Source organism: Clostridioides sp. LIBA-7678, from assembly GCF_056716065.1.
In genome coordinates this window covers 1,903,160-2,133,845 of the sequence record NZ_CP196987.1, presented here as the reverse complement: position 1 = coordinate 2,133,845, position 230,686 = coordinate 1,903,160, and the positions used below count along the sequence as shown (strand labels likewise).

General features: G+C 27.7%; 221 protein-coding genes, 1 pseudogene, 3 riboswitches and 3 other annotated features (2 of these 228 cut by a window edge). Of the genes and pseudogenes, 62 read left to right on the top strand and 160 right to left on the bottom strand.

Translation table 11 applies throughout. The annotated features are described in order from the left end of the window. The 9 genes from ACTG46_RS10330 to ACTG46_RS10290 all read left to right on the top strand — a co-directional run. Positions 1–129: the final stretch of a sensor histidine kinase gene (locus tag ACTG46_RS10330; RefSeq protein ID WP_479922732.1), read on the top strand. It extends 1,278 nt beyond the left edge of the window; 129 of the gene's 1,407 nt are visible here — the last part of the coding sequence; the start codon falls outside the window, past its left edge; its stop codon occupies positions 127–129. 190 nt (positions 130–319) lie between these two features. Beyond that, positions 320–2,797, top strand: a complete 2,478-nt coding sequence (locus ACTG46_RS10325) for an ABC transporter permease (RefSeq protein ID WP_479922731.1) — start codon at positions 320–322, stop codon at positions 2,795–2,797. 14 nt (positions 2,798–2,811) lie between these two features. Then, entirely contained in the window at positions 2,812–3,498 is a 687-nt protein-coding gene (locus ACTG46_RS10320) for an ABC transporter ATP-binding protein (RefSeq protein ID WP_074178176.1), read from the top strand. Positions 3,499–3,661: 163 nt separating this feature from the next. Continuing rightward, complete coding sequence (locus tag ACTG46_RS10315; protein WP_479922730.1) at positions 3,662–4,495, top strand: helix-turn-helix domain-containing protein; 834 nt, start codon at positions 3,662–3,664, stop codon at positions 4,493–4,495. 35 nt (positions 4,496–4,530) lie between these two features. Then, a complete protein-coding gene (locus ACTG46_RS10310) occupies positions 4,531–4,986 on the top strand; it encodes a VOC family protein (protein WP_479922729.1) in 456 nt (151 codons plus the stop codon). Between the two features lie 138 nt (positions 4,987–5,124). Then, the gene (locus tag ACTG46_RS10305; protein ID WP_479922728.1) at positions 5,125–5,253 is read left to right on the top strand and encodes a hypothetical protein; all 129 of its coding nucleotides are present in this window, start codon (positions 5,125–5,127) and stop codon (positions 5,251–5,253) included. Between the two features lie 233 nt (positions 5,254–5,486). Beyond that, positions 5,487–5,807 (top strand): hypothetical protein, encoded by a 321-nt coding sequence (locus ACTG46_RS10300; RefSeq protein WP_003424083.1) that lies wholly within the window; start codon positions 5,487–5,489, stop codon positions 5,805–5,807. 137 nt (positions 5,808–5,944) lie between these two features. Next, the gene (trmB, locus tag ACTG46_RS10295) at positions 5,945–6,589 is read left to right on the top strand and encodes a tRNA (guanosine(46)-N7)-methyltransferase TrmB (RefSeq protein WP_479922727.1); all 645 of its coding nucleotides are present in this window, start codon (positions 5,945–5,947) and stop codon (positions 6,587–6,589) included. A gap of 144 nt (positions 6,590–6,733) precedes the next feature. Beyond that, positions 6,734–7,465, top strand: coding sequence for a hypothetical protein (locus tag ACTG46_RS10290; RefSeq protein WP_054270373.1), 732 nt, complete (start codon positions 6,734–6,736; stop codon positions 7,463–7,465). 133 nt (positions 7,466–7,598) lie between these two features. Here the strand turns inward: ACTG46_RS10290 and ACTG46_RS10285 are convergent, their stop codons facing one another. Next, positions 7,599–7,877, bottom strand: coding sequence for a hypothetical protein (locus tag ACTG46_RS10285; RefSeq protein ID WP_003424072.1), 279 nt, complete (start codon positions 7,875–7,877; stop codon positions 7,599–7,601). 271 nt (positions 7,878–8,148) lie between these two features. Between ACTG46_RS10285 and ACTG46_RS10280 the strand changes: the two genes are divergently transcribed. The 10 genes from ACTG46_RS10280 (at position 8,149) to lexA (ending at position 16,550) form a co-directional block, all read left to right on the top strand. Beyond that, on the top strand, positions 8,149–8,595 hold the full coding sequence (locus ACTG46_RS10280; RefSeq protein WP_479922726.1) for a hypothetical protein: 447 nt from the start codon (positions 8,149–8,151) through the stop codon (positions 8,593–8,595). Positions 8,596–8,864: 269 nt separating this feature from the next. Further along, on the top strand, positions 8,865–9,317 hold the full coding sequence (gene accB, locus ACTG46_RS10275; RefSeq protein WP_054270371.1) for an acetyl-CoA carboxylase biotin carboxyl carrier protein: 453 nt from the start codon (positions 8,865–8,867) through the stop codon (positions 9,315–9,317). A gap of 15 nt (positions 9,318–9,332) precedes the next feature. Then, positions 9,333–10,694, top strand: coding sequence for an acetyl-CoA carboxylase biotin carboxylase subunit (gene accC, locus ACTG46_RS10270; protein WP_479922725.1), 1,362 nt, complete (start codon positions 9,333–9,335; stop codon positions 10,692–10,694). A 14-nt stretch (positions 10,695–10,708) separates the two neighbouring features. Further along, positions 10,709–11,563, top strand: a complete 855-nt coding sequence (gene accD, locus ACTG46_RS10265) for an acetyl-CoA carboxylase, carboxyltransferase subunit beta (protein ID WP_054270369.1) — start codon at positions 10,709–10,711, stop codon at positions 11,561–11,563. 20 nt (positions 11,564–11,583) lie between these two features. Continuing rightward, the gene (locus tag ACTG46_RS10260; protein ID WP_054276744.1) at positions 11,584–12,528 is read left to right on the top strand and encodes an acetyl-CoA carboxylase carboxyltransferase subunit alpha; all 945 of its coding nucleotides are present in this window, start codon (positions 11,584–11,586) and stop codon (positions 12,526–12,528) included. Positions 12,529–12,716: 188 nt separating this feature from the next. Beyond that, complete coding sequence (locus ACTG46_RS10255) at positions 12,717–12,977, top strand: stage V sporulation protein S (protein WP_479922724.1); 261 nt, start codon at positions 12,717–12,719, stop codon at positions 12,975–12,977. Between the two features lie 152 nt (positions 12,978–13,129). After that, on the top strand, positions 13,130–13,501 hold the full coding sequence (locus ACTG46_RS10250) for an ACT domain-containing protein (RefSeq protein WP_074178173.1): 372 nt from the start codon (positions 13,130–13,132) through the stop codon (positions 13,499–13,501). Positions 13,502–13,530: 29 nt separating this feature from the next. Further along, complete coding sequence (locus ACTG46_RS10245) at positions 13,531–14,376, top strand: hypothetical protein (protein ID WP_479922723.1); 846 nt, start codon at positions 13,531–13,533, stop codon at positions 14,374–14,376. 307 nt (positions 14,377–14,683) lie between these two features. Next, positions 14,684–15,811, top strand: coding sequence for a tyrosine-type recombinase/integrase (locus ACTG46_RS10240; RefSeq protein WP_479922722.1), 1,128 nt, complete (start codon positions 14,684–14,686; stop codon positions 15,809–15,811). A 103-nt stretch (positions 15,812–15,914) separates the two neighbouring features. After that, a complete protein-coding gene (lexA, locus tag ACTG46_RS10235; RefSeq protein ID WP_054270364.1) occupies positions 15,915–16,550 on the top strand; it encodes a transcriptional repressor LexA in 636 nt (211 codons plus the stop codon). Positions 16,551–16,663: 113 nt separating this feature from the next. On the opposite strand, the gene ACTG46_RS10230 is transcribed toward lexA, so the two are convergent. Next, positions 16,664–17,821, bottom strand: a complete 1,158-nt coding sequence (locus tag ACTG46_RS10230) for a ComEC/Rec2 family competence protein (RefSeq protein WP_479924065.1) — start codon at positions 17,819–17,821, stop codon at positions 16,664–16,666. A 466-nt stretch (positions 17,822–18,287) separates the two neighbouring features. On the opposite strand from ACTG46_RS10230, the gene ACTG46_RS10225 reads away from it, so the two are divergent. After that, positions 18,288–19,691 carry a sensor domain-containing diguanylate cyclase gene (locus ACTG46_RS10225; RefSeq protein ID WP_479922721.1) on the top strand — a complete coding sequence of 468 codons (1,404 nt, stop codon included), beginning with the start codon at positions 18,288–18,290 and terminating at the stop codon, positions 19,689–19,691. 424 nt (positions 19,692–20,115) lie between these two features. Here the strand turns inward: ACTG46_RS10225 and ACTG46_RS10220 are convergent, their stop codons facing one another. After that, positions 20,116–20,748, bottom strand: coding sequence for an OmpA family protein (locus ACTG46_RS10220; protein ID WP_054270362.1), 633 nt, complete (start codon positions 20,746–20,748; stop codon positions 20,116–20,118). After that, positions 20,741–22,099: a hypothetical protein gene (locus tag ACTG46_RS10215; RefSeq protein WP_054276739.1), complete on the bottom strand. Its 1,359-nt coding sequence runs from the start codon at positions 22,097–22,099 to the stop codon at positions 20,741–20,743. The genes ACTG46_RS10220 and ACTG46_RS10215 overlap by 8 nt, the downstream gene beginning before the upstream one ends. Before the next feature lie 169 nt (positions 22,100–22,268). Between ACTG46_RS10215 and ACTG46_RS10210 the strand changes: the two genes are divergently transcribed. Beyond that, positions 22,269–22,868 carry an ABC transporter ATP-binding protein gene (locus tag ACTG46_RS10210; RefSeq protein ID WP_054270360.1) on the top strand — a complete coding sequence of 200 codons (600 nt, stop codon included), beginning with the start codon at positions 22,269–22,271 and terminating at the stop codon, positions 22,866–22,868. 225 nt (positions 22,869–23,093) lie between these two features. Here ACTG46_RS10210 and ACTG46_RS10205 read toward each other — a convergent pair whose 3' ends face one another. The 20 genes from ACTG46_RS10205 to ACTG46_RS10110 all read right to left on the bottom strand — a co-directional run bounded on the left by ACTG46_RS10205 (position 23,094) and on the right by ACTG46_RS10110 (position 39,480). Further along, on the bottom strand, positions 23,094–23,567 hold the full coding sequence (locus tag ACTG46_RS10205; protein ID WP_407963747.1) for a cupin domain-containing protein: 474 nt from the start codon (positions 23,565–23,567) through the stop codon (positions 23,094–23,096). A gap of 1 nt (position 23,568) precedes the next feature. Continuing rightward, positions 23,569–24,660 carry an ethanolamine utilization protein EutH gene (gene eutH, locus ACTG46_RS10200; protein ID WP_054270358.1) on the bottom strand — a complete coding sequence of 364 codons (1,092 nt, stop codon included), beginning with the start codon at positions 24,658–24,660 and terminating at the stop codon, positions 23,569–23,571. Between the two features lie 11 nt (positions 24,661–24,671). Continuing rightward, positions 24,672–25,223, bottom strand: coding sequence for a BMC domain-containing protein (locus ACTG46_RS10195; protein ID WP_479922720.1), 552 nt, complete (start codon positions 25,221–25,223; stop codon positions 24,672–24,674). Further along, complete coding sequence (locus tag ACTG46_RS10190) at positions 25,216–25,488, bottom strand: EutN/CcmL family microcompartment protein (RefSeq protein WP_021384701.1); 273 nt, start codon at positions 25,486–25,488, stop codon at positions 25,216–25,218. The genes ACTG46_RS10195 and ACTG46_RS10190 overlap by 8 nt, the downstream gene beginning before the upstream one ends. A gap of 12 nt (positions 25,489–25,500) precedes the next feature. Then, positions 25,501–26,196, bottom strand: coding sequence for a TIGR02536 family ethanolamine utilization protein (locus ACTG46_RS10185; RefSeq protein WP_479922719.1), 696 nt, complete (start codon positions 26,194–26,196; stop codon positions 25,501–25,503). A gap of 41 nt (positions 26,197–26,237) precedes the next feature. Continuing rightward, positions 26,238–26,867 (bottom strand): ethanolamine utilization phosphate acetyltransferase EutD, encoded by a 630-nt coding sequence (gene eutD / locus ACTG46_RS10180; protein ID WP_054270355.1) that lies wholly within the window; start codon positions 26,865–26,867, stop codon positions 26,238–26,240. Positions 26,868–26,879: 12 nt separating this feature from the next. Next, on the bottom strand, positions 26,880–27,641 hold the full coding sequence (locus ACTG46_RS10175; protein ID WP_479922718.1) for a cobalamin adenosyltransferase: 762 nt from the start codon (positions 27,639–27,641) through the stop codon (positions 26,880–26,882). A 126-nt stretch (positions 27,642–27,767) separates the two neighbouring features. Further along, the gene (gene eutM, locus ACTG46_RS10170; RefSeq protein WP_003423991.1) at positions 27,768–28,055 is read right to left on the bottom strand and encodes an ethanolamine utilization microcompartment protein EutM; all 288 of its coding nucleotides are present in this window, start codon (positions 28,053–28,055) and stop codon (positions 27,768–27,770) included. 93 nt (positions 28,056–28,148) lie between these two features. Beyond that, entirely contained in the window at positions 28,149–29,618 is a 1,470-nt protein-coding gene (locus ACTG46_RS10165; RefSeq protein WP_479922717.1) for an acetaldehyde dehydrogenase (acetylating), read from the bottom strand. 2 nt (positions 29,619–29,620) lie between these two features. Continuing rightward, a complete protein-coding gene (locus ACTG46_RS10160; protein WP_479922716.1) occupies positions 29,621–30,283 on the bottom strand; it encodes a BMC domain-containing protein in 663 nt (220 codons plus the stop codon). 9 nt (positions 30,284–30,292) lie between these two features. Further along, complete coding sequence (gene eutL / locus ACTG46_RS10155; RefSeq protein WP_054270351.1) at positions 30,293–30,946, bottom strand: ethanolamine utilization microcompartment protein EutL; 654 nt, start codon at positions 30,944–30,946, stop codon at positions 30,293–30,295. Between the two features lie 19 nt (positions 30,947–30,965). After that, a complete protein-coding gene (gene eutC, locus ACTG46_RS10150; protein WP_479922715.1) occupies positions 30,966–31,847 on the bottom strand; it encodes an ethanolamine ammonia-lyase subunit EutC in 882 nt (293 codons plus the stop codon). A gap of 12 nt (positions 31,848–31,859) precedes the next feature. After that, on the bottom strand, positions 31,860–33,224 hold the full coding sequence (locus tag ACTG46_RS10145) for an ethanolamine ammonia-lyase subunit EutB (RefSeq protein ID WP_021384698.1): 1,365 nt from the start codon (positions 33,222–33,224) through the stop codon (positions 31,860–31,862). 17 nt (positions 33,225–33,241) lie between these two features. Beyond that, on the bottom strand, positions 33,242–34,675 hold the full coding sequence (gene eutA, locus ACTG46_RS10140; RefSeq protein ID WP_167640367.1) for an ethanolamine ammonia-lyase reactivating factor EutA: 1,434 nt from the start codon (positions 34,673–34,675) through the stop codon (positions 33,242–33,244). Between the two features lie 183 nt (positions 34,676–34,858). Further along, positions 34,859–36,268, bottom strand: a complete 1,410-nt coding sequence (locus ACTG46_RS10135) for a histidine kinase N-terminal domain-containing protein (protein WP_054270347.1) — start codon at positions 36,266–36,268, stop codon at positions 34,859–34,861. After that, positions 36,261–36,836, bottom strand: a complete 576-nt coding sequence (locus ACTG46_RS10130) for an ANTAR domain-containing response regulator (RefSeq protein WP_054270346.1) — start codon at positions 36,834–36,836, stop codon at positions 36,261–36,263. The genes ACTG46_RS10135 and ACTG46_RS10130 overlap by 8 nt, the downstream gene beginning before the upstream one ends. 130 nt (positions 36,837–36,966) lie before the next feature. Next, a complete protein-coding gene (locus ACTG46_RS10125) occupies positions 36,967–37,416 on the bottom strand; it encodes a EutP/PduV family microcompartment system protein (protein ID WP_074178165.1) in 450 nt (149 codons plus the stop codon). Positions 37,417–37,423: 7 nt separating this feature from the next. After that, entirely contained in the window at positions 37,424–37,774 is a 351-nt protein-coding gene (locus ACTG46_RS10120; RefSeq protein ID WP_021384706.1) for a BMC domain-containing protein, read from the bottom strand. 240 nt (positions 37,775–38,014) lie between these two features. Beyond that, complete coding sequence (locus tag ACTG46_RS10115; protein WP_219674005.1) at positions 38,015–39,145, bottom strand: 1-propanol dehydrogenase PduQ; 1,131 nt, start codon at positions 39,143–39,145, stop codon at positions 38,015–38,017. Between the two features lie 158 nt (positions 39,146–39,303). Beyond that, a complete protein-coding gene (locus ACTG46_RS10110) occupies positions 39,304–39,480 on the bottom strand; it encodes a hypothetical protein (protein ID WP_479924053.1) in 177 nt (58 codons plus the stop codon). Between the two features lie 294 nt (positions 39,481–39,774). Here ACTG46_RS10110 and ACTG46_RS10105 point away from each other — a divergent pair, with 294 nt between their 5' ends. The 5 genes from ACTG46_RS10105 (at position 39,775) to ACTG46_RS10085 (ending at position 44,391) form a co-directional block, all read left to right on the top strand. Then, the gene (locus tag ACTG46_RS10105; protein ID WP_479924052.1) at positions 39,775–41,373 is read left to right on the top strand and encodes a recombinase family protein; all 1,599 of its coding nucleotides are present in this window, start codon (positions 39,775–39,777) and stop codon (positions 41,371–41,373) included. 194 nt (positions 41,374–41,567) lie between these two features. Continuing rightward, entirely contained in the window at positions 41,568–42,368 is an 801-nt protein-coding gene (locus ACTG46_RS10100; protein WP_054270340.1) for an ABC transporter permease, read from the top strand. 377 nt (positions 42,369–42,745) lie between these two features. After that, complete coding sequence (locus ACTG46_RS10095; protein ID WP_054270339.1) at positions 42,746–42,880, top strand: hypothetical protein; 135 nt, start codon at positions 42,746–42,748, stop codon at positions 42,878–42,880. A gap of 150 nt (positions 42,881–43,030) precedes the next feature. After that, positions 43,031–43,468 (top strand): deoxycytidylate deaminase, encoded by a 438-nt coding sequence (locus ACTG46_RS10090; RefSeq protein ID WP_074178160.1) that lies wholly within the window; start codon positions 43,031–43,033, stop codon positions 43,466–43,468. Positions 43,469–43,608: 140 nt separating this feature from the next. Then, positions 43,609–44,391 carry an N-acetylmuramoyl-L-alanine amidase gene (locus ACTG46_RS10085; protein WP_479924051.1) on the top strand — a complete coding sequence of 261 codons (783 nt, stop codon included), beginning with the start codon at positions 43,609–43,611 and terminating at the stop codon, positions 44,389–44,391. A 143-nt stretch (positions 44,392–44,534) separates the two neighbouring features. Here ACTG46_RS10085 and ACTG46_RS10080 read toward each other — a convergent pair whose 3' ends face one another. The 3 genes from ACTG46_RS10080 to ACTG46_RS10070 form a co-directional block, all read right to left on the bottom strand. Beyond that, on the bottom strand, positions 44,535–44,885 hold the full coding sequence (locus ACTG46_RS10080) for a hypothetical protein (protein ID WP_054270337.1): 351 nt from the start codon (positions 44,883–44,885) through the stop codon (positions 44,535–44,537). Positions 44,886–44,887: 2 nt separating this feature from the next. Continuing rightward, complete coding sequence (locus ACTG46_RS10075; protein WP_054270336.1) at positions 44,888–45,271, bottom strand: YtxH domain-containing protein; 384 nt, start codon at positions 45,269–45,271, stop codon at positions 44,888–44,890. Positions 45,272–45,712: 441 nt separating this feature from the next. Next, complete coding sequence (locus ACTG46_RS10070) at positions 45,713–46,096, bottom strand: PBECR3 domain-containing polyvalent protein (RefSeq protein WP_054270335.1); 384 nt, start codon at positions 46,094–46,096, stop codon at positions 45,713–45,715. A gap of 348 nt (positions 46,097–46,444) precedes the next feature. Here ACTG46_RS10070 and ACTG46_RS10065 point away from each other — a divergent pair, with 348 nt between their 5' ends. Then, the gene (locus tag ACTG46_RS10065) at positions 46,445–46,936 is read left to right on the top strand and encodes a prolyl-tRNA synthetase associated domain-containing protein (RefSeq protein WP_074178158.1); all 492 of its coding nucleotides are present in this window, start codon (positions 46,445–46,447) and stop codon (positions 46,934–46,936) included. A 118-nt stretch (positions 46,937–47,054) separates the two neighbouring features. On the opposite strand, the gene ACTG46_RS10060 is transcribed toward ACTG46_RS10065, so the two are convergent. Next, a complete protein-coding gene (locus ACTG46_RS10060) occupies positions 47,055–47,789 on the bottom strand; it encodes a class I SAM-dependent methyltransferase (RefSeq protein WP_479924050.1) in 735 nt (244 codons plus the stop codon). Positions 47,790–48,134: 345 nt separating this feature from the next. Between ACTG46_RS10060 and ACTG46_RS10055 the strand changes: the two genes are divergently transcribed. After that, on the top strand, positions 48,135–48,710 hold the full coding sequence (locus ACTG46_RS10055; RefSeq protein WP_407811752.1) for an ABC transporter substrate-binding protein: 576 nt from the start codon (positions 48,135–48,137) through the stop codon (positions 48,708–48,710). Positions 48,711–48,839: 129 nt separating this feature from the next. Here ACTG46_RS10055 and ACTG46_RS10050 read toward each other — a convergent pair whose 3' ends face one another. The 7 genes from ACTG46_RS10050 to ACTG46_RS10020 all read right to left on the bottom strand — a co-directional run bounded on the left by ACTG46_RS10050 (position 48,840) and on the right by ACTG46_RS10020 (position 54,487). Next, on the bottom strand, positions 48,840–50,081 hold the full coding sequence (locus ACTG46_RS10050; RefSeq protein WP_479924049.1) for an ABC transporter permease: 1,242 nt from the start codon (positions 50,079–50,081) through the stop codon (positions 48,840–48,842). Between the two features lie 20 nt (positions 50,082–50,101). Beyond that, positions 50,102–50,968 carry an ABC transporter ATP-binding protein gene (locus ACTG46_RS10045; protein WP_054270330.1) on the bottom strand — a complete coding sequence of 289 codons (867 nt, stop codon included), beginning with the start codon at positions 50,966–50,968 and terminating at the stop codon, positions 50,102–50,104. Positions 50,969–51,006: 38 nt separating this feature from the next. Then, positions 51,007–51,768 carry a hypothetical protein gene (locus tag ACTG46_RS10040; protein WP_479924048.1) on the bottom strand — a complete coding sequence of 254 codons (762 nt, stop codon included), beginning with the start codon at positions 51,766–51,768 and terminating at the stop codon, positions 51,007–51,009. Next, positions 51,765–52,280 (bottom strand): RNA polymerase sigma factor, encoded by a 516-nt coding sequence (locus tag ACTG46_RS10035; RefSeq protein WP_074178152.1) that lies wholly within the window; start codon positions 52,278–52,280, stop codon positions 51,765–51,767. Before ACTG46_RS10035 ends, ACTG46_RS10040 begins: the two co-directional genes overlap by 4 nt. Positions 52,281–52,634: 354 nt before the next feature. Continuing rightward, entirely contained in the window at positions 52,635–53,156 is a 522-nt protein-coding gene (locus ACTG46_RS10030) for a PadR family transcriptional regulator (protein ID WP_479924047.1), read from the bottom strand. Positions 53,157–53,210: 54 nt separating this feature from the next. Then, positions 53,211–54,059, bottom strand: coding sequence for a sialate O-acetylesterase (locus ACTG46_RS10025; RefSeq protein WP_479924046.1), 849 nt, complete (start codon positions 54,057–54,059; stop codon positions 53,211–53,213). Positions 54,060–54,205: 146 nt separating this feature from the next. Next, positions 54,206–54,487: a hypothetical protein gene (locus tag ACTG46_RS10020; protein WP_054270325.1), complete on the bottom strand. Its 282-nt coding sequence runs from the start codon at positions 54,485–54,487 to the stop codon at positions 54,206–54,208. Between the two features lie 385 nt (positions 54,488–54,872). Between ACTG46_RS10020 and ACTG46_RS10015 the strand changes: the two genes are divergently transcribed. From ACTG46_RS10015 to ACTG46_RS10005, 3 genes are all read left to right on the top strand, one after another. Further along, the gene (locus ACTG46_RS10015) at positions 54,873–55,727 is read left to right on the top strand and encodes an AraC family transcriptional regulator (protein WP_054276716.1); all 855 of its coding nucleotides are present in this window, start codon (positions 54,873–54,875) and stop codon (positions 55,725–55,727) included. A gap of 196 nt (positions 55,728–55,923) precedes the next feature. After that, positions 55,924–57,429, top strand: coding sequence for a recombinase family protein (locus ACTG46_RS10010; protein WP_479924045.1), 1,506 nt, complete (start codon positions 55,924–55,926; stop codon positions 57,427–57,429). Between the two features lie 58 nt (positions 57,430–57,487). Next, on the top strand, positions 57,488–57,967 hold the full coding sequence (locus ACTG46_RS10005; protein WP_074178151.1) for an ABC transporter substrate-binding protein: 480 nt from the start codon (positions 57,488–57,490) through the stop codon (positions 57,965–57,967). A 130-nt stretch (positions 57,968–58,097) separates the two neighbouring features. Here ACTG46_RS10005 and ACTG46_RS10000 read toward each other — a convergent pair whose 3' ends face one another. From ACTG46_RS10000 to ACTG46_RS09910, 19 genes are all read right to left on the bottom strand, one after another. Then, on the bottom strand, positions 58,098–58,445 hold the full coding sequence (locus tag ACTG46_RS10000) for a cupin domain-containing protein (protein WP_479924044.1): 348 nt from the start codon (positions 58,443–58,445) through the stop codon (positions 58,098–58,100). 406 nt (positions 58,446–58,851) lie between these two features. Continuing rightward, positions 58,852–62,730 (bottom strand): hypothetical protein, encoded by a 3,879-nt coding sequence (locus tag ACTG46_RS09995; protein WP_479924043.1) that lies wholly within the window; start codon positions 62,728–62,730, stop codon positions 58,852–58,854. A gap of 1,048 nt (positions 62,731–63,778) precedes the next feature. After that, positions 63,779–64,525, bottom strand: a complete 747-nt coding sequence (locus tag ACTG46_RS09990) for a YdcF family protein (RefSeq protein ID WP_479924042.1) — start codon at positions 64,523–64,525, stop codon at positions 63,779–63,781. A 16-nt stretch (positions 64,526–64,541) separates the two neighbouring features. After that, complete coding sequence (locus tag ACTG46_RS09985) at positions 64,542–67,973, bottom strand: diguanylate cyclase domain-containing protein (RefSeq protein ID WP_479924041.1); 3,432 nt, start codon at positions 67,971–67,973, stop codon at positions 64,542–64,544. A 33-nt stretch (positions 67,974–68,006) separates the two neighbouring features. Then, positions 68,007–70,184 (bottom strand): bifunctional diguanylate cyclase/phosphodiesterase, encoded by a 2,178-nt coding sequence (locus ACTG46_RS09980; RefSeq protein WP_479924040.1) that lies wholly within the window; start codon positions 70,182–70,184, stop codon positions 68,007–68,009. Between the two features lie 261 nt (positions 70,185–70,445). Continuing rightward, positions 70,446–71,285: a prephenate dehydrogenase gene (locus ACTG46_RS09975; protein ID WP_479924039.1), complete on the bottom strand. Its 840-nt coding sequence runs from the start codon at positions 71,283–71,285 to the stop codon at positions 70,446–70,448. Positions 71,286–71,305: 20 nt separating this feature from the next. Then, a complete protein-coding gene (locus tag ACTG46_RS09970; protein WP_074178148.1) occupies positions 71,306–71,839 on the bottom strand; it encodes a shikimate kinase in 534 nt (177 codons plus the stop codon). Between the two features lie 11 nt (positions 71,840–71,850). Then, the gene (gene aroE / locus ACTG46_RS09965; RefSeq protein WP_054270317.1) at positions 71,851–72,660 is read right to left on the bottom strand and encodes a shikimate dehydrogenase; all 810 of its coding nucleotides are present in this window, start codon (positions 72,658–72,660) and stop codon (positions 71,851–71,853) included. Positions 72,661–72,706: 46 nt separating this feature from the next. Beyond that, positions 72,707–73,903 (bottom strand): prephenate dehydratase, encoded by a 1,197-nt coding sequence (gene pheA, locus ACTG46_RS09960; RefSeq protein WP_479924038.1) that lies wholly within the window; start codon positions 73,901–73,903, stop codon positions 72,707–72,709. 2 nt (positions 73,904–73,905) lie between these two features. Further along, positions 73,906–74,985 carry a chorismate synthase gene (gene aroC / locus ACTG46_RS09955; protein ID WP_479924037.1) on the bottom strand — a complete coding sequence of 360 codons (1,080 nt, stop codon included), beginning with the start codon at positions 74,983–74,985 and terminating at the stop codon, positions 73,906–73,908. Further along, positions 74,963–76,276, bottom strand: a complete 1,314-nt coding sequence (gene aroA, locus ACTG46_RS09950; RefSeq protein ID WP_074178145.1) for a 3-phosphoshikimate 1-carboxyvinyltransferase — start codon at positions 76,274–76,276, stop codon at positions 74,963–74,965. Before aroA ends, aroC begins: the two co-directional genes overlap by 23 nt. Further along, the gene (gene aroB / locus ACTG46_RS09945; protein WP_479924036.1) at positions 76,276–77,340 is read right to left on the bottom strand and encodes a 3-dehydroquinate synthase; all 1,065 of its coding nucleotides are present in this window, start codon (positions 77,338–77,340) and stop codon (positions 76,276–76,278) included. The genes aroA and aroB overlap by 1 nt, the downstream gene beginning before the upstream one ends. A 21-nt stretch (positions 77,341–77,361) precedes the next feature. Further along, positions 77,362–78,375, bottom strand: a complete 1,014-nt coding sequence (gene aroF / locus ACTG46_RS09940) for a 3-deoxy-7-phosphoheptulonate synthase (protein WP_054270312.1) — start codon at positions 78,373–78,375, stop codon at positions 77,362–77,364. Positions 78,376–78,836: 461 nt separating this feature from the next. Next, positions 78,837–79,793: a magnesium transporter CorA family protein gene (locus ACTG46_RS09935; RefSeq protein WP_054276703.1), complete on the bottom strand. Its 957-nt coding sequence runs from the start codon at positions 79,791–79,793 to the stop codon at positions 78,837–78,839. Positions 79,794–80,140: 347 nt separating this feature from the next. Further along, positions 80,141–80,839 carry a response regulator gene (locus ACTG46_RS09930; protein ID WP_054270309.1) on the bottom strand — a complete coding sequence of 233 codons (699 nt, stop codon included), beginning with the start codon at positions 80,837–80,839 and terminating at the stop codon, positions 80,141–80,143. A gap of 34 nt (positions 80,840–80,873) precedes the next feature. After that, positions 80,874–83,576, bottom strand: coding sequence for an ATP-binding protein (locus ACTG46_RS09925; protein WP_479924035.1), 2,703 nt, complete (start codon positions 83,574–83,576; stop codon positions 80,874–80,876). Between the two features lie 274 nt (positions 83,577–83,850). Beyond that, a complete protein-coding gene (locus ACTG46_RS09920; protein WP_223195490.1) occupies positions 83,851–84,522 on the bottom strand; it encodes a DUF4097 family beta strand repeat-containing protein in 672 nt (223 codons plus the stop codon). A 14-nt stretch (positions 84,523–84,536) separates the two neighbouring features. Then, the gene (locus ACTG46_RS09915; RefSeq protein WP_479924034.1) at positions 84,537–85,190 is read right to left on the bottom strand and encodes a hypothetical protein; all 654 of its coding nucleotides are present in this window, start codon (positions 85,188–85,190) and stop codon (positions 84,537–84,539) included. Between the two features lies 1 nt (position 85,191). Continuing rightward, positions 85,192–86,034: an ATP-binding cassette domain-containing protein gene (locus tag ACTG46_RS09910; RefSeq protein ID WP_479924033.1), complete on the bottom strand. Its 843-nt coding sequence runs from the start codon at positions 86,032–86,034 to the stop codon at positions 85,192–85,194. A 110-nt stretch (positions 86,035–86,144) separates the two neighbouring features. Here ACTG46_RS09910 and ACTG46_RS09905 point away from each other — a divergent pair, with 110 nt between their 5' ends. Then, positions 86,145–86,927, top strand: coding sequence for a MerR family transcriptional regulator (locus tag ACTG46_RS09905; RefSeq protein WP_054270304.1), 783 nt, complete (start codon positions 86,145–86,147; stop codon positions 86,925–86,927). 153 nt (positions 86,928–87,080) lie between these two features. Here ACTG46_RS09905 and ftsH read toward each other — a convergent pair whose 3' ends face one another. The 24 genes and pseudogenes from ftsH to ACTG46_RS09785 all read right to left on the bottom strand — a co-directional run bounded on the left by ftsH (position 87,081) and on the right by ACTG46_RS09785 (position 113,356). Next, positions 87,081–88,898 (bottom strand): ATP-dependent zinc metalloprotease FtsH, encoded by a 1,818-nt coding sequence (gene ftsH / locus ACTG46_RS09900; protein ID WP_054276701.1) that lies wholly within the window; start codon positions 88,896–88,898, stop codon positions 87,081–87,083. Positions 88,899–88,928: 30 nt separating this feature from the next. Next, a complete protein-coding gene (locus tag ACTG46_RS09895) occupies positions 88,929–89,372 on the bottom strand; it encodes a MarR family winged helix-turn-helix transcriptional regulator (RefSeq protein ID WP_054270302.1) in 444 nt (147 codons plus the stop codon). Between the two features lie 330 nt (positions 89,373–89,702). Further along, positions 89,703–90,335: a TetR/AcrR family transcriptional regulator gene (locus tag ACTG46_RS09890; protein ID WP_407813955.1), complete on the bottom strand. Its 633-nt coding sequence runs from the start codon at positions 90,333–90,335 to the stop codon at positions 89,703–89,705. 170 nt (positions 90,336–90,505) lie between these two features. Beyond that, positions 90,506–90,658, bottom strand: a pseudogene (locus tag ACTG46_RS09885) (homoserine O-acetyltransferase/O-succinyltransferase family protein); the annotation flags it as partial. A gap of 108 nt (positions 90,659–90,766) precedes the next feature. Beyond that, positions 90,767–92,593, bottom strand: a complete 1,827-nt coding sequence (ltrA, locus tag ACTG46_RS09880) for a group II intron reverse transcriptase/maturase (RefSeq protein WP_479924032.1) — start codon at positions 92,591–92,593, stop codon at positions 90,767–90,769. Between the two features lie 454 nt (positions 92,594–93,047). Continuing rightward, the gene (locus tag ACTG46_RS09875; RefSeq protein WP_479924031.1) at positions 93,048–93,194 is read right to left on the bottom strand and encodes a hypothetical protein; all 147 of its coding nucleotides are present in this window, start codon (positions 93,192–93,194) and stop codon (positions 93,048–93,050) included. 682 nt (positions 93,195–93,876) lie between these two features. Continuing rightward, entirely contained in the window at positions 93,877–94,638 is a 762-nt protein-coding gene (locus ACTG46_RS09870; protein WP_479924030.1) for a homoserine O-acetyltransferase/O-succinyltransferase family protein, read from the bottom strand. Between the two features lie 29 nt (positions 94,639–94,667). Further along, the gene (locus ACTG46_RS09865; RefSeq protein ID WP_054276698.1) at positions 94,668–95,933 is read right to left on the bottom strand and encodes an O-acetylhomoserine aminocarboxypropyltransferase/cysteine synthase family protein; all 1,266 of its coding nucleotides are present in this window, start codon (positions 95,931–95,933) and stop codon (positions 94,668–94,670) included. A 109-nt stretch (positions 95,934–96,042) separates the two neighbouring features. Next, a riboswitch (SAM riboswitch) is annotated at positions 96,043–96,145 on the bottom strand. Between the two features lie 53 nt (positions 96,146–96,198). Further along, complete coding sequence (locus ACTG46_RS09860) at positions 96,199–98,856, bottom strand: cation-translocating P-type ATPase (RefSeq protein ID WP_479924029.1); 2,658 nt, start codon at positions 98,854–98,856, stop codon at positions 96,199–96,201. Between the two features lie 125 nt (positions 98,857–98,981). Beyond that, positions 98,982–99,725 (bottom strand): peroxide stress protein YaaA, encoded by a 744-nt coding sequence (yaaA, locus tag ACTG46_RS09855; RefSeq protein ID WP_479924028.1) that lies wholly within the window; start codon positions 99,723–99,725, stop codon positions 98,982–98,984. 9 nt (positions 99,726–99,734) lie between these two features. Beyond that, positions 99,735–100,199 (bottom strand): thioredoxin-dependent thiol peroxidase, encoded by a 465-nt coding sequence (gene bcp, locus ACTG46_RS09850; protein WP_021384605.1) that lies wholly within the window; start codon positions 100,197–100,199, stop codon positions 99,735–99,737. Positions 100,200–100,471: 272 nt separating this feature from the next. Then, positions 100,472–102,169, bottom strand: a complete 1,698-nt coding sequence (gene ade / locus ACTG46_RS09845; RefSeq protein ID WP_479924027.1) for an adenine deaminase — start codon at positions 102,167–102,169, stop codon at positions 100,472–100,474. Positions 102,170–102,461: 292 nt separating this feature from the next. Beyond that, positions 102,462–103,607 carry a putative manganese transporter gene (locus ACTG46_RS09840; protein WP_054270295.1) on the bottom strand — a complete coding sequence of 382 codons (1,146 nt, stop codon included), beginning with the start codon at positions 103,605–103,607 and terminating at the stop codon, positions 102,462–102,464. Between the two features lie 252 nt (positions 103,608–103,859). Continuing rightward, on the bottom strand, positions 103,860–104,699 hold the full coding sequence (locus tag ACTG46_RS09835) for a 4-hydroxy-3-methylbut-2-enyl diphosphate reductase (RefSeq protein ID WP_479924026.1): 840 nt from the start codon (positions 104,697–104,699) through the stop codon (positions 103,860–103,862). A gap of 13 nt (positions 104,700–104,712) precedes the next feature. After that, the gene (locus ACTG46_RS09830; RefSeq protein WP_054270294.1) at positions 104,713–105,309 is read right to left on the bottom strand and encodes a lysophospholipid acyltransferase family protein; all 597 of its coding nucleotides are present in this window, start codon (positions 105,307–105,309) and stop codon (positions 104,713–104,715) included. 48 nt (positions 105,310–105,357) lie between these two features. Beyond that, positions 105,358–106,008, bottom strand: coding sequence for a (d)CMP kinase (cmk, locus tag ACTG46_RS09825; RefSeq protein ID WP_167640647.1), 651 nt, complete (start codon positions 106,006–106,008; stop codon positions 105,358–105,360). Positions 106,009–106,056: 48 nt separating this feature from the next. Further along, complete coding sequence (locus ACTG46_RS09820) at positions 106,057–107,310, bottom strand: BaiN/RdsA family NAD(P)/FAD-dependent oxidoreductase (RefSeq protein WP_479924025.1); 1,254 nt, start codon at positions 107,308–107,310, stop codon at positions 106,057–106,059. Positions 107,311–107,333: 23 nt separating this feature from the next. Then, entirely contained in the window at positions 107,334–107,975 is a 642-nt protein-coding gene (locus ACTG46_RS09815) for a histidine phosphatase family protein (RefSeq protein WP_054270291.1), read from the bottom strand. A 200-nt stretch (positions 107,976–108,175) separates the two neighbouring features. Then, the gene (locus ACTG46_RS09810) at positions 108,176–108,613 is read right to left on the bottom strand and encodes a DUF1653 domain-containing protein (protein ID WP_223195487.1); all 438 of its coding nucleotides are present in this window, start codon (positions 108,611–108,613) and stop codon (positions 108,176–108,178) included. 127 nt (positions 108,614–108,740) lie between these two features. Next, positions 108,741–109,082, bottom strand: a complete 342-nt coding sequence (locus tag ACTG46_RS09805) for a LytTR family DNA-binding domain-containing protein (RefSeq protein WP_054270290.1) — start codon at positions 109,080–109,082, stop codon at positions 108,741–108,743. Between the two features lie 1,611 nt (positions 109,083–110,693). Beyond that, positions 110,694–111,071: a BlaI/MecI/CopY family transcriptional regulator gene (locus ACTG46_RS09800; RefSeq protein WP_054270288.1), complete on the bottom strand. Its 378-nt coding sequence runs from the start codon at positions 111,069–111,071 to the stop codon at positions 110,694–110,696. 270 nt (positions 111,072–111,341) lie between these two features. Then, positions 111,342–111,902: a TetR/AcrR family transcriptional regulator gene (locus tag ACTG46_RS09795; RefSeq protein WP_479924024.1), complete on the bottom strand. Its 561-nt coding sequence runs from the start codon at positions 111,900–111,902 to the stop codon at positions 111,342–111,344. A 251-nt stretch (positions 111,903–112,153) separates the two neighbouring features. Further along, on the bottom strand, positions 112,154–113,125 hold the full coding sequence (locus tag ACTG46_RS09790; protein WP_479924023.1) for an MFS transporter: 972 nt from the start codon (positions 113,123–113,125) through the stop codon (positions 112,154–112,156). A gap of 33 nt (positions 113,126–113,158) precedes the next feature. Beyond that, positions 113,159–113,356 (bottom strand): hypothetical protein, encoded by a 198-nt coding sequence (locus ACTG46_RS09785; protein WP_021384623.1) that lies wholly within the window; start codon positions 113,354–113,356, stop codon positions 113,159–113,161. A gap of 243 nt (positions 113,357–113,599) precedes the next feature. On the opposite strand from ACTG46_RS09785, the gene ACTG46_RS09780 reads away from it, so the two are divergent. Beyond that, entirely contained in the window at positions 113,600–114,079 is a 480-nt protein-coding gene (locus tag ACTG46_RS09780; protein ID WP_074179376.1) for a DUF2798 domain-containing protein, read from the top strand. Between the two features lie 129 nt (positions 114,080–114,208). Here the strand turns inward: ACTG46_RS09780 and ACTG46_RS09775 are convergent, their stop codons facing one another. Beyond that, positions 114,209–115,420: a diaminopimelate decarboxylase family protein gene (locus ACTG46_RS09775; protein ID WP_054270284.1), complete on the bottom strand. Its 1,212-nt coding sequence runs from the start codon at positions 115,418–115,420 to the stop codon at positions 114,209–114,211. A 624-nt stretch (positions 115,421–116,044) separates the two neighbouring features. Here ACTG46_RS09775 and ACTG46_RS09770 point away from each other — a divergent pair. Then, the gene (locus ACTG46_RS09770) at positions 116,045–116,647 is read left to right on the top strand and encodes a flavodoxin family protein (RefSeq protein ID WP_054270283.1); all 603 of its coding nucleotides are present in this window, start codon (positions 116,045–116,047) and stop codon (positions 116,645–116,647) included. 84 nt (positions 116,648–116,731) lie between these two features. Here ACTG46_RS09770 and ACTG46_RS09765 read toward each other — a convergent pair whose 3' ends face one another. Together ACTG46_RS09765 and ACTG46_RS09760 are read right to left on the bottom strand one after the other, a co-directional pair. Next, positions 116,732–118,489 carry a cell wall-binding repeat-containing protein gene (locus tag ACTG46_RS09765; RefSeq protein WP_479924022.1) on the bottom strand — a complete coding sequence of 586 codons (1,758 nt, stop codon included), beginning with the start codon at positions 118,487–118,489 and terminating at the stop codon, positions 116,732–116,734. Positions 118,490–118,757: 268 nt separating this feature from the next. Then, the gene (locus ACTG46_RS09760; RefSeq protein ID WP_479924021.1) at positions 118,758–119,648 is read right to left on the bottom strand and encodes an MBL fold metallo-hydrolase; all 891 of its coding nucleotides are present in this window, start codon (positions 119,646–119,648) and stop codon (positions 118,758–118,760) included. Positions 119,649–119,796: 148 nt separating this feature from the next. Here ACTG46_RS09760 and ACTG46_RS09755 point away from each other — a divergent pair, with 148 nt between their 5' ends. From ACTG46_RS09755 to ACTG46_RS09745, 3 genes are all read left to right on the top strand, one after another. After that, the gene (locus tag ACTG46_RS09755; protein WP_054270281.1) at positions 119,797–120,657 is read left to right on the top strand and encodes a YitT family protein; all 861 of its coding nucleotides are present in this window, start codon (positions 119,797–119,799) and stop codon (positions 120,655–120,657) included. A gap of 307 nt (positions 120,658–120,964) precedes the next feature. Beyond that, positions 120,965–121,531 carry a TerD family protein gene (locus ACTG46_RS09750; RefSeq protein ID WP_074179380.1) on the top strand — a complete coding sequence of 189 codons (567 nt, stop codon included), beginning with the start codon at positions 120,965–120,967 and terminating at the stop codon, positions 121,529–121,531. Positions 121,532–121,573: 42 nt separating this feature from the next. Beyond that, complete coding sequence (locus ACTG46_RS09745; RefSeq protein ID WP_054270279.1) at positions 121,574–122,155, top strand: TerD family protein; 582 nt, start codon at positions 121,574–121,576, stop codon at positions 122,153–122,155. A gap of 117 nt (positions 122,156–122,272) precedes the next feature. On the opposite strand, the gene ACTG46_RS09740 is transcribed toward ACTG46_RS09745, so the two are convergent. Further along, positions 122,273–123,190, bottom strand: coding sequence for a LysR family transcriptional regulator (locus tag ACTG46_RS09740; RefSeq protein ID WP_054270278.1), 918 nt, complete (start codon positions 123,188–123,190; stop codon positions 122,273–122,275). A 129-nt stretch (positions 123,191–123,319) separates the two neighbouring features. Between ACTG46_RS09740 and ACTG46_RS09735 the strand changes: the two genes are divergently transcribed. Then, the gene (locus tag ACTG46_RS09735; protein ID WP_479924020.1) at positions 123,320–124,951 is read left to right on the top strand and encodes an FAD-dependent oxidoreductase; all 1,632 of its coding nucleotides are present in this window, start codon (positions 123,320–123,322) and stop codon (positions 124,949–124,951) included. A gap of 2 nt (positions 124,952–124,953) precedes the next feature. Continuing rightward, complete coding sequence (locus tag ACTG46_RS09730) at positions 124,954–125,901, top strand: 4Fe-4S dicluster domain-containing protein (protein WP_479924019.1); 948 nt, start codon at positions 124,954–124,956, stop codon at positions 125,899–125,901. A gap of 310 nt (positions 125,902–126,211) precedes the next feature. On the opposite strand, the gene mrpB is transcribed toward ACTG46_RS09730, so the two are convergent. The 3 genes from mrpB to ACTG46_RS09715 all read right to left on the bottom strand — a co-directional run bounded on the left by mrpB (position 126,212) and on the right by ACTG46_RS09715 (position 127,602). Beyond that, entirely contained in the window at positions 126,212–126,475 is a 264-nt protein-coding gene (gene mrpB / locus ACTG46_RS09725; protein ID WP_054270275.1) for a DUF1883 domain-containing protein MrpB, read from the bottom strand. A gap of 98 nt (positions 126,476–126,573) precedes the next feature. After that, a complete protein-coding gene (locus ACTG46_RS09720; protein WP_054270274.1) occupies positions 126,574–126,819 on the bottom strand; it encodes an MrpA family protein in 246 nt (81 codons plus the stop codon). Positions 126,820–127,233: 414 nt separating this feature from the next. Next, the gene (locus ACTG46_RS09715; RefSeq protein ID WP_054270273.1) at positions 127,234–127,602 is read right to left on the bottom strand and encodes a C-GCAxxG-C-C family (seleno)protein; all 369 of its coding nucleotides are present in this window, start codon (positions 127,600–127,602) and stop codon (positions 127,234–127,236) included. A gap of 446 nt (positions 127,603–128,048) precedes the next feature. Between ACTG46_RS09715 and ACTG46_RS09710 the strand changes: the two genes are divergently transcribed. The 5 genes from ACTG46_RS09710 to ACTG46_RS09690 all read left to right on the top strand — a co-directional run bounded on the left by ACTG46_RS09710 (position 128,049) and on the right by ACTG46_RS09690 (position 131,811). Further along, the gene (locus tag ACTG46_RS09710) at positions 128,049–129,005 is read left to right on the top strand and encodes an L-threonine 3-dehydrogenase (RefSeq protein WP_054270272.1); all 957 of its coding nucleotides are present in this window, start codon (positions 128,049–128,051) and stop codon (positions 129,003–129,005) included. A 297-nt stretch (positions 129,006–129,302) separates the two neighbouring features. Continuing rightward, positions 129,303–129,650 (top strand): hypothetical protein, encoded by a 348-nt coding sequence (locus ACTG46_RS09705; RefSeq protein ID WP_054270271.1) that lies wholly within the window; start codon positions 129,303–129,305, stop codon positions 129,648–129,650. Positions 129,651–129,689: 39 nt separating this feature from the next. After that, entirely contained in the window at positions 129,690–130,661 is a 972-nt protein-coding gene (locus ACTG46_RS09700) for a 3'-5' exonuclease (protein WP_054270270.1), read from the top strand. Positions 130,662–130,768: 107 nt separating this feature from the next. Further along, complete coding sequence (locus ACTG46_RS09695) at positions 130,769–131,428, top strand: DUF421 domain-containing protein (protein WP_054276677.1); 660 nt, start codon at positions 130,769–130,771, stop codon at positions 131,426–131,428. 2 nt (positions 131,429–131,430) lie between these two features. Next, the gene (locus tag ACTG46_RS09690) at positions 131,431–131,811 is read left to right on the top strand and encodes a DUF4363 family protein (protein WP_054270268.1); all 381 of its coding nucleotides are present in this window, start codon (positions 131,431–131,433) and stop codon (positions 131,809–131,811) included. Between the two features lie 124 nt (positions 131,812–131,935). On the opposite strand, the gene ACTG46_RS09685 is transcribed toward ACTG46_RS09690, so the two are convergent. From ACTG46_RS09685 to ACTG46_RS09575, 23 genes are all read right to left on the bottom strand, one after another. Beyond that, positions 131,936–133,099, bottom strand: coding sequence for a MerR family transcriptional regulator (locus ACTG46_RS09685; protein ID WP_479924018.1), 1,164 nt, complete (start codon positions 133,097–133,099; stop codon positions 131,936–131,938). A 206-nt stretch (positions 133,100–133,305) separates the two neighbouring features. Then, the gene (locus ACTG46_RS09680) at positions 133,306–134,358 is read right to left on the bottom strand and encodes a BtrH N-terminal domain-containing protein (RefSeq protein ID WP_479924017.1); all 1,053 of its coding nucleotides are present in this window, start codon (positions 134,356–134,358) and stop codon (positions 133,306–133,308) included. A 239-nt stretch (positions 134,359–134,597) separates the two neighbouring features. Next, complete coding sequence (locus ACTG46_RS09675; protein WP_054270265.1) at positions 134,598–135,797, bottom strand: argininosuccinate synthase; 1,200 nt, start codon at positions 135,795–135,797, stop codon at positions 134,598–134,600. 259 nt (positions 135,798–136,056) lie between these two features. Beyond that, positions 136,057–136,264: a binding site (T-box leader), on the bottom strand. A 113-nt stretch (positions 136,265–136,377) separates the two neighbouring features. After that, the gene (gene truA / locus ACTG46_RS09670; RefSeq protein ID WP_054270264.1) at positions 136,378–137,115 is read right to left on the bottom strand and encodes a tRNA pseudouridine(38-40) synthase TruA; all 738 of its coding nucleotides are present in this window, start codon (positions 137,113–137,115) and stop codon (positions 136,378–136,380) included. A 21-nt stretch (positions 137,116–137,136) separates the two neighbouring features. After that, positions 137,137–138,570 (bottom strand): cell wall metabolism sensor histidine kinase WalK, encoded by a 1,434-nt coding sequence (gene walK, locus ACTG46_RS09665; protein WP_479924016.1) that lies wholly within the window; start codon positions 138,568–138,570, stop codon positions 137,137–137,139. A gap of 2 nt (positions 138,571–138,572) precedes the next feature. Beyond that, a complete protein-coding gene (gene walR, locus ACTG46_RS09660; protein WP_054270262.1) occupies positions 138,573–139,271 on the bottom strand; it encodes a cell wall metabolism DNA-binding response regulator WalR in 699 nt (232 codons plus the stop codon). A 28-nt stretch (positions 139,272–139,299) separates the two neighbouring features. Continuing rightward, complete coding sequence (locus ACTG46_RS09655) at positions 139,300–140,679, bottom strand: hypothetical protein (protein WP_054276673.1); 1,380 nt, start codon at positions 140,677–140,679, stop codon at positions 139,300–139,302. 159 nt (positions 140,680–140,838) lie between these two features. After that, positions 140,839–141,987, bottom strand: a complete 1,149-nt coding sequence (locus tag ACTG46_RS09650) for a THUMP domain-containing class I SAM-dependent RNA methyltransferase (RefSeq protein ID WP_054270260.1) — start codon at positions 141,985–141,987, stop codon at positions 140,839–140,841. Positions 141,988–142,040: 53 nt separating this feature from the next. Next, positions 142,041–142,844 carry an ATP-dependent sacrificial sulfur transferase LarE gene (larE, locus tag ACTG46_RS09645; protein ID WP_479924015.1) on the bottom strand — a complete coding sequence of 268 codons (804 nt, stop codon included), beginning with the start codon at positions 142,842–142,844 and terminating at the stop codon, positions 142,041–142,043. Positions 142,845–143,228: 384 nt separating this feature from the next. Beyond that, the gene (locus ACTG46_RS09640; RefSeq protein ID WP_054276671.1) at positions 143,229–143,930 is read right to left on the bottom strand and encodes a DUF4253 domain-containing protein; all 702 of its coding nucleotides are present in this window, start codon (positions 143,928–143,930) and stop codon (positions 143,229–143,231) included. A 633-nt stretch (positions 143,931–144,563) separates the two neighbouring features. Then, positions 144,564–144,926 (bottom strand): arsenate reductase family protein, encoded by a 363-nt coding sequence (locus ACTG46_RS09635; protein WP_207713539.1) that lies wholly within the window; start codon positions 144,924–144,926, stop codon positions 144,564–144,566. A gap of 284 nt (positions 144,927–145,210) precedes the next feature. Further along, complete coding sequence (locus tag ACTG46_RS09630) at positions 145,211–145,882, bottom strand: amino acid ABC transporter ATP-binding protein (RefSeq protein ID WP_054270256.1); 672 nt, start codon at positions 145,880–145,882, stop codon at positions 145,211–145,213. A gap of 31 nt (positions 145,883–145,913) precedes the next feature. Further along, complete coding sequence (locus ACTG46_RS09625; protein WP_021384590.1) at positions 145,914–146,525, bottom strand: amino acid ABC transporter permease; 612 nt, start codon at positions 146,523–146,525, stop codon at positions 145,914–145,916. 37 nt (positions 146,526–146,562) lie between these two features. Next, entirely contained in the window at positions 146,563–147,366 is an 804-nt protein-coding gene (locus ACTG46_RS09620; protein ID WP_054270255.1) for an amino acid ABC transporter substrate-binding protein, read from the bottom strand. A gap of 126 nt (positions 147,367–147,492) precedes the next feature. Then, positions 147,493–147,755, bottom strand: a binding site (T-box leader). 85 nt (positions 147,756–147,840) lie between these two features. Next, positions 147,841–149,148, bottom strand: a complete 1,308-nt coding sequence (locus ACTG46_RS09615) for a YopA family protein (RefSeq protein WP_054270254.1) — start codon at positions 149,146–149,148, stop codon at positions 147,841–147,843. 560 nt (positions 149,149–149,708) lie between these two features. Further along, a complete protein-coding gene (locus tag ACTG46_RS09610; RefSeq protein ID WP_479924014.1) occupies positions 149,709–150,152 on the bottom strand; it encodes a SufBD protein in 444 nt (147 codons plus the stop codon). A gap of 216 nt (positions 150,153–150,368) precedes the next feature. Then, positions 150,369–150,746, bottom strand: a complete 378-nt coding sequence (locus ACTG46_RS09605; RefSeq protein WP_054270252.1) for a C-GCAxxG-C-C family (seleno)protein — start codon at positions 150,744–150,746, stop codon at positions 150,369–150,371. Positions 150,747–150,860: 114 nt separating this feature from the next. Continuing rightward, positions 150,861–151,355, bottom strand: coding sequence for a methylated-DNA--[protein]-cysteine S-methyltransferase (locus ACTG46_RS09600; RefSeq protein WP_054270251.1), 495 nt, complete (start codon positions 151,353–151,355; stop codon positions 150,861–150,863). Between the two features lie 147 nt (positions 151,356–151,502). Then, the gene (locus tag ACTG46_RS09595; RefSeq protein ID WP_479924013.1) at positions 151,503–155,756 is read right to left on the bottom strand and encodes an acyl-CoA dehydratase activase-related protein; all 4,254 of its coding nucleotides are present in this window, start codon (positions 155,754–155,756) and stop codon (positions 151,503–151,505) included. 367 nt (positions 155,757–156,123) lie between these two features. Beyond that, entirely contained in the window at positions 156,124–157,293 is a 1,170-nt protein-coding gene (locus ACTG46_RS09590) for a CD0519/CD1768 family membrane protein (RefSeq protein WP_054270249.1), read from the bottom strand. A 385-nt stretch (positions 157,294–157,678) separates the two neighbouring features. After that, positions 157,679–158,695 (bottom strand): type I glyceraldehyde-3-phosphate dehydrogenase, encoded by a 1,017-nt coding sequence (gap, locus tag ACTG46_RS09585; protein ID WP_021384519.1) that lies wholly within the window; start codon positions 158,693–158,695, stop codon positions 157,679–157,681. Between the two features lie 437 nt (positions 158,696–159,132). Beyond that, positions 159,133–159,741, bottom strand: coding sequence for an NUDIX hydrolase (locus ACTG46_RS09580; RefSeq protein ID WP_479924012.1), 609 nt, complete (start codon positions 159,739–159,741; stop codon positions 159,133–159,135). Between the two features lie 73 nt (positions 159,742–159,814). Further along, positions 159,815–160,516: a B3/B4 domain-containing protein gene (locus ACTG46_RS09575; RefSeq protein ID WP_054270247.1), complete on the bottom strand. Its 702-nt coding sequence runs from the start codon at positions 160,514–160,516 to the stop codon at positions 159,815–159,817. Between the two features lie 225 nt (positions 160,517–160,741). Here ACTG46_RS09575 and ACTG46_RS09570 point away from each other — a divergent pair, with 225 nt between their 5' ends. Continuing rightward, complete coding sequence (locus tag ACTG46_RS09570) at positions 160,742–161,008, top strand: DUF1294 domain-containing protein (RefSeq protein ID WP_054276665.1); 267 nt, start codon at positions 160,742–160,744, stop codon at positions 161,006–161,008. A 101-nt stretch (positions 161,009–161,109) separates the two neighbouring features. Here the strand turns inward: ACTG46_RS09570 and ACTG46_RS09565 are convergent, their stop codons facing one another. From ACTG46_RS09565 to ACTG46_RS09505, 13 genes are all read right to left on the bottom strand, one after another. Next, positions 161,110–161,529: a YjdF family protein gene (locus tag ACTG46_RS09565; RefSeq protein ID WP_054270245.1), complete on the bottom strand. Its 420-nt coding sequence runs from the start codon at positions 161,527–161,529 to the stop codon at positions 161,110–161,112. Between the two features lie 167 nt (positions 161,530–161,696). Continuing rightward, positions 161,697–162,479 carry a PhzF family phenazine biosynthesis protein gene (locus ACTG46_RS09560; RefSeq protein ID WP_479924011.1) on the bottom strand — a complete coding sequence of 261 codons (783 nt, stop codon included), beginning with the start codon at positions 162,477–162,479 and terminating at the stop codon, positions 161,697–161,699. 31 nt (positions 162,480–162,510) lie between these two features. After that, positions 162,511–163,272, bottom strand: coding sequence for an EFR1 family ferrodoxin (locus tag ACTG46_RS09555; protein WP_479924010.1), 762 nt, complete (start codon positions 163,270–163,272; stop codon positions 162,511–162,513). 19 nt (positions 163,273–163,291) lie between these two features. Further along, positions 163,292–164,518: an RtcB family protein gene (locus ACTG46_RS09550; protein ID WP_167640195.1), complete on the bottom strand. Its 1,227-nt coding sequence runs from the start codon at positions 164,516–164,518 to the stop codon at positions 163,292–163,294. A 249-nt stretch (positions 164,519–164,767) separates the two neighbouring features. After that, positions 164,768–165,598, bottom strand: coding sequence for a class I SAM-dependent methyltransferase (locus ACTG46_RS09545; protein ID WP_479924009.1), 831 nt, complete (start codon positions 165,596–165,598; stop codon positions 164,768–164,770). A gap of 353 nt (positions 165,599–165,951) precedes the next feature. Then, the gene (locus ACTG46_RS09540) at positions 165,952–166,854 is read right to left on the bottom strand and encodes an SPL family radical SAM protein (protein WP_479924008.1); all 903 of its coding nucleotides are present in this window, start codon (positions 166,852–166,854) and stop codon (positions 165,952–165,954) included. A gap of 53 nt (positions 166,855–166,907) precedes the next feature. Beyond that, the gene (locus tag ACTG46_RS09535; protein WP_219674042.1) at positions 166,908–167,369 is read right to left on the bottom strand and encodes a pyrimidine dimer DNA glycosylase/endonuclease V; all 462 of its coding nucleotides are present in this window, start codon (positions 167,367–167,369) and stop codon (positions 166,908–166,910) included. 51 nt (positions 167,370–167,420) lie between these two features. Continuing rightward, on the bottom strand, positions 167,421–167,876 hold the full coding sequence (gene def, locus ACTG46_RS09530) for a peptide deformylase (RefSeq protein WP_054276658.1): 456 nt from the start codon (positions 167,874–167,876) through the stop codon (positions 167,421–167,423). Continuing rightward, entirely contained in the window at positions 167,857–168,111 is a 255-nt protein-coding gene (locus ACTG46_RS09525) for a helix-turn-helix transcriptional regulator (RefSeq protein WP_054276657.1), read from the bottom strand. The genes def and ACTG46_RS09525 overlap by 20 nt, the downstream gene beginning before the upstream one ends. A gap of 96 nt (positions 168,112–168,207) precedes the next feature. Then, positions 168,208–168,924 (bottom strand): ABC transporter permease, encoded by a 717-nt coding sequence (locus ACTG46_RS09520; RefSeq protein ID WP_243193740.1) that lies wholly within the window; start codon positions 168,922–168,924, stop codon positions 168,208–168,210. Further along, a complete protein-coding gene (locus ACTG46_RS09515) occupies positions 168,921–169,604 on the bottom strand; it encodes a fluoroquinolone export ABC transporter permease subunit (protein ID WP_231300894.1) in 684 nt (227 codons plus the stop codon). Before ACTG46_RS09515 ends, ACTG46_RS09520 begins: the two co-directional genes overlap by 4 nt. Then, positions 169,601–170,446 (bottom strand): ABC transporter ATP-binding protein, encoded by an 846-nt coding sequence (locus ACTG46_RS09510; RefSeq protein WP_479924007.1) that lies wholly within the window; start codon positions 170,444–170,446, stop codon positions 169,601–169,603. The genes ACTG46_RS09515 and ACTG46_RS09510 overlap by 4 nt, the downstream gene beginning before the upstream one ends. A gap of 113 nt (positions 170,447–170,559) precedes the next feature. Next, positions 170,560–171,150 carry a TetR/AcrR family transcriptional regulator gene (locus ACTG46_RS09505; RefSeq protein WP_223195669.1) on the bottom strand — a complete coding sequence of 197 codons (591 nt, stop codon included), beginning with the start codon at positions 171,148–171,150 and terminating at the stop codon, positions 170,560–170,562. Positions 171,151–171,427: 277 nt separating this feature from the next. Here ACTG46_RS09505 and ACTG46_RS09500 point away from each other — a divergent pair, with 277 nt between their 5' ends. Beyond that, a complete protein-coding gene (locus tag ACTG46_RS09500; RefSeq protein ID WP_054270232.1) occupies positions 171,428–171,661 on the top strand; it encodes a hypothetical protein in 234 nt (77 codons plus the stop codon). Between the two features lie 179 nt (positions 171,662–171,840). Here ACTG46_RS09500 and ACTG46_RS09495 read toward each other — a convergent pair whose 3' ends face one another. The 5 genes from ACTG46_RS09495 to add all read right to left on the bottom strand — a co-directional run bounded on the left by ACTG46_RS09495 (position 171,841) and on the right by add (position 178,350). Continuing rightward, positions 171,841–174,228: a cell wall-binding cysteine protease Cwp13 gene (locus tag ACTG46_RS09495; protein WP_479924006.1), complete on the bottom strand. Its 2,388-nt coding sequence runs from the start codon at positions 174,226–174,228 to the stop codon at positions 171,841–171,843. 192 nt (positions 174,229–174,420) lie between these two features. Next, a complete protein-coding gene (locus ACTG46_RS09490) occupies positions 174,421–175,176 on the bottom strand; it encodes an acyl-CoA dehydratase activase (RefSeq protein WP_054270230.1) in 756 nt (251 codons plus the stop codon). A gap of 24 nt (positions 175,177–175,200) precedes the next feature. Next, positions 175,201–176,352 (bottom strand): double-cubane-cluster-containing anaerobic reductase, encoded by a 1,152-nt coding sequence (locus ACTG46_RS09485; protein WP_054270229.1) that lies wholly within the window; start codon positions 176,350–176,352, stop codon positions 175,201–175,203. Positions 176,353–176,548: 196 nt separating this feature from the next. Continuing rightward, positions 176,549–177,289: an EcsC family protein gene (locus ACTG46_RS09480; RefSeq protein WP_407814024.1), complete on the bottom strand. Its 741-nt coding sequence runs from the start codon at positions 177,287–177,289 to the stop codon at positions 176,549–176,551. A 71-nt stretch (positions 177,290–177,360) separates the two neighbouring features. Continuing rightward, a complete protein-coding gene (add, locus tag ACTG46_RS09475; RefSeq protein WP_479924005.1) occupies positions 177,361–178,350 on the bottom strand; it encodes an adenosine deaminase in 990 nt (329 codons plus the stop codon). A 250-nt stretch (positions 178,351–178,600) separates the two neighbouring features. Here add and ACTG46_RS09470 point away from each other — a divergent pair, with 250 nt between their 5' ends. After that, positions 178,601–179,821 (top strand): sodium/glutamate symporter, encoded by a 1,221-nt coding sequence (locus tag ACTG46_RS09470; protein WP_407814026.1) that lies wholly within the window; start codon positions 178,601–178,603, stop codon positions 179,819–179,821. Between the two features lie 97 nt (positions 179,822–179,918). Beyond that, complete coding sequence (locus ACTG46_RS09465) at positions 179,919–180,143, top strand: FeoA family protein (RefSeq protein ID WP_021384566.1); 225 nt, start codon at positions 179,919–179,921, stop codon at positions 180,141–180,143. Positions 180,144–180,362: 219 nt separating this feature from the next. Here the strand turns inward: ACTG46_RS09465 and ACTG46_RS09460 are convergent, their stop codons facing one another. The 8 genes from ACTG46_RS09460 to ACTG46_RS09425 all read right to left on the bottom strand — a co-directional run bounded on the left by ACTG46_RS09460 (position 180,363) and on the right by ACTG46_RS09425 (position 190,872). Beyond that, positions 180,363–180,797: a FlxA-like family protein gene (locus ACTG46_RS09460; RefSeq protein ID WP_407814027.1), complete on the bottom strand. Its 435-nt coding sequence runs from the start codon at positions 180,795–180,797 to the stop codon at positions 180,363–180,365. Between the two features lie 90 nt (positions 180,798–180,887). Further along, positions 180,888–182,246 (bottom strand): sensor histidine kinase, encoded by a 1,359-nt coding sequence (locus tag ACTG46_RS09455; RefSeq protein WP_407811777.1) that lies wholly within the window; start codon positions 182,244–182,246, stop codon positions 180,888–180,890. Between the two features lies 1 nt (position 182,247). Continuing rightward, a complete protein-coding gene (locus tag ACTG46_RS09450) occupies positions 182,248–182,964 on the bottom strand; it encodes a LytR/AlgR family response regulator transcription factor (RefSeq protein WP_223195665.1) in 717 nt (238 codons plus the stop codon). A 301-nt stretch (positions 182,965–183,265) separates the two neighbouring features. Beyond that, on the bottom strand, positions 183,266–184,573 hold the full coding sequence (gene grdF / locus ACTG46_RS09445) for a sarcosine reductase complex component B subunit beta (RefSeq protein WP_231300898.1): 1,308 nt from the start codon (positions 184,571–184,573) through the stop codon (positions 183,266–183,268). Between the two features lie 84 nt (positions 184,574–184,657). Then, positions 184,658–185,944, bottom strand: coding sequence for a sarcosine reductase complex component B subunit alpha (gene grdG / locus ACTG46_RS09440; RefSeq protein WP_054270220.1), 1,287 nt, complete (start codon positions 185,942–185,944; stop codon positions 184,658–184,660). Positions 185,945–186,225: 281 nt separating this feature from the next. Beyond that, a complete protein-coding gene (locus ACTG46_RS09435) occupies positions 186,226–187,548 on the bottom strand; it encodes a sigma-54-dependent transcriptional regulator (RefSeq protein ID WP_479924004.1) in 1,323 nt (440 codons plus the stop codon). Further along, positions 187,548–189,542, bottom strand: coding sequence for an ATP-binding protein (locus ACTG46_RS09430; protein ID WP_479924003.1), 1,995 nt, complete (start codon positions 189,540–189,542; stop codon positions 187,548–187,550). The genes ACTG46_RS09435 and ACTG46_RS09430 overlap by 1 nt, the downstream gene beginning before the upstream one ends. Positions 189,543–189,624: 82 nt before the next feature. Continuing rightward, positions 189,625–190,872, bottom strand: a complete 1,248-nt coding sequence (locus ACTG46_RS09425; RefSeq protein ID WP_054270217.1) for a GntP family permease — start codon at positions 190,870–190,872, stop codon at positions 189,625–189,627. Between the two features lie 232 nt (positions 190,873–191,104). Between ACTG46_RS09425 and ACTG46_RS09420 the strand changes: the two genes are divergently transcribed. Together ACTG46_RS09420 and ACTG46_RS09415 are read left to right on the top strand one after the other, a co-directional pair. Continuing rightward, positions 191,105–191,650, top strand: coding sequence for a helix-turn-helix domain-containing protein (locus ACTG46_RS09420; RefSeq protein WP_054270216.1), 546 nt, complete (start codon positions 191,105–191,107; stop codon positions 191,648–191,650). A 13-nt stretch (positions 191,651–191,663) separates the two neighbouring features. Further along, entirely contained in the window at positions 191,664–192,350 is a 687-nt protein-coding gene (locus tag ACTG46_RS09415) for a YjjG family noncanonical pyrimidine nucleotidase (protein ID WP_054270215.1), read from the top strand. Between the two features lie 126 nt (positions 192,351–192,476). Here the strand turns inward: ACTG46_RS09415 and ACTG46_RS09410 are convergent, their stop codons facing one another. From ACTG46_RS09410 to ACTG46_RS09395, 4 genes are all read right to left on the bottom strand, one after another. After that, positions 192,477–193,097, bottom strand: coding sequence for a hypothetical protein (locus ACTG46_RS09410; protein WP_479924002.1), 621 nt, complete (start codon positions 193,095–193,097; stop codon positions 192,477–192,479). Beyond that, positions 193,087–194,109: a uroporphyrinogen decarboxylase family protein gene (locus tag ACTG46_RS09405; protein ID WP_479924001.1), complete on the bottom strand. Its 1,023-nt coding sequence runs from the start codon at positions 194,107–194,109 to the stop codon at positions 193,087–193,089. The genes ACTG46_RS09410 and ACTG46_RS09405 overlap by 11 nt, the downstream gene beginning before the upstream one ends. 1 nt (position 194,110) lies before the next feature. Continuing rightward, positions 194,111–194,749 (bottom strand): cobalamin B12-binding domain-containing protein, encoded by a 639-nt coding sequence (locus ACTG46_RS09400; RefSeq protein WP_479924000.1) that lies wholly within the window; start codon positions 194,747–194,749, stop codon positions 194,111–194,113. 126 nt (positions 194,750–194,875) lie between these two features. Then, complete coding sequence (locus ACTG46_RS09395; protein WP_479923999.1) at positions 194,876–196,027, bottom strand: GNAT family N-acetyltransferase; 1,152 nt, start codon at positions 196,025–196,027, stop codon at positions 194,876–194,878. 419 nt (positions 196,028–196,446) lie between these two features. Here ACTG46_RS09395 and ACTG46_RS09390 point away from each other — a divergent pair, with 419 nt between their 5' ends. Then, a complete protein-coding gene (locus ACTG46_RS09390) occupies positions 196,447–197,259 on the top strand; it encodes an Mrp/NBP35 family ATP-binding protein (RefSeq protein ID WP_054270210.1) in 813 nt (270 codons plus the stop codon). A gap of 86 nt (positions 197,260–197,345) precedes the next feature. On the opposite strand, the gene ACTG46_RS09385 is transcribed toward ACTG46_RS09390, so the two are convergent. Further along, positions 197,346–197,537, bottom strand: a complete 192-nt coding sequence (locus ACTG46_RS09385) for a hypothetical protein (protein WP_479923998.1) — start codon at positions 197,535–197,537, stop codon at positions 197,346–197,348. A gap of 773 nt (positions 197,538–198,310) precedes the next feature. On the opposite strand from ACTG46_RS09385, the gene ACTG46_RS09380 reads away from it, so the two are divergent. Further along, positions 198,311–199,930, top strand: a complete 1,620-nt coding sequence (locus ACTG46_RS09380) for a Na/Pi cotransporter family protein (RefSeq protein ID WP_479923997.1) — start codon at positions 198,311–198,313, stop codon at positions 199,928–199,930. A gap of 268 nt (positions 199,931–200,198) precedes the next feature. Then, positions 200,199–200,393, top strand: a complete 195-nt coding sequence (locus ACTG46_RS09375) for a peptide ABC transporter substrate-binding protein (RefSeq protein WP_074179404.1) — start codon at positions 200,199–200,201, stop codon at positions 200,391–200,393. Positions 200,394–200,633: 240 nt separating this feature from the next. Here the strand turns inward: ACTG46_RS09375 and ACTG46_RS09370 are convergent, their stop codons facing one another. Both ACTG46_RS09370 and ACTG46_RS09365 read right to left on the bottom strand, forming a co-directional pair. Continuing rightward, positions 200,634–200,939, bottom strand: a complete 306-nt coding sequence (locus tag ACTG46_RS09370; protein WP_479923996.1) for a hypothetical protein — start codon at positions 200,937–200,939, stop codon at positions 200,634–200,636. Positions 200,940–201,277: 338 nt separating this feature from the next. Next, positions 201,278–201,559: a hypothetical protein gene (locus tag ACTG46_RS09365; protein WP_479923995.1), complete on the bottom strand. Its 282-nt coding sequence runs from the start codon at positions 201,557–201,559 to the stop codon at positions 201,278–201,280. Positions 201,560–201,870: 311 nt separating this feature from the next. On the opposite strand from ACTG46_RS09365, the gene ACTG46_RS09360 reads away from it, so the two are divergent. The 5 genes from ACTG46_RS09360 to ACTG46_RS09340 all read left to right on the top strand — a co-directional run bounded on the left by ACTG46_RS09360 (position 201,871) and on the right by ACTG46_RS09340 (position 206,231). Beyond that, entirely contained in the window at positions 201,871–202,680 is an 810-nt protein-coding gene (locus ACTG46_RS09360) for a response regulator transcription factor (RefSeq protein WP_167640211.1), read from the top strand. 41 nt (positions 202,681–202,721) lie between these two features. Continuing rightward, positions 202,722–202,994 (top strand): DUF3795 domain-containing protein, encoded by a 273-nt coding sequence (locus ACTG46_RS09355; RefSeq protein ID WP_054270204.1) that lies wholly within the window; start codon positions 202,722–202,724, stop codon positions 202,992–202,994. Positions 202,995–203,733: 739 nt separating this feature from the next. Further along, positions 203,734–204,843, top strand: a complete 1,110-nt coding sequence (tnpB, locus tag ACTG46_RS09350; RefSeq protein WP_167649779.1) for an IS200/IS605 family element RNA-guided endonuclease TnpB — start codon at positions 203,734–203,736, stop codon at positions 204,841–204,843. Positions 204,844–205,119: 276 nt separating this feature from the next. After that, entirely contained in the window at positions 205,120–205,884 is a 765-nt protein-coding gene (locus ACTG46_RS09345; RefSeq protein ID WP_054270200.1) for a lysophospholipid acyltransferase family protein, read from the top strand. Between the two features lie 62 nt (positions 205,885–205,946). Continuing rightward, on the top strand, positions 205,947–206,231 hold the full coding sequence (locus ACTG46_RS09340; protein WP_021384547.1) for a hypothetical protein: 285 nt from the start codon (positions 205,947–205,949) through the stop codon (positions 206,229–206,231). A 75-nt stretch (positions 206,232–206,306) separates the two neighbouring features. Here ACTG46_RS09340 and ACTG46_RS09335 read toward each other — a convergent pair whose 3' ends face one another. The 19 genes from ACTG46_RS09335 to recQ form a co-directional block, all read right to left on the bottom strand. Next, a complete protein-coding gene (locus tag ACTG46_RS09335) occupies positions 206,307–207,851 on the bottom strand; it encodes a hydantoinase/oxoprolinase family protein (RefSeq protein ID WP_207713531.1) in 1,545 nt (514 codons plus the stop codon). 19 nt (positions 207,852–207,870) lie between these two features. Further along, positions 207,871–208,950 (bottom strand): DUF917 domain-containing protein, encoded by a 1,080-nt coding sequence (locus ACTG46_RS09330; RefSeq protein ID WP_054270198.1) that lies wholly within the window; start codon positions 208,948–208,950, stop codon positions 207,871–207,873. Between the two features lie 53 nt (positions 208,951–209,003). Beyond that, complete coding sequence (locus tag ACTG46_RS09325) at positions 209,004–210,293, bottom strand: cytosine permease (RefSeq protein ID WP_054270197.1); 1,290 nt, start codon at positions 210,291–210,293, stop codon at positions 209,004–209,006. Positions 210,294–210,455: 162 nt separating this feature from the next. Next, positions 210,456–210,667: a binding site (T-box leader), on the bottom strand. Between the two features lie 454 nt (positions 210,668–211,121). Further along, positions 211,122–211,553 (bottom strand): MOSC domain-containing protein, encoded by a 432-nt coding sequence (locus ACTG46_RS09320; protein WP_054270196.1) that lies wholly within the window; start codon positions 211,551–211,553, stop codon positions 211,122–211,124. A 33-nt stretch (positions 211,554–211,586) separates the two neighbouring features. After that, positions 211,587–212,057, bottom strand: a complete 471-nt coding sequence (moaC, locus tag ACTG46_RS09315; protein ID WP_054276629.1) for a cyclic pyranopterin monophosphate synthase MoaC — start codon at positions 212,055–212,057, stop codon at positions 211,587–211,589. 3 nt (positions 212,058–212,060) lie between these two features. Then, entirely contained in the window at positions 212,061–213,020 is a 960-nt protein-coding gene (moaA, locus tag ACTG46_RS09310; RefSeq protein ID WP_054270194.1) for a GTP 3',8-cyclase MoaA, read from the bottom strand. Between the two features lie 46 nt (positions 213,021–213,066). Beyond that, entirely contained in the window at positions 213,067–213,570 is a 504-nt protein-coding gene (locus tag ACTG46_RS09305; RefSeq protein ID WP_054270193.1) for a MogA/MoaB family molybdenum cofactor biosynthesis protein, read from the bottom strand. 479 nt (positions 213,571–214,049) lie between these two features. Further along, positions 214,050–214,376 (bottom strand): heavy metal-binding domain-containing protein, encoded by a 327-nt coding sequence (locus ACTG46_RS09300; RefSeq protein ID WP_054270192.1) that lies wholly within the window; start codon positions 214,374–214,376, stop codon positions 214,050–214,052. A gap of 141 nt (positions 214,377–214,517) precedes the next feature. Further along, complete coding sequence (locus ACTG46_RS09295; protein WP_054270191.1) at positions 214,518–214,889, bottom strand: CoA-binding protein; 372 nt, start codon at positions 214,887–214,889, stop codon at positions 214,518–214,520. 47 nt (positions 214,890–214,936) lie between these two features. Next, positions 214,937–215,440, bottom strand: coding sequence for a molybdenum cofactor guanylyltransferase (locus tag ACTG46_RS09290; protein ID WP_065388474.1), 504 nt, complete (start codon positions 215,438–215,440; stop codon positions 214,937–214,939). A gap of 128 nt (positions 215,441–215,568) precedes the next feature. Continuing rightward, a complete protein-coding gene (locus tag ACTG46_RS09285) occupies positions 215,569–216,936 on the bottom strand; it encodes a GTP pyrophosphokinase (RefSeq protein ID WP_054270190.1) in 1,368 nt (455 codons plus the stop codon). Positions 216,937–217,306: 370 nt separating this feature from the next. Beyond that, the gene (locus ACTG46_RS09280; protein WP_054270189.1) at positions 217,307–218,701 is read right to left on the bottom strand and encodes a YfcC family protein; all 1,395 of its coding nucleotides are present in this window, start codon (positions 218,699–218,701) and stop codon (positions 217,307–217,309) included. 177 nt (positions 218,702–218,878) lie between these two features. Then, positions 218,879–219,580, bottom strand: coding sequence for a thiamine phosphate synthase (locus tag ACTG46_RS09275; RefSeq protein ID WP_231301352.1), 702 nt, complete (start codon positions 219,578–219,580; stop codon positions 218,879–218,881). After that, complete coding sequence (gene thiH, locus ACTG46_RS09270; RefSeq protein ID WP_479923994.1) at positions 219,581–220,684, bottom strand: 2-iminoacetate synthase ThiH; 1,104 nt, start codon at positions 220,682–220,684, stop codon at positions 219,581–219,583. It abuts the gene before it with no gap. Positions 220,685–220,700: 16 nt separating this feature from the next. After that, the gene (locus ACTG46_RS09265) at positions 220,701–221,471 is read right to left on the bottom strand and encodes a thiazole synthase (RefSeq protein WP_054270186.1); all 771 of its coding nucleotides are present in this window, start codon (positions 221,469–221,471) and stop codon (positions 220,701–220,703) included. Positions 221,472–221,533: 62 nt separating this feature from the next. After that, on the bottom strand, positions 221,534–222,337 hold the full coding sequence (gene thiF, locus ACTG46_RS09260) for a sulfur carrier protein ThiS adenylyltransferase ThiF (RefSeq protein ID WP_479924064.1): 804 nt from the start codon (positions 222,335–222,337) through the stop codon (positions 221,534–221,536). Continuing rightward, positions 222,330–222,524, bottom strand: coding sequence for a sulfur carrier protein ThiS (thiS, locus tag ACTG46_RS09255; RefSeq protein WP_479923993.1), 195 nt, complete (start codon positions 222,522–222,524; stop codon positions 222,330–222,332). The genes thiF and thiS overlap by 8 nt, the downstream gene beginning before the upstream one ends. A 44-nt stretch (positions 222,525–222,568) precedes the next feature. After that, the gene (gene thiC, locus ACTG46_RS09250; protein ID WP_054276625.1) at positions 222,569–223,870 is read right to left on the bottom strand and encodes a phosphomethylpyrimidine synthase ThiC; all 1,302 of its coding nucleotides are present in this window, start codon (positions 223,868–223,870) and stop codon (positions 222,569–222,571) included. 140 nt (positions 223,871–224,010) lie between these two features. Continuing rightward, a riboswitch (TPP riboswitch) is annotated at positions 224,011–224,122 on the bottom strand. 88 nt (positions 224,123–224,210) lie between these two features. Beyond that, positions 224,211–226,694 carry a DNA helicase RecQ gene (gene recQ / locus ACTG46_RS09245; protein WP_479923992.1) on the bottom strand — a complete coding sequence of 828 codons (2,484 nt, stop codon included), beginning with the start codon at positions 226,692–226,694 and terminating at the stop codon, positions 224,211–224,213. A gap of 187 nt (positions 226,695–226,881) precedes the next feature. Further along, positions 226,882–227,003: riboswitch (FMN riboswitch) on the top strand. 132 nt (positions 227,004–227,135) lie between these two features. On the opposite strand from recQ, the gene ribD reads away from it, so the two are divergent. The 4 genes from ribD to ribH all read left to right on the top strand — a co-directional run. Continuing rightward, positions 227,136–228,248: a bifunctional diaminohydroxyphosphoribosylaminopyrimidine deaminase/5-amino-6-(5-phosphoribosylamino)uracil reductase RibD gene (gene ribD, locus ACTG46_RS09240; protein WP_479923991.1), complete on the top strand. Its 1,113-nt coding sequence runs from the start codon at positions 227,136–227,138 to the stop codon at positions 228,246–228,248. Positions 228,249–228,278: 30 nt separating this feature from the next. Next, positions 228,279–228,944, top strand: coding sequence for a riboflavin synthase (locus tag ACTG46_RS09235; RefSeq protein WP_479923990.1), 666 nt, complete (start codon positions 228,279–228,281; stop codon positions 228,942–228,944). A gap of 22 nt (positions 228,945–228,966) precedes the next feature. Further along, positions 228,967–230,160 carry a bifunctional 3,4-dihydroxy-2-butanone-4-phosphate synthase/GTP cyclohydrolase II gene (locus tag ACTG46_RS09230; RefSeq protein ID WP_074178308.1) on the top strand — a complete coding sequence of 398 codons (1,194 nt, stop codon included), beginning with the start codon at positions 228,967–228,969 and terminating at the stop codon, positions 230,158–230,160. A gap of 104 nt (positions 230,161–230,264) precedes the next feature. Then, positions 230,265–230,686, top strand: partial view of a 6,7-dimethyl-8-ribityllumazine synthase gene (gene ribH, locus ACTG46_RS09225; RefSeq protein WP_021384489.1) — the 5' portion only. Its footprint extends 40 nt past the window's final position; 422 of the gene's 462 nt are visible here — the first part of the coding sequence; its start codon is at positions 230,265–230,267; its stop codon lies beyond the right edge, outside the window.

Here is a 230,686-nt window from a genome sequence, read left to right as displayed (position 1 = left end):
AGAAAAAATGGAACTGGCTTAGGATTAGCAATAACAAAGCAAATCATTGAAATTCATAAAGGAGATATATCTATTGAAAGTGAATTGGGTCTAGGCAGTTCATTTCATATCTGCTTTCCACTTAATTAAGGTTAATTAAGGTTAATTAAAAAATATATTAAGATTGGTAGATTATTATGTTTATATAATAGTTTATCAATCTTTTTTATTTAGGATTTTGTTTAGTTGAAAATAGAATAAAAAGTTGTATTAGAGATTCTACATAGATTGGATTAAATCTAAGTCTAGGTTAAATTTAATTAAGGAAGTAGGTGTAAATTTGAAGATTATATTAAAGTATATTTTAACAAATGTTAGAGAAAGAAAAATTAGGACAACAGTTATGTTATTGTCCATAGTTTTATCGACAGTTTTACTTTTTGTTTCGTTCTCGATTGGATTATCTTACGAAAGTGCACAGAGAAAGATGGCAAGAGGTATGTTTGGTAGTGCAACTATATCTATCCAAAATAAAAATCCAGATATGTTAACTAGTCTAGAAGATATTCCTAATCTAAATTCTATAAAATCAAAAGTTGGGATATTAGAAAGTTCTGCTATTTATCATACAGATGGATATTATGAATCATTCAGTCTTATATCAGCAGACTTAAATCAACTGAATAAAATCAACAAACCACGATTGGAAAATTGGAATAGTATTACTGATTTTTCTGGTGATAAGATTATTCTTCCCAACCGTTTTACATCAAAATATAAAATAAAAAAAGGTGATTCCATTACTTTACAAATCTATGGGAAGCCCTATACTTTTGAAGTTAGTGATATTGCTTCATATGATACAGTATTTTTGAGACATACAAGAGGTGTAAATGCACTATTACCTAAAGAAACTCTATCTAAAATATTAAATAAAGGAAATGGATATACAAGAGTTCTTATCGAATCAAAAGGAGAAAAGACAGAAAGTCTAGTAAGTAAATTGTCTGAAGAACTTCCAACTGAAAAATACAAGGTATCAAGTACCATAAATGAAAGTAAGATAGTTGCAGATGCTAGACAAAAAACAATGCCTTTCTTCTTAATAAGCTTTTTCGCATTAACTCTTAGTATATTTATCATATACAGTAGTTATAAAGTGATTACACTAGAACGTATTCCATTTATTGGTACTTTTAGAAGTGTTGGAGCTAATGAAAAAACTGTAACTTATATTTTAATGTTTGAAAGTTTGCTATATGGAAGTATTGGAGGAGTGATTGCTATTCCTATTGGTATAGTTGTTTTAAATATTATGCTACATGGACTTGGAAATTCTCTTGAACAAGGAATATCAATTCCAACAGTAATATCTCCTCTTGGGGTGATTGTCTCTGTTATAGTAGCAATAATTGTTTCTTTATTTAGTGCATATATACCTGTTAGAAAAGCCAGTCGTTTGCCTATTAAAAATGTTGTATTAGGAGCTGTAGAAGAAAAGAATGTTTCAAATCGTCATATACTTTTTATAGGCACTATTATACTTATTTTGTCTATTCTACTGCCAAGAATATCACCTGAAAATACACTGTATTTAGCTGGTGGATTTTCATTACTGGGATTAATCGTATCTACTATTGTGTTAATACCTTCTTTTACTGATACCATGTCTACAATTTTTGAGTTTGTTTATGAAAAGATTCTAGGTAATGAGGGGAAATTAGCTGCTAGAAATATGAAAAATAACAAAAATATTACACAGAATATTACGTTATTATTTATAAGCATTTCTGCAGTGATTGTAATAAGTGTTGTTGGCAGTTTTGTTAAAACTTATGTAGGTGATGTATTTCGTGATGCAGAACTACAAGGTTTTGCAGATGGAAAGATGGATGAAGAGTTTATTGAAGATGTTAGACATATAAGTGGAATTAAAAATATTTTACCTATTTATGTTATGAATAATAAGATTTGTGGTAACAATACAACATTTTCAAGACTAGAAGCCACAGATAATTTAAAATTGTATAGTTCTATGCTTGCAATCAATTATACAAATTCTGATATGAAAAAACAAGTAATTGAATCTTTTGAAGATAAGCGTTCTGTTATTTTGAACGAAAATACTTTAAAAAAACTAGGTTTATCTATAGGAGAGACAGTAACTTTATCTAATGATAAATATGAGTTTTCTTATAAAATACTAGGTAGTTTTAAATCTCGGGCAAGTGATGTAGAAGCTGTTATACCATCACATTATGCTGTTAGTGATTTTGATGAAACTAATTATGGTCTTTTAACATATACAGCAGTTAATCCAGATGCTGTTATGATTCAGATAAGAGACTTATTTAAAGATACATCTAACTGGAGCCGTACAGTTAAAGAATTTAATAATGATGCTTTAAAAACTATAAGTAGTTTTTTATCTCCTATGAATAAAATGACCTATTTCATTTTTATTCTTGCTACAGTTGGGATTATCAATAACCTAATAATTAATTATATTCAAAAAAGACGTTCTATAGCTATGTATAAATCGGTAGGGCAAAGCAATAAACAAAATGTAAAAATGACATTGATTGAAGGTTTTACCTCAGGGTTGCTAGGTTCTATTATTGGAATTGTAATATCTATAATGGAAATTCAAACTATATTCATAGTTGCAGGACCAAAGATTTCAATGTCCCCAGAATTGGATTTTAAAACATTCATTATTGTGGGATTATTGGGAATTGTAGTAACTTTAATAGGTTCAATAGTCCCAATTGTAAAAAGTAAGAAAATGAATCTAGTAGAAGAAATTAAATTTGAATAATAATGGAGGTTAATATGAAAACTACATTTAAGAGTTTAGCTGTAGAAGCTAAAAATATTATTAAAGAATTCAAAATTGGAAATGCAACAACTAGGGTGCTAAAAGATATATCCTTGCAAGTAATGAAAGGTGAATTTGTTTCTATTATGGGTCAATCTGGTTCTGGGAAAAGCACTCTTTTATATATCTTAGGAGGCTTAGATACTCCAACTAATGGAAAAGTGTATATAAATGGAACTGATATATCACATTTTGATGATGATAATATGAGTATGATACGTCGTAGAAATATAGGATTTGTATTTCAATTTTATAATCTAATACCAAATCTAAATGTTGAAGAAAATATAATGCTTCCCTTATTATTAGATGGTAAGAATTTAAAAGATTATAAAAATCAATTAGATGAAATATTAGATATAGTAGGTTTATGTGATAGACGTAAACATACACCACGAGAGTTATCTGGTGGTCAACAACAACGTGTTGCTATAGCCAGGGCTTTAATAGGAAAGCCAGAAATTCTATTTGCTGATGAACCTACTGGAAATTTAGATAGCAATACAGGAACAGAAATAATAAATTTACTAAGTAAAATAAACAAAGAAAGTGGTCAAACTATAATTATGGTAACCCACTCATTAGAAGCAGCTAAAAGTAGTAGCCGTACTATTACAGTTTTAGATGGTTTAATTGTATAATGAGCATAAATTCTATATATGTAAAGTAAGGATAAATTAGAAATTATTAAATATGTTATAATATTAAAATGCCAGATAAAAGTATAAGGAGTATTCATCATATATGGAAATAGTGTGGATACTTCTTATTTAACAAATATTAAGATGGGATAGGATATAATTTATGTTAAAAAAAGAAAGTATTCGTTTTATAAATAAAGATAGGTCACTTCTAATTTATGAAGATGATTTTGTTTATCTCTTGCCTTGTATGCAATTAAGAAATTGGATATCAAATTTTACTATCTCATTTCCAAACCAAACAACAATTTCTGATAATTATACTATTATTCCTCATGGAAGTGTAACTTTAGTATTTTTTTATGATGATATAGGATTACATAGTTTATTATTTGGTCCAACTACTAAACCAAAAACGGTAGGAAATATTGCCAATAAATGTGATGTTATACTAATTATTGAGTTTCAACCTGCTGGTTTTTTCCAAGTTATAGGTGTACAGCAAAGTGAACTTAAGGATAAAGTTGTTTCATTTTCTTCAATTAATGCTTTATTAGATATAGAAATCAAAAAAATATTTAAGGAATCATTATCTACAGATGAATTGATTTTAAAATTAGAGGAGTTATTGATTTCCAATATTAAAGATAAATACTCAAGTGAGTTTAATTTAGCAATTCAGTTGATTATTGATAACTTTGGAAATGTATCTTCAGAAGTAATCTCTAAGAAAGTATTTTATAGTTCTAGACATTTAAACCGACTTTTTAATCAATATCTAGGTGTGAATATGAAGACTTTTTCCCGTCTAGTACGCATTAATAAATCTATAAAACTTCTTAACAATAACAAAATTTCATTGCTCTATATATGTAATGAATTAGGTTTTTATGATATCCCACATTTTATTAAAGATTTTAAAATTGTTTGTGGAATAACTCCTCAAAAATACCGAGCTAATATGTCCGATTTTTACAGTGAAATCGCAAAATTTTAAGCTATAATACTTGTAAAAGAAAGGATAGTGATAAAATGAAGTTTGGAGGAATACTGCTAATTGTCAAAGATACAAATAAATCAAAGAAATTTTATGAAGATGTTCTGGAACAAAAAGTTACATTGGATTTGGGAGAGCATGTATCATTTGAAAATGGGTTTGGATTACAAACTAATTACAAAGCTATAGTTGGATATGAGTTACCAATAAATCAACAATCAAATAGCTTTCAATTATATTTTGAAGTTGATAATATCAAACAGTGGGAAAATAAGATAAAGAGCGTAGAAAATATTGAGTTTTTACATTCTATTCAGGAATACTCATGGGGTCAAAGAAGTTTCAGATTCTATGATTTTGACAAAAATATTATAGAAGTTTCAGAGTGCATGGAAAGTGTCATAAAAAGGTTGTTAAAACTAGGTTTAAGTGCTGAAGAAGTTTCAAAACATACGATGTACCCTGCTGAATTTATTAAAAAGTTTCAATAATTATAAAACTTTATATTGTAAGAAATAAATACTTAATACATAATATAAGGACACGTAAAATAGCTTACAAACTCAATGTTTGAATTTAGATTATTGGAGGTAATTATGTTATGTCACAACATCTTTGAGTAGTTACAAATGGAAATTATAAAAAGAAAGAAGAGTCACGATGATACGTACCATTGTGCTTTTCTTGTTGTATACAGAGAAGCTTTCAAATATATAAATTTTGCATATATGAATTGGTCATTATCAAATGTGTTATAATATTAAAACAACAAATAAAATCATTATATTTTTTAGCAAAACTTTTATTTGTTTACTATGCATACAATAGGGTATTTACTTAAGGAAATAAAATATCATATAAAATATTTTAAAGCTTTAAGTAATATTTGGCAGAAGTTTTAGTAAAATATGCAAAAACTAATTGATTATGTACCTTATATGGGTATATAATAGATATTGTTTTAATAAAATATTTGAAAGGGAATGATTTAATGAAAATTACTTTACCAGAAACAGCTATTGATACTTTGAAAAGTATCTTAAAAGACAATCAAGATAAACCTAATAATATAAGAGTATACTTTGCAGGTGTTGGTTGTGGAGGTCCTTCTTTTGGATTAGCTTTAGATGAGAAAAAAGAAGATGACTTAACTTATGAAGTTGGAGAATTACAATTTGTAATGAGCTCTGATGAATATAGTCAGTATGGAGATATAATAATAGAAGATACAGGATTTGGATTTAGAGTTATTCCTGAAAATATGAAAGATCAAGGTGGAGGAGGATGCTCTGGGTGTTCAGGGTGCCACTAAGATTAATTTTTTAGCAGATTAAGAGCTCTCTTTATAGAAATAGATTTCTATTTTAAGAGAGTTCTTTTTATTTTTTGCTTAGATAATGTATAATAAAAAATGTATTTTACTAATTTTTATATATAAGGAGAATTATTGTGAGAAGAAGACGAAAAAAAGGTGCAGATGAAAAACTTTTAAGTTATACAAAATACGTTTTAAGAGACGATATAGAAGAATTAAAAGGTAAGTGGAGTTTTAAGTTTGGTAATGATAATCCAATACATGTGGAATTTGGTACTGGTAAAGGTAAGTTTATAACAACTTTAGCCCAGCAAAACCCTGACATAAATTATATTGCTATGGAACTTAAAGAAGAAGTTCTTTTAAAGGCTGTTGAAAAGGCTGATGTTTCTAATTTAAATAATATATTATTTTTATGGGGAGATGTAAGTAATATTTTAGATTACTTTGAAGCTAAAGAATTGTCAAGAATTTATATAAACTTCTGTGACCCATGGCCTAAAAATAGATGGAGTAAAAGAAGACTCACTCATTCTGGATTTTTAGATATGTATAACAAGATTTTAGAAGATAATGGCGAAATTCAATTTAAAACAGATAATGAAAAATTATTCGAGTTTAGTTTAAATGAAATTGCTGCAAATAATTGGCTATTGAAGAATATTTCTCTTGATTTAGGAAATAGTGAGTATGAAAATAATGTTACAACAGAGTATGAGGACAAATTTATGTCACAAGGTATGCGAATATTTAGATGTGAGGCTAAAAAACGTAACTAGCAATATGTTTATAAGTTTAATAGTAGAAATTTATTTTAATTTATATTAATAAAGTGTACGAAAGTAGGTATATACAACAAGGAAACAGAACCCTCTCATAGAAATTAAATTACTATATATAAAAAATTTATGTGGGAGGGTACTATGAATTTAGCTAATGTAATACCATTTCTTATTTCTGCGGCAGCTTTAAGTCCAATAAATTCAAATGATAATGTTTTAAGCGACAATCAACTTAAAAATATTTTTCCTGATGCCAATCTAAGAGCAGTTGTAAAACGATATATAAACCCAGACGAGATGACTATAAGCAACATAAAGGCTTTAGATGGAGAATTTTATGCAACTGGTGAAAACATTTCAAATTTAAAAGGAATATCCTATCTTGAAAATGTAGACAATTTTATTTTTTGGAACAATAATATAAAAGAAGTTCCTAGGGAAGCTTTAAGTCTAAAAGATATGGATTCAATCAATTTAGCAAATAATTATCTGGTTGATGATGGTGTAGTAAATTCTCTTTCTGATAATGGTGTGGATGTGAATTGTGATTTGAATTTTATTGATACAAAAGACAATCAATATAAACTGGATTCTAAATATCATAATGTTGATATAGCAAAAGGTGAAAGTATTGATTTGAGAAAAATAATTACAAAGAAAATTGATAGCTATTATAAGTATTGGGAAGTTACTGATAGCCTTCCAAAGGATTTAGATTTTACTGTATCTGTAAGTGATAAAAACATAATTTCATATGAAGGTATGACTGTTAAAGGTAATAAAACAGGTCAAGCTGTAGTAAAAGTTGTACTAAGTGACAAAAATGATTTAAATACATCTCAAGAAGTTCTAATCACTTTCAATGTAAAATAAGTATATGTCAACTTACTTAATAATTTAATTTTTAATTTAAATGTATAACTAAAATAAAGGTTGCTGGTAACAGAGCACTATTATTAGCACTTTGTTACTAGCAACCTTTAGATATCTATTAAAAATAGATTATCTAGAAAATACCATTTCTTCTGTTAGTAGCCCATATTCCTATTAAAATTATTAATGAATATATGATATATAAAACTATTCTTATATACTGGACATCTAGTCCAAAAAATTCAATGTTACTTTGTGAGGTATGCAACATCACAAGGACTGCAGATATACCAATAAGCAAAGGATTGATTACTATTTGCTTATCAGTTCTTAAAATCATTATTTTACCCATCCAAATAATTGATAATATAAAAAATAAAATTTTAAGACCAAATTCTAATGTATCTACCAAAGCGAAAACATCCCTTCATTTATAATAAATTTTTCAACTCAACAAAAATATAAAACCCTGTAATAATTTTTAAACCTGTGTTAAATCCATAATGAGATAAATTAATTGAGTAGCATAAAACTTTATCTACATTAATATATACTACACTATACTTCAAATTTCTTAAACATAAATTAATGAAATTAACAAAAATTTATTCATAAGCATATAAAGATATATTTCATTATTTAAACGCATATCATTATATATACAGTTTTAGGAGGTGAGGTATATGGAATCTAAATTTTTTAATTGGTACACTCAATCCCTAGGAGGAACTTTTGGCATTATATCGTGTATATGCGCTTACTTAAATGGATACATGTTTGTTTATACAAATAATGCTAGTAAATACTTTGAAAGTATCGGCTTTTTAGGAATAATTTCAAGTTATACATTACTCCCACTTTGTATGTTAACTGTAATTTTTGGAATTATATGTTCTTATACTCCAAAGACATCTGATAAAAGTATCTTTAATATACCTTTTTTTACTTTAAATAAAAGATTAATATTTCTTACAGTAGTTTTTGGCTTTATAGGTGCTAGAGTTTATTTTATAATTCCTACAATTTTAATAACTTTTAACATGTATAGTGATATTTTAATAACTAAGTTAAAGTATATTCTATGTAAAGATAAAGAAAATGATACTAATTTGAAAGAAAGCGAAGTCTAAATTGCATAATATTGGTATTTGTCTTAAAAATCCCCGAGGTATTAATTTGTATTCTCTTGTATTTTGCAAAAAATATTGAATTTTATTCATTTTATACTTATAATCTATATTAATAATGGAAAATTAAAACAAATATAAGTTACTTGTTGTTAATCTAAAATTAAAATATATATTAATGTGTTGATTCTCTAGTCAGCACTTTTTCTTTTATAAATTTGTTTTTTGTGATATAATATTAGCACCAGGTAATAATACAAGGGGGTAACAACATGAACATCAATGAAATTAAGGAATTATTAAAGGTTATAGACTCAACTAACTTAGAATATGTAAAACTTGAAAGCAGCGATTTAAAATTAGAAGTATCTAAAAAAGCTCAAGTTACAAGTTCACCTGTTTTAAGCGTACAACAAGAATCAGTAGTGGATCTTTCTTTAGAAAAGCCAGTTGTAAACGATATACCTGTCGCATCTAATGAGAATCTATCAGTGGTAGTAGCTCCTTTGATGGGAACATTCTATGATTCTCCAAGTCCAGATGCAGATAGTTTTGTCAAAGTTGGCGATGTAGTTGAAGAAGGCGATACTTTATGTATATTAGAAGCGATGAAGCTTATGAATGAGATAACAAGTGAAATTAAAGGTGAAATAATTGAAGTATTAGTTGATAATGAAGAACTAGTAGAATATAATCAACCTTTATTTAAGATAAAACCATTGTAGTAGGAGGTATTTAAGTTGATAAAAAAAATACTAGTTGCAAATAGAGGCGATATAGCAGTTAGAATCATCAGAACATGTAAAGAATTAGGTATAAAGACTGTTGCTATCTATTCTGAAATAGATAAAGATTGTTTTCATAGATATATAGCTGATGAATCTATTTGTATAGGGCCAAACAATATAAGCAAGAGTTATAACAATATAGAAAATATAATATACCTTGCGCTTAAATTAAAGTGTGATGCTATTCATCCAGGTTTTGGCTTTTTATCAGAGAATCCTGAATTTGCAAGACAATGCGAAGAGAATAATATTGTTTTTATAGGTCCAACAAGAGAACAAATGATTTTGATGGGAGATAAATCTAGAGCAAGAGAAACTATGATGGAATTAAATATCCCTGTTGTTCCTGGTTCAGAATCTGTTTTGAAAACTAAGGAAGAAGCTTTAGAAGTTGCAAGAGAAATTGGCTATCCTGTTATGATAAAAGCCTCAAGTGGAGGCGGTGGAAAAGGTATGAGAATCGTTAGAAAAGAAGAAGAACTTTTTTCAAATTTTGACATGGCAAGTTCAGAAGCTCTAGCGGCATTTTCTAATAGCGATTTATATATGGAAAAATTCATAGAAAATCCTAGACATATAGAAGTACAAGTATTTGGGGACAAACACTCAAATGCAATACATTTGGGTGATAGAGATTGTTCTATGCAGAGAAGAAATCAAAAAGTAATAGAAGAATCTTTAAGTCCATACCTTTCAGGTGAAGAGAGACAAAAACTTCATAAAATCGCAGTAGATATAGTAAAAGGTGTAGGTTATATTGGTGCTGGTACTATTGAGTTTATAGTTGACAAAGATAAAAACTTTTATTTTATAGAGATGAATACAAGAATACAAGTTGAACATCCAGTTACAGAGATGGTAACAAGTCTTGACCTTATAAAGCTTCAAATATCTATAGCTAATGGGGAAGAAATTCCTTTTAAACAAGAAGATATTACTTTTAGAGGTCATGCCATTGAGTGTAGAATAAATGCTGAAGATTCATCAAATAACTTTGCTCCATCACCAGGTAAGATAGAATCGTTAAATTTACCTGGAGGTTTTGGTGTTAGATTTGATACTTTTGTATATGCAGGATATACTATACCACCTTTATATGATTCTATGATAGGTAAATTAATATGTTGGGCTGAGACTAGAGAAGAATGTATAAATAGAATGTATAGAGCTCTAGACGAAATTATTGTAGAAGGTATTAATACAAATGTAGAATTCCAAAAGGCACTTGTAACAAGTGAAGAGTTTAGAGAAGATACTCATCATACCAAATTTATAGAAGATGTCTTTATGAAGAAAGAATTTGCTACATTATAAGGAGTAAATAGATTATGATAAAAAAATTTTTATCATCAAAAGAATCTAAGTATGTTACGATTTCTTTAGATGACAACTTTAAAAAGAATAGTGTAGATGATAAATTTTGGACTTATTGCAAAGGTTGCGATAGTCATGTATTTAGAAAGGACATAGAAGAAAATTCATTTGTATGTCCAAAATGTTCAAGACATTATGGCTTAAGAGCAAGAAAAAGAATAAATTTATTGATTGATAAGGGAACTTTTATGGAGTTTAATTCTGAGGTAGAATTTCAAAACCCACTAAACTTTCCTAAATACAAAGAAAAAGTAGACTCTTATAAGGAAAAAACGAATGAGTCAGAAGCTGTTGTCACAGGTTATGGAAGATTAAATGGAATTAAAACAGTTATTTGTGTAATGAATCCTGATTTTATGATGGGAAGTATGGGTTCTATTGTTGGAGAGAAAATAACTTATTCAATAGAATATGCTGCTGAAAATAATTTACCTATAATTATTTGTTCTGCTTCAGGAGGAGCTAGAATGCAAGAAGGTATGGTATCTCTTATGCAGATGGCAAAGACTTCTCAAGCACTTTCTAAACTTGAAGAAAAATCATTGCCATATATATCAGTTCTAACTGACCCTACTACAGGAGGAGTAACTGCTAGTTTTGCTATGCTTGGAGATATTATAATTTCTGAACCAAATACATTGATAGGCTTTGCAGGTCCAAGAGTAATAGAACAAACAATAAATCAGAAACTTCCTGAAGGATTCCAAACTTCTGAGTTTTTACTTGAAAAAGGTTTTATTGACATGATAGTAGATAGAAGAAAAATGAAGGAAGTATTATATCAAATTCTTGCTATGCACAAGAAATAGGGCATGAAGGAGGAACTGTTTTGATTGAAAATAATAGTGAAAAAATAAAGGTTTTAGAAAATGATATTAAACAATTAATAACTATTTCTGAGGCAAATAATATAGATTTAAGTGATAAAATAAATTCACTTAATGAGAAATTGGAAAAACTTAAAGAAGAAGCCTTTTCCCATCTATCTCCATATGAAAAGGTGATGTTAAGTAGAGATATAAAAAGACCTACGACTTTAGAATACATAGAACACATTTGTTCTAATTTTTTAGAGCTTCATGGAGATAGGCTTTTTAAAGATGACCCTTCTATTGTTGGAGGAATAGGTCAGATAGGAAGATTCAATGTTACTATAGTTGGTCATCAAAAAGGAAGAGATACGAAGGAAAATATAAAAAGAAATTTTGGAATGCCTCATCCAGAAGGATATAGAAAAGCACTAAGACTTATGAAACAAGCTGAGAAATTCAATAGACCAATAATAACGTTTATTGATACATCAGGAGCTTTTTGTGGTTTAGAAGCAGAAGAAAGAGGACAAGGAGAAGCTATTGCAAGAAACTTACTTGAAATGAGTAAACTTTCTGTTCCAGTAATAACTTTTGTAATTGGTGAAGGTGGTAGTGGAGGAGCTTTGGGTATTGGAGTAGGTAATGATGTTTGCATGTTAGAACACTCAGTTTATTCTGTAATATCACCTGAAGGTCTTTCTAGTATCCTATTTAAAGATTCTTCTAAAGCTAAAGAAGCTTGTAATGTTATGAAACTTACAAGTGATGATTTGTATGATTTAAAAATAATAGATAAAATTATAAAAGAGCCTCTTGGAGGAGCACAAAAAGATGTAGAAGCTGTTTCAAAGGAAATAAAAGCTTATATTTTAGAAAGATTAAATCATTATAAAGATATGGATAAAGAAGAAATTATGACTCAAAGATATAATAAATTTAGAAATATTGGAAAATGCTTATAGAATATAAAGAAATTTGTAGTTTTTTCATTATAAAATGGTTTTAAAAAATAAAGGTTTTCTTAAAACAATTATAGAAGTATATTTTTATAAAAGTATACTTTAAATGATGATTGTAATTAGTAAATGGCAATTGTGATTTAGTACTTTAGGTAATGGATACTTTAACAAATTAACAAGGAGATGTTGAAATGGAAGTACTAAAAGTTTCATCAAAATCTAATCCTAATTCTGTAGCTGGAGCCTTGGCTGGAGTACTGAGAGAACGAGGTATTGCAGAAATACAATCTATAGGAGCTGGAGCTCTAAATCAAGCGATAAAATCAATTGCAATAGCAAGAGGTTTTGTTGCACCTAGTGGAATGGATTTAGTTTGCATTCCCGCATTTACTGATATAGAAATCGAGGGTGATAAGAAAACAGCCATTAAACTTATAATTGAACCTAGATAATATATCTTTTTATTAGAATTTAATTAAGTTTTAAAGGTTGGCTATAGAAATAGGATACTATAGTGAACCTTTTTTACGTTATATGTTTTATTTTATATAATTTTTAATGTATAATCTTAAGTAGACAAATAAGTTTGGAGGAGATGTACATTATGAAATTAAAATTATTTGCAGAAGAGTATGCAGTATGTAGATTAAATAATGATAGTAAAATACCAACATGGATAGATACAAAAAACTTTTACTCTATAACTAAGACTGAGGATGAATTAAGTGTTGTATGTTCAAATAATAATATTCCTTCTGATGTTAAGTCGGAAAAAGAGTGGAGAATACTTAAGATACTAGGACCTTTAGATTTTTCACTTATAGGAATTTTATCTAAACTAAGTGGCTTATTAGCAGAAAATAAAATAAGCATATTTGCAATTTCTACATATGATACAGATTATATTTTAATAAAAGAAAAAGATATAGAAAATGCTTGTAAAATTCTAACTTGTAATGGATATGAAGTAGAGTAGTCAAATACTTCTACATGAGGTTTTAATTTATGATTCATATAATCGAAATTTTAAAAATAAGCATGATAAATATCTTTTGCTTTTTAGGAATATTTATTGTTTTTGGACTGATTTTTAGTATTACAGAAAATCTAAACAATAAATTTATATTTTCATCTTTTGGAAAAACTGGGATTATTGTAACTGGAGCTATAGGAACATTTATTCATGAACTTAGTCATTTGATAATGTGCTTGATTTTTATGCATAAAGTAAATTCAGTTAAATTTTTCAGACCAATAGAAAGTAAAAATGATGGCATATTAGGATATGTAAGTCATAGTTATAAGAAAGATAGTCTTTATCAAAGTATAGGAAATTTCTTTATAGGAATTGCACCTATTATAGGTGGAACAATAATGATTATTTTACTTTTTAATATATTGTTGCCAGAGAGTTATATGAAAGTGACACAAAATATAGACTTAAAATTATATGTAAGTATGATTAATAGTTTGAATATAAACGGTTTTATACACATTATTATAGATGATATTTTTAATTTTATAAAAGTAATGTTGTTAACACCTAGTATATATTCATTTAAGTATTTTATATTTATGTTCCTAATGTATTCTATATCTACACATATGTCACTTAGTAGTGCTGATTTAAAAAACAGCTTAAATGGTTTGAGTTTTATAATCATAGTTATTTTTGCGATAAGTCTAATTACATACTTACTTGGACCTGATAACTTGAATATATCCAGTCTGATAGTTCAATATAATATATTTGTGAGTTTTTTCATGGCGATAGGGCTTATTTTTTCAGTGGTAACTCTAATAATATCTTATATTTTAAGTTTGGTCAGTCCATTTAAAAACTTTAATTAAAGAGCTGTATATTTTACAATATATTTAGTTTTACTAGAAACATATAAAAATATTAAATAAAAAAGATTTGAGTAGAGTATAAAATTTCTCAATATATTTATAGAATAATTCTTAAAATATATTGAGAAATAAAAAAAGAGTACTTAAATACAACTAGTCTTTAAATGTGGATTTAGGGAACAGTTAGTGCTAATCTCGATTAAAGCACTACTAATCTCTTAAAAATACAAAAAATAATTAAATTAAAGATTTATAATTAATTTATATAATTTAAAAGATTTATATTTTTACTTTAGGAGGTTTAATTTTGAATAATGATAAGAAAATTATAAAAATACATAATAAATCAGATAAACCTGATAATATCGTCATCAAGGAAAATGAGCTTATAGAAAAATGTCTACTTTTGGAAAATAAACTTCCTGTATTTATGAAGGATTATTTTATATATTTAAAAGGCTCTGTTGCAGTTTCCACACGACTTGCTTATTTAGAAGATATAAATTTTTTCTGTTCATATTTGGTTGAAACTAAAGAATTAACAAGTGCAGATTGTATAAAAGATATTACAGAAGATGATTTTAATACAATAAAATCAAGAGATATAAATTTATTCTTAGGTGATTATTGTAGTAGATATTATAAAAATACAGAAAAAAACACATTAATTTTTGAAAATAATAATAGAGCTTTGGCAAGAAAAAAATCATCCATCTCTACTCTATTTAAGTTCTTATATAGGAACTCTCAAATAGATAATAATATAACTGATGGATTTAATCCAATAAAACTTCCTAAACCTCAACCAGATGCTATTAAACGTCTTGAAATAGATGAAGTTGCTAAGATGTTAGAATCAGTAGAAACAGGTGAAGGTCTTACAGAAAAAGAAAAAGTATATTGGAGAAAGACTAAATTGCGTGATAAAGCTATTTTAGCTCTATTTGTTACATATGGGCTTAGATTAAACGAACTTAGAGAATTAAACATATCCTCTTTTAATTTTTCAAGAGGAGAATTTAAAATATATAGAAAACGTGGAAAGGAAGTTTTAATGCCTATAAACCATACTTGCGAACATGTAATAAAAGACTATTTGCAAAATGAAAGAATAAGAGATGATTTATTAAACGATGATGAAAAAGATGCTTTATTCTTATCTCTTCAAAACAAGAGAATTACATCAAAAGCTATAAGAACATTGGTAAAAAAATATACCTCTATTCCACTGGATACGACTAGAGATAATGGATATAGTCCTCATAAATTAAGAGCAACTGCTGCGACTTCCCTAATCCAAACAGGATTTTCTATATACGATGTTCAAAACTTACTTGACCATGATAATGTCACAACTACTCAGCTTTATGCAGCTCATAAAAAGAATGTAAAACGTGATATAGTTAAGAATTTTGAATGGATTGAGGATGATTAAAAATCAGGAACAAATGTTTGCAGATATAAATGGATTATGTTATAATTAAAAATATAAAACGTATGGAAATAAAAACAAAATATGTTTAGAAATGAGTGATGTTATGTATTTAGATCTAACTGAAAAGCAAGTCTTGATATTGGAATTTATAAAGTCTCAAATCATATTAAAAGGTTATCCACCTGCTGTAAGAGAAATATGTACTGCTGTAGGGTTAAGATCTACTTCAACTGTACACTCTCATCTAAATAAACTTGAAAAACTGGGATACATAAGAAAAGACCCTACTAAACCAAGAGCTATTGAAGTTTTAGAACGTAGTAAAGTAAATGATGTTTCTGGAGCTAATCAAGAAATAATAGAACTTCCATTAGTAGGTCAAATAACAGCTGGAGAACCCATTTTAGCTCAACAAAACATAGAGGAATACATTCCATTCCCTGCCAGTTTAGTAAAGGGCAGTAATAATTTTGTATTAAGAGTAAAAGGCGAAAGTATGATTAATGCAGGAATTTTAGATGAAGATTACGTTGTAGTAGACAAAAAAAATACAGCCTTGAATTCTCAGATAGTAGTTGCACTTATAAATGGTGAATCTGCTACAGTTAAGAGATTTTTTAAAGAAGGACACTTAATAAGACTTCAGCCAGAAAATGATTTTATGGAACCAATTATGCTTAATGATTCAGAAGTTGAAATTGTAGGTATTGTAACTGGTGTATTTAGAGTTATAAAATAACTATTTAAAGAATACTAAAAAATAAGCTATTCGTATAGATAAAATGTGTTATCTACTAATTATAGCTTATTTTTTTTATGCATTTATTTTATTTTTTATTATTTGCTCTTTTATTATTTTCCATAACATATATCACATGGGTCATTTTTTTTACTTTCGGAAATAGTACCTGATAATATTTTTTTACTTCTTGAAAGACCACTACAATTTTTTGTTGAGTGATAACTCTTCCCTTTTGGAGTAAAATACACTATTTCTGATGTATTAGATACATTTTGTTCTTTATTTAGAGGTTCATTTTTTATTGTATTGTTATTTGATTTTTCAGAGTTTCCATCTTCTCTAACCCCTTTTTTATAGCTTCCATCTTTACAGCTTGTAAATACTCCATCACCTGTCGATTCAAATATTATGTCTGAACACTCATCACTTCTATGTACCTTTACTCCCATTTTTTCCAATTTGTTCATTGTTTCTTGATGTGGATGACCATATGAATTGCCTTTACCTACTAAAAGGACTGCATACTCAGGGTCTACTTTATCTAAAAACGCTTGAGATGAACTACTACGAGAACCATGATGAGCCACTTTTAAAAGGTCTACTTTGCTAAGTTTTGATAGTATCTCTTTTTCTGTACCTTCTTCAGCATCACCTGTAAATAAAGCTTTATCTTTACCATTAGTATATGCAAGAACTAGAGATTGTTCATTAGTCGTATCTCCACCATTTGTATTTAGAACTTCAAAGTAAGAATCTTCTAAATAAAACTTCTTATTTTCAAGTGGTACACTTGGAGATAAATCTTTATTTGCCAAAGCATTTATAAAGTCTCTATAACTCTTTGTTTCTGCTGAACCATTCGATACAAAAACATTCTCTATGTTAAAGTTTTTGACAACAGAATCAAGTCCACCTAAATGATCTGCATGAGAATGGGTAGCTATAAGATACTTAATATCTTTTACACCTTGCTTATTAAGATAATCTACCATTAAATTTTCATCATCATTATCCCCACCATCTATCAATGAAAAAGTTTTACCCTCTTGAATCAATATTGCATCACTATTTCCAGTGTTAATAAAATGAATTTTTACATTTTTATCACTCGATATACTACTAGATAAGGAATCTTTGTTATTTGATTGATTGTTGCCATTATCTGATGTATCGCAACCAGTCAAATAAATCGATATAGATATTATCAGTAAAAATACTAAAGCTTTAAATTTAGAATTTCTTTTGCTTTTTATATTACTATTTTTTATACTACTTCCTATCACAAACTACTCCTCCATTTTCATAATACTTTACAACATCTATCGACTTATTTTATCATAATTAACTATTTAGTATCAATATTTCTCTTATATAGTCAGATTATATTGACTTAACATTGAAAAAATAATACCTTTATTATTTCTTTATTTTTACAATATAAACTGTTACTTTTTTATGTATTTTTAAGTAATAATGTTTAATATAATAGTGATAATAATAAATTATATCATAAGGAATTTTTAAGCTTTAATCCATTAAAAAAATATACTATAATATATGTATTAACTAAAAGAAAATAGCTAAATAAGTCATTATTAGTAATATAAAAATATAATTTTAAACTTTGATAACTGTCAGTTTAACTATCTTAACCTATATTTGAGGAAGGAAATTCTCATTTCAAACTTAGCCAAATGATGAGTTATTGACAGGATTTTTACTTAGGAGGTAAAAATGAAAGATAACTCACATTATACACTTATTCAAGCACTTGCTAATATGCTCATTGGAAAACAGATAGATACAAAAACAATTACTAAATCTCTTGAACTTATCTGTAATACCTTCTCATTTGAATGTGGTTTAGTATATGAAGCAGACCAATATAATCAATTTAATTTAATTGAAAATTATAGTTTGAATGATATAAAATTATGCAATAGTTTCAATGCATGTGAAATTAAGTCAGATTTTCAAAATCAATTAGCTCATCAAGAAATAATCTACTTAGATAAAAATAAAGATTATAGCTCGTGTGAGATTGATTTTATGAATATTTTTTCTGCAAAATCTTTGCTTGGAATTTCTGTAGTAGATGAATATTTTAATAACTATGGTTTTATCTTATTTCTAAATACTACATGCAGTAAAGTAGATTTTTCTGATTCTGAACTTAAGACATTAGCCATTGTACTTTCAATGCTTGAAAAGTATTTAGGAATAAGAATACATAGAAATAAAGTTTTATTCACACAGACTGCACTTGAAGGAATAATAAATCATACAGGCATAGATATTTATATAATTGATTTTTATACATATGATATTTTATATGTCAATGAGTCAATGGCTGCTCCTTATGGTGGCGTATCTCAATTTTCAAACCATAAATGCTGGCAAATTCTTTTCCCAGGACAGACATCTCCTTGTGAGTTTTGTCCACAAGAAAATCTTATTGATGAAAATGGGAATAGTACAGGAGTATATACATGGAATTATCAAAGACCTTTTGATGGAGCGTGGTTTAGAGTATTTAGTACAGCTTTTAGGTGGGTTGATGGTCGTCTTGCTCATCTTGTTAGTAGTGCAGATATAACTGATAATAAAAAGAATGAAGAATTAATTGAATATATGGCAAATTACGACGTGTTAACAGGTCTGCCAAACCGAAGGATGCTTATTGAAGAATGTAAAAATAGAATCGACAATGCTAAAGAAGATGAACAAGGATATGTAATCTTTTTCGATATTGATGGCTTTAAGGTAATTAATGATAATTATGGGCATGATGCTGGTGATGAATTCCTTGTAAAACTTGGGGATTTTTTCTCTTCAATTCCACTTCTTAAGAATTCTGTTTATAGAAATGGTGGAGATGAATTTGTTGCTGTAATTGGTGGGGATATTACAAAAGATAATATTCGCAATTTAATAAATTTTATACATAATAGATTTAAAAAACCATGGAATTTAAAAAATGGCTCAGTATACTGCAATACTAGTGTTGGCATAGCTTGCTATCCAGAAGATGGAAATAATGCAGAAGAATTAATCAATAAAGCAGACCAAGCAATGTATCAAATTAAGAAATCTGGAGGAGCAGGAATCTGTTTTGGTTATCAATTGATAAAAAAATGATTAAAGTTAAATTTTCTCATTAGAAATAAAAAGGTAACAACTAAGGTTAGTTGTTACCTTTTTATTTTTCTACTATAATCTAATTAATAAATAATTAAATTATTCTAAGCTCTATATAATATACTAATAGCTCTAGCATTATATGGGTTTTTATGATATTTTTCTACATATTATTTTAAATGACTTGTTATCGTATAATAATATCAACAATTGACTGCTTATAAATTTTATATTATATAAAATGAAATATTTTACATCAGTAGTACCCAGTTATGCATTTTAAACGACCATTTACGTTTAAGATATTGCAAATTTTTTCTAAAAACTATAATATGTTAAATATCAACAAAAATAAATAAACTTTTTCCTTAAAGAAGGCTTAAAGCTCACACCAACTGCCTTCTTTTTTTTTATAAAAATTCAATTATTTATTTTGATTAATATTTATTTCATATTTTAGCTCTACCCTTCTAGATGCATCTCTGTTTACTCCATTATCTCCATCTTTTATAAGTTCAGCTTTTGATCTTCCTATTGCAATAATATGTCTAGTAACCTTATCTTTATATTTATAGTCACCAATCTCATCCCCTACTATATACTTTGCAACACTATATGCTCTTCTTTGGGACAGGTCTAAATTGTATATATAGCTCCCTACATCATCTGTATGGCCTTCTATAACTATTTTGGATATATAGTCACCATAATCTTTATAAATAGTTTCTATGTACTTTGGAACGAACATTTTTAACATTTCTTTAGCCTCTGGTTTTAAAACATCACTATCTACATCAAACATAGTTCTTTCACCAAAGGTTACTTGACCATTAACCTTATCTACTTTCACAGGAATACCACTTTTTTTAAAGGTCTCCTCAACAGAAGCGTTGACGTTCTTGGCCAAATCTTGCTCGACAGAACCTGAAATACTTTCTGAACTAAATAAGATAAGAATCACAACCATCAATACAGTTGATAATAAATCTGTAAATGTTGGCCAAAAGCTACTCTTTTCAAATTCTCTGTTAACAGTTCTTCTATATTTATTATTCATTTAACTCATCCTCACCTATGACCTTTATTTCATTATTTTCTATCTCATAAATTTCTTCGCTGAAAGGGTTAAATACACTATCGATATCATCTTTAAATAATTCTTCACTCTCAAGAGGAACTTCATCATGCATAAAAGAGTTATTAAACATAACGTCTAATTTATCTTGAATATCTAAAGAATTCTCAAACATTATATCTAGTTTAACTTGTAGGTCATTGGAAAAGTTTTCAATAATACTTGAAAGATTTTTTATTGAATCATCTAGAGTAAACTTTTCATCTAAAAGAATTTTTTGATTTTGAGATATTTTATTTTCATGAGTCATTAATTTAGTTAATAAATCTTGGGCACTTCTTTCATATAAAGCAAATCCTGCATTTATATTTTTTATGTAGTCTCTAATTTTAAACTGGCTTTCAGTAGCATTGTATATATTTTTTGAAGATTCTTTTATGTCAAATAAAATCTCTTTATTTATGTTGTCTTGATTATCATACTTATCAAACAGTTTTACAAACTTTACATTTAAAATATTAAACTGTTTATCTAATTTTCTTACGCTTTGGTCAAAGGTCTTAATAGAGCTTTGAGAACCCTCTAAAAGGCTTTTTAAAGCTTCTATTCCACTTATGAATTCATCATTGAAGTCATTTAAATCTTTAGATATTTTATCAAATTTTTCAATAGCTTCTATAGACTTACTTATTTGTTTTATTGTATTTTTTACCTCTTCTACTTTTAAATCCATTCTTTCTGATTTAAAATGAGTTATCTCAGATGTTAATAAATTTTCGCATTTTAACATTATCTGTATTAAAACATGTTCACAATCTTTTATCTTTGTACAGTAGCCTATAATTAGAGAAAATACGACTCCAAAGATGCTTGTTGTAAATGCAGTCTGCATACTACTAATAGTCGAAGGAAGTGAATTTATAATGTCTTTGGTATCAACACATAAAAGCATTGTAGAAAGTCCAACAAATGTACCTAAAACTCCAAGCAAAATACTTATTGAAGATGAATTTTTTATACTTCTAATCTTCTCTAAAAGTGGTAAGTTGTTGTGTTTTAAATCTGATACAACTTCTTCTATAAAAGAAGTTATATTTACATCAGAATAAGGATTTTCTTTGCTATATGTATAGTAATCATTCCTTACCTTTCCATAAAATTCACTCGTTTTATGGTTTCTATTGATTTCTTCTAGTTTTGAACTTACAAACGAGTATACTCTGTTATTTTCTATTATCTTAAAAACAGAATATAAAGTTATTGCAAGTAAAAACAATATAGTTATCGGATTAGTAAATATTGACTCTATTAAATTAGTTATTATGTTACTCAATTCTATCCCCTACCTTATAATTTATTTATCTATAATTTATACGTACAAGTTACTAAGAAAATACGTAAATAAACAAAATATTTATATTATATTTATGAAAAATGGTACAAATAGGTCATATTGTTAATAACATAATATATACGAGCTAAAAGTTATAGGGGGTGGCATAATGAATGACAACATAGTAGAAGTTAAAAATATAAATATGAACTTCTACACTAAGGAAGGCGAGCTTGAAGTGTTAAAAGATGTTAATTTTAACTTGAAAGAAGGAGAAATATTAACTTTGCTTGGTCCTTCTGGAAGCGGTAAATCTACAATTTTAAATATTCTTACTAATCTTTTAAAACCAACTAGTGGCGACGTAAAGATTACTGGAAATATTGGATATATGTTTCAAAAAGATAATTTGCTTGAATGGAGAAATATAATGGATAATATAACTATTGGCTTAGAAATTCAAGGCAAAAAAGATAAAAAATCTTTAGATAGAGTTGAAAGTCTTTTAAAGACTTATGGATTATGGGATTTTAGAAACATGTACCCAAAAGAATTATCTGGTGGTATGAGACAAAGGGTTGCACTTATTAGAACCCTGTCTGTAAATCCAGATATTTTACTTTTAGATGAGCCTTTTTCAGCTCTTGATTATCAGACGAGATTGTTAGTTTGTGATGATGTTTATAGTATTATTAAAAATGAGAATAAGTCTACTATTTTGGTTACGCATGATATTGGTGAAGCACTATGTATAAAAGTGCAACACTAGGAGATAAAAAGTATATATTCCGTTTTTTCAGAATAAATTTAAATATTTAAGAAGACAACTTTGAATCAAAAGTAATTATAAGCTATTAAATATGAAAATAAGGCTATGATTTTGTAGCCATAGCCTTACTAACAAATCTTTAATTATCACTTTAAAAGTAAAATTTTATTTAAAGAATACACAGAAACATTTCAAGAATTTAAATATATTTAAAGTATTCTCTTGTTAATTTTGAGATGCCCAGTCTGCTGGATATGTTACATATATAAACCTAGCATAATCAGGTACAGAAAATTGTATCTTACTTCCTTTTGGTATAAATATTAACTCACCTGAAGAAGCAGATATCTTTCTTCCATCTATTATTATATCTAAAGTTCCATCTATTACATAATCTATTTCATCATAGTTTAGAGTCCAGTCAAAAGTAGTTTCCTTCATCTCCATCATACCACAGCCTAATCTAGGACTTTCCTCTAATGTAAATAAATCTTTTGTATAAACTACATCATTAGGATTTCCTGTATCTAATCTATCAGATTCATTAACCTTTACTGTTGGTAACTTTATAGAAGTTATTCCACTAACATCTTTATTTCTAACGAAATCTACACTATCTTTAGTTCCATTTATTTTTTCTTCTATTATTTGTCTTACTAATGTTTCAATTAAGTTTTTATCTATATTTGTTATATCCATCTTATGCATTCTCCTTTTTTAGTGTTTTATTTGCTATAACCATAGCTAATAGGACTGCTGTTATACCACCAACCAATTTAGCAACTATCATTGGTGTTATCATATTAGCATTAAACCCTGCTGTAAACCCTAAGTGGTCTCCAAATACGAATGCTGCTGAAACAGAGAATGCCACGTTTATTATCTTTCCTCTATTATCCATATCTTTCATCATACCAAACATTGGTATACAGTTAGCTAAACTTGCAACAAGACCTGCTGCTGATACATCATTCATTCCAAGAACTTTTCCTAAAGCCATCAGTGGTTTATTAAACACTTTTGTTATAACAAACACTAGTGGGAATGCCCCTGCTAAAACTATTGCTATATCCCCTACTATTTCTATACCTTCACCTATTGGTTTCATTCCAGGTATTACAACTATTCCTGTTAAGGCTTCAACTATCGCAGCAGCAAGCCCTAAAGTTATAACTATTACTACACCTTTTCCAAAGTATGTGAATCCTTTTATCATAGCATTTTCAAACTTCAATAATCCAAGTGCTATAACTACTGCAAATATTATTATTGGCACTAAGTTTCTAAGAACCATCATTACCTCAAATCCTGCAACTAATCCACCAACAAACGCCCCAACAGGTATCGTTATTATTCCTGCAAGTATTCCTGTTGCTAAGAATTTTTGGTCTTCTTTTTCTATTATCCCAAGTGCAACTGGTATTATAAATACTATTGTAGGTCCCATCATAGCTCCTACTATTAATCCGCCAAATAATCCAGCATTTGGGTCTTTTGCAAGCTCAAGAGCAAGTGGCGCACCACCCATATCATTAGCTAATAAACTTCCAGCAAACATAGCTGGGTCAGCTCCAAGCATATCAAATACTGGTACTACAATTGGTCTTAATACATCAGCAAGTACTGGTGCTAGACATATAACACCAACCATCGCAACTGCAAGTGAACCCATTGCCATTATACCTTCTTCAAACTGTTCTCCAAGACCAAATTTATTGCCTATACACTTATCTATAGCTCCAAGTGCCATGAAGACTACCATTACATAGATTATAATTTCGTTTATACTCATAATGCCCCCCATTATTTTATTAGACTTTTTATTATTTGACTGTCTACTGATGATATTACAGTCTTATAGATTACTTCTTTTTCCTTTACAACTTTTTCACTTTCTTTTAATGCATATTCTAAACTACTTAAATCTCCTGCTACTATATATACTAACTTTCCACCTATAGCAAAAGATAATTGAAGCTTTACTAATACTAAGTCGCTTGATTTTAAAGTCTTATCAAGCATTTTTATTCCAGCACATACTTTACTACTTTCAACAACACCTATAGAGGCTATATTATCTAATGTTTGGTACCTATTTTTAAATCCATTTAATATTTCTTGTGAAATTGAATTTATTACAAAATTATCTACAATGTACTTTTCTCCAAGCTCCATTCCATAACTTATGCATTCATTTACATAGGAAGTTTCTCCACCTACTATTATTAAAAATTTACCTGGACAAATACTTTTTAAGTATAATACATCGACTGATGATTTTTTTACCATTTCATTAGATACTTCTATACCTTTAGCTATACTTTTAAACTCTATAGCGCCTATACTTTTATTCATCAAATACCTCAAAGGAGTCAACCACTCCAACTATAGTTGCATCTACTGGAACATGTTTTTTTTCAATAGATTCTCTTGCTGAGGAACCTTTGGATATAAGAACTAAGTCTCCATTTCCTGCTCCTGCATTATCGGCCGCAACCATGAAGCCTTCTTTGTATGTGTCTTTAGTTTTTAAAATTTTTACGACTAAAAGTTTTTGACCACACAATTTTTCATCTTTTCTTGTGGCCCAAACATTACCTACAACTTTTCCTATATCCATAAAATTACCTCCTTACATTTTCTTTAGTTCGAGATGGTGTATTCTCATAAAATCTACAGCTAATGGAGTTATTATACTTTTTTTATTAACTAATATATTTTTAACTCCATTTATAGTAGGTTTTCTTAAATCAGCTTCTGATATAAGCTTTTTATTTCTTAAATCTAAACTAAACTCATTAACTATCTTTGTATTCTCTGTATTGATTAAACTTATAGTATCTTTATTTAAAATTTCTGTAGTTTCACTTTGTATACTTAACTTACTTTTAGCTATAGTATTTAAGTCTTTTATAATTTCAACACCAAATTTACATATTTCATCTTCAAATGATATAAATTTTTTATACAATGCTTTTGGTGCAGTATCTTTATATCGTTTGTATTCAATTCCTTCATCTAAGACATATACTTTTTTACCTTTCATAAGCATCTTTAGTATAAATCTCTCTTCGTCACTTGTTGAATTTCCAAGTGCTAAGTTTGATAATCCTCTCATACAAAGTTTTGAAACTATCACTAACTCGCATTCTTTTATGCTTTTATTAAATTCTAATATTTCAAATTCATCTCTTAATAAATTAAATTTACTGTTATCCTGTTCAAACACAGTTACAACTTTAGGTTTATTAGATATTTTTAATTCATCATTATTTATTTTTTTATAGATTTCTTCTATTACTAAATCTACAAGCTTATCATAATTCATATTAAATCCTCCCTAGAGGTAATCTATATAGCAGGTTAAATCTATGCTTTCTTTATTATTTTAGCAACAGTCCCTTTTGAATAACCACATGCATTAGCTTCATCATAATCTATGTGCATGTAAGTTTTAAAACTATCACTAACTCTTATTACTACATCATCAAATGTTAGAGGTCTCTGACCCATCACTTTAGCTTCAACTATTTCTCTGTCACATACATTGAATTTTTCTGCATCAGCAGGCGTCATATGTATGTGTCTTTTAGCAACCATTAATCCTTTATCGAGTTCAACTTCACCATGTTGTGTTGATATTTTAACCATTAAAGTTCCTTCTAAGTCTCCACTTTGTCTTATAGGAGCTTTTAATCCAAGAGTTGAACCATCTGTTAAAGAGATTTCCACTTGAGTTTCTTCTCTACATGGTCCAAGTACAACTACATTTTTTATACTTCCCTTAGGCCCTGTAATAGTAACTCTTTCCTTACAAGCATATTGACCTGGTTGAGATAAGTCTTTTAATTTTGTAAGAGTGTGCCCCTTACCAAATAATTTATCTACGTCTTCTCTACTTAAGTGAACATGTCTTCCTGATGCTTCAACCTCTATAAACGCTTCTTTTTTAACTCTATTTATTACTTCTTCTACTATTTCGTTTAATAGACTTTCCATTACGTCCTCCAACTACTTATACTTATTAGTCCTAACTTTATATATAATTATCCAAAATACAGATGACAATCTATTAAGTGCCTTTATTAAATCTTCTCTATGAACATTTCCATACTCACCCTTAAATGCTTCATAAGCTGCAAGTTCAACCTCTCTAGCATTGCTTCTTATACTGTTTATAGCAACTACAGCTTCACCCATTTCATAACTTGGGAATTCATGTCCTATGCCAAAATATTTTTTAGGATAGTGAGATTGTTCTCTAAGTTCTTGAGGAGTTAACCCTAAAAGTTTAAAGTCTTCTAGTTTTTCTTCCAAAACTTCACATCTCATTATATTTCTTACAAAATCTAATACTTCTTGTAATTCCTTAACAAGCTTTGGCATATCTAGCTTTTGACAAAGAACTTGAGTTTTCAGTATTTCTGATTCAAGTGAATCTATTTTACCTCTTAGTATTATTCTTTTATGGTCTTTAAAAACTAAAAGATTTCCATTTAATTGAGTCATATGTTCTGGTTTCTCATCCAATTTAGCACCAAATACAGTAGTATATCTATATGTTTTTTCTTTAACTACTTCTTTTATAACTTCCTTAGGTTCATTATTTATGACTGGAAGTTTATCAACATACTTAAGCTCAATACTTCTCTCAGCTAAATAAGATTTTGCAGAAGGAGTTATTATTTGCCCTTTTTCTATATAAAATTCAGTTATATTATCTTTATTTTTTCCAATTTTTCTTTTTACTTCATTTTCTGTTAAAACACCCATTTTATCACATCTCCTATTAGATGTATAAAAAAGGCTACCTCAAAATACATTGAGTTTATTAGTAAGACTCATTTTTGAGATAGCCTCTTTTTTAATCAAAATTTAAATTTTCAAATTACATTTATATTACTCAGCTGATACTTTTGGTAATATAGCATCTACTTCAAAATGTGGTCTTGGTATAACATGAACTGATATTAGTTCTCCAACTCTTTCAGCAGCAGCAGCTCCAGCATCTGTAGCAGCTTTAACAGCTCCAACATCTCCTCTTACCATTACAGTAACTAATCCTCCACCTACTTGCTCTTTTCCTACTAATTGTACGTTTGCAGCTTTAACCATTGCATCTGCTGCTTCTATTGCTCCTACTAATCCTTTAGTTTCTATCATTCCTAATGCATTTGCACTTGCCATAATCTTATCCTCCAAAAATTTAATATTATTTTATAGTTTTTTATTTTTAGAAATCTTATAGTTATAAACTATAAGTTTCATTGTTCATTTTAATTATGCTAGTTCTTTGACTAATCTTTGAACTAGAAGATTTATTAATTCTTCTTTATCCATTGAGTCAAACATTGATTTTTCAACTTGAGATTTATCTCTACCAAGTTCTTCTATTTCTTTGATTCCATAAGCTACTCTTTTAATATTCATTAAATCAAGTGGACCTACATTGTTTGAAGTTGAGCTTCCACCTATCGCACCACAACCAAGTGTTAGTGCTGGTACAAGATTTGTTGATGCACCTATTCCTCCAAGTGCTGAAGGAGTATTCACAAGTATTCTTGATACTGGCATGTTAAGAGCAAATCTTTTTACCAATTCTTCATCATTTGCATGCATTGAGAAAGTATGTCCAGCGCCTTCATTTAATAGTATTTCTCTACATCTATTCATAATAGCATCTACATTATCTTCAACATAGAATGCAAGTATTGGTGTAAGTTTTTCTCTTGAATAGGCTACATTGTGACCAACTTTAGTTTCTCTTGCAACTAAGACTTTTGTATTTTTAGGTACATTTGCAAGGTCTGCTAAATTTGCTATCACCTCAACACTCTTACCAACTATTTGCGGATTCATAGTACCATTAGCTCTTAATATGAACTTTGCTAATCTTTCACTCTCTTCTTCATTTAAAAGATATGCTCCTTGGTTTTTAAGTTCTTTTAAAACAGTTTCTTCCATGGACTTTTCTACCACTATCGATTGTTCTGATGCGCATATAACACCATTATCAAAAGTTTTAGAGTCTATTATTCTCTTGACTGCCAACTTAACATTTGCTGACTTATCTATAAATGCTGGTCCATTTCCAGGGCCAACTCCTATAGCTGGTGTTCCTGAAGAGTAAGCAGCTCTAACCATTGCTTCTCCTCCAGTTGCTAATATTAAGTTTGTATCCTTATGCTTCATTAATTCATTTGTTCCAACTATACTTGGATTAGTTATACATAATATTGAATCCTCTGGTGCTCCAGCATCTATAGCTGCTTCGTTTATTATTTTAACTGTTTCAAGTATGCATTTTTTTGCATTTGGATGTGGAGAGAAAACTATAGTATTTCCTGCCTTTATAGATATTATGGTTTTATATATTACTGTTGATGTTGGGTTTGTTGAAGGTATAAGCCCTGCTACAACTCCAACTGGTGTAGCTATATCTATAGTGTTTTCTTTTTTATCTTCGCCAATTATTCCAATAGTTTTTGTATCTTTTAAAGTTTCATAAACTCCCATAGATGCAAAAGTATTTTTTATTACTTTATCTTCCCATTTTCCAAATCCAGTTTCTTCATTTGCCATTTTAGCTAACTTAGTAGCATTATTAAATGCTGCATCTGCAATAGACTTTACTATTTTATCTATTTGCTCTTGGCTCATTTTAGAAAGTTTCTCTTGAGCCACTTTAGCTTTTTTTACAAGAGTTCTGACTTCTTGTATAGATACTAAATCTTTATCTAAAAGTGTCATAACTATTTATCCCCTCTGCTAAGCTTTTTAACTAAGTTTATTAATTCTTCTTTCTTAAGAACATTTAAATCTTTATAAGTTATTGAAGAGTCTAATTTCTTAGCTATAGCTTTAAGTTTTTTTACACTGTTTTTTGATAAATCATCTTTATCGAAATCAGTGTTTTCTATTTTAACTTGTTCTAATACTTCTTTATGAGCATTAGAATTTTCTATTTTTTCTTCATTAGCTTCAGTTAAACTATCATCGACTGTTTCTATTTCATTTTTAACTTTCTTTATATTACTATCTTGTTTATCATTATTTTCAATATCATCTAAAATTACGTTATCTATTTCTAATATATTTTCAAAGTTCTTATCTGTCTTTTCCAAAACTTCACAGACTTTAGATTCTTCCTTTTTAAATAAAGTATCTGTTACTTCATTATGGATTCTTGGTATAATATGTGATGCCCTTAATGTACCAACTCTTGAAGCTGCCATTTCACCTGCTTCTAGAGCAGATTTGACAGCACCAACATCTCCATTTATTGTTAAAGTAACAATACCTGCTCCAACCTTATCAATTCTTACAAGATTAACATTTGCAGATTTTAAACAAGCATCAGAAGCTTCTATTGCAGCAACATACCCTATTACTTCTATTAAGCCTATAGCATCCATTTAATTATCCTAAAAGCCTGTTGGATTGTCTGCAACTGATTTTACTGCTTCGGCAAATGCATCACATGCTGCTTTACAAGCTGATTGAGAACCTGTAAGTAATGCTCCACCAAAGTTTGTTTCAGTTGGAGGTGCAAATAATTCGCACATTTTAACATCTGCTGCCTTCATCGCTGCATCTAAAGCATACATTGCTTCAAGTGGTGGTGCTACTAAATAAGCTAATGCCTCACCTTCTCTTATTCCTGCTACTTCTGAAAGGTATGTGCCTGTTCTTGATACACAATGAGCGTAATATGCTATTGAATCATCATCATTTGCACTTATAAAAGTTGCTCCATATTCCATAAAATCAATTATTGCATTTAATCCACTTCTTACTTCGGCTGGGCTTGGTCCTGCTATTATTCCTAAAACTTCACCAGCAAGTTTTGTTGAAGCATTTGCTGCACCTGCATACATTGATTTTGCATATACAACATCAACTTCTGAAGCTTTAGTTGCTTCATCAAGAGCTGTGTATGTAACATCATCACAGTCTGCAGTTATTAACCCCAAGCTTTTATGGTGTGATTTTAATTCTAGTTTTTGTGCCATTTCTGGACTTATATTCGAAATTATTTTAACTCCTAGTATATTAGGACGAATCATATCGTTTTTCATATTCTACACTCCCTCGACTTTATTTAAGGTCTATTCCTGAAGCTTTTTTATCCAGCATAGTTTTTATAAGTTCAGCTATATGAGCACCTGCCTCAACTGCAGTTGTTCCACCTTTGTGAATATTTGATATAACTGTTCTCTTTGCTTCTGCCATTCCTATATATGGCTTATATGCTATATATGCTGACATTGATTCAGCAGTAACCAATCCTGGTCTTTCTCCAACTAACATACATATAACTTCACAACCTAATTCTTCACCTAAGTGGTCCATAGCACCAACTCTACAGTGTTTAACAAATAAAATTTCACTTGAGTCTATTCCATACATTTTTAGACCTTGTTTTATAGCTGGCACACAATCTTTTAAGTTTGCTTCTATAGCGGCTGAACTAAGTCCATCTCCCACTAATATTAAAACCTTTTGATTTGTTCCAAATTTAGATTTTATATTATTTATAGTTTCTGGAGAGAATTTTCTTCCTAGGTCTGGTCTAGTTAAGTATTCATCTTTATCTTTACATAAAGTTTCTACTGCAAACATATTATTTTCTTTTATAAATTCTTCATCTACATAAGAGAATACAGCATCTTGTGCAGCAGCATGGTCTGCTCTAAATCTTAAAACTGTTTCTGTTTTATATCTTGTACCAGCTCTTCCTATACCTAATCTCGCAGGTGTTTTGGCTTTCATATCTAAGTAAGCTTCTGCATTCTTAGGATTTTTTACTAGTAATTGCTTTCTTATATCAATTTCTGTTATATCATCTATGCAAGCACTGTTATCAATTACAGTTTCAGTTGCTTTCTTAACAGTTTCAGATACAACATTAGTATCTAATTCTCCAACCATTTGTCCAACTAACTGTTCTACTAATGCTTTTAAATCCTTCTCATTCATACTAAATACCTCCTATCCTAATAATATAGATGCGTCTCCTGCTAACTCTGTTAACTTACCATCTTTAGAGAATCCCATCTTTTCCATCCAAGCATCAAATTCTTTTATTGCAGTCAATCCAAACATTTCTCTAAGTGATGCTGTTTCATGGTATCCTGTTGTTTGGTAGTTAAGCATTACATCATCTCCATGAGGTATTCCCATAAAATACGTACATCCTGCTGTTGTCAGTAGTATAGCTAAGTTTTCCATATCATTTTGGTCAGCCTTCATGTGGTTAGTGTAACAAACATCAACACCCATTGGTAATCCATGTAATTTACCCATAAAATGGTCTTCAAGTCCTGCCCTTACTACTTCTCTAGCATCATATAAATACTCAGGCCCTATAAATCCAACAACTGTATTTACTAAGAATGGTTCATACTTTTTAGCAAATCCATAACATCTAGCTTCCATAGTAACCTGGTCTATTCCATGATGTGCTTCTGAAGATAATTCTGAACCTTGTCCAGTTTCAAAATACATAACATTAGGTCCAGTAGCTGTACCATGTTTTAAAGCTAATTGTCTGGCTTCCTCGATAGTATCACCATTGAATCCAAATGCTTCATTTCCCTTTTCAGAACCTGCTATAGATTGGAATATCAAATCTGCAGGAGCACCGTTTCTTATTGCTTCCATTTGTGTAGTAACATGTGCTAATACGCATGTTTGAGTTGGTATTTGATATTTTTGTTTTACTTCTTCAAATCTTTTTAACACTTTAGTAACACTTTCAACTGAGTCATCAACTGGGTTTAAACCAAGTACTGCATCTCCTATACCAAAAGTTAAACCTTCAAGAAGTGATGCAAGTATTCCATCTGGGTCGTCTGTAGGGTGATTAGGCTGAAGTCTTGCTGATAATGTACCTTGTTCTCCTATAGTTGTATTACAATGAGCAGTAACTTTTATTTTTTTAGCAGCATAGACTAAGTCCATATTTGACATTAACTTTGCAACTGCTGCTATTATTTCAGAAGTTAATCCTCTTGATATTCTTCTTATATCAAGACTTGTAGTATTTGAATCTAATATCCATTCTCTAAGTTCTGATACTGTCCATTCTTTTATTTCTTCATAAACTTTTTCATTTACAGCATCTTGTATTATTCTTGTTACTTCATCTTCCTCATATGCTACTGCAGGATTATTTCTTATATCCTCTAACTTTATGTGTGATAAAACAACCTTTGCTGCTATTCTTTCTTCAGCTGATTCTGCTGCAAGACCTGCTAATTTATCTCCTGATTTTTCTTCATTAGCTTTAGCCATTACATCATATAAGCTTTTAAACTGATAAGTACGTCCAAATAATTTTGTCTTTAAAATCATTTACTTACCTCCTTCTATTAATTAAAAACTAATGTTTTTATTACTACAGGTAAAACTTTACCTTCAACTATAGGTTTCCCAATGTCAATATAGTCTCCATTTTCGACCTTGACACTGTCTATACAGACAATTTCTTTTTCATAATTTAATAATGCATATATTGCTTGACCTAATACTTTTGCCATATCGTTTTCAACAATTACTACAAAAGGCAAATCATTTTCTATGATTTGTTGCATTCCATCCACAAATCCTTTGGCATATTCTTGTATATCTGAAAAGGCTGGGTTTTTCTTGCCTATCATAGCTATAGCAACTTTCTGTAAATCATTTTCTAACTTAAACCAGTTAAGTTTGTTTTTTATAGCTTCACTGATTTGTTTTGAAGTACCTACTTCTTCATCCATTGATAATTTTAAAACTGGCAAGTTCTTAAGTGGAAAATTTTCACTAGTATAAGTTATTGTACTTCCACTTACCTCAGTAGTATGAGAACCTGCACCAACTACTGTAGCTCTTATTGTCTCCATAGATTTGACTATATTCACTTTTTTAAGGTACTCACAATTTTTTATTGCTTGACCAAGTAAAATTCCCAAATCACCATATTCAAAATAATCTTTTATTTCTCCATCATAGTAAATATAATCAGCTACCCCACCTGAAAATGAGACATTCTTAATATCTTCATCTATATTGATTGATTTATTGGTTATTATAAAATCAAATAAAGGTGTCTGAGTTTTTAATCCTATACTTTCCATTAATAAGTCAACCATTATATTAACTATTGGTTTTGTATTTTCTATTGTAGCTACAGTTCCAACTTGAAGATTTAAATTATTATCTTTTATGATTTCATTTATTTTAGGTGATATATAAGTTATTTCTTTACTTATTTTGTCTACTTTTATAAGCCTTCCACCTATATCTAAGCACCCAGTATCAGTTACTTCTCCTCTTTTAAATGAGGCTATATTACTAGTTCCCCCACCTATATCTATATTTACAATTGTAGTTGAATGTTCTTTTGAATAAATATGAGCTCCAGCTCCTTTACCTGATATTATACTTTCTAGGTCAGGACCTGCTGTTGCAACAACAAAATCTCCTGCAAATCCACTTAAAGTATGAAGCACATCGTTTGCATTTTCTTTTCTGGCTGTTTCGCCAGTTATTATTACTGCTCCTGTATGTATATCTACTTTAGATATATTTGCTTTTTTATATTCACTTTCAACTATTTCTTTTATTTGCTGTCCATTTATTTCATTATTTGAGATAAGGGGAGTGAAATAAACCTTACTTTTATAAATAATTTCTTTGTCTACTATACTTATCCTAGGTACCGAAAAATTTGATTCAGTATTTTCTACTATTAACTTAGAAAAAATCAACTGAGTAGTACTTGTTCCAATGTCAATACCAACACTTAATAACTCTTCTCTCATTTTCTCACCTCCTAAAGTTTAAGTATGTCTTAAACAAGCAAAGAGGCTTAAAGCTATAATAAATATCTGTTAAATTGAATTCATATTTACAAGTTTTATAAATATATTCAACTAACTTAATTTATTAATAACCTTAAGCCTCTTTGCTCAATTAAAACTACTACTTTGTAGATGAGTTATTATTTAAATATTAATTTGTGTAGGTATAGTAATTAATACTTCTGTCCCATTTTTACTACTCTTTCTTTTTATACTTCCTTTTAACATTTGAGTTATATAACTATCTATTATATATGTTCCTAAACTATTTTTATTTATATTATCACTATCAAATCCAACGCCATCATCTATAATAGCTATATTTCTAGAATCATTATCTTTATTTATTAGTATTTGTATATTGCCACGTTCTCTATCAATGAAAGCATGGTCATAACAATTTTGTAATATTTCATTTATAACTAAAAGTATGGCGGTTGCTTTTTCTCCACTAATTTTAAAATCTTCACCTGTTATACATATGTCTATATCTTTACTAAACAAATAACCACCTTGAATATTTGATACTAATAAGTTGATACCTTCTCGTATAGATATATTATTATCTACTTCCTTAGATAACAGATAATGAGTTGAAAGTATTGCAAACACTCTGTTTATTATATTATCTAAACATTGTTTAACTTCCTCATTTTGAGATAATCTACTTTGCTTTTTTATTATAGATATTACTGTATGAAGATTATTTTTCACTCTATGATGAGCTTCTCTAATAGCTACTGTTTTTAAAACTAGTTCTTCTTCTTTTCGTTTTAAATCACTTATATCTTGTACTATTTTACAAACTTTAAATTCATCATCTTTGATGTATATAGTTTTTATTTTGAAAAACATATTACCTATCGAAACTTCATTTGTTTCATCATAATTTTCATCTATTAATATATCTTCAAATACTTTAGTTTCTATATATAAGTCGTTGTAATGCATATCCTGTATATCACAATCAAATCCAAGGTTTTTATACATCTCAGTTGCAATACGATTTTTAATTTTTAGTTTTCCATTTTTATCAAATATAAGGATGGCAGAATTTAAATTGTCAACTAAAAAATCATTATTTCCTATCAATTTTATAAACTGATGTAAATTCTTATTTTCTTCATCCTCGTTAGTTTCAAATTCACTTTTAACTTCACTACTTATATCTTTTTCAACTATTAATACTGCTAAAACTTTGTCATCTAATGTTATTGGCTGAATATTTTGTTTAACCAGCTTGTATTCTTGTGTTAAAGCTTTTATATCTCTTGCTCTTTCTCCAGTTCTTAGACACTTTATAACTCCTGGTTCATTTTCAATTAGAGCCTTTTTACCTACAACACTTTCACTGTAGACTGACTTTTCTTTAGGCCTACTATGCGCTACAACAATCGCTTCATCATCAAGTTTACTTAGTACATCTATAAAAACATCAGCCTCATAAAAGGAAGCCATTAAATCTAAGGATTTTGATACTTCTATAATTTTTTCAATTTCATTATTATTTAAGTATGTTTGTGTAGTTGCTATTTTTTTTATCGTATTAGTCATCGTATCCTATAATAATCATTTTGGCAATTTCCATCATTGTAGTTCTTTTATCCATACTTAATTTTCTTATTCTAGTGTATGCTTCATCCTCAGAAATCTTAAACTCTCTTATAAGTATACCTTTTGCTCTTTCTACTAATTTTCTTTCATTCAATTTAGAATTTACCTTTTCTAAATCTTTTTTCATTTTTTCAAATTCATTTACCTTATTTAAACACATTTCTATAGTTGGGATAAATGACTTTTCACTTGCTGTTTTTACCAAGTATCCATAAGCACCTATACTTTTGGCTTTTTCTATATATTCTTTATCTTCAAATGAAGTTAATAAAAGCACTCCACCTGCTAGATTTTCTTTACATATTATTTTGCCTGCTTTTATACCATCAAGTATTGGCATTTCTATATCCATTATAACTAAATCAGGTTTGTGTTTTTTACACATTTCAACAGCTTCAAATCCATCACTTGCTTCTCCTATTACTTCATAACCATGACTTTCTAGTATATCCTTTGTGTCCATCCTTAACAGTGGTTCATCATCAACCAATAGTATTTTTTTCCCCATGTTCCTACCTCACTTAAAGATTAAATCTTTTTAGAATAGTTTATATATTTCTTTATAAAATACTAATTTATATTTTCTTTAACTATCCATATAATTTTATCATATTTTTTAGTTAAAAAAACATTTCCCCTTAAATTTCATCTATATTTTTAGATTTTTCTAGATATTTAAATAATGTTTCAAGCCCAATATTATCCACTGTATCTATTTTAAATATTTGACTTGCTCCTGCTAGTAATAGTCTCTCATAAGCTATGTTGATTTCATCTTCAGTAGCTTTATTTATTTTAGTTATAATCCCTATTACATCTTTACAAAACATACTTGCAAACCCTGGTGCTATATAATTTTCTTCTTGTGTAGCATCATACACTATTGCTATAATCTTTGCATCTGCTGATGTTGTTATTAATGCATTATATAGATTTCTGTTTTCCATATATTCACCTGGAGTATCTATTGCATTATTATAAAGTTCTACTGACTGAGTTTTTTTATATTTCAATTCCAATTGGTCTAGTTTTTGACATAGAGTAGTTTTTCCACTACCCGTCTTTCCCATAAATATTATATTCTTCATTATATTATTATGTCCTTGTTATTTTTGTAGATGAGAAGTTTAGCATATTTCCTAAAACTTCTAAAACATCATCTAATGCAGATTCTACAGAACTTACATCTCCTGATATTACTACAGAGCCACTAAATCTATCTATAAAACCTAAAGATACATTTGAAGATTTTGTAGCAACATCTGCTGCTATTATTGATGCTTCGCTGGGTGTTATTGTAAGTATTCCTATTGCATCTTTTTTATCAAGTACCAATCCTAACTTCTTATATATATCTTCATTAGGGTTAGCTATTATATGTGCTAATGTAACCTGTTTTCCAGGAACATATTCTTGAATGACTCTTTGCTTAGATTCTTCAGCCAAATTTATTCCCTACTTTCTTTAAATATAGTTTACTAAAAAGTTATTTGCTTAAAATAAAAGAAGCTCCATAAGAATAATATTAATATTCCTAAGAAGCTCCGTTGCTTTTTACTAAAGTATCACGCCTTTGTGATACTTTCATTATAGTTTTATGTTTTATATTTGTCAATATATTATTTATATTTTTAAAAACATTTTCCCTATTTGTATAATATTATGTTTGCATGTAATAAAATGTAATTATTTAATATTATTTAATATGCTTATTATATCCTCTTCAGTTGGAACTTTAGGATTGGTTAATGTACAAGTATCTTTTATAGCAAGTTTTGCTATTTCTCTTTCTTCATTAGTTATATCTTTTAAATTTAATTTACACTGTGTTAATTTGGTTGGCATATTCATTTCTTTTTGCAATTTCTTTATTTCATTTACTAAGTTTTTAACTGCTATCCTTATATTACCATTTCCAAACCCTACTAATTCTGCTATTTGCGCATATTTCATGGCTGTATCTGAGTAAGTTGTATTAGTATATCCTACTATTGATGCATTATATTCTATCACATGTGGAAGTAATATTGAATTTGCTCTTCCATGTGGTATATGAAATTTTCCACCTAATACATGTGCTATAGAATGATTTATACCAAGTGATGTTTGATTAAATGCCATACCTGCCAGACAAGATGCATTGTGCATTTTTTCTCTAGCTTCTATATCATTTCCATCTTTATATGCCTTTATTAAGTACTTAAATACTAGTTTTATAGCTTTTTCGGCTAATGCATCTGAAAAATCATTAGACTTTGTAGATACATAAGCTTCTATAGCATGTGTCAATACATCCATACCTGTATCTGCTGTTATAAAGTTTGGTACAGTTTTTATAAGTTCTGGGTCTAGTATTGCCATATTTGGAAGTAAATCATCACTTACTAATGGATACTTACATCCCTTTTGATTATCTGATATTACTGCAAATGATGTTACTTCTGAACCTGTTCCACTTGTTGTTGGTATTGCTATAAATTCTACTTCATTAGTTTTTAATATTTTTTTAGAAAAATCCATTATAGATTTTGCAGCATCTATTGCAGAACCTCCACCCAATGCTATTATTACATCTGGATTTATAGATTTAAATGCTTCTATTCCCGCTACTACTATTTCTATTGGTGGGTCTGGCACTATTTCTTCAAAAACTTGATATGTTGAATTTATTAAATTACATGTTATTTTATCTATTGTTTTTGATTTAACCATAAATGGGTCTGTTACTATTAATACATTTTTGTTTTTTAATTCTTGTAGTGCTTTTAGTGAACCTTCTCCAAATTTTATTTTGGTTTTAATCTCAAAATTATTCAAATTACCATCCTCCTTAAGTTAAATACGCAAAAAAGCTCCATAGACTTTATCTATGGAGCTCCATTGCTCTTTTAACACTTCATTGTGTTATATTTTAAAATATACTATTTGATTAATATAATGTCAAGTCATAGTACATTAAAATCAATAATCGAAGCTTATGTATCAGCTTTACTTACGTTTAATTCTTTTTCTAAAAGGGTAAAAGCCTCCCCTAAAATTTCTTTAGGATATCTTTTACTTATTATATTTACAAACCAATTAGCTTTAGCCATTTCTATTTCATTAAGTTTAGCTCCATCTTTAGGAAAAATTTCTATAACCTTGATTTCCATATGCAAGCCCCCTACACATTTTTGTTATAACTACTAGTTTTAAAAATCATATTTTAAAGTATCTGATTTTAAGTATCTTATATTAATCTATGAAGTTATAGATTTGTCCTGATACAACTAAGTATCAATTTGCCCAACTCATTTGGAATTTTAATGGCAAAGAAATAAAAAAAATAAATAGTCATATATTATAAAAGGGATAATTATATAAATTCAATTAATTAATATATTCATTTGAAATACTATAATAAATAATTTAAAATAGATAGCTCGAATTTATAGGAGGTCTTAATTTTGAAAGCTGCAATTTATTCAAGAAAATCAAGATTCACTGGGAAAGGTGATTCTATAGAAAATCAAATACAACTATGTATGGATTATGCCAAATCTATTGGTATAGAAGATTTTTATATATATGAAGATGAGGGCTTTAGTGGTAGTAATATAGATAGACCACAATTTAAAAAAATGATGCAAGATGCCAAGGACAAAAAATTTAATTATCTAATTTGTTATAGATTGGATAGAATTTCGAGAAATGTATCTGATTTTTCTACTTTAATAGAAAAATTAAACAAACTAGATATATCGTTTATATCTATTAAAGAACAATTTGATACCTCTACTCCAATGGGAAGAGCTATGATGTTTATATCAAGTGTATTTGCTCAATTAGAAAGAGAAACCATTGCAGAACGTGTAAAAGATAATATGTATGAATTGGCTCGTAGTGGTAGATGGCTTGGCGGCAAAACACCTCATGGATTTAACAGTGAAAAAATCACTTTTTTGGATGAAAATCTAAAAGAAAGAAGTATGTATAAACTCCAAGTAAACGATGAGCAAATAGAGATTGTAAAGCTAATATATAATAAGTACTTAGAATTTAGGTCCTTATCAAAATTATATAAATATGTCTATCACAATAGTATAAGAGGTCCTCATGGTGGTAAATTTGACCCTAGCTCTTTATCTAGAATACTTAGAAATCCAGCATATGTAAAAGCTAATGATGAAATTTTAAAATATCTCAGAGACAATGGTATGGAGGTTATAGGAACTCCAGATGGAAAATGTGGAATATTGACATATGCTAAAAATACATCTGATTCCATAGCTGCAATTGCAAAGCATCTTGGAGTTATAGAACCTGAGATATGGCTTAAAACACAAAATCAACTGGATAAAAATCGAGATAAAGCGCCTAGAATAGCAACTGGTAAAACTGCTCTTTTATCTGGTCTTATAAAATGTGGTAAGTGTGGTGCTAATATGAGAATCACTTATAAAGGTAAAAAAACTGATAAAGATTTAAAATATTATTATGTATGTGGAACTAAAAAAACACTTGGTGTTGATGGTTGTAACTGTAAAAATCTTAATGGTCCATTAGTTGAAAGTTTAGTTGTAGATAAAATTAAAAATTGTGATTTAGAATCTATCATAAGTGCATTTGATAGTAATAAAATCAAGATTGATTATGCCTTTAATGATTTACACTCCGAGACTGATTTACTTAAAAACAAGGTTTTAGAGAAGGAAAAACTTATTAACAATTTAATTAAAGAGCTTGCAAAAAATACTGGCAGTATCGCTTCTGATTACATAATTTCTCAAGTTGAAAGTTTAAATAATGAGATTAGTATCTTAAAGAGTAAGATTGATGACTTAGAGTCTAGTGATATAAATACTAGTAGTGATTGTTTTAATTTGGACATTATTGTTAGTAATTTGAAGAAATTTAATAATGAAGTTGATAATGCTAGCCTAGAGGATAAGAGATTATTATTGTCTACTATTATTGATTCTATTATTTGGGATAGTAGTTTAGGAGACCTTAACATTATTTATATGGGTGCTGAAATAGATGATTCTGTTTCTTTAAATAATTAGTTGCACTTTCTTAGTGATAGTAGAAGCAATAAGCATATCAGATAAGGTTGCAATATTATCTAAAAGACCTGCTACCATAAAAAACATTTACGATATTGAACTTAATATGGATGGAACAAAAACGCCTCTCAAAACACGTAAAGTTCCGGATTTTCAAAAGTATTTCGACATATTATGGAAGGAGCTAGATACACATGAGGCTTAATAAAAGATCTGAAGGATATATAAACTATGTTAAAGGTGTAAAAAGAGAAAAAAGAAATGTATTGTTCTACCAGTTATTAATTCTAATTGGTTTTATCATAGTCTGGGAACTTCTAGCTGACTTAAATGTTATAAATACATTTCTATTTAGCAAACCAAGTGATATTTACAATTTATTTATTCAGTATGCATCTAGTGGACAGTTATTTAAGCATATTGGAATATCTGTATATGAAACTGTCCTTGGTCTTGTTATAGGGACTGTTTTAGGTATCTTGGTAGCAATTGCTCTTTGGTGGTCAGAGAAATTATCAAAAATATTAGACCCATTTTTGGTAGTTTTAAATGCTCTTCCTAAGACTGCTTTGGCTCCTATAATTATAGTTTGGGTAGGTGCTGGAATAGAAGGAATCGTCGTAACAGCTGTAACTATTTCGGTTGTTGTTACTATACTTTCAGCTTACAATTATTTTATGAATATAGATGAAGAGAAAATTAAAATGCTAAAAAGTTTTGGAGCAAGTAAATCTCAAATACTTTTTAAACTTATACTACCTGCAAATACAGGAAATTTGATAAATTTAACTAAGATTAATATTGGTATGGCATGGGTAGGTGTAATTGTTGGAGAGTTTTTGGTTTCAAGATATGGAATAGGATACTTAATAGTATATGGCTCTCAAGTATTCAAATTAGATTTAGTAATGATGGGCGTATTTGTATTGGCTATCTGTGCATGGGCAATGTACGCTGTAGTTAATATTATAGAAAAAATATACAATTCTAGATAAGTAAAATTTTATTCAAGATATTTGATTATTTTAGTGATTATAATAAGGAATGATTTCTTATAAGTAATCATTTTTCGAAATTAAAGAGATACATTTTTAATAATTAAAGCTGTAGGAATATTTGTGAAGATATAAGACAAATTTACCTACAGTTTTTAGTGTGTAAATAAGAAAGTAAATAATAAAAAAGATTAAATAATAATTATTTAAGTGATAATTTTAAAACTTACTGAATATAATTATATGTCGGTTAAAGACGTATGAAAATAAAAGGAATTTAGAAGTTACATGTTGTATAAATATTGTATATGCAGCATGTAATAAATCTTAGCACTATTTATATTCTATACAAAAAGATATTTGAAGGGAGATTAAAAATGGGAATATTAGAGGGAGCTGCAATGATAAGAAAAATTGCAATTAAAATAGCTAAAGAAAAAGGGATTACAGAGCAAAAGGCATGGCCTGAAGCTGTAAAAGAATTTAAAGAAAAATATGAACTTCTATTATAAACCTTGATTATAAAACTGTCTCGATTTTATTGAGACAGTTTTCTTATTTTAAATTGCTTTGTTTCTAACATATTTATATATAAATTTGTTTTTAATACTATTTTTAAGGTATAAACCTTATATATTAGATATAAGTTTGGAGGGATTAATTTGGAAAATAAAATTGAAAATAGATGTTCATGGCAAGAATATTTTATGAGATTATGTGAGACAGTAGCTGAAAGAGGTACTTGTGATAGAGCCTATGTAGGTGCTATAATTGTAAATTCAGAAAATAGAATTGTATCTACTGGTTATAATGGTAGTATTTCTGGAGATAAGCATTGCAGTGAAGTTGGTCATGAGATGAGAGATGGACATTGTATTAGGACAATTCATGCTGAACAAAATGCTCTTTACTATTGTGCCAAAGAAGGTATCGCAGTTAAAGATTGTTCCATTTATGTAACTCATTTTCCATGTTTAAATTGTACTAAAGCCATAATTCAATCTGGAATTAAACATATATATTATAGAAATGGATATAGAATGGATGAATATGCTATAAAATTATTGAAATCAAGCAATGTATTATATACAAAACTATAACTTTAATACATTTTACCTAAATACTCTATGAATTTACAAGATATCTTATATTAAATCTATAAGACATAAAAAGAAACAAATTTCTAAGTTATGCATATATTAAATAGAGGTTAAATTTAATTGAAAAGGAGATGCATAGCTTGAAAGTAGTAGTAATACCAGGGCATACTTTAACTGGAAAAGGTACAGGAGCTGTTGGATATATAAATGAAGGTAAAGAAACAAGAATAATGAATGACTTGATTGTCAAATGGCTTAAAATGGGGGGAGCTACTGTTTACACAGGAAGAGTTGATGAATCAAATAATCATTTAGCAGACCAGTGTAAAATAGCAAACAAACAAGAAACTGATTTAGCTGTTCAAATTCATTTTAATGCAAATGTCACAACTTCAGCTCCAGAAGGTACAGAAACAATATATAAAACTAATAATGGGAAAATACATGCAGAAAGAGTAAATGCTAAATTAGCTACAGTATTTAAAAACAGAGGAGCAAAATCTGATGTTAGAGGTCTTTATTGGCTTAATCATACTGATGCACCAGCAATATTAATAGAAGTATGTTTTGTAGATAGTAAGGCAGATACAGATTACTACATTAACAATAAAGATAAAGTTGCTAAATTGATAGCAGAAGGAATATTAAATAAATCTATATCAGATTCTCAGGGGGTAAATAAAGTGTATGAAAATGTAATAGTTTATACAGGAGATGCTGACAAAGTAGCAGCTCAGATTTTATACTGGCAATTAAAAGATGCTTTAATGGTTGAAGCATCTAGTTATAAGCAAGGTTTAGGGAAAAAAGTTTATGTTATAGGTGGAGAAGCTAATAAACTTGTAAAAGGTGATGTAGTAATAAATGGTGCTGATAGATATGAAACTGTTAAATTAGCATTAAAACAAATAGATAAATTATAAGAGAATGATTATTTTATAAAAATCTAATAAAAAGATGTATCTACTTGTTAGTTTATTAATTAATAGATACATCTTTATTTATTCATATTAATTTTATCGATAAATTATTTTCTGTTTTAATAATTTTTTCATTAAAACTAGAATTATTTTTTATCTAAAAAAATGTTTTTGATTATAGTCAATATATCAACTATAACATCCATATTTGATTTGACACTGTCTTTAGTAACAAGAAAATCTGCTGTAACTTCAGTAACTGCTTCGGTTACATCTTTCATATTTTCTCCTACTTCTCCAAAATTCTCTACAACACTAGGAAGATTATTTAAAGTTGTATTTATATTTTGTGTATTATCATTTAAAACAGTTCCAACATTACTTAAAATCTTATGTAATTTAGCAAGTACAATAATTAAATAAACTAAAGCAACACATCCAAGTATAGCTAATAATATATATATTATACTTATATTGATTGTTATTGTATTGTTCATTCCTATTCCTCAGTGACACTAACTGGTTCAACAATATCTATTATTTTATCTTCCTCATTAGAATGCTCAATGTTCTTTTTAGTATCTATATACTTTCTTATTTTTTTCTTTGACTCCATAAAATTTCCTCTTCTATCTTCTAGCTTGTTAGACATTTTATCTTTTACATCTACTGTTTTAATATTTATTTTTTCAACAATCTGTTGTGAAGCATCTTTTATGTCTTCTCTTGTTTCTTTTCCTGATTTAGGAGCCAACAATACTCCACTCACTGCACCAGTAACTGCTCCTAACACTACACCAGCTGTAGCAACTTTAGCTTGCTTAACTTTTTCAGCTCTTTGTTTAGCTTTTCTCTTATCTTCTATTTTCTTTGATAAACTCATATCTAATCGCCCCTTATTATAATATTTCTAAATATTATAATACATTTTTTTCCATAATGATATAGTTTCTAACTAAATTTTTAGAAACTAATACAAAAAATACTTTTTTATAGATATATGATTATTCATATTATTCCATAAATCACATTATATGAATATCTAAGAAATTATTTAGGATAAAGTAAGTATTCTTATACTTCAAATCTTTTATATAAATTTACTTAATAGTTCAAAAAACAATAAGAGAGGAATTAATCCTCTCTTTTAAATGTAATTAGATTTGGCAGGGCGGCGTATCCTGCATCTCTATTAACTACTCCATAGTAGCGTATTGGGTGCCCTTTCCAACCTCAAATCTAACTAATAAATATCTACATATATATTAATATTATAACTTATTTAACAATATTTTTCAATAGTTTCAAAAATAATAATATTATGTTAACTTTCGTATTGTTTTACTCTTCCACTACTAATTCTACTTTCTAATTTCGCTTCTTTTATAGCATATAGTGAAGATACATATAAATATCCCTTTTTTGTATCTAGTTCTGTAGCCACTAAAATATAATCACCAATTTTTTTTATAAACTCCACACTTTTTCCAGGCTTTTTAGGATGACTGCCTATATATTCAGGAGATTTGAGTACCATTTTTATAGTATCTATTATATCATTAACAATATCCTTACTTAATTGACACCTATGTTTTTTCTTTATATGTTTTATAACACCAGAAGAAGCATAAATTTTACCAGTATATTCAATTCCAGCAAGTTCTGCAGTTTCTTCATCTATGATTCCAACAACTTTGTCTGTAGACATATAAAGCACGTTCCTTTCTAAGGTAATTTACTGTTAATACTGTAAAATTTATTAAAATTAAATATCTCTATTTAAAGTATAGTTTATTCCAAAAAGAAAAGATAGTATAATATAGTTTTTTCATATGTGACTTTATATAATCTCTTTTTATATAATTTATAAATAGTAAATAATGTTCTTTTTACAAGTATTTTTAAAATTTTTTAACTTTATAGAATTATATTTGTACATTAGAGCTTTATCTAAAAGCAAATAATATAGCATTTACACACCATAAAACGTTTTCTTTTGAAGTTTTATGTGATAATATTGTTTATATATAAAATAAATTTCTAATAGGAGGATATTATGGATACTCAACAACAAGAAGTATATAGAAAATTGGATGAATTAAATATACCTTATGAAGCTGTAAATCATCCACCAGTTTATACAATTGAAGAAATGGAACAATTAGAAACATTACATATGGAATTTGTTGTAAAAAATTTATTTCTTCGTGATGCTAAAGGGAAAGAACATTTTTTAGTTGTACTAGGTAAGGATAAAAAAGCAGATTTAAAAGACATTCGTCAACAAATTGATAGTAAGCCTCTTAGTTTTGCATCAGAAGAAAGACTTCAGAAATACTTAAAACTTACTAAGGGAGCTGTAACTCCTTTTGGTATATTAAATGATACAGATGCTGTTGTAAAAGTTGTATTTGATAAAGATTTATTAAAAATGGATAAAATAGGTATACATCCAAATGACAACACAGCTACTGTGTTTTTGAAATTTGAAGACATGAAAAAACTTATAGAACAAAATGGAAATGAAATATATTATGTAGAAGTATAATTATTACTTACTAGAAAAGGCAAAAGAAATCACTACTTTTGCCTTCTTTAAAAAATACGATTAATCTTTCAGCTTAGCATTTAAAATTTTCTCTATAAGCTAAATTAACTATTCTTTACTATCTTTTTCTTGCAGTCACAAGTAACATCATAGGTCTGCGTAATTCATCTTTCATTTCAGGAATTGTATCTAATAGTTTTTCTTCTGGTTGAGGTTCGATTATTTCTAATATTTCAAATCCAGTTTTATTTAAAGTATTTAGATAAGTTGTCAGTGTTTTATGATATTTTATAACTTCTTCTCCTAAAAAATTAGATTTACGTACTCCTTCTGTAAAATATCTATCAACTGGCCAATGAAGATGATTACCATCCTTGTCACAATACCATTCTTGAGTTCCATATGCAGTGAATATAGGATGTTCAACAGAAAATACGAACTCACCTCCACTTGAAAGGCAGTCACTTATTTTATTACATATATCTTCAAATGATTGAATATAATGTAGTGCCAAAGAACTAATAACTATATCAAAACTATCTTTTGGAAAATTAATATCTTCAATAGGCATACATATGTATTTTATATTATCAAATTTTGTTTTGTTTCTAGCTTCTTTTAGCATTTTTTCTGAAATATCAATTCCAACAGCAGAATCTGCTCCATTTTCAACTGCATATTGACAGTGCCATCCAAATCCACAGCCCAAATCTAAAACGCGTTTTCCTTTAAATTCTGGTAACATTTTTTTTAAAACATGCCATTCTCCAGCACCTGCTAGACCGTTTATAGAACGTTCCATTTTACTGTATTTATCAAAGAATTCATTATTATCATATTTATTTTGTTTCATATAATTTCCTCCATTTTAATTATGTTTTCCAGTAATACTCAAGTAATTGCAAAATATAAAGTTAGGTTATTTCATATAAAAATAATCTAACTTTATATATAAATTCTTTTCGTATAAATTAGTATTTATATATAGTACTCTAGAATAATATTATTTTAATTTTACCCTTTAAATTATAAATAATCAATATAATTTACCCAAGATTAAGCATTGTTTAAAACATAAAACTTAAATTTATTTTTAGGTTTTTGTAGAAATTGAATAAATATAGATACATTTTTGTAACAACTACAATAAATATTTAATATTATATATTATTCGGATGTCTTATGGGAGGTATTTATTATGTTTAAAAAAATAGTTGCAATTGCAAGTTCTGTTGTTATAGGCACGCTATGTCTAACTGGATGTGATTTTAGTTCCAATGATAAAAAAGATGACTCTTCATCTAAAAATCTAGATAAGGTAACTATAGCAGAAGTTACTCATTCCGTTTTTTACGCTCCACAATATGCTGCTATTACAAAAGGTTTTTTTGAAGATGAAGGTATAAAAATCGACCTTATAAATACTCAAGGTGCTGATAAAACTATGGCAGCTTTGATTTCAGGTGAAGCAAATGTAGGTCTAATGGGTCCTGAAGCATCTATATATGTATATAATCAAAATAAAAATGATTATGCAGTGAACTTTGCTCAATTGACTAAAAGAGATGGAAGTTTTTTAGTAGCTAGAAAAAAAATGTCTAATTTCTCTTATGATGATTTAAAAGGAAAAGAAATATTAGGTGGCAGAAAAGGTGGAGTTCCACTTATGACTTTTGAATATGTTCTAAAAGACAAAGGACTTACTATAGGAGAAAATCTAAAAGCAGGTAATGTTAATGTAAGAACTGATGTACAAAAATCAGTATGTTTATAACATAAACTTATAATCTCTAAACTACATATTTTATAATTGCTCAACTTAAATACAAAACTTCAAAGCTTGAATATACAGAAATTAACTATAATTTATTTCTGTATACTCAAGCTTTTTATGTTATATAGTTTAATTAACTTGGTGTTTTTTAAAATTATTTTTAGTAAAAGGTAAGAAAATAATTGCAAGTACTAAACATGTAAAAATAATCATAGTTGGTAAATCTATTATCAAATTACCAATCTTGTAATCTATATAATTGGCAAACGAAAATGAAATAGCATTTGATGGCAAAATTCGTAAAATCAGATTATAAAGTTTGTTGGTTTCACTATATTGTAAAAATATCGGTACGAAAAGTATTATTATATTTGTAATTAAAACTGGAAAAGGTGATTTCATGCAAGAAGATAATAAAAGTGTAAAACTAATTAATGCTATTAATATAATATAAATAACTAATATGCTTAGTAATGTTGCCTGTAAAAGTGTATATGGATATGGAACTGAACTAGTTGTAAGTTGTAATGGTAAATTCCATCCATCCATTCCAAAAGACAGAGTGAGTATTCCAACACATACAATTGTGTTTATAATAAAAATAATTGTCCCAAATAAAAAGGAACTTATTATTTTGGCTGTTATAACTTTACTTTTTCCATATTTAGAAGATAATATCACTGAATCAGTACCTGATTGATATTCTCCTGAAAATACAGAAGCTATACTTATACAAATAGCTAATATAGTAAAAATCAGTAAATCTCTCGATAATATGAAATAATCCCAACCTTGATAATATCCATTTAAATAGGGCTCACTTATTTCCTTATTCTTAGATAACCAAAATTCCTTTTCTTTTTGTGTATAATTTCCATCTGCATATTCCATATTTAAGATTGTATTTACTTTTTCATTTCTAGACTTATAAAAATCAATGCCATTCTTTAGTGACATTGTTCTAATTATAGAGGAATCAAAATCATTAGGCTTACTATATGACTCTATTATAAAACTGTAAAAACTCTTACTAGGATAAAAAAATTTCCAATAAATATCTGGTTTAAAATCTGAAAAACCACTTTCATCTTTTATAATATTATCTGGATTATTAAACATTTTTTGATATTCTTTAACTGAGTTTTCTACTTTTTTATTTGTTATGTACCCATCATTTAATTTAGATTGTTGTTTTTTTATTTCAATGGCCTGTAGACCTCTATACTCTTTTCCATTCTCATCATTAGCTTTTTCTTGAAGTGGCATTAAAGAAAAAAGGATTATGCTTAAGGCTAGACTTCCTAAAATAACTGCTATTGTAGACTTTCTCTTTATTATTTTTTTTAATTCAAATTTAATTAATGTAGGCATACTTATCTCCTTATATATATTTATAGTTCCTCATTAATACAATATAAATACAAATCTTCTAATGTTGGTTTCAAATTACATGCATTATCATGTGGTTTTATATCACTTATAATTCTAAGATTTACGACTCCTCCAGAATGATGAATATTTGCTAAACAATATCTATCAGACATATACTCTACTTCATTTTCATTAATTACACATTTCCATACTTTATCTTCTATTTTTGAAGTTACCTCTTCAACTGAACCAGTTAAAATGAATCTTCCTTTTTTCATTATTAAAATCTTATCTGCAATATGTTCTACATCAGATACAATATGAGTAGATAAAATAACAATTTTCTTTTTAGAGAATTTTGAAATCAAATTACGAAATCTAACTCGTTCTTTAGGGTCTAATCCTGCTGTTGGTTCATCTAATATTAAAATTTTAGGGTCGTTAAGTAGTGTCTGAGCAAATCCTAGCCTTTGTTTCATCCCTCCAGAGAATGTTTTTATTTTTTTATTGATTACATCTGATAAACCAACCATTTCTAATAATTCTTGTGTTTTTTTCTTTGCATGGCTAGGTATCAATCCCTTTAATGAAGCTATATATAGCATAAATTCTTTTGCAGTAAAATCTGGATAATATCCAAAGTCTTGAGGAAGATATCCAATCATATCCCTAAAATCTTCTCCCATATCCAAGTTATTTTTACCATCTATCTTTACTTCTCCAGATGATGGACTTAATATCCCACAAATCATTCTCATAAGAGTGGTCTTTCCTGCCCCATTTTCTCCTAAAAATCCATATATACCTTCATTCAATCTAAATTCTATTTTATCTACTATAACTTTGTTATTATACTGTTTTGTTAATCCTTCTACACTTAGCTCCATACTTATTCCTCCTGATACTGTATATTCTTATTTTTTTCTTACACAATAATATTTTCAAACGAACGAATATGTCTCCATGTTTTTCTTATTTCATAAATTAATATTACTGATGTGATTATAAAAACGATTAGCCATTGGTTTATTGATTCAAATTGATATATACTTTTTCTAAAAGTACCTAGTGTAAATATCAATAATACAAGAGATACACCATATATCATACAATAATAATTCGTATTTTTACCTTTGTTTCTATTTATAATTTCCATACATCCTATACACATTAAGTTAAAGGGCACTAGTATATAAATTATTATATACAGTACATTTAAATTAATAATTTGTTTTGCAGATATCAAGACAATAAGCATAAGCAACAAATCACTTATTCCAAATACAAGCATTCTTATAGCAATAATTTTGTGTAGTGTATTTTTGGTTGAAAATTCTATCTCTAAAATACTACTATTATATACTTTTGCTAACTCTTCTATATTAGTTAATATGAGAAGTGGAAATGTTGCGGAAATCAAGGATAAAGTATTGTAAAGTGAATTGCTATCTCTTGATGTACTAAATAAAAATAAGCATATTATACACAGTACTAAAAATTGCATAATCCAAGTTATTTTTCGTATAAAGCCAATTTGAGAGATAAAAAATTCTATACTATTCATTCTTTTATCTGCATTATTAAATGTTAATTCATGTATAGCTTTAACCGTTTTTTCAATTGCTGAAACATCATATTTTGGAACTTTATATTCAAATAGACTTTCTTTAAGTTTTTTATTATTCATAATTTACCTCCTTCCAAATATAATTTTAGTTTTTTTAATGCTCTATTCATTCTATACTTTGTGACAGAGACGCTTGAACCCATAATCTTAGCAATATCCTTAAATTTTAAATCATGATAATATCTTAAAATTATCACTTCAAACTCTACTTCTGGTAATTTAATCAAAGCTTCTTTTACAAATATTTTGTTTTCAACATCTGCTAATTCTTGCTTTGACATCTCTTTATCTAATGACTCTAAATATATAGGTTGCTTTTTCTTCCATAAGTCCTTACACTTATTTTTTGCAATAACATATAAATAGTTTTCAAACTTACCATAATGTTTATAATCACTTATATTTTTTATAACTGTTATAAATACATCTTGGGTTAAGTCTTGTGCAGTCATTTGATTGTCTACATGGCGATAACAATAACAATAGATGCTATCATAGTATTTTTTGATTAGAGTATCAAATAATTCTTTTTCCCCTGCTTTTATTCTTGATATAATCCGAGCATCATTCACTATTATCACCTCCGTCATTATATATAACGATTTATACTATAAAAAAGTCAGTATAAAAAAATTAATTTATTATTTTATAATTATTTATAAATACAATTATATTAAAACTATTTATACCATTAATTAATACTCAAACAATTTTATTATATCAGATGTCATACTTTTCATCTTAAGTGTCTGTAATTCAACGATTAATAACTTTATATTTATAAATTTTATTTACATAGTATAAATATCTTTTAACATCTTATATAATAAAAAGACAGATATGCAATTGGAAATTATCTGCCTTATTTTAATCTATATATCCTACATTTATATAAAGTATATATGTAGATTTTTTTATTATTAACATCAATCTTTAATATCATTTAGTAACTTCTCAAACCATTCAATATTAACTAAATGGTGAGAACGAGAATTTTCTAGCATCCTATTAAAATAATGTGAATTTGTTTTGTTATTTTCTATGGATTCATTTAATAGAGAAATTCTTACTTGAGTTTGCTTAATTTGCGTTTCCAACAATTCTATTAACTTTTCATTTTTATAATCATTGGCAAATAACAGTGTTGCGTAAAATGATAGATTTATATACTCTGTTTTAGAACCATACTTATACATTAGTTTTTCAAATTCTTGACATCCAGGTTCAGTAATTATATAGTTATGAGTTTCTCTACTTTTATTAGATTGTTTATTTTCAACTTTTTCAATAAACTTTTTTTCTTCAAGTTGCTGTAAATTATAATAAAAAGAACCTTTAGTGAAATTTACTATGTACTTGTAATGCTTCTTCTCCATTAATGCTAACAACTCATATCCATAAGAATTTGGATTTTGTTTTAATAATCCTAAAATTAATAATGGTATCAAAAAATCACCTCTTTTTTCAAGCTATATTTACTAATATATTAATGAATATTTTATCTAATTATCATTAAGTTTAATAAGTTTAGATTCAAACTCATCATATGATATCTTTCCTAGTGCCAAGTCCATACTATTTATATATATTTTTTCTGTTTTTGTATATGTCTTGGAATTACTTGGTATTATCAACTCACTTTCATTAGCTAATGCTTCCATAATATGCTTTTTATTATAAAAAGCTTCAAAATAACGTAATCCAAATTTTCTTTGAGATATTGCATCAATATGAATACCATCAGGATTAGATGTAAGGCCTGTTGCTGTAACAAAGTAACAATTATCTTGTTCAAAAGCAAATTTCTGTAACTCTTGATTGATAAATACGTACTCAGTACAACTTTTCCCAAAACCTACTTTTCCTAAGAAGTCTCCCAATCCACCAATAATAATTGGCATATCTGGAATATTTAATTCTTTTCTAAGAGCTTCAATAATAGAAAGTAATTTTTTATAATAAAATTTATAGTTGCCATTATTACTGTCACTTTCTCCTTGATGCCATAAAATTCCTGTCAATTCACTGCTTTGCATGGCAAATTTAGCTTCACTTATAGCATGTTTAAAAAGTATACCATCTATATTCCATTCATCTAAGGAACTGCCTCCTTCAGCACAAGGAATTAGCCCAATTCTATTCTCTTGATTTTCACAACACCATGCATTTGCAAATGATGCAGCAAGACTTACCCCAGAAACTGGTCTGTCATAATTAATAGGTTCTGTCATCATTTGCCATCTTCCATTACGTAACATCTGTATTCTTTCATTATAAATTGGAGTCACTTCACTTATGAATCCTCTTCCAGCCATATTGGACTGTCCTAACATTAAAAATGATTTAATCATTGTTATTGTCCTTTCTTAAACTCTTATTGTATTTATTTTCCATAGTAGTCTAATTAGACTATCTATGTTTATATTATAGTCTAATTAGACTATAAGTCAATAATATTATAAAAAATACTTGTCCTACTTGACTTATTAAAGAAGTGCTAATGACTAGCAACTTCTTTGTTTGAATCTTTTATTTGTAATTGTCTATCTACCATTATTTTTTCTATTGCTTCATATATTATTGTATCTTTTTCTTGTTTTTCTTCTAATGTGAACTTTCTTCCTAAGGTTGTTTCAGGAGATACTACATGACAGATTGTCTTTCCATGTAGTACTGTCATGGATATTTTATAACCATTCTCGTCTGTTGGAACATCTACATCGTCGTCGAGATATATTATAGTAGTTGTACCATCCAAGTCTTTTTCTATCTTTGGCATTTAAATCCCCTCCTCTTTATATTTTATGTATCTTAAAAATTGTCCTATTCTCAATGATTATTTATAATTGAGTAACTAAGCTTTGCTTGACTAAAAGCAAACCCTCAAAAATAGTTAACTATGAATAAAATATTATATATAATTAAATGTTTAACCTAAAATATTATAAAAATTTCATAATCAATTAAAACTGTTATCTTCTATAAAAATTAGATACTAATTTGTGATATACTTTAATGTGAAAAACAATACTATTTGTTCATTTTTGTAGTTAATTACAGACTTTCTCATGTTCATTCTTTATTAAGCTAGTTAATTAGTGCATAGAAAGAGAGGATTAACTATTTTAAAATAGATATTATATAAATTACAAGGAGCTGATTTTATGGAATGGATTGAAAGATTAAACAAAGCAATTAACTATATTGAAGAAAACATAACAAAAGAAATTGAATATGAACAGGTTGCAAAAATAGCTTGTTGTTCTACATATCATTTTCAAAGAATGTTTGCTTATATGGCAGATGTACCACTTTCTGAATATATTCGTCGTAGACGAATGTCTTTGGCAGCTGTAGAATTACAGAATGATGATAAAAAAATAATTGATGTAGCTTTAAAATATGGATATTCTTCTCCAACTGCCTTTAATCGTGCATTTAAAAGTATTCATGGTGTTGCTCCATCAGTTATAAAAAAAGGAGAAATAACAACTTTGAAGGCCTTTCCACCAATCAGCTTCAAAATTAGTATAAAAGGAGCCGAAGAAATGAATTATAGAGTCGAAAAAAAAGAAGCATTTCGTATAGTTGGTGTATCTCAACCACTTCACACTGAATTAGAAAAGAATTTTGAAATTGTTCCTCAAATGTGGCAAAAAGTTGCTTTAGATGGAACTCTTCAAAAATTAATACCTATGATGGATAGTCAACCTCAAGGTGTATTAGGTATAAGCATTTGCAATGATTTAGAAGAATGGAAATATTTTATATCAGTTTCAAGTACAAAATCTATAGATAATACATTAGACGAATACACTATTCCAGCTTTTACTTGGGCTATATTCTCTGGAGAAGGCCAATGCCCACAAGCAATTCAAGAACTAGAAAAGCGTATTGTAACAGAATGGTTGCCTACTTCTGGATATGAATATGACAATGGTCCTGATATTGAGCTTTACTTAAATCCAGACCCACAAAATGCTAAGTTTGAAGTATGGATACCTGTTGTAAAAAAATAGCGTAAAATTTATAGCTAAGGTATAAAGATAACAATATGAACATTACTTAAAGTATGAGATTTTAAATGGACTATAGAAATTACTATATAAAAATAAACCTTTAAAAATATATCGTGTATTTTTAAGGGTTTATTTTTTATATTTTAAATATAATCAATTTGTTGTTGAATATAATATATTCAAGGAGTGTGATTTAATGAATGTCGCAATTTATTTACGCAAAAGCAGAGCTGATGAAGAAGCAGAACATAGAGGTGAATTTGAAACACTAAGTAGACATAAGACAACTCTTTTAAAATTAGCAAAAGAGAAAAATTTAAATGTTATTAATATTAAAGAAGAACTTATTTCTGGTGAAAGTATAAAATACAGACCTAAGATGATAGAACTATTAGATGAGGTTAAAAATAATGACTATGATGCAGTCTTAGTAATGGATATTGACCGTTTAGGACGTGGAAATATGCAAGACCAAGGATTAATATTGGATACATTTAAAAAATCTAAAACAAAAATTATTACTCCTAGAAAAATTTATGATTTAAATGATGAATTTGATGAAGAATATTCCGAATTTGAAGCTTTTATGGCTCGTAAAGAATTAAAATTAATATCTAGACGTATGCAAAGAGGTAAAATTAAAAGTATTGAAGAAGGTAAATTTATAGCTCAAGCACCACCTTATGGATATGACATTAAATATTTAAATAATAAAGAAAGAATACTTATAATAAATGAAGAGAAAGCAACTGTTGTTAAAATAATCTTTGATATGTATTTAAAGGGAGATGGCGCATGTAAAATATCTAGTTATCTAAATGAACTTGGTTATAAAACTACAACAGGTAGGACTTGGTATGAAAAAGGAGTTAGAGATATTATAAAAAATAAAGTGTATTGTGGTTATATAGTATGGAATAAAGTTGAGAGAAAAAGAAATTCTAGTAGAACAAGAGGAATCGAAGAACAGATTGAAGTAAAAGGAAAACATGAACCAATAATAAGCGAAGATATATGGAATGAAGCACAGAACATAAGAAAAAAACGTAGTAACTCTCCCACACCAAACAATAAAATAACTAATCCACTAGCTGGGATTGTAAAATGTGGATACTGTAATCATACTTTAGTAGCTAAATCCAATACTACATCAAGTGGTCATGAGAAATATATGGTTTGTACTAATTGTAAAAATAAATCTACAAAATTATACATATTAGAAAATAAAATTTTATCAGTTTTAAACAAATGGGTAATAGATTATAAACTATCTTTAAAAGAAGAAAAAGATAGTTTTAAAATTAAGGATAATTTAGAAAATACTTTAGTAAGTTTAAATAAAGAATTTAATAATCTAGAAAAACAAAAAGAGCGACTACATGATTTTTTAGAACAAGGGATTTATGACAGTGATACATTTCTAGAACGTTCAAATATACTTACATCTCGTATAGAGAATATAAGAAAAGCTATAAATAAAACAAATATAAATATTGAAATTGAAAAAGAAAGAAAAATAGTTGAAACGCAAGTTATTCCTCAACTTGAAAGAATTCTAAGTGAATATACAGAAGAGAAAGAACCCTATTTAAAAAACATACTACTTAAAACTGTAATTAATTATGCTGTATATAAAAAAGAAGCTAGTCAGAAATCTGATGATTTTTCTTTAACACTCTACCCAAATATCTCAAGAAATTAATCAAAAAATTAAATACATATTTTAGTGTTATAATTAGACTGATTACCAATTTGGTGTGATGGCAGGAGCTTTTGCAGGTGGAGAAGGAGACTTTACAACAGCTTTTGAACCTACAGCAACAGCTATGGAAAAAGAAGGTAGTGGATATATAGTTACATCTATAGGAAAAGATTCTGGAGAAATACCATTTACAGCTTATTCCACTACTAAATCATATATGAAAAATAATAAAGATTTAATTCAAAGATTTACAAATGCTGTCTATAAAGGTCAACTATGGGTTCAACAAGCACCTAGCAAGGATATAGCTAAAGCTATGCAACCTTTCTTTGAAGATATATCTTTAGAAGACTTAACAACAGTTGTAGATAGATACAAATCAATAGATGCATGGTCTCAAAATCCTGTATTAAAAGAAGAAGGATTGAACAAATTAATGTCTGTTATGAAAGAGGCCAAAGAATTAGACAAAGAAGCACCTTATAAAGATATTGTAAATACTGAGTTTGCTGAGAATGCTATAAAAAATATAAAATAAAGAATATATGTTCATCATTTCAACAATGAAAAAGAGGCTTATCTCTCTTTTGAGATAGCCTCTTTTTACAGTTTGAGATTAAAGTTTATATAATAAAATAGAAATTAAAGTACTAATTGTACTTATATATCTATCCTCTATATTCTGCTCCAGCATTGATTTTTGTGATTTGAACAGCTACCATTTCTTCTTTGCTTCCATTAGTAATCTCATGCCATTCTCCTGTTGGTACAAAGACAGTATCACCATCTTTTACATCACATTCATGTTCACCAAGCTTCATTTTACCTTCGCCCTTTAGAAACACAAATATTTGCTCACCATTAGGATGTCTATGAGCATTAAGAACTTGATTAGGTTTAAAATAATAAACTTCTGAAGTTATATCACTACCAGCGAATACTGGTATTTTTGGAACAGCTATATCATTATATTGAGCTAAGCTTCCATCTAATAAATTCTTTTTATTTTCATGCATACTAGAAATACCTCTTTTCTGTATTATAGATTTACTCTTATTATTCCAATATAAAAAAATAGTATTCTCATCCTTAACAATAGGAATAAAATTCTTTTCTTCTTAAAATGCAGTAAAGTTTACCTATATACTTAAAGAAATGTACCTTTATGAATATAAAAATAGCCTGAGGTGATAAATCTTAAATTATTTTTGGCTATATAAATTTAGATAAGTAAAAGATATGAATAATTTTTATTAAAAAAACAAAACTATATAAGGACCACTTCGCTTTAGGCAATAGCACTGCGAAGTTAGTCCTTATCAAATATAAAAAGGTTAATGTTTTTTAATTAATATAAAATGTTTTCTTCATACACTGTAAATCTACTTTTTATCTTATTTAGGATAAAATTATTGTGGCAAATTAATATTTAGACTTATTTTTAGAACAATCATTGTGGCAATTGCAACTGTGCTCATTGCAACAACAATCATTACAGCAATTGCAACTATGTTTATCACAACAACAGTCTTTACAACAATTACAACAAGGATCGCCACAACAACAATCTTTACAACAATTACAACAAGGGTCGTCACAACAACAATCTTTACAACATGAGTCATCACAACAACACTGTTCAATTTTCACTTTCACTCTTGATATATTATTGTTAGGATTTGAATCTGGCGTTGTTGAAGTTACTTTTGCAGTATTTATTAGTTTGTCATTACATGTTGGTTTTACAAATCCTCTCAATAGAATAACTCTTAAAGACCCTGCTGGTAATGTACCTATATCAAGACTTCCAGTCCATGGTTTAAAACTTATACCTCTATCCAATGAAAATTCTGCCCTACCAAGTTTATTTGATACATGGTCTATTAAAATAACATTTTGAGCATCTGCTGGTCCTGCATTTGATACTTTTATTAAAAATTCTAATCGTTCTCCTACACAAACTTCTTTTTTATTTACTAATTTTATTACGGAAACATCTGCTGATAAGCTTACTTCTGCTTCTGATGTTGAAGTATTGTTATTTAGATTTGGGTCATACGTAGTTGAACTTACAGTTGCAGTATTTACAATAATACCTACTGCTGTTTGGCTTACTGTTCCCATTATTATAATATTTCTTACTTCTCCAGCATTTAGAGTACCTATATTAAGTCTTCCAGTCCATGGATGGAAAGTCACTCCGTTGTCTATTGAGTATTCTGGATTTAAAATAGAAGTTGGTATATTGTCTGTTAAAATAACATTTTGTGCAGCTGATGGTCCTGCATTTGAAACCTCAACAACATAAATGAATGTTTCTCCTGGTACAGCAATTGGTTCATTCTCTTTTATTACAGAAATATCTGCTGATAAACTTACTTCTATTTCTGTTGTCGAAGTATTATTGTCTAGATTTGGATCAGGTGTAGGTGAACTTACAGTTGCAGTATTTATAATCATACCTACTGCTGTTTGACTTACTATCCCTTCTATTATAATACTTCTTATCTCTCCAGAATTTAAAGTTCCTATATTAAGACTTCCAGTCCATGGTTGGAAAGTTACGCCTCCATTTACTGAATACTCTGGATTTAGAATAGAGCTTGGTACATTATCTGTTAAAATAACATTCTGTGCAGCTGATGGTCCTGCATTTGTAATTACTATAGTATAGCTAAAAGTTTCTCCTGGAACTGCTGCATCCATATTGTTAGTCTTTATTACACCTATATCTGCTGATGCAATAATAGGAGTTGTCACTGTTGATGAATCTACAACTGGTTCTGGTACATTTGCACTTACTTCTGCTGTATTTGTAATATATCCTGTGGCTGTTGAACTTACTAATCCCTTTATAATAATTCTTATTAATTGCCCTGGTGCCACTGTACCTATATTAAGGCTTCCAGTCCATGGTTGGAAAGTTACTCCATTATCTATTGAGTATTCTGGATTTAAAATAGCAGCAGGTATATTATCTGTTAAAACTACATTCGTAGCATTGGATGGTCCTTCATTAAAAATTCCAATCGTATATACAAGTTCTTCTCCAGGAACAGCCACATCCTCATCAGTTACTTTTATAATAGAAATACCTGCTTGTGGATTAACTGGTGTAATAGTAGTTGATATATTATTACTTAAATCTGGGTCAGGTGTAGATGAAACGACTGTTGCTGTATTTACTATATCTCCTGTAGCGTTTAAACTGACTATTCCTTGTATTAAAATTGTTACTGAAGCTCCAGCACCTAAAGTTCCTATACCAAGACTTCCAGTCCATGGTTGGAAAGTTACCCCACCATTTGTTGAATACTCTGGATTCAAAACAGAATCTGGTATATCATCATTTAGTACTATATTTTCAGCATTTGATGGCCCTAAATTTACTACTTCAATAGTATATTTTAATAAAGTACCTGGAACTGCTGAGTTAGGTTCTGATGTCTTAACTATTAAAAGGTCTGCTAACAGACTTACTTCTGTATCTATTGTAGACGTATTATTTCTAGGGTTTGGGTCTGCTGTAGATGAAGATACCACAGCTGTATTTCTTATAGTACCTATTGCTGATGGATTTACAACCCCTCTAATTATAATAACTCTTACTTCTCCTACTCCTAAAGTGCCTATATTAAGACTTCCAGTCCATGGTTGGAAAGTTATTCCTCCATTTGATGAATACTCTGGATTCAAGATGGAAGCAGGTATATTATCTGTTAAGATTACATTTTCAGATGGATATGGTCCATTATTTATAACTTTTATAGTATACATCAGTTCTTCCCCTGGATTCACAGCATCAGGCTCAGACATCTTTGTAACTTCAATATCTGCTGTTATTACCAAAAGTGGAACTGGATTAGAATCTACTGAAAAATCATTTGGTATTCCTCCCTCTACAGGTGTATAAGAGTAATCTATAGTTGCTATATTATTAATTGGATTTGGATTAGGAATACCTTCTACTCTTACATCAAAGGTTACTTCAACACTTGTCCCTCCTCCAACATTTGGCAATGTAAAACCTATATTAGGGTCTACTCCTGATATAGATGCACCATTAACTGTTACACTTCCAGGTATAAATAACAAACCATTTGGAACGATATCTCTAAAAAATACATTAGTTAAAGGACTACTACAAGTATTATCTAGTCTAACTGTGTATGTGACTATATCTCCTACATTTGCAGCCGTTGTATTGCTTGTTTTTATTGGAGTAAATGTTGGTATTTCAATTTCTCTTAAAGAAACATCATCTATAGCATAATCATTTCCGACAGCACCTTCTCCTTCACTAAAAAATTCTACTGTAAGTTGATTATTATTTTGAGAATTAATGATAGTACCTACTTCTTTCCATTCTGGTGCGTTTGTATTAACTGGAATTTGAGTTCCTAATGTTGCCTGATACAATATATTATTATTTTGGTCAAGTATTCTTACGCCTAATTGTGGTGGTGGATATCCTGTTACCTTAAAAAGATTTAAAATCCATGTACTAAATAGGAAATTAGTATTAGGTGTAACAGATACTGTTGATCTAAAAAATACAGCGCCTGGATCAAAACCATTTACTACCATCATTCTACCTGTTTCATTTCCTGTAGTATGGTCAGCAATACGCCACCAAGCTCCTATAACGTTGCTCATCGCATTTGTCATAATGTTTTGTACTGTGTATTCTCCATCTATCGGTGTAAACTTAGTCGGGTCTGGTACCACATACGTAAAATCTGGAGTTACACCTGGGTAAGGTTCTATTGCAGGACCTGTATTACTTGGTGTGCCTGGTTGGAAAAAACCAAATGTACCATTATCCGCATCTGTAATAAGATTTATATCAGATACAGATACACAAGGGTCCAATATATTTTGTATAGGTGTATAAATTACAGGTCCATTTAATATATTTTGATTTGTTATATCAGAACCTGTCACTGTTATTAGTAATGTATTAGGTGTTGTAGAATCTAAGTTTGTTGAACCTGCAGGTGGATTTGTTACAAAAGTAATAGGTGGTGCTTGGGCAATTGGAACTGGACCTATTACTGCTGTTGCAAAATTTCCTGGTGCTGGTATTCCTCCTGGAGTTCCAAAAGCCTCTACAATCCTATAGTTACCATTTGGAACATTAGTAAACACATAATTTCCTGTAGCATTTGTAAGAACTACAAGTCTAGCTCCAGTTGTTATATTTTGTAACACAACTGGTACATTGGCTATTCCTGTGTCTCCAGTGTTGATAGTAGCACTTCTATCTCTATCAAAAATTATTTGGCCTGACACTGTTGCCATATTATCACTCCTTTAAAATTATAAAATTTTGTGTTCATAATATATTATTCTTTTAAATACTTTTATGTGACATTTTCATTTAATAAGCATGCTTTTTTTCTATAATATTCTTTTTTTCTTTCCATAATCCCCAATCTATTTGATAACGTATTTTTTGTGGTAGATAAACTATTTAGATTATAATTTTTAAAAACTATCATACAAATAAAAAATGGCATAAAATATACTATTTTATGCCATTTTTTATTAATCCAGTATTTTCAATATATATAACAAGATAAATTTGTATTTTGTCAGTAAAATGTCAGTAATTTTTTTTATTATTTTTTCTCTTTTTTTAGTTTTAAATAAATTAAAAACCATGCTTTTATATTCTAAACTATCATACAAACTATTTTTAAAAAAAATCAAATTTAATAACTTAAGATATTTTTCGGATTAAACTATATACATCTCATTTTTTATTTATGTTCTATTTTAATCACAAAATTCTCAGTATTTTATTCACTTAATAATAATAGCAAATTAAAAGTAACTTCAAAATACACGTTGAAATCTAGTTGAATTTTATAACATTTACTGACTTTGATTATTTCGTATTTTTTATTATAATTATTTTCGTAATCTTGCCTAAAATAACTACTTATTATTTTAGTTTTTAAGTAGCTTATATATTTTTTATTGATGTTTTATACCTTTGAGGATAAAATAAGCTTAGAATTTATTTAAACGTCTAATTGTACGCCTCAAGCTAAAATTAAGAATTTTAGTTAACTTTATTTTTATTATGTAAACTAAAAAGTCTTTTTAAAATTCTATCTATATTTATAACAATTAGTACAATCTTGAAACTATTTTTATATTGATTTGTATTAATATTATGAATATTTTATTTACGTTTATGATATTAATATAAAATGCCAAGGAGATTTGTAAAGATGAGAAATGGATTAAAATTAAAAGAAAAGATAATTTTATAACTTTTGGTTTATCATATAAAAAAAGACTGGATATAGGTTTATAATTTATATCCAGTCTTCTTAATTTATTATCTATCAAAAACAATTGTTTTCCATAGTGCAAAAAATTCTCTTGTATAATAAGTAGGTATAAATGAAAGTTTTGATTTACTAGCATAAAAAGAGGTATTTTTATATCCATTTCTATATGCCAATATTTTACTTCTAAGAACATGAAAATCCGTTGTTACTATTTTTATTTTTAAGTCTTTTAATTTTCCTTTGCTATGTTCTTCTATCTTTGACTTTGAATACTTAAAATTTTCGTAAGTATTAGTAGATTTATCTTCCTCTATTATTCTATTCTTATTTATACCATTTTTTGTAAGATAATCTTTCATAGCTTTTGCCTCAGTTATATTTTCTCCATTTCCTTTACCACCTGATACAACCACATAACAATCATCATTAACTTTTAAATATTTTAAGGCTATGTTTAATCTTCCCTTTAAGGTTGTACTTGGTGTATTCTTCTTTACAGAAGCTCCTAAAATCAATAGATAATCACTCTTTACTTCAAAGTTATTTTTGGGGTAAAAAATAATCAAACTTTCAGTAACTATGAACACTATTAGAAAAACACTAATTATTATCTTTAGCAATTTATAAAAAACCTTCTTTTCTTTAATTTTATTCTTAAATATTTGATAAACAATTAATAGGATTCCTACAACTAAGAAAATTTCACTAAATGAAATCCCTCCAAAAACTATTTTAAGATAAAAATAGTAAATTGCAAATACTATGCCCAATATTAAACTAACACTATTTAACATATTCTCATAATCCTTTTTATTTATTTTTGTACAAAGAAATATCTATACACTCTATGAGACAGTTATATTCTCCATCTATCCAATTAATCCAACTTGCTATACTTATATTTGTACCAAATGTATTTGTCTCCATATTGAATTTCGAGTGTTTATTTTCTTCCAATCCATTAAGAGGACAATTATCACAAGGTTTATTAGATTTTAATAATGATTTATAACAAGCCTCACCTAGTTTTATTTCTAAATCTAGGCTTGATACCTTATTATTGATAAAAAGAATTTCATAAGTATTTGGATTTACTATATATATATAATTATCAATAGAATCAAGGACTTCCTTAAGTACAGGTTTAGATTTTTCATTTTTATTTACTTTTTCTATGTTATCGTAATCTATATTGCTAACTTCATTTTGATAAGCGTAATCATTGTAAAGTGCATATTTATCTTTACCTTTACTTTTTGCATAATAAAGTGCTATATCTGCTTTTTGATAAAGGTCTTCAAATATAGTTCCATGTTCTGGAACAAATGAAATTCCAACTGTACCTGATATTTTATATGTCTTTTTGTTTTCAGTATAAGAGTTTCTAAATATATCACATATTTTTTCAGCTTTCTTTTTAGCATTATCAAAAGATTGAATATTCTTTAAGAATACTATAAATTCATCTCCACCAATACGACCCACTATATCATCTTTTCTAAAGATAGGTTTTAGATGTTTAGAAACCTCAAATAATACTTTATCTCCAAATACATGTCCTAAATTATCATTTACAGATTTAAAGTTATCTATATCAACAATTAAAAATGCATGTATTCCTAAGCTTGACTCTTCAGAGCCTAAGAAATCATTGATTAGTTTTTCAGTAGTCCCTTTATTATATAATCCTGTAAGGGTATCCCTTTCTGCTTTTATTTTTAATCTAATTTCTTCATTCTTCTGTTTATCAATATCTTTAACATAAGCAAGAGCTTTTATATCATTCGTAATAGAGTCTTTTATCAGGTGCATCGTGCAAATAACCCAAATCATTTTATTTTCTTGATTCATTCTTCGATATTCTAATTTTATTTCACTTATATTATTCTTGTGTGCAGTCAACAAATTCTTACACAAAAAAGTATTTAAAAATACATCTTTATCATCTTTATAGATAATATTCTTTGCTATATTTTTTACCATCTCTGAGTAGTTGTTGTCAGGCTTAATTCCAAATTCTTTATACCAGTTTTCATTTCCTCTTATAAAAGTATCTTTTGATACATTTATCTCATAAGTTATCATTGCTTCTGATAATATAGCTGAATGATATTTACCTTCTTGATTATATCTTATTTCTGCCTCTTTTTGTTCACTTATATCTTCTTGTATACCAATTGCTCTTACAGGTTTCCCATCTTCATCAAAAACTGTAGTCAAAGTAACCTTATTCCATACATAACTTTTATCTGGAAGTTTTATCTTAATTATACAATTTGCTATTTTTGCTCCATTCATTATTTTCTCGTACATATTTATAAAATCATCACTAAAATCTTTATGAATTATTCCTGATTCTACTAAAGAATATGGAACATTTTCAGTAATATTAGGAATATTGTACTTATCGAGTTCTTTATTAGTATTTAAAAGTGATTTTGTTTCTATATCATATTCAAATATAGTGTTTGATGTTTGTCTTAATGCAATTCTAACTCTTTCTTCATTGATTTTAAGTTTTTGCTCTACATTTTTCAAATCAGTTATATCAGTTAGAATCCAAATACCTTTTTTACTTCCATCGCTATCAACAATTAGTCTTCCTTTTACAGAAACCCAGATAATATTACCATCTCGTCTTATTATTCTATGTTCATATTCAGCTATACCTTTTTTATCTAACTGATGTTTTATACTTTTAAGAGTCTTTTTTCTATCATCGTAAAAAACGAGAGTACATGCCTTGTATTGAAGTTCTTCTTCTAGTTGTTTGCGAGTATATCCAATCATTGAAAGATAACCAGCATTAGTGTATTGTATAGTAAAATCTTCATTAAAGTCTGTTATAAGTATGCCACCTAAAATATTTTCTGATACCATTTCAAGTTCTAGATTTTTTTGTTCCATTTCTTTTTCTAATTGTTTCGTTTTTGTAATGTCTACTGTTACACAACAAAGATACTCTTTACCATCAGGTTCTGTTATAATTTCTCCTTTATTTAAAACCCACACTACATCACAACTTTTTGTTATAACTCTGTATTCTAGCTCAATAGTTTTGTTTTTGTGAAGCTGTTCATAAATCTCCTCTTTTATTCTTTTTACATCGTCTTTATGTATTAGATTATAAAAGTCATTATTAAATATGGTTTCTATTTCTTCTCTTGTATAACCAAACAAATCTATAAATCCATCACTTAAAAAATTAAATTCATACCTTTCTCCAATCGTACATTTTTGTACTCCTCCAGGGATGCTATTTGTAATAGATGATATTTCTTTGTTTGTTTTTAATATATGTCTTCGAGATTTATTATTTTTATAAAAGATGTATATTATAAGTATAATAAATAATAAGAATACTTTAAAAATTAGAGAAAATGCTAATTGATTTATTTTATCAATATTTTTTCTTACAGTATATTGTGGTATAACAGAAAGCACATACCAATCATTTACGCCAATTGGTGTATAAGTGGCATACCTATTCTCTCCTTTATATTCATATGATGTAAAACCACTTTTGTTATTCTTTGTGTCCTCGTATATTTTTTTATAGCTATAACCTTCATCAAAAGAAGCATTTTTAAATATATCATATATATTACTACTAGATTTAATGATATTATTTGTATGCGAAGATTTTAGAACAAATTGTCCACTAGATTCAAATATATCTATATATCCCTCACTATTAAAACTTGTTATATCTATAAATTCAGCTAGTTTATCATTGTAATAAGAACCATACAAAATACCAACTACATCATTATTTTTAAATATAGGTGTAGCTATAACAAAAGTATCTTTTCCATCAATTGGAGATTTCACAATCTCAGATATATTACTTTCTCCTCTAATTGCTTTTTTAAAATATTCATAATTTGATACATCGATAGTTTTTCCATCACTAGTATGACTTATCCCCTTAGGAGATACAATAGATATTCTTTGAAAGTCAGATTCCTTTGATATTCTAGATAACAATGGAATTATTTCTTGATTATCTATAGTATCAAAGTATGAAACCATATTTGATACACTTTTAATGAATGATAAAGAACTATCCAATTTTATTTTTATTGCATTAGAACTTTGAAGAGATATCTCTTTTAAATTAACTTTATTATTTTCTTCTTCTTGAACATTAGTTTTAAATGCAAAGTCAGAAAAAGAAATTATTGTAAATAAAAATATTAAAACAATACTCAATATGCTCTTTAAAGATTTTGCTCTTATCATTTATTTACCACCTCCCATTTAAGATTTTATTGACTATATTTTATAGACTAATTTTTCAAATTCTTTAACTGGTAATGGTTTTGAAAAATAATATCCTTGAACAATATCACAATTTGCTTCTTTTAACATTTTTATTTGACTTTTAGTTTCTATTCCTTCTGCGACGACACTTATTCCTAATTGTTTGATGAGAGAAACTATACTTTTTATAACAATTTGACTTTTATCAACATCTTTATCATCTATAAAAAATCCTCTATCTAATTTTATTACATTTAATGGTATATTTTTAAGCATATTTACAGAAGAATATCCTGAGCCAAAATCATCCATCGAAACTATAAAACCAATATCTTGTAGATTTCTACTCACATCAAATAGAATATCAGTATCTCCAAACATACTGGATTCAGTAATTTCAATTTCTATTAAACTATATGGTATTTTATATTTATCACATACATCTACTATCTTTGAAATAAAATCTTTTTTTAAAAAATCAACTCTTGAGAAATTTACAGATATAGGCAATGGTGAAATACCTTTATCAAATAAGAATCTAATTTCTTTACAAGCTTGTTCTAATATGTACATATCGATTTTTCTAATAAATCCATTTTTTTCAAATATAGGAATAAAATCTCCTGGATATATTATGTCTTTTTCTGTATACTGCCATCTTACTAAGGCTTCACTTCCACAAAATTTATCTAATCTAATATTATATTTTGGTTGTAAATACATTACAAATTGACCATTTTCAAGTGCATATTCCATTTCTTTTTCTATCTTATCTTCAAGTAATAGTTTATCTCTTAATTTATCATTAAAAAAAGCAAAGTTCACATCACTATTATTTTTTATTGAAGATTTTGCAAGTGAAGCTCTATCACTATATACACTTACAGTCAAAGTTTTATCTTTAATTTCATAAATTCCAAAAGATAAGTTCACAAGTTCATTATTTGCCATAATCTTTTTGATTGTATTTATTATATCTTCTTTTGTATTGTATGATAACAATATATTAAAATTATCAGCACTTACACGAGCAAAGGTTTCATTATTATTGGTTAGTTCATCTAAAGTACTAGCTATATTTTTTAAAATTAAATTTCCCTTTTTATGACCGTAAATATCATTAATCGCTTTAAATTTATCAATATCAAATATAACCATTGCATATTTATTATTTTGTGAAGATTTTTTTAATAAATTTGTAACATCTAATTCAAACTTTCTCCAATTTGAATAACCAGTTACCAAATCTGTATATGCCACCTTTTCTATAGTTTTTTGGCTCTTTCTCTTTGAATATAGTATGTACATTATAATGCCTAAAAATAAAAATGAAAGTATAATCCATCCAATAATTGTAACTATCATTAAATCATTCAATTTTTTAGATACAACCGTCTTTGGAACAAAGGACGCTATAAACCAATCATTAATTCCTAGAGATGTGTATGCCATATAAAAATTCCCATCTGATTCTTCAACTTGCACTACACCTTGGTCTGACTTTTTCATATTTTTAAAAGTAAATCTTTTTTCAAAGTTAATTTGAGATAGGTTTGTAATATTTGAGTTTAAATTTTTATGATACAATGGAATAATTATATTACCATCACTATCACATATAAGTGAAAAACCTTCCCCATTAAATGTAGAAATTGATAAGAATTCAGATATAAACTCAACATCATAATCAGCTGCAATCACAGCAACAATTTTCCCTTTATTATATAAAGGTACAGCATATGTTTCAGTAAGTTTTCCAGTAGTTTTATCTATTAATGGTTTTGATATATTAGATTTACCTTTAACTGCAAGTTTAAAATAATCTCTATCTGAAAAATCTGTTCCAAAAATTGTTTCAGCATAACCTTTCCCATTTGGTAAAATTAGACCAATATTATTATAATTACTGTCTTTGTTATAAGATTTTAGAATTTTTAAAGTTTTTTCTAAATTAAAGCTATCCTCTGTCTCTAAAAGTTTAGAAATACTCTCTAATTTATCTAAATTACTTGTCAATTTACTATTTATTGCGATTTTACTTTCTGTACTAATTTCAGACAGATATTTTTGTGTTTCATATTCTAGTGCACTATCCATATTACTCACATAAAAAAAAGCAAATATACTAAAAAAGAATAGCACTATAAATGCGATTAACATATTTTTCAATATTGGCCTACTATTTTTCAAGTAGATACACCTCTCCCTCTTTAACAACTATAATTTAATTGATTCATTTTATTTTACTATTAATAACTCTTTTTTACAATTAAGTTTCATAAATTGTTAACAAAGACCATTTTTTTAAATATTATTTATAAAGTGGCAATATTTAAGGGTATAAATACATCAATAACATATTTAATTATATTAAATCTATAGATACTAATACAATTAAATATGCTATCGTTTATATCTATACCCAGCGACATGTAGCTTAAATAGCAATCTTTATTTTTCTAGACTTTCTCTTCTTATTGAAGATTTTCTAAAATATTCTATTAATTTATTTTTATCATTATTAAAAATAGCATCTTTTATCAAATTTACTTCTGACTCAAAATTTTCTATAGATTTTAGTAAATTATCTCTATTTCCTAAAAAAAGTTCACTCCATAAATCTTCATTCATATTTGCAATTCTAGTTAAGTCTCTATAACTGTCTCCAATAAATTTACCTGTATCTCTATCTTCTTCATCACTATTTATAAGAGCAACTGCCATAACATGAGGAAGCTGAGATGTAAAAGCTATAATCTCATCATGTTTCTGTGAAGTCAATTTTTTTACTCTTTTAAACCCTATCTCCAAAATTAAATTTTCAACCAATTCTAAATTTTTTATATTATTTCTACCAGTTGGAGTAATTATATAATTTGCTTCTTTAAAAACCTGTTCACTTGCAAAATCAATTCCCTTCTTTTCTCTTCCTGCCATGGGATGCCCAAATATAAAATCTATGTCATCTGGAATTATTTTTAATACATCATTGATAAGTGTTTCTTTTATTCCTGTAGTATCAGTGATTATAGTTCCTTTTTTAAAGAATTGCTTATTATTATTTAAAAAATCCACAATTAATCTAGGATATATAGATAATACAATTAAATCAGCTTCCTTAAATAGCTCTTTACCTGTAGTACTTCCTTTTTTTATGATTTTTGATTCTTCTGCTTTCTTTAAAGTTTCTAAATCTACATCCACTCCAAATACATTTTCATATCCTGCTTTTTTTAGTGCTTTAGCAAAAGAACCTCCTATAACTCCTAGCCCTACAATAACAATATTCATTATCTTCATTTCCCCCTAGATTATTTTTCTTTAAACTCAAATTTAAAATTATCACTGATTGCATTCGTAATATTATATATAGCATTACTTAATGACTTATCATTTAAAATCTCAATATCTGAAAACTTTTTATAAAGACTTATTCTCTCATCATAAAGATTGTATAATCTATCTTTGCCATTCTTTAATAAAGGTCTTGAATTAATATTTATATCTTCTAAAATTTTTTGTACAGGTCTATCAATAAAAATAACTATACCTGTTTCTTTTAATATCTCCATATTGGCATCTTTTTTTATTACACCACCACCAGTAGATACCACTGTTTTATCACTAATAGAAAGTTCTTTGCATGCTTGAGTTTCATAGTCTCTAAAAACATCCTCTCCTTCTGAGAACAATTCTGCTATACTTTTTTGTGATATTTCACTTATATAATCATCCATATCACAAAAACTACAATTATATTCTTGAGCTAGAAGTTTACCGATTGTAGTTTTTCCACTTCCTGGCATACCTATTAATATTAATTTTTCTTTTGGTTTATTTATCATAATAATCCCCCTTACAAAAACTCTAATTTTAATTCATTATATATAACATCTAAAATATCATTATTTATTTTTCTATTCTGCCAAATTTCCTGAGACTTTATTGCTTGACCTACCAACATATATAAACCATCACAAGTTTTCTTACCCATATCATTACCAATTCTCAAAAACTCTGTTTCTCCAGGATTATAAATTAAATCCACTAAAGTATCAAAATTTTGTATAATTGATTTTGGTACTGGTGATATTCCAACATTAGGATACATTCCTACTGGTGTAGCATTTATCATTATATCTCCTTTTATAAATTGAAGTTCTTCATAATCTATTAATATAGCTTTATCATTTAATAATTTTTTATTATCTTTTTTTCTAGTTGAAACATAAACTTTATCTACACCAGAATCAAGGAGATATGTAAGAGCAGCTTTAGATGCTCCACCAGTTCCTAATATAACAGCGACTTTTCCTTGAACATTAATATTGGCCATTTTAAACATACTATCAAGACCAAAGTAATCTGTATTATAACCATATAATATATTTTCTTTAAGTAAAATTGTATTAACTGCTCCTATTCGTTTTGCTTCTGGTGATATAAAATCTAAATATTTCATAATGCGTTCCTTATATGGCACAGTGACATTTACTCCTTGTATCCCTAATAATTTTATAGCACTCTCTAACTTGGATATATCTTCTTTTGATATTTCAAAGTTTTTATATGCACTTTCAATATTTAATATCTCAAATATTCTTTTATGGATTTGAGGTGAAACACTATGAGAAAGCTTTTCACCTACTAGACCAAAAAAATTCATCTTTGTACCTCCTAATAATTAAATTTAAATAAAGAATTCTATTTTACTATTCAATTTTATTCTTATATACACCTATAAATTTAAAATATGCTGTATTATGTTCTATCAATTCTAATAAATTGTACACTTTTGGATTATAAATAGAGCATTCAAAATCTATATAAAAGAAATATCTCCATGAAGCATCCTTCATAGGTCTTGATTCTATTTTTGTCATATTTATATTATTTTCAGCAAAGTACCCAAGTACTTTATATAGTTTTCCTGCTTCATGTTCAACAGAAAATACTATGCTCATTTTATTTGATTCTTCATCAATGTGTATCTGATTGCTGATTACTACGAATCTAGTGTAATTATTCGTAATATCATTTATACAAGGACTTATTATTTCTAGTTCATAAATATTTGCAGCTTTTTTACTTGCAATTGCTGCTTTTGTTTTGTCTTGAAGTCTTTTTACAAGTTCAGCACTTGTTGCTGTATTATTAAATGGTATCAGTTTCCAATTACTATTCTGTTTTAAAAACTCACTACTTTGCCCTATCCCTTGTGGATGAGAGTATATTTCTTTTATATCTTCAAGTTTTGTACCTTTTATTCCAATTAAATTTTGGTCTATTTTTATACATTCTTCTCCAACTATATAGAAACCATATTTTCTTAAAAGGTCATAAGTTTCAGAAATAGCTCCTGTAGATGAATTTTCTATAGGTATTATTCCATAATCTATTTCTTTATTTTTAAGTGCTACGAAAACATCTTCAAATTCTTTAAATTGTTTTTTGGATATTTTTTTATTGAAGAATTTATTTAATGCTTCTTCTGTAAATGAACCGGATATACCAGGAAACCCTACTAGGATATTTTTTTTATTAATTTCATATTTTAAAGTTTTATATTTATTGATGTTTGACAAATCAAATTTCTCATTTGATGAATTTAGATTACATTCAGATTTTTCTTCTTTATTGTCATCCATTATTCTCTTTTGTAATCCCCTACTAATTTCCATTATAGAATTAAAAAACTGTATCGTTTCTTGAGAATACCCTTTATTATCCAAATTATCTACAGCTTTACTTAGTACTTTTTCTTCTCTATCTTTTTGAAATATAGTAGTGTTATTTTTCATTTTATGTTTAGCAATCTCAAGAACTGTATTCATTCTCTTTTCAAATAATTGAATAAGCTCTTTATCTATGTCATCAATTTCATTTCTATATCTTGTTAAATCCTCCATTATTATCGTCCTTTCATCAAATCAAAAATTCCAATAGCCGTTACTGCTTCTATTACAGGTACTGCTCTTTGAACTATACAAGGGTCATGTCTACCTTTAATAGATAAAATATCATCTTTTTTATCTTTTATATTAATTGTGTTCTGCTGAACACTAATCGATGGTGTTGGTTTTACTGCAACTTTGAAAATTATTGGCATTCCAGTTGTAATACCTCCAATAATTCCACCATTATTATTTGTTTTACTCCTAACTTGATTACCTTCATAATACATCTCATCATTACTTTGAGAACCATACATATCTGTAAGTCCAAAACCCAAACCAAACTCTACACCTTTTATAGATGGAACAGAAAACAATAAATGTGATAGAGTAGATTCAACAGAATCAAAAAATGGATTCCCAATGCCTACATTAATTCCCACTACTGCACATTCAATTATTCCACCAACTGAATCTCCTTGATGTTTTGCATCTATAATAGTATCTCTCATAGTGTCTTCCTTTGATAAATCAAGTAAAGGTAACTCTAAAGTTTGTAAATTTGTTAATTGTTGTTTTGATATATCTGCATAATCAAAGCTAATATCTTCTATATCTTTAATTTTTTTTATATGTGCTCCTATTTCTATTCCTTTTTGTGATAGAATTTGTTTACATATAGCACCACAAAATACTAATGGAGCTGTTATCCTCCCTGAAAAGTGACCTCCGCCTCTGTAGTCATTAAATCCAGAATATCTTACATGCCCTGTATAATCTGCATGTCCTGGTCTCATTAAATTTTTAAGTTCCCCATAATCCTTTGAACGAGTATCACTATTTCTTATGATTGCACATAGTGGAGTTCCTGTAGTTTTACCATCAAAGTATCCACTTAGAATTTCTGGTATATCACTTTCATTTCTTGAGGTAGATATAGAATTTTTTCCAGGTGCCCTTCTCTTCATTTCTTTATCAATCTTATCAAAGTCAAGTTCAATTCCAGAAGGAAGACCATCTATATTTATACCTATAGCATTTCCATGAGATTCTCCAAAAATTGAGATTTTCAAATTATTTCCCCATATTCCACTCATCAATTCGCCCTCCTAACATCTCAAAATCTTTAAAAAAATGTGGATAAGATTTAGATACACACTCAAAATCTTTTAATACTATCGGTTTGTCACATCTACAAGAAGCTATTGCAAGTGTCATTGCAATTCTATGGTCTTTATGACTCCATACTTCTACTCCACCATTTAGCTTACTTACCCCATCAATTATTAAACTATCTTCTTTTTCCTCTATATTTGCTCCAAGTTTACTCAACTCAACATTTATTGCATGAAGTCTATCACATTCTTTAATTCTAAGCCTTCCAGCATTTATTATTGTAGTTCTTCCTCTACTTAAAGCTGCTACTACTGACAAAACTGGTATTATATCTGGACACTGAGATGCATCTATTAGAGTACTATTTAAACAATTAACTATACCTTTTATTTTTTCATCTTCTCTTAAAATATCCATACCCATTCTAGATAAAATATCAATAACTTCACTATCACCTTGAAGAGAATCTTCTTTAAGGTCTAGTATATTAATTTCTCCTCCAATAGCATCTGCTGATAAATAAAATGCACCTTGAGAATAATCACCTTCCACTTTATAATCTCTAGCTTTATACATTTGATTTCCTTTTATAATAAATTCTTTATAATTATTGTTTACAATCTCTATTCCAAAATCTCTCATAGTTGAAAGAGTTAAATCTAAGTATCCTTTGGATTCTAGCTCAGTTGTAATTATTATTTTTGAATCATTGTCTAATGTTGGTAAAATAAATAATAAACCTGTTATAAACTGAGAACTTATATTTCCTTTTACTTTAAATTCATCTGGTTTAAGTTTTCCTGATATTACTAAATCCAGTTGATTTTCCTTATAGCTATATTCTATATTTTGTCTATCAAAAATTTCATAATAAGTATCAAGTGGTCTTTTCCCAAGATTCCCTCTACCTACAAATCTTTTTATTCCATCAAATGCTAGTGATATAGGTACTAAAAATCTTAAAGTAGAACCTGATTCATTGCAATCTATTGTCAATTTAGATTGATTTAATTGATTTTCTTTATTCAAAACTGCTTCTTTAGAAAAAATACCCGTAATTTCTAAAATATCTTCCTTCTTTTCTATAATAGCTCCAAGTGATGTCATTGCTCTTATAGTAGCTATAATATCATCAGAAAAATCTATATTAGAAATTCTACTTTTTCCATCACTTAAAGATGAACAAATAACTGCTCTATGTGCCATACTTTTGGATGGTGGGATTTTTACATCTCCAGACAATCTACTTGGATATATTTTTAAACTTCCCATCATTTTACCTCCTGAAAAAATTTAGAAGTAGTATTATATATAATACTCTCTCCAATGTTCTTTAAAAGTATTATTTTTAATGTATCACCTAGATTCTTTTTATCAAGAGATATTGCATCTATTATAGACTTATTATCTCTTAATTCAATTTCATAAGGCAAATCATAATTTATTAAAATTGATTTTATAAGCTCTGATGTACCCTCATTTGTGATTCCTTTTTTTTCACTTTCTAAAGTTATCTTATACATCCCTATGCCAACAGCTTCTCCATGAGTATAGCCAGAAAAATTGTAATATGTCTCAATAGCGTGACCTAATGTATGCCCAAAATTTAGAAGCATTCTATCTCCGAAGTCTCTTTCATCAGCTTCAACCACTGTTTTTTTAATAAAGCAACATTTGTGTATAATGTATTCTATATGTTGCATTACTTCTTCCCTATTTTTTAAACTTAAAAGCTTATTAAAAAAAATTCTGTCTTTTATACATCCATATTTTATAACTTCAGCCATTCCATCTCTATAAAATTTTTCGGGAAGTGACAACAGTACATTTGGGTCGATAAATACAGCTTTAGGTTGATAAAAGCTTCCTACCAAATTTTTTCCTCTTTCAAGGTCAACTCCAACTTTTCCACCCACAGAACTATCAACTTGTGCTAACAAAGATGTTGGAATTTGAATGAAATTTACACCTCTTAGAAAAGTTGCTGCTACAAATCCACCTAAATCTCCTATTACCCCTCCTCCTAAAGTAATAATCAAATCTTTTCTAGTCAACTTAAAGTCGAGTAAACTATCATATATTTTAGGAAGAGTATTAAATGACTTTGTTTCTTCACCAGCTTTTAATATTATAGCTTTAGTTTCAAATCCAGATTCATTTAAATTATTTTTTACTTCACTTAAATATAATTTCGCTATATTTTCATCAGTTACAATAAAAATCTTATTTCCAGAATATATTTTTTTTATTTCTTTACCTATATCTTTTAATATATTTTTTTTAATAAATATGTTATAGCTATTTTCTTTTAAATTTACTAATAATTTTTCTTCCACACTTAACCATCCTTTTATAGATTATATTTCTCTTCCAACTGCTAATGCGACAGTCTTTAATTCACTTATTAATTCATCATATTCATTTGGTCTAATTGATTGTTTGCCATCACAAAGTGCATGGGCTGGGTCATTATGAACTTCTATTATAAGCCCATCTGCTCCAACTGCAATTGCTGCTTTAGATAGAGAGTCTACCATCCATGATTTTCCTGCTGCATGACTTGGGTCAACTATTACTGGTAAATGACTAAGCTTCTTTACAGCTAAAATTGCACTTAAATCCAAAGTGTTTCTAGTATATGTTTCGAAAGTTCTTATACCTCTTTCACAAAGTACTACATTTTCATTTCCTCCAGCCATTATATACTCAGCTGACATTAACCACTCTTCAATTGTAGCAGATAATCCTCTTTTTAAAAGTATTGTTTTATGTGTTTTTCCTAATTCTTTTAATAAATCGAAGTTTTGCATGTTTCTAGCTCCAACTTGAATTACATCTACATTTTCTTCAAATATATCTATATCTTGTGTTGACATTATTTCTGTAACTATAGGAAGCCCTGTTTTTTCTTTTGCTTTCTTTAATAAATCTAATCCATCGTATCTTAATCCCTGGAAAGCGTATGGTGATGTTCTTGGTTTGAATGCTCCTCCTCTTAAGAACCCTGCTCCTGATTTTTTTACATCTTCAGCGATAGATACTATTTGTTCTTCTGTTTCAACAGAACAAGGTCCAGCTATCATAGCAATTTTTTTTGAACCAATTTCCATCCCATTAACATTTATTATAGAAGGTTCTGGATGAAACTTTCTGTTTGCCTTTTTAAAAGGCTCTACTACATGCATAACTTTTTCAACTATTTTATTTGCCTCTATTCTTTTAGCATCTATTTTACTAGTGTCTCCAACTAAACCTAAAACAGTTAGTTCTGTCCCATCTATAGGATTAACTTCTACTCCTTCTCTTCCAATAGCTTCTATTAACTTCTTAACTTCACTTTTATCTGCTCCCATTTTTAATACTACTATCATTTTTACTACCTCCCAATATTATAGTTTTATATTTAAAATAAAAAAGAGAACTCACTAATGAGTTCTCTAAAATAATCTATTAAGCATTAAATCTTATATAAATATACAAAACAACAATTTTTATAAAATTTACTTATGCTCAAAATCATTAAAACAAGGCCTCACCAGAAAGGAATTGCATGTATTTTTGTAAAAGAAATAGCCAGCGCTAAAATAAAAGCCCCAGAACATAAAGTAATAAAAGCTATAAAGTTTTGCTGTTAGTTCTTTTAATATTCCTTTCATAGTATTCTCCTCCATTTTTATAATTTATTATTCTTCTTGTTTAATAATTATAGCAAAGAAAATATAATTGTCAATATTTTCTATAAATATTTTCAATTTAAAATATTTTTTCATTTTCTTAAATTAGTTTCTTAATTGCTGTATTTTTATAAAACACTTTAAAAATCATCTGTTATTTACAATAGCTTTTTTATTTTAAATATTACAATTCCAACAAAAATTATACATAACATAAAGAGTAAAGTTGCTGGATATCCATAGACCCAATTTAATTCTGGCATGTATCTAAAGTTCATTCCATATATACCAGTTATAATTGTAAGTGGTGCAGATATAGCTGTTAGTAAAGTTAATTTTGTAATTAGATGGTTTGTTCTTTCACCTACTCTAGAAGAGTATATATCTAATAGTTTATCAGCTAATTCTCGTGTTGATAATGCAAAATTATATAATTTATCAATTCCAAAATCTATACCTTGAAAATTTTCAAGATTATATTTTTTTACATTGGAATACTTCAAATACCTTATATTTTCTTTTACTATTCTGTCACCAATATATAAAAGAGGTCTAGTATTCTTAACTATAGTCCTCGTTAGACCCCTTACATCACTTATTCTAGATACATGATTTTTATGAATATTATCCATCATCTCATCTTCTATTTGAAGAATTAATTCTTCAACTTTTTCCAAAGACTCAAAACCATTTTTTATAACCTCTCTAAAAATTAAATAGTTTATTTTAAATAGGTTTATAACTGGGTTTTTTTCAAGTTGAGAATTTTTAAAAATAATACTTTTTACAAATTCAAATAAAAAATGTTCCTCATTTACTACAACTAATATAAAATTATCTGATAAATACATATTTACTTCTTCTATAACAGCCTCTCCATCTCTTAATTCAAATGTATTTAAACTCAAAAAATCGTAATTATCAAATAAATCAAGTTTCGTTATTTCATCAAACTTAAGACAATCATTAAAAGTTATCTCATCTATATCCAAGATTTCTTTGAGCAATTTTAAATTTTTTGGAGCACTTAATATAAGATAAGAATTTTCTGCTGTATAAAATTTTTCACTAAAATCTTCAATAATTTCTCTTGTATTTAAATTCAGTATATACATACATCTACTCCTAAACTTCAATTTACATTTCAAAAATTTTCTATAATGATTATTGTAATTATTTTACACTATTTTAATAATTATTATTTAATATTTATGTTAAATTTATTATAAGACAAGGGTTAAATATTTTTATTGTTTAATTAAAATCTTTACCACAAATTATACCATGTATTTATTTTAAATCATATTTCGTATTATTAATACTAAAAAATTATTGATACTTAAAAAATAAAATGCATATACTAAACTAACAATAGCATATACACTTCATTCTTATTTTTAACTAAATTATATAATTATAATATACATTAAATATTCAATCTGATAATTAATATACATAACATCTATTCATCATTTAATCTATATCCTACACCAACCTCTGTAATTATATACCTTGGGTCAGCAGGTTGCTTTTCTATTTTCCTCCTTAATGTTGCCATAAAAACCCTTAAAGACTTAGTTTCATTTCCAATAATACTACCCCATATCTCTTTTATTATAAAATTATGAGTAAGTACTTTTCCATGATGTTTTGCAAGTAATGAAAGAATATTATATTCAATAGGTGTCAAATGGACTTCATTATCATCAACTATAACTCTTCTTTTATCAAAATCAATCAATAATTTATCTACTTCAAAAGTAGATTTAACTTCTTCTTTTTGTTGTAACTCCATCTGTGAATGTCTAAGTGCTACTCTAACTCTAGCCAATAATTCTACTATCGAAAATGGTTTTGTTAAATAATCATCCGCTCCTGCATCAAATACTTCTACCTTTTCTCTATCTTGTTCTCTTGCGGAAACTACAATTATTGGTATCTTTGAAAATTGTCTAATAGCTTTTATTACCTCTATTCCATCCATATCTTCTAACCCTAAATCCAAAAGAACGACATCTGGAGAATATGAAACAGCAATCGATATTCCTTCTTTACCAGTTATAGCTTCCTTGACATCGTAATCTTGTGTCAAAAGCGCAGTAGATATAAATTTTCTTATTGTCTTATCATCCTCTACTAATAATATAAGTTTTTTACTCATTTCTTCCTCCAAAAATAAATTTCAAAATTTGACATTATTCATTTTCCTTAGGCAAACTAAATTTAAAAGTTGAACCTTTATCTCTATTATTTTCTACCATAATTTCACCTTTATGAGCTTGAATTATTGATTTACAAATTGATAATCCAAGTCCAACACCTTTTCTAGAATCCTTAGAACCTTCTTCTCCTGTAAAAAATCTATCAAAAACATGCTTTTTCAATTCTTTTGATATACCAGGGCCATTGTCAGATACTTCAAACCAAACATAATCTTCTTCTTCATATACATTTATATTTATCTTACAATCTTCTTTTGAATATTTTAAAGAGTTATCTATCAAATTAATTAAAACTTGCTCTACCAATTTTGCATCCATAGGAACAAATAGTATTTGTTCTGGTATATTAATATCTATAATTGCATTCTCAATTCTTTTTTTAATTTTTTGCAATGCTTCTGAGATAACCTCTTCAACAAGTTCAGAATGTTTTTTAACTTCTAATTTTCCTTCATCTATTTTAGTCATGCTAAGTAAATTTTCAACAAGTCTAATTAACCATTGAGTATCTTCATATACACCACTAAGTAATTCATCTATTATATCTTGACCTATAGTACCTTTATTTTTTATAATCGTACTTACTGCTCCAGATATTCCTGCTAATGGAGTTCTAAGGTCATGGGAAACTGCTCTTAGAAGATTACTTCTTAATCTTTCTCTCTCTATTTCAAGATTGGTATTTTCTTTTGCTTCTGATAGAATTTCTCTGTCAAGAGCTATTGCCATTTGAGCTATTATTGTTTCAATTAAATTTATGTCTTCTGCATCTAATTTCGAATCAATACATGATATCCCAACAACCCCTAAAGTTAAATTCATACCTACTATTGGTATATAATACCCCTTTGAACCTGGAAGTGTATCTGTATCACTACCTGCCACTGTTGAATTGGATAAAACCCAACTTGCAACAGCTTTTTCATCGTCACTATCTAAATCATTTTTATCTTTGTTAGAAGCATTTTTTTTATATAACTTTGATTTTTTATGCTTATCTACACTTAAATAACAAACTACATCTCTACTCAAACTAAGAGATAAAAGCTCTATCCCCTTATTTACTATATCATCTTTATTTGATAACCTCAAAAATCCCTTTATTATTTGGTATATCATTTTTGTATTTTCTTCTCTTTTAGCAGCTGTTTCTGCTTCATGTTGTACCTTAGATGTAAGTGTACTAGTTATTATACCAACTATCGAAAATACAACTAATGTAACTATATAGTTTGAATCAGCTATTGATAATGTATATATTGGTGCTGTAAAAAAATAATTTAGCAGGATTATATTTAACACAGAACTCACTATACCTGTGCTATATCCTTTAGTCCACATTGAAACTAAAACTACTCCTAACATATATATTAGCAGTATATTTTCTCTTATAAATCCAAGACTTTGTACTACATATGCTAAGATACTTATCATTAAAGTAACAATCATAAGTTTGATAAAATCAACCTTACTAATTTTAAATTTTGATTTTATTGATAGTTTATCTTTTTTAGGTTTATATTTAACTTCTGAAGCAAATTTATAAGGTATTATATGTATATCTATATAATCCACTTCGTCTATTAATTTGTCAACTATATCTTTTTTAAATTTCTTATTAAGTTTTTTATTATTTGAATGATTTCTACCTATTACAATTTTTGTTACATTTCTAAGCTTTGCAATCCTAAGTATCTGTTCAATTACATCTTCACCATGTAAAACAATTATTTCACCACCTAATTTCTTGGCAAGTTTTAAATTGTTTTGTAATTGTTTTTGCTCTTGTAAAGATAATCTTGCTGTATTTGGAGTTTCAACATATAAAGCTATCCATTTTGCAAATGTACTGTCTGATATTCTAGATGCAGTTCTAATGACTTTTGCAGAGGATGGAGAGGGGCTTATACATGCAAGCAGTGTATCTGATGTAGGTATTACGCTTACATCACCTTTTGATAATCTAGTCATTTGTACTTCTTTATTTACTCGTTCTGCTGTTTTTCTAAGGGCAATCTCTCTAAGGGCAACTAAATTATCTTTTATAAAAAAATTATCTTTTGCTCTAATTGCTTGTTCTTTCTTATATATTTTACCTTCACTGAATCTTTCAAGAAGTACATCAGGTTCAACATCAATAAGTTCCAATTGTGTATTAGTATCTAAAAACTTATCTGGTATAGTTTCTTTAACTGATACATTTGTAATTATTTCAACAATGTCATTTAGACTTTCTAAGTGTTGAACATTTACAGTGGTATATACATTTATACCTGCTAACAATAATTCTTCTATATCTTGCCACCTTTTTGTATGTCTTAGCCCAGTGACATTAGAATGTGCAAACTCATCTACCAATATAACGTCTGGCTTTCTTGCCAAAGCAGCATCTAAATCAAATTCTTTTAGTTTTATAGATTTATATTCTATCTCCTTTACAGGAAGAATTTCTAATCCCTCAAGTAAAGCTAATGTCTCTGGTCTTGTGTGTGGTTCAATATATCCAACTACTACATCTACACCTACTTTTTTCAAATTTTGTGCAGATTCCAGCATAGAATAAGTCTTCCCTACTCCTGCTGCATAGCCAAAAAATATTTTTAATTGACCTCTATTCAATTTATTTTCTTCATTTTTAATTTTTTCTAACAGTATATCAGGGTTTGGTCTGTCCATTAAACAACCTCCTTACACCTTTCATTATTATTATATTATCAATTTTGGCATAAAATTGTAGTTAAAATGTATTTTTAATGATTAAGATTATGTAAAGATTTAAATATGTACTATTAACTAAATAATAAAAACACTTAATAAATACAAGTAGCAAATAACTTTAGAGGTTTCATATACACGATTCGGATTTTATACATAAAAAATAAAGCAAAACACTACAAATGAATGGTATGTGTTTTGCTTTATTTGCAGTTTTATTTTAATAGGTTTGGCTTTAATCGTTAATAAAGTCCAAAAGAATATCTCCATTATTTGTATAAGTTGTAAGTTTCTTTGAACCATTATGTTTATCATTAGGCAAATTACTTTTTCCCTTTTTTATATAGTTTGATATAAAAAAATCATCATAAGAACCTGTTAGTGTTCCACCTATATTACCATTTTTCGTTTCAAGTTCTATAGAGTTTCTTGCATCAAGCTCTTTTAATTCAATATTTCCATTGCTAACCTTTATATCTACTGAACTTAAAAATGATAATTGTGATATTTCTATATCTCCATTAGATGTTTTTAAGTTTAGATTTTCTAAAGATTCATTGGGTATCCACATTTTTATTGTTCTGTTTTCTATTGAAGTCTTTCCACCTATATAATCACTCCAACCCTTATTAGTAATATATTTAATTGACAATCTATTTTTTTCGAATAAATCAATCATATAATACTCTTTTTCACTGTCATAATAAGAAATATGAATTTTTTTATCTGAAGATGGAAAAACCTCAATTTTTCTATCTTTTATGTCAACTTCTATATTATCTATATCTAACATAGAGTATTGCTTTTTCTCATAAGTAGTATCTGTAGAAGAACACCCCACTAAAGTGCTTGATAATACAATTAATATACTTAAAAGACTAAATAATTTTTTAAAGTTTTTTTTCATTTGTAATCTCCTTGTTAAATAGCTTTCTTCTTCAATACAATCAAACAAAGATATGCTAATAGTAAACTACCTATTGAACAAATTCCAATATGTAGCAATGGATTGCTATTGAACATAATAAGCTTAAAAAACTCTACCAGTATGCCACGCAAATGCTGTATAGGAACAAATATACATATGATAGCTATAAGAGTGATGTCAGTTATCCATCCATACCAATAAGTTTGCATAGACAATAATAAATGTAAAAATATAGATACTAACAATAGGAAGGTAAATTGCTGGAAAAAAGCAAGAAATGGTCCATTTTGCCACCAACCACATAGTTCTAATAAATTTATTACTGTTTGAGTTTGATTAATCGGGTCTATTACAAGATGAATGAAAGTATTTATGAGAGATACTGCTAGAGCAGTAATAATATATGTTATCATACTTCCCCAAAAGTAATATTTTTTAGTTGCATTTAAATACATCAGCTTGCTGAAATTAAAATATACAATAAAAAATGGAACTATTAATATATAAAGATAAGTATAATTTCCACGGCTTATGGCTATTTTTGCATCACTAGATGTACTGGATAATAATACTACTAAAATTGTAATAATAAATCCAATAAAGCTACTCAAAAAATTACGTTTTACAATTGTTAAAACTGGATTCATATTAAATTACCTCCTTTCTTCCAACCATATAAATAAAGAAATCTTGGAGAGACATTTCTTCTATATTAAGACTCTCAGAATTAATAGATACGTCAAAAATGTGCCTTGTCAAAAAACCTCCAACTTGTTCATTTCCAATTATATTCAAATCTTTAGTAGCTTCTTCTACCTCTTGTTTTGGTCCACTTACACTATATGCTTTATCCTTAATAACTTGTAATGTATCAAAAAAGCATAATGCTCCTCTATCAATAATAATCAATTTTTGCATAACTTTTGCAATTTCATCTATTATATGAGTAGAAACAATAATAATTCTTGGTTTCCGAGAAAAACTTTCTGTTAATAAAGAGTAAAACTCTGCACGCATAATTGCATCAAAACCAAGTACTGGTTCATCTAAAAGAATTACTGGTTTATTACTTGAAAGACAAATAATAGTAGAGACCATAGTTTTCATTCCCAATGAGAGTTTATTGAACTTTTTACTTCCATCCAATTCAAAGCGTTCCATCATATCAATGGCAAATTGATTGTCAAAAGAAGGATTTAATTTTCCTGCAATTTTAATAAGTTTTTTTACAGGAAGATTAAAATGTTTTGCAAAGTTATCAATATAACTGACACTAGTATCCATTGTTGCTGTACTAATAAAACCTCCATTCACATAAATACTTCCACTAGAAATATTCTGATAACCTGCAATAGATTTTAAAAGTGTAGTTTTTCCTGCACCATTTCTTCCCAACAAGCAATATATTCCATCTGCTTGAATTGTACATGTAAAATCTCTTAAAACAACTGCTTCTTTGTATTTCTTCGTTACTTTTTTTAATTCTATCATAACTTGTTATCCTCTCTAATCTTTCTTTTTTATATCATTGTGACTTATGTCAACAGATGATATAATGTATTATAAACTTTTGTGTTACAAAAAAGTCAAGAGGTGAATGAATGAAAAATTACTTTTCGATTAAACAAGCTGCAGAAATTGTAGGTATGACTAGTGAAGCACTACGTCACTATGACCGTATTGGTATTGTAAAACCTTGTTACAGAGATGAATCATCTGGTTATAGATATTATTCTGAACAAGAACTTGTAAAATTACAAACTATAGCATTACTTAAATCAATGGATTTTACATTAACAGAAATTGGAGACATATTACAACTTGATAACCTACATAAAGTTATTGAAGCTCTGAAACAAGCTGAAGAAAATGCAAATAAGAAAATAGCTTATCTCCAATATGCAAAAGAAAAAATTAAACGTGCTTACACAGATTATGAAAACAAATTAAATAATATTGATACTAAAAAAGATAATTTTTTTGTAATGCATATTCCCAAAAGAGTTATTCTTATTTCCAATAATATGGAACATGCATCATTAAAAAACTTATGGAACTATCATGAACATTTCTATAATCAACTTGATACATCATTAGAATCGCAATTTTTATTTGAAGATATGGCTGGTATGATTACAACTCCAGAAAAATCTAGACTGTTTGCAATTTGTTTAAAGTATCCCTCTGTAGAAGAATTAACTATATTGCCAGAAGGTGATTACCTATGTGCAAACTGTACAGAAGAAAATAAAGATATAGTTTTAAGAGAATTATTACATAAATTAAAAACAGAATCTAATATATGCCCAAATGTAATTGTACACATCATATCTGTAACTGGAATTTTACAATGGAATTATCAAATACAGATATTGCTAAATTAAGATAGCTTACTCAAAACTTATACAATATAAAATAAAAACTAGTTATATTAAATAAGATTTTTCCATATTAAAAAGTGGTATAACATTTATAAATGCTATACCACTTTTTAGTAAATCTAAAAGGATTTTATCCTAAATCATTAAATAATTATTTTATTGTAAATTAAGTATTTCCATAAACTCATCACCTGTAATAGTTTCTTTTTCTAATAAATATTCAGCAAGTTCATGAAGTTTTTCAATATTGTTTTCTAAAATTTCAGTTGCATTTTTATGGCAAGTTTTTATTATTCTAAATACTTCTTCATCAATTTTGGCAGCAGTGTCTGAAGAACAAGCAAGAGAAGTATCTCCTCCTAGATATTGATTACTTATTGTCTCTAGAGCAACCATATCAAACTCTTCACTCATACCAAGACGAGTAACCATAGCTCTTGCAATTTTTGTAGCTTGCTCTATATCATTTGAGGCTCCTGATGTACAAGTATTAAAAATAACCTCTTCAGCAGCACGACCTCCTGTAAATGTAGTTATTTTATCAATTGCTTCTTCTTTAGACATAAGTACACTCTCATCTTCTGCAACTTGCATAGTATAACCCAATGCACCTGAAGTTCTAGGTATTATAGTAATCTTATGGACAGGAGCAGAATGTTTTTGCATAGCAGCAACAAGTGCATGACCTATTTCATGATAAGCTATAATTTTCTTTTCCTTATCTGAAATTACAGCTCCTTTACGTTGATATCCAGCAATTACAGTTTCGACAGATTCATCAAAATCCTGTTGTTCTACTATATCTCTGCCCGATTTAACAGCTAAAAGTGCTGCTTCATTAACAATATTTGCAAGTTCTGCGCCTGAAGCACCTGATGTAGACCTCGCAACTGCATTATAATCTATATCTGAGCTTACATTTACATTTTGAGCATGCACCTTTAATATAGCTTCACGTCCTCCAAGGTCTGGAAGTTCAACTGGTATACGTCTATCAAATCTTCCTGGACGAAGTAATGCTTTATCAAGACTATCAGGTCTATTTGTAGCAGCAAGTATTACTACACCTATTCCACCATCAAAACCATCCATCTCACTTAACAACTGATTCAAAGTTTGTTCACGTTCATCATTTCCACCTAATCCACTTCCATTATCACGCTTTTTCCCAATAGTATCAATCTCATCTATAAAGACTATACATGGAGCTTTTTCTTTTGCTTGTTTAAATAAATCACGAATTCTAGATGCTCCCATTCCTACAAACATCTCAACAAATTCAGAACCAGATATTGAGAAAAATGGAACATTTGCTTCTCCTGCTACAGCTTTTGCAAGAAGTGTTTTTCCTGTACCTGGAGGCCCTACTAAAAGCGCACCTTTAGGCATTTGTGCTCCTATCTTCTTGTATTTTTCTGGATTGTGTAAGAAATCTACTATCTCACTTAAAGCTTCTTTTGCCTCATCTTGACCAGCAACATCATTAAATCTTTTTCCACTTTGAGCAGATACATACATTTTAGCATTGCTCTTTCCAAACTGCATACTGTTGCCACCCATTCGCTTTTGCATTGATTTCATCATTAAATTACCAAATAGCATAAGAATACCTATAGGTATTATCCATGTAAGTAAAATACTTAAAAGTGGTGAGTTTTCCTTAGGAATAACCTTATTAAACTCTACTTTCGCATTTTTCAATCTATCTACCAATTCTGGGTCATCCATTCTACCAGTTATGTATATATTCTTATCCTTACTACTAGATGGACTTATTGCTATTCTATTATTTTCTATCTCAACAGATTTTACTTTTCCTGTATCCAACATTGTAAGAAACTTCCCATAGTCAATCTCAACCATTTTTTTATCCATTAGACTTGGAAATATTAAAGCATTTAAAAACATTACTACTATTATTATTATTGTATAATAATAGAGACCAGACCTTTTCTGTGGTTTATGTTCATCCATAATTTTATTCTCCTTTAAATTATTTTTATGTTATTTGCAATCAATGTAAGTTAAAAGCTTATTTAACTTCTCTAAACCTTCTATTATATCTTCCATATCTTGCAATTTTTCACTAGTCATATTTTCAAAATAATCATCAAAGATACTGCTTGAAATACTCTCCTGTATATCTAGTGATTTATTTGTAAGCCTTACTTTTACAATTCTTTGGTCTTCCATATCTCTTATACGATTTAAAAAACCATTCTTTTCAAGTCTCTGACATATTACTGATACATTACTGTTTGTCATATTTAAATTTTTTCCTAAATCACTTATTTTTTTCTCTCCATGTTCACATAGTTCTGACAGAATCAAGGCTTGCACTGCTGTAATACCAAGTGGTTGATAAAATTGGCTCAATAAAGTTGCAAATTTAATATTTATATCTCTAGTCAATTCCAATAACTCTTTCTTAAAACTTATCTCATCCATACAAACTCTCCCTACAAAAATGCTTTATTTTACTGAATATTAACCTTAGACTTAAGCGTATCTCACTAATAAATACTTAATACTATAATATTTAATGTATTAAATATTATAGTATTAAGTATTTATTGTCAATTACAATATTGTAACTTCAGTTATAAATATCATTTCTTATTGATATCTAATTTTATATAATATATTTTTAATAAAATTTAATGAAAAATCGATGTATATATTTTACACCGATTTCCCACTTTTTAATCCCATTACAACTAATTATCTCAAATATAGTATGACTAAAAATCAAAATATAATAATAAATAGTGCAAAAACTTAATTCTTTATTATCATATCATGTACAAAATCAAAACTACCTTTATCTGCACCTAAGGTTGTTTCCATAATATAAACAAAAGCCTCTGTTTTTTGTAACATTTCATCTTTATTCCAATTGAACATTGATTCATCAAATATACACTCAGAAGAAGCAATCAAAAACTCTATTGTTTCTTTTGGATACTTTGTATTGAATACTCCTTCTCTTACTCCTTGTTCTACTACCTCTGCTAAGATTGGTGTAAAGTTTAAAATAGTTTTAACTATTGTCTTTTGATGCATTTCTGCATTGTTTGGTAAATAGAATTGTTCAATTACTTTTTCTTTATTATTTCCAACACTAGGTCTTTGAGACATCAATATCTGAAAGAATTTTTCAAGCACTGGAATTTCTGGATTTAAAGCAATTTTTTTTGCCATATTTATATCATTATCTATAATTCTAGTTATAATTGCATCCATTACTTCTTCTTTTGATTTAAAGTAGTAATAAAAAGTACCCTTTGCAATTCCAATTTCATTTAAAATATCATTTATAGTAGTTTTCGAATAACCTTTAGTACAAAAAAGCATTTCAGCTGTATCTAATATTTCAGCTTTACGTTCTTCAGGGTCTTTTACAATTCTCATATGTTTTCTCCTTCCAATAGACCGTCAGTCGGTTTAGTTTTATTATATAAAACTACTATTATAATGTCAAATTTTTTAAAAAACAATAAGGTATAAAGAATCATTAAGACTATCTCTATACCTATCATTTTCTATATCTTATCTAATTATTTTTATATAGCATCTCAAATTTATTGTAGTAGATAGTTTTTTATCCAATTTCTAAACAATAACTCAGAATGTTTTTTCCATTTGACAGTTGGCTCTTGTGAAGGGTCATTATTCATATAATAGTTTTGAGGTATTGATATCTCATCTCCCTTGTCTATATCCCTCTTATATTCCTTATCAAGAGTGTACTATAGCGATAGGTAAGACTTTGAAGTTATCTCCATCTTTTCCCCCGCTCCACACCGTACGTGAGACTTTCACCTCATACGGCGTTCCATCAATTATTTATCAATTTCAATTATACTGTTTCCAATTTTCATGCGATATTTATTTACTTTACTCAACGCTTTTTTAGTTAAATCTAGTATTTCTAGGTAATAATCTATTGTTTTTATTTCTTTTAAATGTATTAGTGCATGAACATCTTTATTTAGTAGTACTAAATTTTTATAACTATCATCACCATTTTTATGTATTGGCGTTATATGATGTGCGCTCATACCCCATTTTAATTTTAATCTTGATATTGGACATAATCCTCTTTGTGCACAATATAATGAAAGTCTATTATCATTGTATTCTACACTCTTGTTCGGTATTGGATTTTGATTCATATAATCAAGTACTGATTTATCAATAAAACCTAATTTTTTGTGAATTAATTCTCTCCCTATTTTTGTATAATTATTTATATCTTGGGTGAAAGATAATGGTGGTTTCGTTTTTATACCATTTATAGGATATATAGCTACCCTTTTTATATATTTTGGTCTTTTATATTTTCCATATCTTTTTATAAATTCTTCACTCTTTATGCCCTGTTTTGTTTTTAATTGTCTTAAGCGTTGTTTAAAGCACTTAGAAAGATTGTAGTTTATCTTAGCAAAGTCTAAATTTACATTAGTTGCAATTTTATAGTAATTGTGAGAACCTGCTATTATCCTATTGAGGAGATATATATTCTTCTTTATAGGCATATGTTGTATTATTTTAATTTGTTCTCTAATTTTATTTTCAACTTTTTTCTTTGCTTTGTCTGTTAATCTTGATTGTACTACATACTTGTTTTTCTTTTTGTATGCTTTTAGTTTAAATCCTAAGAAATCTGAGTGTTGTTTCTTTAAGTTTGTAATTTTTGATTTCTCTGGACTTATATCTAAATCTAATCTTTCTTTTAACCAGTTTTTAACGGCTATGTATGCTTTATTTGCTTGGTTATAACTTTTACAGAAAATTTTAAAGTCATCTGCGTATCTTACAATATACATTTCTTTTAGTTTTGATTTTCTTAATGCTCGATATTTCTTTTTATTATCAGCATATTGATAATGTGATTCGTAGGTTTGCCATTGGTCACTTACCCACCAATCTAGTTCATTTAGTACTATATTTGATAGTAAAGGTGATAATATACCCCCTTGTGGAGTTCCCTTTGTTGGTATTCCTACATTTTCAATCTCTGCTTTTAACATTATACTTATTATTTTTAGTAGCTTTTTATCTCTTATGCCTAATGTCCACATTTGTTTCAATAGTTTACTGTGATTAACATTATCAAAGAAACCTTTTATATCTATATCTACTACATAATAAATATTATCATGATTGACTTTTCTACTCGCATAGGCTATGGCATGTTCTGTACTTCTGTTTGGTCTAAATCCATAGCTATGTGGGTGGAATTTTGCCTCACATATTGGTTCTAATACTTGTTTTATGCACTGTTGTATTAGTCTATCTTCTATACAAGGTATCCCTAGAGGTCTTATTTTTCCGTCATCTTTTGGAATTTCTACTCTTCGTATTTTCTGAGGAATATAGTGGTATAATCTATTTTTCATATATCTCAAATATTCCTCAGTTGTTTTGTTTTCCCAATAAGTTATGTTGTGTCGATTTGTTCCTGGTGTTTTACTACCCTTGTTAGATTTTATTGTCCTATATGCCAACATGATATTTCTATCACTTGCGATAATCTCATATAAGTTTTTAAAGTTATTTCCGTTTTTACTCTGTTCATATAGATTATCAAATATATCTTGCATATTGTAATATTCGTTATAACGCAATCTATCATTCTTTAGTATATTTTCATTCGCATTATTCATTGTTATAGGTCGATTTTCTCCTTCTATAAAACTTAAGTTTTACTTTGTGAGATAATATCTTTCTTAGTCTTACATGAACCCTATGTTTACAGTTTATATTTCATATAATTTTTTAATTGAAATAATTTTTAATAATAATTGACTTGTGCCTATCCCTCCACCACTTATTATCATGGTTTCTTAGGTACTGTGGCACTACTTTCACTGATGTTAATGTAAGTTATTAAATTTGGAAAAATTCCCTTTTTGAGGTTTCAAAAAGTTTATATATTTTAGGTAAGATAATATTTTTAGGTGTGCTTGACTTTTATTAGAATGATTTTTTTATGTTATTATCGTTTTAAAATGTCATCATCTAGGTATTTCTCATAGTCACCGTTCTATCTTTTTCTATACTTTTTTTAGTTATTTTATATCAACATGTTAATAAAGTTATTATATTTTTTATAATCAGTTACTTTAGAAGTTTCTTGAATGTTGTTTCCATTGCGTGGTTACAGCTATAGTGCTTCTTAGTAACTGTTCCTTTTTCTATCTTTATTTTACCATTAGAACCCTTTTTAATTTTAGGTTTTATGGTTATGATAGTAGGTTTTTTCATGTATATTCACTCTCCTTTCATTTAGAAAAATGAATACAGTACTGTACTTGTCATAAAGTATAACTTAACTACCATTTATTGTCAATATAAATAATTTTTATTTTATATATAAACTTTCTTAATTAAATAGAATTTAATTCTATTTAATTTTTTCCTTATTTATTTCCTTACAAGACGAAGTTATCGGTCGACAAAATTCCCATTATTTCGCCATCAGCTTCCCACGTTCCAAACAATTTATCTTTGCATATATCCTTAGGTTTTTCCTATAGTCCAGTTTCTACAACAGTACCTTTAATACTGTAGGGTATTTCATAACGACATTTTTTACTTTACCCCAGAAACAATCCGACATGGATTATATTACATTTCTATAATATTGAATTTTTGAACCTTTCATTCGGAAATTCGTCAGAGCTTCTTACACTCATTCTAACCATAGATATTTTATAGACCTCCAGCCTATCACATGTTCGACTACCTCTAGTTCGCTTTTCCTTTTAAGATTTCAGTTGGGCTTTACTTTCTTAAATTAGGACATGCTCTCAGCTGACTTCACCAAGCTTATAACAACTAATCTTTTGTCTAATTAGATGCTATTTGGAGTATTAAGGTTGCCTTTCAGGACGTTACTCCTTCATTCGACATATCAATTGTTTAGTTCTCCAAACTATTATATTTCTTAGTTTGTGGCGTAACTTTTCACTACGCAACGTGTCGCACTATCATATTCACCATGCCCCATTACAAATACATCTCTTGAGTTTGTAATTATATAAGGACCAGCTTCTTTAGAATGGCTTACAATACTCAATTCTTTATTATTTCTTAGAGCTTCAGTATTTATAGTAGTGTGTCTTGAATGTGGAGCAAAAAATTCTTTTTCAAATCCATCTACTATTTTACTATTTTTATCTACTTTATGCTTAAATACCCCAAAACATTTTTGACTTAATGGAAGTTTTTTTACATTGTAGTATTTGTAAAGACTTGCTTGAGCTGCCCAACATATATATAATGTAGATTTAGTTTTTCTTTTAGAATAATCCATAATTTCTTCTAGTTCATCCCAATAATCAACTTCTTCAAACTCCATTTGTTCAACTGGAGCTCCTGTTATTATAAAACCATCAAAGTGTTCTTCTTTGGCTTCATCAAATGTTTTATAAAAATCCTTAACATACTCATTGCATACTCTCTTACTTTCTCTTGTTGAGATTTTAATAAATTCCACAGATACATTAAATCCTGTTTTATCTATTCTTCTAAGTAAATCTAATTCTGTATCCATCTTTATAGGCATTAGATTCAATATAGCTATCTTTGTATCTATATTCTCTTCATATTTTAATTCTTTATTAAAATCTTCTTTGTAAATTACATCTATTCCTTCATCCAATAATTTATTAATAACAGGTAATCCTTTTGGTAGTATTAAAGCCATATCTTTTCACTTCTCTTTCTCTTAGACTATTAGAAATTTAAAGCTTGATTTAAATCAGCTATTAAATCCTCTACATTTTCTATTCCAACGGACAATCTTATTAGTGAAGGTAATACTCCAGATGCAATTAATTGTTCTTCTGTTAACTGTCTATGAGTAGTTGAAGCTGGATGTATAACACATGTTCTTACATCTGAAACATGTGTAACTAAAGATGCTATCTGTAATTTTTCCACAAATTTTTTGGCATTTTCTAATCCACCTCTTACTCCAAATGATAAAACTCCACTACATCCTTTTGATAGATACTTTTTGGCATTCTCATAATACTTATTATCTTCAAGTCCTGGATAGTTAATCCAATCTACATTTTCATGTTTTTCTAAAAACTTAGCTATTTTAAGTGCGTTTTCACTGTGTCTCTCCATTCTAAGGTGAAGTGTTTCAACATTTAAATTAGTAAGATATGCATTAAATGGGCTTAAACAATTTCCATAATCTCTAAGTAGTTGAACTCGTGCCTTAGTTGCATATGCAGCATTTCCAAATTTTTGAGTATAGCTTATTCCATGATATGTTGGGTCTGGTTCAACTAACTCTGGAAACTTTCCATTATCCCAATTGAAGTTTCCACCATCTACTATAATCCCCCCAACACTTGAAGCATGCCCATCTAAATACTTTGTAGTAGAATGAGTAACTATGTTTGCCCCATATTTTAGAGGATTGCAAAGCACTGGAGATGCTAGTGAATTATCAACTATAAATGGAACATTAACTCTCTTAGCCACATTTGCTATTTTTTCAAAATCTATAACTTCAAGAGTTGGATTCGCAAGTGTTTCTGCAAACACAACTTTAGTATTTTCATTTGCAAGTTTTACTATTTCATCTTCACTTGAATCTAAATCAAATGATATTAAATCTATTCCAAATTTTTTAAGACTAGGTCCCAATAAATTGAATGTCCCTCCATATACTTTTGAGGAACAAAGTATACTATCTCCTGATTTACATACATTTAAAACAGCTAACATATTTGCAGATTGACCTGATGATACAGCCACAGAAGATACTCCCCCTTCTAACAAACTTATTTTTTCTTCAAAGGCTTGAACAGTTGGATTACTTATTCTTGAATACATATGTCCATCAACTTTCAAATCAAATAGGTCAGCAAGTTGGTCTATACTACTATATTTAAAAGTTGTACTTTGATATAAAGGTAAGACTCTTGGTTCTCCATTTCCTGGTTTATAATTTCCTTGTACACATATTGTTTCTTTGTTATACATTTTTGTATCCCCCTTAGATTTTAGTAAAAAAAATTAAACTATTTACCAGATGAGATTTAAAATAAATAAAGCCTGAGTATATAACTCAGGCTCTGTATAAGCTTAATTATACTCATCTCTCAGCTTTCGCCGCAGGATTTAGCACCAATGTATATAAATATACTGGTTGCCGGGTTTCATAGGGCCAGTCCCTCCACCTCTCTGGATAAGATTTATTTAATTTTTCTATGTTTTATATCTTATATATTTTTCCTAATTTTGTCAACTATTTTTTTGAAATTTTTCTTTTAATAACTTTTCCGACTTCTACTTGAACTACAGACATTGTAGCTAGAATGATTGTTATGAGCCATTCTGAACCATTTAAAATAGTTAAACTGAATGCATTTCTAAAGACAGGTACAAATAGTATTACTGCTATTAATAATGCAGAAGTTAAAAATGAAATTAAAAGAAATGGATTCTTACCATTATTTTTATTAAACATGGAATCTGTATTTGAACGCTGACTAAATGCTCTTAACATTTGTGAAAATGCTAATACACAAAATGCCATTGTTTGACCTACAGCATGATTTTCTATATTAAGACCAATTTTATATGCTAAAATAGTCATTATTGCCACAAATATACCTTGAGTAACTACTCTTTGTATAAGATTTTTTTCAAATAAGGTTGTTGATTTCACTGGCTGATGCTTCATTATATTTCTACTTGGTGGGTCAACTCCAAGCGCAAGGGCTGGAAGTGTAGCAGTTGCAAGGTTTACCCACAAAATATGAACTGCAAGAAGTGGAGTATCCCAATTTAATAATATTGCAACAAACAATGTAAGTATCTCTGCTATATTACCAACAAGTAAGAATTGTATAACTTTCTGTATATTTCTATATACACGTCTACCTTCTTTTATTGCATAAGCAATTGTTGTAAAGCTATCATCCATTAAAATCATATCAGAAGAATCTTTTGCAACGTCTGTACCACTTATACCCATAGCTATACCAATATCAGCAGATTTTAAGGCAGGAGAATCGTTTACTCCATCTCCAGTCATTGCTGGCACTTCTCCAATTCTTTTTAGAGATTGTATAATTCTAAGTTTATCAAATGGGGACACACGTGCAAATACTGTAGCATTTTTAACAGCCTCATCTAGCTCATCATCACTTAAATTATCAAGTTCATCACCAGATATAACAGTATTTCCTTCATTCCATATTCCTAATTCATGAGCTATTGTTGTAGCAGTAACTTTATGGTCACCAGTTATCATTATGGTTCTTATACCTGCTTCTTTACAAGTATTTACTGCATCAATTACCTCAGTTCTTGGAGGGTCAATCATACCAACCATACCTATAAATGTCAAATCATATTCTATATTTTCATTATCTTCTTTTGGTATAGATAAAATCTCACGCTTCGCAAAACCAAGTACACGCAGTGCATCTTTAGACATAGTAAGACATAATTCGTGTATATTCTTTTTATCCAATTCGGTAATATTTCTTTCACCTTTTGATGTTAATATTTTAGTACATAAGTCAAGAATTTCATCTACTGCACCTTTAGTATAAGCAGTAATCTTTCCATCTATATTATGAACAGTTGTCATACATTTTCTATCAGAATCAAAAGGCTGTTCAAATACACGTGGATATTCTTCTTCAAGAGCTTCTTGATCTATTCCAAATTTGTTAGCCATAAAAATTAATGCACCCTCTGTTGGGTCACCTAATATTTCATCTGTTTTATCTGGATTAATACATGCATCATTACAAAGTGCACCAGCATAAACAATCTCTTTATATACTAGTGGATGTTTTTCAGATGCAGTATCTATTGATGTAACTTTCCCAGATTCAAAATCTCCATTTACAGCAATATGTGTAACAGTCATCTTATTTAAAGTTAATGTACCAGTTTTATCACAACATATTACTGTAGCTCCTCCTAGTGTTTCAACAGCAGGTAATTTTCTAATTAAAGCATTTCTTTTAGCCATACGTTGTACGCCTAAAGCCATTACAATAGTAGCTGTTGCAGGTAATCCCTCTGGAATAATTGATATGGCAAGGGAAATTGCAATCATAAACATTGGCAAGAGAGGTCTCTGATAAAATGCACCTATTGAAAATATAACAACGCATACAATAATACCTATAACACTTAATGTCTTTCCAACAGTATTAAGTTTACGTTTTATAGGAGTATCAAAATCATCTTGTGAATCTAAAAGATGTGCTATGTTACCCACTTCTGTATCCATACCAGTTGCAACTACAACACCTACACCTCTACCATATGTGACGATTGAGGATGTATAAGCCATATTGCTACGGTCTCCTAATACACATTCTTCAGGTAAGATTGTATCTGAGTCTTTTTCTGATGGAACAGATTCTCCCGTTAATGAAGCTTCTTGAATTTTTAAACTTGATGTCTCTATCAAACGAAGGTCTGCTGGAACCATCGCCCCATCTTCTAAAAAAACAATATCTCCTACTACAAGATTACTTGCTGGAATAACACTTTCTTCACCCTCACGCATAACACGAGCTATAGGTGAATTCATATTTTTTAATGCTTCTAATGATGATTCTGCTTTTTTCTCTTGAACGATTCCAATAACTGCATTTACTGTTACAATTATTAGTATTACAAAAGCTTCTGTAAATTCTCCAAATATCAAAGATAATATGGCTGCTCCTATTAAGATTAAAACCATAGCATCTGTAATTTGACTCCAAAGCATTTGTAAAGTTGTTCTAGGTGGTTTTTTTCTCAGTTCATTTAAACCATTCTCTTTAATCCGTTTTTCCGCCTCGGTATCGGTGAGCCCCTCTTCTGATGAATCTAGACTTTCTAAAATTTCATGTGTTGCTCTTGAATGCCAAGGCATCTGTTTGTGATTTTCCATTTTGGAAGATCACTCCTTTCTTTTTTTGATTTAAGAATAATTATATTTTAAAATTAAGCTCAATTCAATACACAATAAGCATATTTTACCTAAATTTAACAATACTATTTAATATTTAAAACTATCTACTCTTTTACAAATACATATTCAACACTATCAGATAGCTTTTCTTGATACTTATATCCACCTAAATTGAACTTCTTTAGTTCCTCAATATCTCTTACTCTATTTTTTACAATATATTTTACCATCATTCCTCTAGCTTTCTTTGCTTGTGTAGATTCAACTTTCAATTTACCATTTTTACTTACTTTAAAAGTACATGTAATATATGTATCACTATCTTTAATAAATTTTTCTATGGATTTACTGTATTCATTTGATGTCAGATTGACGATAGCCTTTTTTTCTTTAATTAGTTCTTTATATATGCTATTTCCCCAATATTCATATAAATTCTTAAATTCTTGTATCTGTAATTTTGTCTGCATTTCTAATCTATATTCATATATGCTGTCATATGGTTTTATAACTCCATACAATCCACTTATGATTCGAATACAACCATCTGCAAAGTCTTCATCTTCCTTTGTAAAACTATGTGCTTCTATGTTTTTATATTGCATTCCATCATAAGTTAAGATTGCAGGACTCCCAAGTCTATCAAACTTAATACTCTCAAATCTATTTTTATTTAATGTAGCTAGTTTCTCATTGATTTTCATTTTGTTTTTGAAATCTTCTATACTAAATATTTTTATATTCTCCACTATTTCTTTTGCATTATCTATAAAACAAGGCAAACTTAATTCTCTATCAAATGTTTCTACATGCTTCATATTTTTAGCTGGTGATAACATTACAATCATAAATTTCTATTACTCCTGTTTTTCCAAATATTCAAGAATTTCTTGTGCATTTGTATCTGGCTTTGCTTTTTCAAATACCTTTTCAATAATTCCATTTTCATCTATGATATATGTTGCTCGCACAACTCCCAATGCAGTTTTTCCATACATTTTTTTCTCTTTCCATACATCAAAGGCTTTAATGGCAACTAAATCAGGGTCAGAAAGTAAAATAAATGGCAGTTCATGTTTTTCTGCAAATTTTTGATGTGATTTTATACTATCTTTACTTATACCAATAACTTGTACATCATCCTTTTTAAACCCATCATACGCGTTCCTAAAAGCACAAGCTTGGCGTGTGCAACCTGGTGTATTATCTTTAGGATAAAAATATACTACTACTTTTTTTCCTTTAAAATCTGACATACTTACTTTATTTCCATCTTTATCTTCTAATGTAAATTCTGGTGCTTTTGTTCCTATACTCAACATATATATCTCTCCTTTTGTTTTTATTGATAAATTTATATTATGTATATATTATTACCCCATATATCTGTTCGTAAATAAAATATTTTATTTTTTATGTATAAAAATTCATCAATATATAATTTTCATATATTTATATACTAAAAATAAGTAAAAATACTTTAAGTCTATTATTCAAACTTAAAATCTCTTTAAATAACAGACTAATTAAAATAGACAGTATTCAATATATATTAAATACTGTCTGTTTATTGTTATTTTTATAATATTATAATCTATATAAATTTAAATTCTTCAACATCAAACAAACCTAAATCAGTAAGTCTTATTTGTGGAACAACAGGAAGCGCCATAAAAGAAAGCGTAATAAAAGGGTCTACATACTTTGGCACTCCCATATTTCTTGCTATCTCCAACATATTGTCAGTCGTTTCCTGTACTTCTTCAGCTTGAAGAGTACTAATTAATCCAGCGACTTGAAGATTCAGGTGTGCAATAACTTTTCCATTTGATACAATTACATAACCACCTTGAATTTCTTTCAAATAATTTATTGCAATTATTATGTCATCATCATTATCTCCTGCAACTATTATATTATGAGAATCATGAGCCACAGTAGTGGCTATTGCTCCATTTTTTATTCCAAAGCCTTTTAGTGGTGCAATTGATATATTCCCAGTCATTCTATGTCTCTCAACAACACAAAGCTTTGAATACTCTTTATTTGGAATAAAATATCCATCTACATTTGGTATGGATTCATACAATTTATTTGTTAAAATTTGATAAGGTACAATTTCCATCACATAATTTTTTTCATTTGATTTTAACTGTATTTTCTCTTTACTAATCTCTTTAAATTTAACTGTATTGAGTAACTCCTTGTCTTTAATTTCATAATTGTAATTAGAGAACATTTCTTTAGTTACCAATTTACCATTTTTATAGACACTCTCCACTTCCATTTCATTTAAACTATTCAACACAACAATATCAGCTTTATAACCAGCTCCTATTGCTCCAATCTTTTTTAACCCATATACTTTTGCCGAATTATATGTTGCAATCTTTATGGCTTTGATAGGTTCCATACCTAAATCAATTGCACATTTTATATTCCATCTTATATGACCTTGTTTTTCTATATCATCTAAATGCTTATCATCTGTACAAAACATAAATTCTTCAATTGGTAAGTTATGATTTAACAATCCCTTTACTATAGATTTCAAGTTCTTCGCTGCACTACCTTCCCTTATTAAAATCTTTAGACCTGCTCTCAATTTTTCATATACCTCATCAAAAGTTATACATTCGTGGTCATTTTCTATTCCTGCACACACATATGTCTGAAGTGATTTCCCACTTATATTTGGAGCATGCCCATCTACAATCTTACTTTTAAAAAGTTCTAATTTATCTAAGATTTCTTTTTCAGAATCTATAACATCATTAAAGCACATTACCTCTCCTAATCCTAAAATCCTAGGATTATGTATGTACTTCTCCATGTCTTTTGCGCAAAATTTACCGATTCCATTAGTTTCAAATCTTGTCGCAGGTACAGATGAAGGCATCATGATATATACATTAAGTGGTATATCTTTTGTCGATTCTAATAAAAAATCTATTGCATTTGCTCCTTTTACATTAACCAATTCATGTGGGTCAGCGATGATAGTTGTCGTACCTGATTTCAATAATTTTTTTGATAATTCAATTGGCATTACCATTGTAGATTCGATATGCATATGTGCATCAATAAAGCCAGGTGATATATATTTACCACTACAATCAATTTCTACATTCCCATTGTAATCCCCAATACCAACAATAGTATCTTCCACTATTGCTACATCTCCTACTATCAATTCTTCTGTAAATACATTTATGATTGTTCCATTTTTAAGTACAATGTCAGCTTTATCTCTTCCACTTGCTACATCACACTTTTTCTTTAAAGTACTCATTTTTACAACTCCTCTTAAGTTTTTTATATCAATATACTTGTTGTATTACATATTATAATTTAATTTATTAATATATATTATATATGAGTTTTAATAAAAAGTATCACTTGAAATTTGTTCCAATATTCATTTAATTAAACAGAGAGAACATGAGAAATAATATTATCCCTCATGTTCTCTTTAATAGCTCAGTCATATTAAATTTTTACTTTACACTTGCTTATTATTAATCTTGAAATATAAATTTATAAACTTGTATTATTCATTCTTAGTTATCTGTATATAATCATCTTTATCCTAAAAATACATAAACTATCATACCTACAAGTATTGCTGGTATAGTGGTAATAATCATGGCCCATAAAGACGATTTTTTATCCATTGCTAGAAGTGGAAAAAGTGCATCTCCATCTTGTGAGATAGAGTTGGCTATAACTGCACCAAGTGGTATAGTTCCCTTCAAATAGAATGACATAAGCACAATTTGTATACCACACCCTGGAATAAGTCCAAGACCTGCACCTATAAATACACTTATTACGCCAGTTGATAATACTAGTTTGACTAAGTATTCATCTCCACCTAAAATTAATATTATCAAATCATAAATAAGATATGCAATAAAAATCCATGTAATTACAAATGATATTTCACCAACAGAGTGTATAAGCATTTCTCTTAGAGAAATCTTTTTATTTTCCTCTTCTTTTTGGTTGGAATTTTTAAATACTTTTTTAAAACACCACATATAAATTATTGAAAATAATATTCCAATAACTGCAATTGCTTCTTCTAAGGAATGTAGCTTCTCAATTATAGGTAGATTAAGCCCAGAGTGAGCAAGCAACATAAATATAAAACCTATTAATACAATTCCTATATAAATTTTATATCCTTTCCCATGTGTTATTATAAATGCAAGTCTATTTGTGTTGCCATGAGATTTAGCAAGATTGTCCAATATTATTTCATCATGATTATGTGCTTCTTTAGAGTTGGTTTTATTTATACTGTGTTTATCCAATTCTCTTCGCTTTTTTAATCCTAATTTTTCTTCAAGTTTAAAACAATCTACTAACTGCCCAGTTATTATTCCTGTAATAGTACTAACTATTGTAACAAAAAAATACATCTTAATATTCGCTGAGATAAGTACAAATGCAGCATCTCCCATACTAGCTATTAAACTTGCGATTATTGCACCAAAGCTCAACTTCCCATTTATGTATAATGGCATTATTGCTAAACTTCCTCCACAACCTGGTATAGCTCCAATTAAAGCCCCTATCAAAGGTTGAAGTTTTCTGTTTTTTGATATTATATTAGTAAAATTCCCACTAGTTTTATAATTAATATATCCAAATAACAAAATAAAAAATCCAATCATAGAACCTACATGTAAAAATGCTTCTTCAGAAGCAGATATTAGCATTTCCATTAATTTACCTCCTTACCTAATTTCACAATAATTATATTATATTTTATTTGTTATTGATAATCAATATCAATTTATCTTTTATATTCTTAATATTAAAAAGTGCGCATCTTATATTATTAATTTCTCATACATTAAGATACACACTTTTTGATATTAGGCTATCTATTTATCACATGTAGTATGAAATCACATATGATAAATAGATAAGTTCTATGTTATAACAATGTCCACATGCTGTATTATCTACTGAACTTATAAATTTTCAATGAATGTTACAACTTCTTCTATTATCCAATTAGGTGTAGATGCTCCCGCTGTAATGCCTAATGTTTTATATCTTTTAAGCTTATCTACATCCAATTCATCTTTAGTTTCTATTGCAAAAGTTGGAACTAAATCTTCACAAACTTTTACTAATTTTTGAGTATTAGAGCTATGTTTGCCCCCTATAACTACCATACAATCAACTTCTCTAGCCAACTCTTTAGCTGATTCTTGTCTTGTCTTTGTAGCTGAACAAATAGTATCATTAAACACAATTTTTTCCAGTTTCTCTGATAGTTTAGCAACTATACTTGAATATAAATCTGGATTTATTGTAGTCTGTGCCACAAGACAATATTTTTTTGAATTATCCAAGTTCATATTTTCCATCTGTTCTACAGTCTTTATTATTATTGCTGAATTTTCACACCATCCATTTATGCCTATTACTTCTGGATGTTTCATATCTCCAATAACTATTATTTCATAGCCTTTATTATGATACTCGCTTACTACTGTATGTATTTTCTTTACAAATGGACATGTAGTATCTACTATTTTTAGTTTTTTATCTTTTGCCTCTTTATATATTTTCTCAGGAACTCCATGAGACCTGATTATCATATTTTCATAATTTGGTATTATATCAATTTCATCTACAGTCTTAAGACCTTTTTCTTCATATTTTGCTACTGCTTGTTTATTATGAATAAGAGGTCCTAGAGCATATATACCAGAATTATTTTTTTCTACTTCATCCCATGCCATTTTCATTGCTCTTTTAACTCCAAAACAAAAGCCAGCATATCTTGCTATTTTTACATTCACAGGTTTTCCCCCCTTATTTTGAATATTTAAAGTAATTTTGTTTTATTACTTCTAAAATCTCTTGTGATATTCTTTCATGGTCATCATTACTCAATTTTTCTTTAAAATGTTCTTCAAACGATATTGGTTCTCCAATATATACAATTACTTTACTAAATAGTTTATATTTAGATATTATTGATACTGGAACAACTTTAGACTTACTCTTTATTGTAAATACAGAAAGACCTGCCTTAGCTTTACCAAAAGAATCCCCTTTAATTCTAGTCCCTTCTGGGAATATACCTAATATATAACCATCCCTAATAGACCTCAAAATAGTTTTTATTGTAGATACATCTGGCTTCTCTCTATTTATCGGCATAACATGCAATTTTTTTAATAAAAATCCTAATGGCTTAATTTTAAATAATTCTTTTTTTGCAATTGCAGCTATTTCTCTATTTTCTATAGCAGCAGCCAAAAATACAGGGTCAAGATTAGACTTATGATTTGAGGCTACTACTATATTTCCTCTATCTGGAATATTCTCAGCACCTATAACCTCATACTTAAAAAACAGTTTAGAAAAACCTTTAAAAATAGTTATTGCAAATCTATAAAAATTCACGTTTATCTCCCTTCAATACTACATTATATTTTATTATGATACATCAAACTAAAGATTTATTTTAGAGACAACTTCAGCTACAACCTCTTCTATGGTTTTCCCTGTAGTATCTATTTCTAGTGCATCATTAGCTTTCACTAATGGAGCAAATTCTCTGTTTGAATCAATATCATCTCGTTTTATTATATCTTCAATTACTTCCTTTAAAGTAGTATTATATCCCTTATTACAAAGTTCTTTATAACGTCTACTTCCTCTTTCTTCTGGAGTAGCTACTAAAAAGAATTTATAATCTGCATTTGGGAAAACATATGAACCTATATCTCTACCATCTAATATTACTGAACTTTTTGTTCCTATTCTGCGTTGAACTTCAACCATTAACTGTCTTACTTCTTTTATCTTGGCTACAGCAGAAACATTATTACTTACTTCTATTGTTCTTATTTCTTCATTTATAATTTCTTTGTCCAAGTAAATATTATTATTCTTAAAATCTATATCCGAATTTTTAGCTATCTCAATAACTTCTTTCTCATTATTGACATCAATATTACTTTTTAAACACTTATAAGTAACTGCTCTATACATAGCACCTGTATCTATATAATTTATATCTAGCTTTTTTGCTACTATTTTAGCTATTGTACTTTTTCCAGCTCCTGCTGGACCATCTACAGCTATAACTAAATTACCCATATATACACCTCTATTTATTCATATTTAATTGTTAGTTAAAAACTACACTTATACACTAATACCCGAAAGATATCCAGTTGAAAAAGCTATTTGTAAATTGTATCCTCCAGTTTCTGCATCTATATCAATTACTTCACCTGTAAAAAACAAATTCTTAATTAATTTAGACTCCATAGTGGAAGAGTTAATTTCTTTAACTGATATTCCACCAGAAGTAACCATACCAGTGTTTATACCTGTAGTTCCATTACAAGTCAGCTTCATATTTTTTATATACTCAATGATTTTAATTTCATCCACTTTAGATAAATCACTTGCTTTTTTATCATTTAAAGATAATAGCGTAAGAATTTCTTTTAAGAAATTTTGAGGTAGTATTTGTTTAAGATTATTTATGATATTTTTGTTTGGAAATTTTCTGATTATACTAGAGATTTCATCAGCATTTAAACTTGGTAAGAAATCTATATTTAATTCTACCTTTTCTTTATCAATAGTCTTATTAATATAAGATGACATTATAAGCACACAGGGTCCTGTTATTCCAAAATGTGCAAATAACATGTCTCCTGTCTTTGATATTTTCTTTTTCTTAATCTTACAAGATATTTCCACATTCTTCATAGATATTCCTTGTAAATCTTTAATCCATTTTTCTTCTATTGTAAGTGGAACTAAGGCTGGATATAGACTATTTAATGTATGCCCATGATTTTGAAGAATCTTATACATTGAACCATCTGAACCAGTTTTTGAATAACTCACTCCTCCAGTTGATATAATGACCTTATCTCCCAATATCTTATCTCCATTATCTAAAATGACTCCTCTTATTAGACACTTTGATTTGTCTTTATTAGAATCATTTTCTGAAGTTATGTCTTCAGTTATAATGTCTATAACTTTTTTATTGTACATTATCTTAACATTGTGGTTGATTAAATCTTTATTTAGTACTTCTATCACTTCTATGGATTTATCATTTTTAGTATATACTTTGTTATCATTTTCTTCTTCAATTTTATATTCTAAATTTCTACTTTCAAAATACGAAATGAGGTCTTTATTTGTAAATGAGTAGAAACTGCTATAGAGAAATTTCTTATTATTAACAACTTTATCAAAAAAATCTTCTATCTCTCTATTGTTGGTAAAGTTACATCTACCTCCACCAGTAGCTCTTAGTTTTCTTCCTAATTCTCCATTTCTCTCAATTAGTATCACTTCATTATTATTTTTCGAAGCTGATAGAGCTGCCATCATTCCAGAAGCACCTCCACCAACTACTATAACTTTACTCATAAACTTCTCCTTATAATTGATTATTACTCTAATGCAGAATTATTTATCTTTACATGATTTTTTATATGGCTTGTATCATTCATTTTTATTATAACAGGGCCATAATCTTTAAATTCTACTATATTTAAAGCAGTATTATCCTGCTTGATTCTATATATATTTTCCATACCTGATTCTAAAAATGATAATAACATAACTCTTAATGTGATTGAATGAGTGACAAGAATTATATTTTTATCATCATATTTTTCATTTAATTCTTTTATAAAAGCATCTACTCTATCTTTTATGAGTTTAAGAGTTTCTCCTTCTGGTATGTTTACTAAGTGTGGTTCATTTCTCCATGTTGAATATATATCTGAATAATCTTTTTGAATCTCTTTTATTAAAAGTCCTTCCCAAACTCCAAAACCCATTTCTCTAAGTGCTTCTGTTTTTTGAACTTCAAGGTTAAGTTTATCCCCTAAAATTTGAGCTGTTTGCATTGCTCTTCCTAAGTCACTACTAAAAATATAATCAATCGAATATTTTCCAATATCTTCAGAAAGTTCTTTTGCTTGTTCTATCCCTTGAGGAGTAAGGTCCGAATTACCATGTCCTTGTGTTTTCCCTAAAAGATTCCAATCTGTTTGTCCATGTCTTACTATATAAAAAGTATTTCCCATATGCCCTCCTAATATATGCCCATTTTTATTAAATATAAATTAGTACTTCTCAAAACTTAATTATATCATATAATACTTTACTTTGTTCTATTTTATAATTTAATCTAGTATATTATCTTCAATAAATCTCTTTTATATTTACACAAGTTATTGTTCTATAACAGAGCTTTTATAAATTTATAAAAAATAATTTTCACATATTACTTATAGAATTCTTCAAATCTGTATTTCTGGATTGGATTAAAATATTTATCTATATCTACTTTTGATAAAAACATATCCAAAGGTCTTGCAAATATACCTGTATCATCGTATAAAGTCTTATATAGAACTAAATCATTTTTGTCTTTTTCTTCCTTATGATAAAACTTTCCATCTAAATCTATATATACACAGATATCATCTTCTCTTTCAGTGTGCCTAATAACTATCTTATATTTATTTTCGTTTTTATTTAAATCTTCTTTGCTGTATAATTTACAAATATTTTCTATATCATCATTGTTGGTAGCCTTACTAAGCCCCATTGTAGCATAGTATTTTCCTTTAAAATGTTTATAGATACAAGGATATTTTAATTTTCTTCTATTCGTATCTACATCATCTTTTGATTCAACTATTTTATTATAATCTCCCATATCTTTTTCCTTTCTCTTAAAAAGAATTTTATATTTAAATAAGTTACTTGTTTTATATTTTATCATAACTTGAAATTTATTAATAATAAATAAATAAAGAGGCTGTATAAAATACAGCCTCTCAAAATTAATCTTCATAATCATATAATTTCTCTAATTTCTTTTTTAACTTCTTTTTTCTTTCTGAACCTAAAATTCTTATAAAATTATTATTTACAAAAATACAATTATTGCTAAGATAAAACTCGCACTTATCTAAATTTACAATATAACTATTACTACATTTGAAAAAATTTTCTTCTTTCATTAATTTTTTTATACTAGGAGCATTTTCTCCAACTTCGTAATTACCATTTTCGGTATAAATCTTTGATTCATATTCTTGTTTCTCTATGTACAAAATCTCTTTGATATTAATTGAAAAACGTTTATCTTCGTATTCAATATTAATAAAATTTTCATCTTTCATTTACATCCCTCCAAGTACTTTATTAATTTAATTTTAGTGTTTTTTATCAATATAATCTATCGGAAATATATGTAAGATTGACTCATTTAAAAGATTTAAAGTCTTGCTTTTTAGGTTATGGTATATGTTTACTTTTTAACATTATTTTTTAAAGTTAAAAGCACCTTTTTAAATTATATTTCTACTTATACTTATATCTGTCTTTAATAAAATAACCTTTCTATAAGTCCATGTAAAATTATACATAAAAAAGTAATTATTAACTTTTTCTCTAAATGAATTTTATTAGAATTTATATTTGAATTGGTAGCTTAATTTGTTTATAAATATATCTATTTATAAGTGAATTTTTAGTTGAAATGGATTATGTTAGAAGATAGCATTTGGATATATTTGCTATCTCCTTTTTATGTAAATAATTTATATTATTTTTTTCACTTTAATTTTAAGTATTATACGTATTAATACAAATATTGAAATATTAGATAGTATTAATAAGAAAACTATTGCTAAAAAAGCAATTCTTTTCTCTGGAGAAATTTTCACAAGATTGATAATATAATCATAGAGTATAAAAAATGACAATAAATTTCCTATAATGGGAACACATATGTATATCTCTTTTTTACTAATTATAAAATTTTTACTAGAAATTTTATAAACATAAAGCAATGTAACTAAGATTAATTTCCCTAAGAATATAGCTTCATACCTATATAAATTTCCACTAAGTAAAATATTCATATTATCCAAATTATTTATGGATACTACTAATAACATACTTAATGCATTTATACCTATCAATACCAACCAATAAAAAAAAGAAATTACTAGACATTTATATATATTGACTTTGTAATTAAGCTTATAAAAGATAGCAGTTATAAGTATGCATATCCAAATTCTATTATCCGCTCCAATATTTATATAGAAAGAAGAAATAATAATAAAAACAGAAATTAAGAAATATATATTTAGTTTTTTAAAATTAATTTTTGCTTTACTTGTATAATCAAAAATTTTTTTACATGCCCATATTTCTACAATGGAAGAGACAAGTGTTATAAATGTATCTAACATAATAATATCCTCAGTAATAATTAAATTATATTTTTTTATAAAATAATATAATAAAAAATACATACTAATTATAGCACAAAGATACAATTAGATTTGGTATAATTACTTAATTTTTTTAATAAATTTTTAAAATAAGTTGTGATGTATTAATAATCTAATTAATAACAATAAATTTAAAATATATAAAAAGTATTTCTTACATTTACCTCATATATAAATAAGAAAAAACAAATTTATCTTTTAAACAATTAAAAATAATAAAGTAGATTTTAATATGATTGAATAAAAATAATAACTTAGACTTAGGAATATTGATATGTTATAAAATCATTTTAAATGTTAAAAAATCGATATTTACTAGGATAAGTGGTATCATTTAATTTGATACTCCCTATTCCAATTGTTTTAGGTACTCTACTAAATTAGGACCTATTTAATATTACTTTATGAATAGTGAGTAACTGATTAAATAATACCATTTATGGATTTTTTCAGCCATCTATTAAAAACTTAGAATTTTAACTTATATAATTACTCCTCTTCTAAGTTTTTAAAATGACTTTCAAATAAATCTAGTACATCTTTATCAATAACTTCATCATCATGTAATGCTGAAATCAAGCTCTGTAAAGAATTATCATGTATATTACTCAAAAAATCTTTTGTCTCAACGCTTAAATACTCTTTATGGCCAACAACTATTGTGTAATGAGTATATCTATCTATTTTTTCTGCATTTAAAAAATGTTTTTTAACAAGTCTTGATAAAAGTGTTAATGTAGTTGTTTGTTTCCATCCATATTTTTGCTCCATAGCTTCAATAGTTTCTTTTGATGTTACTGTATCATTTTTTTCCCAAATAAACTTCATAACTTTTAATTCTGCTTGTGGTATTTTTGAAATTGTCATAGCCTAACGCCCCTCTCATACTTTTATTAAATTAATACTATCGCAATATAGTTTTTAAGTCAAAGATTTTGTCGATAATAATATTTTCCAATTTTTACCATAAGCTATTTCTTGATATAATTCTATAATAAATTACATAAGAATCGTTTATTCTACATCATGAAATTAAATTATGTGGATTATAGTAAAACATATTTTATATCACAAATGTAATATCCTAGAAGGAAGGTTTTCATGAACAAAATTTCAGCTCTAGTTTATATATTATAATTATTTACCCTCTATAAATAAATTCATAGATTTTAGAATTATCTCAGACATCTCTTTGGGTGTCTGGGCAAATCCGTTTTTTAGCCATTCAGATAGTATATTCCAAAATCCTCCAGAAACAAAGAGTATAGCATATGTAACTTCTTCTTGAATATTAAACTTATTATCATCTCCTTTATAGATTTTATAGATAATAGGAAGAAACTCGTTATACTTTTCTAATAAAAAAAACATTAGATGATTTTTATTTAGCATAGTTAAAAATTCAATATGTTTTTGCCAAAATGAAAAATATAGTTCTGTCACATTACTTAATGATAAATCACTCTCATTCTTAAAACATTCAATATATTCCTGACATAAATTTTGGCAATATGTTTCAAGTATTTCTCTCTTACTGTTAAAATTTCTATAAAATGTTCTTCGTGATAGTAAGGCATTCTCTGCAATTTCTGTTACAGTTATACTGCTATAATCTTTTTTTGACATCAAAGATAATAAAGATTCAATTAGACATATTCTCGACTGTTCTGCGATAGATTTTTTTTTATCAACTTGCATTATTAAATTCCTCCATATCGTTTTTTAAAAATATAATGAAACACTTACTTCAAATATATTGAAGTCTATATTTTTATAATTTCTATCATTATACAACAGCCAAACAGATGCCACAAGGAAGTTATCAAAGCACAACTTTTAGGTTAATAAGAACAAAAGAATTCATAAAAATGAATTCTTTTATATATAATCTTAATTAGTTTTTTATATAATACTAAAGCATGTCTTATCTACTCATCAAAATTTAAAGTTTATTTTACATCATTCTTAGTAAATAAACCAGTAAATTTATACATCCAAAATGCATTCACAAATAACAATAAACTTGTTGAAAAAAATACTGTCCTAATACCTAAATGTGCTGATATTTGTCCCCCTAAAAAAGCTCCTGATGAACAACCTATATACTGAGCAGATGCATTATATCCAAATATTTTCCCCACATATTCTTCTGGTGCAATTTTTTTTAATAAACTATTTACAGAAGGATTAAGCCCTGCTACTGATAATCCTAATAAAAACCTCAATAACATCAATTGCCATGCAGTTCTTACAAAAGCTTGTGGTATAAATATAACTCCTGCCCATAAAAGTGAAATCAGTAATACCTTTTGAGGCCCTACTTTGTCTGATATTTTTCCAAGCCTTTGAGCCGCTAATAAGTTTGCCAATCCTGATGCAGAAAATGTTAATCCTGCTATTAAAGCTACATTTGATGCAAAATTTGTAAGTTGTGATATATATATTGTTACAATCGGTTCTATAGAATACAACGCTAGCTGAGTAATAAATGTAGTTACAAAAATTGATGCAATTAAAAATTTATTTGGCAATGGATTTAATGGTTCTTTAATTATAGAAATTGGCTTTGTTGTTTCTTTAGGTTTAAAATTATCTACTACAAATAGAATAGATATGATAAATGATACAAATAATAATCCTCCAGTTATAATAAAAACACTTTTAAGCCCTAAAATTGATTCTATATATCCTCCTACTGTTGGTCCGATTAAGGAACCAGTAGTTGATGCTGTTGCAAGTGTACCTAAAGCCCAACCAGAGTGATTTTTATCTGTCTGAGTTGCAATCAGTGTAGTACACGCAGTAGCATAACCCGTAAAAACACCTTGGAGAATCCTTAATCCTAATAGCTGATAAACATTTTGTACAAATGCCATGGTAAATATCACTATTCCCATACCAATACTTGCACGTAGAAGCATTGACTTTCTTCCATATTTATCAGCAGCTTTACCTCAAATTGGTGAAAAAAATGCTGCTACTACAAAAGTACATCCAAAAATTATACCTGAATACTGTTGTATTAAACCAACATCAGTTACACCTAACTGTTTAATATATAGTGGAAGTATAGGTGCTATTTGGCTCATACCTATAGAACTAAAGAACATCCCTATCCAACATACAAATAAATTTCTTTTCCACAATTCCATATAGAACTACACCCCCTATATTTTAATTTTTTGGCAACACTATAATTTTATTACCTTATATTATTAATTATAAAGTTAAAAAAAACCAATTTCCATGGATAACTATAAAAAATAAAATTTTTTTATTTTCATTTATGTCTATTTCAAAAAATAAATTTCAAATTTTAAAAAATTTACTTACGACAAAATTTTTCTTCATGTATAATCCTAATATAAATAAATTACACTTGGAGGTAAATGAATATGCCACAAAATAGAAAAGAAAGTTTAATATTTACAGTACTTATGTGTGCCTTTATGGTATTTTTTATGAGCGTTTACAATATTTCTATACATGATAAATTCTCATTAGATACGTTTAAAAGTGCTTGGTTGGATTTTCCAACTACATATGTTATAGCTATGATTTTTGACTGGTTTATTGTTTCTAATATCGCAAAAAAAATAGCATTTCGTATTATAAATCCAGATGCTAAACAAATTATAAAAGCTATTGTTATATCGAGTTGTATGGTTTGTGGAATGGTCATCTGTATGTCTTTATTTGGAGCTATTAAATCAATTGGGGGTCCTAATACACTTATCACTATATGGATTATAAATATAGCCAACAATTTTATTGTTGCATTACCACTACAACTGTTAATTGCAGGGCCATTAGTTAGATTTATTTTTAGAACATTATTTCCAGAAGGTACAATTGTTGAAATAGTAAATTCTTAAAATAAATAAAGGTATAAAGAGTTATTATACTCTCTATACCTTTTATCGCTCTAAATTAAAATTATATTTGTATCCATCACTATACCTAAAAATTTATATCTATTCTAGATTAAATATTTAAAACATAGTTTATTCAATATATCCGTCTTTTCTCTTATAATATTGTTTTGGAATCTCATAACTAGAAAATAATAGTGGAGATAATGAATATGAGTAACTTCCAGCATTACTAATAGAAATCAAATCTCCTATATTTGCTTTTTTCAATTTAACATTATTCGCTATTACATCTAATGAAGTACAAAGATTTCCAACAACATTTACATACTCTTCTTCTTTTATATTATTTAATACTGAAACAGAGAATGCATTATTTGATGTATATAGTGGTTCTTGACCTTCTAATTCTACCCCATAAGTAACCTTTTCAACTAGATTAGAAATAATTGGTCTCATGAATCCATTAAGTCCATTTTTTACAATAAGGTATTTTTTCCCTCTTGATACTTTGATATCTACAATCTTAACATAATAATTACCTGCTTTACAGACTATGAAGCGTCCTGATTCAATAAGAAGTCTTGCCTTCAATGTATTTGAATTAGTTAAGACAATCTTTTTAGTTAACCTTGAAAGTTCTTTAAGATTAACAGGATTCTCTCTAAGATTATCATACACTACTCCAAGCCCACTGCCAAAATTTATAAATTCGATATTAATATATTTACTTTTATTTAGGTTTAAAGCTATAAGAAAACATTTTTCATAATAACAACCCAACTTTTCAAAATCCAATACTTGAGATTTAATATGTATGTGAATTCCAACTACAGATATATAATCACAAATGCTTAGCATTTTAAAGACACTGTCAATATCTTCTATATCAATACCAAATTTACTTGATATAGTATTATCATCATCCATGGTGAAATTAGGATTTATTCTGATTCCTATTTTAGTTTTCTTATCGATTTTCTTTGAGATTTTATTTATAAGTTCTATTTCTGTGATACTATCTGCAATAATTATACATTTATCTAAAGCTATTTCTATGTCAGATTCTGTTTTGCCTGGTGATGAATAATATATATCATCTTTGGCAACTCCACATTTTGATGAAAGTATAACCTCATTAATTGATGCAGCATCTGCTCCAAAACCTTGTTCTACAATACTTTTTACAATTTCATTATATGGATTTGTTTTTATAGAATATAAAAAATCAAAACCTAAAATATTATTTTTTAGTTCTTTACACTTTTCGATTATACTAGTCTCATCATATATGTAACAAGGTGCATGTTCTTCTATAAATTGAATTTCTTCATTTAAGCACATATTTTACCTCCAAGCCTATAAATGTATTCATAAATTAGATAACTCTATTCCTATAATATATTCTACTATATATTATCATAATTAAATACTATATATATCTAATTAACTATAGTTCTTTATACTGTAAATGATTTCCTTTAATTAAAAGATATAGTTTAAAAACATTATTTGAGTATTCTCTATAAATTTATAGTCATTTTTACTTACTTTTTTAAATAATTTATTTCAAATTTATTACAAACTTAAAAAGGATATTGTTGTTATCATATTATAATAGTATCCTAAAACTATATTAAACTTTAAAATTGTGAGGTTATTTATGAAATTCTTAATGGTTTTTTTAGTATATTTTTTGATGTACATTTTACTTGTGCGTATTGGGAAAAAACTTAATAAGGTATATCCATATAAGAATCATATTTTTATATGGATGATTTTAATTTTATTATCATTCTATATAGTTACAAATATAGCTGTTTTTTTTAAATCACTTATATAATACTATTGATTTTAAGATATTATGATAAAATAAACTTCATTCTATGTAGCTTGTCTTTAAAAGTTTATTATACAAACATTGCTATAGAATTAAAAACTATTTTAAAATACTGTGGAGGTGTCAATATGGAAGTATGTATTCTCATGGGAAGTCCTAAGAAAAAAGGTAATACTGCTGCTATTCTAAAACCTTTTATTGAGGAATTAGAAGATTATAATGCAAATGTTGAAGTAATATGGTTATATGATTGTAAGATAGAACCTTGTACTGCATGTAAGACATGTCAGAAAAATTTTTCTGAATTTGGATGTTATCATGAAGATGATGTTCAGAAAATTTTCAAAAAAATTCTTATGTGTGATTTACTTGTTTTTGCAACTCCAATTTACTCTTGGTACTGCACTTCACCAATGAAATCATTACTTGATAGATTGGTGTATGGAATGAACAAATACTATGGTGATGAAAAAGGACCTGCATTATGGGCAGGAAAATCATTAGCACTTATTACAACATGTGGATATAAACCTGAAAAAGGTGCTGACATCTGGGAAAACGGTATCAAGAGATATTGTAAACATTCTCAATTAAAATATATCGGAATGCTTGTTGAGCGTGACTTAGGTAAACCTAGTTTCATGGATAGAGAAAAAGAAGAACATTCTCGTCAATTCGCAAAACAAATTTATAATATCTTAGATAATTCAACTAAAGTAGACAACTGTTAAGTACATAATGCCACAAGTAAAATATTGATAATTAAGTAAAGCTTATATAATTTTAAAATTATATAAGCTTTATTTTCATATATTTTATTCACCAAGTGTTATATTGTTTATGCCATTATTTTTAACCTCAATAACTGGATGCCCATTTCCTAAAATATAATCTTTAGACCAACCATCAGGTAACTTATTTAACCCATTGCCTATCAACTTCAAGTGTAAATTTGATGGTTCTTTTTTCAAGTTTAATTTAAAGATTCCATCAAAGTTATCTTTGCCATCTTTTCCATACAAGCTTATATCTCCACTTATATTCGTAGCTGTTACATCTACAATTCCATCATTTGACCTAAACTTTATTTCAGATGATATAGTTTCAGCTGTTACAGCTGAAATACCATCATTAGTATTTATATTAAATGGATATGTAACACTATTATCGACAATTTTTGCAATTCCATCATTAACATTAACTGTAGCTCCACCTTTAATATTATAAAGTTCTACTGTTCCTCTTTCTACCTCTACATTAAAATTAGAATACTCTTTATCAGGAATCCCAATTTTTATAACATTTACCATTTTATCTTTATTTGCATTTATCATATTATCGCCATTCATATCTTGTGAAGGGCTATCTTGCTTCTCTATTTTTTTCTTAGCACTTACAAACAATTTTCCATCCTTAACATTATTGGAAGAACTCTCTTTATTCACAGAAAAAGTACAATTTTTTTCATTAGTCACACTTACATAGTCAAATTCAAATTTATCAGTATTTGTCTTTTCAACAACTACACCTAAATTATCTATTTCTATAGATACTTCAGAAACTTCATTCCCTTCAATTGAAGTTAGGTGTTTTACAATGTTTGGAGTTATGTTCATATCATTATATTCCACTACATCTAGACATTGTTTGTATGTATTAGCATCAATTCCTCCAACTTTTGTTATGCTTTTAGCTCCTTTTAAAATACCTTTGTTACTTCCATCAGCAACTAAAACGATTGGTTTTTCTTTAGCTAGAGGAGATAGTGTTAGCGCATCTACCAATTGATACCCCTTTGTTATGTAAAAATCTGTTGCTCCATTATAAAACTTCTCTATCACTTTTTTATTAGTTTCAAACCTATCATTGCCACCAATTCTAGTTGCATTAGTTTTCTTTACTAAGTCTTCACTTATTGCAGACTTGCCTCCTATTGCGTACACATTTAAGCCTTCAGTGCCAAATGGAATTGATTTACCATCTGTAAGTATTATGGCTCCTTTGTTTTTTGCAACTACAGGTGCTACACTCATAGCATCAGCCTCTCCTACAAATCCATTTGTCAGCATGACTTCTTTTACCTTACCAACTTCATTTATTTTTTTTGCTACATTGTAACTAGTTTCAATTCTATTATTTCCATTTATTCTTTCAACTTCAATACCTTTTCCTTTTATATCTTTTTCTACTGAATTTTCAATAGTATTGTAGCCACCAATTATATATACTTTTTTTACAGTATTCAAAGTCTTATTGTCTAGTCTAGTCGAAGTAGCTTTTGGTATCTCATTTTTTTTAGTTAAAAGTATAGGTGCATTAATAGCTCCAGCCAATCCACTTGATGAAAGTCCATCAGATAAACTTTTATCTCCATTAACTAATATTACAGTATCATAATTCTGTTTGTCTGCTATAAGCCCTGCTGTTTCATATCTGTCATTTCCTATTATTGAATCCTCTTTAAACTGTGCGTTTACAGTTAGATTACTAAAAAGAAATATAGTCAAAACCAAGGTTGATATACTTATTTTTTTACTGAATTTTTTGAATTTTTTATTCATAATCTCTACCATTTCCCCCTATAAATTCTTTAATTTGCTTATAATCTATCCTCTTATTTACAAATTATAACATAATTTTATAATCAAGCATCTATTTTTATAAAATTATAAGTCAATTTATACCAATTATTTTATCTTATTCATTATAAAATTTATTTGTTATAAAGTAAAAAACAAATTTATATTTAAGACTTTTATAAGCTTTTAGAGGTACTGTTGTTTATTTTTTGTGATAAATTGATAGTAAATTTAATTTTTATCATTACTTTCTAACTAATATTTATACAGTTTTTATCAACATCTTGCCACCGTCACACACGTATTCAACCATTTTATTCTCATATAAATATGTTATATAAGAACGTATTGTACTTCCAACTAATACATATTGATTAGCATCAAGTTTAACACTATACAAATCACACATTTTTTCAATAACTTCATCAATTGTAATTGCTTCACAACAGACTTTTTTAATATTATCTATTATTTCTTCCATCTTATTTTTATTAATATCAATTAAATTTTTTATATCTCTAGTTTTAACAGAATGACTTGGAACAAAGAAATCTGCTTCTAAACTTCTCATTTTTTCTAATGTCTTAAATTGTGATTCTATATCTAATAGGAAGAAAAAATGATATTTAGTAATTATATTTTCTGGTGTAAGACTATCTGCAACAAACAAAACATCATCTGGAGTTCTAATACCAATCATTTCAAAATAATGACCTGGAAGAGAAATAGCTTCAAGTTCTGTATCTACAATTTTTCCATTTGAAGGTATAATATAATCAACTTCACTTTCTTTTGCTAATAGAAACTTATTTTTCAGTGCTTTACTTGGATAGCCTCCATATAAAAATGCTGATTCTAGTATTGGATTTTCTGTAAAATATCCTTCCATTTTAGTTGTAGCAATTTTGCATTTTGTTTGATTCTTCAAATATGCATTTCCTCCTATATGGTCTGCATTTGAATGAGTGTTTATTATTAATTTAGGATTTAGATTATGCTCCTCTAACAATCTTAAGACTTGTCTAGCAGTATCTTTGTTATTTCCACTATCAATTAAAGTTGCATCATTACCATCTACATATACACCTACTATTGTAGGGAGTGGAATATAATACGTGTTTCCTTTTATATGTTCTAGAGTTAATTTAGCCATTTTATAACCTCCCTTTAAATTTATTTTTAATTATAGCATTAATTTTCAGAAAATTCCAATCAAATTATTTTTATAATATATTTTTATTTTTTTTATTAAAAATTGGAAAAACTATATAATATATATTATAATCTATATATAAGGAGTGATGTTATTGAAAAAAGATATAATAACTTTTTCAGAAATTTTAATATTAATTGTAGGCTGTATATTAATGGCAATTTCTCTTAACATGTTTTTTAATCCACATGCAATCGCTGCTGGTGGTATAACAGGGCTTGGAGTTATTTTAAACGCACTATTTGGTATAGAACTTTGGATTGTCAATTTAATTTTAAATGTTCCATTATTCATATTTGCTTACAAAATACTTTCAAAGAAAGATTGTTTTAAAACAGTTTTAGGAATAATTTTTCTTACTATAGCACTTAAGCTTACTGCAAATATGGCTACACTAGATATCACAAATGATATGTATCTTGCAATTATATCTGGCTCTATTTTAATGGGAGTTGGTCAAGGTCTTATTTTTAGAATAAATGGCTCTACAGGTGGAACTGATTTGATGGCACTCCTACTAAATAAATATTTTCCTACATTTAGTATACCTGTTTTGATGGGTATTGTTGACTGTGTTGTGGTAGTTCTATCAGGTATAGTAAATAGACAGGTTGAAATTGCACTTTATTCAACTGTAGCTTTATACATTTTAGTAAAAGTCAGTGACTTACTTATTGAAGGATTTAATTATTCAAAATCATTTACTATCATATCTGACCTTTCAAAAGATATAAGCAAAAAAATAATGGAAGATTTAGATAGAGGTGCAACTATCCTAAAGGGCGAAGGCGCTTATACTGGAGAAAATAAGAATGTACTCTTAGTGGTGGTTGAGAAAAAAGAAGTTGTCGAATTAAAAAAATTAGTAAAAAATGTCGACCCTAATGCATTTATCATAATTACAGATATACATGAAGCTTTGGGTAATGGATTTAAAAAAATAGAATAAATATAAAACAAATGGCAGACATAATTAACATATATAAACAGAGCTTTTTATATGTTAATTATGTCTGCTTTTAAATTTCTTTTTTATTTTATTATCAATAATTCAAAACACTTCCATCATAACTACCTCCAGATTTTATATAAATTTTTCTAGCTATACTTAAACTAAAAAAATATTTACGTAATTATACAATTAAATAGTTTATAGATATAGCCAAATTAGTCTAAGTATGTATATAATAGAGCTAATATGATTCTTACACTTATAACTACCAATAAAACTTAAAATACAAAAAGGAGAACTAAAAATGAGTGTTAGTTTACAAAAAGGACAAAGAGTAAGTTTAGTAAAAGACAATAATCCTGTAAAAAATGTAATTGTAGGATTAGGATGGGACATGAACAAACTAGGTAAAAAAAATTATGACCTAGATGCTTTTGCAATAGCATTGACTAGCCAAGATAAAATGAGTTCTAAGAGTGATTTAGTTTATTTTGGGAATCTTAAGCATCCTTCTAAAGCTATTATACACACTGGAGATAACTTAACTGGAAGAGGTGAAGGTGATGATGAACAGATAATGGTCAATTTAGATGGTATTCCAGAATATGTACATAAGATAATTTTTGGAGTCTCTATATACAAAGCTAACAAAAGAAATCAAGATTTTGGTCAAATGAATAATTCTTTTATAAGATTAATTGATGCAAATTCTAAACAAGAACTATTTAAGTATAACCTTCAAGAAGATTTTTCTGGTAAAGTCACAGTTTTGGCAGGTGAAATTTATCAAAGAAATGGAGAATGGAAATTTAATGCTTTAGGTATTGGTCAAAATGAAGAACTTCGTGAATTAACTAATTTATATAGTTAATAATAATTACAATAAAAAATTTATAACAAGGAGTTGTTTTAAATGGGTATAACTTTGGCAAAAGGACAAAAAGTAAGTTTAACAAAAACTAACCCTGGTCTTAAAAAAGTAGTAGTAGGATTAGGATGGGATACTAATAAGTATGATGGTGGCTTTGATTTTGATTTAGATGCTTCTGCATTTTTAACTGGTGCTAATGGTAAAGTTACAAATGATGGAGACTTTATATTCTACAATAATTTAAAACATGCTTCTGGAGCAGTTGAATATATGGGTGATAATAGAACAGGTGTTGGTGATGGTGATGATGAACAAATAAATGTAGACTTATCTAAAATACCACAAGACATTGCTAAAATATCATTTACAGTTACTATAAATGAAGCTGTAACAAGAAGACAAAATTTTGGACAGGTTGAAAATTCATATATAAGAATCTACAATGAAGAAACTAACGAAGAACTTATTAAATATGAATTAGGTGAAGATTTTAGCATAGAAACAGCAATAGTAGTTGCAGAATTGTATAGACATAATGAAGAATGGAAGTTCAATGCTTTAGGTTCTGGTTTCGAAGATGGTCTTGCAGGACTATGTGGAAACTTTGGTGTTAATTTAGGTTAATATTAATTTAAAATAGTAAAGATATTTTTTAAACTAAATCTATTTAGTAGCATAGGCGAATAAAAAAAGAGTATATTAATATACTCTTTTTTTATTTCCTATTTTATTTTTAATATGTTATAAAACATTCATTTTTTTATTCTTTTTTCTCATTTGCTTTTTTCCAAACTCTACTGAAATATCAAAAAATGATGAGATATTTTCTGTAAAAAATTTATTTTTATGATATGCAATGTCGAATGTCCTCTGTAAATTGATACCCTCAATATCACAAGACCATAAAAGATGCTTTTTTAAATAATCTTCAACAAGTAATTCAGATATAACTGCAATACCAAAATTATCTACAACTGCTCTCAATATAGCTTCAGAATTATAACATGACCATCTAATATTCATTGGGATTTTCAATTCTTTTAACTGATTTTCTAACTGCGCTCTTGTACCGCTTCCCAACTCACGCATAATTAATGGTTGATTCGAAAGTTCTGAAACGTTTATGTAATCTCTTTTGTAAAACTCATGCTTATTAGAACATATAAGCACTAAATGGTCATTAATAATGCTTTTTGTAACAATATCTGGATGCTTTATTTTGCCCTCTACAATGGCAATATCTAATTCACTATTAAGTAGTTTCTTTGCAATCAACCTTGTATCTTCTACAAATACTTCTGGTTCTATCAAAGGATTTACTTTATATAACTCTAGTATTATTGGGCTTATTACACATGTTCCAACAGTTACTGTAGCTCCAACTTTTATACGAATATTTTTTGCACAGTGTTTCATGCAATCATTCATTTCTTCATTTATAGATAAAAGATGCCTCCCATATCCAAGAAGTTTTTTTCCTGCTTCTGTCAAATATAATTTTTTTGAAATTCTTTCAAATAACTTAACTCCATACTCTTTTTCTATTTCTGAAATGACTTGACTAACTGATGACTGTGTAATATACATATTTCTTGCTACTTCACTCATTTTACCACACTCGGCAACCTTAACAAATATCTCAAGACTGCGAATAGTCATATTATCACAACCTTAGCAAACATTAGTAAATACTTATGATTTTATTAATATTTTAGTATTTTACAAATGTATTGTCAAGAACTATAATTTTAGCATAGAGTTATAAAAGAGATTGGAGTGTGATATATTGTGAAAGTATTGATTATAGGTGGAGTTGCCGCTGGAACAAAGACTGCTGCAAAAATAAAACGTGAAATGGGTGATAACTGCTCTGTTACAATTCTAAATAAAGGTGAAGATATTTCTTATGCTGGTTGTGGTCTACCATACTATGTTGGCAATATAATTAAAGATAAATCATCTTTAATTGTCAATACACCTGAAAGTTTTTCGAAGCTAACAGGAGCAGAAGTTCGTTGTGGTGTTGAAGTTACCTCTATTGATAGAGCTACAAAACAAGTAATTTTGAAAACGATTTCAACAGGAAAAGAAGAAAATTTAAGCTATGACAAACTTGTAATTGCTACAGGAGCAGACCCAATAAAACCACCAATACCTGGCATTGACTTATCTGGAGTATTCTTTATGCGCACTCCAAATGATGCTATAACACTAAGAGATTCTATTGGAGATGGTGTTAAGAGAGCTGTTGTTATCGGTGGAGGTTTTATTGGTCTTGAAATCGCTGAAAACCTTTCTGCAATGGGCATACGTGTAAGTGTTATTGATATGGCTGAACATGTTATGCCTGGATTTGATACCGACTTTGCTGAATATGTTGAAAATCATATGGCTGATAAAGGTATAATGATTTTTACAGGTGACCAAGTTGTAGGCATTGAAGGTCAAAATAAGGTCGAAAAACTTCGTACTAAAAATAGAGTCATTAAAACAGATTTAGTAGTTATGTCAGTTGGGATTCGCCCTAACACAGACTTTCTAAAAGATACAGGTCTAGAATTTGCTCCAAATAAAACACTTATTGCAGATAAATATATGCTTACAAACGATAAAGATATATATGTAGTTGGAGATTGTGCATTTGTAAAAAATGCTTTAACAAATAAACCTACATGGTCACCTATGGGTTCATCTGCAAATCATGAAGGTAGAATTTGTGCACAAAATATATCTGGTAAATCTAAAGCCTACAATGGTGTCCTTGGAACAACAGTAGTAAAATTACCTGAACTCAATGCAGGAAAAACAGGGCTAAGTAAAGAAACTGCTGAAAAAGAAGGTTATAATATTTGTTCTGTAACTATAGCTACTGATGACAAAGCTCACTATTATCCAGGTGCATCTAATTTTATTATAAGAATGGTTGCTGAAAAAGATACTAGAAAATTATTGGGTGTTCAAGTTATGGGACCTGGAGCTGTCGATAAAATAGTAGATATATCTGCCACTGCAATAACTTTAGGAGCTGACCTTTATTCATTAGAAAGTATGGACCTTGCATATGCACCGCCTTTTTCAACTGCTATCCATCCATTTGTAGTAGCAGTAAATGTTTTACAAAACAAACTTAATGGAGAACTTGATAGCGTTTTACTTGATGAAATAGAAGACTTTAATAGTTGGACTAAAATAGATGTTTCAAAAGCTCCTTCTATTCCTAGCTTACGTTATCTTCCTGTTGGAGAGATTAATGGAGAAATTGAAGGTCTTTCTAAGGATGAAAAAATCCTTCTTATATGTGCAAAAGGTAAAAATAGTTATATGGCTCAAAATCGTTTAAGACGCTTTGGCTATACAAATACTAAAGTTCTTGAAGGTGGAATACTATTTTATCCAAATCTTAAGGTAATGGAGGAGTAATTATGAGTAATATTACAGCAGAACAAAAAAAAGAATTAAAAGGTAGAGGTTTTTTACCAAGCAGAGATGGAGAACATTTTGCAGCGCGTATAATAACTGTAAATGGCGTAATAAATACATCTCAAGCAAAAAAGATTGCAGAAGCTGCTGAAAAATTCGGAAATGGTCAGTTAGCATTTACTACTAGATTAACAGTAGAGTTACCTGGTGTAAAATTTGAAGACATTGAAGCTTTAAGTGAATTTATTGCTAGTGAAAATCTAATCACAGGTGGAACTGGTTCAAGAGTTCGTCCTGTTGTAGCTTGTAAGGGTACTGTTTGTGTTCATGGTTTAACTGATACACAGGCACTAGCTGCTGAAATACATCAAGAATTTTACAAAGGTTGGTATGATGTAAAGCTACCTCATAAATTTAAAATTGGTGTTGGAGGATGCCCTAATAATTGTATTAAACCTGACTTAAATGACCTTGGAATTATTGGTCAACGTGTACCTGATTACGACTCTGAGCTTTGTGTTGGTTGTAAAAAATGTGCTGTTATGGAAGTCTGTCCTGTCAAAGCAGCTAAATTAACAGATAAAGGTAAACTTGAAATAGATAGTAATTTATGTAATAACTGTGGAAAATGCATAGAAAGTTGTAATTTTGACAGTATTGAAGAAAAAGAATCTGGTTATAAAGTGTATATAGGAGGAAAATGGGGAAAATCTGTTCGTCCTGGAACACAAATCGATAGATTGTTTTCAAAACAAGAACTTATGACTTTAATTGAAAAAGCAATTCTTTTATTTAGAGAACAAGGTAAAACAGGAGAACGCTTTGGAATAACAATTGACAGGATTGGTGTTGATAAATTTATAGATATGCTTTTATCAGATGATGTTTTAGAAAGAAAAGAAGACATACTTGATGCTCATCTACACCTTAAAGGTGGAGCTTTATGTTAACAATAATTTTAATAGTATAAATTTTACTAACATATATAATTTAGTTAAGAACAATAAAAAATTAAGTATTATAAATAATTTGTAAAGGTATATACAAATATATCTTTACAAATTATTATTTTATAATAACTATTTATTAATTTTATGTTAATTATATAAAATACACAATAAGTAATAATCTCTGATATTTTCAAGTAGTATTGGATAGATTATATCCTATCTCTACATATAAGTTTCCCTATATCCTGTCTACCTTAGCTACTAACTCACGACTAAAGTCACGAGAGTGTGTAGCTATTTTTTAATCAAATTAATTTTGAATTGTATTAATTGAAAAACCAACTATTCCACTATTTCCATCTTGATTTACAACCAAATACCATGTTCCTGTATTAGGTACTCTCATTCTACATAGATTTTTCTTGGCAAACCCGCCATAGTAATCATAATTTTTTTGATTTTTAAATTTCACATAATTTATATGATCTAGCAATATTACATTAGCTTGTTTCTCTAAATTTACTTCTACAATATCCCCTTTTTTTAGATTCATCTTGCTATAACTATATTCCATTGAACTACCCCTCCAGTATCGAATAATCTTTGTTATTTACTCATCTCATATATATAAAAATCCATTTAAAGTATTATAATTACTATATAATTACATTATTATCCAGCTTTAACTTTGTCTACTACAACCCAAAGTTTATTAAAAATATTATTGGCAACGACTTCTCCATCCCATACTACTTTTTCTTCTTTATTTTCTAGTAAAGCATAATACCCAGAGTCAGAACTTTCATCTTTATAGACTGTAACGTAAAACTCTTCATCACTATATCCGGGCTTATCTTTAAAGTCTTCAGATATTTTACATTTTAATATATATCCTTCTAATTCTTCCTCTATAAACAAATCAATTCCTCCAATCTCTATATTTTTACTAATTATACCATATTATGATATAATCTTTGCATTTTATCTTGAAATTCTATTTTTTCTTTATTTTATAAATAAATTATATACTTTTTTGCTTTTTTACTTTATATTACATTAATTATCTCTTTTATTTTCTTATATATTTCTTTATAATTTATAAATTTACTCATTAGTTTATTTCACTTTATATTAATAAATATAACAACTCATTTAATATTAAATCATTTACATTTTCTTAATTGCAGTATTTATATTTTTTTATCAATTATTATTGTTTCAAGTAAATTATTTCGATTAAAATATAATAAAATTGATTTTTAAATTATAATATATTGAAAATAATAAAAAAAACAAGTATTTTATTAAATATAAAATACTTGTTCTCTATGATTATTTTTGACTTTCTAGCATTTCATTTAAAGCATCATATGTGAAATTTATTATTTCTTCACAACTTACTTTATTTTTCTTCAAGGATGCACATATTTCTGTGCTGTATCTATCTCTTACTCTATTCATTAATTCTCTTGAATACTTTCTTGCCATATTTTCATCCAAATTACTCTTTCTTCCATTTAGATAACCGATTATAACAATAGCTGCATTTACAGCTCCACAGACACTTCCAACAGTAATTCCAACCCCCATACCACTTCCTATTGAAATGGGTATATCTGTGTTATGTTCTTCATTATAAGACTTTATTAACGCTTCTGCACAAGTGTATCCTTGGCTATGATATATTGATGGTCTTGTCATTTTTATACTTCCTTTCAGATTTTATTTTATATATTTTATTACTGTTTAATATTATAATAGTATCAATATTGTTATATAACATTTCTACAACTATAAACTCTAACTTATGTTTACAATATCTAAGTTTATAGCTTTCTAAATTTAAATTACTTTTTATTTATGGAATTGCCTCTACTAAATATTTCAAATGATATGATTTTATTATATCTTAAATTTATTTTAATTTCTGTGACTTAGTCACACAATCTATATCTATTTATAATAATTTAATCTAATTTACCAGTATTATGTAATATGTCTTTGAATATTACTTTTTTAAACAGTAATTGAACTCTATTAAATTAAACAATATATTATTGAGTTTAATCCTTTGTATTTAAACAAAAGATTTGCTAAAATAAAAATAAGCAATACTACATAAATCAAACCCCAAGGAGGTTGTCAAATTGAAAAAAATACTTATAACAGGTGCATTAGGACAAATAGGTTCAGAATTAACTATAAAACTTAGAAACGAATATGGAGATAAAAATGTAATTGCTAGTTCAAGAAGAATAAAAGATGGAAACACTGTGTGTGAATCTGGTATATTTGAAATATTAGATGTTACAGATAAAGACCGCTTCTTTGAAATTGCTAAAAAATACGATGTGGACACTATAATTCATCTAGCTTCTCTACTTTCTGCAGTTGCTGAAAGCAAGCCTTTAGAGGCATGGAATTTAAATATGAATGGATTAATAAATGGACTTGAAATAGCTAGAGAACTAGATTGTAAATTTTTCACACCTAGTTCAATTGCCGCATTTGGTGAAAATTCTCCAAAAAATATGACTCCTCAAGATACACTACAAAGACCTAATACTATGTATGGTGTAACTAAAGTTTCTGGTGAGTTACTATGTGATTATTATCACTCAAAATTTGGAGTAGACACTAGAGGTGTTAGATTTCCAGGTCTTATTTCTTATGTTACTCCTCCTGGTGGAGGAACTACAGATTATGCAGTTGATATATATTATGAAGCATTAAAAAATAAGAAATATAAATCTTATATAGCAAAAGGCACTAAAATGGATATGATGTATATGCCTGATGCACTTCAGGCAATAGTGGATTTAATTGAAGCTCCAGCTGATAAACTTATTCATAGAAATGCTTTTAATATTACTGCTATGAGTTTTTCTCCTGAGGAAATAGCTGCTTCTATAAAAAAATATATCCCTGACTTTGTAATGGAGTATGATGTAGACCCAGTAAGACAAAGTATAGCTGATTCTTGGCCTGATTCTCTAGATAGCAGTAGCGCAGTAGAAGAATGGAACTTTAAATTTAATTATAATTTAGATAAAATGACTAAAGATATGTTAGAAAAATTATCAGAAAGAGGAATTGGTAAATAACAACTAATCTCTCGATTTTAAAGGAATTCAGGGAATAAGATATTTTATTTTTATAAATTAAATCTATAAGATGTTATTTTATATACTTTTTCTCTGAATTCTAAATATAATTTATTTCAAACATTTAACAACCTATTATTCTTATACACTAATATTGATAGTTTTTCATGTATTAATTATACAAAATAATCTTAAAAACTAAAATGAAAGGAAAAGCTACTATTTTAAGTGTAATAAAAAATTTAATTGAATTTTACTACACTTTTCATAATATAATGTAAGTAGCAGGTACTAATATTGCTAAACTTAAGGGAAATTAGAGAGGAAATAATTAAAAAATATATAGGTGATAGTTTAATCTCTGAGCTTACAGAGGAATTAAAAGACATACTTATAACTGATTTACAGTCTAATCCATTTAAAAGTAGTATTGAACTTAGTATAATCCCAGCAAATATAGAAATATTTAAAAAAATAGAAAACACATTGTTAAACTCTAATGTTAATTTAAAAATGGGTTGGGAAAGAATACTTATAAATTACATACTAAAAGATTTATTTGAATTAAATTATGAAATAAATAAAAGTTGTAATGAGCCTTTGATGTTTAGAATCATTATATCGATTGATTCTTATGATGCTTAGTTACACTAAATAATATACATGAGGATGTGCTTTATATTTATGAAATACAAGTTATTTATAGACTTTGAATTTAATATGCTAGATGATAATAAAAATAAATTAGAATATAATGGAGCTGAATTAATTTCAATTGGTGGAGTTTTAGTTGATAATGAATTTAATATAATGGACGACTATTATTCTTTGGTTAAACCAAAATACAATGAAATACTTTCAAATAAATGTAAAAAGCTTACTAAACTAAATCAATTAGATATTGATAATGCTCCTAACCTTTTATATGTTATGGATGATTTTTATAGATGGTTTTGCAAATTTAATGATATTACAATATACAATTGGGGTGATTTTGACATTGCTGGTCTTCTAAATTCATTTAGAGTATGTAAATATACTGGTAAATGCTTAGAGTTGTTTAATATGATGATTGATATTCAACCTTTTATATCTCAACACATTACATACAATAATAGAATCTTATCTAGACAATTATCTTTACTTAATATGAAAAAGATTTTTTCTGTAGAAGGAGAAATTAAACATAATTCACTTTCAGATGCTATGGATTTAATGAATGTATGTAAAAGCTTTTACCTTAATTATCCTAAAGATATTAACACTCTTGAAGAATTATATAATAAATTACCTCCTATCAAAACTCCTTTATATTATATTCCATACTTCGAAGATGAAAATTTTGAACTTAAATTCGAGAAAACTCCAGAAGATATAATAATTTATCTCAAACAAATATTAAATATACTGAATATAAGTAAAAAAGAAATCTATTTTAAAAAAAGAAGCGTACTAGTAAATAACTCTAAAATTATTAACTTTAAAAATCTGTCTTCTTCTTTTAAATTAATAAAACTCAACGAGTTTGAAGAATATCCTGATTTTATTTTAAAATTAGGAGACAAAAATAATTTTGCTGAATCTGTCATTAAAATAAATAAGAGCAATAGAAAATCTATAAAAAATTTAATATTAAAATTATCAAGAACACCTTAAATAATTGAATTTAATTACTTAAGGTGTTTTTTATATTTTGAATTAAAATTCTTAGATGGGACATAATAACTAAATGCAAATATTTTTTAAAGGAGTAATTGATAGATATGACAGTAGTATTAATAAGAAGTATTATATTATACATAACAGTGCTAATTGCGCTTAGAGTCATGGGAAAAGGTGAGATAGCTGAAATGAACTGTTTTGATTTAGTTATAACACTTTTAATTGCGGAAGTTGCATCTGTTCCAATGGAAAATAATAATATACCAATTATAAATGGCGTTGCAGCAATAACTGGACTTGTAATTATGCAGACTCTAATTTCATTCCTATCATTAAAAAGTAGAAAATTAAGTTCATTTTTATCAGGTAAACCTTCTATACTTATAGATAAGGGGAAAATTGTATATAAAGAACTAAAAAAAGAAAGAGTTAGTATAGATGAATTATTAGAACAACTTAGAATTCAGGGGTATTTCAATTTAAAGGATGTACAGTACGCTATTTTAGAGACTGATGGTAATTTAAGTGTTGTACCAGCATCAAGTTATAATAGTACTCCTCCAAGAGCATTTAATCATTTACCAATTCCACTTATATTGGATGGTAGAATAATAAATGAAAATCTAGACATGGCTGAAAAAGATACTAATTGGTTAATGGGTATCTTAAAATCTAACCACATAGAAACTTTTAAAGATGTTCTTATTTGTGTTTTAGACGAAAACGACAAAATATTTATTCAAAATAAAAAGGGTGATTAATATTGAAATCTACAACATTTGTTATAACATGGGCTATTTTATTCTTATTATTTGGATTTTATGTCAATAATAAACTATACGACTTTACAGATGGCTACAAAAATAATATGTCTGTTTTGGAAAAATATATAGAAAATGAGGATTGGGAAAAAGCTCAAAAAGAAGCTGATTCCATATCTACAAGATGGAATAAAGAAAAAAATCATTGGTACAAAGTTTTAAATCATGAGTACTTTGATGAAATAGGTCTAAAGTTTAATATTCTTGATAAGACAATTTACACTGAAAATAAATTAAGGTCTTTAGAAGAAGTCGAAAGTATAAAAACATATTTAGGAAATATTGTTGAAAGTGTTAAATTTGATGTAAACTATATATTTTAACAACTTAAGCAAGGATATAAATAAAAGTAAGATAATTTATATCCTTGTTTTAATGCTTTTACTAAATATCTTAACAAAGTGTATAGATTTTTACTTCAAAGTTTGTAATAGTTATTGACTTTACTTATAAATTGTTACTATCAAAATAAAATTTAAAAGCTTCTCCAATAAACTTGGATGTACCATCACCGTATTTATTATCAGTTATTTTTATGTATGTAGAATTTGATAAATAAAGTTCTGCCATATAATCAAAATATCTCTCTCCATTATCTATTTTATAAAATTCATTGCTCTTTTTCATTTCATTGTCTATTTCTTCAATAATACTTTGAACTTCTTTTGATGAGCAATCCCTACTCAAATCTGATACTAGTTTTTCATGCAAGATATTTATCTTAGGCTTTTTATCTCCTAAATAAATCTCTAAGGTTTGTCCAATAAACTTTCCTGCTCCATCTCCATATTTTTCATCTATATTTTTTATCCATATAGGATTTACCAAATAATTTTGTACCATACTGTACCAATTATCATCTCCAGTATCCATGTAAAAAATTTCATAATCTTTCTTAGATATATCTGTTATCTCTCTCGCTATTTCTTGAAGTTCTTTTGAAGAAGGATTCTTACTTAAGTCTTCTACAAGCTCTCTATATAATTCTTTTAATTTAGTATGTTTTTCTTTCAAACAATCATTTTTATACATATCAAATTTTTCTCCTAAACTCAATATATCACTGCTAAAGTTTGTTTTTATAGCTTTTGCAAACTTCTCAATAGTTCCATATTGTTTTATAGCCATTTTAGCAATTTTTTCCTCACTAGATTTAACTTTTTCAATAAGTTCATCATATCTTTCTACATTACCATAAATTTTAATTATCTTATTTTTATGCTCTTTTTTAAATTCTTCTAGTACATTAAAATACTCACTCATGTCAAACTCTTTAAAATTAATACTACTCTCTCCTTTTATAGCTTTGTTTATCAGCTCTATTAATTCATCCAATCTTTTTCGCTTTAAAATGAGTAATTTCTTTTGATTTTTTAAAGCTTCTACTTTATCAAAGTATTGGCTTGACATTATCTCTTTAACTTCCTTCAAAGGTATGTCAATCTCTTTAAAAAATAAAATTTGTTGGAGAGTCTTAATAGCTTCATCATCATAAAGTCTATACCCTACATCTGTAATTTTATTTGGTTTTAAAAGACCTATTTCATCATAGTAGTGTAATGCTCTTACGCTTACTCCTGTTAAATCTGAAACCTGCTTTACTGTTCTCATATCAACACCTCAAAACTTGATTTTATAGCTATCAATATTTACTAATACATCCATGCTATATTTTCATATTACACTATTACGTTATGTCAGGGTCAATAAAAATATCTTTATTATAAACAACTGTATTCATTTAAAATATTTTACAAAGAATATGAATTAGCCTATCTTCTGTAAAGTTAATACCCTTTGAAAGACATATATATTTTTTATACATCTAATATCGAATATACTTCTTTCATATTCTTCAAAATCTCAGAAAAAAGTAAAGGAAGTTGTCCTGTATCATCACTCTTTTGAGTTAAATAATCTATTATGATATTAGATATTATCTCAATCATAGTAGCACTTTTATCAAATATCTCAGCTCCTTGTATGAAGGTGTCATTCTTATATTCTTCTCCAAGTTGGTTAAGCATTCTGCTCATTTTATCAAAACCTCCTTTAAATTTGACGTTATCTGGTTCTTTAATTCCCTTAATTGCATTTGGAACGGTTGGTACTGTCCCAAAAAACATAACTATATTAGATAATATCTTATCATAATCATCTTTTTCCAGTTCATTTTTCCATTGCGGCAATTCTTTGATAAACTTTTCAAAACCTTTGTATCCCAAAAATCCTTTAGGTGGATTTAAAAACATATTACCCTTTATAGTAAGTGCTTCTCTTGCAATCTCATATTTACTCTTTAAACTAGTCATTCTAACTGTGCAAATAGTATTCGCCTTACTCAATCCTAAATAACTACAATTCATACTTTGGCGTAATTCCTCATAAGATAGGTATAATAACTCAGTCCTTCCACAATCATACAGGTATATTCTTTCTTTTTCATCATCATATCCTACCATTAATATGTAATGAAAAGGAATATGTTCTTTATGGTATAATTTCTGATAATATGGTAAATGATACATATCTAAGGCTCCTAAAATAACTGGATACCCATTATCAATTTCATATTTTGCTTTTTTTAATGCTCGCTCATATCTTCTAAATTCATAATGCTTGTATTCAAAACCAACAATTGGTGCTAAAAATTCATACATCTTTTTTGTTCTTCCATCTCCCAAAGCTACCATTCTTTTCAATTCTGCTTTATCTGTTTTCATATAACAAAAGGAACCAAAACCTGATAATAAAAAGAAAAAATCATTTGGAAGGCATTCACCTGTTTTATTCATATATAAATCTTCTATACCATTCCACATGCACTCATAATCATGTGAATGATGTTTAATTTCAATTATTTTTCTCATATATTCGTTCTCCTTACTATAAATTTTTATTAGATTTAGTATAAACCCTCTTACAGTGAGAGAGTCAATAACTTTTATGCCTATGAAATTTATATTTAAGGGAATTACATTTTTCTATTACTAAATTATTTGAAATTACACTATATCTTATTATATTGTGTAACATAATAAATCTAGATAAAAAAAGAGCATATAAAAACTAAAAACAGTTTTTATACACTCTTAATCAACTTATTATATTATTTTCCAGCCTTCATAGCTCTAATTTTTAATGGTAAAGTAAATAGATTAATAAATCCTTCTGCATCTTTGTGGTCATAAAGTTCACTGTCTCCAAAAGAAGATATTCCTTCATCATAAAGAGCATTTTCAGTAAATATTCCAGCAGGTTTTATATTACCCTTGTAAAGTTTAACTTTTACTGTTCCAGTAACATTGTCTTGAGTTTGCTCCATAAATGCATCTATAGATTCTCTTAACTTACAATACCATAATCCATTGTAAATAAGTTCTCCATATTTATAAGATACCATTTGTTTAAAATGTAATGTATCCTTGTCTAAAGTAGCACTTTCTAAAATATTATGTGCTTCATAAAGAATTGTTCCTCCTGGAGTCTCATATACACCTCTTGATTTCATACCAACAAGTCTATTTTCAACTATATCTATAACACCAATTCCATGTTTACAACCTAATTCATTTAATTTGTGAATTAATGCAACTGGAGATAATTCTTCACCATTTACCTTTTTAGGAACACCTTTTTCAAAGTAAACTTCTACATATTCAGCTACATCACATGCATCTTCTGGGTCTACACATTGTTTGTAAACATCTTTCTTATGTTCATTTTGTAGATGCTCTATATCTCCACCTTCAGTTGATACATGCCAAAGGTTAGCATCTACTGAATATATTTTAGCTTTAGTTGCTGTTACCTTTATATTATGCTTTTCTGCATAGTCTATAGCATCTTCTCTTGATTTTATATCCCATATTCTCCAAGGTGCAATAACTTTTATAGTTGGGTCAAGAGCTGCAATTGTAGCTTCAAATCTAACTTGGTCATTACCTTTTCCTGTACAACCATGACATATATATTTTGCACCTTCTTTATGAGCAACTTCAACTAGTTTCTTAGCTATTATAGGTCTTGCTAAAGAAGTACCTAATAAGTATTTTCCTTCATATTTAGCTTCTGCTTTTACAGCCTTGAATATAGTTTCAGTTACAAATTCTTCACTTATATCATCCACATATGCTTTTGATGCTCCACTTTGTAAAGCCTTTTCATAAACATCTTCCATTTTATCTTCTTGACCTACATTTCCACAAACAGCTATAACATCTATATCTTCATAATTTTCCTTTAACCAAGGTATTATGATTGATGTATCAAGTCCTCCTGAATATGCTAATACTACTTTTTCCTTCATTTTTAATTCCTCCCAATTTTAAATTATGATTTTTATTTTTTGTTTAATAGCAATTCTTAATATTGAATGATTTTAAGAATTTAAATTAACTTAAAATCATTTTAATACTAAAAAAGCCTCTCAGTATTTTTAAATACTAAGAGGCGAAATATCCGCGGTACCACTCTTATTGATAAACTTAGCTAATCAATTAGTAAACGTTCAACATACTAAATAAACATTAGTAATTAAATATATTAAAAAACGCCTCTTGGAAAAACCAAGAGACGAAATATATCCGCGTTACCACTCTAATTGATAAGATAAACTTATCCACTCTTTCTCTTAAGGCGAGATTACCTACTAACATACTAAATTCAATTAGCATCCTCCAAAGTTCTTTTCACTAATACTCATTTGCTAAGCTTCCACCATCCTTAGCTCTCTATAAAACACATAGAAGTTACTCTCTTTCTCACAGGATTTAAATATAAAGTTTTTCATATCTCTCTTATAAAATATATAATAGTTTATTTTTCCATTTATGTCAACTATATAATTTATTTTATTTTTGTTTTAAGAAGATTTTCTACTTTATTCACTAATATCTCACTTTCCAAAGACATAACCCTTTAGCTGGTGCTGTATCTGATGCTTGACTTCTATCCTTAGATTCAAGCATAGACTTAATATCTTGTGGGGCTTTTCTTTTAAGACCTACTTCTATCAAAGCTCCCACTATTATTCTTACCATGTTATATAAAAATCCATTTCCTTCAATGTATATTTCTATAACATTATCATCTTCTTTTATATTTATTGAATAAATCTCTCTTATATTCGACTTTTTCTTAGACTTAGAAGAAGCAAAACTAGTAAAATCATGTTCTCCTATTAAGTACTCACTTGCTTTTATCATTCTATCTAAATCCAATTTTTTACTTACATGAGTAGCATATTTTCTTATAAAAGGATTGTGATATTTGTTATTGTCAATTTTATACATATAAGTCTTTGACTTTACATTATATCTTGAGTGAAATCTTTCATCAACTTCTTCAACAGTTTTTACGACTATATCTTCTGGTAAATATTCATATAAGTATTTTTGGATTTTATCTACTGACTCTGTACAACTTGTTCTAAAATTTATTACTTGTCCTCTAGCATGAGCTCCCATATCAGTTCTTCCAGAACCAATTATCTCAACTGTTTCATTAGTCATTTTACTTAAGACAGTTTCAAGTTTTTCTTGTATAGTCATATTATTATCACCTAGTTTTTGGTACCCTTTATATCTTGAGCCATCATATGCTACTATCATTTTTATGTTTCTCATCTTAATCCTCTTTCTAAGAATTTATGCTTGTTTAGCAAATTTATTTTTTATATTAAAAGTTATTTTTGTTCCAACATTCTTTTCACTTTCTATTTTCATTCTTCCACCATGAAGTTTTACAATTTCATTACTAATTGCTAGACCTAACCCACTACCAGCTTTATTGTAATCTTCTTGGAAGAACTTATCTAATACTTTATTTAGATTTTGTTTTTCTATGCCTGAGCCATTGTCTTCAACTGATATAGTTGTTATATCTTCATTTTGAGAAGCTACAACTTTTATGTAACCACCTTGACCAGTAAATTTAAATGAATTCTGTATTAAATTTATAAGAACTTGTCTTAATCTGTTCTTATCTCCTTGAATATTCTCTATAAACTCATTTTCAAATTCAAACAAAAGTGCTATATCTTTTTCAGCTGCTTTAACTTTAAGCTGATTCACAACACCTACAACCAAACCTTCAACATCAACTATATCAACATGAAGTTTTATTCTATCTGAAGAAAGTCTTGAAAAATCCAATAATTCTTCCACAAGTTTTATAAGTCTTTCTGTTTCATCTTGTATAATACCTAAACCTAAGTCTAACTCTTCTCTTGTTATACTTTCATAACCTAAAGTTTCACTCCATCCCTTTATTGATGTAAGAGGGGTCCTTAGTTCATGTGATACAGAAGATATAAATTCTTCTTTTAATTTTTCACTCTTATCAATCTCATGTGCCATATGTTCAAATGTCTGTGCCAAATCACCAATCTCATCATCTACAATTTTCATATTTTCTAACTTTATATTATAATTTCCTACAGCCAATTCATTTGCAAATTTCTTTAATTCTCGTAATGGTTTTATAAGAGTCTCAGCAAATTTAAGACTTATTAGTATAGCTATAATAAGTATAAATATACCAGCTAATATAAGCCATGTAGCTTGCTTTAATATTGCATTATCAATAGCATCTAATGAAACTGTATATCTAACAACACCTTCTATTATATTATTTACCTTAAGTGGCAGAGAAATACTCATAACATGTTCTCCAGTATCTGCTATTCTATAGGTATATGGTGTTAAGTTTTTTGTCTTTATATCTTTTAGTGCATTATTAACATCTTCATAATTTGCTTTTTCTTTACTCTTAAAACCATATTGGTCTAATATAATATTTTTATTCTTATCTATTATTGAAATTCCAAATTCTGAATTCTTAGTTAATGGTTGCTTATCAAATATGTTTTTTACTTTTTTCTCAAAGCTTGTAGTCTCCATTGTAATAGCGTTATATTCATCAGCATATTTTATTTCAGATTCAAGTAGTTGTTTGACAGAATCATAGTAATAGTTTTGTATATAAAACATAAACAATCCTTCAAACAGAGTAACCATTATAATAATTATTATAAAGTAGTTTTTTATTACTTTTTTTCTCAGACCTTCAAAATGTAACACTATTATTCTTCCTTTCTAAAACAGTATCCATAACCCCAAATAGTTTGTATATATTTTGGTTTTGATGGGTCATCCTCTATTTTATTTCTTATCCTTCTTATATTTACATCTACTATTTTAAAATCATATAAATAATTAGTTCCCCAAACTTCATCTAGTATCTGGTCTCTACTTAATGACTGCTTAGCATTTGATATCAAATATTTCACTATTGAAAATTCGGTTGGAGTAAGCTCAATTTCTTTTCCATTTTTAAATAATTTTCTCTTATCTATATCAAGTATAAATGGAGGAGAAACTATCTCACTTGACTTAACACTTGAATCATCCTTTGCTACTCTTCTAAGAAGAGCAGAAACCCTGACTAAAAGTTCTTTTATACTAAATGGTTTTATGATGTAATCATCTGCTCCTGAAATAAATCCTTCTATTTTATCATCTTCTTGGGCTTTAGCAGTGAGCATTATTATTCCTACTTGGTCAAAATTTTCCCTTATAAATTTACATACCTCTATTCCACTTATATCTGGAAGCATTACATCCAAAAGAGCTATTGTAATGTCACTTTCTGTTGTCATTTTTTCTATAGCTTCTCTCCCAGTACCTGCCTCAACTATCTCATAACCTTCTCTTTTTAAGTTTATACTAACAAAACTTCTAATCCCAATTTCATCTTCTAGTATAAGTATTTTTTCCTTCATAAAATAAAACCTCCAATTGAGTATAATATTAACCATATATTAATGAGAAATATTCTTTTAATGCGTCTATAGTAATATCTAGATTATCCATTTCATTTGCATTGTTTATGACTAGCAAGAAAGTGTATTCATCACTCTCTTGAAGTACAATAGAATTTTGAGCATTTGGATTTTTTCTATCTTCAAGTTTATTTTTACTCTCTACTACTATATTAAACAAATTCTTACGATCTGAATAGTCAAAATAATAAAATTTAAATACTGCTTTTTCTCCAACAAATTCTTGTTCAACAAGTATTTTGTCAAATAAATTGTTTGGAATAAACAATTTAAAATTATATTTATAGTTATAATATATCTGACTTGTAAATATTAAGCTTGAACTAGCATCTTCTTTTCCATTCCATCTATACCAACTTATATTTGCAGATGCTTTAGAACTGTAAGTGTTTCTATTGTTTCCTGCTACTATAGGTATTTCTATAATCTTATCTTTATCAATATCATCTACAGGTATGTAATAAGATTTAGTAATAGTTTTATCATAATCACTAAAAGCTTTTTTAATTTTTCCATCTTTCATATAAAGTATCTGTGTAATATAATTATTATCCTTTAATATAGGAATATCAAGCACAGCTCCTTTTATAGCTGCAGACGAATTTCCAATAGATGAAGCAACATTACCTAAAGTTATATATAGTTCACTCAAATTCTTCACATTTTCAAACTTAACATAATCCTTGATTTTCATATTCCCATCAAAATTTGCGACACTTGCAAACATTTCATTAGTTTTATTATTCAAATGAAGCATCAATATTTCCAATTTGTCATCTCCATCTATATATCCAATTTTCACTTTCATGTCATTAAAATCGTCTTTGTTTGGAAGCCATGACGCATCTAAATCATACACCTTTGTTATTTCATTATCTTTTACTTTATATATATGCATATTAGTTTTATCTTTGGATTTAATCAGTAAAACCACTTCTTTATATCCATCTGAATCCAAATCATAAAAATTAGCATACTCTATTGACTCACCATTTTCTAAAAAATGGTCACCAAGTACATATTTTTCTCCATTATAACTTAAAGTTACAAACCCTACCTGAGTTACATTATTACTTAAATCTTCTTTTTGTTCAAATACTACTAATTCATCAACTCCATCACCATTTAAATCTACTTTATTTATTTTTCCTACTTCTTTTGCATTAGAAGGTAATATCATAGATGAATCTGGTTTTAGTAACTGGTCAATACCATCATACAGTACTTTTTTTGTATCATCATAATCAGGTATCTTTGCTAATTGTTCTGGAGATTCAGTTTTAATATTACATCCAGTAACAAATAGCATCATTAGGGCTACTACAGTAATAAGTTTTAATACTTTCATTTAACTCCTCCTAATCCTATCAATCTTGAATTTTGCTCACAAAAATCTCCTCACAATAATTAGACGTTTCAAGTCGTTATAATGTTTTACTTATTTTAATAAAACTTTATATTTTTTTTAATAAAACTTTATACTTTTTATCCATAAATAATATGAAAGCTATTTATTGTTTCTAGGAGGCTTAGGACCTGGATATTGGAAAAAGTTAGTTTTTAACATACCATTATACAATTTTCTTTTTTTATCTGCCTTTTGTCCAAATTCATATTCAAAATCTTCATAAGATGTTATTAAATAATACGACCAATTTTTTAATCTTCTGAATGCATAACCAAGCTCTTTATACAATTGTTTAACACTATCTTTATCTTCTAATCTTTCTCCATAAGGAGGATTAGTAATTATAAATCCAAACTCATCTTCACTTTTAAATTGAGTTGCATCTCCTATATTAAATTCTATATATTCATCTACACCTGCTATTTCAGCATTTTCTCTAGCTATATCTATACATTCTGCATCTATATCATATCCATAAATCTTAAATTTAGTTTCATTATCTATCTTATTAAAAGCATCTTTTCTTATATCCCACCATATTTTTTTATCAAGAGTTCTCCATTTTTCTGATATAAATTCTCTATTTAAACCAGGTGCCATATTTATACCTATCATAGCGGCTTCAATCAATATAGTACCAGAACCACACATAGGGTCCACTAGAATTCTACCTGCTTTCCATGGTGTTAAATAAATAAGCCCAGAAGCTAAAGTCTCTCTTATTGGTGCTTTATTTGCTTTTTCTCTATATCCTCTCTTATGCAAAGCATCTCCAGTTGTATCTATAGAAATAGTTACCTTATCTTTATGTATAAATACAAAGATAGGATATTTCTCTTTATCTTCTTTAAGCAAACCTTCTTCCAAGTAACTTTTCTTTAAGCTTTCTACGATAGCTTTTTTTACTATAGCTTGTACATCTGGTGTACTGTATAATTTTGATTTTATGGAAGAAGCCTTTGATATAGGAAATTGAGCTCCATAAGGTATATATCGAGACCAATTTATTCTTTTTGTATTTTCAAATAATTCATCAAAACTTTTTGCCTCAAATTCAGCAATTTTAAGATGTACTCTTTCAGCACATCTTAGCCACATATTTGATTTTGCTATTCCAAACTCATCAGTTTTATATGTTATTCTTCCATCTTCTGTTTTTATTATTTCATATCCTAAATTAGTAATTTCTCTAGCCAGCATTTTTTCCATCCCAAAAAAACATGGCGATATTAATGTATAATTTTTCATAAAACCTCCTGTTTCCTATATTAATTACAAAACTTATTTATTTTTTAAACAATCTACACATTTAAATTCATACTTCCCATTTTATACCCTGACATATCTAGTGTAACATATTTAAAGCCAAATATTTTTAATTTAGTATCAACTTTATTAAAATTGTTATTTTCAAAAAATTTACCTAATTCTTCCTGGTCAACCTCTATTCTAGCTATATCTCCATGCATTCTCACTCTAAATTGAGAAAAACCTAAATCAGATAAATAGTCTTCACTCTTTTCTATTATTCTTAGTTTTTCATTTGTTATTTGAACTCCATAAGGAATTCTACTTGCAAGACATGCAAATGATGGTTTATTAAAAGTATTTAATCCTAATTTTTTTGAAAGTAATCTAATTTCAGCTTTTTTCAAACTACTTTCTTTTAGTGGACTATTTACTTCTAACTCACTCAATGCTTTAAGCCCAGGTCTATAATCTCCTAAATCATCTATATTTGTTCCATCTACTATGTACTTTATATTATGTTCTTTTGCTACCTCTTTTATTTTAGAAAATATATATTTTTTGCAATGGTAACATCTATCAGTACCATTTTCTTTAAACTCCTTTAAATCAAAGTTTTCTATATTTAAGATGATATGTTTAACACCAAAATTTTTAGTATATTGTTTAGCTTCTTCAATCTCTCTACTTGAATGCATCATTGAATGTATAGTTACAGCTATAACATTTTCCCCTAATGTATCTTTTGCTACCTTAAGTAAAAAGTTGCTATCTACTCCACCAGAATAAGCAACTACAACACTTCCTAATTCAAGTAGTATTTCCTTTAATTTTTCTAATTTTTCTTCTTCATTCATAAAACAACCTCCATATCTAGAAAAACATGAACAATAAAATATTATATTATTTTTTACATTCTTAATGATTATAACATATAAAGTATTTATTTTATAAAATAGAATTATATTTAAACACGTTAATTACAATATCAAAGAATTTTTAAATCTGTATAATTTAAACATATTACTGTAATACACTGTATACTAAAAATGAAATAGTGTAATATAGTAATATGTTTAAAAGCCATGAAGTGGAAATAGCTATCCTCATGGCTGAATGCACAAATTTGTTTTAAGATAATTATTTTTCCATCAGTTATAATTGTAAATCACAAAAAAGATACTATCATATGAATTTTCTAAAACTTTTAATTTAATACTTATAGCTTACATGTATTTGTCTTAATCCCACCAAAAAAGCCATATTGTAGAACGCTGTAGTACTTCTTTAAGAACTTTTAATGTTTCATATCCTTGTACAATAATGTCTTCACAGTAGAGGACTAATTCAATACACAAGTCATCAAATTTTTTATTATCTTCAATTGGATTTTTTGCAGAATATTGAACCGTATCACTTCCAATTGCAATTGGAAATACTCCATATTTTTCGTACCAATATTTTGCAATAGCTATATGTTCTTCATCACTAGGACAATCATTAAATCCACCAATTGGTATATATGCAAATACTTCATATGGTTTAATTGTTGGAACTTTGGCTATGTAAACTTTGTTATTTTCTTGAAATATATCTATGTTTGTAATTGGACTAAAATTTTTATAATCATAAAAAGTGTCCTCAGAACCCATTAACTCTGTTAGCAATTCTGGAATCTCACACTTTCTAGAATTGAAGAATTCATTTACATCAATCTCATTACATTTCTCTAAACAATATTTTCTATAGTTTTCAAGAGAACCATACTCTTTATTAATCATATCTATATTTTCTCTTAATAACCCTACTTTTTCATCAATAATTATAATCGGTGTATATCCATTTTCTTTTCCATCTTCTCTCATTTTTTCAAATAAATCATCAATATCAATATCATTGTTCACAGGAACACATTCAAAACCATATAAATCTTCAATACTCATACTTATCTCCTATTCTTTTTAGATTTAATTCTTTTGAAAGTTTTCTTTTTTTGTTGTCAAGTTTTTAAATACTATTATTATTTGTAAAACTATAAGTATAGATGCAGTTTATAAAATATACTTACATAAGACAAAAGTTAATTTTATTTTTTGCATAAATAAGATATTTTTTATGACAATTCCCTTATATAAATATAATAGCACAAAACACATGTTCATGGTTAATAATAAGTGATTTTGTAATAATTCGTTGTATATTATACTATTTTAAGTAAAATAAATGATATTCTTTGTATAAGAAATAATATGTTTATTGATATGAAGTTTTTGGGGTTTAAATTTGTTAAGAATAATATTTTAATATTAGCAGATATACTTAAAAGAATAAATCTTGTTGTAATACTTAGATTCTAAATGTAGTCTTTTAAAATCCCATATAAAATTGCAGGAATCAATAAATTAAAATCAGAACTTAGGTTTGATAATATATTTATATATAATCTCATATAGTTCTTCTATTCTATAGAATCTAATAATTAGATAGATATATTTGCTAATTTATATATAAAAATCAGAGTTGATGTATAAATTTATAGGTGTATCAATTATTTTAATCAATACACCTACATACTTCTAATCTTCTTTTAATAAAGTATTTTTCCAAACATCTTCTTTGAAACCCAACAGTACATTTTCACCATCAAAAAGCAACGGTCTTTTAATAAGCATTCCATCACTTACTAATATTTCTAAAAGTTTATCATCAGATTCACTCTTTACAATATCTTTAAGACCCAATTCCCTATATTTCATACCACTTGTATTAAAAAATTTCTTTATATCATATCCACTAGTCTTGTAGATTGCTTCTAATTCATCTTTACTTGGAGGATTCTGAACCATGTCTATATCTTCAAACTCTAAATCATTTTCTTTAAGCCAATTTTTTGCTTTTCTAACAGTAGAACACTTTGTATATCCATATAATTTAATCATCATATTAAAATCCTTTCTAATTTTTTATTTTTATACCCATAATTTGCATATTATAACCAATTTATATCACAATCATCCTAAGCTTTCAATATAAAAAATTATTCTATTTTAAAACAATCATTAATTTATATTAAATATTTAAATTATTCTTTTATAATATATTAAACCTAATTAATCACTCAATATTAGATTAAATTTTTAAATAAAAAAAGGGCATAGTGTATTTGTTTTACTTAGCCCCTATTTATATTATAAATGTTCCTATAACTTCCATTTATAAAATATTAAACAATTTTTTCTTTGATTTGAACATTCTCTACTATACCGTCTTTTATACTTATAATCTTATCTGCAACATTATTTGAGAAAACAACATCATGCGTAATTATTAGTATAGTCATCCCTTTATCTTTAAGTCTGTTCATTATATTGACTACTCTTTGAATAGTATCAATATCAAGTGCAGAAGTAGGTTCATCAAAACAAAGAACCTTTGGCATTAGTGCACATGACCTAGCTATTGCGACTCTCTGTTGCTGTCCTCCTGATAATTCAAATGGATAGGAATTTAATTTATCCTCTAAATCAACTAATCTTAAAAGTTCTCTAGCCCTCTCTTCAGCTTCTTTTCTAGGAACTTTAAATACATTAACTGGAGACTCAATTATGTTTTCAAGAACTGTCATATGAGGAAATAAGTTAAAATTTTGAAAAACCATACCTATTTTTCCTCGTATCTTTGTCATATCTTTCTTATTTTTTATTATCTCATTATCTATTATAATCTCTCCACTATCAAATTCTTCAAGACCATTTATACATCTCAATATTGTAGTCTTTCCTGCACCAGATTTTCCAAGTAAAACTCCAATTTGACCTTCTTCTAACTCAAAAGAAATATCTTTAAGTACCTTATTTTTTTTAAATGATTTATTTAAGTTTTTAATTTTCAGCATGTAAAAAACCTCCTCCTATAATATTGTAACTTTATCTATAATAAGAATATTTTTTTTCAAGTAATTCAAATCCCTTAGTAAGTATAGCTACAAATATAAGATATATTGCCCCTGCCTCAAATAGTGGTAATAAGCTCGCTTCTCTGTTCATTGCTATTTGAGATATTCTTAAAATATCATTTAATCCTAATATATATACTAAAGATGTATCTTTTACTAATGTGATTACTTCATTTGAAATAGGTGCTAGTATTCTTTTAAAAACCTGTGGAAAGATTATTCTCTTATACATTGTAAATTTATCAAATCCTAGTACTTTTGAAGCTTCATATTGTCCTCTATCGATTGACTGTATTCCACCTCTAAATATTTCTGCAAAATATGCTGCATAATTTAAGAAGAAAGCTACTATTCCAGCTGTAAATCTGTCAAATACAATTCCTAAAAGAGGTAAGCCATAAAATATGACTATCATCTGTAAAAGTAAAGGCGTCCCTCTCATTATTAATATATAACATTGTGTAATACCACTTATTAATTTATTTTTTGATAATCTTAAAAATGCAACTGCAATCCCCAATGGAATTGATACTATCAATGTTATACAAAACATTGCTATAACTATCTCTAAACCTTGTAACATGCCTATAGTGCCCCCTTCTTAACAGCTAATCTATCTTTTACTTAAACCACTTATCATAAATTTTGTCAAAAGCTCCATCTTTTTTCATTTCTTTTAATGTTTCATTTATTTTCTTACAAAGTTCTGGATTTTCTTTAGAAGTTGCTACAACATAATCTTCTAATCCAAAATCTTCTTTTAACACTTTGTATTTATCTTCACCTTTTTGACCCATATAGTATCTAATTAAAACTTCATCACCAACAACTGCACTAGTTCTACCTATTTCTAAATCTCTAAGTGCTTTATCATAAGTATCATAAAGAACTGGTGCTCCACCTTTTAAGCTATTCATGAAATCTTTATCCTTTTCCACTGCATCAAGTGCTGTTGAACCTTGTTGTGTTCCAACTTCTTTATCTTTTAAATCTGCTTTTGAATTTACTTTTGAATCACTTAAAGTAACTATTATCTGTTTATTTTGTAAATATGGTTCTGTATATGATACTATTTTCTTTCTTTCATCTGTTATAGAGTACCCATTCCATAATACATCTACAGTCTTTGAGTCATTTAACTCAGTTTCTTTCATTGACCAATCTATTGGTTGGAACTTAACTTCCATTCCAAGTCTCTTAAATGTCTCTTTAGCTAACTCTACATCAAATCCTACAGTATCTCCTTTTTCATCTAAAAATCCCATTGGAACAAATGTATTATCAAACCCTACAATTACTTCTTTTTTTGCTTCTTTTGAAGCATCTTTGCCCTTTTCATCATTTGATTTTGAACAACCTGCCATTCCACTTACTAAGCCTAACATAATTGTAAATATTCCTAATTTTTTTAATATATTTTTCATAATATTCTCCCTCATCTTTTAAATTTTTAAATATTTTGATTATTTTTTAAAAAGTATATCTGTTGCAATATAATTCTCTGCGCGCTTAAAAAATTATATTAAAAAAACTCCCGTCTCTAGCTTCTGCTAGAGGACGGGAGTTGACTCTCGTGGTTCCACCTCTGTTCATTAATGCCTCACGACACTAACCTCTTTAAGTACAATAAAATAATTATACTCTAGCACTATAACGGGTGCAAGGATTCCGGAAAGCTCCTAATGAAGTATCTTTACTCTTTCAGAGTTCTGCTCAAAGATGTGTTCAAAGTAAAATCTATTGCTCCTCTCACCAATCGGAAACTCTCTGTTTAAGATTAACTACTTCTACTATTTCTTTTCTTAGCATTTAATGTTGTTTTGAATTGTTATTATGATATTGATTTTATAGCATAAGGCAATATCTGTCAATATATATTTTAAAATAAATATAAAAATTTAATTCCAAGGAACAACTTCTACTTCACCATAACATCGTTCTACTAATCTATTGGAATACTCACCTCTATACCCCAAAATAAAGAGTAAAACAAGCTCAATATATCTTGTTCCTATTGAGATTATATTCCAAATATCTTCAACTTCTAACACAGCTCTATGAGTTCTCCTGCTTGGATGAACTATACTGTTCCTTAAATAAATCACTAAATCTACCCCATCATCAAACTTGTTTTTTATTGTATTGTCAAATATATTTAATTCATGTTTTCCATATGGTATTTTGCATGTATCAAGTAATAGTCTTATATTTTTAGATGCTAAGTTACAATCAAAAGCTTCATCTGTAAGTATTTTATTTTGCTCTACTAAAATTACATATGATAGAGTTTCAAGTGCAATTTGTACAGATATTATGTTATTTTCCATAGTAACACTTCCAAGAGATTCTATATACCAGTCAGTAACACTTTTTATGGCAGAGCCATAATAAAAATCTTCTAATTTTTTGCACATAAGACTTATATATTTCTCCATATTATGATAGTTTGAAAGTGTATCTGACCATGTTGGTACATATCTAAATGGAGATATCTGATTTTCATTCCATATTCTATAGACTTCATTTCCACTTCTATATCCTTTGGCCAAACAAAATCCAACATACCTTCCACACATAAAACTCAAAGCTGTTGATATTCTATCTAAAAGATTTATTGTATTATTTGTTCTAAAAATTCTACCATCTTTTCTTCTAACTCTGCCTATATGAGTTATTATTGCTCCAGACTTAGACCTTAAATCTGACTTAAGTTCTTTTCTATAATCATATCTTTTATCTATAGTCACAACATAATCATTTATATCAAATTCGATTCTACCTGCATATACTTTATCATTATATTTAATGAGTTTGCCTGGTATTTTATCTAAGTTTATTATATTAAAATCTACATGTTCAACATAAGAGTTTTTGGATTTTATACAGTCATCATTGATATATCCTTCTATAGTAACATCGCTTAAAGTGTTTATTGTTATGGAAATGATTTTATAACCATGAACTTCAAGAATAGCATTATCATAATCTAAAGCTAAATTATCATCATCATTATCTATTTCTTCAATACAACCTATATCTGCCTTAAAGTTTATAGATATTGGAGGTGTCATTTTATAATAAATTTTTCCATTACATCTATATTTTTTATCTAAATATATGCAAAACCGACCTTCATAGATATTAATATCTTCATTGATACCATAGCTTAAATACTCTGATGTTATAGCATCATCAATTGCTTTCATTTTAATTCCCACCTTTGCTTTTGTATAATAACATAGGGATTGTAGTTCTTTTTTATTTAGTAAAACTCAATCTATTATATAATTTAGCGTATTATTTCATTACTTATGTACTTTAATAATTTCCTATAAAAATAGTGTCATTCTAGTATCATCGTTTATTTAATACATTATGTAATTTATTTAAATTTAATTCTTTAAAAATTTATATTACTTACTTGCAATTTCTACAGTTTATTACATCCTTCCTTGTAATTATAGCATAGTTTTATAATTTCATATTATATATTTATTTCCTTTGTTTTTATTCATTTAGATATTATCATCACTATATATGTATTGTCAAAGAAAACATTTAATTTATCAAATATCTTATAACATATTACATAAGACCTTATATGTACATTATTTAGTTAAAAAACTAATAATCTTATCTTTTTTTAAATAATTTTTCAAACAAAAATGGCAGCTTTGATTTATTGTTTCAAAACTGCCATCAAACTGAAAATATTCTATTTTGATGTATAGAATTTTATCATTATATTAATAGTCTTTTACTTCCATCAATCTTCAAGCTTAGATAAAACTTCACTTATATCTTTTTCCACTAATGGTTTCATATTGTTATTATAAATACTTATGTTTGCATTACTTAACTCCATTTGTATACGATGGATAAGATTTTTTTTATGCTTTGTAATCTTAGGTAATGATTTAATAAACATTCTTGAAACAGAGGGTTTCTTATCTGCAATGTGACTTAAAATATAGTCTATATTTATTTCAATTTTATTTTCAGTATCCCATTGAGCATTTGCTGCTATTAATAGAAGTCCTCTTGCCCTAATATATGAGCTTTCATTATTGAGCATCTCTAAAAATGAATCAAAAAAACAATATGTAATATTTGATTTCATACTTTCATTTTCTAAAAACAAAAAAGTTTTATATGCTTCATTGTGATTTTTTGAATATAATTTGTTAATAAGTAAATTTATATCTTCCAATCTTCTCATCTCCCTCATAACAAACATCTATTTAAACAAAGTATAATATATCCAAGAATGGATATAAATAAATGTCTATATTAAAAAAAATTCTAAAATTCTGCTAAAATCACTTACTATTTATTTACAAACAGTAATCATAAAATATTATAAACTTATTGATTATAGGCTAAAAAAATAAGCTATCAAATAATTTATACTTGATAGCTTATTTTTTTATAGTTCTTTTTTTAAAGTTTCCTTTAGACTATCATATGCAAAATCCATTATCTCTCTACATGCAACTAAATCTTTTTTTAAGTCTATACATAGTTCTGAGCCATACTCTTTTCTTACTGTTGTAGTCAAATCTTTAGCATACACTTTAGCTTTAGTACTTTCATCTTCATGATTTCTGCCTTTTACATATCCAATTATTATATTTGAGGCATTTACTGCACCACATAAACTAGCAACTCCACAACCTGAACCTAGTCCACTTCCTAAACAAACTGGTATATCTGTATTAAATTCCTCATTATATGCTTTTATAACTGATTCTGCACAATTAAAACCTTTTTCATGATATTTTGATGCTATAACTTTATTACACATTAAAATTCCCCCTCGTATTTATAAATTAAAATATTTTTTTGATATTTTTGTAAAAAACACTTCTTTTTACCATTATTATATCAAATTTTAACAACAAAAACACTTTTTTCTAGATTATATACTTTTTTCTAAGTTTAATAGTATCTCTTTCAAATCAGAATGATTTCCCATATATCCACCAATATTATTTTTACCAACCACTCTATGGCAAGGTATTATTATTGGAATTTTATTACTTTTACTTGCTTGTCCTATTGCTCTCACCGATTTTGGATTATTTATATTTTGTGCTATATCTGAATAATACAAGGTCTCTCCATATGGTATTTTTAACATTTCCCTATAAACTGATTTTTGAAACTCAGTCCCTTCAATACGAATATCTAAATCAAATGCCTTTCTTTTCCCCTTAAAATAATCATCTATCTGATTTATAGCTTCTTTTAAATCTTCCTTGCTTCTTTTTATGTCAATTCCTTTTTTGATATATTCATCTTTTAATTTATTAAACTTTTCATCTCCTATATCTATGCTGACTATAAAACCATCTTCACTTAATATGTACAAATTTCCTATTTTAGATTGATAAACATCATATACTAGATTCATATAACTTTCCCCCTTTACTCTAGTATACATATAATTTTTTAACTAATAAAGAGTTACCCTAAAAAATAGGATAACTCTTCTTTTATAACTGCTTAATATATAATATTTTTTTAATTTATTAACTTTTAATATATCAAAACATCACTTTTATATATTTTTGAAAGCTTTAGAAAGCATAAGTTTTATTCTGTTAAGCTGATTTACCTCACTTGCAGAAGGGTCATAATCAATAGGTATTATATTTGCATTTTTATACAATCTTTTTAATTCTTTTATAGAACCTTTACCAATTATATGATTAGGCAAACATCCAAAAGGTTGCATACAAATAATATTTTCTACACCTTCATTTAAAAGCTCAACCATCTCTCCAGTTAAAAGCCAACCTTCTCCAGTTTGATTACCTAATGACACTACTGGTTCTGTATTTTTAGCAACAGTCTTTATGTTCCCTGGTGCATAAAATCTTTTGCTCTTATCAAGTGCCTTCTTATACACCCTTTGGTATATTCCAGTTATGTATATAAATGCTTCTCCTATAATTCTACTCTTTCTACTTCCCTCTAAATGAGTATGTTTATAAATAGTATTGAATGCACAACTTAAGAAGAAATTTGTAAGGTCTGGAACAACTGCTTCGGCACCTTCTCGCTCCAATATATCTACTAAATTATTATTTGCGATTGGATGGAATTTCACTAAAATTTCTCCTACTAAACCTACTTTTGGTTTTTTTACATCAAGTATCTCTAAGTTATCAAATTCCTTTACTATATCTTTTATATTTTTAGTAAATACAGAAATCTTTGCTTTGACAAGAGAAGTTTTGCATATATCAACCCATTTCTCATATAGAGTATTTGCACTTCCAGTTACCTTTTCATATGGTCTCACCCTATAAAGTACCTTCATCAATAAATCTCCATATACAACTGCCATAAAAAGTCTATTGATTAATTTTAGTGAGATATTATCCATTATTCCGCTATCTTCTATTCCATTTACACTAAGTGCTATTACAGGAACATCTTTAAATCCAGCATCATACATAGCTTTTCTCAAGAATCCAATATAATTTGTAGCTCTACACCCTCCACCAGTCTGAGTTATAGTAACAGAGGTGTTATTTAAATCATATTTACCAGATTTTAATGCTGTTATTAATTGACCCACGACTATTATAGCTGGATAACATGCATCATTATTTACATATCTTAGTCCCTCTTCAATTACATTGCTATCTGTATCTTTTAAAACCTCTATATTATAATCACTTAAATTCATAGCCTTTTCAAGAAATTGAAAATGTATTGGAGACATTTGTGGAGCTAATATAGTATGTTTGTTCGTTATTTGATTATTTTTAGCATATTGTATCCTATTTATCTTTATATTTTTAACATCTATATTTTTGCTTTCTCTTTCAAACATGGCTGCTTTTAAAGACCTCATTCTTATTTTAGCAGCACCTAAATTGTTGCCTTCATCAATCTTTATGATAGTATATATCTTTGATTTTTCATTAAGTATTTCCTGAACTTGGTCTGTGGTTACTGCATCCAATCCACATCCAAATGAATTAAGTTGAACCAATTCTAAATAATTTTTATCTCTCACAAAGCTTGCTGCTTTATACAATCTTGAATGATATACCCATTGGTCTACAACTCTAAGAGGTCTTTGTATATTTGCTAGGTGGCATATTGAATCTTCAGTAAGTACTGCCATATCTAATGAGTTTATAAGTTCTGGCATACCATGATTTATTTCTGGGTCTATATGATATGGTCTCCCACATAACACAATCCCCTTCATATCTCTTTCTTTTATTTCTTTAAGTGCTCTTTCTCCTGCAGCCTGTATTTCCATTTTAAAGGAATTTTGTTCATCAGTGGCTTTATCAACTGCATTATTAATTTCTTCTTTAGTTATATTTATATCTGAAAAACTTTTTGATAATTCTTCATAAAGTCTTTTTTTCAATTTTTCTTTGTCATTTAGACTTATAAATGGATTTATATAGTTTATGTTCTTATTTCTTATATTTTCCACATTATTTTTTATTACTTCAGAATATGATATTACAACAGGACAGTTATAATAATTATCAGCACTTGAATCCTCTTTATTTTCATTCGTTATGCTTGGATAAAATATATTTTTTATGCCCTTTGCAATTAAGTTTTCTATATGTCCATGAACTAATTTTCCTGGATAGCAAACTGTTTCAGAAGCAATACTAGTTATACCAGTTTCATATAATCGTTTTGATGACCTATCTGAAAGTACAACTCTAAATCCCATATTATTGAAAAAAGTAAACCAAAATGGATAATCTTCATACATATTTAATACTCTTGGTATCCCAATCTCTCCATTTTTTGCTTCTTCTTTTTCTAGTGGTTTGTATCTAAAAATCCTATCATATTTGTACTTAAATAAATTTATTGGTTTTTTCTTTTCTAGTCCTATTTTTTTATCGCCATAGATAGCTTCGCCTTTCTCACATCTATTTCCTGAAATAAAAATTTCATTATCAGAAAATTTATTTATAGTAAGAAGACAATGATTTGAGCATCCTTTACATCTAGTTACACTCGATTCTAGCTTTATATTATTCAATTCTTCCTTAGATAATAAAGATGTTTGATAGCCACTTTCATACTTTTCTTTTGCTATAAGTGCTGAACCAAAAGCACCCATAATGCCTGAAATATTAGGTCTAATTACATTTTTTTCAATTAATTTTTCAAAGCTTCTAAGCACCAAATCATTATAAAATGTTCCACCTTGTACAACAATATTGCTACCAATTTCATTTAAATCTCTAATTTTTATTACTTTAAACAAAGCATTTTTTATTACAGAATAAGATAACCCTGCTGATATATCTCCAATACTTGCTCCTTCTTTTTGAGACTGTTTTACTCTAGAATTCATAAACACAGTACATCTTGAACCTAAGTCTACAGGACTTTGAGAATAAATCCCTTCATGTGCAAATTCTTCTATTGTCATAGATAGAGAAGTTGCAAATGTTTCTAAAAATGAGCCACAACCTGAAGAACAAGCTTCATTTAATATTATATTGTCAATTACTCCATCTTTTATTTTTAGGCACTTCATGTCTTGGCCACCAATATCAAGTATAAAATCTACATCTTTATTGAAAAATTTAGCAGCTTTATAATGTGCTATAGTTTCTATTTCTCCATTATCAATTTTTAATGCTTTTTTAATAAGACCTTCTCCATATCCAGTTACAGTTGAGCTCAGTATTTTAACGTCCTTTGGCAAGATATCATATATTTCGTTTATAACTTTAATAGTAGTTTTTAATGGATTTCCTTCATTACTATTATAATAAGAATATACAAGTCTTCCTTCTTCATCAATAAGAGCTGCTTTAGTAGTAGTGGAACCTGCATCAATTCCTAAATAGCAATTACCTTTGATTGAATTTATATCTACATAGTTTATTTTTTCTTTTTCATGTCTTCTTGAAAACTCTTCATATTCGTTTTTATCTCTAAATAATGGTTCTAATAAATTTACTTCTCCATCTTCGATATTCTCTATACTATCTAGCTTTTCTATTAGAAACTCTAAATTTATACTGTCTTCATCTACTGATAATAATCCCGCTCCAATAGCGATATAAAGTTGTGCATCTTCTGGAAAAATTATATTTTCATCTTTTAAATCTAATACTCTTTTAAATGCTTCTCTAAGCTCAGATAAAAAGTACAATGGACCGCCTAAAAATGCTACATTCCCTTCTATTTTTCTTCCACAAGAAAGAACACTTACAGTTTGTACGACAACAGCATTAAAGATACTCATGGCGATATCAGTCTGCTTAGCTCCATCATTTATGAGAGGTTGAATATCTGTTTTAGCAAAAACACCACATCTTGAAGCTATTGGATATATAACATTGTACTCTTTTGCTAGCTCATTTAATCCACTAGCATCTGTCTTTAAAAGTGACGCCATCTGGTCTATAAATGCTCCTGTACCACCTGCACATATCCCATTCATTCTTTGGTCTATTCCTCCACTCAGATATGTTATTTTTGCATCTTCACCTCCAAGTTCTATGACAACATCAGTTTCAGGATGGAAATATTCTATTGCTTTTGTACTAGATATAACTTCCTGAACAAATTTTACTTCTAGTTTTTTAGATATTCCAATTCCACCTGAACCAGTTATTACAATCTTAGTATTTATATTTCCCAATTTTTCATATATACCATTTAGTACTTCTTTAACTGATTTTTTCACATCAGAATAATGTCTTCTATATTCTTTATGAACTATATTATTACTATTATTAAGTACCACAACCTTCACCGTTGTAGAACCTACATCAATTCCTATATGAAATAATTCATCCATTGTATCCCTCCATACTTATATGCTTTTTTTAATTTTTGTAAGTTCTATGGCTTTATTTTAAGTAAGTTATTCTATAATCTTTATGACTAATATTTTTATTTTATGATTATTTTATTAATCAAGCTTACTCTACTAGGCAATTCCCAATCCTAACCTTAAATTTTAAATAAGAACATATAGTTAGTGTACTAAATTTTGTCATAAATTTCTACAGATTTTTGTTACTTTTTACATAAATATAACGTAACTCTAATATCTACTTAATATTTATATATTATCTTCATTCATCAAAAAATGGTTGCCAGTGTACAAATTCTTTTTGTACACTAACAACCATTTCTTATATACTATATTTTATTAACTATACTTATCCTACGAGCATAAATATGAAGTGAGCTGCTGCTCCTGCACATAAACCACCTATTGTATGAGAAAGAATAGCTTTACCTGCTAATTGTCTAGCATTTAATGCATCCATCATACCAATATGTGTACTTAAATATCCACTCCAACACATCCCCATAGCTGTAAACACTGCTATATCATTAGGAGTTATAGCTCCTGATTTTATAAACTCTGGAACTAAAGACATTGCTGCTCCAACAGCTCCCAGTGAAGTTATAGGGAAAGCTATTGCTTCTGGTGATGTAAATCCAAACAATGGTTCTAATATAAATCCAAGTTTATCTCCAATAACTGGAAGTAATCTTATTCCTTCATATGCAGCTCCTGTATAAACCTCTTGGCCTGTAACAGGGTCTGTAGATGGTCCAAAAGTTAATAGCATGACTAATGTACATACTACTAGGACACCTGGGATTATAGCCATTCCCATATCTACTCCCATTTTACCACCCTCAAGAATTGCATCTAAAGCTCTTTGGAACACATTTCCTTCTCTGACTTCTCTAAATTCAGCTTTTTTCTCTAGTGACCCTGTTGCTTTATCTTCCTCTGGATTGTATTTATAAAATTTCTTAGTAAATGTCAACATTATTCTAACACTTACTATACTACCTATAACAGCACCTAAATTACCAATTAATGCTGGAAGTACATATTCTGTACCTTGTGAAATCATAAATGTTGTTAAGATAAGTCCCATACCAAAAGCTGTTCCTAAGTTACATAATGCTGGAACTTGATATTTTTTAAAGTACTGTGTGAATGTTTTATCTTTAGCAAAAGGTATAATAGCTGGATTATCTGATAAATAAGTTGTTATAGCTCCTGCTATACTAGCACCAGGCAATCCATACAAAGGCTTCATAAATATAGCGAAAATTTTATTAATTAATGCTATTACTCCAAACTCTGAAAGTAGTGCGCTTAATGCGCCTGCAAGAACTGCCATAGCCATAATTAAGAAAACTGTCTCTAATAGTAAAGCATGTGCTGTACTCATTATTACTTTGAACATCATTCCAGCTCCCATAATACTACCAACATATCCAAAACCAACTACTAGTAATATTAAGAAAACAAAAGTTTCCATGCTTACTGCCTTAACCTGTCTCCTGTCTGTTAACTTCTCCATTTTGAATCATCCCTTCTTTTTCTTTTGTTGTAAAGTTTAACAAAACCTTTTCTCTTTTTTAATTATACTTATAAATATTACTGTTTGCAACTTTATTTGTCATTTTTTTATCATAATTAAAATTAAAATCAGTATTTTAATAATAAAAATTTTTCAGATTTATGCAAGCTTTCGACATCTTATCCTTCATTTTAGAAAAAGTATGATTCCTTACTAATTATACACAGGTTACTCTAACGACCTAATATCCACCTATAAGTTGTAACTTGTATCTTTTATAGTAAACAAAAAAGATTATGAAAAAATTTTTCCTTCAATATTTTTCATAATCTTTTTTGATAGTTTTATGGAATTTTTTTTAAATTTTTTTTAAAAAAGTTATGTATTATTGTAATTTTTCAGCTATATATTTTACTAAATCAACTGTTCTTGATGAATATCCCCATTCATTATCGTACCATGACACTACTTTAACCATATTGTCTTCTATAGCCATTGTGGATAGAGCATCTATAATAGATGATCTAGAATCTCCTCTAAAGTCTATAGAAACAAGTGGTTTGTCACAATATCCTAGAACTCCTTTTAATTCTCCTTCAGCAGCATCTTTTAATGCAGAGTTTACTTCTTCAACTGTAACGTTTTCTTTAAGTTCACACACTAAATCAACAAGTGAAACTGTTGGTGTTGGCACTCTAAGTGAAAAACCATTTAATTTTCCTTCTAATTGTGGTAATACTCTTGACACAGCTTTTGCTGCTCCTGTAGTGGTAGGTATTATAGATTCAGCCGCTGCTCTTGCTCTTCTCAAGTCTTTATGGCTCTTATCTAATATTCTTTGATCGTTAGTATATGAATGTACTGTAGTCATTAAACCTTTTACTATACCAAATTTTTCGTCCAATACTTTAGCAAATGGTGCTAGGCAATTTGTAGTACAAGATGCATTTGAAATTATATTGTGCTTTTCATTATCATATTGTTCTTCATTAACTCCGATAACTATAGTTATATCTTCATTTTTTCCTGGAGCTGTTATAATTACTTTTTTTGCTCCTGCTTTAATATGCTTTTCTGCCTTTTCTCTTTGTGTAAACAATCCTGTTGATTCTATTACTATATCAACTCCAAGTTCCTTCCATGGTAATTCTTCTGGGTCATTATATCTTAATATTTTTATTTCCTTAGAATTTACTACTAAAGTATCTTCATCTTTTGCTTCTACTTCACCTCTAAAAGTTCCATAGCATGAATCATATGTAAATAAATGTGCCAAAGATTCTGTTGTTGCTCTTGCATTTATGGCTACAATTTCTATATTATCTCCTAATTCTTCTTGAGCTATTCTTAATACAGCTCTTCCTATTCTTCCAAATCCGTTCATTCCTACCTTAATTTTCATTATGAAATGTCTCCCTCCATTACTATGTTTTTACATGATTATTGTACACTAAACAAATCATTTGTTCAATACTTTTTCTTGATTAAATAATTAAATTCTATGTTTTTTTATTATCAAAAGAGAATTAGTGTATCATTTTTATCTGTTTTGACCCTCATTTAGTATATACTTTTTATCATGCGAGGTCTGAAGTCATTTATTTTACTCAATGTCCCTTGGGACATATTTCGCCATCTTTTTTTTGAATTTTTAAACTATACTTATTCATAAAATATACTATATTAGATACTCTTTTTTAATTTAAAATAATAAAAAACAGATAAATTATTATTTAGCCCAAAAATATATAAACTTTTAAACTTTAATACACAAAAAAGAGATTATAATTTCTATAACTAAAATAAACTTTAATCATATCTATAATCTCTTTTCTATAACTATTCAAATAATTTAGTTCCTAAACTTACAAACATCTGTAAAATTAAAAATGCTTTTGTATCTATTTTATGATTACTTGCTAGAATCTCTTTAGCTTCTTCTTGCGAGATTAAAAAAGCTTCAATGTCTTCATCAGGTTCTAAAAATTCATCTGTTATCTCTCCATCACATATACAATAAATAAATGCAACAGATTCATCACTCATTCCAGGAGATAAGTATACTTTATCTTTACTCTTATCTTTTTTGATTTCTAAAAGAGTAAGTCCTGTTTCTTCTCTAAGTTCTCTTTCAACAGAAGTCCCTATAGATTCACCTTCATCAACAAGCCCTGCTGGTAATTCATATATATAGTCATTGATAGGTACTCTAAATTGTTTTATCAAAATCAGTTTTACACTACTTTTATGAAGTCCCACTATTACAACTGCATCTGCATTATCTTCTTCATTTTTCAAATAAATGCGTTTTAGTTCTTCATGACTTTTTCTTGATGCTGCCATCCAAACCTTATCTTCATTCAATTTATTCTTATACTCAATTTCAAAAAGTCCTATAAACTTATTTTCAATCAATGGATTTACATTATTTATTATAGTTTTTTTCAAATTTACTACGACCTTTCTTTTTTAATACCATCAAGCAAATATAAATATGATGCCTTAATAAATATTTACCTTATTATATTTCCATTTCTGGATTATCTTTATCTACAAAACCTACTTTAATCTCACAATCAAAGATTTCTTTTAATAACTTCGCTAATTCTTCTCTTGCACTCATTACTTTATCCAAATTAGCATCAGTGAAACCATCTATAGGGAAAAATATATTTTTTGAACTATTAGTTATTTTTCCTTCCTCTCCTTGTCTCCATATCCATCTTCTAGTTTTTACCATATCTCCAACAGAATAGATTAATTCTCCCTCTTCCATTAACTCAACATCAGTTTCTCCAAATGGAACAAATTTATCCCCTTCTTTTGAAAATCTAACATATACATCATCATTTCTAAAATCCATATCATGCGCACCCATTGGAAGTAAATATTTTAAAGAAATAGAATTTCCTAAATCTACAATAGGATTTATGTGAGGAAGTTTCTTATTCTTAGCAACTCTTGTTGTCATTGCTTCTATTGAACTCATAAATTTGTTTGGGTTCATTCCCAAGCTTCTAAAGGCTTCTCTATATGGTATGATTTCTTCTGATTCTTTCACTTTTTTATCTTTAAAGTAATCTTCTACTCTATCTATACTTATATCTAAAAGATTACTTATTCTTTCAATTTCTTTAGTATTATCTATCCCTTTTGCTACTACTACCCCAAAACATACATTTTCTAATTTATCAAAGACTTCTTTTTCTACTATAAATTTCATTTTGTCTTATCCTCCTGTTATTTACATTATTTTCTAAGTAAATTTTATCACTTTATGTCTTATAAATATACCCCCTATTTATCAATTGTTTAAGTTTTTTAAATTTTCCAATTAATGTTATATTTAATCTTTCCAAATATCTTATATGTACTAATTGCAAATTTAACTTTCAAAAATAGAACTCTTACTTTATAATGTATAATATATTTTTATGGAGGTTAGATTATGAAAAATTTTATTTTGATATATTTTATAGTTATTAATTTTATTGCTTTCTTTTCAATGTATATAGATAAAAAAAGAGCAATTAAAAATGAATGGAGAATAAAAGAAGCCACTCTTATTTCTATGGCTGTAATTGGAGGCAGTATAGGTTCTATAACTGGTATGTATTCTTTTAGACATAAAACTAAGCATATTAAATTTACGTTTGGGATACCATTTATAATATTCCTACAATTATTATTAATATATTTTTATATTTTAAAGTAATTGAAATACAAAACTTTATTTTTCCAATAAATTAAGGTGTATGAAACTTTTGATTTCATACACCTTTTTCTAGCAATTCATAAAAAGACATCTAATTAAAATTAATGACCTTTATGTTTGGCTTTTCTCTTTTCTTGTTTCAAATTGAAAAGTCTTTCTTTTTCTTCTTCTTTCCTATCTTTAGCTAGAATTTTTTTATCCTGCTTTCTTTCTTCATATTGATGCTTAAGGGCATTTTGAGCCTTAGTTCCTATAGTTTCTTTTTCTTGTTCCTTTTTTACTTTTCTCTGCATTCTTTTGTATCCAACTTTGTCTTTGGTTATATTCTTTTCTAACTTAATACTACCAAAATCTAATGAGAAAAATCTTTCAAGTATAAATTCATATACTTCTACCTCTTTAGGTTCTGCTCCAAAAACTACTCTACATGCTTCATATTTCTTACCATCTTGTCTTTCAAATACACCTATCCAAAATGGCTCTTCAAATAAAACTGTCAATTTTCCACTAACTTTGTCCATTGCTAGTTCCTCCTATTTAGTTACTTTCTAAAGAACGGACAACCAAGGAGGCAGGTTACTGACAGCAATTGCTGCGTCTGGACTACCAACCAGACTGTGTTTTTATCTTTATAAATTAAATATTATCTTTTTTAATAATCATTGTCAATGTTGATATCAATTAATTTCTAAGTATCGATTTTTATTGTTCCCTGCATAAATAAAACTGCTTCACCAGAAATTCTCACAGTATTATCTTCTAATAATTCACACTGAATTATACCACCTCGATTAGACAGTTGTGTTGCTACCATTTTATTTTTTCCCAATCTTTCAGCCCAATATGGAATTAAATTACAATGAGATGAACCAGTTACAGGGTCCTCTGAATCTAATTCTGGACAAAAATATCTTGAAACAAAATCTGTATTACTCCCTTGTGCTGTAATTATTATACCTAACCAATCTGTCAATTTACGCAAATTTGCATAATTAGGTACATAATTTATAACTTCTTGTTCACTATTTAGTAATAAAATTAAATCTCTTGAAGAGTAAATAGCACTTGGTATACAACCTATCAAATCAATTTGTTGTGGTGATAATTCTATTTCAGTAGGCATTAGTTTTGGAAATGTCAACTCATATAGATTCCCATTTCGTGTAACTTTAAGATTTCCACTTTGAGTAACAAACTCTATTTTTTGAATATTACTATCAATAAAATTTGATATTATATAAGCTGCTGCCAAAGTTGCATGCCCACATAAATCAATTTCTGCTTTAGGAGTGAACCATCGTAATTCATAATTTTCCTTATTTTTGACTATAAATACAGTTTCTGGCAGATTGTTTTCTTCTGCTATTTTCTGCATTAATTCCAAAGGCAACCTCTTGTCAAGTACACAAACTCCAGCAGGATTTCCTTTAAATAATTTACTTGTAAATGCATCAACTATGTAGTATTCCATTCCTTATACTCACTTCCTAATTTCAATTTTCTTATATGTATTTCTCAATATTACTCTGTTCAACAACTATTTTACCTAATAATGTGATTGCTTGCTTAGGACAATTATTTACACACCGATAACACATTGTACACTGACTATTGGAAACAACCATTTCATTTTTAATTACTAAATTATTCATTGGACATAAATCAATACATTTACCACATATGATACATTTATCATCATTTATTTTTAGTTTGTCTGTATATCGATTCATTTTATTAACAAAATATAGTCTTTGTCCAAATAGTCCTACAATATGACACAAAAAACCTAACCCATCTTTTGGTGGTATCCCATACTTCAAATCTTTACTAGCTTTCTTTATTTTATTTTCTGCTTTTATTACTAAATTTCTATTGTAATCCAAAGAATGTTTTAATACCTTTTCATCTCCTATACTATCTGGCATCTTTATGTGTAGCCCACCAACAGTAGTAGCTCCATATTTTTTAAATATTCTAGATAAAACACCAGAACCATCTCCACTAAACAGAGCCATAGTGGCAATAATAAAAATACGTTTCCCATTCCACAAGGATGAATTATTGACTATAAAATCTTTTAATATTTTAGGTACATTACTATATTGTACAGGATAACCCAAAACAATGTCCTCATGATTGTGGATGTATTTTAAAAGTTCACTATCTTCAATAGAATAAGAATTTGCTGTTGTATCGTATTCTTGTAAAAATTTTTCTACACAGTATTTTGAATTACCTGTTCCACTAAAATATATTCCTAACATCGATTTACTCCTACAATTATTAATTTGATTTAAAATTATAAATAGGTTTCAATATATTAATTATGTCAACCGTATCTCTTATATTTTCTACAATCTCATCAATTGGTTTGTACGCTTGAGGTGCTTCGTCAATAGTTTTAATATTTACACTTGTTGTAAATATATTTTTCATAGATTCTTCATAATCTTTCATATTTATATTTCTTTTAGCTTCTCCTCTTGAAAGTATGCGTCCTGCACCATGAGGGGCAGAATTAACCCAATCTAAATTGCCTTTGCCTACTCCCAATATAACACCATCTCTCATGTTTATAGGAATTAGTAATTTTCTACCTTCATATGCTGCTATAGCTCCTTTTCTTAATATCTTATTTTCAATTTCTATATAATTATGTATAGTTTGAAAATGTTCTAAATCATTAAATTTAAGACCTATGCATTCTTCAATTATTCTTTTAGCCATTGTATCTCTGTTTAATTCAGCATATCTCTGTATAATATCCATATCATGAAGATAATCATCCATTAATCTTCCTTCTAAATAACATAAATCTTTTGGTATTTTAGGAGTAAAGTTATGCTCTTTTTTAAGCCTAATCAATGCATCTTGAATCTCATCTTCTCTATTTTCCTTTTTATACTTCTCTATAAGTCTTTTACTATCGTCTTCAAATTCATTGTTGGCTCTGATATAATAATCATAAGCTTTTTTTTGATAGCATTTTGCTACTCTATTTCCAAGATTCCTACTACCTGAGTGTATTATTAAATACTTATTTTTTTCATTATCTTCATCTAACTCAATGAAATGATTTCCTCCTCCAAGACTCCCAATTGCCCTGTTATATTCCTCAGTTGCTTTTCCTATATCTTTTAAACAGTATAATGATTCTATTTCTTTTTTGTAATTTGCCTTACTATATTTATTTATATTAAATCCATGAGGTATTTTCTCTCTTATGAAATCATCTATTTTTTTTAAATCCAAATCGATTTTGCCTAGATTTGCACATAAAACACCACAACCTATGTCAACTCCAACAAGATTTGGAACAATTTTATCTTGTATTGTCATGACAGTACCTATTACACAACCAGCACCTGCATGGCAATCTGGCATTATTCTTATCTTAGACTTAGCTGTAAACTCCTGATTACATAATTCTATTATCTGACTTATAGTTGTACTATCTACATTATCTGTAAATATTTTTGCTTTATTACACTTTCCTTGAACCTCTAACATCAATATCACATCCTTTTTAGCTCTTTTGAGATATATGTTACTTTTAATAGCATTAATTGTTTTAAAAGATATCTAAATAAATTTTATATAGAAATAACAATCTAAATATTAACTCTTACTTTTGTATAAGTAAATTTATAATGTATTAAAAGTAACATAAAAATTCCCATTTTTCAATATATGTGCTTTTCTTATATTATTTTATTATTATCGGTTTCAAGTTTTTATTTATCCATTTAGAAATATTTATTATTTCTGTAAAACTAATCCCATAGTCATACTATCATCAGAATATGCCTCACCTTTAACATTACTAAAAAACTCAACAGATTTAAATCCAATATCTTGAATTTCTAATAAAAAACTTTCTTTTGAAAAATAGTGATTCCAAATATAAAATACATTTTCATGTTTTTCTGTCATCACAAGGGTTTGCTCAAGTGTATTATAATCACTGTATTTACAATTATCTTGTATACACATATATCTTTCGCTACTCCAAAATCCCCCATCTTCATTTATTTCCCAGCTCTTAATCTCTTCAAAATCATTGTATTTATTTATTGTAAATACATCTAATATCAATTTTCCTCCAGGTTTTAAACTTTTATAAATTTTCTCCATTAACAATCTTCTGTCTTCAGTTGATAAAGCTCCATAATCACAATAAATTAAAGTAGCTAAATCAAATTCTTCATTGTAATTCATACTTAAATAACTTTGAAATAAATAGTTTATATTTAAATTCGTTTCTTTATTTCTATTTTGTGCATATTTAATAGAACGTTTTGAGAAATCAATTCCGGTTATCTTATATCCTTTTTGCGCAAATCTCTCTGCATATAATCCTGGGCCACACCCTAAATCAATTAATTTAGGATAATCTTTTGGACTTGCAACTGTAGCTATCCAATTTACAGAATCCTCAATAAAGTTAAAATTTCTACTTGCTCCTTCAAAGTCAACATCTAAATGAGCTTTTAATAATTGTTTTGAAATGTACTCGTCATTCCAAAAATTAATTTCACTTCTTTTGTAAAGCTCTGGTCTTTCTAAATACATACATAATTTGTTCAACAAAACATACCACTCCTTAAAATTTTTATTTTTAAAATAAAAAAACCACAGAGTTTACTCTGTGGTTTAACTTCAAAAAGATGAGTTTAAATAAGAGTAAAATAGAACCAAATATTTTTAAGCACAACAATAAAACTGTAGTTTAACTTTGTTTGCTTATTAAATTTGATTTTATTCACTCTTTTCCAGAAATACTTATATCAACTATTTTATGATATCAAGTATCACCGAACAACATCATCCTTTCATATTTTTATTTTATGAATTAATTATATATTTAATGTTTATATTTGTCAATAAGATTTAATTTAAACATTTCACAATTATTTCTCTAAAAATATTTTTTATATCTGAAATTAATCAAAAAAAGATAACTGTACATCTTGTGTTTTTTTTAATTTTTCATTCATTACCTTAGAGTAACTACTTGATAAATAATGTTTGTTTCTAAGTTCATTGACCATTTTATACAATTGATTTTTATACTCTCTATTAGCTGAGCCTGTACTATATAGTATTGATAATTTATTAAATAATTCAGGAAACTCTTTTTTAACAAAGTCAAAAAAGACACCTCTAGTTAGCCCTCGTAAGTACAATATCCCAGGCAAAACGTAATGTACATTACATTCTCTTGCATATGTAAATAAAGAATTTATATTCTCAAAATCATCTGTGATATACGGTATAATTGGCATAATATGCAATCCAACTGATGAGTTAGTTTTTCTGAACTCTTTTAACATATTAAACCTTCTCATTGAATCTACACCATTTGGTTCAATAAGTTTTTGTATATCTTTATTTACTGTTGTGATTGTAGATGCTATGTTTATGTATGTAATCCTAGATAATTTGTCAATCAAATCATAATCTCTCAAGATTAAATCTGATTTTGTGGAAATAATAGCCGGTATCTTATACTTTATTAATAGATTTAATATTTCTGGCATAATTTTATAATCTTCCTCTATTGGTTGATAGCTATCTGTAACACCACCTATATTAATTACTTCTCTATTCCACTTACTGCTTCTAAGTTGTTTCTCAAGTTTTTCTACTATATTCGTTTTCACATAAATCTCTTCAAAATAATTATTAGAATTAATATATTTATGAGAATAAATAGCATAGCAGTATTTACATCCATGCTCGCATCCACGATAAATATTTAAATCCCATTTATAGGGCATACTTCGTTTTAATTTATTACAAGCTATTTCACAATCTATTGGAATATATTTTACCTTAGTATACAAATAATCACCTCTTTATACATAATAATATCACAATATTAAATCATAATAATTAATTAGAGTAGGTAATTTCCAGACCATAATTTATAACCTTCACCATATTTATAAAGTAATATATTCCATTCATCCATGGTTATTCCTCCACAGGTCGCTTTTTCTTCTAAATTATATAAGCACTGCCTCAAATATATTTTATTGTGCCAAGAATTATATAGATTCTCTAAACTTAAACTATGCACCTTAGATATATCATTTGAGAAATTGTTATTTTCCCACTTTAATATACTTATATATTTGAGTTCATTAGGCTTATAATTTCTCTTTAACATTTCATCATGTATAATTCTTGTATAAAACTTAAACTCATCTATACTATAATCCAAGACCTTATTAACTAATAGATGATTTGGTGTACCTTTTTTATCTATAGAACCTTTTATAGCAAGTAGTTCTCTCCATTGACTTACTAATTGATTTTTAGGTAATACATCAATTAAATCCTTATGCCATAATCTCATAATTTAACTCCTCACTATAAAATATTTTCTAAATTTAATCCTAAGTATATCTTATAACTTTACATGTTCAATAATTTTATCTGTAAAAACTATACCATTTAAATGGTCTATCTCATGACAAAGACATTTTGCCATAAAACCTGAACCCTTAATTTCTATTTTTTCACCATACTCATTTAAAGCTTGTACTGTAACTTTTTTCGGTCTTTTTAATTTTCCCCATGTTTCAGGAAAACTTAGACAACCTTCAACAACAATTTGTTCTCCTTCTTCTTTAACAATTTCAGGATTAACAAGCTTAATAAGACCTTCTCCTAAATCTATAACAACTAATCGTTTTAATACTCCTACTTGGCATCCAGCCAGTCCTCCACCATTTGGTGTATTATACATAGTCTCTGCCATATCATTTAATATCTCTCTTATCTTATTATCTACATTTTCTACATACTTACTCTTTTTTCTTAAAATTTCATCATCAAAAGTTCTAATCTCTCTTAGAGCCATAATGTTCCCCCCTACTTATCTGTGCTCTTGATTTTCTTTCACTTTCTTCAAATAAAAATACACTCTCAATTGGCTCATTAAAAACACTTGAAATATCATATGCCAACCATATTGAAGGTTCATTTTTACCAGTTTCTATAGCATTTATCGCCTGTCTAGACGTTCCAACTAATATGCCAAGTTGTTCTTGTGTTAAACCTAATTTTTCTCTTAATATCTTTATTTTATTTTTCATACATACTCCATTCATGTAATGTTAACCTTACATTTCAAATGTAACATTTTTCAACCTCAATGTCAAGTTAACCTTACATTCATTCTATAAATTGTCTTACTTGATTATTTTTTTACTAAATTTTTTAAATAGTAAAAAAATCCATACTAATGATATAAAAAATGAAATAAATACATATATATAATTACTTTCCTTAAACGCCTTTGACAACCAAAATGTTGGCAAGAAAAAGAGAATATATTGTACTCTATTAAAAATAAAAAATGGTGCTAAAATACCCATTATAAAAACACCTGATAATTTAGTAATAGCCATTCCTTCCAATTTATTTGAGGATAAAGAAATCACCAACATTGATGTAATGGTTGCTTGTAACAAAGCTATTAAAGAAATTAATATGTTTGACAAGAAAGTGATTTTAGTTAAAGAAAAAATCATTAATAAAACTACTGTAATAACAAATGCTAAAATAGTTGGTATTCCAAGTCTTGAAATAAGATAACCAGTTTTACCAAGTGGGGTTACTATTAAATACCTTGAAATATTGTCATCAATCTCTCCTAATATGACCATTGTAGAAGCAAAGGAGAACATAAAAGGTGTAATAAAAGCCATAAGCAAATCAAACATCAAGAAATATGACTTTAAATTTAACTGATAGTAAAACTTATCAGACAATATATCTTGTATTAATGGTATTCCAAATTTTATAAATACTCCACACAGTATTGGAGAAACACATACTGCAAAAAGGATTGCATCTCTTTTAACTTGTCCAAACTCTTGTTTAAAAGCATTTATAATCTTTATCATAATTTTACTCCACCTACCTTTTTCCAACTACTACAAATAAAATAATAGGTTATAAAATAAGTTATTATTATCATTAATATTAAAATTAAAATATTAATTACTATAAAACTTTTATCCCCACTAATAAGAGAAATACATACATTAAAAGGATAAAAATCTATATATGATTTTGTATCAATAAATACATTGAGTATTGGTGGAATAAAACATATAATCTCAATAGGAATAGTTGAAACAATAAACTTATTTAAGCTAGATACTCTACTTGCAATCATCAATCCAAGTAAAGAAAATATAACAGAAGAAAAAAAAGTTCCTATAATTACTATTACAATGTTATCTAAATTTACTGCACTGGCAATAAATATAGCAACAATACTAGATATTATTCCTAGTGAAATTACCTTTGATAAAATGTATTCTGACACTTTTACTGGAGATACAGTTAAAGAATTTAAAACTCGTTGACTTTTCTCAAGAAGCACAATAGCCCCCATAAAAAACAATCCCATTGCTGCTGGGTCAGAATAAATCATAATTATGGCTATCTTTTCTCTCATAAAAGTCGGAAATACATTGATAACACAAATATATATAATACTTAAAATAATATATAAAAAATAAAAACCATATTTAAATTGAAACTTTATATCTCCTACTATAAGGTTTTTTAGTCTCATTGTAAGTTCCTCCCTGTTATCTCAATGAAAATATCATTTAATGTTGGTTCGCTACTATGTATTGATAAAAGTTTATTTTTTTCAATAAGCATATTCAAGTTTTTGTCATTACTAGTATTGTTCAAAAAACATTCAGAAGTTTTTTCTCCATTATCAAAATAAGTATATCTGATTTTGATAGCTCCTTTTGACATGATAAGGTTATGTGGTGTATCTAATGCAGATATTTTTCCATTTACAATAAACGCTACCCTATCACAAAGCTCTGTTGCATCCATCATATTATGAGTTGTTAAGATAATAGTTTTACCTTTAGATTTTTCTGATAAAATTATGTCTTTCATAATTTTGCTATTTGATGGGTCAAGACCACTTGTTGGTTCATCCAAAAATAAAATATCTGGATTATGTAATAGAGCTTTTATAAAATTTAGTCTAGATTTCATCCCTTTTGAATATTCAGATATCTTTTTATTTCCTTCATTTTCTAAACCTACTGATTTTAATAGTTCATCAATAGGTAGCAATTTTTTGGAATATAAAGAACCAAAATATTTTAGATTTTCTATTGCAGTCAATTTTTCATACAAACTTGGAAATTCAAAATCAACACCTATATTTTCATAAAATTTATTTGAACATTTTTTACTTTCTATTCCATTAACAACTACACTTCCTTTGTAATTGGTTATCATGCCAATTAGAATCTTTTGTAGTGTTGATTTTCCTGCCCCAGATGGACCCAAGAATCCTAGTATTTCCCCCTTCCCTACCTTAAAGTTAATATTTTGTAAAAAATCTTTATCTGTATAACTAAATGATAAATTATCAACCTTAATCATTTTATACCATCCTTTCTACTTTTTGACCATTTTAATTATATAGTCAATAAAAGATAATTTTTTTGTTTGTTAACTATTCTCTATAAAAACAATTAGCAAACAAAAGTTAAACTCTACTTTATAAGTTGTATAACTAATCCATGTATCATTAACCTTAAAGCATCTTCAAAGCAATCACTTCCAACTTCTCGTTTATATAACATAGTAAGAAAAACTGCTCTAAAAGCGCCACTAAAGCTTTCTATATCCTTATTTTTTGCATTTGGTATATAAGATATAATCTGTCCAATTTCAAAATCATCATGTTTGAAATGTTCTTCTATTATAGAATCTGGTAACTTTCGCATTAAGATTTCAAGTTCTCCACTTACCATAATATTTAAAATCGAAGTACTATCAACTAGTTTATAAAATTTCATAAATATCTCTGTCAATTGCTCACATGTAATATTTTCATCTATCCTCCCTATTTCGTACAGAATCTGTTTCTGTATAGAATCATGTATATCTCTAAGTACCTCAAAAAAGAGTACTTCTTTTGATTGAAAAAATAAATAAAAAGTTCCTTTTGGTATTTTTACCCTTCTTACAAGCTCATCAACAGTAGTCTTTCTGATACCATATTGCTCCATACATAAACTTGCTTCTTCCTTAAGCCTTTTTATTATATACTCTCTTTCTTTATCAGAATATGATTTAGGCATTTTTTCTCCTCCATTTTGACTAAAATATTTTATATAGTCAATATAATACTTTTTTTATTAACTGTCAATAGCTTTATTAATATACTTAAAAATCTTCGAAAATTCTGAATTTTTTATAGCATTTTTTATTCTATAGTGTTATAATATAAGTATAAATAATATATTATTCTAATTTTCATATCTATTTGCTTATTTTTTAACTTAGTTTCTAATAGAAGTAATCATATTCATCTTTTTAAAAATTTCATTTTTAATAAAAAATAAAGGAGTTGATTTCATGACTACTACTACAAAGAACCGTTTTCAAGATTATGTACAAGAAAACTTAAATAAATATGTTGAAGTGCATTCTTATTTTAGCAGTTGTCCTCTATATGGTGAAATTATAGAAGCAGACAGCTTATCAATTACACTTTGCTCAAGATATATAGATGACTCTAATCCAACTTTAAACGAAACTTACACATTATATTTACCATTAAGCTCAATAATATCTATTAGAACACTATAAAAAGTTAATTATATATGGGTTATTTATATATAAAATGCAAAATTTTCTGTATAAAATAACCCTTTTTATTTGTGTTTTTAAATGTATAATGTGCAAATTAAAAGCTGAAAATAAAATTTTATAATTATTTTCAGCTCTTATTAATAAAAATTACTAATACATATTAATATTTAAGTATCTTATTTAGCACTCTTTAATTTTACTAACTCTTTAAATGCATTTTGATTTGCTCCACCACCAACTTGAGTTACTTTTTCTAAAGTCTTGTTTTTAAGAACTTCTTTTTGGCTATCAGCTAATTTGTCTCCAACTAAAATTACTGGTGAACCAGTTTTAGACCCTAGAGGACCAACTGCCAAGCCATCTATCAAATCATTTTGACTCTTAATTCCATTTTTAACTACAAATGCATTTTTTAAAGTATCTTTTTTATAAAAATTATCTATTATCTTGGAATTAGTTTCATCTCTACTACTACCAGATAATCTAATTGGATTTTTCAATTTACTCTCTAAATTACTTGATAAAGATACTGTTCCTCCAATAATATAAGATTTATCTATATTTAATGAATTTAAAAAGTCATCAGCTCCTTGCAATTCGCTTTTTTCATTTGCAAGTATAATTGGTATATTATTTTCTGCTGCGGCTGCTCCTACACTAATGGCATCAGCTAATCCCTTTACTCCATTAACAACTGCTATTTGAGAAACACTTTTTATACTATTTAGTTTTTGAGCTAATAGTAAACTTGTCTTATATCTATCACTTCCTGATATTCTCTCTATTGATATGTTTAAGTTTTTTAATTGTTGTTCAATTTCTTTACTTATAGAATTCTCTCCACCTATTAAGTATACTTTCTTAACACCTAATCTTTGTATCTCAGCCTTAGTCTTTGAATTCAAAGTTTCTTTTTGTGTTAATAGTATTGGCGAATTGATAGCAGATGTAAAAGGAGTTGCTGCTAATGCGTCCACTATTGAACCTCCATTTACTAAAACTACATTTTCTGAAGAATTAAAACCATTTTGACTAACTTTGATAGCAGTTTCATATCTATCACTACCAATTAAAGACTCATTTGGTATACTCTCTCCAGAAGACTTTTCTGTAACAGCTTTTATAGTGAAATTACATGGATAGAAGTTGCTATCTCTATTTATATCAAAGAATTTTCCAGTACTATCTATAACGTAACTTTCACCTAAATTAGCTTTTGCTTTAAATGTATCGTATCCTGGTACATTTGATTCAGAGCCTATAGTTGATTCTCCATTTTTTGCCTCTATACTGACTACAATTGCTCCTTTTCCTGCTGGTATATCAAAAGAATCAATTGGAACTGTTATGTATCCTGAATATTGTGCAGTACCTTCTTTTAACTTTTTCATATTATTCTCTTGAGGTATACCATTTACTACTGGAGCATAATATACTTCATATTTAGCCCCTATACTCTCAGTTAAGAACATTACAGATTTTAGAGTCTCATCACCTCTATTAAAATCAAATACATTTGCAGCTGTTATTTTGTTTGAAATTAAAGGAACAATACTTGCATAGTCATGTTGATACATTTTTTCGTCATCATTTGGCTTTTGACCACCTTTGATTGAAAAGTTATCTATATCAGACATAAGTGTTTTATCTTCATAAGATATCCAGAAATATCCATTCTCAGAATTATAATCTCCCCAGCTATTTTTTATTAGCCAAGCACCATTTTTTGATGGTTTAAGGTTTGCATTAAAACTGTCTTTAGAATAGTTATCATCCCAGCCCACAATTGAAATAGCATGATTAGTATTAAAACTTTTTGTTGGACAATAGTATGCATTTTGATTTTCACTTTGATATTTAATATCTTCATAATAACCAGATGTTACTGCTCCATACTGCAATATAGCATTTTTTGTAGAATTTATATCATTACTTACACATACAGCATCTGTTACATTAAAAACAGTTGGAGCTGTATTCATATTAGTTGGCTTTGTAGCTCCTTGTGCTTTAGATACTTTACCATTGTATGGAATGTCTTTTTCCAATTTAGGACCTGACCAAGATGTTAAATAGCCCATAGCTTCATAATTTAAAGCACCATCCATGTCATTTACATTCCATCCATATTCACCCTCTGAAGCCCACCATCTTAGATGTTCTTCTGATAAATCATAATCTCCATAGTTATTTAATTTCAAGAAACTCTCTAAAGTTGCCATTGCAGCGAAATCCCAGCATATTCCTAGATTTTCTTGATTTTTTACTGATGTCATAAGACCTAATTTTCTAGGGTCATAAGATGCTGGTGCGGTTCTTCCTTTACTCTGAATTTGAGTACCTTCCAGTTGATATGGATTTGGTATAATACCATTATATTTTTCTGTACGTCCATTTTTAGCATCTTTTAGATATTGTTTATAAGTTTCACTGTATTCTGCTTTTTTTATCTGATTCAATGTACTACTACTGTCAGCTGATACAGGAATTGTTGACATTACTAAAATAGATATTAAAAATAGTGCAACAAATCTTGCTGCTTGTTTTGAAGCAAATTTCTTCACGCGTTCTCCCCCTCACTTTGAGCTAATTTTAAAAACTTTAATGTTATATATGATTAAATATAAATTATTTACAAATATATAATCATTTAAATCAATTATACCAAAGTTTCCCTTTATAAATAAACAAAATAAAATAAAAAACTGGATTTATCCCAAATAAATCCAGTTTTCTTGTTTTATTTTTAATATATTTTATCTAAACCCTATTACAGCAGCCCCTAAAGCTCCCATTATTTGAGTATCTTCTGCAATAAAAATTTTTCTGTCCAGTATTTCTTCTATCATTTTTACTAATTCTTTACTCTTTGCAAGTCCTCCAGTAAATGCAACTTCATCTATTATCTCACCTCTTGCCAGCATTGAAGTAGATTTATTTGCAATAGATTTAAGTATCCCTGCTGCTACCTCTCCAGTAGAAATATTTTGAGCTAAAAGACTTACAATTTCAGATTCAGCAAAAACTGTACACATACTAGATATATTAACTGGATTATGTCCTTGAGCTAATGTATCAATACTTTCTATATCACTTCCCAAAAGATTAGAAGTAATTTCTAAGAATCTACCAGTTCCTGCAGCACACTTATCATTCATTATAAAATTAAATACATTTCCATCTCTATCTAAGTTTATAACTTTACTGTCTTGACCACCTACATCTAAAATAGTCCTTATATTCCTATTTAAAAAATAAACTCCTCTAGTATGACAAGTTATTTCTGTCACTTTCTTATCAGCAAAATCCATTACTCCTCTTCCATAACCTGTCCCTACTACTTTTTTTATATCTTTTTTATCAATTTCACTACTTAACAACTCATAGACCTGTTTAGATGTACTTTTAGGGCTCCATCCAGTTGGTATAATTATTTTCTTAATAATTTTTTCACCATCGAATAATACACCTTTTGTTGCCACTGACCCTGAGTCCACTCCTATACTAAACATAATTCCTCCTACTTTTATGTATTCCTACAACATCTCTACAAACGCTTCAAATCTAGTTCTCAATTGTTCAGTATCTGATTTTGAATAATCAGTCTCAAGAGACATAAATGGCTTGTTTTTTTCTTTTGTAACAAATTCTCTTATTCTATAGCTTTCTATATTAAATGTATGACATGCTTGTAAAACTACATCTATTACAGCATCAACATTATATTCATCTATTATTCTATCTAATAATTCAATACGATTATCATTATTCATCATACAAGAACATCCTATGTTTATATACTTTTGTGTTAAAGCATCATAAACATCTTCTATTTCTTCATCAACTAACAAATCATTTGATCTAATAGCTCCACAAAGTTCATATGCCACAACTGAAGCTCCTGCATCTTCTAAAGTCTTAACTATTTTTTCGCTTATTCCACCAATAGGAGAACCTGTTATTAATATTCTTGGCTTATCTTTTTTAACTGGACATTCTCCTTTTTCATATCTTTCTTTCATATCATCTATGACTTTTCTTAAAGATTGCTTAAGTTCCGTACGGTCAAATTTGAAGCCTGCTTGATATAAAACATTATGTAGCTCAAGCCCTGTAAGTGCAGATGGTTGCAATTTACCAAGTGCATAAAACTCTTTTAAAAGTTCTCTTTCTTCATTTTTATCTTTTATAGCAGCTCTTATATCATCTTCTGTTATAGTCACACCTAAGGATTTCTCAACCTCATCTTTTAATCTTATCATTTCATCCTTCCAAAGCTTATAGGCAAATTCACCTTTTGATGTATTTGGAAGATGCATTACATAAGTTGGTTTAACCTTTGCAAGTTCTTCATACATCTTTTTCTTACCATCACAAGTAGTTTCTCCTATTAATAAATCAGAAAAATAGAAATATGGACAGGTATCTGTTATTGCATGCCCATAACTTGATTTTATTAAAGGACAAAGATTTCTTGGAAGTACTCTTTCTGCATCTGGTATTGGCTCTTCACTAACTCCACATACACCTACTACAGTTGCACCAGCTGCCATTGGAATTTCAACTGGAGTGAAGGTACAGAAAACTCCAACCATCTTTTTCCCACTTTCTTTAAGTTCCTTTGCATTTATAAATCCTTTTTGTCTAGCTTCATTAAAGCTATCAAATTGTTTTGGCAAATTTGTCATGAAAATATTCCTCCCAATTACTTTTCTTCATAGTTTAGCTTGTATTTTTAACAGTAAGAACTAAATTTTTCCATCAAAATACAAGCCTTTACATTAAATTCTATCATGATTTACCTTTTATCCATAATCGTTTTTATCAATGCAAATCCAAGTATATATAGATATATTGTATAATCAATTTTATCTCTTGTTATACTTATAAATTAAGTTCTCTAATTCTCAATCTATAAGCATACACAGCAGTTTCATGCAGTTTATCAATTAATTTTCCATTCACATAAAATCCTACAAATGCTCCTATTCCAGGCATTAGTTGCAGAAATTTAGCTAAATCTAAATAATCTCTATATTCTTGTTGAAATGTCTTCCAATTAAAATCGTTAATATCTTCTGGTAAACTCTTCACATATTCATCCCAGTTATTCATCAATTTAAAAGTTTCATTTATATGATGTTGGCTAGAGAAAGCCAATTGTAATATACTTAATATATAAATTCTTTCTCTATAATCCTTAACATCATAACCATATATTGAAGCAACATCATATAAAAATTTTATTTTAATCCCTAGAAGTAGGGGAAAATCAGAAAGGCCTAATAGAATTCCTCCAGCCCCTGTTCCTGCTCCTTCAATCATTGCAGTAGTTTTGTAATTTTTAGCTTTTTCTAAAACTAATTTTTCTCTTTCTTCTAATGTCATATTTCTTATTGGTGGTTTTGTAGCGTATTTGTACCCAAACAACACAGTCTTTGTCATTCCCTTTATCGAAGAAGTTATTACTTCATGGTATTTATCTGGCAATACTCCATTAACTTTATTTTGTATACCTTTTGATGCCTTATCAAATATTGAAGGTTTCTTTAATATATTTTTCTTCCATTCTTCAAGTTCTTTTTTAGCTAGTTTAATATAAAAGATGTCTTCATAACTTTTCACGTTTTTTCTCCTAATCTAATATATTTTTGTTGATTCATTAAGTGGATTTAAAGTTTAAATAGCTTAATCTGTTAAATTAAGCTATTTAGATACTTTTTAGTTTTTTCATCTGCAAAACTAGCTTCTACTGTATTTCTGTACATTAATTTATAATCTTCTAATCCTAATTTAAATGTACTAAATATAACATTTAGTTCTGAATTTAAGCTTATATCCGATACAGTCCTGTTATCTGTATTTATGCTTACATGTAAATTATCTTTATAAAAATTATAAAATGGATGTGTCTCATAAGAATCTACCGTTTTAGTTTGTACATTACTAGTTGGACATAATTCAAGTAATACTTTTTTATCTTTAACTAAATTATAGGCCTTTTTATGTTTGTTAATTTTTACACCATGACCAATTCTATCCGCTTTTAAAATATTTATCGCATCTACAACATTTTCTCCACTTGCTGCTTCTCCTGCATGTACTGTAACTTTATATCCATATTCTCTTGCTAATTTAAAAGCCCCCTCATATTCCTTACAAAAACCTTCTTTCTCTGGCCCACATAAATCTACTGCAACAACACCTTTATTTACAAATGATTTTCCTTCTTCAATTACTAATAATGCCTCTTTTGAAGTCATAGTTCTCATACAACCTAATATCAAATTTCCTTTTATATCATAAATACTTTCAGCTTCTCTAATACCTTCTATTATACTTTCAATTATGCTTTTAATACTCATACCTTTTTGGGTGTGAAGTAATGGTGCAAATCTAATTTCAATGTATTTTACATTTTCTTTACTTGCATCTTCCAAAAGTTCAAAAGCAATTCTTTTTAAATTTTCCCTAGATTGCATTACTTTTAAAGGCAAATCAAATTTTTCTAGATATTCATCAAGTGAAGTACAATTAAAAGAAACTTTTGCTAATTTTTTTATTTCATCAATATTATCTGAAGGTAAATCTATTTTCTCTTTAATAGCTATGTCAAACATAGTTTCTACTCTAACACTTCCATCTAAATGGCAATGTAAATCTATCTTAGGTAAATTTTTAAACATTTTATCCTCCTACTAATAACATTCTAAACATATTTTTAAGTCTTATTTCTATTATATCAATATACTAAGGTTTTTCATTCTAAAAAAATTATATCTCTTTAAAATATTTTAATTTAATTTATGATTATCTAATTATATCTACTGATTTTTATTAATATACATTTATTAATATATATTTGATAATAAAATTCTAGTACATGAGAATTTAAATTATACAATTAATATTTTAAATTACAAAGGAGGACTTATTTTGATTACCTTAACTCTTGATATGGTACAAACCTTAACACTATCTATGTTATTTTTTTTAATTGGTAATTTATTAAAGAATAGAATTAACTTTTTAAATAATTTCTGTATACCTGCTCCAGTAATAGGAGGTCTGTTATTTTGTTTTTTAAACTTATTTCTTAAATACTTTAATTTAGCAGATATATCTGTAAGTGGAAATTTAATGCCAAATTTTATAACCTTCTTTTTTACAACAATAGGAATTGAAATAAGCATAAACCTTATAAAAAAAGGTGGTAGTGTATTATTTAGATATTGGATTTTGTGTGGAGTACTTGCATTTTGTCAAAATATCCTAGCTATTACAATATCAAAGATTATAAAACTTGAACCTCTTTTAGGACTTATGTGTGGTAATGTATCTATGGAAGGCGGTCATGGTTATTCTGCTGCATTTGGACTTACAATAGAAAATCTTGGTGTAAATGGAGCAGTTGGAGTTGGCCTATCTGCTGCAACAATAGGACTTATTATAGGTGGTATATTAGGCTGTCCTGTAGCTAGATTTTTAATAAACAAATATAAACTAAAACCCTCAACAGATATAGATTTATTAAATTCTAATTACAATAGAAAGACAAATAAAATAAGAAATAATGACTTCTCTCAAACAATAACACCAACTATATTTTTAGAACAGGTACTTATCATATTTATTTGCATAAATACAGGAGAAATCATAAGTAGAATATTTTATATAATGTTTAATATTCTTTTACCTTCTGTCGTAACTTGTATGTTCTCAGCCGTTATTTTTAGAAATTTAAATGATAAAATAAATATACTGAAATTAAATTTTAAACTTATTAATTTTCTAAAAGAACTTTCATTAGGAATTTTTTTGACTTTATCACTTATGAATATAGATTTATTTGAATTATCTACATTATTACCTCCTATTCTTCTAATAGTAACTTTCCAAGTGATTTTTATAATCCTATTTTCAGTATTTATCTGCTTTAGAATTCTTGGAAAAGACTTTGATTCTGCCATCATAATAAGTGGTTTAATTGGACATGGAATAGGGGCTACTCCAAATGCCTTAGCAAATATGAGCTCTTTGACACAAAAATATGGTGATTCTCCAAAAGCATTTTTGGTAGTTCCACTAGTAAGTGGATTTTTGCTAGATGTTATCAGTATCCCTTGTATATTATTTTTCATAAACATACTAAGTTAGTATGTTTATTTTTTTGTTATATATTGACAATTTGCTATTTTTGTTATATATTATAAATATAGAATTTGATAATGATTTTCATTAGGAGGTGTTAATAATGACTGTTTACAATTTAAAACTTGGACAAAAGGGAGTTATAGACAATATAGCTGGGAATGAAAAACTTATGAAAAGACTTCTAGCTTTAGGATTAATAGATGGCACTGAGGTTGAAGTTAAAAAGATAGCTCCTCTTAATGACCCTATAGTGATTAGATTTAGAGGATTTGATTTGGCTATTAGAAAATCCGATGCAAAGAATATAAATTTAAAAAATAATTAATATATAAGAATAAAAAAGAGATTTTAAAATCTCTTTTTTTATGTGTATAGATAACCTTAAATTGATACTACATCAGTATAAAAATCATTAATACAGACTCATAAATAATACTCTTATAAAACCACATATAAATATCCATAGGTATGTTAATTGCAAATAAATATATCTATGGATACTATTCCTTAATAGTACAAAATAAAAACTATTTTTATAAATAAACTATATTGGTCTATTAAATTTCACTTTTAAATCTTTATCATCTTGAACAAGACTATATGTATTATCCCATTGCTCTCCTTCATCACTTCTCTCAAAAACATCATACAATGTTTTTATATTTTCATTAGTAAAAGGTTCTTTCCCTTTCTCTAATAGGTCCTTGTTTACTTCTGAAATATTATTTTGTTCTCCATTTGCTTCTTGTGCTTTATTTCCTTTTAGCTCTTGAATTTTATTTTCAATCTCTTCTATTTCTTTTTTTAAACTTTCTATTTTTAACTTGGCTGTTTCACTGTCAATACTCTTATTACTTTTTACTTTCTCTATTTCATCTTGCAATACTTTTTTCTTTTGTTCTAAACTTTGTATCTCAGTCTGACAATTATCTGAACTATTTGTAATTGGTGCTTGACCACTTATATTTCCTATTTTCATTTTAGCAACCTCCTATTTTCTCTATATGTTAAACTTTTTTATTTAAATACATAGTATTGCTTACAAAGTTTATTTTCAACTGAATTGTTCTCAAATATCAATATGTTGTAATGAAATAACTAACATTATACTTATTTGAAAATAATCCGATGTATTATCTATACTTATAGCTCCTTGATATTTCTTTGCAATTTCTTTTATATTTGAAATTCCTATACCTGAGCCACTTGTATAATTATTTATTGGGTTATAACTATTCTTTATTTCTATCAAAAAAAATCCACCTTCTAGCTTGCTAGAAAGCTTTAAATACCTATTTTGTTTATCTACAAGCCTACAGGCTTTAATTGCATTATCAATAGCATTTGCAAATACTATACATAGATCAAAATCCTTCATATTAGTGTCTTGTGGTATGATTACTTCACAATCCACCTGTATTCCTAATTGCTTTGCTACACTCAATTTATTATTAAAAAGAGCATCAATGACAACATTTTGTGTATGGCAAGAAAAAGACAGGTCACTTGTCACTTTTTCAAGTTTATTTAAATAATCTTGTGCTTTTGAAATTTGTCCTTTTTTCAATAATCCATTGACAATAGCTAAATGATTCTTAAAATCATGTCTAAATGATATAGTTTGTGATAACCGTGACTTAGCTTCTTCAATATAGCTTTTTTGAGCATAAATTAGTTGATTCATAATTTCCTTCTCTTTATCTGCTTCTAAAGATTGCATAAGTTTCTTAAAGGTAAATAGAGAAAAAAATACACATATAGTTCCAATTATAGAAAAAAGAAATGCTTGTATTGCTTCAGTCAAAGATGTATTTAACAACAATTTTGCAGTCTGAAGTTTTGTATCTATATTTATATATGAACTACTTTTAAATGCTCTCATAAATAATATTATAAATAACAATGGAGTTATTAAAATTACTAAATACTTATCAAATTTTACAACTTCAATATTAAATTTTTTAGCACTATAGCAATATATAAATCCAGCTATTATAATAGTAATTGAAGATGATATCCCAACATTTATATAAAATTTATAAATATTTGTATTTGCATTACTAAGAAATATAAGATAATTTAATGGAGCTATAAATCCATATACTAACTGTTCAATTATATATACTAATAGAGATGATACTATAGATAAAACTGTAGATTTTTTTATGATGTAATTCACAAATAAAAAAGTCATAAGAAGAAATAGAATCTGTGAAGAAAATAAATTATTTAAATTAAAATATATATCTATGATGATTAACAGAAATGAAACTAGCGAATACAAAATAAAACTCCAATGTTTTGAATTAGTATTTGTAAAACTAATTAGAAAATAGTATTGCAATATTACCATCAAAAGTCTATATATGATAAAAGAAAATAAAAAACTATACTTTAAAAATAAATCAGAAGAAAATAAATTAATCATACTATCTCCTCCTATTTTTCATAAATTCAAGCATAGCTTCTGAAAATATTTGTTGGCGTAGTCTAGAAACTGGTATCTTGTCTCCATTTTCCATAACTGCATTACCATTTTCATACCCATATACAGATTGCAAATTGATTATATAGCTACGGTGACATCTAAAAAAGTTTGTTGGCAAACTTCTCTCTAAATTATCAATGGTTCCATAATAATCTATAGTCTCTTTTTTTAAGTGAACGTAAATCTTTCTTTTTATGACTTCACAATATAAAATATCTACAATTTTCAATCGCCAATATGAATAACCTCTTTGTATTGTGATATAATTATTTTCATTATTCTCAAGTTTTATAACTATCCTATCCAAGGTTTTATATAGTTTCTCATTAGATAATGGTTTTATCAGATAATTTATAGCATCTACTTCAAAAGCATCATATACAAATTCATTTAAAACTGTAACAAAAACTATAAAGCAATCATTACCATATGCTCTTAATTTTCTAGCTGTCTGCATTCCATTAATCTCTTTCATTTGTATATCTAAAAAGATAATGCTAAACTTTTCGTGATTGTATAGTAAATCTTCTGCTTTATCAAAAAGTTCTATATTACACAGTAGATTATTTTGCTTCATATATAATTGTACATTTTCTTTTATATGATTTAACATGTATGATTCATCATCACAAATGGCAATTGAAATCAATATATACACCTTCTTTCTTGTTATTATTCTAATTATTATATAAAGTTAATTTTTTCTATTCAATTAAACTGTTCTAACATGTTGAATATATGTTCCAAAATGTAATAACCTCACTTTTCATAGTATATCTAATTTAAATTTATGTATCAAGATTAAGTCAAATTAATTTATCATTTTATAAGCCTAATTTATACATATATAAATAATTCTTACTATATTTAAATTTGCATAATAAAAAAAGATATCATAAAATAATTTAAAAAAACTATTTTATGATATCAATTTTAATTAAAGTGTTATATTATTTTTATTATTCAAATACGGTTTGAGTTTCTATATCCTCTTTTAAGGCATTTAAAGCTTTTAAAACTATCTTCTTTCTAATCTTTTTACTTTCTTCTTCTCCTAGATTAGGATTTCCAAGTGGGTATGGTATTCCCACTGCTGGAACAATCCTATTAGCTCCTATTGTAAGTGATATTGGTACTACAGTACAAATATGAACAACTGCTATACCAGCTCTTTCTATCTCTTTTACCATCGTTGCTCCACAACGAGTACAAGTACCTCATGTAGATGTTAAAATTACAGCATCCACATTATCTTCTAAAAGTTTCTTTGAAAACTCTTCCCCAAACCTTTTGGAATTTCCAACACTTGTTCCTGTTCCTGTAGTAGTAACAAAATAATTTGCCAATTCTCCAATTATACCTTCTTTTTCAAGTTCCCTAACTACATCTAGTGGAACAACTAAATTTGGATTTTCAAGTACATATGCTCTATCATAACCTCCATGTATAGTTGTAAAATCTTTATTTGACATAGAATCCATATCTGTTAAATCATAAATTCCATACTTAGTAGCACTTGAAGACTCAATTTTATCTGGATTATCAATTGGAACTATCCCTCCAGAAGTTACTAGTGCAAGTTTTATTTTAGATAAATCCTTAATAGGCTTCATAGGTGTAACCCTATCAAACTCAGGCATTGGATACTCAGTTTCAAAGTTTTCTCCCTGCATCTTTTTAACCAACATATCAATTGCTCTTTCAGAACCTCTAAGTTCATGGAAGAAATTTTTTCTTATTCCTCTCATTATATATCCTTCTTCTTCAGGAGGACCTATTTCTTCTCCTCTAACCAGTTTAAGACCTAGCTTTATCATTATTGGAACTACTTTTCTAAGACTAGCTGCTGAATTTCCAGTAGATATTATGTGTAAATCTAACTTAAACATGTCTACTCCAGGATTTTCTTTATACATTCCTGTAATTGCAGGAATATTTAGCTCATCTTCAACTGCTTTACAAATAGCTCCACAAGCTACTCCATATCTACCTGCATTAAACGCAGGCCCTGCAATAAATAAATCAGGTTTTTCGTCTTTTATCATTTTTAAAAGTTCTTGAGTTGCACTTTCAATATTCTCTCCAAAATACGTATCTCCACAAATTACAGTTGAAATTATTTCTGCATCATCATTAAATTGACTTTGAAATGCCATTCCAGGTCCTACTGCTCCCTCTCTTTTCTCTGGTGGAATGTCTGCTTTTTCTTCTCCTCCTATACCAGCAAAGAAATTATTTATATAATGAACCACTCTGATTTTACTCATATCTTAACCCTCCAAAACACTTTATAGTTATACATTAATTAGACCAATTATTACTCTAACAAAACTCTATATTTAACCATTTATTTAATAATATCTTGCTGTCAGATGATTATAACCATTTGCTATAGTTGAAGCTATTATTATTTGTAGTTCTGCATCCATACTTCCATCATCATTTAAACACCCTTTATACCCACCAATCATCATTTCAACATATTCCAAAGTTCCTATAATTTTCTCCATTGCTGGAAAATGAACCACTAAGTTTCCTTGACCACAAGAAACAACTGCATCTGCTTCTTTAGTAGCATCTGCTATAGATTGACTCTTTCCATCCTTCCCAGGAAATTCATCTGTTATCAAAACTACACTTGCTCCAACTTCACTACACTTTTTACAATTCATCATTAAGTCAGTATCTGGATTTCCATAACCTTCTTCTGTAACTAGTACTCCATCAACACCCAAAAACTCTATTAATTTTGCCACCATATCAGAACTTCTCTCTTTATCAACTAAGAATACGTTTTCATTGGTCAAAATAACACCTACAAAGTTTAAATCTTTTCCATGCCTTTTATATAAGTCATGTATAACTGGATTATTTAAATGATGGAATGTAGTGACCTTATCACATGGTGCTACACAGTTTCCAGAGATTATAGCTCCATCCATTATTTCAGTTGGATACATAAAAGTAGGAACTATTTGTTTAGCATCTACTCCATAATAATAAGTATCATGTAAAAGTCCTTGTGATTGTAACATATGAACATATGCTACTGTTGGTAGGTCTGGATATTCTTTTACTTGTTTTAATAATGGTTTTGTCTCATATACAATTATTTCATCTGGCTCAACTTCTCTTCCTGCTTCACCTATATATGCACCTATTTTCAATCCAACAATTCTAGCTGCTTCCTCATAGTCATGAGTACCTATACCATCTTTTGCTTTTATAACAATACATATATTATTTGTTTTTGAAAAAGGTGTATATTTAGCAGTAGGGCCACTCATATCAATTACACCTTCTTGAAATCCAACTATATTTCCACAAGTTACAACACAAGCTCCTAAAAGTACATGTGTTCTTCCACTTCCTACAGTCTTTACTTTGTTTATAATTCCAGGAAATATTTTACTGTCATCTCCAATTTTAACTCTAGGTTCTATTACATCTTTAACTGGAGCTATTCTTACTGACTCACCAGGTCTTGCAAGTTCAACATTTACATTTACAATTCTTTCATCTTCCAAGGCTATTTTTTCTATTTCTTTACTATTCACATATAATACTCCATTTTTTACTTCCGTCTTTTCTCCAAATTCAACATTTTTTATAAATATATTCCCTAGCTCTAGCTTCATATGAAAATCCCCCTTAATATATTTAATCGCAATTAAAAGTATTTATTATTACGTTTATTCATATATAAAGCATTTTCTATGCCAATTATTTAAGATGTGTATTATATTTATTAATGTTATAGAGATTTTCATTTCTAAGTTTTATAAGTATTGAATTTAACAATAATTATTGTAAATCTTAAATTTTAAAATTATAATAAAAAAAGATAAGTATGTTTTTTCTACTTATCTTTTAATAGAGTTTGAGAAGTTTTTTTCTCATTTAATGAGAAGTTTTTTTCTCACTTAATATTATATTCTGATATTTTATTAGTTAATTGCCTTCTACTAATTTCTAATTTTTTAGCTGTGTTTGACACATTATTTCCACATAAAGATAAAACCTTTTCAATATACTCACATTCAAATTCTTTTCTTATTTCTCTTAGAGGTCTAATACTTATTTTTTCATCTATATACACATTATTTGATATTAAATTTAAATTATCTTTTGATAAATTACCTTCTTCACTTAAGACTACAAGCCTATTTATTATATTTTTTAATTCTCTTATATTTCCAGGATAATTGTAATTTAATAAAAAATCCATTACTTCCTTATCAATTGAATATACTTTTTTATCATGTTCATTTTGATACTTATTTAAGAAAAATTCTATAAGTGTATTTAAATCTTCTCTTCTACTTCTTAATGGTGGTATAGTTATTGTGATTGTACTTATTCTATAAAAAAAATCTTCTCTTATATTTCCGTTTGATATTTCTACTTTTGGTTCCTTATTCATTGCGCAAATTAACCTAAAATCAACTTTAATTGATTTATTACTTCCTATTCTATCTATAGATTTATCTTCAAGTGTTCTCAGTAATTTTACTTGAACATTTAAAGGTATATCTCCTATTTCATCTAAAAATAAAGTTCCTTTATTTGAAAGCTCAAACCTACCTTTTCTACTATCCACGGCTCCTGTAAAAGAACCTTTTTCATGACCAAACAACTCAGACTCCAATAAATTTTCTGAAAAAGCACAACAATTTACAGGTACAAATATCTCGTTCCTTCTTGGACTTATACTATGTATGTACCTGGCTAGTATATCCTTCCCCACACCAGATTCTCCCAAAATTAATATATTAACATCCTTACAAGCAGCTTTTTCTGCAATTTTTATGACATCATTGAAATTCCTATTTTTGGATTCTAAAGTAAACTCTAAATTATTCTTTTGTGTAGAAATTGATGCTTTCACTGCTTTTACCTTTTCAATTTCTTCTAATAAATTTTCAATAGGATTGCTCTTTATAAAATAAGATAGCGCACCTCTTTTCATAGCATCAACTGCATTTTCAATACTTCCATATCCTGTAACTAATATAACTTCTATACTCTTATTAATAGATTTAATTCTGTCTAATAGCTGTACCCCATCCATATTTTTCATCATAACATCAGATAAAACCAAGTCATAATTCTTATCTTTTTTAATGATACTTATAGCTTCTTCCCCATTTAGTGCTATATCTACAATATAACCATTCTTTTGTAGAATTTTTTTCATTACCGTTCCATACTCTAGCTCATCATCAACTACTAGTATTTTCATTATATAGTCACCTCTTTATTTAGTGGAATCTTTATATGAAAACAAGTTCCAATACCTAATTTACTTTTTACACTTATATCTCCATTATTCTTTTTAATTTCATTATAAGTAATGTATAAGCCTAAACCAGTCCCTTCACCTATTGGTTTTGTAGTATAGAAAGGATTAAATATATCCTTCAAAGCATTTTCTTTTATTCCTTCACCATTATCTTTAAAATCTATAAACAAATAATTGTTTTCTACATAACAGTCTATAATAATTTGCCCACCTTCATGTATTGCATCTACCGAATTAGAAATTAAATTTATAAATACATGTTTTAGTGATTCTCCATTTATATAACATACTAAATTCTTATTACACTCTATTTTTATTTCAACATTCTTTAACTGCAAGATTTTATATTGAAGCTTCACTATGTTTTCAATAAAATTTCTTATATTTATATTTTCTAAATTATCATCCGATATTCTTGCGAAATTTAACAGGTTTGTTATTATGTTGCTTGCTCTATCTACATTACTTTCTATAGATTTTACACAGTCATTTACTTCTTCCATTGTAACATCATCTTTTAAAAGATAACAATTGTTTCTTATTATCCCTAGAGGATTTCTTATCTCATGTGCTACACCAGAAGCTAGCTGACCTATAGATATCATCTTGTTCTCCCTAAGTAACTTTGCCTCTACTATCTTATCCTTCGTTATATCCTTAATTAGAACCACTATATACTCAATATTATTTTTTTTATATTCTACAGGAAAAGTACTTATCTTTAAAATCTTATTATGTAATTCAATTTCATTTGTTTTATGGGTGCTTTCAGAAAATGTTTTTTCAATAATTCCCTTCATAAGGTTAATTAAATCTTCTCTTTTGTAACTTATTTCATTCACAAAATCAGATAGAACTTTGTTTGATTCTACTATTTTGTAATTTTCATCTATAAGCATTATTATATCTGTAATACTATTAAATGTAGCTTCTAAAGTCTTTTTATTTTCTAGTACTTCTTTTGTTTTTCTTTTTATTTCTATCTTTAACAAATATGTATAGCTATAAAAAATATAAATTGATATTAAAATTATACCTATAAAAAGATAAATACTTGGCACAATTCCTCTTTCATACAATATATCATCAACATCATTATATGCAAAATACCACTTTTTCTTTAAGTCTTTATATACTCCATTTTTTTGAAGTTTGAAAATCCCTTTATTTAGAATACTGACCAATTCTTCATATTGTTTAGGTACAGCAAGAACAGCTTTTTTAGTATAAATAGGATTAGTTAAAACATCATATTTATCTGAAAGTCCATAATTACTTATATAATATCGTAATACTGGTTCATCACCTACAACTGCATCTACTCTCCCTGATATTAAATGATTAACCCCAGTCTTTATATCTGGAGTTAATACTATATTTGTGTTTTTAACTTTTTGTTCTAAAAAGTTTATAGAATAGTCACCTTCTGGTATCGCAATTGTCTTTCCCTTTAAATCCATATAACTACTTATGTCTTGAGATTTCTCATTTTTTAGTATATTTGCACTTAAAGTATATATTGGGTCTGTAAATATAAATTTTTTTGCTCTTTCTTCTGATGGAATTAAATCGAAGAATTTTATACTATTATCTACCGAATTTATGAAAGATTCTTTCCACCAAGTATTTGGTTTAAAATAAAAGTCTTTACCAATTTGAATTGACAAAGAATTCATTAAGTCGACAATGATTCCTTTATACTGCCCATCTTCTTTACCTTCATACCTCAAAGGAGGAGAACTTTGGTCAGAACTATACACCAAATTATCATGTTCCTCCAACCATTCTTTTTCTTCTTTTGTAAATGGTAGTGATTTTTTAATATATTCAAATATATTGAGATTATATTCCGTATTTACATACATATTTGTAAGTGAAAATACCACTAAAAAAGAATAAATAATGCCCATAATAACTATCTTTTTTTTATTCACTTTAAAACTCCAATCTTCTTTTTATTATTAAATTCAATATTTAATAACAAAATCCTACTTTTTCATTAAATATTTGTATTTATTATAAAATTAATTGGATAGATGTTGAAACTATAGTCATCACTATTCCTATTAATGCTTCATATGGAATTAATTTAAACCTTTCTCCTATATCCATATTTATACTGCCTGCACTAGTATGGAATAATGAGCCATGTGGTAATTGCTCAAACACACTAGAGCCTGCATTTACAATTGATGCTCCTGAAATTGGTGACAGACCTCCATTTATTATAGCATCAGAAAAAGTTGATGATGCTATAGTAGCTCCAGCTGTTGATGAAGCTGTTGCTAATGACATAAGTATACCTGAAATTGGTGCTAATAAAAATTGTGGCATATTTAAAAATTGCAGGATACTTATTGTGCTCTGTTGCAATTCAGAAACCTGTATAATTCCTGCAATAGTTCCTGTTCCAAGTAATAATATACAAACACCTTGCATTTTAGATAATCCAAAGGCTAAATACTCTCTTGAATTGTTCATATTTCCTGTGGCAATTAAGGTTACTATTCCTCCTATTGGAAGAGCTATCATAGGGTCTATGACTATTGGAGATATATTCCCCAGGAACAATAAGAATATTGCTACAACTGGACCACATAATGATTTAAATAAGCTTGGTAAATTTTCTCTTTGTTCTAAGATTTCGTATGATTCTACTTTATTCCCCTTGTTTGTTAGCATACTTGCTAAAATAATTGTAATCACAATTCCAACAATTGCTGGAATTATATTAGCAATCATAACACTAGATAGGTTAACAGAAAAGTTACCTGCCACTGCTATAGTATTCGGATTTGGCGATATGATATTACCTGCTTTCCCTCCTCCTAACATTGCTAAAAGTATTGATAGTTTGGAATAATTTAATTTTCTACCTATGTATAATCCTATAGGCGCCACTGTTATTATAGATACATCCAGATTTACTCCTACTCCAGCAAGTACCATAGTTGAAGCGGCAATTGAAAGCAAAGCTCTCCTTTCTCCTAATATTTTTACAATCTGTTCTGATATTTTATCTACTGCCCCTGTTTTTATTAAACTTCCTGCTAATACTCCTGATGCTAAAGCTCTAAGAATTGATGGTGAAATGTTCATAGCCCCAGTTGCCATAAAATCTACAGTTTGTGTTATATTTGCTCCTCCAACTATTCCTCCAATAAATGCTCCTAACATTAAACTATAAACAGCTTGAAATTTTTTTATAATTAAAATAATTGCTACTAATAAGCCAAATATAGCTCCAAAAGTTGTTATTTGCATAATACTCCCTCCTATCATAGGTTAATTATTTTTTACTTAATTTAATTTTATTTAAATATATTTTAAGTATTCTGTATTCACTTGTCAATTATATTTTAATTTATTCAATTAGATTGAACATTATTTTTTCAAAAATACATTCTATATGTTATAATAATTTCATACTGTATAATCTTTTTATTTGATTATTTTAGGATAATATTTTTTAAAATGAAAAAGAAGGGATATTCATATGAATGATTTAAATTTAGGAGAAAAAATAGCTGAAGTTCGAAAAAAACAAAATTTAAGTATTAGAGATTTAGCAAAACTAGCTGATGTTACACCATCATTATTAAGCCAAATAGAAAGAGGCCTTGCTAATCCATCTGTAAATTCATTAAAGTCTATAGCATCTTCTCTAAATGTTCCTCTATTTACATTTTTTGTATCTGAGGTAGATAAAAAAAGCTTAATAGTAAGACATGATAGTAGAAAAAAAGTTATTTTGCCTGGAAGCAATGACGTTGTATATGAAGTTTTAATTCCAGACTCTAGTAGCAATTTAGAATTTGCAATTATGGATTTAGCTCCAAATACCTCTTCTTGTGTAGATAGGATTACTCACAATGGAGACGAGATTGCATATGTTTTGGATGGAGAAGTCAAACTTTTTATGGATGATGATGAATTCACTCTATTCAAAGGAGATAGTGTTAAAGTTCCTCTGGGAACAAAACACAAATGGCAAAACAATTCAAATAGCGAAAGTAAAGTAATTTTTGCAGTTATTTTATAGAGGAATAAAACTTATGAAAACATATAAATTTATATTTTTTGATGCAGATGATACTTTATTTGATTTTAAGAAGAGTGAATCACATGCTTTTAAAAGACTCCTATCTGAATTTGGTTTGAGACTTGATTATGAGAAATGTATAGAAATATATAGAAATATAAGTGATAAACTTTGGCTTGACCTTGAAAAAAATATCGTAACTTTAGACGAACTTAAATTGCTTAGATTTAAACTTTTTGCAGATGAAATGAAATTAGATGTTGACCCTAAAACTCTTAGCAAAATGTACTTAAATTTTTTAAGTGAATGTACATTTTTAATTCCAGGAGCAGTTAATATATTATCATATCTCAAGAAAAAATACACAATAATTATAATAACAAATGGAATATCTGAAGTTCAAAACAAAAGGCTTAAAAATTCAGAAATAAAAGAGTATATCGATGGAATAATTGTCTCTGAGGAATTAAAAGTATCAAAACCAAATCCTGAAATATTTAAATATGCACTTAAAAAATTTGATTGTTGTGATAAATCTTCTGTATTAATGATTGGTGATAGTTTGACATCAGATATTTTAGGAGGAATAAATTCAGGAATAGATACTTGTTGGTTAAATTTCAATAACAGTATAAATAATACTAACTATTCACCAACTTATGAAATAAGTAGTCTGATTGAGTTGAAGAAAATTATTTAGTTTGTGAATTACCAACATATCAAGTGGAATATTATTATTTTGCAATAATTTTTTTAGTTTATAAATATAGTAACTAAAAAAATTATTGCAATTTATACATAAAACAAGTTTCAATCTTAAAAATAGCTAAAAGCATTTTTGAGGACATTTACTACATCTTGATTCGAGATTTTCCTCATCTCCCATTAAAATAAGCATTGCCACACTCTTTATAGGTGATAGTTGGTGATAATCATTGATTTCTATTTCTACATTATTATATTTATTTTTTATATAGTTATAAATCTCTCTCTGTTTCTCAACCTCAAAATCTTTATCTCCTGGATATATTTCGTATGATATATTGAGATTATTATATTCTTCTTTTAAGTACCTCTTTATTTTTTCATTAATACAATCTAAACACACTACTCCTATTTTATCCAGTGCTAACCCTGCCATCATATTACAATTTTCCATATAGTCGTTCATCTTGATATCAATCTTATCTCCTATTGTGTATAGTATAGCAAATGCTTTTTTACACTTTTTAGGCATTTTATCAATATCAATCTCACTCATATATATCTTAATATCTAAGCTATCATTTATATTTTTTATTTCTTTTTCAACGATTTCATTAATCGTATCTGGAGCCTTCCTATTTCCATACCCCAAAAACTTTAGCACAATGTTCTTATCTATAAAAATGTCTTCTAGATTTAGAGATTCTAAAAAAGATTTATCTTTATTACTATTATAATTCATTAATATCAATCCTATCTAATTCTTTATAACTAATTCTTCCTGCCTTTATAGCTGCTTGTAAGTTTTCTACTGGGGTAGTATTTAAACAGTTACATCCAAAGTTGCATAAGAAATTGTCATATCCTCTCATCTTCTTTAACAACTTTAGTGTCTCTCTCCTAATCTTATCTGGGTTAGAGCGACCAAGAAGCTTTATTGGGTCCAAGTTACCAATCAATACTATATCTCTAGGAATCATTGGAGCAATTTCTTCATAGTCCAAAATTTGGTCTAAGCTTACTGCATCTATATTACAACTTAACATATTGTCTAATAATTCCCTAGTATCTCCACATATATGCATCCCTTTCCAACAATCAAGCTCATCGTATATTTTATTTAAATTTTTTACTATATACTCATCAAATCTATCTTTGCTTAAAGTCACTGATGTTGGTTCTGCTATTGAAATATACTTAGCTCCTGCTTTATTTGCAGCCACAGCATATCTTCTTACCAACTCAGTTGTAAATTCCAATAACTCTTCTACAAATTTTTTATCAGTTATTATATATCTCAAAAGTTGTGTAGCTCCAGCTAGCTGGCCTGCAAGTGTAAATGGACCTTGTATAGCTTCATACAATGGTTTTTTTATACTTTTTGATATAAGTGACAAACTTTCTATATTAAGTGGCATACGTCCACTTGTATAAGGGTCTGGAACTTCTAGTTTTCTTAATTTTTCCCTATCAGTTATAGTATGTGTTAATACACTTGGAAAATCATAATCCGGTCTTAGTGTCTCTAGACCTAAAGTCTCACAAAACGTAATCCCATCACAGAATGAATATATAAAATCTGATTCAAAATACTTGTCCATAGTCTTTGCTAATTCTAACTGCGTATCTACACTATCATATACTTCATATGCCTTTTTATTTATTAAAAATAATCCATTTGTACCCATATCAGGCAAAAAGAAGCCTCTATCCTCACTGTTTATATATTGAAGTAAAGTCATATCTGAAAACATCTTAAACTTCACCTCCTATAAGTTTGTTTATTAATTTGACTGCTTTTGGAGCATTTGAGCTATATCCATCTGCTCCTATTTCTTCTGCAAACTCCATACTTACAGGACCTCCACCAATTATTACTTTTGGTTTTTTATCTATCTTAATCCTATTAAGTTCATTTATAACTGACTTCATGTTCTCCATAGTCGTTGTCATCATTGAAGATAAGCCTATTATATCAACATTGTTTTTTATGGCCTCTTCTATTATATCTTTACTTTTTCTATTTACACCTAAATCAATAACTTTATATCCAGTAGCTTCTACCATTACTTTTACAATGTTTTTTCCTATCTCATGGGTATCTCCTTCTACTACAGACATCAGAATTACGCCCTTTGATTTCTCCTTTACTTTTCCAGTCCCTTTCAAAAGATTAATTCCTTTATTTAGTGCATCTGTACATACTATAACTTCTGAAAGATAGTATTCTTTGTTCTCAAATTTATCTAAAGCTCCTATCATACCTTTGTTTAAACCATATTCATAAATATCTTCTACATCAATATTTTTATCTATAGCAATTTTCACTAAATTTTCTATATTGTCTACACCCATATTTAATATGCATTCTGCTATATCATCAAGTATGTCCATATAATATTTCATCCCTTCTAGTATCTTACAAAATTTCTTTTTTAACATAAACTAATTTACGTTATTTAATAAGAGCTCTCTTTAAACATAATCCATTTTTATTGAATACAGTCGAAAAGCACACAATTATTGATAATTTAAATTTGCAGTCCATGGAAAATCTAAAGGAAACACCTTTGTTGCAAATTCATGTATATTTTTTAAATGTTTAAATTCATTGTATTGCTCTTCGTTTTTTTCAAAAAACAGTTTATTAAGTTTATCCAAACTTTCTATTACAAGTTCTTCTTCTTTATATTTAATAATATATTTATTTTCAACTTGTTTAAACTCCATATATTTTAATAATTCAGAATCTATATATTGATTAAAATAACTTCTTAGGTTATCACACAATTTTACAAAATTTATTATTTTCATAGTTCCTTGTTGATAATCCAAAGTTTTTATTTCATTACCTTGTAATTGGTCTTTAAGATTTCTTACATGTACTTTATAATCTAAATATTCTAAACCAAATTTATTTGTTACGTATTTCAATATATTTTCAGCATTTACAGAGTTTAACCCTATCTCAGCCACTTCTCCTACAATAGAATTTTCTTTTTTTATTGTTCTTATTATTAAATATCCTATAATATTATTATTTTCTTTTATAAATACCTTCTTATAATCAATTGGTCCCCAAGCAATAGTTGCTGCATGTAATAATTTTTTGAACTCATCTTTTCTTCTTATAAATCTAGTACTATTTTGATTATATAGTTCAATCATTTTGTCTAAATCATCATCTTTTTCAAAATTAGTTTCATCAAATTCAACTATTTCATATGGTATTTTCACATTCTCAGGTTTTATTGTATATTTGTAGAAGCTTTTTACCAAACTACAATTTCTTCTACTGTACAAAGTTCTTGTTCCTGAAATGATTACAATATCTATACCATCATAAAACATTTTTTCTTCTACTTTATCCAATACCTTAGATGAATAGCCTTTTTTTTCATAATCTGGATGAGTACACACCCCGCCTATAGCTGCAACTTTCAGCCTATTTCCTTGAATATATACATCTTGAATTAAATAATTTACGTCTGAAACTATTTTATCATCTTCTGATATTATAATCATATTTTCTATATTATTTTTATTTAATAAGAGAGGAAACTCCTCCATCATAGTTGGTTTATGATTTCTTGATATCCTAAATACATAGTTTATTAATTCTATTACCTTATCGAATTCTTCTAATTTTGCACTTCTTGGTCTTAATTCCATTTATATTCCTCCAAATATTATTTAAAATACTTAAACGCTATTATCTATAATAAAACATTTACTACTACATTTCTAATTATATCTTTTTTCTTTGCAATTTTTAATTGTTTTTTCATCAAATTTTTATAAAATATACATCTAATTCCCAGTTACACTTATAAAATGACCAGTTATGCATAATATATTGAAATATTTTCCATATATTTATATGATTAATGTCTATAGGTCAGTTGAAATAATCACTTTTTAGAAGGTTATAATTTTTTTATTACCTTCTTTTTTTATTATAAATTATAAATCAATCAACAGAAAATATTCTAAGTTACTTTTAAATAATGACTTTATGGTTCAATTGTACTAAAATAGTATATGTAGGTTACAAATGACCTAATAAATATTAAAGTTTGGAGGTAATAGATATGGCAGATTGTAATTCATGTCCATCAAAGGGAAATTGTAATAGTCAATCAAATTGTTCTATTGAAAATAACCCTAACAATAAATTTGGAAAAATAATTGGTGTTATGAGTGGAAAAGGTGGGGTTGGAAAATCAACTGTAACTGCTTTACTTGCTAATAAGCTAAATAAAATGGGATATAAGGTTGGTATATTAGATTCAGATATAACTGGACCAAGTATTCCTAGACTTATGGGTGTAAAAAATGTAAAAGCTTATTCTGATGGCTCTTATATTTATCCTGTAGAAAATGCAAATAACATAAAAGTAATGTCTATAAACCTTATGATAGATGATGAAAATGAACCTGTTGTTTGGAGAGGACCTTTACTTGGAGGAGTTGTAAAACAATTTTATACTGATGTTCTTTGGGAGGAATTAGACTACTTATTAATAGATATGCCTCCTGGTACTGGAGATGTTGCATTAACTGTTATGCAATCTATCCCTATAAGTGGAATAGTTATGGTTTCTGTACCTCAAGATTTAGTATCTATGATTGTATCAAAAGCAGTTAATATGGCTAAAAAAATGAACATAAATGTTCTTGGAGTTATTGAAAACATGAGTTATATCCAATGTCCTGATTGTTCTAAAAAAATCAAGTTATTTGATGGAGAATCTACTGAGACATTTTTAAATGATTTAGATTTAGAACTTTTAGGAGAACTTCCTATGACTAAAGAAATCATAGATATTACTCATAATGGTGTTACAGAAATTAGCGATGATTTAGATTCAATATTAACTAATGTTGTTGAAAAAATCAAATAAATAGCAATTTTATAGTTTATATTTAACATAAAAGAGGCTTGTCTTTATTTTGCAACAATACAAATAAATACAGACCTCTTTTATGCTTATCTATGTTTTAAATACACAAAATATTCTTCTATAATATCTCTATTTTTTACTTTTAGCAAATATTCATTATAATGAGCATTATATGGTTGTGTCATTTTACATTCTATTACATTTTCTATGTCTTCCAATTCTAAAAGTTCTACATCTTTTAAAAATTTTCTCTCTATAAGTTCCATTAATCTTTCCATAAAATATCCCCACTTCCCCTATAATTAAGATAAACTAGGTATTTTTTTAATTACAAAATTTACCTGTTTATTATATTATATCCAATATCTTAAGGTTTCTAACATAACTAATAATTATTTTAATAAAATATACATTAATTTATATTAAATCTATTTATAATAAGTATTTTTACATATTATCTGTGACTTTGATGCTATATATTTAGTATTTTTTCGATTATATAAAGAATTCCTCTTAATCCTACAAATGGAGCATATGGATTAACTATATCAACTTCAAGACCTAATTCCTCCAACAAGTCTCTGACACATAAAACAGTATCATAATCTCCAAATACAGCACAGTTTTTGCTTTCTTCATAAAAATAGCTGCTTTTATACCTTCTTTCTAAGCACTATATTTAAACTTGATTTAGAAGCATTTTCTATCTCATCTATTGATGTATATGATGTAAAAGTTACATTTACATCTTTTTTAAAAAAGGATGATATCTTTTACACAATTTTTACAAACATGGTTAATTCTTTGTTAAATCAATTATACATAAAATAAACCAAATCTTAGTTAAAGACTTTAAATTACTATATATAGTGAATTTTCTCAAATTAACAACAACTTAAAGATTTAACATTCTCTTAACGTATACTTAACAAAACATTAATATTTTTATTGACAAAATTTGTTATTCTATATTAAGGAAACGATAAATTTTAGTTAATAAAGTTTATAATTCAGATAAAAAATTTATTAATTTCTTAAGGGAGGAAATATCGTGAATATAGCAATTAGTCTTATCGGTGGACTTGGACTTTTTCTTTATGGAATGAGTTTAATGGGAGAAGGTTTACAAAAATCGGCAGGAGACAAATTAAAAAAAATTATTGAACTCTTAACAAGTAATGTTGTTATGGGTGTACTGGTAGGTACAGTTGTTACAGGTATTATACAAAGTTCAAGTGCTACTACGGTTATGGTTGTAGGATTTGTAAATGCAGGAATAATGAATCTAAGTCAAGCTATTGGTGTAATAATGGGAGCAAATATAGGTACTACAGTTACTGCCCAATTAGTTTCATTTAATCTTGAAGGAATAGCACCAATTGCTCTAGGTGTAGGTATTGTATTCTATTTATTTACATCAAATCAAAAAACAAAACATTTATCTGAAATACTTATTGGCTTTGGTATATTGTTTACAGGAATGGAATTTATGAAAGATGCAGTGGCACCACTTGCTGAATATAAAGCATTTACTGATGTACTCTTATATTTTAGTAAAAATCCTCTATTAGGTATATTAGCAGGATTTGCTATAACAGGTATTATACAAAGTTCAAGTGCATCTATGGGTATGTTAATAGCCTTGGCTTCTCAAGGAATACTACCTCTATCAGCTGCTTTACCTATCCTTTATGGAGATAATATTGGTACTTGTGTTACTTCACTTTTATCAAGTGTCGGTGCAAGCAGGAATGCTAGACGTGCAGCTGTAATGCATCTAAGTTTTAATGTAATTGGTACAATCATATTTATGCTTATTTTAAATAAGCCTATATCAGCTATAGTTACTCATTTTAACCCAACTGATACGGCTAGACAAATAGCAAATGCACATACTTTATTTAACCTTACAAATGTTATAATATTATTACCATTTTCTAAATACATAGTTAAATTAGCAAGTAAACTTATACCTATTAAAGAAACTGAATCAGAAGTAGTAAATAATACTAAGTACTTAGATGAAAGAATGTTTAGTACTCCATCTATAGCACTTGGTAATACTGTACAAGAAGTTGTAAGAATGGGACACAAAGCTACAAATTCTTTAGAACATGCAATTGCAGGATTCTTAAATAAGAGTAGTGATGATATTAATAAAACTTTTGAATCAGAAAAAGTTGTCAATAAATTACAAAAAGATATACTGAACTATCTATTAAAACTTTCTAAAGAACCTCTTAGAGACGATGAACGTTTTAGAACAGATTTACTTTTTAACACTGTAAATGATATCGAAAGAGTATCTGACCATGCAGAAAATATAGCTGAATTAGCTATGAGTGTTAAAGAAATGAATATTAGCTTCTCTGACAGTGCAATAAAAGAAATATACCAAATATACAATAAAACTATGACTAACTTCAAGGATGCTTTAATAGTTTTAGATGTTAAAGATTTTGAGTTAGCAAACAAGGTTTTAGAAGTTGAAAATGAAGTAAATTACTTAGAAAAAACTTTTAGAAATTCACACATGATTAGATTAAATAATGGAAGTTGTACAATAGATGCTGGTGTGCTTTATCTTGACTTACTTACTAATTTAGAAAGAATTTCTGACCATTCAACAAATATCGTAAAACAAGTATTAAAACTTAAACAAAAAATATAGTGATTGCTTTTATATATAATCCTAATAAATAAAAAATAAGAAGCCATAAATGATACTTATATTATTTATAGCTTCTTATTTTTTATTCAAGATTCAAATTCTTATCTTATTTAGTATCAAACTATTATTATTTAGATTATTCATAAGCATTTTAATAAAAATTTAATACCTTAATATAATAGATTTATTTCATTTTTAATACAATTGTATCATCTAAATATGTTATTATATATTTGAATATTGTCATATTAATAGGAGGGGTTCTACAATGATAAATTATATGGTGGACATTGTATATAGTGAAAAAATAAGTGAAGTAGAAAAGACACTGAAAAGTGAAAATATTCAATATGAATTTACTTCTCGTGATGGTTTTATATTTTTTGGTTTTTATGAGATGACAGATACATACAGGTTTGAAACTTTGTGTTCAGATGAAAAAATTCAATTTAAAAGAATATAATAAATTTAAAAAAGTACATATTTTTAGGTTATATAAAAAAACAGGGCGTCTTTGCCAGCACTTGGCTGCCACGTCCCGTTTTTTTATTATTCTGCCTTTATTATACTACTAATAAATCTTATTCCAAAAATAAGTACCAAATCAATGTAATAACTCATTTTTTTGAATTAATGTTGTTATCTTCATTATGTAGTCATCTGTACTCTTTAATCCTATCATTGGAATTGATAAATTCTCTTTTTAAAGTTTTTCATAAAGTTCTGACATAAACAAACCCTTATCATTGATTTCTTCATCATTGTCTGAAGTAGTATCAACTCCACAATTTGGAGAACGATTAGCACCATTTTCATTTCCCCTATCAATTCCCAAACAACTAAGTTCTGGACATGGTAATTGAACAATACCTACTTCTTCATTAACAAATAATTCAATTACATCCTTAAATGTTGCAGGATATATGGCAGTCCCATCTGAAATAGCATTTTGATTTAATAAACAATGTGCTATAAAAACTACTTTCTTGCTTCTTCCATCTGTAAACATGTTTTCCTCCTCCACTTTTTCTAGTTCTGACCCTTTGGCTATAAAAAATACTCCCAATATTCTACTTAATAACACTGTATTCTTTAACTTATTTTTTAACTTGGATTTATTTGCTAACTTTACAAAGTAATATACTATTTATATTATACTATACAACATACATTTACATCTATTTCCAAAATGGTAATATTTTAATAATATATACATTTAAACTTTACATACAAAAAATACACATCTATAAATTATAAATGTGTATTATATACTAACAATAAGCTGAACTTTCCTACTAATTCTTAATTAGTTATATTTTTTCAAAATAAAATTCATATAAATTAGGTCTATTGCACGATTGAGACCTTAATAATATCTCCATTTTTTCTTTCCAAGTGAACTACCTCTCCAGTTAGGTCATAGTCAAATGCTTTGACTAATATCTCAGTAATCTTTTTACCATCAACTACATCATCTTTTCCATTAAATAAATCCAAAGCATTATTCTCAATCATTCTCTTTGCAAAATTTACAGGTAATTTTATATGTATTTTATCGCCTGTATGTGATAAAACTCTTATTCTTAAAAATTTTTCTAAATTGTTTCTTGGTGTTTGTTTTGATGCCATGCTATTAAACCACTCTCCTTTATTTTTTATTTAATAATAAATTTTATTCTTAAAAATATCTTTATATGTGTTTATTATGAAAGTAATACTATTCTTTTCTAATCTTGATTTATATTTACTCTTATTTAAGATACATTTAGTGGCATCTATAATTTATAATAATTGTATATTTTGAAATTTTACCTTACAATTATTGTATCTGAATTTAACAAGAACATATTATTAAAATATTTCAGTTGAATCAAATTTTGTTTATTATATATTAAAATAAATTGGCATATTTGTTCTTAATATATTAGGAGGATTTACTTATGAATAAAATAATCAATAATATTTTAAATGCTTGCAAACAGTATACATATATTTTGCCACATAAATTATTAAGACCATATATAGCACACTATACAATATCTATTTCCGATATAAATACTAAAGAAAATCTTACATTAATACCTGATGCTAGTGGATGTATGATATTTGAATTTGATAAAAAGGGTATGGATAGTGAATTTTGGGGAGCTACAACGAAAACTGTAATTGTAAAAAACGACATAGAAAATGTACTATTTCGAGTATTTGTTGAGTTTCGTCCAGGTGGAGTATATTATTTAACAGGTTTTTCTCAAAGAGAATCCACTGACTTAAAAATTAAACTTGAAGATTTTAATACATTATTTAGCTCAGAGATTAATTCTATTTTTGAAAAAACGAGCACTCTAAAAGAATTAATAGAAGAATTAGATATGTTATTTTTATCATACTTGTTCAAATCAAATATAATAGATATGACTATCCCAATCCTTGAAAATACAAGAAAACAGAACTCCATTATGTCAGTTAAAAATATTTCTCAAATCAGTTGTTATAGTGAGCGTCATTTAAACAGGATTTTTAATAATTCTCTTGGAATGAGTATCAAATCCTATCTTAGATTACTTCGTATAAATCTTGTATTGCAAGAAGTACAAAATAATAATATGCTATTTACAACTTTAGCTCAAGATATTGGCTATTATGACCAATCCCATTTTATAAATGATTTTAAATCTATCTGTGGGGTTAATCCAACAACCTATATAAAAAATTTGTCCGATTTTTACAATGAAAAGTATAAGTTTTGATGTACAATCATATAAAATTTATATTTAAGGAGTGAGTAACAATGATAGAATCAAGATGTGGAATTTTATGTTATGAATGTGAGTACAAAGGAAAGGTCAATTGCAAAGGATGTACATATATTGATAAACCTTTTTGGGGTGAAGAATGCCCTGTAAAATCATGTTGTGAAAATAAAAATCTTACACATTGTGGTCTATGTGATACATTTCCATGTGAAATGCTTAATCAATTTGCATATGATAAAGAACAAGGTGATGATGGAAAAAGAATCGTTCAGTGTAAGGAATGGGCTAGCTCTAGCATTACGAATTAATATATCTCTATATTATAAAACAAATCTTTTTAAACTGTTGTTGCTAACCTACAACAGTTTTTATAATTTAATTTAAAGGTTATTAAGTTAATTTAATAGAATAGTAATTTATTGATTGAAAAATAGCTACGCACACTTGTGACTTTAGTCATGAGTTAGTAGCTAAAATAGTCAGCATATAGGGAAACTTATATGTAGAGATAGGATAGAACCTATCCAATACTACTTGAATTGCTGGAAATCCCTAAAACTAACCAAACTAAAACATAAGGATGAAATAAACCTAAGTGTGAAAGTTACGAAAGTAGAAAAAATTGGTTAGATGGTATAAGGTTAAACCCTAAGTACTTTAAAATGGGCAATCAGCAGGTAAGCTCCTAAGTAGGAGAAACTTCAACGACTATTCCTCTTGAGGGAAGTACACTACAAGTTATCGGTAGTGGAAGTGGGTAGACCTTAACGGATAATGCCGAAGGATAAGATATAGTCTGTGCTTACATGAAAGTGTAAGAAGTTCATAAGAGAACTGCATAGGTAGTAGCGAACTTATGTGAACGACAACCTCAAAAATGATAAAAGTCAGGACTTATGGTTCTTACATATGTTATTTAGAAATAAATATAAAACCTTCGAAATAATTGTTTTAGATAATTACGTTTGTTAATATTATAATGAGTGATGAAAAATAGAAGTTACTTGGATATGTATATTAATAATCATAAAAAGCAATTAAAGTGAGGTGATAGTAGTGGAAAAAGCTTATAAGTTTAGAATGTATCCAAATAAAAAACAGCAAGAGTTAATTAACAAAACTTTTGGATGTTGTAGATTTGTATATAATAAATATCTTGCTAAAAGAATAGAAGTTTATGAAAATGATAAAGAAACTTTTACTTATAAACAGTGTAGTTCTGATTTGACCCATTTAAAAAAAGAATTAGAGTGGCTTAAAGAGCCTGATAAATTTTCACTACAAAACACCTTAAAAGATTTAGAAAACGCATATAAAAAATTCTTTAAAGAAAATGCAGGATTTCCTAAATTTAAATCAAAGAAAACTAATAGATTTTCATATAAAACGAATTTTACAAATGGAAATATTATGTACCTTGGTCAATATATAAAATTACCTAAACTTGGTATGGTTAAAGTAAGGGATAAACAAGTACCTCAAGGGAGAATACTTAATGCTACTATATCCAAAGAACCAAGTTGTAAATATTATGTATCATTATGTTGTACTGATATAGATATTGAAGCATTTGAAAATACTAATAATCAGATAGGTTTAGATTTAGGAATTAAAGAATTTTGTATCTCAAGCTGTGGACAATTTATAGAAAATCCTAAGTATCTTCTAAAGTCATTAAACAAACTTGCTAAATTACAAAGAGAATTATCAAGAAAAACAATTGGTAGTTCAAATAGAAATAAAGCAAGATTAAAAGTTGCAAGACTTCAAGAACATATAGCTAATAGTCGAAAGGATTTTCTACAAAAACTATCTACTAAATTAATAAAAGAGAATGATATTATTTGCATAGAAGATTTACAAGTAAAGAATATGACTAGAAATAGTAAACTATCTCGCTTAATTTCTGATGTGTCATGGTCAGAATTTGTTCGCCAATTAGAATATAAAGCTAATTGGTATGGTAGACAAATTGTAAAGGTAGGTAAATTCTTTGCAAGTTCACAAATATGTAATAAATGTGGGTATAAAAACGAGGAAATAAAGAATTTAAATATAAGAGAATGGATTTGTCCTTGTTGTAATGTAACTCACGATAGAGATATAAATGCGAGTATAAATATACTAAAAGAAGGATTAAGACTAATAACAGTTTAAAATAGATAACGTATGTAAGAACCGTAGGAACTACGGGGATAGCCTGTGGAGAATTGGTAAGACATATTTTAGTATGCGAAATCCTATGAAGCAGGAACCCTGTGACTTCAGTCATGGGAGGTTCAGAGAATATAACTGGTAAAATTAAAAGTATAAAATTTTAATATCTGCCTATTTTAAATATAGATTATATAACTGAATTAAAATAGACTTAAATTTTATTTTATGTTAAAATCTTTACAGTAATAAATAATTTTATTTTAAGGAGATAATTTTATGAATAATTACTTAAAATTTGCTACATATCAACTTATAGGTTTTACATCTTCTATACCTAGACTTATTAAAATTAAAAAGAATCCTGATAAATTTAGCTTAAAAGAAAAATTTGAATTTATGCAAAAGCAAGCTAGAAAATCTTTAGATATAGTAAATATAGACCTTAATATAATTGGAAAAGAAACATTACCAAAAGAACCTCTTCTATTTGTTGTAAATCATTCTAGTATGCTTGATAGTTTTATATTAGCAGCAAGTGTGGAAAGACCAATTGGATGTGTAATTGCAGACGAACCAGTTTGGAGAAATATACCTATATTTAAAGAATGGGCAAAACTATTAAGATGTGTATATGTAAACAGAAAAAACAATCGAGAAGGTATAAAAAGTATATCTGAAGCTTCTCAAAATATACTTAAAGGTCAAAGCATGGCTGTATTTCCAGAAGGAGATTTGACATGGATTAAAGAACCAAATTCATTGGTATCAGATTTTAGAAGTGGGGCCTTAAAAATAGCATACAAAGCAAAATGCCCTATTGTTCCACTGGTAATAAAAAACTCAAAAGATACTTATGAAGGGTATCAACCTATTGGCAAGATTAATTCTCTTCCTGTTGAAGTTGAATTTTTAGAACCGATTTATGACCATATTGAAAATCCTAGACTAAAATCTTCTGTACTAGGTGAAAATATAAAAAATAATATGATAAAAGCAATAGAAAGCTTTAGAAAATCAAATAAAACATTTAAAGAATTTTAATATTAAAATTTATTGACTAAAAAAAATTTTAATGTTAAAATTCTTTTTAAGAGGTGATTAACATGGCAAAAAACACAAAACAAACAACGGTTCATATTGATGAAACATTACTCAAAGAGGTTAAAAGAATAGGAATTAATGAAAATAAGAGTATATCCCAGATAATAAATGAATCAATAATAAATTATGTATTGGTATATAGAGAAAATGAAGATAAGGAAAAAAATGAACATGATAAGAATTTAAATGAAACAATAAATGCGTTCAAAAAAGAAGAAGAAAAAAGAATACAAGCTAAAAGTGCTGCTAGAGCTATAGCAGAAGCAAAAAAACGAGTTCTTTACTAAAAAACAAAAATCGGTACAAATTAAGCACCGATTTTTTGATATTTAAAATAATTTTAAAAATAATTAAATTCTTCTTTAAATTAAATCACCAACAACTTTTACTTTTATAAGAAGTGCATTTCCAGGAAGGTATGCAAGTGGAACATCTTCTATGTTTAATACTTCTATAGTATCTTTTTTAGCACCAGCCTTTAGAGCTTTATTTACTGCCTCTTGCTTTGAATCTTCTATAGCATCTTCCCTAGACATTTTATCTAAGCTATACACCTTTTCTACATCTCCACTTATTTGTCCTAATGCAGCACCAATAGCATTTGCAGCAGTATAATGAGGAGGTCTTATAACATTACTTATGCCTTTTAATTTTTCAGGAACAATTATACTTCCTCCACCTGTTAAAACTAACTCAACATCATCTTGACTAGTTTTCATTTGGTCTACAGCATCTTCTAGCTTTAAAATTACCTTTTTATATACCTCATCACAATACTCTTTATCTAAATGTTCAACATTAGTTTTTCTATCTTCAAATGCCATATCTAACCTTGTAACAACATCTGACAAAGTTAAAGTATCTCCACCAAATATTATTGCATCTTCAGTTATTTTGTAACCAACACTTTCAGGACCTATCTTTATATTATCTTTTTCACCTTTTACACATGTCCCACCAGCAAGTCCAATAGTTAAAACATCAGGCATTCTAAAGTTTGTATGTACTCCTCCAATTGTAACTGGAATTGATGATTCTCTAGGGAATCCATTATATAGTACCCCTAGGTCACTCGTAGTTCCTCCAACATCCAATACTATTGCATTTTTTACTTCTGATAAGAAAGAAGCTCCTCTTATAGAATTTGTTATTCCACATCCAATTGTAAAAATTGGATATTTCATTGTATACTCTAAATTCATTAATGTTCCATCATTTTGACTAAAATAAATTTGTGCATCTATACCTAAATCTTTAAGTGCTTTTTCAAATCCTAAAGATACTGCTTTACCTACTTGAGATAATGCAGAATTTAAAATGGCTCCATTTTCTCTTTCTAGTATACCTATATTGCCTATTTCATTTGATAAAGATATAGGAATATCACCTAGAATTTCTCTAACCCACTTTGCAACTTCCTCTTCTTGTTGTTTATTTACTGGAGCAAATACTCCACTTATTGCAACACTTTCCACTCTGTCTTTTATTTTATTGCAAAATTCTACAACTTCTTCTTTGCAAAGTTCATTTATCTTTCTACCATCAAACTCATATCCACCAGACACTAGTATTGAATCTAGTTCTATCTTTTCTCTTAAATCTTCTGGCCAATCTATAAAAGGAAGAATAGCAGTTGTCGCTGGCTTTCCTATTCTTATCATTGCTACATTATTAAGTCTTTTTCTTTCTACAATAGCATTTGTACAATGAGTTGTACCAAGCATAGCATACTTTATTAAAGAATGGTCAATCTTACTTTCATCTATAACTTTTTTTAAAGCATTATAAACACCTGTTTCAACATCTTTTGTAGTTGCTACCTTAACTGAATGAATTACTTTTAATTCCCCATCCAGTATACAAGCATCTGTATTTGTTCCTCCAACGTCAATTCCTACACGATACATCAAAATTTCCTCCTAAACTTTATTTTCCTTGTAATTCTTCTACTGTTTTATATTCCACATCATATCCAAAGTATCCAGGTCCAACTGTCTCAATTCCTTTTTCTGTTCTCCATTTTTCATTACAAGGAAAAGCTACTACCATAACACGCGAACCGTATTTTATTCTTTCTGTAGTTATTGGAAATCCAGTTTCTAAATCTAATACTGCTATTAAATCTGGTGTAATACAAAGTGGTGTATCACCTTTTTTTGCAATTAAATTCTCGTTTTGAAATAATATAGAATACTCTCCATCATATTCATTAATTCCAGCAAAAAAAGCATGCCCTCTAGTAAATCCACCTTTCAATTCTCTCTTAATATCAATTACCTTTCCTTCAAATAACTTATATCCTTTTAATTCTTTCAATATATTCTCAACAGCACCTTTTGAATCAGACTTATTTTCAAGCAAAAATCCTCCTATAGTTTCAGCTATTGTAAGTGTATTACCTATAGCAGCTTTTTTAACTTGAGCTCCACTTAAATTGTAATCACTGATAGAAGAACTTCCTCCCATTTCCACAGTTAGAGTTCTGGCTAATCTTTCTGACCAAATTCCATCTACAGGATAAAGGATAGCAGAATTTCCTTTTTCATCAGACATTACAGCAGGTGATGCCTCATACCCTTCAAGATAAAAAGTTACCATTTGAGCTTCAGGAAAAGCTCTCCCCATAGAATCAGCATCCAAAATAGGTAGTCCTTTTTTTGCAGCAACTGCTATTGGCATAAGTGAGTTTATTCCTCCTATTTCTATAGGAATTATAACATCTACTTTTCTATTTATTAACTTCTCCATTATTTCTAAAGGTGTAGTTAATTCTACCTCAGAAAGTAATTTTTCTATTGTAATTACAGGAGAACCCATACCAGATACTGGAACTACTAGAGCATCATCATCAAGTTCATCCAAACTTATTACTTTTACAGGACCATACTTTTTAATTGCTTGTTTTGCAACAAGTTTACCTACATATGGGTCTCCTCCTCCTCCAGTTCCAAGTACTGCTGCACCAACTGCTATTTTATCTATACTTTCTTCTGTTAAAAATCTCATGTTACTTTCTCCTCATATTTCAAATTTATTTTACACTTTATAAACAAATTTCATTACACTGCTTTATCTACATTTTCCTTATTTTTTGCTGAACAAAGCACTTTTCCAATAATAGATTGTACTACAAATCCTGCTATAAACCCATCTAAAGGAGCTATAGTAGTAAGAGTTATAAATCCATATGTTGAAAGATAAGTTATCAATATCCCAATTACCCAAGATACTATTGAACGTTTAACTATTGGTTTATATAATACACCCTTATCAAAACCTTTAAGCTCTTGCTTTACTATGTAATATTCTGCTGTATATACACCACCAACAGGTGCAATTACGATTCCAAGTAGATTTAAGAATCCTATAAAACCTTCATATATTCCAAATACAGCTAATAATGTTGCTACAATACCAAGAACTATAGTTAATACTTTCTCAGGTGCTTTTTTAAGTACAAGTGCTATACTTAGTGATGCTGAATAAACATTACTTGTATTTGTAGTCCATTGAGCTAATGTAAGCACAATTATACCTGGTATAGCAATTCCCAACGTAATAAAAATTCTCATAATATCTGAAGTTCCCATACATTTTACCAATATTATAGAAACTACTATCATAAAGGCATTTCCAAATTGTATTCCCAAGAAACTTGAAAGTGCACAATCTCTTCTACTTTTAGCCCAACGACTTATATCAGGAGATACTATTGCACCAACTATTATTATACTCATTGATAAAGAAACTCCACCTGCAAATGTCATAGTAGACTTCATATTATCATCAACTGGAATTCCATTTGCTCTAAAAGCTAAAAATATAGTTAACATCATAAGAATTAATAAGAATGGTACTGAATATACACTTAATTTTTCCATTGCCTTATATCCATAAATAGCAGTGCTCATCATCAAGAGACCACCTATTAGGCTTAGAATTTGCATACTTACATCCAGATTAAATATATCTTTTATTATTATTTGTGCATTTTGAGCAAAGAAACCTACTTGAACTCCAAACCACCCTAATAGAGAAACCCCTATAACTAGAGAAAATATTTTTGCTCCAGTCTCTCCAAACACATACTTTGTTATCATAGATGTAGATAGGCTTGTAGACGAACCAACTAAAGAGCATGTAGTATACAAAATTGCAGAAAAAAATGAACCAACAATTACTGATAATATTGCTTGTTTCATTGGCATACTCTGTGCCAATTCAGCCCCTAAAATAACAGATGATAAATCCACACCTATTGCTACTAAAACTGAAAACATAGCTACCCAGCCACGTTTTTGATGCTCTGGAACCTGCTCCAGTGCATAGTTAATTTTTTCTTCTTCCATTTTCATCCCTCCATTTAAATCGTAAAGTCACTGAGTCTAGTATATTTTACAATTTTCTAATTTATAAATTTATTAACTATCATATATTTATATTTTTCATTTAATATATAGTTTTAAATTTTCTGAAATAATTCTATAATAAAAAACGCCTCTTGGAAAAATCCAAGAGACGAATATAAATCCGTGTTACCACTCTTATTAGTAAAAATTAATTTTACTCACTCATTTTCTTAAGGCGAATTAAACCACTATTATAACAAGATTATAATAGTATTCTCCAAAGTCCTTTTCACACAAATTCCAATATTAGTTCTCAGCCAAATCTAATTCTCTGTAAAATTCCTTTATGCTACTTTCTTTTTCTACGAATCTATAATATTTATTTATAGTTAATTTATGATTTATATAATAATATATATGCAATATTTTGTCAACTCAAAAAGTAAATTACTTGTATTTTTTAGTTTTATATGTAAATTTTTATATTATTACTATATTTATATAATGTAATTTTTAAAATTTCATCAAAATTTATACTTTATTATCTACAAATTTACAGTATAAACAGTTTGTATAAAACAATTAATTTTTGTATAAAATATAATTTTAAATATATAAAGAAAATATTTCTTCTTAAAAATTAAAAAATAAAAAGCTATGATTTTACATTCATAGCTTAATACAACTACTGTTTTAATTTACTAATACAATATTTCATCAACATTTTTATAATGATTAATCATTGTATTTTAAAACAGATACTTATATATTAATAATATTTTCATTGAATTATACGTCATATATAATTACATTTTAATAGTAATTTTACTAAATTATATCTACTGAATCATCCACATGTATAATTCCTTCTTTTAGAACCTTCACAAAAATTCCTTCTCGTGGCATTACACAGTCTCCAGTTAATTTCTTAATTTCACATCCATTGTGACACTTTTTACCAATTTGAGTCACCTCAACTTCACATTTACCAATTCTTAGTTTTGTCCCAACAGGTAAAGAAAATACTTCTATCCCTTCTGTAGTTATATTCTCAGCAAAATCTCCATATTTTAATTGGTCAAAACCTTTCATCTTCATTTTATCTATACTTTCTTTTCCAAGCAAGCTTATTTGACGATGCCAATCTCCTGCATGCGCATCTCCAACTATCCCATGATTTATTTTTAGTTCTGCACATTGTACAGGAACTTTAATTACACCTTTTTTCTCACTTATATTTATTGACACTACCTTAGCCATATTTCCTCCAAATTTTCACCCATATATTATTAATTACTCAAACTTAAAATCTCCTGATTTTCCACCAGTCTTCTCTACAAGATGTATATTACTTATAACCATTTTTTTATCAACTGCTTTACACATATCATAAATTGTAAGTGCTGCCAAAGAACATGCATTTAAAGCTTCCATCTCCACTCCAGTCTTTCCAAGAGATTTGCAAGTTGCATATATCCTAATAGCAGACTCAGAATCATCTATATCAAATTCCAAATCACATCCTACTAATTTTATCTGATGGCACATTGGTATATTTGAAGATGTATTTTTAGCTCCCATTATACCTGCAACCTGAGCTACAGATAGTACATCTCCTTTTTTTATCTGACCATTTTTTACTTTGTCTAAAGCTTCTCTACTAAGAGTAATTGTAGCTGTTGCTATAGCAGTTCTTTTAGTGTCATCTTTTTCACTTATATCTACCATCTTGGCATACCCTTTTTCATTTATATGTGTTAACATTACTTATCCTCCAATTTCATACATACGTCTATTTGTATCACTACATTTATTTTCTATTAGATGATGTTTTTCTGGCTTCTGTTTTATTATATCTTTCATTGATTCCCTAAATAACAATGGTTTATGTAAAAATGGTTTTATGTCTATTTCTTCTTTTGAATGTAGACACAATTTTATTGCACCACTAGAAGTAAGTCTAATACGATTACATGTATTGCAAAATGAACAACTTAATGGAGTTATAATTCCTATTCTTCCTTTGGCTCCCTTAAACATATAATATTCTGCTGTACTTTTTTCTTCATTTTTAACTTTATATAGTCCATATATTTTTTCAACCATTTCTTTTACATTAAAATAACCTTTTTTATAAACTCTATTAGCTTCACCTAATGGCATAAGCTCTATAAATCTTACATCAATTGGTGATTTAACAGTTAAAAACATAAAATCTTTAAGTTCATCATCATTAAATCCACTTATAGCAACACAGTTTAATTTTACTTTTATGCCTAAATTTAAACAAGATTCAATCGATTTTAAGACATCTTTTAAATTTCCACCTCTTGTTACAGATTTATACTTATATTCCTTCAAAGAATCTAAACTTATATTAACTTTATTTAAACCACATTTTTCAAGCTCAGAGATTCTATCAGAAAGCCCAATAGCATTAGTTGTCATTCCAATATTATTTATTCCACATTCTTCTTTTGTAAATTTTATAAGTTCATTTAACTTAGGATATAAAAGAGGCTCTCCCCCAGTAAATCTAACCTTGGTTATTCCTTGTTCTGACATAGCCTTTATAATGAATTTATAATCTTCAAAACTTAGATTTTCATTTATATAATTTTTATCAAATTTTACATCTGGTGGCATACAATAGACACACCTTAAATTACACTTATCTGTAAGTGAAATACGAAGGTAGTCTATTTTTCTTCCATACTTATCAATCATACTCTATCTACCTCTTTGTCTATTTTTTATCTATCTAGATTATATACTATTTACTTTTTTTAGTTGCACATTCTGTAGCTTCTCCTCTTAAAATTTCTATGCCATGGTCTAAAACATCAATTATAAAACTTAAATTTTCAACTGCACCTTTTGGACTTCCAGGTAAGTTTATTATTATAGAATTATTTCTTATTCCACTTACACCTCTACTTAGTATAGCTTTTTTGGTAATTTCTGTAGATTTCATTCTCATATATTCACTTAAACCTGGTATTTCTTTTTCTAATACTTCCTTAGTCGCTTCTGGAGTTACATCTCTTTTTGAAAAACCAGTCCCACCATTAGTAAGAATTAAATCTATTTTATTACTATCACAAAGTTTTACAATATTTTCCTTTAACATTTCCTTGTCATCTTTTATCAATACATATTCAATAACTTTATAATCTCCTGTATTTTCAACAAATTCAATTAGTTTTTTTCCTGTTATATCTTCTCTTTTTCCTTCATAGCCTTTATCGCTAAGTGTTATAATTGCAACATTAAACATATAATTTCACCCCTTTATACATTAACTAGACCTTTAAAAATAAAAACCAATTTAATAAAACCTACTCTATTTTATTTCCATTTTTCTCAGTAATATAACATATTATATCTACATTTCTTATCATATAACTTAATAGTACATACATTTTTATTATTCCAACGTTCACAAAATAAAAAATATTAACTTATAACTATTCCAAATATAAAACTAGTATATATGTAATCTATTTAACAAATGTACAATTACTTCCAATTTCTATAACTATTATAACATTGTCTATATTTTCTCTACTAATAAATTTTTTTAAGTCTATACCATATATTATATAATATAATTTTATTTATTTATATAATATCATCCCATTTTATTATCATAACGATTAAAATTCTTTCTTATATCAGTTTTTCCAAATAAAAAAAGGCATCCATAAAATTTTTAAAAGATGCCTCTTTTTAACTATTTATATTTTATTTTTCAAATTAATTCTTATCATCTTCTAAAATAACTGCTGTTCCATAAGCAAGCATTTCTGCTGCACCTTGCATAACTGAAGCTGAAGATAATCTAAATGCTATTATTGCATTTGCACCTTTAGCTTCTGCATCTTCAACCATCCTACCTATAGCAATTTGTCTTGCTTCAGTAAGCATTTCATTATATCCTGTAAGCTCTCCTCCAACAAGGTTTTTAAAGCTTGCTCCTATATCTTTTCCAACATGTTTTGCTCTTATTGTACTTCCTCTAACTAGTCCTAGAACTTCTGATATTTTTTTGCCTTCGACTTTTTCTGTGGTAACTATTAACATAATATATCAACTCCTTTATATCGTATTTAATATATTATATCATGCAACTTATAACTTTTTTAATAAATATTGTAACTTAATGTTTCATTAGTTAATCTATACTATAAAATAATGTGTTTGGTTAACTAGTTGTACCTTTTATTATTTAGTTAACTCATCATGTAAATTTAAATTATATTCTACATTCAATTTTAAATCTTTAATCTTTTTAATCATCATTTCACTAAAGCTTCCTTTTTCAAACCATATGTTTTGTATATCTAAAAGTTCTACTTCTTCTAAAATCACATCCATCTTAGATTGTTTGTCAATAATGGCCACAACGTCAATATTGTGTGGTACATCTTTTAAACACTCATACACATCTATACCTTCAATAGGTTTCTTTTCTTCATCTATAGCAACAACTTTGTACATATTCTTTTTAAGTTCATCTAATATTTTATATGCTTTACTTTCTTCATCGCTATTATTTAATATTACTGCCCAAGAATCGCATTTAAGTAAATTCATAAACTCTCCTCCATATAAATCCTACTCTATTTTATAACCATATCTAATTAAACTCCAGTTAATTTTTTATATTCATTAACAGTATTTACATTTAAAAATAAATCTTCATCATCAAAGTATATATAGCTTTTATCTATTTTGTCTATAAGGCTTCTGAGCTTTAAATCATTTCCTTCTATACATAAGGATACCTTATTTATTATACTCTTTTTATACCCAGAACACAATGGTTGTAACTTACCATTTGTCACTGAAATCACGCTTTTATCATCCATTTCATTAGCTATTCTTTCTACTATTTCACTATTTAGATATGGCATATCACATGCAACTATAACTATATCATACTTTGCATATTCAAGAGCAGTATATATTCCTCCAATTGGACCAACATTTTTTATTATATCATTATAAACTTTAATATTATATTTAGAATATAATTCTTCATTATTAGATATTATTATTACTTCATCAAAATTTTTAAATACTTCTATTGCAATTTCAATAAAAGGCTTTTCATGTAATTCTAGAAAAGCTTTATTTCTTCCCATTCTAGAATTTTTTCCCCCTGCTAAAATTACACCTGTTTTCTCTATATAAATCTCCCCCTTTAGAATATTCTTCTAACTTTATATGTATTTGAAAAATGGCGCATTAGCGCCATTTTAAAATTAATTGATTACTCAAATATTTGAATAATTTTTTCTTTAAATGCATTCATAAGCTTTTCTTTTTCTTCTAAGTATTCACCATAGCATTCATATTCTCTGCATATACAATTTATAATTTCACTTGATGTAAAGTTTATCTTTTCAAGATTATAGTTATACAAAATTTCAACACTATCAATTTCACTTATGCTATTGAATATACATTCATACATATCTTCAATTATAAGTTGACTATTTTCTTCAAATTGACATAAAAGTTGTTCTCTATTTTCTTCTAGTAATACATTTTCTTTTATAAACTCTACAAAGTTTTCAAAGTCTTCTGTATTGTTACATGGTTCTATTTCAAATAGTATTCTAAAAAATAAATTCCATGGGAATTCTGTATTTAATCTGCTTCTAAAATGATTTCCTAGGTCTTTACAAAATTTATCATCAAATGTTGGTTCTCTTTCAAATTCTATTTGCTCATTAAAATCTATGTCTTTATTTACAATCTCATTTAGTCTTGCAAACTCATCAAGCATGAAATTGCCCAAAACTTCATCACTTATATCCTGTTTATTAAAAGAATAGCTTAATATAGTCTCACAGGGTTTTTTAAAATCCACAACAAAACCTATACTTTTATTCATCTTTTCAGAAAAAGCATCATATACTAATTTCGCAAATAGTTTTTCAATTTCTTTTTTACTTACTTTCATATTAAAAGACTTTCCTGAATGAAAGTTTTTATAAATGCTTAAAAGCTGATTATCAATCATAGTAAGATTATTCTTTATAGAGTCCATCATATCCTTTATAAATTTATCAGCAAGTAAATATGTGTTATTTTTATAAATTATTTTATGTTCAATTTCACTCCAAAACACATTTACAAGAGACTTAATTTGAAGCTCAAATTTTACTTCTCTATCTAAATATGCAAAAACTCCATCTATTTTATATATTTCAAATCCATTTTTTTGTTTATTAGGTTGTCTTTCAGACAATTTTAATTTAATATTCTTATTTTCTTTATTATAATAGTTTACCTTGTCGTCTGTTTTATTAAAGTATCTTCTTAGAAGTCTATATATCTTGTTTTCATCCTCAATAAATCTGCATTCAATTCTCAAACCTATTAAGTCAGAGACATTGTGAATAAGATTACTTGCTTCTCCATATTTTTTTAAATATCTATTTCTAATTATCTTTTCTCTTAAACTTGATTCTGATTTTATTCTAGAGGTTACATTTATATATTCTTGATTTTTTTCATCCAAAATATTTTCAAAATACTCTTCTATTTCATCTGATATAGTTTCTAATGTTGGAGACATTGTCCTCAACATCTCAATAGACTCTTCAATAAAATCAAATTCTTTTAATCCCATAAATTTTTACACTCCCATATTTAATAACTGTTAGCTATTTCAGTTCTTTATATTTGATTACACTCTTATTTTAACATTTTTTCCTACTATAAGTAAGTATTCTCCAAAAACCTTCATATATATTTCAAATTAGAATTAATTTCTTTAGTTTTTTGACTTTTAATTTAATTTTATTTAGCTAATTTGATATAAAAAATAAGAGATTGAAAGAGAAAATATACACTTACTAAGATATTTTGTCATTTATTATATAAAAAATAAATTGCCACTAAATTATTTTTAGTGGCAATTTATTGAAAATCATATTTTGGGTATTCTATTTCTTAGTATCTTATATAATCTCTAGCTATATTGAATAAACTCTCTTTAATTAAAATCCTATATATATACCTATTGTCAAAAAGACTAGAGATACAGCTGTCAAAATCAACAATATAGGCATTATAAATCTTACCCATTTTGAAAAAGGAATATGAGCTACTGCAAGTGCTCCCATCAATACCCCTGAAGTCGGAGTTATGAAGTTTGTAAGACCAACCCCAAATTGATAAGCAGTTACTATTACTTGAGCTGATATATTAACCAAATCACCAAGAGGAGCAAGTACAGGTACTGTAAGTGAAGCAAGACCTGAAGATGATGGAATTAAAAATGCCAATGCAGCTTCCAAGAAGAAAGATAAATATACAAATATAACTTTTGGAAGGCCACCTAAAAAAGCTGCTGCGGAATTTAATATAGTATCTATTATAAATCCATTTTGAGCAATTATTACGATTCCACGAGCTAATGCTATGGCAAGAGCGGCTGATGCTAAATCTTTGGCTCCATCTATAAAACTTTCTGAAATTTCAATTTGAGATAATCTACCAACTAAACCAGAAAGTACTCCTATGGCAGCAAAACACATTGATATCTCTGGAATATACCATCCTTGACTTAAGACACCCCAAATCATTATTGCCATACCTATTCCAAAGATAGCAAGAACAGATACTTCTTTAAAAGTAAATTCTTTTATTTCTGTTGAAGTTTGATTAAGTATTGATTTATTATTTTTATCTATTTCATATACTATTGAACTTTCAGGATTTTCTTTAACTTTCTTAGCATAATACATAACAAACGCTATACTTATTAATATATAAGCTATAAAAATAACTACTCTATATGCTACTCCTGAACCTGGAGCAAGTTGAGCTAGTGCCTGTGCAATACCAACCGAGAATGGGTTTATTGTCGAAGCTGCAGCTCCTGCTGCTGCTCCTATAAATACAATTGCTATGGCGGTTAGAGAATCATATCCTAAGGATGTCATAAGTGGAACAAATATCATATAAAATGGTAATGTCTCCTCTGCCATCCCAAATGTAGTACCTCCAAGACCAAATAAAATCATTGATATTGGAATTATAAGAAGTTCTTTTCCTTTAAATTTAGATATAACTGATGCTATTCCTGCTTCTATAGCTCCAGTTCTATTTACAATACCAAAGGCACCTCCAACTATTAATACAAAGCCTACAACCTCTGCTGAATCGATAAAACCTTCTATTGGTGCCTTAAAAACATCTGCAAACCCTTGAGGATTGCTTTCAACACTTTGATAAGTTCCTGGTACAACTACCATTCTGCCTTCTACATCTTCTCTACTAAATTCACCACTTGGTACTACCCAAGTCAATATTGCCATTAAGACTATTAGTAAAAATATTATTGTAAAAGTGTGTGGTATAATAAATCGTTTCTTTTTACTGTCAGTCATTATAATGTCCTCCATACTTTACTAAATTTTAAATCTTTTAGGATATTGTTTAATCTCTCTGACTAAAGTTTTCCCTTTTTACAATTTTTTATTAGCAAAGATACAAAATAAAAAAGTTATCTTTTAAATTTTAAAAGATAACTTTTTTATTTTTCTTTAAATTAAGGATTCCATATACTATTTTAATAATTCAATTTTTTCATTATAATCTGAGATTGTTTTTTTAATATCTTTAGATTTCATTATAGTTGACATTATGGCAAAATCATCACAGTATTTCAATGTTTCTTTGACATTGGATGGTAAAATTCCTCCTAGCGCAACTATCTTAATATCAGTAATCTTCTTAGCTTCTTTTAGAAGCTCAATTCCTTTTGGATGTAAACCTTCTTTACATTTAGTTTCATATATATGTGACAAGGTTATGTAATCTACTCTTATATTTTTATTTCTCATCAAATTTTCTAAATGTTCTACCTCCTCTATTTGATGTAAAGATAATCCCAGTATTTTATCTTTATTAAAACTGTAATTATTTTCAAGTAAATCCAAGAATACTTTAAAAGGAAGATGAATCCCTTGGCAATCTGTTTTTTCAAAAAATTCAATATTACTATTTACTATAAAGTTAACTTTAAGTTTATTAATACTTTCTTTCTGATTTATATTAATCTTCAAATTTTTATTCAGTATTTTCTCTTGAAAATCTATACAATTGATTTTGGTTTTTATTTTCATATATAATTTGTTTAATTCTTCATATTCTAAATCTTTTTCTCTTATTATAATGTTTTTTATACCACTCAATATAGACTCTTTAATAACTTCTAAATATCTTTCTTCATTACATAATAATTTTCTGTTTGTTATCAAATACATCTAAAATCTTTCCCAGTCTTTAAATACATGTTGATATCCAATTGAGTTTAACATCTTCTCTACATCTGCAACAGTGCTTTCATCATTTATCTTAAATTGAGCAGTATCATGCTCATCTTGAGAATGCCCCCCTACATCAGTAGAAACACCTGCACTCAATTTAGTTACTCCTAAAGGTATTATATGACTTCTCATTTCCAAGTTTTCTCTAGTTGATATATTTATTGCTGCATGTGGGTCAAACAATCTCATACATATCATAGCTTGAACCAAATCAGTATCACTTATATCTACTAATTCTTCAAAACAACCTTTAAAAGGTCTCATTCTTGGTGTTGAATATGAAAGCTCAATATGAGGATATTTTGTTTTTAAATATTTCCCATGCAATATTGTAAAAAAGGTTTCTTTTCTAAAATCATTCAACCCTAAAAGTGCTCCTATCGATAAAGTCCTCATGCCTGCTTTTGCCCCTCTTTCAGGAGCATCTAACCTAAATTTATAATTTGCTTTTGGGCCTTTTATATGCACTTTTTTGTATATTTCCTCGTCATAAGTTTCCTGATATACTGTTAGACCTTCAACGCCTTTATCTACAATATACTTATACTCTTCTACTTCCATTGGATAGACTTCTATACCTATAGATGGAAATTTTTCTCTTAATATTTCTATAGCCTCACCTATATATTCCACACTTGAATGAAAACTACTCTCTCCAGTCAAAACAAGTAAATGTTTAAAACCTTCTTTTGAAATTACATTTCCCTCTTCTCTAATTTCATCCATAGTTAATTTTTTTCTTTTTATTCCACTTTTTATATTATAACCACAGTAAACACATTGATTTACACAATAATTTGCTATATACATTGGTGTATATAAACATACTGTTTTTCCAAAATATTGAACACTTAATTTATGTGCTTTCTGAGCCATGGCTTCTAAATATTTTACAGCAGTTTTAGAAAGCAAATTTAATATATCAAAATCTTCAAGCTTGTCCTTTGATAAACTTCTTAAAACATCATTATCAGTAACATTATTTAAATATCCATCAAAATCAAAATCTCTATATTTTTCTATTACATCATAAAAACTCATCACCAATCACCACTTTCTATAAATTGCCTAAAAAACCTGTTAAAGGAGAAGATGCGTTTGCAAATTCTGATACACTTCCTGTTTTTGCGAGATATGCTTCTCTTCCACCCTCTACAGCTAGTCTAAATGCTCTTGCCATTTGTACAGGATTTCCTGCTGAAGCTATCGCAGTGTTAACGAGTACAGCATCAGCTCCCATTTCCATAGCTTCCATAGCTTGAGATGGTTTGCCAATACCCGCATCCACTATTATTGGTATATCTAATTCATCTATCATTATTCTTATCATTTCTTTCATTTGAAGCCCTCTATTTGAACCAATTGGAGCCCCGAGAGGCATAACTGCTGCTGCATTAGCTTCTATAAGTCTTCTTCCAGCATAAAGGTCTGGTGTCATATATGGAAGAACTATAAATCCTTCATCAGCAAGTATTCTTGTAGCTTTTATAGTTTCTTCATTATCAGGAAGTAAATATCTAGTATCTGATATCACTTCTATTTTTATAAAATCTCCACATCCCATTTTTCTGGATATTCTAGCTATTCTTACTGCTTCTTCTGCATTAGTAGCTCCTGATGTATTTGGAAGTATTGTCATTTCTTTCGGAATATATGTTAATATATTCTCTTGTTTATTATCTAAATCCACTCTTCTAAGTGCCATTGTTATTATCTCACTGCCACTTTCTTTTATTACCTCAGGCAATATATTATTTGAACCATATTTACCTGTTCCAACCAACAATCTACTATTGAATTCATGTCCACCAAGTACCAATTTATCCATATTATTTCCCTCCATGTACAACTTTTTTAATATTCAATCTTTTTAGAATTTAATTTTAGTATTTACATATTTATAAGTATTTGTGTTACCAAGTTTGCCATGTGATTTGCACAGATAGCAACCCTTGGAGCCATAAGACCTTCACCAAATTTAGCTTCATTTACAAAATCACCACATATATAAAACTTGTCTTTTATCTTCTTAGTAGTTATTATATTTGAATCATAATAACCTGCCATACCTGATGATGCTATTAGATATTTATCTTTTAAATTTATTAACACATAGTTACAAACCTGTGCCTTACATGATGCATCATCAAAAGCTTCAATTATCAAATCTGAATCTTTAATAGTATCCATATTATGTTTATTTAAAAAAATATCTTGTTTCTTTAGCTTTATAAACGGATTTATTTTTTTTATATTTTCTATCATAGCATCAGTTTTTAATTTTCCAATATCATCTATAAAATACTGCTGTCTATTTAGATTAGAAGGTTCTACAACATCATAGTCTATAAGTAAAAGTTCTCCTACTCCAATTCTGGCTAAAGAGATAGCTATATTGGACCCAAGTCCCCCTAACCCCAATATAGCAACCTTCCCTTTTTTTAACTTATTATGTATATTTGGAGTATGTCTCGCAATCAATAAGTTTTCTAATTCATCAAATGATGGCTTGACTCCCTTTTGTATAAGTGTTAATTTATCGTTCTCACAAAGAGGAATATCTGTTTTAATTGGATATCCATTTAATACTAATACATCACATTTACAATTATAATCATCTCTAACTTTGTAGGCAGTCGTATTTTCTTCAACATCTGTTAATAATTCATTTACAAATATCTTTATTTTAACCACCTCCAACAAAACTAATAAGCTCTATAATATCTTCGTCTTTCAATATATATGTACTGTAGTTGGATTCTTCAATTATTTCTAGATTTACTTCAACTACAACTCTATCACTATTTAAGTTATATTTATTTAATAAATCTATTATAGTCAAATCTTTTTTAAATTCAACATCCTTCCCATTAACCTTCACCAAATCACCTCCTCTTTTTAAATCTATTTTATTCTAATCACAAATTATATTAAATTAAGTTCCTCATTATTTAGTATTTTCTTAACTGTTCTCATTGAACACATTTTTCCACACATAGTACAGCTATCTTCATGAGTAGGAGTTGATTCATCTCTATATCTCTTAGCTTTTTCAGGGTCTATTGCAAGTCTAAACATTTCACACCAATCTAAATCAGCTCTGGCTTTACTCATCTTATTATCCCATTCACGAGCACCTTTAACGTTTTTAGCTATATCTCCTGCATGAGCAGCTATTTTTGCAGCTATTATACCTTCTTTCATGTCATCTAAATTAGGTAATCTTAAGTGTTCTGCTGGAGTTACATAACATAAAAAGTCTACTCCTTTAGCACATGCCAAAGCTCCTCCTATTGCACTTGTTATATGGTCATAACCTGGTGCTATATCTGTAACTAATGGCCCAAGAACATAAAAAGGTGCTCCATGACACAATCTTTTTTCTAATACTACATTTGCTTCTATCTCATCAATAGCCATATGTCCAGGTCCTTCTATCATTACTTGTACATTTCTCTCCCACGCTCTTTTAGTAAGCTCACCTAATACTACTAGTTCCTGAATTTGAACTCCATCAGTAGAATCTTTTATACAGCCAGGTCTACAAGCATCTCCTAAACTCAATGTAACATCGTATTCCTCACATATATCCAATATTTTATCAAAATTAGTATAAATAGGATTTTCCTTATTATTCAATTCCATCCATGCAAATAACAGAGAACCTCCACGAGATACTATATGAGTTAATCTTTCATGATTTTTTATCTTTTGGCAAACATTCCTTGTAAGACCTGCATGTATAGTGATAAAGTCAACTCCATCAATAGCATGTTGTCTTATTACATTCAAAAACTCTTCTTCTGTTATATCTTTTAATTCTTTTTCTAAATATCCCACTGCATCGTACATAGGTACTGAACCTATCATTGCAGGTGAAATTTCAACCACTTTTTCTCTAAATTCTCTAGTTTTACCATAGTTACTCAAATCCATTATAGCTTCAGCTTTCATGTCTATTGCTACTCTAACTTTTTCAAGTTCTTTTTCTATATCCTTACAATCTCTTGAAATTCCTAGATTTACATTTATCTTTGTTCTTAAATTTTTACCTACACCTTCTGCACTTAAAGATTTATGATTTTTATTAGCAGGTATAACAACTTGTCCATTTGCTATTAATTCTCTTAGTTCATTCACATCTACTTGCTCTTTTTGAGAAACGATTTCCATTTCTTTAGTTATTATGCCTTTTCTAGCAGCATCCATTTGTGTTGTATAATTCATATTACAATCCTCCAAGATTAAAGTTATAGTTTTTGAAAATAAAAAAAGTGCTTTTCCTTGTTTGGAAAGCACTCTTATAATCATATATACACTTAGACAAATTTTCCCTAACATTAAATAATTTGTCTATTTATGTAACAAAATTATATTAAAAGCTTCCCTTCGCAAGCATTATCTTGATCAGGTTATTAGGGTTTGTAAGTTACGGCTTTATCTCTCAGCTAGCCAATTCTAGCGCCCCTAGCTCTAATTTTTCATTATTTTTACAAATTCAGTATAACACAGCAAAATTATTAGTTCAACACAATAATACAAATTTTATTTTTGGAGATATTAAAAATTACTCTGACATAATATCATTTTTTAAATTTTTAAGATAAGAATCAAGCATCACAGCTCTTATGTTTTCATACTTTATTGAATCTGGAAGTTTTCTTTTTATGTTATTTAAATTATCATATCCTACTTTTTCACAAACTTCTAAAATCATTTGCTTTTCATCTTCATTATAGAAATTTTCTAATTCTAAATCAAACGATATACTATGTCCATCCTTTACATAGTCATGGGCATATCCAATAATAGTCGATAATGAAATCTCTAGTTCTTGGCTAATACTTTGTATATCCTTGCCTTGATTTAATAAATCTAATGCTATTTCATTATTTTTTCTACTTTCTCCATCTAGTATTAACTTCCTTTTACCCTTTTTTTTCCAAGTAACATTAATATCATTTTCTCTTACATATTGTTTGACTTCATCCAAAATACTAGCTCCATACTTTTTAATTTTTACTCCACCTATACCTGAAATGTCCTTCAGTTGCTCTTCATCAATTGGATATCTTCCACTTATTTCTTTCAGTGTCTTATTGGATAAAATCATATATGGGAGTACTTTTTCTTTTATTGCATATTCACCTCTAATACTTAATAGTTTTTCATATAGAGCTTTATCTGAATTAACTTCAAAGAACTCACTATTAACATTATCTAAATCGACATTTTTTTCTTCACTTTTTTTGTTTATGTTGTTTTTTTCGACATATTCTTTAATTATTGTTTCAAAATCTCTACCATATTTTTGATACTTAATTTCCCCTACTCCAGATATATCTAACATCTCTTCTTTATTAATTGGATAACTGCTAGACATAGCTCTAAGTGTCCCATCACCAAATACCATATATGGAGCTATTCTTTCTTCACTTGCTATTGAATGTCTAAGCTCTCTTAAAGCACTATATAACTCATCTTCTACTTCTAATGATTTTGTCATCACGATTTCTTTAAATTCAACTTTCACTTGACCTTTTAAAACTTTCATAGACATATCATTCAATCTTATGGTTGGAAAACTTCCTCTATTTCCATTACCTAAAGTCTCAACTAAATCCAAGAATCCATGGGAAACCAATGTATTTATAAAGTTCTTTAAATCTTCACTTGAATAGTCTCTCATAATATTATATGTAGATAAAGTATTCAATTCAAGTTGTAAAATCTTTTTATTCTTAGACCCTCTAAGTACATCTACAATGGTAGTAACACCATAACTTCTTTTCATTCTAGCTACACATGAAATAACTTTTTGAGCATCTATAGTTTTATCTACTATTTCACCTTCTACTAAACAGTTACTACAATTATTACAATCTTCTATATAATTTTCTCCAAAGTAATTTAGTATTGTCCTTCTATAACATGAATTACTGTAAGCCAAGTCAATCATATATTGAAGCTTTTTGTGTTGAAACAACTTCCTTTCAGGATTCTCAACTCCAATATCGATTAAATATTTTTGTATATGTACATCTCCTGGAGAAAACAAAAGCACACATTCACTTTTCTCTCCATCTCTACCAGCTCTACCTATTTCTTGATAGTAATTTTCTATACTTTGAGGCATGTTGTAGTGTATAACCCATCTTATATTAGGTTTATCAATACCCATTCCAAATGCATTTGTTGCTACCATTATATCCACATCATCATTTATAAAATCTTCTTGATTTTTACTTCTTTCATTTTTAGATAAACCTGCATGATATTTTGATACAGATATATTTCTCTTAGATAATCCATTATGTATGTTTTCAACTTCCTTTCTAGTTGCAGCATATATAATTCCAGACTCATTTTTATGATTTTTAATATAATCTAAAATATATTTATTTTTACTAGATGATTTTACTATGTTTATTGATAAGTTTTCTCTATCAAAACCGGTTATATAACAGTCTGGATTTTCTAGACATAATAAATTTATTATATCAGCTCGTACCTCTTCTGAAGCGGTTGCTGTAAAGGCTGTAATTATAGGTCTTTTAGGTAAATTCTTTATAAAATCAGAAATCCGTCTATAACTCAATCTAAAATCATGCCCCCATTGAGACACACAATGTGCTTCATCTATTGCAATTTGACTTATGTTGTTATTATTTATTAGTTCAATAAACTCATGTGCATCTAATCTCTCTGGAGCAATATAGAGTATTTTATAATTATTTTTTCTAATATTATTTAATATCTCATTAAATTCTTTATTGCTCAGTGAACTATTTATGAAAGCAGCATTAATCCCCATAGTCTTTAAAGCATCTACTTGGTCTTTCATAAGAGATATAAGTGGAGAAATTACTATTGTCATCCCATCTAATATCAATGCTGGAAGTTGATAACAAATAGATTTACCACCTCCAGTTGGCATTATAGCTAGTACATCTTTTTCACTCAAAATAGAATTTATTATAGATTCTTGACCTTTTCTAAAGCTTGTATATCCATAGTATTTTGATAGTATTTCTAAAAGTTTTTCATTCATATATTTCTCTCCTAATTTAAATTAATTAGACTTCTTTCCTGATTATGTTCAAATTTTTATTTTTATATTCACAATCCCAGTATTTCAAAGTTTATAGACGTTCTATATTATATATTAACATATATTTTGAAAAAAATTGTTTGCAAAGTAAAATAATTTATGATACATTCTAAATATAAATTTAATACTTAATCTTCGGGGTAGGGTGAAATTCCCAATCGGCGGTATAGCCCGCGAGCCAAGCTAAAACTTGGTTGATTTGGTTAAATTCCAAAGCCGACAGTAAAGTCTGGATGGAAGAAGATATGTTTAATGAGTTTTTTGTAGAGCTGTTTTATTGTGCTCTTATTAAACATTTATTGTAGATTATTCTAAACCCTGAGTTAATTCTCAGGGTTTTTTGTTTAAAAATTATCTAATTAAACAGGAGGTGTACACATCTTGAATTTTGTGAATCAAAAAGAAAAAGACATTTATTATATGAAAAAAGCTCTTGAATTAGCTAAAAAAGGGGAAGGTTTTACAAGTCCAAATCCACTAGTTGGGTGTGTAATTGTTAAAGATAGTGAGATAATAGGCAAAGGATATCATGAGAAATTCGGCTCTAATCATGCTGAAGTAAATGCTATAAACAGTGCTAAACAAAGTTTAAAAGACTCTACTCTTTATGTGAATTTAGAACCATGTTCTCATCATGGTAAAACACCACCTTGTGTTGATAAAATTATTCAAAATAAAGTTAAAAGGGTTGTCATATCTACACTAGACCCAAACCCACTTGTTTGTGGTAATGGAGTAAAAAAATTAAAAGATAACAACATTGATGTTACTGTAGGAATATTAGAAGAAGAAGCAAAACAATTAAATGAAATATTCTTTTATTACATAAAAAATAAAAAACCTCTTTGTATTGTAAAATCGGCAGTAAGTCTAGATGGTAAAATTGCTACAAAATCACTAGAATCAAAATGGATATCTAATGAGTCTTCAAGATACCTAACTCATAAATACAGAAATAAGTATCATAGTATAATGGTTGGTACAAACACAGTTTTAAATGATAATCCCTTGCTAACTTGTAGACTTAATCAAGATGAAGTGTCTCATCCTACAAGAATAGTAATAGATACAAATCTGAGATTACCAGTTAACAGTAATTTAGTTAAAGATAAAACTAGTAAAACTATAGTTTTCACATGTTGTGAAGACAGTAAAAAATTATCAGTATTAAAAGAAAAGAATGTTGAAGTTATAATTTCTCCTAAGAAAAATGGCTTAGTTGATTTAAAATTTGTAATGTATAAACTAGGAGAACTAAACATTGATTCTGTACTAGTTGAAGGGGGTTCTACACTTAATGACAGTCTATTTAGAAATAAATTAGTTGATAAGGTCAAACTATTTTTATCCCCTAAAATTATAGGTGGTAAAGACGCACCTACATTTGTTTCTGGAGAAGGAGTAACTCGTCTAGCAGATTCAACACAACTAGTAATTAATGATGTAACTTTAATAGATGGAGATGTTTTGATAGAATCTGATGTTTTAAAATAAATTTTATGAATATATATACAGGAGGTCATAATGTTTACTGGCATAGTAGAAGAAGTTGGAATACTTAGAAAAATTACTGCTAATGGCAAAAGCGGACAAGTAACCATACTATCAAACAAAATATTAGATGGTACAAATCTTGGAGATAGTATCGCTGTAAATGGAGCTTGTCTAACTGTTTCAAAACTAGGAAAAAATGAGTTTACAGCAGATGTTATGATGGAGACAATTCGTTCTACAAATTTAGGCTCATTAAATACAAATGACAAAGTAAACCTTGAAAGAGCCATGAGCCTTTCTTCAAGATTCGGAGGTCACATAGTAACAGGGCATGTTGATGGTAAAGGTACTATTTGTAAGTTTGAAAAAAACGAAAATGCAGTTTTAGTGAGCATACGACCAGTAAAAAAACTCTTATCATCAATGATACTTAAAGGTTCAGTTGCCATTGATGGTGTAAGTTTAACTATATCATATTTGGATGATGAAATATTCAAAGTTTCTGTCATACCTCATACTAAATTGAATACTACTCTCTTAACAAAAAATGTTGGAGACTTTGTTAATTTAGAAAGTGATGTAATTGGAAAGTATGTTAATAATTTTATGATTAATAACTACAAGGAATTAAATTCTAATAGTAGTAATTGTAAATCAAATATAGATAAAGATTTTTTATTTAAAAATGGTTTTTAAAAATGATAAAGGAGTGAATTATATGTTTAATACTATTGAAGAAGCTATAAAAGATATAAAAAATGGAAAGATGGTAATTGTTGTTGATGATGAAAGTAGAGAAAATGAAGGAGATTTACTGATGGCAGCTGAGATGGCTACCCCTGAATCAATAAATTTTATGGCTACATATGGTAGAGGTCTAATTTGTCTACCTGCTACTGAAAAAAAATTTAAAAGTTTAAATATACCTCTTATGGTCAGAGAAAATACAGATACATTTCAAACAGCATTTACTGTTACTATAGATGGTGCAGATACTCTAACTGGTATATCTGCATATGAAAGAGCTGAAACTGTAAAATTATTCTGTGATGAGAATTCTACAAGTAAGGATTTCAAAACTCCTGGTCATATTTTCCCTCTAATAGCAAAAACTGGTGGAGTCCTTGTTAGAGATGGACATACAGAAGCTTCTGTAGACCTAGCTAGACTTGCAGGGTTTAAAGAAATTGGTCTTATATGTGAAATAATGAAAGATGATGGTACAATGGCAAGAGTTGATGATTTAATGATTTTTAAAGAAAAACATAATTTGAAAATTATCACTATAAAAGACCTTATAGAATATCGTAAAACAAATGAAACTACTATAGAAAAGGTATCTAGCGCTTTCCTTCCAACAAAATATGGTAACTTTGAAATCATAGGATATAAAGATACATATTCAAATGAAGAACATATTGCCCTTACTTATGGAGATATAAATAAAGAAAATACTCTAGTTAGACTTCATTCTGAATGTTTAACAGGCGATGTGTTCCACTCTTTAAAATGCGATTGTGGATTACAATTAGAATCTTCTATGAAGAAAATCGTAGAAAATGGAAATGGTGTTTTAATTTATATGAAACAAGAAGGTAGAGGTATTGGTCTTTTAAATAAAATTAAAGCTTATAAACTTCAAGAAGAAGGTTATGATACTGTAGAAGCAAATCTAATGCTTGGATTTGAAGAAGATATGAGAGATTTTTATATGGCTGCTCAAATATTAAAAAATTTAAACATAAAAAGTATAAGCCTTTTAAGTAATAATCCTGATAAAATAAATCAGTTAGAGAAATATGGAATAAAAATCAACAATAGAGTTCCTATTAACGAAGAGATTAATGACTTTAATAAGCTATATCTAAAAACTAAAAAAGATAAAATGGGACATCTATTGGATATTATATAAGTTATTAATATGATTTTTTTCTACTAAGTAATTATTTGCAATTAATATTAAATATATTTATAAATATAAATCTATAACATAAATAAAATTGGAGGAAATAAAAAATGATATATGAAGGAAAACTTATTGGAAAAGATTTAAAGATAGGTATAATAAATTCTCGTTTTAATGAATTTATAACATCAAAACTTTTATCAGGTGCTGAAGATTGCCTTTTAAGACATGATGTTTCTCCAGAAAATATAGAAATAGCTTGGGTACCTGGAGCTTTTGAAATCCCTCTTGTTGCTCAGAAAATGTCTAAAAGTGGTAAGTATGATGCTATAATCTGTTTAGGATGTGTTATAAGAGGAGCTACATCTCATTATGATTATGTATGTAGCGAAGTATCTAAGGGTATAGCAAAAGTATCTTTAGACAATGAATTGCCTGTTATTTTTGGAATCGTAACTACAGAAAATATTGAACAAGCCATTGAAAGAGCAGGTACAAAGGCTGGAAATAAAGGTTATGATTGTGCTATGAG

Bases quoted from the DNA above. Each gene is read 5' to 3' on its own strand.
- ACTG46_RS10320 (WP_074178176.1), top strand. From the start codon at position 2,812: ATGAAAACTACATTTAAGAGTTTAGCTGTAGAAGCTAAAAATATTATT.
- ACTG46_RS10315 (WP_479922730.1), top strand. From the start codon at position 3,662: ATGTTAAAAAAAGAAAGTATTCGTTTTATAAATAAAGATAGGTCACTT.
- ACTG46_RS10310 (WP_479922729.1), top strand. From the start codon at position 4,531: ATGAAGTTTGGAGGAATACTGCTAATTGTCAAAGATACAAATAAATCA.
- ACTG46_RS10305 (WP_479922728.1), top strand. From the start codon at position 5,125: ATGGAAATTATAAAAAGAAAGAAGAGTCACGATGATACGTACCATTGT.
- ACTG46_RS10300 (WP_003424083.1), top strand. From the start codon at position 5,487: ATGAAAATTACTTTACCAGAAACAGCTATTGATACTTTGAAAAGTATC.
- ACTG46_RS10290 (WP_054270373.1), top strand. From the start codon at position 6,734: ATGAATTTAGCTAATGTAATACCATTTCTTATTTCTGCGGCAGCTTTA.
- ACTG46_RS10280 (WP_479922726.1), top strand. From the start codon at position 8,149: ATGGAATCTAAATTTTTTAATTGGTACACTCAATCCCTAGGAGGAACT.
- accB (WP_054270371.1), top strand. From the start codon at position 8,865: ATGAACATCAATGAAATTAAGGAATTATTAAAGGTTATAGACTCAACT.
- accD (WP_054270369.1), top strand. From the start codon at position 10,709: ATGATAAAAAAATTTTTATCATCAAAAGAATCTAAGTATGTTACGATT.
- ACTG46_RS10255 (WP_479922724.1), top strand. From the start codon at position 12,717: ATGGAAGTACTAAAAGTTTCATCAAAATCTAATCCTAATTCTGTAGCT.
- ACTG46_RS10250 (WP_074178173.1), top strand. From the start codon at position 13,130: ATGAAATTAAAATTATTTGCAGAAGAGTATGCAGTATGTAGATTAAAT.
- ACTG46_RS10245 (WP_479922723.1), top strand. From the start codon at position 13,531: ATGATTCATATAATCGAAATTTTAAAAATAAGCATGATAAATATCTTT.
- lexA (WP_054270364.1), top strand. From the start codon at position 15,915: ATGTATTTAGATCTAACTGAAAAGCAAGTCTTGATATTGGAATTTATA.
- ACTG46_RS10225 (WP_479922721.1), top strand. From the start codon at position 18,288: ATGAAAGATAACTCACATTATACACTTATTCAAGCACTTGCTAATATG.
- ACTG46_RS10220 (WP_054270362.1), bottom strand. From the start codon at position 20,748: ATGAATAATAAATATAGAAGAACTGTTAACAGAGAATTTGAAAAGAGT.
- ACTG46_RS10210 (WP_054270360.1), top strand. From the start codon at position 22,269: ATGAATGACAACATAGTAGAAGTTAAAAATATAAATATGAACTTCTAC.
- ACTG46_RS10205 (WP_407963747.1), bottom strand. From the start codon at position 23,567: ATGGATATAACAAATATAGATAAAAACTTAATTGAAACATTAGTAAGA.
- eutH (WP_054270358.1), bottom strand. From the start codon at position 24,660: ATGAGTATAAACGAAATTATAATCTATGTAATGGTAGTCTTCATGGCA.
- ACTG46_RS10195 (WP_479922720.1), bottom strand. From the start codon at position 25,223: ATGAATAAAAGTATAGGCGCTATAGAGTTTAAAAGTATAGCTAAAGGT.
- ACTG46_RS10190 (WP_021384701.1), bottom strand. From the start codon at position 25,488: ATGGATATAGGAAAAGTTGTAGGTAATGTTTGGGCCACAAGAAAAGAT.
- ACTG46_RS10185 (WP_479922719.1), bottom strand. From the start codon at position 26,196: ATGAATTATGATAAGCTTGTAGATTTAGTAATAGAAGAAATCTATAAA.
- eutD (WP_054270355.1), bottom strand. From the start codon at position 26,867: ATGGAAAGTCTATTAAACGAAATAGTAGAAGAAGTAATAAATAGAGTT.
- ACTG46_RS10175 (WP_479922718.1), bottom strand. From the start codon at position 27,641: ATGGGTGTTTTAACAGAAAATGAAGTAAAAAGAAAAATTGGAAAAAAT.
- eutM (WP_003423991.1), bottom strand. From the start codon at position 28,055: ATGGCAAGTGCAAATGCATTAGGAATGATAGAAACTAAAGGATTAGTA.
- ACTG46_RS10165 (WP_479922717.1), bottom strand. From the start codon at position 29,618: ATGACACTTTTAGATAAAGATTTAGTATCTATACAAGAAGTCAGAACT.
- ACTG46_RS10160 (WP_479922716.1), bottom strand. From the start codon at position 30,283: ATGGATGCTATAGGCTTAATAGAAGTAATAGGGTATGTTGCTGCAATA.
- eutL (WP_054270351.1), bottom strand. From the start codon at position 30,946: ATGAAAAACGATATGATTCGTCCTAATATACTAGGAGTTAAAATAATT.
- eutC (WP_479922715.1), bottom strand. From the start codon at position 31,847: ATGAATGAGAAGGATTTAAAAGCATTAGTAGAACAGTTAGTTGGACAA.
- ACTG46_RS10145 (WP_021384698.1), bottom strand. From the start codon at position 33,224: ATGATTTTAAAGACAAAATTATTTGGACGTACTTATCAGTTTAAAAGC.
- eutA (WP_167640367.1), bottom strand. From the start codon at position 34,675: ATGAGAGAAGAGTTATTAAGTGTTGGTATTGACATTGGAACAAGTACT.
- ACTG46_RS10135 (WP_054270347.1), bottom strand. From the start codon at position 36,268: ATGACTAATACGATAAAAAAAATAGCAACTACACAAACATACTTAAAT.
- ACTG46_RS10130 (WP_054270346.1), bottom strand. From the start codon at position 36,836: ATGGGGAAAAAAATACTATTGGTTGATGATGAACCACTGTTAAGGATG.
- ACTG46_RS10125 (WP_074178165.1), bottom strand. From the start codon at position 37,416: ATGAAGAATATAATATTTATGGGAAAGACGGGTAGTGGAAAAACTACT.
- ACTG46_RS10110 (WP_479924053.1), bottom strand. From the start codon at position 39,480: ATGGAAATCAAGGTTATAGAAATTTTTCCTAAAGATGGAGCTAAACTT.
- ACTG46_RS10100 (WP_054270340.1), top strand. From the start codon at position 41,568: ATGAGGCTTAATAAAAGATCTGAAGGATATATAAACTATGTTAAAGGT.
- ACTG46_RS10095 (WP_054270339.1), top strand. From the start codon at position 42,746: ATGGGAATATTAGAGGGAGCTGCAATGATAAGAAAAATTGCAATTAAA.
- ACTG46_RS10080 (WP_054270337.1), bottom strand. From the start codon at position 44,885: ATGAACAATACAATAACAATCAATATAAGTATAATATATATATTATTA.
- ACTG46_RS10075 (WP_054270336.1), bottom strand. From the start codon at position 45,271: ATGAGTTTATCAAAGAAAATAGAAGATAAGAGAAAAGCTAAACAAAGA.
- ACTG46_RS10070 (WP_054270335.1), bottom strand. From the start codon at position 46,096: ATGTCTACAGACAAAGTTGTTGGAATCATAGATGAAGAAACTGCAGAA.
- ACTG46_RS10065 (WP_074178158.1), top strand. From the start codon at position 46,445: ATGGATACTCAACAACAAGAAGTATATAGAAAATTGGATGAATTAAAT.
- ACTG46_RS10060 (WP_479924050.1), bottom strand. From the start codon at position 47,789: ATGAAACAAAATAAATATGATAATAATGAATTCTTTGATAAATACAGT.
- ACTG46_RS10055 (WP_407811752.1), top strand. From the start codon at position 48,135: ATGTTTAAAAAAATAGTTGCAATTGCAAGTTCTGTTGTTATAGGCACG.
- ACTG46_RS10050 (WP_479924049.1), bottom strand. From the start codon at position 50,081: ATGCCTACATTAATTAAATTTGAATTAAAAAAAATAATAAAGAGAAAG.
- ACTG46_RS10045 (WP_054270330.1), bottom strand. From the start codon at position 50,968: ATGGAGCTAAGTGTAGAAGGATTAACAAAACAGTATAATAACAAAGTT.
- ACTG46_RS10040 (WP_479924048.1), bottom strand. From the start codon at position 51,768: ATGAATAATAAAAAACTTAAAGAAAGTCTATTTGAATATAAAGTTCCA.
- ACTG46_RS10025 (WP_479924046.1), bottom strand. From the start codon at position 54,059: ATGATTAAATCATTTTTAATGTTAGGACAGTCCAATATGGCTGGAAGA.
- ACTG46_RS10020 (WP_054270325.1), bottom strand. From the start codon at position 54,487: ATGCCAAAGATAGAAAAAGACTTGGATGGTACAACTACTATAATATAT.
- ACTG46_RS10015 (WP_054276716.1), top strand. From the start codon at position 54,873: ATGGAATGGATTGAAAGATTAAACAAAGCAATTAACTATATTGAAGAA.
- ACTG46_RS10010 (WP_479924045.1), top strand. From the start codon at position 55,924: ATGAATGTCGCAATTTATTTACGCAAAAGCAGAGCTGATGAAGAAGCA.
- ACTG46_RS10005 (WP_074178151.1), top strand. From the start codon at position 57,488: ATGGCAGGAGCTTTTGCAGGTGGAGAAGGAGACTTTACAACAGCTTTT.
- ACTG46_RS10000 (WP_479924044.1), bottom strand. From the start codon at position 58,445: ATGCATGAAAATAAAAAGAATTTATTAGATGGAAGCTTAGCTCAATAT.
- ACTG46_RS09995 (WP_479924043.1), bottom strand. From the start codon at position 62,730: ATGGCAACAGTGTCAGGCCAAATAATTTTTGATAGAGATAGAAGTGCT.
- ACTG46_RS09990 (WP_479924042.1), bottom strand. From the start codon at position 64,525: ATGTTAAATAGTGTTAGTTTAATATTGGGCATAGTATTTGCAATTTAC.
- ACTG46_RS09985 (WP_479924041.1), bottom strand. From the start codon at position 67,973: ATGATAAGAGCAAAATCTTTAAAGAGCATATTGAGTATTGTTTTAATA.
- ACTG46_RS09975 (WP_479924039.1), bottom strand. From the start codon at position 71,285: ATGAATATTGTTATTGTAGGGCTAGGAGTTATAGGAGGTTCTTTTGCT.
- ACTG46_RS09970 (WP_074178148.1), bottom strand. From the start codon at position 71,839: ATGATAAATAAACCAAAAGAAAAATTAATATTAATAGGTATGCCAGGA.
- aroE (WP_054270317.1), bottom strand. From the start codon at position 72,660: ATGAATTTTTTTGGTCTAGTAGGTGAAAAGCTTTCTCATAGTGTTTCA.
- pheA (WP_479924038.1), bottom strand. From the start codon at position 73,903: ATGGAGGATTTAACAAGATATAGAAATGAAATTGATGACATAGATAAA.
- aroC (WP_479924037.1), bottom strand. From the start codon at position 74,985: ATGAGTGGAATATGGGGAAATAATTTGAAAATCTCAATTTTTGGAGAA.
- aroA (WP_074178145.1), bottom strand. From the start codon at position 76,276: ATGGGAAGTTTAAAAATATATCCAAGTAGATTGTCTGGAGATGTAAAA.
- aroF (WP_054270312.1), bottom strand. From the start codon at position 78,375: ATGATAGTAGTATTAAAAATGGGAGCAGATAAAAGTGAAGTTAAGAAG.
- ACTG46_RS09935 (WP_054276703.1), bottom strand. From the start codon at position 79,793: ATGTATATACTGAATTTAAATACAAGAGAAATTATTGAAGATTTTAGT.
- ACTG46_RS09930 (WP_054270309.1), bottom strand. From the start codon at position 80,839: ATGAGTAAAAAACTTATATTATTAGTAGAGGATGATAAGACAATAAGA.
- ACTG46_RS09925 (WP_479924035.1), bottom strand. From the start codon at position 83,576: ATGGACAGACCAAACCCTGATATACTGTTAGAAAAAATTAAAAATGAA.
- ACTG46_RS09920 (WP_223195490.1), bottom strand. From the start codon at position 84,522: ATGAAAAAAAACTTTAAAAAATTATTTAGTCTTTTAAGTATATTAATT.
- ACTG46_RS09915 (WP_479924034.1), bottom strand. From the start codon at position 85,190: ATGAATCCAGTTTTAACAATTGTAAAACGTAATTTTTTGAGTAGCTTT.
- ACTG46_RS09910 (WP_479924033.1), bottom strand. From the start codon at position 86,034: ATGATAGAATTAAAAAAAGTAACGAAGAAATACAAAGAAGCAGTTGTT.
- ACTG46_RS09905 (WP_054270304.1), top strand. From the start codon at position 86,145: ATGAAAAATTACTTTTCGATTAAACAAGCTGCAGAAATTGTAGGTATG.
- ftsH (WP_054276701.1), bottom strand. From the start codon at position 88,898: ATGGATGAACATAAACCACAGAAAAGGTCTGGTCTCTATTATTATACA.
- ACTG46_RS09895 (WP_054270302.1), bottom strand. From the start codon at position 89,372: ATGGATGAGATAAGTTTTAAGAAAGAGTTATTGGAATTGACTAGAGAT.
- ACTG46_RS09890 (WP_407813955.1), bottom strand. From the start codon at position 90,335: ATGAGAATTGTAAAAGACCCTGAAGAACGTAAAGCTGAAATATTAGAT.
- ltrA (WP_479924032.1), bottom strand. From the start codon at position 92,593: ATGAATAATGCGAATGAAAATATACTAAAGAATGATAGATTGCGTTAT.
- ACTG46_RS09875 (WP_479924031.1), bottom strand. From the start codon at position 93,194: ATGAAAAAACCTACTATCATAACCATAAAACCTAAAATTAAAAAGGGT.
- ACTG46_RS09870 (WP_479924030.1), bottom strand. From the start codon at position 94,638: ATGGCTTTAATACTACCAAAAGGATTACCTGTTATTAATAAATTATTG.
- ACTG46_RS09865 (WP_054276698.1), bottom strand. From the start codon at position 95,933: ATGTATAACAAAGAAACAATATGTGTACAAGGAAATTATAAACCAGGA.
- ACTG46_RS09860 (WP_479924029.1), bottom strand. From the start codon at position 98,856: ATGGAAAATCACAAACAGATGCCTTGGCATTCAAGAGCAACACATGAA.
- yaaA (WP_479924028.1), bottom strand. From the start codon at position 99,725: ATGATTGTAATGTTATCACCAGCTAAAAATATGAAGCATGTAGAAACA.
- bcp (WP_021384605.1), bottom strand. From the start codon at position 100,199: ATGTTGAGTATAGGAACAAAAGCACCAGAATTTACATTAGAAGATAAA.
- ade (WP_479924027.1), bottom strand. From the start codon at position 102,169: ATGAGTACTTTAAAGAAAAAGTGTGATGTAGCAAGTGGAAGAGATAAA.
- ACTG46_RS09840 (WP_054270295.1), bottom strand. From the start codon at position 103,607: ATGGAAATGCTAATATCTGCTTCTGAAGAAGCATTTTTACATGTAGGT.
- cmk (WP_167640647.1), bottom strand. From the start codon at position 106,008: ATGGGTAATTTAGTTATAGCTGTAGATGGTCCAGCAGGAGCTGGAAAA.
- ACTG46_RS09820 (WP_479924025.1), bottom strand. From the start codon at position 107,310: ATGAGTAAAGTTATAGTAGTTGGTGGAGGTGCTTCTGGAATGATGGCA.
- ACTG46_RS09815 (WP_054270291.1), bottom strand. From the start codon at position 107,975: ATGGGAAATACTTTTTATATAGTAAGACATGGACAAACAGATTGGAAT.
- ACTG46_RS09810 (WP_223195487.1), bottom strand. From the start codon at position 108,613: ATGGGAGATTATAATAAAATAGTTGAATCAAAAGATGATGTAGATACG.
- ACTG46_RS09805 (WP_054270290.1), bottom strand. From the start codon at position 109,082: ATGAAAGATGAAAATTTTATTAATATTGAATACGAAGATAAACGTTTT.
- ACTG46_RS09800 (WP_054270288.1), bottom strand. From the start codon at position 111,071: ATGACAATTTCAAAAATACCACAAGCAGAATTAAAAGTTATGAAGTTT.
- ACTG46_RS09795 (WP_479924024.1), bottom strand. From the start codon at position 111,902: ATGCAAGTTGATAAAAAAAAATCTATCGCAGAACAGTCGAGAATATGT.
- ACTG46_RS09790 (WP_479924023.1), bottom strand. From the start codon at position 113,125: ATGCTTCTACGTGCAAGTATTGGTATGGGAATAGTGATATTTACCATG.
- ACTG46_RS09785 (WP_021384623.1), bottom strand. From the start codon at position 113,356: ATGGAATTGTGGAAAAGAAATTTATTTGTATGTTGGATAGGGATGTTC.
- ACTG46_RS09780 (WP_074179376.1), top strand. From the start codon at position 113,600: ATGCCACAAAATAGAAAAGAAAGTTTAATATTTACAGTACTTATGTGT.
- ACTG46_RS09775 (WP_054270284.1), bottom strand. From the start codon at position 115,420: ATGTGCTTAAATGAAGAAATTCAATTTATAGAAGAACATGCACCTTGT.
- ACTG46_RS09770 (WP_054270283.1), top strand. From the start codon at position 116,045: ATGGAAGTATGTATTCTCATGGGAAGTCCTAAGAAAAAAGGTAATACT.
- ACTG46_RS09765 (WP_479924022.1), bottom strand. From the start codon at position 118,489: ATGGTAGAGATTATGAATAAAAAATTCAAAAAATTCAGTAAAAAAATA.
- ACTG46_RS09760 (WP_479924021.1), bottom strand. From the start codon at position 119,648: ATGGCTAAATTAACTCTAGAACATATAAAAGGAAACACGTATTATATT.
- ACTG46_RS09755 (WP_054270281.1), top strand. From the start codon at position 119,797: ATGTTATTGAAAAAAGATATAATAACTTTTTCAGAAATTTTAATATTA.
- ACTG46_RS09750 (WP_074179380.1), top strand. From the start codon at position 120,965: ATGAGTGTTAGTTTACAAAAAGGACAAAGAGTAAGTTTAGTAAAAGAC.
- ACTG46_RS09745 (WP_054270279.1), top strand. From the start codon at position 121,574: ATGGGTATAACTTTGGCAAAAGGACAAAAAGTAAGTTTAACAAAAACT.
- ACTG46_RS09740 (WP_054270278.1), bottom strand. From the start codon at position 123,190: ATGACTATTCGCAGTCTTGAGATATTTGTTAAGGTTGCCGAGTGTGGT.
- ACTG46_RS09730 (WP_479924019.1), top strand. From the start codon at position 124,954: ATGAGTAATATTACAGCAGAACAAAAAAAAGAATTAAAAGGTAGAGGT.
- mrpB (WP_054270275.1), bottom strand. From the start codon at position 126,475: ATGGAATATAGTTATAGCAAGATGAATCTAAAAAAAGGGGATATTGTA.
- ACTG46_RS09715 (WP_054270273.1), bottom strand. From the start codon at position 127,602: ATGACAAGACCATCAATATATCATAGCCAAGGATACACTTGTGCAGAA.
- ACTG46_RS09700 (WP_054270270.1), top strand. From the start codon at position 129,690: ATGAAATACAAGTTATTTATAGACTTTGAATTTAATATGCTAGATGAT.
- ACTG46_RS09695 (WP_054276677.1), top strand. From the start codon at position 130,769: ATGACAGTAGTATTAATAAGAAGTATTATATTATACATAACAGTGCTA.
- ACTG46_RS09685 (WP_479924018.1), bottom strand. From the start codon at position 133,099: ATGAGAACAGTAAAGCAGGTTTCAGATTTAACAGGAGTAAGCGTAAGA.
- ACTG46_RS09680 (WP_479924017.1), bottom strand. From the start codon at position 134,358: ATGAGAAAAATAATTGAAATTAAACATCATTCACATGATTATGAGTGC.
- ACTG46_RS09675 (WP_054270265.1), bottom strand. From the start codon at position 135,797: ATGAAGGAAAAAGTAGTATTAGCATATTCAGGAGGACTTGATACATCA.
- truA (WP_054270264.1), bottom strand. From the start codon at position 137,115: ATGAGAAACATAAAAATGATAGTAGCATATGATGGCTCAAGATATAAA.
- walR (WP_054270262.1), bottom strand. From the start codon at position 139,271: ATGAAGGAAAAAATACTTATACTAGAAGATGAAATTGGGATTAGAAGT.
- ACTG46_RS09655 (WP_054276673.1), bottom strand. From the start codon at position 140,679: ATGAAAGTATTAAAACTTATTACTGTAGTAGCCCTAATGATGCTATTT.
- ACTG46_RS09650 (WP_054270260.1), bottom strand. From the start codon at position 141,987: ATGAAAAATTATACATTAATATCGCCATGTTTTTTTGGGATGGAAAAA.
- larE (WP_479924015.1), bottom strand. From the start codon at position 142,844: ATGAATGAAGAAGAAAAATTAGAAAAATTAAAGGAAATACTACTTGAA.
- ACTG46_RS09640 (WP_054276671.1), bottom strand. From the start codon at position 143,930: ATGAGTATTGAAGATTTATATGGTTTTGAATGTGTTCCTGTGAACAAT.
- ACTG46_RS09635 (WP_207713539.1), bottom strand. From the start codon at position 144,926: ATGATTAAATTATATGGATATACAAAGTGTTCTACTGTTAGAAAAGCA.
- ACTG46_RS09630 (WP_054270256.1), bottom strand. From the start codon at position 145,882: ATGCTGAAAATTAAAAACTTAAATAAATCATTTAAAAAAAATAAGGTA.
- ACTG46_RS09625 (WP_021384590.1), bottom strand. From the start codon at position 146,525: ATGTTACAAGGTTTAGAGATAGTTATAGCAATGTTTTGTATAACATTG.
- ACTG46_RS09620 (WP_054270255.1), bottom strand. From the start codon at position 147,366: ATGAAAAATATATTAAAAAAATTAGGAATATTTACAATTATGTTAGGC.
- ACTG46_RS09615 (WP_054270254.1), bottom strand. From the start codon at position 149,148: ATGAAAGCAATTGATGATGCTATAACATCAGAGTATTTAAGCTATGGT.
- ACTG46_RS09605 (WP_054270252.1), bottom strand. From the start codon at position 150,746: ATGTGTAATAAAGTTATAGCATCAAAATATCATGAAAAAGGTTTTAAT.
- ACTG46_RS09600 (WP_054270251.1), bottom strand. From the start codon at position 151,355: ATGAATCTAGTATATGATGTTTATCAATCTAAAATAGGAAATTTGTAC.
- ACTG46_RS09595 (WP_479924013.1), bottom strand. From the start codon at position 155,756: ATGGATGAATTATTTCATATAGGAATTGATGTAGGTTCTACAACGGTG.
- ACTG46_RS09590 (WP_054270249.1), bottom strand. From the start codon at position 157,293: ATGGAGAAGTTAACAGACAGGAGACAGGTTAAGGCAGTAAGCATGGAA.
- gap (WP_021384519.1), bottom strand. From the start codon at position 158,695: ATGAAAATTAAGGTAGGAATGAACGGATTTGGAAGAATAGGAAGAGCT.
- ACTG46_RS09575 (WP_054270247.1), bottom strand. From the start codon at position 160,516: ATGAAATTTATAGTAGAAAAAGAAGTCTTTGATAAATTAGAAAATGTA.
- ACTG46_RS09570 (WP_054276665.1), top strand. From the start codon at position 160,742: ATGAAAAATTTTATTTTGATATATTTTATAGTTATTAATTTTATTGCT.
- ACTG46_RS09565 (WP_054270245.1), bottom strand. From the start codon at position 161,529: ATGGACAAAGTTAGTGGAAAATTGACAGTTTTATTTGAAGAGCCATTT.
- ACTG46_RS09560 (WP_479924011.1), bottom strand. From the start codon at position 162,479: ATGGAATACTACATAGTTGATGCATTTACAAGTAAATTATTTAAAGGA.
- ACTG46_RS09555 (WP_479924010.1), bottom strand. From the start codon at position 163,272: ATGTTAGGAATATATTTTAGTGGAACAGGTAATTCAAAATACTGTGTA.
- ACTG46_RS09550 (WP_167640195.1), bottom strand. From the start codon at position 164,518: ATGTTAGAGGTTCAAGGAAAGTGTAATAAAGCAAAAATATTTACAGAT.
- ACTG46_RS09535 (WP_219674042.1), bottom strand. From the start codon at position 167,369: ATGAGATTATGGCATAAGGATTTAATTGATGTATTACCTAAAAATCAA.
- def (WP_054276658.1), bottom strand. From the start codon at position 167,876: ATGGCTCTAAGAGAGATTAGAACTTTTGATGATGAAATTTTAAGAAAA.
- ACTG46_RS09525 (WP_054276657.1), bottom strand. From the start codon at position 168,111: ATGAAAAATAAAATAAAGATATTAAGAGAAAAATTAGGTTTAACACAA.
- ACTG46_RS09520 (WP_243193740.1), bottom strand. From the start codon at position 168,924: ATGATAAAGATTATAAATGCTTTTAAACAAGAGTTTGGACAAGTTAAA.
- ACTG46_RS09515 (WP_231300894.1), bottom strand. From the start codon at position 169,604: ATGAGACTAAAAAACCTTATAGTAGGAGATATAAAGTTTCAATTTAAA.
- ACTG46_RS09510 (WP_479924007.1), bottom strand. From the start codon at position 170,446: ATGATTAAGGTTGATAATTTATCATTTAGTTATACAGATAAAGATTTT.
- ACTG46_RS09505 (WP_223195669.1), bottom strand. From the start codon at position 171,150: ATGCCTAAATCATATTCTGATAAAGAAAGAGAGTATATAATAAAAAGG.
- ACTG46_RS09500 (WP_054270232.1), top strand. From the start codon at position 171,428: ATGACTACTACTACAAAGAACCGTTTTCAAGATTATGTACAAGAAAAC.
- ACTG46_RS09490 (WP_054270230.1), bottom strand. From the start codon at position 175,176: ATGTTTAGTATAGGAGTGGACTCAGGGTCAGTGGCAACAAAAGGTGTA.
- ACTG46_RS09485 (WP_054270229.1), bottom strand. From the start codon at position 176,352: ATGACAAATTTGCCAAAACAATTTGATAGCTTTAATGAAGCTAGACAA.
- add (WP_479924005.1), bottom strand. From the start codon at position 178,350: ATGTTTAAAAATTTACCTAAGATAGATTTACATTGCCATTTAGATGGA.
- ACTG46_RS09465 (WP_021384566.1), top strand. From the start codon at position 179,919: ATGACTGTTTACAATTTAAAACTTGGACAAAAGGGAGTTATAGACAAT.
- ACTG46_RS09460 (WP_407814027.1), bottom strand. From the start codon at position 180,797: ATGAAAATAGGAAATATAAGTGGTCAAGCACCAATTACAAATAGTTCA.
- ACTG46_RS09455 (WP_407811777.1), bottom strand. From the start codon at position 182,246: ATGATTAATTTATTTTCTTCTGATTTATTTTTAAAGTATAGTTTTTTA.
- grdG (WP_054270220.1), bottom strand. From the start codon at position 185,944: ATGAAGCTAGAGCTAGGGAATATATTTATAAAAAATGTTGAATTTGGA.
- ACTG46_RS09435 (WP_479924004.1), bottom strand. From the start codon at position 187,548: ATGAAAATACTAGTAGTTGATGATGAGCTAGAGTATGGAACGGTAATG.
- ACTG46_RS09425 (WP_054270217.1), bottom strand. From the start codon at position 190,872: ATGCAAATAACAACTTTTGGAGCTATATTTGGCTTATTAGTAGCAATT.
- ACTG46_RS09420 (WP_054270216.1), top strand. From the start codon at position 191,105: ATGAATGATTTAAATTTAGGAGAAAAAATAGCTGAAGTTCGAAAAAAA.
- ACTG46_RS09415 (WP_054270215.1), top strand. From the start codon at position 191,664: ATGAAAACATATAAATTTATATTTTTTGATGCAGATGATACTTTATTT.
- ACTG46_RS09410 (WP_479924002.1), bottom strand. From the start codon at position 193,097: ATGAATTATAATAGTAATAAAGATAAATCTTTTTTAGAATCTCTAAAT.
- ACTG46_RS09405 (WP_479924001.1), bottom strand. From the start codon at position 194,109: ATGTTTTCAGATATGACTTTACTTCAATATATAAACAGTGAGGATAGA.
- ACTG46_RS09400 (WP_479924000.1), bottom strand. From the start codon at position 194,749: ATGGACATACTTGATGATATAGCAGAATGCATATTAAATATGGGTGTA.
- ACTG46_RS09395 (WP_479923999.1), bottom strand. From the start codon at position 196,027: ATGGAATTAAGACCAAGAAGTGCAAAATTAGAAGAATTCGATAAGGTA.
- ACTG46_RS09390 (WP_054270210.1), top strand. From the start codon at position 196,447: ATGGCAGATTGTAATTCATGTCCATCAAAGGGAAATTGTAATAGTCAA.
- ACTG46_RS09385 (WP_479923998.1), bottom strand. From the start codon at position 197,537: ATGGAAAGATTAATGGAACTTATAGAGAGAAAATTTTTAAAAGATGTA.
- ACTG46_RS09375 (WP_074179404.1), top strand. From the start codon at position 200,199: ATGATAAATTATATGGTGGACATTGTATATAGTGAAAAAATAAGTGAA.
- ACTG46_RS09370 (WP_479923996.1), bottom strand. From the start codon at position 200,939: ATGTTTACAGATGGAAGAAGCAAGAAAGTAGTTTTTATAGCACATTGT.
- ACTG46_RS09365 (WP_479923995.1), bottom strand. From the start codon at position 201,559: ATGGCATCAAAACAAACACCAAGAAACAATTTAGAAAAATTTTTAAGA.
- ACTG46_RS09360 (WP_167640211.1), top strand. From the start codon at position 201,871: ATGAATAAAATAATCAATAATATTTTAAATGCTTGCAAACAGTATACA.
- ACTG46_RS09355 (WP_054270204.1), top strand. From the start codon at position 202,722: ATGATAGAATCAAGATGTGGAATTTTATGTTATGAATGTGAGTACAAA.
- ACTG46_RS09345 (WP_054270200.1), top strand. From the start codon at position 205,120: ATGAATAATTACTTAAAATTTGCTACATATCAACTTATAGGTTTTACA.
- ACTG46_RS09340 (WP_021384547.1), top strand. From the start codon at position 205,947: ATGGCAAAAAACACAAAACAAACAACGGTTCATATTGATGAAACATTA.
- ACTG46_RS09335 (WP_207713531.1), bottom strand. From the start codon at position 207,851: ATGTATCGTGTAGGAATTGACGTTGGAGGAACAAATACAGATGCTTGT.
- ACTG46_RS09330 (WP_054270198.1), bottom strand. From the start codon at position 208,950: ATGAGATTTTTAACAGAAGAAAGTATAGATAAAATAGCAGTTGGTGCA.
- ACTG46_RS09325 (WP_054270197.1), bottom strand. From the start codon at position 210,293: ATGGAAGAAGAAAAAATTAACTATGCACTGGAGCAGGTTCCAGAGCAT.
- ACTG46_RS09320 (WP_054270196.1), bottom strand. From the start codon at position 211,553: ATGGCTAAGGTAGTGTCAATAAATATAAGTGAGAAAAAAGGTGTAATT.
- moaC (WP_054276629.1), bottom strand. From the start codon at position 212,057: ATGTTAACACATATAAATGAAAAAGGGTATGCCAAGATGGTAGATATA.
- moaA (WP_054270194.1), bottom strand. From the start codon at position 213,020: ATGATTGATAAGTATGGAAGAAAAATAGACTACCTTCGTATTTCACTT.
- ACTG46_RS09305 (WP_054270193.1), bottom strand. From the start codon at position 213,570: ATGTTTAATGTTGCAATTATAACACTTAGCGATAAAGGCTATGAAGGA.
- ACTG46_RS09300 (WP_054270192.1), bottom strand. From the start codon at position 214,376: ATGTTAATAGTTACCACAGAAAAAGTCGAAGGCAAAAAAATATCAGAA.
- ACTG46_RS09295 (WP_054270191.1), bottom strand. From the start codon at position 214,889: ATGAATTTACTTAAATGCGATTCTTGGGCAGTAATATTAAATAATAGC.
- ACTG46_RS09290 (WP_065388474.1), bottom strand. From the start codon at position 215,440: ATGGGAAGAAATAAAGCTTTTCTAGAATTACATGAAAAGCCTTTTATT.
- ACTG46_RS09285 (WP_054270190.1), bottom strand. From the start codon at position 216,936: ATGGGATTAAAAGAATTTGATTTTATTGAAGAGTCTATTGAGATGTTG.
- ACTG46_RS09280 (WP_054270189.1), bottom strand. From the start codon at position 218,701: ATGACTGACAGTAAAAAGAAACGATTTATTATACCACACACTTTTACA.
- ACTG46_RS09275 (WP_231301352.1), bottom strand. From the start codon at position 219,580: ATGTATTTGATAACAAACAGAAAATTATTATGTAATGAAGAAAGATAT.
- thiH (WP_479923994.1), bottom strand. From the start codon at position 220,684: ATGAGTTTTTATGATGTAATAGAAAAATATAGAGATTTTGATTTTGAT.
- ACTG46_RS09265 (WP_054270186.1), bottom strand. From the start codon at position 221,471: ATGGATAAATTGGTACTTGGTGGACATGAATTCAATAGTAGATTGTTG.
- thiC (WP_054276625.1), bottom strand. From the start codon at position 223,870: ATGAATTATACAACACAAATGGATGCTGCTAGAAAAGGCATAATAACT.
- recQ (WP_479923992.1), bottom strand. From the start codon at position 226,694: ATGAATGAAAAACTTTTAGAAATACTATCAAAATACTATGGATATACA.
- ACTG46_RS09235 (WP_479923990.1), top strand. From the start codon at position 228,279: ATGTTTACTGGCATAGTAGAAGAAGTTGGAATACTTAGAAAAATTACT.
- ACTG46_RS09230 (WP_074178308.1), top strand. From the start codon at position 228,967: ATGTTTAATACTATTGAAGAAGCTATAAAAGATATAAAAAATGGAAAG.